This window comes from Xanthomonas campestris pv. phormiicola, assembly GCA_025666215.1.
Taxonomy (GTDB): Bacteria; Pseudomonadota; Gammaproteobacteria; order Xanthomonadales; family Xanthomonadaceae; genus Xanthomonas_A; species Xanthomonas_A campestris_A.
Genome location: CP102593.1, coordinates 2186254 through 2416939 on the forward strand (window position 1 = coordinate 2186254; position 230686 = coordinate 2416939).

At 68.7% G+C, this 230686-nt stretch carries 196 protein-coding genes, 2 tRNA genes and 1 other RNA gene (2 of these 199 running past the window's edge); 116 read left to right on the forward strand and 83 right to left on the reverse strand.

Annotated elements, in window-relative coordinates; translation table 11 throughout:
* The 14 genes from NRY95_09135 to NRY95_09200 form a co-directional block, all read left to right on the forward strand.
* A protein-coding gene (locus tag NRY95_09135) for a TrbG/VirB9 family P-type conjugative transfer protein (protein UYC18095.1) crosses the window boundary here: on the forward strand, positions 1–483 show its 3' portion. 279 nt of this gene lie to the left of the window's left edge; the window shows 483 of its 762 coding nt (coding positions 280–762); its start codon lies off the left edge, out of view; the stop codon is at positions 481–483.
* Positions 480–1652, forward strand: a complete 1173-nt coding sequence (locus tag NRY95_09140; protein UYC18096.1) for a hypothetical protein — start codon at positions 480–482, stop codon at positions 1650–1652. The genes NRY95_09135 and NRY95_09140 overlap by 4 nt, the downstream gene beginning before the upstream one ends.
* A gap of 18 nt (positions 1653–1670) precedes the next feature.
* Entirely contained in the window at positions 1671–2714 is a 1044-nt protein-coding gene (gene virB11 / locus NRY95_09145) for a P-type DNA transfer ATPase VirB11 (protein UYC18097.1), read from the forward strand.
* Positions 2715–2860: 146 nt separating this feature from the next.
* On the forward strand, positions 2861–3733 hold the full coding sequence (locus NRY95_09150; protein ID UYC18544.1) for a transglycosylase SLT domain-containing protein: 873 nt from the start codon (positions 2861–2863) through the stop codon (positions 3731–3733).
* Between the two features lie 74 nt (positions 3734–3807).
* On the forward strand, positions 3808–4203 hold the full coding sequence (locus tag NRY95_09155) for a TrbC/VirB2 family protein (GenBank protein UYC18098.1): 396 nt from the start codon (positions 3808–3810) through the stop codon (positions 4201–4203).
* The gene (locus tag NRY95_09160; protein UYC18099.1) at positions 4196–4507 is read left to right on the forward strand and encodes a VirB3 family type IV secretion system protein; all 312 of its coding nucleotides are present in this window, start codon (positions 4196–4198) and stop codon (positions 4505–4507) included. Before NRY95_09155 ends, NRY95_09160 begins: the two co-directional genes overlap by 8 nt.
* 171 nt (positions 4508–4678) lie before the next feature.
* The gene (locus NRY95_09165; GenBank protein UYC18545.1) at positions 4679–7150 is read left to right on the forward strand and encodes a VirB4 family type IV secretion/conjugal transfer ATPase; all 2472 of its coding nucleotides are present in this window, start codon (positions 4679–4681) and stop codon (positions 7148–7150) included.
* A 72-nt stretch (positions 7151–7222) separates the two neighbouring features.
* Positions 7223–8002 (forward strand): hypothetical protein, encoded by a 780-nt coding sequence (locus NRY95_09170; GenBank protein ID UYC18100.1) that lies wholly within the window; start codon positions 7223–7225, stop codon positions 8000–8002.
* An 84-nt stretch (positions 8003–8086) separates the two neighbouring features.
* Positions 8087–9175: a type IV secretion system protein gene (locus NRY95_09175; protein UYC18101.1), complete on the forward strand. Its 1089-nt coding sequence runs from the start codon at positions 8087–8089 to the stop codon at positions 9173–9175.
* A gap of 5 nt (positions 9176–9180) precedes the next feature.
* Positions 9181–9669 (forward strand): DUF4189 domain-containing protein, encoded by a 489-nt coding sequence (locus tag NRY95_09180; GenBank protein ID UYC18102.1) that lies wholly within the window; start codon positions 9181–9183, stop codon positions 9667–9669.
* A 66-nt stretch (positions 9670–9735) separates the two neighbouring features.
* Positions 9736–10230 carry a hypothetical protein gene (locus NRY95_09185; protein ID UYC18103.1) on the forward strand — a complete coding sequence of 165 codons (495 nt, stop codon included), beginning with the start codon at positions 9736–9738 and terminating at the stop codon, positions 10228–10230.
* A gap of 29 nt (positions 10231–10259) precedes the next feature.
* On the forward strand, positions 10260–11561 hold the full coding sequence (locus tag NRY95_09190) for a peptidoglycan-binding protein (GenBank protein UYC18104.1): 1302 nt from the start codon (positions 10260–10262) through the stop codon (positions 11559–11561).
* Positions 11562–11728: 167 nt separating this feature from the next.
* Positions 11729–12067: a type IV secretion system protein gene (locus tag NRY95_09195; GenBank protein UYC18105.1), complete on the forward strand. Its 339-nt coding sequence runs from the start codon at positions 11729–11731 to the stop codon at positions 12065–12067.
* 176 nt (positions 12068–12243) lie between these two features.
* On the forward strand, positions 12244–13863 hold the full coding sequence (locus NRY95_09200; protein UYC18106.1) for an alpha-glucosidase family protein: 1620 nt from the start codon (positions 12244–12246) through the stop codon (positions 13861–13863).
* A 645-nt stretch (positions 13864–14508) separates the two neighbouring features.
* Here NRY95_09200 and NRY95_09205 read toward each other — a convergent pair.
* Both NRY95_09205 and NRY95_09210 read right to left on the reverse strand, forming a co-directional pair.
* Complete coding sequence (locus NRY95_09205; protein UYC18107.1) at positions 14509–17262, reverse strand: TonB-dependent receptor; 2754 nt, start codon at positions 17260–17262, stop codon at positions 14509–14511.
* Between the two features lie 399 nt (positions 17263–17661).
* The gene (locus tag NRY95_09210) at positions 17662–19770 is read right to left on the reverse strand and encodes a glycoside hydrolase family 97 protein (GenBank protein UYC18108.1); all 2109 of its coding nucleotides are present in this window, start codon (positions 19768–19770) and stop codon (positions 17662–17664) included.
* Between the two features lie 230 nt (positions 19771–20000).
* Between NRY95_09210 and NRY95_09215 the strand changes: the two genes are divergently transcribed.
* From NRY95_09215 to NRY95_09225, 3 genes are read left to right on the forward strand one after another with little or no spacing between them, the layout of a single operon-like run.
* Positions 20001–22202 (forward strand): Six-hairpin glycosidase-like protein, encoded by a 2202-nt coding sequence (locus NRY95_09215; protein UYC18109.1) that lies wholly within the window; start codon positions 20001–20003, stop codon positions 22200–22202.
* Positions 22199–23692 (forward strand): MFS transporter, encoded by a 1494-nt coding sequence (locus tag NRY95_09220; GenBank protein ID UYC18110.1) that lies wholly within the window; start codon positions 22199–22201, stop codon positions 23690–23692. Before NRY95_09215 ends, NRY95_09220 begins: the two co-directional genes overlap by 4 nt.
* Entirely contained in the window at positions 23689–25368 is a 1680-nt protein-coding gene (locus NRY95_09225) for an alpha-amylase family glycosyl hydrolase (protein ID UYC18111.1), read from the forward strand. Before NRY95_09220 ends, NRY95_09225 begins: the two co-directional genes overlap by 4 nt.
* A gap of 311 nt (positions 25369–25679) precedes the next feature.
* On the opposite strand, the gene NRY95_09230 is transcribed toward NRY95_09225, so the two are convergent.
* The 4 genes from NRY95_09230 to NRY95_09245 form a co-directional block, all read right to left on the reverse strand.
* Positions 25680–27251 carry a PepSY domain-containing protein gene (locus NRY95_09230; protein UYC18112.1) on the reverse strand — a complete coding sequence of 524 codons (1572 nt, stop codon included), beginning with the start codon at positions 27249–27251 and terminating at the stop codon, positions 25680–25682.
* Positions 27252–27261: 10 nt separating this feature from the next.
* Positions 27262–27525 carry a hypothetical protein gene (locus tag NRY95_09235; GenBank protein UYC18546.1) on the reverse strand — a complete coding sequence of 88 codons (264 nt, stop codon included), beginning with the start codon at positions 27523–27525 and terminating at the stop codon, positions 27262–27264.
* Complete coding sequence (locus NRY95_09240) at positions 27525–27824, reverse strand: hypothetical protein (protein UYC18113.1); 300 nt, start codon at positions 27822–27824, stop codon at positions 27525–27527. The genes NRY95_09235 and NRY95_09240 overlap by 1 nt, the downstream gene beginning before the upstream one ends.
* A gap of 251 nt (positions 27825–28075) precedes the next feature.
* Positions 28076–29146: a LacI family DNA-binding transcriptional regulator gene (locus NRY95_09245; GenBank protein ID UYC18114.1), complete on the reverse strand. Its 1071-nt coding sequence runs from the start codon at positions 29144–29146 to the stop codon at positions 28076–28078.
* Between the two features lie 442 nt (positions 29147–29588).
* Between NRY95_09245 and thrS the strand changes: the two genes are divergently transcribed.
* The 22 genes from thrS (at position 29589) to NRY95_09355 (ending at position 52926) form a co-directional block, all read left to right on the forward strand.
* Entirely contained in the window at positions 29589–31493 is a 1905-nt protein-coding gene (thrS, locus tag NRY95_09250) for a threonine--tRNA ligase (GenBank protein UYC18115.1), read from the forward strand.
* Between the two features lie 48 nt (positions 31494–31541).
* Positions 31542–32081: a translation initiation factor IF-3 gene (infC, locus tag NRY95_09255; protein ID UYC18547.1), complete on the forward strand. Its 540-nt coding sequence runs from the start codon at positions 31542–31544 to the stop codon at positions 32079–32081.
* Between the two features lie 428 nt (positions 32082–32509).
* Positions 32510–32707 (forward strand): 50S ribosomal protein L35, encoded by a 198-nt coding sequence (rpmI, locus tag NRY95_09260; GenBank protein ID UYC18116.1) that lies wholly within the window; start codon positions 32510–32512, stop codon positions 32705–32707.
* Between the two features lie 10 nt (positions 32708–32717).
* A complete protein-coding gene (rplT, locus tag NRY95_09265) occupies positions 32718–33077 on the forward strand; it encodes a 50S ribosomal protein L20 (GenBank protein UYC18117.1) in 360 nt (119 codons plus the stop codon).
* 199 nt (positions 33078–33276) lie between these two features.
* Positions 33277–34287 (forward strand): phenylalanine--tRNA ligase subunit alpha, encoded by a 1011-nt coding sequence (gene pheS / locus NRY95_09270; GenBank protein ID UYC18118.1) that lies wholly within the window; start codon positions 33277–33279, stop codon positions 34285–34287.
* Positions 34288–34404: 117 nt separating this feature from the next.
* Positions 34405–36783: a phenylalanine--tRNA ligase subunit beta gene (gene pheT / locus NRY95_09275; protein ID UYC18119.1), complete on the forward strand. Its 2379-nt coding sequence runs from the start codon at positions 34405–34407 to the stop codon at positions 36781–36783.
* Positions 36784–36804: 21 nt separating this feature from the next.
* Entirely contained in the window at positions 36805–37104 is a 300-nt protein-coding gene (locus NRY95_09280; protein UYC18120.1) for an integration host factor subunit alpha, read from the forward strand.
* Positions 37085–37441: a MerR family transcriptional regulator gene (locus tag NRY95_09285; GenBank protein UYC18121.1), complete on the forward strand. Its 357-nt coding sequence runs from the start codon at positions 37085–37087 to the stop codon at positions 37439–37441. The genes NRY95_09280 and NRY95_09285 overlap by 20 nt, the downstream gene beginning before the upstream one ends.
* 97 nt (positions 37442–37538) lie before the next feature.
* Positions 37539–37615: transfer RNA gene (locus tag NRY95_09290), tRNA-Pro, on the forward strand.
* Positions 37616–38244: 629 nt separating this feature from the next.
* Positions 38245–38946 (forward strand): polysaccharide export protein, encoded by a 702-nt coding sequence (locus NRY95_09295; protein ID UYC18122.1) that lies wholly within the window; start codon positions 38245–38247, stop codon positions 38944–38946.
* Entirely contained in the window at positions 38928–40352 is a 1425-nt protein-coding gene (locus NRY95_09300; protein ID UYC18548.1) for a GumC family protein, read from the forward strand. Before NRY95_09295 ends, NRY95_09300 begins: the two co-directional genes overlap by 19 nt.
* Positions 40353–40668: 316 nt before the next feature.
* Entirely contained in the window at positions 40669–42129 is a 1461-nt protein-coding gene (locus tag NRY95_09305) for an undecaprenyl-phosphate glucose phosphotransferase (GenBank protein ID UYC18123.1), read from the forward strand.
* A gap of 244 nt (positions 42130–42373) precedes the next feature.
* Complete coding sequence (locus tag NRY95_09310; GenBank protein ID UYC18549.1) at positions 42374–43630, forward strand: polysaccharide biosynthesis protein GumE; 1257 nt, start codon at positions 42374–42376, stop codon at positions 43628–43630.
* Positions 43627–44724, forward strand: a complete 1098-nt coding sequence (locus NRY95_09315) for an acyltransferase family protein (protein UYC18124.1) — start codon at positions 43627–43629, stop codon at positions 44722–44724. The genes NRY95_09310 and NRY95_09315 overlap by 4 nt, the downstream gene beginning before the upstream one ends.
* 43 nt (positions 44725–44767) lie before the next feature.
* Positions 44768–45901, forward strand: coding sequence for a glycosyltransferase family 4 protein (locus tag NRY95_09320; GenBank protein ID UYC18125.1), 1134 nt, complete (start codon positions 44768–44770; stop codon positions 45899–45901).
* Positions 45898–46947: a GDP-mannose--glycolipid 4-beta-D-mannosyltransferase gene (locus NRY95_09325; protein UYC18126.1), complete on the forward strand. Its 1050-nt coding sequence runs from the start codon at positions 45898–45900 to the stop codon at positions 46945–46947. The genes NRY95_09320 and NRY95_09325 overlap by 4 nt, the downstream gene beginning before the upstream one ends.
* On the forward strand, positions 46944–48449 hold the full coding sequence (locus NRY95_09330; protein UYC18127.1) for a lipopolysaccharide biosynthesis protein: 1506 nt from the start codon (positions 46944–46946) through the stop codon (positions 48447–48449). The genes NRY95_09325 and NRY95_09330 overlap by 4 nt, the downstream gene beginning before the upstream one ends.
* 52 nt (positions 48450–48501) lie before the next feature.
* Positions 48502–49689, forward strand: a complete 1188-nt coding sequence (locus tag NRY95_09335) for a glycosyltransferase family 1 protein (GenBank protein ID UYC18128.1) — start codon at positions 48502–48504, stop codon at positions 49687–49689.
* 50 nt (positions 49690–49739) lie between these two features.
* Entirely contained in the window at positions 49740–50531 is a 792-nt protein-coding gene (locus NRY95_09340; protein UYC18129.1) for a polysaccharide pyruvyl transferase family protein, read from the forward strand.
* Positions 50518–51279, forward strand: a complete 762-nt coding sequence (locus NRY95_09345; protein UYC18130.1) for a WecB/TagA/CpsF family glycosyltransferase — start codon at positions 50518–50520, stop codon at positions 51277–51279. The genes NRY95_09340 and NRY95_09345 overlap by 14 nt, the downstream gene beginning before the upstream one ends.
* A 96-nt stretch (positions 51280–51375) precedes the next feature.
* Positions 51376–51846 carry a cupin domain-containing protein gene (locus NRY95_09350; protein ID UYC18131.1) on the forward strand — a complete coding sequence of 157 codons (471 nt, stop codon included), beginning with the start codon at positions 51376–51378 and terminating at the stop codon, positions 51844–51846.
* Positions 51847–51903: 57 nt separating this feature from the next.
* Complete coding sequence (locus NRY95_09355; GenBank protein ID UYC18132.1) at positions 51904–52926, forward strand: TraB/GumN family protein; 1023 nt, start codon at positions 51904–51906, stop codon at positions 52924–52926.
* A 79-nt stretch (positions 52927–53005) separates the two neighbouring features.
* Here the strand turns inward: NRY95_09355 and dxs are convergent, their stop codons facing one another.
* The 8 genes from dxs to NRY95_09395 form a co-directional block, all read right to left on the reverse strand.
* Positions 53006–54919, reverse strand: a complete 1914-nt coding sequence (gene dxs, locus NRY95_09360; protein ID UYC18133.1) for a 1-deoxy-D-xylulose-5-phosphate synthase — start codon at positions 54917–54919, stop codon at positions 53006–53008.
* Positions 54920–55057: 138 nt separating this feature from the next.
* A complete protein-coding gene (locus NRY95_09365; GenBank protein ID UYC18134.1) occupies positions 55058–55717 on the reverse strand; it encodes an HNH endonuclease in 660 nt (219 codons plus the stop codon).
* A 102-nt stretch (positions 55718–55819) separates the two neighbouring features.
* The gene (locus tag NRY95_09370; GenBank protein UYC18135.1) at positions 55820–57604 is read right to left on the reverse strand and encodes an acyl-CoA dehydrogenase C-terminal domain-containing protein; all 1785 of its coding nucleotides are present in this window, start codon (positions 57602–57604) and stop codon (positions 55820–55822) included.
* Positions 57605–57774: 170 nt separating this feature from the next.
* Positions 57775–58770 carry an HlyD family secretion protein gene (locus NRY95_09375; GenBank protein UYC18136.1) on the reverse strand — a complete coding sequence of 332 codons (996 nt, stop codon included), beginning with the start codon at positions 58768–58770 and terminating at the stop codon, positions 57775–57777.
* An 8-nt stretch (positions 58771–58778) separates the two neighbouring features.
* Positions 58779–58985 carry a DUF1656 domain-containing protein gene (locus NRY95_09380; GenBank protein ID UYC18137.1) on the reverse strand — a complete coding sequence of 69 codons (207 nt, stop codon included), beginning with the start codon at positions 58983–58985 and terminating at the stop codon, positions 58779–58781.
* Positions 58969–61149 (reverse strand): FUSC family protein, encoded by a 2181-nt coding sequence (locus tag NRY95_09385; GenBank protein UYC18138.1) that lies wholly within the window; start codon positions 61147–61149, stop codon positions 58969–58971. Before NRY95_09385 ends, NRY95_09380 begins: the two co-directional genes overlap by 17 nt.
* Positions 61146–61643 (reverse strand): MarR family transcriptional regulator, encoded by a 498-nt coding sequence (locus tag NRY95_09390; GenBank protein UYC18139.1) that lies wholly within the window; start codon positions 61641–61643, stop codon positions 61146–61148. The genes NRY95_09385 and NRY95_09390 overlap by 4 nt, the downstream gene beginning before the upstream one ends.
* 281 nt (positions 61644–61924) lie before the next feature.
* The gene (locus tag NRY95_09395; GenBank protein ID UYC18140.1) at positions 61925–62401 is read right to left on the reverse strand and encodes an LEA type 2 family protein; all 477 of its coding nucleotides are present in this window, start codon (positions 62399–62401) and stop codon (positions 61925–61927) included.
* Between the two features lie 651 nt (positions 62402–63052).
* On the opposite strand from NRY95_09395, the gene NRY95_09400 reads away from it, so the two are divergent.
* From NRY95_09400 to NRY95_09410, 3 genes are all read left to right on the forward strand, one after another.
* Positions 63053–63128: transfer RNA gene (locus tag NRY95_09400), tRNA-Phe, on the forward strand.
* A gap of 330 nt (positions 63129–63458) precedes the next feature.
* Positions 63459–63743 carry a hypothetical protein gene (locus NRY95_09405; GenBank protein UYC18141.1) on the forward strand — a complete coding sequence of 95 codons (285 nt, stop codon included), beginning with the start codon at positions 63459–63461 and terminating at the stop codon, positions 63741–63743.
* 317 nt (positions 63744–64060) lie between these two features.
* Complete coding sequence (locus NRY95_09410; protein ID UYC18142.1) at positions 64061–64603, forward strand: lipocalin family protein; 543 nt, start codon at positions 64061–64063, stop codon at positions 64601–64603.
* A gap of 39 nt (positions 64604–64642) precedes the next feature.
* Here NRY95_09410 and NRY95_09415 read toward each other — a convergent pair whose 3' ends face one another.
* The 3 genes from NRY95_09415 to queG are packed head-to-tail and all read right to left on the reverse strand — an operon-like array spanning position 64643 to position 67570.
* Positions 64643–65038 carry an MbcA/ParS/Xre antitoxin family protein gene (locus NRY95_09415; protein UYC18143.1) on the reverse strand — a complete coding sequence of 132 codons (396 nt, stop codon included), beginning with the start codon at positions 65036–65038 and terminating at the stop codon, positions 64643–64645.
* A gap of 44 nt (positions 65039–65082) precedes the next feature.
* Positions 65083–66414, reverse strand: coding sequence for an exodeoxyribonuclease VII large subunit (xseA, locus tag NRY95_09420; GenBank protein UYC18144.1), 1332 nt, complete (start codon positions 66412–66414; stop codon positions 65083–65085).
* A gap of 28 nt (positions 66415–66442) precedes the next feature.
* Entirely contained in the window at positions 66443–67570 is a 1128-nt protein-coding gene (gene queG / locus NRY95_09425; protein ID UYC18145.1) for a tRNA epoxyqueuosine(34) reductase QueG, read from the reverse strand.
* A gap of 23 nt (positions 67571–67593) precedes the next feature.
* On the opposite strand from queG, the gene NRY95_09430 reads away from it, so the two are divergent.
* The 6 genes from NRY95_09430 (at position 67594) to NRY95_09455 (ending at position 75200) form a co-directional block, all read left to right on the forward strand.
* Positions 67594–69078: an NAD(P)H-hydrate dehydratase gene (locus tag NRY95_09430; GenBank protein ID UYC18146.1), complete on the forward strand. Its 1485-nt coding sequence runs from the start codon at positions 67594–67596 to the stop codon at positions 69076–69078.
* On the forward strand, positions 69075–69554 hold the full coding sequence (tsaE, locus tag NRY95_09435; GenBank protein UYC18147.1) for a tRNA (adenosine(37)-N6)-threonylcarbamoyltransferase complex ATPase subunit type 1 TsaE: 480 nt from the start codon (positions 69075–69077) through the stop codon (positions 69552–69554). The genes NRY95_09430 and tsaE overlap by 4 nt, the downstream gene beginning before the upstream one ends.
* A gap of 81 nt (positions 69555–69635) precedes the next feature.
* Positions 69636–71264 carry an N-acetylmuramoyl-L-alanine amidase gene (locus tag NRY95_09440; protein UYC18148.1) on the forward strand — a complete coding sequence of 543 codons (1629 nt, stop codon included), beginning with the start codon at positions 69636–69638 and terminating at the stop codon, positions 71262–71264.
* Positions 71265–71423: 159 nt separating this feature from the next.
* Positions 71424–73289: a DNA mismatch repair endonuclease MutL gene (gene mutL, locus NRY95_09445; GenBank protein UYC18149.1), complete on the forward strand. Its 1866-nt coding sequence runs from the start codon at positions 71424–71426 to the stop codon at positions 73287–73289.
* Positions 73289–74218, forward strand: coding sequence for a DUF1684 domain-containing protein (locus tag NRY95_09450; protein UYC18150.1), 930 nt, complete (start codon positions 73289–73291; stop codon positions 74216–74218). Before mutL ends, NRY95_09450 begins: the two co-directional genes overlap by 1 nt.
* A gap of 16 nt (positions 74219–74234) precedes the next feature.
* Entirely contained in the window at positions 74235–75200 is a 966-nt protein-coding gene (locus NRY95_09455; GenBank protein ID UYC18151.1) for a TraB/GumN family protein, read from the forward strand.
* A 407-nt stretch (positions 75201–75607) separates the two neighbouring features.
* Here NRY95_09455 and phaR read toward each other — a convergent pair whose 3' ends face one another.
* Complete coding sequence (phaR, locus tag NRY95_09460) at positions 75608–76123, reverse strand: polyhydroxyalkanoate synthesis repressor PhaR (GenBank protein UYC18152.1); 516 nt, start codon at positions 76121–76123, stop codon at positions 75608–75610.
* Between phaR and NRY95_09465 the strand changes: the two genes are divergently transcribed.
* A complete protein-coding gene (locus tag NRY95_09465; GenBank protein ID UYC18153.1) occupies positions 76122–76286 on the forward strand; it encodes a hypothetical protein in 165 nt (54 codons plus the stop codon). The two genes, phaR and NRY95_09465, sit on opposite strands and share 2 nt — an antisense overlap.
* Before the next feature lie 51 nt (positions 76287–76337).
* On the opposite strand, the gene phbB is transcribed toward NRY95_09465, so the two are convergent.
* Together phbB and gluQRS are read right to left on the reverse strand one after the other, a co-directional pair.
* Positions 76338–77078, reverse strand: coding sequence for an acetoacetyl-CoA reductase (phbB, locus tag NRY95_09470; protein UYC18154.1), 741 nt, complete (start codon positions 77076–77078; stop codon positions 76338–76340).
* A gap of 58 nt (positions 77079–77136) precedes the next feature.
* Complete coding sequence (gluQRS, locus tag NRY95_09475; protein ID UYC18155.1) at positions 77137–78045, reverse strand: tRNA glutamyl-Q(34) synthetase GluQRS; 909 nt, start codon at positions 78043–78045, stop codon at positions 77137–77139.
* Between the two features lie 103 nt (positions 78046–78148).
* Between gluQRS and htpX the strand changes: the two genes are divergently transcribed.
* Positions 78149–79036 (forward strand): protease HtpX, encoded by an 888-nt coding sequence (gene htpX, locus NRY95_09480; protein UYC18156.1) that lies wholly within the window; start codon positions 78149–78151, stop codon positions 79034–79036.
* A 213-nt stretch (positions 79037–79249) separates the two neighbouring features.
* Here htpX and NRY95_09485 read toward each other — a convergent pair whose 3' ends face one another.
* The 3 genes from NRY95_09485 to NRY95_09495 form a co-directional block, all read right to left on the reverse strand.
* Positions 79250–81322, reverse strand: a complete 2073-nt coding sequence (locus tag NRY95_09485) for an EAL domain-containing protein (protein ID UYC18157.1) — start codon at positions 81320–81322, stop codon at positions 79250–79252.
* Between the two features lie 187 nt (positions 81323–81509).
* Complete coding sequence (locus NRY95_09490; protein ID UYC18158.1) at positions 81510–82706, reverse strand: NAD(P)/FAD-dependent oxidoreductase; 1197 nt, start codon at positions 82704–82706, stop codon at positions 81510–81512.
* Entirely contained in the window at positions 82703–83248 is a 546-nt protein-coding gene (locus tag NRY95_09495) for a YaeQ family protein (GenBank protein ID UYC18159.1), read from the reverse strand. The genes NRY95_09490 and NRY95_09495 overlap by 4 nt, the downstream gene beginning before the upstream one ends.
* A gap of 42 nt (positions 83249–83290) precedes the next feature.
* On the opposite strand from NRY95_09495, the gene NRY95_09500 reads away from it, so the two are divergent.
* From NRY95_09500 to NRY95_09510, 3 genes are all read left to right on the forward strand, one after another.
* The gene (locus NRY95_09500; GenBank protein UYC18160.1) at positions 83291–84196 is read left to right on the forward strand and encodes a pseudouridine synthase; all 906 of its coding nucleotides are present in this window, start codon (positions 83291–83293) and stop codon (positions 84194–84196) included.
* A 444-nt stretch (positions 84197–84640) separates the two neighbouring features.
* Entirely contained in the window at positions 84641–84850 is a 210-nt protein-coding gene (locus NRY95_09505; protein ID UYC18161.1) for a cold-shock protein, read from the forward strand.
* Positions 84851–85196: 346 nt separating this feature from the next.
* A complete protein-coding gene (locus NRY95_09510) occupies positions 85197–85892 on the forward strand; it encodes a glutathione S-transferase (GenBank protein ID UYC18162.1) in 696 nt (231 codons plus the stop codon).
* A 46-nt stretch (positions 85893–85938) separates the two neighbouring features.
* Here NRY95_09510 and NRY95_09515 read toward each other — a convergent pair whose 3' ends face one another.
* Positions 85939–86835 carry an alpha/beta hydrolase gene (locus NRY95_09515; GenBank protein ID UYC18163.1) on the reverse strand — a complete coding sequence of 299 codons (897 nt, stop codon included), beginning with the start codon at positions 86833–86835 and terminating at the stop codon, positions 85939–85941.
* Between the two features lie 299 nt (positions 86836–87134).
* On the opposite strand from NRY95_09515, the gene NRY95_09520 reads away from it, so the two are divergent.
* Positions 87135–88688, forward strand: a complete 1554-nt coding sequence (locus tag NRY95_09520; protein UYC18164.1) for a YdiU family protein — start codon at positions 87135–87137, stop codon at positions 88686–88688.
* 133 nt (positions 88689–88821) lie between these two features.
* On the opposite strand, the gene NRY95_09525 is transcribed toward NRY95_09520, so the two are convergent.
* A complete protein-coding gene (locus tag NRY95_09525; protein UYC18165.1) occupies positions 88822–89526 on the reverse strand; it encodes a TetR/AcrR family transcriptional regulator in 705 nt (234 codons plus the stop codon).
* A gap of 62 nt (positions 89527–89588) precedes the next feature.
* Between NRY95_09525 and NRY95_09530 the strand changes: the two genes are divergently transcribed.
* The 4 genes from NRY95_09530 (at position 89589) to NRY95_09545 (ending at position 95059) form a co-directional block, all read left to right on the forward strand.
* Positions 89589–90743, forward strand: a complete 1155-nt coding sequence (locus NRY95_09530) for an efflux RND transporter periplasmic adaptor subunit (GenBank protein ID UYC18166.1) — start codon at positions 89589–89591, stop codon at positions 90741–90743.
* 6 nt (positions 90744–90749) lie between these two features.
* Positions 90750–93872, forward strand: coding sequence for an efflux RND transporter permease subunit (locus NRY95_09535; protein UYC18167.1), 3123 nt, complete (start codon positions 90750–90752; stop codon positions 93870–93872).
* An 85-nt stretch (positions 93873–93957) separates the two neighbouring features.
* Positions 93958–94515 carry an adenine phosphoribosyltransferase gene (locus NRY95_09540; GenBank protein ID UYC18168.1) on the forward strand — a complete coding sequence of 186 codons (558 nt, stop codon included), beginning with the start codon at positions 93958–93960 and terminating at the stop codon, positions 94513–94515.
* Positions 94516–94711: 196 nt separating this feature from the next.
* A complete protein-coding gene (locus tag NRY95_09545) occupies positions 94712–95059 on the forward strand; it encodes a hypothetical protein (GenBank protein ID UYC18169.1) in 348 nt (115 codons plus the stop codon).
* Between the two features lie 150 nt (positions 95060–95209).
* Here NRY95_09545 and NRY95_09550 read toward each other — a convergent pair whose 3' ends face one another.
* Together NRY95_09550 and dbpA are read right to left on the reverse strand one after the other, a co-directional pair.
* Positions 95210–95707, reverse strand: coding sequence for a hypothetical protein (locus NRY95_09550; GenBank protein ID UYC18170.1), 498 nt, complete (start codon positions 95705–95707; stop codon positions 95210–95212).
* Complete coding sequence (dbpA, locus tag NRY95_09555) at positions 95704–97080, reverse strand: ATP-dependent RNA helicase DbpA (protein ID UYC18171.1); 1377 nt, start codon at positions 97078–97080, stop codon at positions 95704–95706. The genes NRY95_09550 and dbpA overlap by 4 nt, the downstream gene beginning before the upstream one ends.
* A gap of 132 nt (positions 97081–97212) precedes the next feature.
* On the opposite strand from dbpA, the gene NRY95_09560 reads away from it, so the two are divergent.
* The gene (locus tag NRY95_09560; GenBank protein UYC18172.1) at positions 97213–99102 is read left to right on the forward strand and encodes an ATP-binding cassette domain-containing protein; all 1890 of its coding nucleotides are present in this window, start codon (positions 97213–97215) and stop codon (positions 99100–99102) included.
* Positions 99103–99559: 457 nt separating this feature from the next.
* Here NRY95_09560 and NRY95_09565 read toward each other — a convergent pair whose 3' ends face one another.
* Both NRY95_09565 and NRY95_09570 read right to left on the reverse strand, forming a co-directional pair.
* The gene (locus NRY95_09565) at positions 99560–100066 is read right to left on the reverse strand and encodes a barstar family protein (protein ID UYC18173.1); all 507 of its coding nucleotides are present in this window, start codon (positions 100064–100066) and stop codon (positions 99560–99562) included.
* Complete coding sequence (locus tag NRY95_09570) at positions 100063–100530, reverse strand: ribonuclease (protein UYC18174.1); 468 nt, start codon at positions 100528–100530, stop codon at positions 100063–100065. The genes NRY95_09565 and NRY95_09570 overlap by 4 nt, the downstream gene beginning before the upstream one ends.
* Before the next feature lie 322 nt (positions 100531–100852).
* Between NRY95_09570 and NRY95_09575 the strand changes: the two genes are divergently transcribed.
* Positions 100853–101464, forward strand: coding sequence for a superoxide dismutase (locus NRY95_09575; GenBank protein ID UYC18175.1), 612 nt, complete (start codon positions 100853–100855; stop codon positions 101462–101464).
* 60 nt (positions 101465–101524) lie between these two features.
* On the opposite strand, the gene NRY95_09580 is transcribed toward NRY95_09575, so the two are convergent.
* The gene (locus tag NRY95_09580; protein UYC18176.1) at positions 101525–102016 is read right to left on the reverse strand and encodes an AraC family transcriptional regulator; all 492 of its coding nucleotides are present in this window, start codon (positions 102014–102016) and stop codon (positions 101525–101527) included.
* 143 nt (positions 102017–102159) lie between these two features.
* Positions 102160–102558 (reverse strand): hypothetical protein, encoded by a 399-nt coding sequence (locus tag NRY95_09585; protein ID UYC18177.1) that lies wholly within the window; start codon positions 102556–102558, stop codon positions 102160–102162.
* A gap of 178 nt (positions 102559–102736) precedes the next feature.
* Here NRY95_09585 and NRY95_09590 point away from each other — a divergent pair, with 178 nt between their 5' ends.
* Positions 102737–105742 carry a histidine kinase gene (locus tag NRY95_09590; GenBank protein UYC18178.1) on the forward strand — a complete coding sequence of 1002 codons (3006 nt, stop codon included), beginning with the start codon at positions 102737–102739 and terminating at the stop codon, positions 105740–105742.
* Positions 105743–105761: 19 nt separating this feature from the next.
* The gene (locus NRY95_09595) at positions 105762–106379 is read left to right on the forward strand and encodes a response regulator transcription factor (protein UYC18550.1); all 618 of its coding nucleotides are present in this window, start codon (positions 105762–105764) and stop codon (positions 106377–106379) included.
* Positions 106380–106406: 27 nt separating this feature from the next.
* Here the strand turns inward: NRY95_09595 and NRY95_09600 are convergent, their stop codons facing one another.
* The 3 genes from NRY95_09600 to NRY95_09610 all read right to left on the reverse strand — a co-directional run bounded on the left by NRY95_09600 (position 106407) and on the right by NRY95_09610 (position 112215).
* The gene (locus tag NRY95_09600; protein ID UYC18179.1) at positions 106407–107315 is read right to left on the reverse strand and encodes an endonuclease/exonuclease/phosphatase family protein; all 909 of its coding nucleotides are present in this window, start codon (positions 107313–107315) and stop codon (positions 106407–106409) included.
* A gap of 64 nt (positions 107316–107379) precedes the next feature.
* On the reverse strand, positions 107380–110361 hold the full coding sequence (locus NRY95_09605) for a glycoside hydrolase family 3 C-terminal domain-containing protein (GenBank protein ID UYC18180.1): 2982 nt from the start codon (positions 110359–110361) through the stop codon (positions 107380–107382).
* Positions 110362–110442: 81 nt separating this feature from the next.
* Positions 110443–112215 carry a M14 family metallopeptidase gene (locus NRY95_09610; GenBank protein ID UYC18181.1) on the reverse strand — a complete coding sequence of 591 codons (1773 nt, stop codon included), beginning with the start codon at positions 112213–112215 and terminating at the stop codon, positions 110443–110445.
* A gap of 179 nt (positions 112216–112394) precedes the next feature.
* Here NRY95_09610 and NRY95_09615 point away from each other — a divergent pair, with 179 nt between their 5' ends.
* Complete coding sequence (locus NRY95_09615) at positions 112395–113951, forward strand: oligopeptide:H+ symporter (GenBank protein UYC18182.1); 1557 nt, start codon at positions 112395–112397, stop codon at positions 113949–113951.
* A gap of 9 nt (positions 113952–113960) precedes the next feature.
* Positions 113961–114596 (forward strand): rhomboid family intramembrane serine protease, encoded by a 636-nt coding sequence (locus NRY95_09620; protein UYC18183.1) that lies wholly within the window; start codon positions 113961–113963, stop codon positions 114594–114596.
* 131 nt (positions 114597–114727) lie between these two features.
* On the opposite strand, the gene NRY95_09625 is transcribed toward NRY95_09620, so the two are convergent.
* Positions 114728–114931: a hypothetical protein gene (locus NRY95_09625; GenBank protein ID UYC18184.1), complete on the reverse strand. Its 204-nt coding sequence runs from the start codon at positions 114929–114931 to the stop codon at positions 114728–114730.
* 300 nt (positions 114932–115231) lie between these two features.
* On the opposite strand from NRY95_09625, the gene NRY95_09630 reads away from it, so the two are divergent.
* From NRY95_09630 to NRY95_09640, 3 genes are all read left to right on the forward strand, one after another.
* Positions 115232–115519 carry an N-acetyltransferase gene (locus NRY95_09630; protein ID UYC18185.1) on the forward strand — a complete coding sequence of 96 codons (288 nt, stop codon included), beginning with the start codon at positions 115232–115234 and terminating at the stop codon, positions 115517–115519.
* A gap of 98 nt (positions 115520–115617) precedes the next feature.
* Positions 115618–116445 carry a DUF3298 and DUF4163 domain-containing protein gene (locus NRY95_09635; GenBank protein UYC18551.1) on the forward strand — a complete coding sequence of 276 codons (828 nt, stop codon included), beginning with the start codon at positions 115618–115620 and terminating at the stop codon, positions 116443–116445.
* 210 nt (positions 116446–116655) lie between these two features.
* Entirely contained in the window at positions 116656–117153 is a 498-nt protein-coding gene (locus tag NRY95_09640) for a MarR family transcriptional regulator (protein UYC18186.1), read from the forward strand.
* Positions 117154–117257: 104 nt separating this feature from the next.
* Here the strand turns inward: NRY95_09640 and NRY95_09645 are convergent, their stop codons facing one another.
* Positions 117258–119459: a M3 family metallopeptidase gene (locus NRY95_09645; GenBank protein ID UYC18187.1), complete on the reverse strand. Its 2202-nt coding sequence runs from the start codon at positions 119457–119459 to the stop codon at positions 117258–117260.
* Positions 119460–119668: 209 nt separating this feature from the next.
* On the opposite strand from NRY95_09645, the gene NRY95_09650 reads away from it, so the two are divergent.
* Positions 119669–121711 (forward strand): amidohydrolase family protein, encoded by a 2043-nt coding sequence (locus NRY95_09650; GenBank protein UYC18188.1) that lies wholly within the window; start codon positions 119669–119671, stop codon positions 121709–121711.
* Positions 121711–122202, forward strand: coding sequence for a glutathione peroxidase (locus NRY95_09655; protein UYC18189.1), 492 nt, complete (start codon positions 121711–121713; stop codon positions 122200–122202). The genes NRY95_09650 and NRY95_09655 overlap by 1 nt, the downstream gene beginning before the upstream one ends.
* An 88-nt stretch (positions 122203–122290) precedes the next feature.
* On the opposite strand, the gene NRY95_09660 is transcribed toward NRY95_09655, so the two are convergent.
* The 3 genes from NRY95_09660 to NRY95_09670 form a co-directional block, all read right to left on the reverse strand.
* The gene (locus tag NRY95_09660) at positions 122291–123070 is read right to left on the reverse strand and encodes a ferredoxin--NADP reductase (GenBank protein UYC18190.1); all 780 of its coding nucleotides are present in this window, start codon (positions 123068–123070) and stop codon (positions 122291–122293) included.
* Between the two features lie 97 nt (positions 123071–123167).
* Positions 123168–123563, reverse strand: a complete 396-nt coding sequence (locus NRY95_09665) for a hypothetical protein (protein UYC18191.1) — start codon at positions 123561–123563, stop codon at positions 123168–123170.
* A 26-nt stretch (positions 123564–123589) separates the two neighbouring features.
* Positions 123590–125473 carry an ABC transporter ATP-binding protein/permease gene (locus tag NRY95_09670; GenBank protein UYC18192.1) on the reverse strand — a complete coding sequence of 628 codons (1884 nt, stop codon included), beginning with the start codon at positions 125471–125473 and terminating at the stop codon, positions 123590–123592.
* A 207-nt stretch (positions 125474–125680) separates the two neighbouring features.
* On the opposite strand from NRY95_09670, the gene NRY95_09675 reads away from it, so the two are divergent.
* The gene (locus NRY95_09675; GenBank protein ID UYC18193.1) at positions 125681–125908 is read left to right on the forward strand and encodes a hypothetical protein; all 228 of its coding nucleotides are present in this window, start codon (positions 125681–125683) and stop codon (positions 125906–125908) included.
* A gap of 73 nt (positions 125909–125981) precedes the next feature.
* Here the strand turns inward: NRY95_09675 and NRY95_09680 are convergent, their stop codons facing one another.
* The 4 genes from NRY95_09680 to NRY95_09695 form a co-directional block, all read right to left on the reverse strand.
* Positions 125982–126887, reverse strand: a complete 906-nt coding sequence (locus NRY95_09680; protein ID UYC18194.1) for an arginine deiminase-related protein — start codon at positions 126885–126887, stop codon at positions 125982–125984.
* 138 nt (positions 126888–127025) lie between these two features.
* Positions 127026–127466: a carboxymuconolactone decarboxylase family protein gene (locus tag NRY95_09685; GenBank protein UYC18195.1), complete on the reverse strand. Its 441-nt coding sequence runs from the start codon at positions 127464–127466 to the stop codon at positions 127026–127028.
* Positions 127467–127636: 170 nt separating this feature from the next.
* Positions 127637–128391, reverse strand: a protein-coding gene (locus NRY95_09690) for an IS5 family transposase (GenBank protein UYC18196.1) whose coding sequence is annotated in 2 segments (ribosomal slippage) — positions 127637–128064 and positions 128064–128391 — 756 coding nt in all. Because the reading frame shifts where the segments join, the coding sequence is not laid out codon by codon here.
* Between the two features lie 60 nt (positions 128392–128451).
* On the reverse strand, positions 128452–129318 hold the full coding sequence (locus tag NRY95_09695) for an RNA polymerase sigma-70 factor (protein ID UYC18197.1): 867 nt from the start codon (positions 129316–129318) through the stop codon (positions 128452–128454).
* Positions 129319–129419: 101 nt separating this feature from the next.
* On the opposite strand from NRY95_09695, the gene NRY95_09700 reads away from it, so the two are divergent.
* Together NRY95_09700 and NRY95_09705 are read left to right on the forward strand one after the other, a co-directional pair.
* Positions 129420–130943, forward strand: a complete 1524-nt coding sequence (locus tag NRY95_09700) for a fumarate hydratase (protein ID UYC18198.1) — start codon at positions 129420–129422, stop codon at positions 130941–130943.
* Between the two features lie 84 nt (positions 130944–131027).
* The gene (locus NRY95_09705; protein ID UYC18199.1) at positions 131028–131663 is read left to right on the forward strand and encodes a glutathione S-transferase family protein; all 636 of its coding nucleotides are present in this window, start codon (positions 131028–131030) and stop codon (positions 131661–131663) included.
* 73 nt (positions 131664–131736) lie between these two features.
* Here the strand turns inward: NRY95_09705 and NRY95_09710 are convergent, their stop codons facing one another.
* Entirely contained in the window at positions 131737–132888 is a 1152-nt protein-coding gene (locus NRY95_09710; GenBank protein UYC18200.1) for a phospholipase A, read from the reverse strand.
* Between the two features lie 129 nt (positions 132889–133017).
* Positions 133018–133503: a DUF456 family protein gene (locus NRY95_09715; GenBank protein UYC18201.1), complete on the reverse strand. Its 486-nt coding sequence runs from the start codon at positions 133501–133503 to the stop codon at positions 133018–133020.
* Positions 133504–133738: 235 nt separating this feature from the next.
* Here NRY95_09715 and NRY95_09720 point away from each other — a divergent pair, with 235 nt between their 5' ends.
* On the forward strand, positions 133739–133954 hold the full coding sequence (locus NRY95_09720; GenBank protein UYC18202.1) for a cold-shock protein: 216 nt from the start codon (positions 133739–133741) through the stop codon (positions 133952–133954).
* A gap of 88 nt (positions 133955–134042) precedes the next feature.
* On the opposite strand, the gene NRY95_09725 is transcribed toward NRY95_09720, so the two are convergent.
* Both NRY95_09725 and NRY95_09730 read right to left on the reverse strand, forming a co-directional pair.
* The gene (locus NRY95_09725; GenBank protein ID UYC18203.1) at positions 134043–134516 is read right to left on the reverse strand and encodes a glycine zipper 2TM domain-containing protein; all 474 of its coding nucleotides are present in this window, start codon (positions 134514–134516) and stop codon (positions 134043–134045) included.
* A 153-nt stretch (positions 134517–134669) separates the two neighbouring features.
* Positions 134670–135095 carry a hypothetical protein gene (locus tag NRY95_09730; protein UYC18204.1) on the reverse strand — a complete coding sequence of 142 codons (426 nt, stop codon included), beginning with the start codon at positions 135093–135095 and terminating at the stop codon, positions 134670–134672.
* Between the two features lie 98 nt (positions 135096–135193).
* On the opposite strand from NRY95_09730, the gene NRY95_09735 reads away from it, so the two are divergent.
* Entirely contained in the window at positions 135194–136048 is an 855-nt protein-coding gene (locus NRY95_09735; GenBank protein UYC18205.1) for a tRNA threonylcarbamoyladenosine dehydratase, read from the forward strand.
* A 183-nt stretch (positions 136049–136231) separates the two neighbouring features.
* Here the strand turns inward: NRY95_09735 and NRY95_09740 are convergent, their stop codons facing one another.
* Complete coding sequence (locus NRY95_09740; GenBank protein ID UYC18206.1) at positions 136232–137017, reverse strand: TatD family hydrolase; 786 nt, start codon at positions 137015–137017, stop codon at positions 136232–136234.
* Between the two features lie 6 nt (positions 137018–137023).
* On the reverse strand, positions 137024–137263 hold the full coding sequence (locus NRY95_09745; protein UYC18207.1) for a hypothetical protein: 240 nt from the start codon (positions 137261–137263) through the stop codon (positions 137024–137026).
* Between the two features lie 248 nt (positions 137264–137511).
* Here NRY95_09745 and NRY95_09750 point away from each other — a divergent pair, with 248 nt between their 5' ends.
* The 12 genes from NRY95_09750 to NRY95_09805 all read left to right on the forward strand — a co-directional run bounded on the left by NRY95_09750 (position 137512) and on the right by NRY95_09805 (position 150994).
* The gene (locus tag NRY95_09750; GenBank protein ID UYC18552.1) at positions 137512–138249 is read left to right on the forward strand and encodes a glycine zipper 2TM domain-containing protein; all 738 of its coding nucleotides are present in this window, start codon (positions 137512–137514) and stop codon (positions 138247–138249) included.
* 106 nt (positions 138250–138355) lie between these two features.
* On the forward strand, positions 138356–139519 hold the full coding sequence (locus tag NRY95_09755; GenBank protein UYC18208.1) for an acyl-CoA dehydrogenase family protein: 1164 nt from the start codon (positions 138356–138358) through the stop codon (positions 139517–139519).
* 60 nt (positions 139520–139579) lie between these two features.
* On the forward strand, positions 139580–140119 hold the full coding sequence (locus tag NRY95_09760; protein ID UYC18209.1) for a GNAT family N-acetyltransferase: 540 nt from the start codon (positions 139580–139582) through the stop codon (positions 140117–140119).
* Between the two features lie 85 nt (positions 140120–140204).
* Positions 140205–140759 (forward strand): NAD(P)H-dependent oxidoreductase, encoded by a 555-nt coding sequence (locus NRY95_09765; GenBank protein UYC18210.1) that lies wholly within the window; start codon positions 140205–140207, stop codon positions 140757–140759.
* Positions 140760–140977: 218 nt separating this feature from the next.
* Positions 140978–142396, forward strand: a complete 1419-nt coding sequence (locus tag NRY95_09770; GenBank protein UYC18211.1) for a replicative DNA helicase — start codon at positions 140978–140980, stop codon at positions 142394–142396.
* A 174-nt stretch (positions 142397–142570) separates the two neighbouring features.
* Positions 142571–143680 carry an FIST C-terminal domain-containing protein gene (locus NRY95_09775; GenBank protein UYC18212.1) on the forward strand — a complete coding sequence of 370 codons (1110 nt, stop codon included), beginning with the start codon at positions 142571–142573 and terminating at the stop codon, positions 143678–143680.
* Between the two features lie 2 nt (positions 143681–143682).
* The gene (locus NRY95_09780; GenBank protein ID UYC18213.1) at positions 143683–144816 is read left to right on the forward strand and encodes an ATP-binding protein; all 1134 of its coding nucleotides are present in this window, start codon (positions 143683–143685) and stop codon (positions 144814–144816) included.
* A gap of 3 nt (positions 144817–144819) precedes the next feature.
* On the forward strand, positions 144820–145926 hold the full coding sequence (locus tag NRY95_09785; GenBank protein UYC18214.1) for a response regulator: 1107 nt from the start codon (positions 144820–144822) through the stop codon (positions 145924–145926).
* Positions 145923–147080 (forward strand): response regulator, encoded by a 1158-nt coding sequence (locus NRY95_09790; GenBank protein ID UYC18215.1) that lies wholly within the window; start codon positions 145923–145925, stop codon positions 147078–147080. The genes NRY95_09785 and NRY95_09790 overlap by 4 nt, the downstream gene beginning before the upstream one ends.
* 109 nt (positions 147081–147189) lie before the next feature.
* Positions 147190–148611: a DNA photolyase family protein gene (locus tag NRY95_09795; protein UYC18216.1), complete on the forward strand. Its 1422-nt coding sequence runs from the start codon at positions 147190–147192 to the stop codon at positions 148609–148611.
* A 123-nt stretch (positions 148612–148734) separates the two neighbouring features.
* Positions 148735–150189 carry a wax ester/triacylglycerol synthase family O-acyltransferase gene (locus NRY95_09800; GenBank protein UYC18217.1) on the forward strand — a complete coding sequence of 485 codons (1455 nt, stop codon included), beginning with the start codon at positions 148735–148737 and terminating at the stop codon, positions 150187–150189.
* Between the two features lie 106 nt (positions 150190–150295).
* On the forward strand, positions 150296–150994 hold the full coding sequence (locus tag NRY95_09805; protein ID UYC18218.1) for an OmpA family protein: 699 nt from the start codon (positions 150296–150298) through the stop codon (positions 150992–150994).
* Positions 150995–151136: 142 nt separating this feature from the next.
* Here the strand turns inward: NRY95_09805 and NRY95_09810 are convergent, their stop codons facing one another.
* Positions 151137–152222 carry a LysR substrate-binding domain-containing protein gene (locus NRY95_09810; protein ID UYC18219.1) on the reverse strand — a complete coding sequence of 362 codons (1086 nt, stop codon included), beginning with the start codon at positions 152220–152222 and terminating at the stop codon, positions 151137–151139.
* Positions 152223–152352: 130 nt separating this feature from the next.
* Between NRY95_09810 and NRY95_09815 the strand changes: the two genes are divergently transcribed.
* The 6 genes from NRY95_09815 (at position 152353) to NRY95_09840 (ending at position 160097) form a co-directional block, all read left to right on the forward strand.
* The gene (locus NRY95_09815) at positions 152353–152577 is read left to right on the forward strand and encodes a hypothetical protein (GenBank protein UYC18220.1); all 225 of its coding nucleotides are present in this window, start codon (positions 152353–152355) and stop codon (positions 152575–152577) included.
* Positions 152574–153347, forward strand: coding sequence for an SDR family oxidoreductase (locus NRY95_09820; protein UYC18221.1), 774 nt, complete (start codon positions 152574–152576; stop codon positions 153345–153347). Before NRY95_09815 ends, NRY95_09820 begins: the two co-directional genes overlap by 4 nt.
* Positions 153348–153358: 11 nt before the next feature.
* Positions 153359–154552 carry an efflux RND transporter periplasmic adaptor subunit gene (locus tag NRY95_09825; GenBank protein UYC18553.1) on the forward strand — a complete coding sequence of 398 codons (1194 nt, stop codon included), beginning with the start codon at positions 153359–153361 and terminating at the stop codon, positions 154550–154552.
* Positions 154553–154715: 163 nt separating this feature from the next.
* Positions 154716–157886, forward strand: a complete 3171-nt coding sequence (locus tag NRY95_09830; GenBank protein UYC18222.1) for a multidrug efflux RND transporter permease subunit — start codon at positions 154716–154718, stop codon at positions 157884–157886.
* A gap of 31 nt (positions 157887–157917) precedes the next feature.
* Positions 157918–158652, forward strand: coding sequence for an SDR family oxidoreductase (locus NRY95_09835; protein ID UYC18223.1), 735 nt, complete (start codon positions 157918–157920; stop codon positions 158650–158652).
* Positions 158646–160097, forward strand: coding sequence for an efflux transporter outer membrane subunit (locus NRY95_09840; protein UYC18224.1), 1452 nt, complete (start codon positions 158646–158648; stop codon positions 160095–160097). The genes NRY95_09835 and NRY95_09840 overlap by 7 nt, the downstream gene beginning before the upstream one ends.
* Before the next feature lie 259 nt (positions 160098–160356).
* Here the strand turns inward: NRY95_09840 and NRY95_09845 are convergent, their stop codons facing one another.
* Together NRY95_09845 and NRY95_09850 are read right to left on the reverse strand one after the other, a co-directional pair.
* A complete protein-coding gene (locus NRY95_09845) occupies positions 160357–161343 on the reverse strand; it encodes a GGDEF domain-containing protein (GenBank protein ID UYC18225.1) in 987 nt (328 codons plus the stop codon).
* 277 nt (positions 161344–161620) lie between these two features.
* A complete protein-coding gene (locus NRY95_09850; protein UYC18226.1) occupies positions 161621–162655 on the reverse strand; it encodes a LysR substrate-binding domain-containing protein in 1035 nt (344 codons plus the stop codon).
* Between the two features lie 109 nt (positions 162656–162764).
* Here NRY95_09850 and NRY95_09855 point away from each other — a divergent pair, with 109 nt between their 5' ends.
* Positions 162765–163349, forward strand: a complete 585-nt coding sequence (locus NRY95_09855; GenBank protein UYC18227.1) for an NAD(P)H-dependent oxidoreductase — start codon at positions 162765–162767, stop codon at positions 163347–163349.
* Between the two features lie 270 nt (positions 163350–163619).
* On the opposite strand, the gene NRY95_09860 is transcribed toward NRY95_09855, so the two are convergent.
* Both NRY95_09860 and ssrA read right to left on the reverse strand, forming a co-directional pair.
* On the reverse strand, positions 163620–163793 hold the full coding sequence (locus tag NRY95_09860) for a hypothetical protein (GenBank protein UYC18228.1): 174 nt from the start codon (positions 163791–163793) through the stop codon (positions 163620–163622).
* 637 nt (positions 163794–164430) lie between these two features.
* Positions 164431–164782: a transfer-messenger RNA gene (gene ssrA / locus NRY95_09865) on the reverse strand.
* 638 nt (positions 164783–165420) lie between these two features.
* Here ssrA and NRY95_09870 point away from each other — a divergent pair.
* Positions 165421–167667, forward strand: a complete 2247-nt coding sequence (locus tag NRY95_09870; GenBank protein ID UYC18554.1) for a S8 family peptidase — start codon at positions 165421–165423, stop codon at positions 167665–167667.
* Between the two features lie 169 nt (positions 167668–167836).
* On the opposite strand, the gene smpB is transcribed toward NRY95_09870, so the two are convergent.
* Positions 167837–168340, reverse strand: a complete 504-nt coding sequence (gene smpB, locus NRY95_09875) for an SsrA-binding protein SmpB (GenBank protein UYC18229.1) — start codon at positions 168338–168340, stop codon at positions 167837–167839.
* Between the two features lie 60 nt (positions 168341–168400).
* On the opposite strand from smpB, the gene NRY95_09880 reads away from it, so the two are divergent.
* Together NRY95_09880 and NRY95_09885 are read left to right on the forward strand one after the other, a co-directional pair.
* A complete protein-coding gene (locus NRY95_09880; protein ID UYC18230.1) occupies positions 168401–168832 on the forward strand; it encodes a type II toxin-antitoxin system RatA family toxin in 432 nt (143 codons plus the stop codon).
* Positions 168829–169092 (forward strand): RnfH family protein, encoded by a 264-nt coding sequence (locus tag NRY95_09885; protein UYC18231.1) that lies wholly within the window; start codon positions 168829–168831, stop codon positions 169090–169092. Before NRY95_09880 ends, NRY95_09885 begins: the two co-directional genes overlap by 4 nt.
* Positions 169093–169116: 24 nt before the next feature.
* Here NRY95_09885 and bamE read toward each other — a convergent pair whose 3' ends face one another.
* Positions 169117–169515 carry an outer membrane protein assembly factor BamE gene (gene bamE, locus NRY95_09890; protein UYC18232.1) on the reverse strand — a complete coding sequence of 133 codons (399 nt, stop codon included), beginning with the start codon at positions 169513–169515 and terminating at the stop codon, positions 169117–169119.
* Positions 169516–169618: 103 nt separating this feature from the next.
* Between bamE and fur the strand changes: the two genes are divergently transcribed.
* Positions 169619–170041 (forward strand): ferric iron uptake transcriptional regulator, encoded by a 423-nt coding sequence (gene fur, locus NRY95_09895; GenBank protein ID UYC18233.1) that lies wholly within the window; start codon positions 169619–169621, stop codon positions 170039–170041.
* 811 nt (positions 170042–170852) lie between these two features.
* On the opposite strand, the gene recN is transcribed toward fur, so the two are convergent.
* Positions 170853–172520 carry a DNA repair protein RecN gene (gene recN, locus NRY95_09900; GenBank protein ID UYC18234.1) on the reverse strand — a complete coding sequence of 556 codons (1668 nt, stop codon included), beginning with the start codon at positions 172518–172520 and terminating at the stop codon, positions 170853–170855.
* A gap of 112 nt (positions 172521–172632) precedes the next feature.
* On the opposite strand from recN, the gene hrcA reads away from it, so the two are divergent.
* The 6 genes from hrcA (at position 172633) to NRY95_09930 (ending at position 180054) form a co-directional block, all read left to right on the forward strand.
* On the forward strand, positions 172633–173691 hold the full coding sequence (gene hrcA, locus NRY95_09905) for a heat-inducible transcriptional repressor HrcA (GenBank protein UYC18235.1): 1059 nt from the start codon (positions 172633–172635) through the stop codon (positions 173689–173691).
* Positions 173692–173883: 192 nt separating this feature from the next.
* A complete protein-coding gene (gene grpE / locus NRY95_09910; GenBank protein ID UYC18236.1) occupies positions 173884–174405 on the forward strand; it encodes a nucleotide exchange factor GrpE in 522 nt (173 codons plus the stop codon).
* A gap of 150 nt (positions 174406–174555) precedes the next feature.
* The gene (dnaK, locus tag NRY95_09915; GenBank protein UYC18237.1) at positions 174556–176472 is read left to right on the forward strand and encodes a molecular chaperone DnaK; all 1917 of its coding nucleotides are present in this window, start codon (positions 174556–174558) and stop codon (positions 176470–176472) included.
* Between the two features lie 153 nt (positions 176473–176625).
* Positions 176626–177753: a molecular chaperone DnaJ gene (dnaJ, locus tag NRY95_09920; protein UYC18238.1), complete on the forward strand. Its 1128-nt coding sequence runs from the start codon at positions 176626–176628 to the stop codon at positions 177751–177753.
* 283 nt (positions 177754–178036) lie between these two features.
* Complete coding sequence (pdxY, locus tag NRY95_09925) at positions 178037–178945, forward strand: pyridoxal kinase (GenBank protein UYC18239.1); 909 nt, start codon at positions 178037–178039, stop codon at positions 178943–178945.
* Entirely contained in the window at positions 178942–180054 is a 1113-nt protein-coding gene (locus tag NRY95_09930; GenBank protein UYC18240.1) for a prephenate dehydrogenase, read from the forward strand. Before pdxY ends, NRY95_09930 begins: the two co-directional genes overlap by 4 nt.
* Before the next feature lie 352 nt (positions 180055–180406).
* On the opposite strand, the gene NRY95_09935 is transcribed toward NRY95_09930, so the two are convergent.
* The 5 genes from NRY95_09935 to NRY95_09955 all read right to left on the reverse strand — a co-directional run bounded on the left by NRY95_09935 (position 180407) and on the right by NRY95_09955 (position 184904).
* Positions 180407–180616 (reverse strand): hypothetical protein, encoded by a 210-nt coding sequence (locus NRY95_09935; GenBank protein ID UYC18241.1) that lies wholly within the window; start codon positions 180614–180616, stop codon positions 180407–180409.
* A 124-nt stretch (positions 180617–180740) separates the two neighbouring features.
* Complete coding sequence (locus NRY95_09940; protein ID UYC18242.1) at positions 180741–182507, reverse strand: ABC transporter transmembrane domain-containing protein; 1767 nt, start codon at positions 182505–182507, stop codon at positions 180741–180743.
* The gene (locus NRY95_09945; protein UYC18243.1) at positions 182504–183097 is read right to left on the reverse strand and encodes an IMPACT family protein; all 594 of its coding nucleotides are present in this window, start codon (positions 183095–183097) and stop codon (positions 182504–182506) included. The genes NRY95_09940 and NRY95_09945 overlap by 4 nt, the downstream gene beginning before the upstream one ends.
* A gap of 119 nt (positions 183098–183216) precedes the next feature.
* Positions 183217–184353, reverse strand: a complete 1137-nt coding sequence (locus tag NRY95_09950; protein UYC18244.1) for a hypothetical protein — start codon at positions 184351–184353, stop codon at positions 183217–183219.
* Positions 184350–184904 (reverse strand): RNA polymerase sigma factor, encoded by a 555-nt coding sequence (locus tag NRY95_09955; GenBank protein ID UYC18245.1) that lies wholly within the window; start codon positions 184902–184904, stop codon positions 184350–184352. Before NRY95_09955 ends, NRY95_09950 begins: the two co-directional genes overlap by 4 nt.
* Before the next feature lie 215 nt (positions 184905–185119).
* On the opposite strand from NRY95_09955, the gene NRY95_09960 reads away from it, so the two are divergent.
* Positions 185120–187996 (forward strand): EAL domain-containing protein, encoded by a 2877-nt coding sequence (locus tag NRY95_09960; GenBank protein UYC18246.1) that lies wholly within the window; start codon positions 185120–185122, stop codon positions 187994–187996.
* A gap of 283 nt (positions 187997–188279) precedes the next feature.
* On the opposite strand, the gene NRY95_09965 is transcribed toward NRY95_09960, so the two are convergent.
* The 6 genes from NRY95_09965 to NRY95_09990 form a co-directional block, all read right to left on the reverse strand.
* Positions 188280–188873: a TIGR00730 family Rossman fold protein gene (locus NRY95_09965; protein UYC18247.1), complete on the reverse strand. Its 594-nt coding sequence runs from the start codon at positions 188871–188873 to the stop codon at positions 188280–188282.
* Positions 188874–189101: 228 nt separating this feature from the next.
* On the reverse strand, positions 189102–190538 hold the full coding sequence (gene lpdA, locus NRY95_09970; GenBank protein ID UYC18248.1) for a dihydrolipoyl dehydrogenase: 1437 nt from the start codon (positions 190536–190538) through the stop codon (positions 189102–189104).
* 149 nt (positions 190539–190687) lie between these two features.
* Complete coding sequence (sucB, locus tag NRY95_09975; GenBank protein ID UYC18249.1) at positions 190688–191902, reverse strand: dihydrolipoyllysine-residue succinyltransferase; 1215 nt, start codon at positions 191900–191902, stop codon at positions 190688–190690.
* Between the two features lie 42 nt (positions 191903–191944).
* Entirely contained in the window at positions 191945–194770 is a 2826-nt protein-coding gene (locus tag NRY95_09980) for a 2-oxoglutarate dehydrogenase E1 component (protein ID UYC18250.1), read from the reverse strand.
* Between the two features lie 182 nt (positions 194771–194952).
* A complete protein-coding gene (locus NRY95_09985; protein UYC18251.1) occupies positions 194953–195864 on the reverse strand; it encodes a GNAT family N-acetyltransferase in 912 nt (303 codons plus the stop codon).
* A 10-nt stretch (positions 195865–195874) separates the two neighbouring features.
* A complete protein-coding gene (locus NRY95_09990; GenBank protein UYC18252.1) occupies positions 195875–197125 on the reverse strand; it encodes a cupin domain-containing protein in 1251 nt (416 codons plus the stop codon).
* Between the two features lie 237 nt (positions 197126–197362).
* Between NRY95_09990 and NRY95_09995 the strand changes: the two genes are divergently transcribed.
* Positions 197363–198544: an OmpA family protein gene (locus tag NRY95_09995; protein UYC18253.1), complete on the forward strand. Its 1182-nt coding sequence runs from the start codon at positions 197363–197365 to the stop codon at positions 198542–198544.
* Positions 198545–198595: 51 nt separating this feature from the next.
* Here NRY95_09995 and NRY95_10000 read toward each other — a convergent pair whose 3' ends face one another.
* Together NRY95_10000 and purB are read right to left on the reverse strand one after the other, a co-directional pair.
* Positions 198596–199234, reverse strand: coding sequence for a DUF3060 domain-containing protein (locus NRY95_10000; protein UYC18254.1), 639 nt, complete (start codon positions 199232–199234; stop codon positions 198596–198598).
* A 67-nt stretch (positions 199235–199301) separates the two neighbouring features.
* Positions 199302–200669, reverse strand: coding sequence for an adenylosuccinate lyase (purB, locus tag NRY95_10005; protein ID UYC18255.1), 1368 nt, complete (start codon positions 200667–200669; stop codon positions 199302–199304).
* Positions 200670–200876: 207 nt separating this feature from the next.
* Here purB and NRY95_10010 point away from each other — a divergent pair, with 207 nt between their 5' ends.
* Both NRY95_10010 and NRY95_10015 read left to right on the forward strand, forming a co-directional pair.
* Positions 200877–201809 carry a CAP domain-containing protein gene (locus tag NRY95_10010; GenBank protein UYC18555.1) on the forward strand — a complete coding sequence of 311 codons (933 nt, stop codon included), beginning with the start codon at positions 200877–200879 and terminating at the stop codon, positions 201807–201809.
* A 212-nt stretch (positions 201810–202021) separates the two neighbouring features.
* Positions 202022–203434, forward strand: a complete 1413-nt coding sequence (locus tag NRY95_10015; protein ID UYC18256.1) for a class II fumarate hydratase — start codon at positions 202022–202024, stop codon at positions 203432–203434.
* Between the two features lie 457 nt (positions 203435–203891).
* Here NRY95_10015 and NRY95_10020 read toward each other — a convergent pair whose 3' ends face one another.
* The 7 genes from NRY95_10020 to NRY95_10050 form a co-directional block, all read right to left on the reverse strand.
* Positions 203892–204329 carry a hypothetical protein gene (locus NRY95_10020; GenBank protein ID UYC18257.1) on the reverse strand — a complete coding sequence of 146 codons (438 nt, stop codon included), beginning with the start codon at positions 204327–204329 and terminating at the stop codon, positions 203892–203894.
* A 53-nt stretch (positions 204330–204382) separates the two neighbouring features.
* Complete coding sequence (locus tag NRY95_10025; protein ID UYC18258.1) at positions 204383–204946, reverse strand: YggN family protein; 564 nt, start codon at positions 204944–204946, stop codon at positions 204383–204385.
* A gap of 40 nt (positions 204947–204986) precedes the next feature.
* The gene (locus tag NRY95_10030; protein UYC18259.1) at positions 204987–205814 is read right to left on the reverse strand and encodes a DUF2807 domain-containing protein; all 828 of its coding nucleotides are present in this window, start codon (positions 205812–205814) and stop codon (positions 204987–204989) included.
* Positions 205815–205875: 61 nt separating this feature from the next.
* Entirely contained in the window at positions 205876–206856 is a 981-nt protein-coding gene (locus tag NRY95_10035; protein UYC18260.1) for an ABC transporter permease, read from the reverse strand.
* A complete protein-coding gene (locus tag NRY95_10040; GenBank protein ID UYC18261.1) occupies positions 206853–207734 on the reverse strand; it encodes an ABC transporter ATP-binding protein in 882 nt (293 codons plus the stop codon). Before NRY95_10040 ends, NRY95_10035 begins: the two co-directional genes overlap by 4 nt.
* Positions 207731–208093, reverse strand: coding sequence for a GntR family transcriptional regulator (locus NRY95_10045; GenBank protein ID UYC18262.1), 363 nt, complete (start codon positions 208091–208093; stop codon positions 207731–207733). The genes NRY95_10040 and NRY95_10045 overlap by 4 nt, the downstream gene beginning before the upstream one ends.
* A gap of 2 nt (positions 208094–208095) precedes the next feature.
* On the reverse strand, positions 208096–208332 hold the full coding sequence (locus NRY95_10050; protein UYC18263.1) for a hypothetical protein: 237 nt from the start codon (positions 208330–208332) through the stop codon (positions 208096–208098).
* 130 nt (positions 208333–208462) lie between these two features.
* On the opposite strand from NRY95_10050, the gene NRY95_10055 reads away from it, so the two are divergent.
* From NRY95_10055 to NRY95_10085, 7 genes are all read left to right on the forward strand, one after another.
* The gene (locus tag NRY95_10055) at positions 208463–209029 is read left to right on the forward strand and encodes a glutathione peroxidase (protein ID UYC18264.1); all 567 of its coding nucleotides are present in this window, start codon (positions 208463–208465) and stop codon (positions 209027–209029) included.
* Positions 209030–209116: 87 nt separating this feature from the next.
* Complete coding sequence (locus NRY95_10060; GenBank protein UYC18265.1) at positions 209117–210064, forward strand: FKBP-type peptidyl-prolyl cis-trans isomerase; 948 nt, start codon at positions 209117–209119, stop codon at positions 210062–210064.
* Positions 210065–210079: 15 nt separating this feature from the next.
* The gene (locus NRY95_10065) at positions 210080–211423 is read left to right on the forward strand and encodes a UDP-glucose/GDP-mannose dehydrogenase family protein (protein ID UYC18266.1); all 1344 of its coding nucleotides are present in this window, start codon (positions 210080–210082) and stop codon (positions 211421–211423) included.
* A complete protein-coding gene (locus tag NRY95_10070) occupies positions 211416–211649 on the forward strand; it encodes a SlyX family protein (GenBank protein ID UYC18267.1) in 234 nt (77 codons plus the stop codon). The genes NRY95_10065 and NRY95_10070 overlap by 8 nt, the downstream gene beginning before the upstream one ends.
* A gap of 21 nt (positions 211650–211670) precedes the next feature.
* On the forward strand, positions 211671–212435 hold the full coding sequence (locus NRY95_10075) for a DUF2058 family protein (protein UYC18268.1): 765 nt from the start codon (positions 211671–211673) through the stop codon (positions 212433–212435).
* Between the two features lie 2 nt (positions 212436–212437).
* Entirely contained in the window at positions 212438–214600 is a 2163-nt protein-coding gene (locus NRY95_10080) for an acyltransferase (protein ID UYC18269.1), read from the forward strand.
* 31 nt (positions 214601–214631) lie between these two features.
* Complete coding sequence (locus NRY95_10085; GenBank protein ID UYC18270.1) at positions 214632–215462, forward strand: transporter; 831 nt, start codon at positions 214632–214634, stop codon at positions 215460–215462.
* Between the two features lie 187 nt (positions 215463–215649).
* On the opposite strand, the gene metH is transcribed toward NRY95_10085, so the two are convergent.
* The 3 genes from metH to NRY95_10100 form a co-directional block, all read right to left on the reverse strand.
* Positions 215650–218406, reverse strand: coding sequence for a methionine synthase (gene metH, locus NRY95_10090; GenBank protein ID UYC18271.1), 2757 nt, complete (start codon positions 218404–218406; stop codon positions 215650–215652).
* Between the two features lie 119 nt (positions 218407–218525).
* On the reverse strand, positions 218526–219665 hold the full coding sequence (locus NRY95_10095) for a homocysteine S-methyltransferase family protein (protein UYC18272.1): 1140 nt from the start codon (positions 219663–219665) through the stop codon (positions 218526–218528).
* Positions 219662–220657 carry a metalloregulator ArsR/SmtB family transcription factor gene (locus NRY95_10100; protein UYC18273.1) on the reverse strand — a complete coding sequence of 332 codons (996 nt, stop codon included), beginning with the start codon at positions 220655–220657 and terminating at the stop codon, positions 219662–219664. Before NRY95_10100 ends, NRY95_10095 begins: the two co-directional genes overlap by 4 nt.
* A 125-nt stretch (positions 220658–220782) precedes the next feature.
* Here NRY95_10100 and NRY95_10105 point away from each other — a divergent pair, with 125 nt between their 5' ends.
* Complete coding sequence (locus NRY95_10105; protein ID UYC18274.1) at positions 220783–221931, forward strand: acyl-CoA dehydrogenase family protein; 1149 nt, start codon at positions 220783–220785, stop codon at positions 221929–221931.
* Positions 221932–222101: 170 nt separating this feature from the next.
* Here NRY95_10105 and NRY95_10110 read toward each other — a convergent pair whose 3' ends face one another.
* Genes NRY95_10110 through NRY95_10120 form a run of 3 tightly spaced genes read right to left on the reverse strand, consistent with a single transcriptional unit; the run spans position 222102 to position 227221 of the window.
* A complete protein-coding gene (locus tag NRY95_10110; GenBank protein ID UYC18275.1) occupies positions 222102–225275 on the reverse strand; it encodes a multidrug efflux RND transporter permease subunit in 3174 nt (1057 codons plus the stop codon).
* Positions 225276–225287: 12 nt separating this feature from the next.
* Positions 225288–226565 carry an efflux RND transporter periplasmic adaptor subunit gene (locus NRY95_10115; GenBank protein UYC18276.1) on the reverse strand — a complete coding sequence of 426 codons (1278 nt, stop codon included), beginning with the start codon at positions 226563–226565 and terminating at the stop codon, positions 225288–225290.
* On the reverse strand, positions 226562–227221 hold the full coding sequence (locus NRY95_10120) for a TetR/AcrR family transcriptional regulator (protein UYC18277.1): 660 nt from the start codon (positions 227219–227221) through the stop codon (positions 226562–226564). The genes NRY95_10115 and NRY95_10120 overlap by 4 nt, the downstream gene beginning before the upstream one ends.
* Before the next feature lie 254 nt (positions 227222–227475).
* On the opposite strand from NRY95_10120, the gene NRY95_10125 reads away from it, so the two are divergent.
* A protein-coding gene (locus NRY95_10125) for an NAD-glutamate dehydrogenase (protein ID UYC18278.1) crosses the window boundary here: on the forward strand, positions 227476–230686 show its 5' portion. 1892 nt of this gene lie beyond the right edge of the window; the window shows 3211 of its 5103 coding nt (coding positions 1–3211); it begins with the start codon at positions 227476–227478; its stop codon lies beyond the right edge, outside the window.

Genomic DNA, 230686 nt, shown 5'->3' on the forward strand with positions numbered 1-230686 from the left:
ATGATTCGGACGGCCACCCATTCCTATATCCTGGAATTGAAAGTGGTCGCCACCGATTGGCAGCGGCTGGAGCAGGCGAAGCAGGCCGGCGTGCAATACAAGGTGACCTTTACCTATCCCAAGGACACCAGCTTCGCGGCGGCCAGCGAGGAGGTGAAGGACGAGTCCCAGCTCGATACCCGTCTTTCCAAGGATCGCCATTATTATTTTGACTATGACTATTCGACGCGCTCGAAGCAGACATGGATGGTGCCAAGCAGCGTCTACGACGATGGCAAGTTCACCTATATCAAGATGGATCTGACACGCTTTCCGACGGGTAATTTCCCGGCCGTGTTCGGTCGCGAGAAGGAAAATGACGAGGACTTCCTGGTCAATACCACGGTCGAGGGCAATACGCTGATCGTGCATGGGACCTATCCTTTCCTGGTTGTCCGCCACGGCAAGAATGTTGTCGGCTTGCGTAGGAATAAGCAAAAGTGAACTCGAACATACCTCCGTCTGAAGAAAATAACGGCCGCGATCAGGGGCAGTCGCGATCTGCGCAAGCAGGCGACGCGGGCACGGAAAATCCCTATTTCGCTCGCCAGCGCCAAGCTGCCGAGCCTGATCTCGATGCCAACGAGCCGGTGCTGCGCTCCAGCGACGTTCAAAAGCTCAACAGGAAGGCGCTTCTCTTCCTGGCCGGCATTGCGTTGCTGCTGATCCTGGCGATCTTCTGGCTGGTAAGCAGTAGCGGACCCAGCGAGCCGCCGCCGAAGCCGAAGCAGGAGGCGGTCGTCGCGCCTGCGTTGCCGCAGACGGCTGCGCCGTTGCCGACACAGCCAGCCGAACCGGTGGCGCTTGAGCAGCAGCCGAGCCTGCCGCCCTTGCCGCCGATGCCGACCGACAATGAGATGCAGGCGGCACCAGAGCGTCAGGACCGTGGCCCGTCGCTGCTTGAGCGGCGCATGGCGGGAATGCAGGAGCCTGCCGGCGGAGGGCAGCAGGGGTTGGGTGGCATGTTGGCGGGCCAGCAGCAGGGCGCGCCACAGGAGCAGGAGACCTCCGCTAAGCCCATCGCAAATCCAGATGGCCTGCTGGTGCGCGGCACCTACATTCGCTGCGTCCTCGAAACGCGGATCATCACTGATTTCCCGGGTTTCACCTCCTGCATCATCACCGAGCCGGTCTACTCCATCAACGGCAGGCGCTTGCTGTTGCCGAAGGGCTCGAAGATCCTCGGTCAGTACGGTTCGTTGGAACCGACCGGCCCGCGGATGCAGGTCGTCTGGGACCGTATCACCACGCCGACCGGCATCGACGTGACGCTAATGGGGCCAGGTATCGACAACCTTGGCAGCGCTGGTCACCCTGGTCAGTACAGCGCGCATTGGGCGAGCCGGATTTCCTCGGCATTGATGATCAGCATGCTCAGCGATGCATTCAAATGGGCCGCGGCCAAGAACGGTCCCTCTACGACCACGGTGGGCATCAACTCGGGCGTTGTGACCGAGCAGCCGTTCGAGAGCAACACGGCGCAAGCCATCCAGCGCTTGTCGGAGCAGGCGCTGGAGCGCCGCCGCCCTGCCACCGTGACCATCAATCAAGGCACCATAGTCAATGTCTATGTGGCGAAAGACGTCGATTTCACCGCCGTGTTGCCCCATTGACCGCGTAGAGACAGCATCGTGACCCTCGACGACTCTCCCACCGCGCAGATTTCCACGGACTTCCTGGATTACCAGTACTCGGTGCTGGGTATCCTGGATTACCTGAATTCGCCGGAAGTGACGGAAATCTGCATCAACCGTCCCGGCGAGTTGTATCTGGAGACGCTGCGCGGCTGGCAGAAGATGGAAATCCCGTCGTTGACGTTCGATCGAGCCCGCCAGTTCTGCACTGCCGTGGTCAACGAAAGCAATACCGGCCAGCGCATCACCGATACCGATCCTGTGGTGTCGCTGACCTTCCCGACCGGGCAGCGCGCGCAGTTCGTGATTCCGCCCGCCTGCGACGCCGGCAAGGTGTCGATCACGATCCGTTTGCCGTCCAAGCACACCAAGACGCTGGAGCAGTACAAGGAGGACGGATTCTTCGAGGAGATCCTGGAGCAGAAAGCGGGCGTCAGCGATCAGGATCGCGAGTTGCTCGAGCTCCGGCGCGAACGGAACTACGCCGAGTTCTTCAAGAAGGCCGTACTGTTCAAGAAGAACGTCGTCGTTGCCGGCGCCACCGGTAGCGGCAAGACCACGTTCATGAAGTCGTTGGTGAACCATATTCCCAACGAGGAACGTTTGGTCACGATCGAGGATGCCAGGGAGCTCTTCATCAGCCAACCCAATTCCGTGCATTTGCTCTATTCGAAAGGCGGACAAAGCACGAGTAACGTGACGGCAAAGAGCTGCATGGAGGCTTGCCTGCGCATGAAGCCCGATCGCATCATCCTGGCCGAGCTGCGCGGCGACGAATCGTTCTACTTCATCCGTAACTGCGCCTCTGGTCATCCCGGCTCCATCACCAGCTGCCACGCTGGCAGCATCGGCCAGACCTGGGATCAGTTGGCGTTGATGGTGAAGGCTTCGTCCGAAGGTTCGGGTCTTGAGTTCTCTGTCATCAAGCGTCTGCTGATGATGACCATCGACATCGTGGTGCATATCAAGTCGCATGCCGGCCGTCGCTATATCACCGGCATCGATTTCGATCCGGAGCGCACGCTCCATGGGGGGCAATGAATATGTTCATTAAGGTGAGTTTCCATACCTCGTCGTATTGACTTTGATTTTTCCTTCGAACACGATTGTTTGCGTCATCTGCGACTTGCCAGCCATTCGCCGGCATGGTCGATGGACACAGGAGTAAGCGCGGCATGTTGCCAGGCATGGAACTATTGAGTTGTCCCGAAATGGCGGTTCCTGCCGAAGTGATGCAGCACGTCGTGCGCGTCGAGTCGTCGCACAATCCTTTTGCGATCGGTGTGGTCGGCGGTCGCCTGGTGCGGCAGCCGCAGAACATCTCCGAGGCCGTTGCCACCGCGCGCATGCTCGAAGAGAAGGGCTACAACTTCTCGCTTGGCCTGGGCCAGGTCAACCGCTACAACCTGGTGAAGTACGGGCTCGATTCCTACGAGAAGGCCTTCAAGACCTGCCCGAACCTGCAGGCGGCCTCCAGGATCCTGGCCGAGTGCTACAGCCGCTCCGGCGGCAACTGGGGCAAGTCGTTCAGTTGCTACTACTCCGGCAACTTCGAGACCGGGTACCGGCACGGTTACGTGCAGAAGGTCTACGCGTCGATCAATCAGGGCAGGGCGCTCGCCGTCTCCACCGCTGGCGCGATCCCGGTGATCCCGGCGGGGGGCACGCGCCGCGTGGTCACCGACTCGGTGAAGGCTGCAGCGGTGCGCGAAGTCGATTCGATCGTGTCGCGGCGCATCGACGCGGCGGCCGATCAACTCGCCAGCGGGCTCGCCGCGCAGAGCCAGCCATCGATGCCCCCCCAGGCTGCCGTCGCGGCGCCGGCGCAGCAGACGGCTGGCGCAATGGCGGTCGCGTCGGCACCGGTGACAGCTGCAGATCCCGATCTCTATGTAATACGACCTACAGGCGCCGGCAAAGGAGTGGCGGTTCCTGCAGGTGGCGGAGCGCCCCCAGCTTCGCACGTTGCCGCACACCCGCCTCGGGCCGTGGCGGGAGCGGCCGTTCCTGGCACAAATACGCCGCCGCCGACGTCAGGCGACGGGGCCTTCGTATTCTAGCCAGATGCAGTAGCGCGGCCATGCAAATGGCTTTTTGATCACCCCCCTGTTTTCCAGTGAAGGAGATACTTACTATGTTCAAGAACAATCAGTTGAAGTCGAACGCCAAGGTCATCGGTACGGCGGCTTTGCAGGCGGCGGTATTCACCGTGGCCTTGCTGGCGTCCAGCTTTGCGATGGCGCAGGAATATGCCGGCGCCGACACCAAGGTTTGTAACTTCCTTGGCAAGACCAACAACATCCTGAACATGGCGTCGGTGGTGGTAGTGACGATTGCGGTCGTCTTCGCCGGCTACCAGATCGCGTTCGCGCACAAGCGCGTTTCCGAAGTGGCGCCTGTGCTGCTGGGTGGCGTGCTGATCGGCGCGGCTGGTCAGTTGGCCAAGATGCTGATCGGCGATACCGGTCAGACGGAGTGCAAGGCCACCGCAGCGATTCAGATGATCCAGCACGTCCTGCACTATGCATAAGAACGTGCTTTTCCGCGGTTGCACCCGGCCCGCGATGTTTTTCGGGGTGCCTTACATCCCGTTCTTCATCGGCGCGGGCGGCGGCTTCCTGATGGGTATCTATTCCAATATGTGGCTGCTGCTGCTCATTCCGGTGATCGTCTTCGTCATGCAGCAGATGACCAAGCGCGACGAGATGATATTCAGGATGCTTGGGTTGCGATGGATGCTCAGGATGCGCGTGCGCAACCTGCAGCGCTACTCCGGCATGTGGGTATTTTCTCCCAATGAGTACAGGAGAAATGTTCCAGGCACCAAGCCGTAACCCGACTTGGCAGTGTGCCTCGACCCCATGCACGAACGGTTTCGTGCATGGGGTTGTTCGGTTTCCGCACCACGGCCATCGGTGTGTGCGTACACCTGCAATTGTTCGACTGTTCCCGCCTCAGCCGAGTCGGGCCTTAGCAAGACGAAATGCATTCAGAGTCATCCCGCCATGTTCATTCCAGATACGTCGATCAGCGAGTTCATCTCCATCTCCACGCATGTAGCGCCTTCGGTGCTCAAGACGACGGGGGGAGACTTCATGTTGACCTGGCATCTGGGGGGACTGCCGTTCGTCGGTCGCGAGGAGTGGGAGATCGAACACCGCCACAACACGTTCAACCGCATGCTGCAGACACTGCGCGCGCCGGACTTCGCCAACCTGGCCTTCTGGGTGCACGACATTCGCCGCCGCCGCCGCATCAAGTCCACCGGCAAGTTCCGCCAGGCTTTCAACCAGGCGCTGTCGGACGAGTACTACGGCACGCTTTCGTCGCAGAAGATCATGCAGAACGAGTTGTATCTGACCATGATCTATCGCCCCGTAGTGACGGGAAAGCGGCTGATGGACAAGTCGTCCAATATCCCCCAGCTGCAAAACGAGCAGGACCAGGCGATCACCAAGCTCATGGAGTTGGCCGGCAACGTCGAGGCCGTGTTGAAGGACTATTCGCCCTACCGGCTGAGCATGTACGAAGCCAGCAATGGCATCGTGTTCTCCGAGGCGCTCGAATTCTTCGGCTTCCTCATCAACCGCATCGACGAGCCGGTACCTGTGCTGCAGGCGCCGGTCCCCGCATACCTGCCGGTCAGCAAGCACATGTTCGCCAACAAGACCGGCGACTACGTGATCAAGACGCCCGAAGGCGTCAATCACTTCGGCGCCATCCTGAACATCAAGGAATACACCGACGGAACCTATCCCGGCATCCTGAATGGTCTGAAGTATCTAGATTTCGAGTATGTAGTGACCCATTCCTTCAGCCCGATGGGGCGCCACGATGCGCTGAAAGTGCTGGACCGGACCAAGGGCATGATGATCTCGTCGGGCGACAAGGCCGTGAGCCAGATCCACGAACTGGACCTGGCGATGGATCAGCTGTCGTCCGGCAACTTCGTGTTGGGCGAATACCACTTCACCATCGCCGTCTACGCCGACACCCAGGAGAAGCTATCGCAACAGATCGCGACCACCCGCGCGGAGCTGTCCAATGCCGGGTTCGTCTCCACCAAGGAAGACCTGGCCATCGCGTCGTCCTTCTATGCGCAGCTTCCGGGCAACTGGAAGTACCGCACGCGCCTGGCCAACGTCAGTTCGCTGAATTTCCTTGGCCTGTCCCCGTTGCACAACTTCGCCCAGGGCAAGCGCGACAACAATCCCTGGGGCGAGTGCGTCACCACGCTGCAGACGACCAACGGCCAGCCTTACTATTTCAATTTCCATGCCACGCATCCGGCGGAGAATTCGCTGGGCGAAAAGGCCATCGCCAACACCATGGTGATCGGCAAGTCCGGTACCGGTAAGACCGCGTTGATCAATTTCCTGCTCAGCCAGGTGCAGAAATTCGATCCGATCCCGACCATCTTCTTTTTCGACAAGGATCGTGGCGCGGAGATCTTCGTGCGCGCCTGCGGCGGCAACTATCTGGCCCTGGAAAACGGCCGCCCTACCGGTTTCAATCCGTTCCAGTGCGAGCGCAGCGAGGCCAACGTGCAGTTCCTGGCCGACCTGATCAAGGTCCTGGCCGGCAAGCTCGAGTACACCTCGCGCGAGGAAGAGGACATCTTCCGCGGCGTCGAAGGCATGCTGGATACGCCGATGCACTTGCGCAGCATGACCAACTTCCGCAAGAGCCTGCCCAACATGGGCGACGACGGCCTGTATGCGCGCATGCGCAAGTGGACCGCGGGCAACTCGCACGGCTGGGTGTTCGACAATCCAGTCGACACCATCGACCTGGAAAAGGCCAGCATCATCGGCTTCGACTACACCGACGTCATCGACAACCCGGAAGTGCGGGTGCCGGTCATCAACTATCTGCTGCACCGGCTCGAGGCCTTGATCGACGGACGCCCGCTGATCTACGTGATGGACGAGTTCTGGAAGATCCTGGACGGCAAGGGCGGCCTCAAGGAATTCGCCAAGAACAAGCAGAAGACCATCCGTAAGCAGAACGGCCTCGGCATCTTCGCCACGCAGAGTCCGGAAGACGCGCTGGCCAGCGATATCTCGGCGGCGTTGGTCGAGCAGACCGCCACCATGATCCTGTTGCCCAACCCCAACGCGAGCAAGGAAGACTACATGGAAGGTCTCAAGCTCACGGAAGCCGAGTATCAGGTGGTGGTCAACCTCGACGAGCGCTCGCGCTGCTTCCTGGTCAAGCAGGGCCACGGCTCGTCGGTGTGCCAGCTCAATCTGCGCGGCATGGACGATGCGCTGGCCGTCATCTCGGCGTCCACCGACAACATCGAAATCATGCATCAGGTGCTCGAGCGAAAAGCAAAGGAGCATGGCGTGGCGCCCGATGATCTGACGCCCGAGCAGTGGCTGAGCGAGTTTTATGCCAAGCGCAAGGGTTCCGGAAAATCGGCATCCGCGAAATCGTCGTCTTCCGATAATCGGGGCGCTGCGGCAGTTGCCTGACTGCGCGCGCATCGGTCGTGAATGGCTGTGTATTTCTACAAGTTCAGTGTTGAGTTATTTATGGACAGGGCTATGAAATCTTTCAATCGGTTCCGCATCATCGTTGCCGTAGTCGCGCTGGGCGCGCTGGCGCCCGTTACTGCGCTTGCGCAGTGGGAGGTGATCGACAATAAGCAGATCGAAGAAAATGAAAAGAATACGGACAAGCTGAAGGACAAGCTTGACGAAATCCGCAAGGCGAACCTCGTTGGCGCTAAAGACAAAGACAACGCGAGCGGCGAAGAAGTCGAAAAGCCGAAGGAAAAGCTTGTGAAGAGGGAGGACAACGAAGGCGTTTCCACCTGTGCGAGCACGACATCGGGCACGTCTGTATCAACCGAGCAGCAGAAGACCTGCGAACTTATCCAGCGCACGCGCAACTCGCAGTACAACTACATGGTGGCGATGTACGACATCACGGCTAAGCGACTGGAGCGCCTGCGCGCGATCGAGAAGGAGCGCCAGAACATCAAGCCTGAAGAGATCGGCAAACTCGAAGACAATACCAACAAGCTGATCGCCCTGAAGACATTGATGGACATCGACCGCCAGCAGACCGAGTCAGCCATGTTCGCCTACGAAAAGCGCCTGGCGTTCCTGAGCGAGATTCAGTCGGCAGGCGCCCGGGCAGCGATGACCGGCCAGACACCGCCGTCGGCGGAGGGTACGGGGGGAGGTGGTTTGTTTCCTGGTTGGACCGGTCTGGGAGATATCGCGAGCAAGGTGATCGGCGGCACCGTTATGGCGGGAGCGTTGCAAACAGCCAAGTCGTCCAAGCCCGATGGGTTCGAGCGACTGGGTATTGACGATTAGTTCGCATTGTGCCGGTCCCGTTTGAAGCGGATCGGTTCGCAGGAATAACGCTCAGCGACGAGCGTGCCGGGTTATGGAGCAGTCATGAATCTGTTAGATAATTTTGGCAACTATGCGTTTTTCACGCTCATCAATAACTTCCTGCGCGACGAGATCGACTATTTCCAATGGTCGCTGCTGATCCGCATGTCGTGGTGGGTGACGGTGACGGCGATGAGCGCGCTGACGCTGTGGGTGTTGTTCAAGGGGTACAAAGTTGCAACCGGCCAGTCGCGGGAATCGGCGATGGAACTGGTGGTGACCGCGCTGCGTTCGTCGCTGATTGTCGGTGTGGCCATGGGCATGGTGTCTGCGGCCAAACCGGACGGAGACAAAAATAGCCTCTATTGGAAAGCGACGGATGGTTTGAGCGGGGCCATCGTCAAGACGGTGACTGGGAGCTCGGACAGCCCCTATGCTGAGATCGACAAGAACCTGGCGCTGATGCAGGTCGGGATGACGATCATCGACCAGATCAATACCGCCGGCGACGCGGAGCGCGATAAGGAGAAGGATCGTGCGCGCATGTTCACGGGGATTGGCATTGCCGGCCCAGGCGTGGTGGGGGGATCGCTGCTGTTGCTGAACAAGCTGGCGATCGCGCTGTTCATCGGTTTTGGGCCGTTGTTCATCCTGTGTCTGCTATTCGATGTCACGAAGTCGCTGTTCCAGAAGTGGCTGCTGTACGGGATCGGGACGATGTTCTCGTTGTCGGTGTTGAGTTTCACGGTAGGCCTGGCGACTAAAGTGACGACCGCCGTGGCGGCGGGTTTCATTGCGAAGTGGGCGGCAACGAACGGCACAGGAGAGGGTGTGAGCGCGATGGCATTGCAGCAGGGAGGGGTCGGGTTGGTGTTGAGCACACTGATTCTCACCGCGCCGCCTATGGCAGCGGCATTCTTCCAAGGCACGCTGGGGCAATTCAATGCGTATTCGCAGCTTGGCCAGGTAGGTAAGGATCCAGCAACGGGGCAGCCTTATACGCCGCAGGCGCCGGGTAGAGTAGGACAAACTACTACAGATCATGCAGCTACCCAGGTAGTGAGTAACTATGGAAGTACAAATAGAGGAGCAGATGGTCAGAACCAAGTTGCTCTACCTGGAAGCCGTGGTGTGCATGGAAATAATGGTTAATTTTTATGAATAAAAATATATATTACATTTTTATTGCTATTGCGGCGTGTTTTTTTTCCTTTGGCGTGAGTGGGCAAACCAGATGCGCGGTTGGGACTCAGACTGGAAGCGCGCAGTGTCTGCCAGACGATGAAGGATCCGCGCCTCCGCGCCCTACAGGAGAGTGGATTAAAACTTGGGGGGCTTTAGTTAGTTCTAATCAAGGGCATGGAGCATGGACATCTAAGGGGAAATTTACCAAGGATGAAGCGGTGCAGGACGCTGTTGATAGATGTCGTGCCACAGGTGTGTCTGATTGTAATGTTGATTCAACTTATTTTAATCAATGTGTGGCTGTTGCGGGCTCATCAAGTAAAATTGGAATTTCTATTGGTAAGGCAAAGGATGAGCCTACTGCCGGGAAAGCCGCAATCGCGGATTGCCAGAAAAGGGGGGGGGCGCAATGTGCCGTTGAATTTTCTGACTGTACAGATCCTTTCTTTAAAAGATATTGAGCGGCGAAATAGCTGGTGCTGATTTTAATTGTTGATCGTTCTTAAGTCCTTGGATGTGGTGAATGCATGCTGCGTAATATTCTTCTGATGTTTTTATTTTTTTCCTCATCTGCATGCACTTCTCGCGTTGAATCATCAGTTGTTGATTCAAAAGAGAAGGTTTCTGTTGCCGTAGATGAGTCAGGAAAGGTCTCCAAAGAAAAAAAAGATTCGACCTCCGTTTCTGATGGCTTTAAAAAAGGCATGTCTTACGGAGATTTAAGAAGGCTTGCCCTGACTAATGGCTGGGTTCCTAAAGCCCATCTTTCGTGCAAGCAGGGGGTGGTCGGCGCTGCTTTTGAGAAAGTTTGCTCATCCAACCCCAAGCGCTGTGAAGCTTGCGAATTGGCCCCTGAGTTGAGTGAATGCAGTGGGGATGGATATTGCCTTATGGAGTTTACTGACGCTGATGGTGGCAAATTGCTGGCAGTTGCGACTTATGGCGAAATTGAAGATGTACTAGTGACAGGGAAGGACTCGCGGCTTCAAGTTACTTCATGGGAAGTTAAGTCTGTAAAATAGCGATTGGTGTTAATTCATAAGGAGGCTTTATGAGCAGTCCGTTAGCTGATCTAATCCAGCGTGGCGAGTCTGGGCGTACAGGATATGACGCTTACAATCGTGGTACTTATCTCGGCGATGATGGGCGCGAACGCGTCCGTGGAAGTGATGGTCCTATAGATTTCTCTGCAATGACAGTTGGTCAGGTGATGGATGCTCAGGCACTGCCAAGAGGTGATGAGCAACGATTATTTGCGGTGGGTAGATACCAGGTGATACCCGGCACAATGAAAGATGCTGTGGATTTGCTGGGTATCGAAAGTTCCAAGGCGATGACGCCCGACGTACAAGATCAAATTTTCTCCGACTATCTTATGTCGCAGAAACGGCCTGCCATAAGGGAATACATAACTGGCCAAACTGGTGCAACACTTCATGATGCTCAAAAGGCGTTATCACAGGAGTGGGCAAGTATCGCTGACCCTGATACAGGGAAAAGCTATTACCACAAAGCTGGTGGGGCGAATCATTCCTCCATCACTAATGCGGAGACAGCGCAGGCGCTAAATGCGATGCGTGAGTCTTATTTTAAAGGAATCGAGAGCGGTCTGTCGCCGAGCGATGCTTGGCGACAGATCAACTCCCAGCCCTCGCAACAATTGTCGGCACCATCGCATTCCCCGCGTGCCGAGCCGATGGCCGATGGCAAACTTGAAAAAGGCGAGCACGGCGAAGCCGTCAAGCAGATGCAGGGCCAGCTAGCGCAATTGGGCCTCACTGGCCGTGATGGCAAACCTCTGCATCCAGATGGCGACTTCGGTCCGAACACCCGCTACGCCGTGGAACAGTTCCAGCGCGAGCATGGCCTGGGAGTGGATGGCGTGGTCGGCCGCAATACCCGCGCCGCGCTGGATCAGGCAGTGGCGCAGCATGCGCCGACGCAGCAAGCCGCAACGCCTCATTCGGCTGCCGCCGCGCCATTACTGTCCGACCCCAGCCATCCGCAGCATGCCTTGTACTCGGGTTCGGTACGCGAACTGGAAAAGCTTGGCGAGCGCGGCGGTTTCGCCAATCGCCAGGCCTTGGAGCAGGCGGCCGGGCAGATGGCGTTCGAGGCCAAGGTCAGCGGTCTTGATCGGATCGATCATGTCCTGCCGAGCAAAGACGGTCGTGGCTTGATCGCTGTCCAGGGTGAACTGAACGATCCGGCGATGCATCGCGTGTACGTCGATCGCGAGCAGGCGCAGGTGCAGCCGATGCAGGAGAGCACGCGGCAGATGGCTGAGGAAGTGCAAAGGCAGTCGCAGACGCAGCAGGGCGAAGCGAGAGCGCCAGCGGCGATGACGCGTTAGGTGCTCTGCGCTATAAGCGGATCAACGGCGCCTTGAGCGCCATTGGTTCTCCAGGTGCGCAGACGCGGTTGCAGCTGATCTTGATCCACGACCACCGATTCGTATAGTCCTGTTCTTCCTGCTGTTCGCTATTGATCCGCATGTCGTGGTGGGTGACGGTGACGGCGATGAGCGCGCTGACGCTGTGGGTGTTGTTCAAGGGTTACCAGGTGGCCACCGGCCAGTCGCGACAATCGGCGATGGAATTGGTGGTGACGTCGCTGCGTGCGTCGCTGATTGTCGGTGTGGCGATGGGCATGGTGTCTGCGGCCAGGCCGGGGGCGACAGAGGGCGACGGTTTGATGAGCGGCCTGTATTGGCGGCTGACCAACGGGCTGAGCAGCGCGATCGTCAAGACCGTGACTGGCGGCTCGGATGGTACTTACGCGGGACCGATAAGAACCTGTTCATGTGCGGATTGCGATGACGAACACCGTCTAGGTCCACGCGCCTGGCAAGGCGCGTGAGCGACGCTGCAGGTGGTGGCGATCCCACAGTTGCCCGCTTGTAATCTCCCAAGGCATGGGCCGTTTGCGCTGAATACGTATGCAAGCGCCTGTTCGATTCGCGCATCGACGTTACCCTAAAGCAGCTTTCCGCGTGCCCATGACGCACGCGATCTCTGCCCGAAGGGGGGCGTTGCATGACTCAGGCTCCATGGTGGCGCGGTGCCGTCATCTATCAGATCTATCCGCGTAGTTTTCTCGATGCGAACGGCGATGGCATCGGCGATCTACCCGGTATCGTGCAGAAGCTGGACTACATCGCGGCGCTTGGCGTGGACGCGATCTGGATCTCGCCGTTCTTCAAGTCGCCGATGGCCGATTTCGGCTACGACATCGCCGACTATCGCGAGGTCGATCCGCTGTTCGGCACGATGGACGACTTCGATCGCTTGCTGGCCAAGGCGCATGCGCTGGGCTTGAAGGTGATGATCGATCAGGTGCTCAGCCACACGTCGGTGGAGCATGCGTGGTTCAAGGAAAGCCGGCGGAGCCGCGACAACCCCAAGGCCGATTGGTACGTGTGGGCGGATGCGCGAGAGGACGGGACGCCGCCGAACAACTGGATGTCGATCTTCGGCGGCGTCGCCTGGCAGTGGGAGCCGCGTCGCGGCCAGTACTATCTGCATAACTTCTTGTCGTCGCAGCCGGATCTGAACTTCCACAATCCCGAGGTGCAGCAGGCGACGCTGGACAATGTCGCGTTCTGGCTCGCGCGCGGGGTGGATGGGTTCCGCCTGGATGCGATCAATTTCTGCTTCCACGATCCCTTGCTGCGGGACAATCCGCCAAAACCCCTTGAGAAGCGGGTGGGGCGTGGCTTCAGTCCCGACAATCCGTATGCGTTCCAGTACCACTACTACAACAATACGCAGGCGGAGAACCTGCCGTTCCTGCGGAAGCTGCGCAGTCTGCTCGATCGCTATCCCGGGACGGTGAGCCTGGGCGAGATCTCGTCGGAGGACTCGCTCGCCACCACCGCCGAGTACACGCGGGCCGGGCATCTGCACATGGGCTACAGCTTCGAGTTGCTGACCGACGATTTCAGTGCGGCGTACATCCGCGAGACGGTGTCGCGCCTGGAAGTGGTGATGACCGAAGGCTGGCCGTGCTGGGCGATTTCCAACCACGATGTGCAGCGTGCGGTGACGCGTTGGGGCGGTGGGGCGGAAACGCCGGCGTTCGCGCCCCTGCTGACCGCGATGCTGTGTTCGCTGCGCGGTTCGGTCTGCATCTACCAAGGCGAGGAATTGGGGCTTGGTGAGGCCGAGGTGCCGTTCGAGGCCTTGCAGGATCCGTATGGCATCGCATTCTGGCCGAGCTTCAAGGGCCGCGACGGATGCCGTACGCCGATGCCGTGGGATGGCGGCGAACAGGCCGGTTTCAGCAGCGCGACGCCTTGGTTGCCGGTGGCGCCGGCGCATCGCGCGCAGTCGGTGGCGGCGCAGCTGGCCGATCCGCATTCGGTCCTGATTGCGTTTCAGCAGTTCCAGGCCTGGCGCAAGCAGCATGTCGCGTTGCGCGAAGGCGATATCGTGTTCGTCGAGACCGCGGAGCCGGTGTTGATGTTCCAGCGCCGGCATGCGCAGCAGACGCTGCTGCTGGCGTTCAATCTCTCTGCGCAGGCCGTGGAAGTTTCGCTACCCGAAGGGAACTGGCAGGCGCTGGAGGTGCCGGGCATCGACGCCGGGCAGGCCGACGAGGGCGGATTGCGTCTGCAACTGCCAGGTCACGCAATGATGTGCCTGGCCGGCGCTTAGTCCCATGCCTTTCAACGTCTTTGATGCCCCGGTTTTGTAACCGTCTGATTTCCTGCTGATCGTGTTGGAGGATGCAACAGGGCGTAGCGAATTGCGCCGGCGCGCCGCAGCTGTGACCAGTTGATTTTTATTGGGTCTGGCCAAAGACATTGAAAGGCATGGCGCTTAGCCCTGCCGTTGGCAGTGCCCCCACCCCTGGGGGCGGCAGGCAATGCAGTCCTGATCTTCAGACATAAGCAGGCCTCAACGCGGTATCCGCAGGCCATGCTTTGATGACCTTGATCGTGTTGTTGATGTCCTCGACCGAGTTGGTGTCCAGCAGCCAATGGCAGTGGGCCAGGATGTCCAGCAGGTACGGCTCCGGTCGGCCGACGAAGCCTTCAGCGGTTCCAGCTCGCTGCGCAATGCGCGGTGCTTCCAGCTTTCTTCTCCAGAACTATCGTACCCAAGCCTCGCAGCCAATACCGCCAGGTCGGCACGCTCTACCCGCCCAGCCACCTGGCTGAAGCCACATGGTCCCTGTCGGCCGGCTGGACGACGACAACTCCTACCGTCGGTCGCATGCTCTTCCTTCAGTGGCGGAGAAGAACAAAAAAGCCCGCCGGCATCACGCCGACGGGCTTGCTGCAGGCACGCAGGGGTGGCCTAGAACTTGTAGTTCACGCCGAGCACGTATGTGCGGCCCCACTCGATGTATTCCAGCGGGCGATCCTTGGTCTCGGCATAGGTGCGGTACGGCGAGTTGCTCAGGTTGCTCGCCTGCAGCAGCAGGCTCAGGCCTTTCAGGCTGCTGAGGTCGCCGAAGGTGTAGCTGATCTGCGCGTCGGTGATGTTCTCGCCGACCACGTAGCGCAGGGTGCGGTTGCCGTTGAAGTTGCCGATCTCGCCGATGAAGTCCGAGCGCCGGCGCTGGCTGACGCGTGCTTCGAAACCGTTGCGCTCGTAGTAGGCGGTGAGGTTGTAGACGCGCTTGGACAGGCCCGGCAGGCTGATCTCGCCGTCGCCCACGCTGGATGCGCTTTCCGGGTCGCGGATCTTGACGTCGCTGTCGTTGAAGGTGGCGCTGGCCTGGATGCCGAAGCCTTCCAACGGGGCGAACAGCATGTCCAGTGGCAGCGAGGCGGTCAGTTCCAGGCCGCGAAGGGTGCCGCCCTTGCCGTTGAACGGGGCGCTGAAGGTGCCGGTGGTCTGCACCGGCGCCGAGCCCGGCGGCGGCACGTAGCCGGCGACCAGGGCGGAGAAGTCGTAGTCGTCGCGGGTCTGGGTGTAGATGTAGCTCTTCAGGTCCTTGTAGAAGAACGCGGCCGCGACATAGGCCTTGGCGCCGAAGTACTTCTCGTAGGAGATGTCCAGGGCGTTGGCGCGCCACGGATCGAGCGTCGGGTTGCCGCCGCTGGCGCCGGGCTTGCCGGTGGCGTTGTCCACGCCGAATTCCAGCGAGGCGCGCAACTGGTCCACGCGCGGCCGCGCGACCTGCTTGGCCAGCGCCAAGCGCAGGGTCTGCTCGTGCGGGAACTGGAAGGCCAGATTCAAGCTCGGCAGCCAGTCGTTGTAGGTCTTGCCTTCATCGATCGGCCGCACTTCGCTGCCGGCCGGTTGCGAGGCATCCCAGTAGTTCGCCTGCGACGACTGGTCGGCGTGCTGCAGCTGCACGCCGACGTTGCCGCGCACGCCCACCGCGCCCCATTCGGTGTCGAGGTTGGCGCGCATCCAGGCGGTGGTGATCTTCTCCTGCACGGTCCAGGCCTTGGAGACCAGGTAGGATGCGTCCTCGCTGGGATCGAACACCATGTAGCGCGAGACCGCCCCCGGCACGTTCCAGGCGGGGATGTAGCCGATGCCGGCGAAGTCCAGGTTCACCGGCGCGTACTGCAGGTCGGAGGCGATGGTGGTGTCGCCTTGCGCGCCCAGGGTGATGTTGCCTTCGGGCTGGTGCTTTTCCTTTTCGCGGTTGGCGTAGTTCACGCCCACGTCCAGATCGGAGAACCAGCGCAGCGTTTCGGGCATCGGGAAGCTGGCCTGCAGGCGCGCGCCCTTCAGCACGTCTTCCACGCGCGGCGCCTTGCCGTAGCCGGAGCCGTAGATGGTATTGGTGATGTACAGCGCATCCGGGTTGGAATAGTCCAGTTCGGGCGAGATCTGCGAGAAGCCGTTGTTGCGATAGGCCAGGCCGACCGTGTCCAGCTGCGGCATCGGCGTCAACTGCAGGTTGTTCTCGAGGTTGAGCTCCTTGCGCGTGGCCTTGGAGTAGTTCACGTCGGCGATGATCCGCACTGCGCCGGCGTTGATCTCGTTGTTCCAGCCGAACGCGTCGATCTTGTCCTCGCGCTTGTTGTACATGCCGCGCACCAGCGGATACACGCCGCTGGCGGTACCGCCGGTGAAGGTGCCGTTGCCGTTGACCTGGGTGCCGGCGATGGCCAGACCCGGGGTGTAGCCGCCGTTGTAGTTGCTGAGGTTGAGCTCGAACTGGTTGGCGGTGTCGATCTGCTCGGCCTCGGTGTGGAAGGCGTCGAGGGTGCTGGTCCAGGCGTTGGAGGGGCGGTACTGCAGGGTCGCCATCACGCCGTCGCGCTTGGCGTCGCCGGTGCGGCGCAGCGCCTTGATGCCGTCGGAGAAATAGGTGCCGGCAGCCACGCCCGGACGTGCGCCGCTGTCGGTGTTCTGCGTGCTCCACGGTTCGTACAGGCCGACCTGGTTCTCCTGGATCGGCGTGTCGGTATGCGCGTAGCCGATCGCCAGGCCGATGGTACGGTCGGCGAACTGGTCGATGTAGCTGGCGCTGAAGCGATTGCCGTAAGGATCGGTATCGGCGGCCTTGCCCAGCGAATTGCGCTGGTAGCGCCCGCCGATCGCGATCACCCGCTCGCCGAAGCTGAGCGGGCGCGCGGTCTGCATGTCCACGGTGCCCGATAGTCCCTGGCCGACCAGGCCGGCATCGGGCGTCTTGTAGACGGTGACACCGCTGACCAGCTCGGACGGGTACTGGTCGAACTCGACGCTGCGGTTGTCGCCGGTGCTGACCACCTCGCGGCCGTTCAACAGGGTGGTGGAGAAATCCGGCGACAGGCCGCGCACGCTGATCACCTGGGCACGCCCGGCCACGCGCTGTGCGGCCAGGCCGGGCAGGCGCGCGAGCGATTCGGCGATGCTGACGTCGGGCAGCTTGCCGATGTCCTCGGCCGAGATCGCTTCGACGATGGAGGTGGCATCCTTCTTGATCGCGATCGCGCTCTCGATGCCGCGGCGGATGCCGGTCACTTCGACCTTGTCCAGATCGGTGACCTGACCATCACTGGCTACGGTGGCGGACGGCGTCTCGGACTGTGCGGCGGCCAGCATCGGCGTCATGGCGATGGCCAACGCCAGCGTCAGCGCATTGCGCTTGTGGTTCAACATTTTCCCCTCCCAGGCAATGTTGTCGTGCAAATTTTCTGATCCGGAAAACAGGCCGGATGTAGGGATCGCGCCGCCGATGCTTCGGTGACGCGACTGCGACGTATGGTAGACACGGCAATCCGCTGCGAACGCGGCCTGCATACGTATTCACTGGGTTTCATCGCATTGGAATCGATTCCACGGTGGCGATGTCGCATGCGAGCAGTGCGGGAGCGCCGGTATGCAGCGCGAGCGCTGCACTGCATGCAGATGTGGTGTGGTGGCGATGCTGGACGTCCGCACGCAGCGAATACGCGGTGCCATTGCCTTGAAGCCTGTCGCAGCTGACGGCCCGGGGCCACCCGGAGCCGCTCCCACGAGTTGCCCCATCGAGCGACAGCGCACCCGATCGAAAATACGCTAGCGACGCGTTGCCGAAGCGCCGCCGGCGCCAGCCGCAGCCTCCACCGGCGTGAAACGGATCGCCTGGCCGCCGCCCGGCGCCAGCTTCAGTTGCAGAGAATCGGTGCTGCCGACCTCGCGCTGCTCGCGGACGAAATCGAACGGATTGTGCCGGTAGTCGGCGGCGTCGCCATCGCGGTAGATTTCGGCGCGGTAGCGCACGCCCGGCTCCAGGAACGACAGCGACACCGGCAGCACCCGGCCGTGTTCGTCGGTGATGCTGCCCAGGTACCAGTCGCGGCTATGGCGGTCCTTGCGCACCACCGTCACGTAGTCGCCGACTTCGCCGTCGAGGACGCGGCTGTCGTCCCAGTCCACCGCCACGTCCTCGATGAAGCGGAACGCGTCGCGATGCTGCAGGTAGTGCTCGGGCAGGTCGGCGGCCATCTGGATCGGGCTGTAGATCGCCACATACAGCGCCAGCTGCCGCGCCAGCGTGCTCGGGATCGGCTGGCCGTCGCGGCCTTTCAGGCTGAGGATGCCGGGCGTGTAGTCCATCGGCCCGGCCAGCATGCGGGTGAAGACCAGGTTGACCTCGTGTTCGGGCGGGTTCGGCGGCCGGCCCCAGGCGTTGTATTCCATGCCGCGCGCGCCTTCGCGCGACAGCCAGTTGGGATAGGTGCGGCGCAGGCCGGTGTCCTTGATCGGCTCGTGCGCGTTGACCGACACGTGCCGCGCCGCGGCTTCGCGCACCACCTTCAGGTGATGCTGCGCCATGAACTGGCCGTCGTGCCATTCGCGCCACAGCGGCCCTCCGGCCGGATTGCGCCGGTCCACCTGGCCGTCGTCGCAGACGTAGCCGGTCTTGAAGGTGTCCACGCCCAGGCGTGCGTACAGGTCCAGGGCGGCATCGAGCTGGTCTTCGTAGTGCTGCACCGCGCAGCCGGTCTCGTGATGGCCGATCAGGTGCACGCCGCGCTTGGCGGCGTAGGCGCTGAGCGCTTCGAGGTCGAAATCCGGGGTGGGCCGGGTGAAGTCGAAGCCGCCGCCGTTGCCGAACCATTCGCCGTTCCAGCCGGGATTCCAGCCTTCCACCAGCACGCCACGAAAGCCGTGCGCGGCGGCGAAATCGATGTAGCGGCGGGTGTTGGCGGTGGTCGCGCCGTGCTTCGGCCCGGTCGCCCAGGTTTCCTGGTTCAAATGCATCGACCACCACACGCCCACGTACTTGGCCGGATGCACCCAGCTCACGTCGCCCAGCGCATTGGGTTCGTTGAGGTTGAGGATCAGATTGGAATCGACCAGGCCGCCGGCGTGGTCGGCGATCTGCACGGTGCGCCACGGCGTGTCGAACGGCAGGCTGCGTCTGACTTTCCAGCCTTGCGCCGACGGCGACAGCTGCGCGTGCAGGCGCTGGTCGTCGCCCCGGCGCAGCCACATTCCGGCGTAGTCGACCAGGGCGGCCTCGTGCAGGGCGATGTGCAGTCCGTCGCGGCTGCGCATCGTGATCGGCGTATGCGCCAGCGCGACCTGGTTCAGCGGCGTCTGCCGGTACAGGTATTCGTAGTGGATCGGCTCCCCGGCCGGGATCCACCAGGCGGTGGCTTCCGGCGCGATGGCGAACTCGGTCAGTTCCTCGTCGATGATCGCTTCGCGCATGCCGGGTTGCTGCGGGAAGCTGTAGCGGAAGCCCAGGCCGTCGTCGTAGACCCGGAACAGCATCGCGAAGCGGCGCCGCTGGCCGCCGCGCTCGCCCAGCTCCACGCGCAGTTCGTTGTAGTGGTTGCGCACGTAGCGGCGTTCGCCCCATGGTTGTTCCCAGGTCTCGTCCACACTGCGCGTGGCCTGCGCCAGCACCGCCAGATCGCGGTCCAGGCGTCCGTCGCGCAACTGGAAGCCCAGTCTGGATTCGCCGATCACGGTGTCGCCCAGGCGCTGCACGCGGTAGCTCGGTTTGCCGTCGTCCAGTTGCAGCACGACCTGCAGCACCTTGCCCGGCGAGTCCACGCTGGCCACGGTCTTGGGTTCCGCGCGCAGCAGTGGTGCGATGCACAGCAGCGCGGCGGCGAGCAGCAGCGACCGGCGTGGCGCCTTGCGCGCGCGTGAGATGGCGTGAAGCTGCGGCATATCCCCTCCCAAGGCGGCCGTTGCAGGTGCGGCGACTATAGCGAGGCGCCGCTGCGGCCAAGGCGATGAATACGTATGCAGATGCGCGCGGGGCGCTGCGGCGCGTCTACCATGTCCGCAGCGCTTCTCGAAGAGGCCGCGAACGCGGTGCCGGCATGCCGGTGCGGCGAACCCACAATGCAGGCAAAGAGGGAGGGAGGCCGACGGGCGCGAGCCGGTCCGCCGCTTCGATGCTGAAGATGATCTGCTTGGCCGCCACCTTGGGTGCTGCGGTGTCGGCGTCTGCGTGGCAGACGTCGTTGCAATGGCGCGGCCGGACCGCGCAGGCCGCGGCCACCGCCGACGGCGGCTTCGTGCTGAGCTCGGCGCAGGGGACGCGCACGCTGGCGGCACAGCCGTTGCGCAGCGAAACCGCCAGCCCGCTGTTCGATGCGCTGTTCGCGCTGGCGCAGCAGGAATTGCACGACGACCAGGTCGACGCGATCCGCGATCCCGCCTTCGACCACGGCAAGCCGCTGCCGTGCGACTGCTACCAGACCGGCGAACGCTGGCCCTACGTATGGACCCGTGACGTCAGTTATGCCGCCGATCTGGCGCTGGCGCGGCTGGACCCGCAGCGCACGCGGCGCTCGCTGCGCTTCAAGCTGTCGCCGATGCGCGGCACCGATGCGCTGCCGGGCTTGTTCGTGGCCCAGGACACCGGTTCCGGCGGCAGCTGGCCGGTGAGCAGCGACCGCGTGGTCTGGTTCCTGGCCGCGCGGCATCTGCTCGACGATGCGCAGTTCGCCGCCGACACCCGTGCCGCGCTCGACGCGACCCTGGCGCAGGACCGTGAATTCGCGTTCGATCCGCGGATCGGCCTGTACCGCGGCGAGACCTCGTTCCTGGACTGGCGCGAGCAGACCTATCCGGCCTGGACCCGCGACGACGTGCGCTTCATCGCCGAGTCGTTCGCGCTGTCCACCAATGTGCTGCATTACCAGGCGTTGCGCCTGGGCGAGCGGCTGGCGCGCGAGCAGGGCGACACTGCGGCGGCGGCGCGCTATGCCGGTTGGGCGGATGCGCTGCAGCAGGCGATCGCGCAGCGCTTCTGGCGCGAGGACCGTGGCACCTACGTCAGCTATCTCGGCAGCGCCGCGCATCCGGTGGCCTACGAAAGCTACGACCTGCTGGGCCTGTCGCTGGCGGTGCTGGCCGACGTGCTGCCGCGCGAACGCGCACGCCAGGCCCTGGCGCGCTATCCGGCGGTCGAGGCGGGCAGCCCGGTGGTGTGGCCGCAGCAGCAGGCCGTGCCGATCTACCACAACCGCGCGATCTGGCCGTTCGTCAGTGCGTATGCGCTGCGCGCGGCACGGCATACCGACGACAGCGCGCGCATCGCCTTCGAAGTGCGTTCGCTGCTGCGCGGCGCCGCGCTGGCCGGCTCGAACATGGAGAACTACGAATTCCTGAGCCAGGCCGCGCATGTGGACGACGGTCCGCTCAGCGGGCCGGTGGTCAATTCGCCGCGGCAGCTATGGTCGGTGGCCGGCTACCTGGCGATGGTGATCGAAGGCGTGTTCGGCGTCGAAGACGACGGCAGCGTGGTGCCCAAGCTGCCGGTGAGCCTGGTGCCGATGCTGTTCGGCGAGCGCGACCAGATCGCGCTGCAGCTGCGCGAGCGGCGCGTCGTGCTGCGGCGGCCTGCACAGTTGCATGGCGACCTGCTGGTGGCCGGCGGCACGCGCACCCAGGACGGCGTGACCACCGTGCAATTGGTCGCGCGCGACACGGCGAGCATGCCGGTGCCGCTGCTCGCGGCCGCCGATGCGTTCGCCCCGCTCGCGCCGCGAGCGCCGCGTGTCGAGCGCGATGCGCAGGGCTGGCGCGTGGCCGCCGCCGCCGACACGGTGCTGTACGTCGATGGACAGCGCCAGCCAGGCGCTGCCGATGGCGTGCGCCTGCCGTTGCGCGAATCCGTGCAGTGCCTGAGCCTGACCCGCCGCGATGCGCACTGGGAGTCGCTGCACAGCCCCACGGTCTGCATCGGCGACGCGATCCGCCTGAGCGGGCGCGACGACTGGCGCTGGACTGCGCCACGCGATGGCGAGTACCGGCTGAGCCTGCGCTACGTCAACGCGCACGGCCCGATCAACACCGGCGTCACCGCCGCGGTGAAGCAGCTGCAGCTGCAGTGCGGCGATGCCGCGCCGCAGCGCATGCCGGTAGTGATGCCGCACAGCGTCGGCGAACAGGAGTCCACTGCCGCGGTGTTCGCGCTGAAGGCCGGGCAGGCTTGCCGCATCCGCCTGGCGCCTGCGGCGAACATGAGCGCGCTGCAGCACTTCGCGCGCTACACCGGCGGCCAAGGCGGCGCCGACGGCGTGGTCAATGCGGCCGATGTCGCCGCGCTGCTGATCGCGCCGGCCGGCACCGTGCAGGTGCGCCGATGAGCGCCGTCGCGCGCGCCAAGCCGGCGCTGTCGTTCTGGCAGATCTGGAACATGTGCTTCGGCTTCCTTGGTATCCAGTTCGGTTTTGCGCTGCAGAACGCCAATGCCAGCCGCATCTTCCAGACCCTGGGCGCGGACATGGAGCAGGTGCCGGGGCTGTGGATCGCCGCGCCGCTGACCGGGCTGATCGTGCAGCCGATCGTCGGCTATCTGTCCGACCGCACCTGGAACCGCTTCGGCCGGCGCCGACCGTATTTCATGGTCGGCGCGCTGTTCACCACGCTGGCGCTGCTGGTGATGCCGAACTCGCCGGCGCTGTGGGTGGCGGCCGGCACGCTGTGGATCCTGGATGCGTCGATCAACATCTCCATGGAGCCGTTCCGCGCCTTCGTCGGCGACCAGTTGCCGCAACGCCAGCGCGCCAGCGGCTATGCGATGCAGAGCTTCTTCATCGGCGTCGGCGCGGTGGTGGCGAGCATGCTGCCTTGGCTGTTGGCGCAGTGGGGCGTGAGCAATACCGCCGCGCCCGGTCACGTGCCGGCGACGGTGCGCTACGCGTTCTACCTCGGCGGCGCGGTGCTGTTCCTGTCCATTGGCTGGACCGTGCTGCGCACGCGCGAGTATCCGCCCGAAACGCTGCAGGAGTTCGACGACGCGCCGCCGTCGCACGCCGCCGAACACGCGACAGCCATGCCGCGTTCGGATGCCGCCGCGGCGATCTGGCTGCTGCTGGGCCTTGCCGGCGCGGCGGCGATCTTCTGGAGCCGCGGCGACCGCATGCTGTACGTGCTGGCCGGCCTGGTCGCCGGCTATGGACTGTTGCAATGGCTGGCGCCGCGACTGAGGCCGCACCACATGCTGGCGGCGATCATGCGCGACGTGCAGGCGATGCCGCAGGCGATGCGACGCCTGGCCTGGGTGCAGTTCTTCTCCTGGTTCGCGCTGTTCGCGATGTGGATCTACACCACAGCGGCGGTGACGCAGACGCACTACGGCGCCACCGACACTGCCTCGGCGGCGTACAACGACGGCGCCAACTGGGTGGGCGTGCTGTTCGGTGCGTACAACGGCTTCGCCGCGCTCGCCGCGATCGCCATTCCGCTGCTGGTGCGCGCATTCGGCCTGCGCGTCAGCCATCTGCTCAACCTGTGCCTGGGGGCGGCCGGGCTGCTGTCGTTCCTGTGGATCCGCGATCCGCAGTGGCTGCTGCTGTCGATGCTCGGTGTCGGCTTCGCCTGGGCCTCGATCCTGTCGCTGCCGTATGCCTTGCTGTCCGACAGCGTGCCGGCGGCGAAGATGGGGGTGTACATGGGCATCTTCAATTTCTTCATCGTGATCCCGCAGCTGGTCGCGGTCAGCGTGCTGGGTTTCGTGCTCACGCACTGGCTCGGCGGCCGGCCGCTGTACGCGCTGGGCATCGGCGGTGCCAGCCTGCTGCTGGCGGCGCTGTGCGTGCTGCGGGTTCCCGCCGAACACGGAGCAAGGCAATGACGTATCGGATGTCGCTGCTGGCGCTGGCCTTGCTGGGTGCCATTGCGCCACCGGCGCGTGCGCAGGCAGCGGCGGAGTACTACGGCACCCTGGAGCCGTTCGCCAGCGAGGCGGTGTATTTCGTGGTCACCGACCGTTTCGTCAACGGCGATCCCGGCAACGATCACCGCGACCAGGGCGGCGCGCACCGCACCTTCGACATCCCGCTGCCGGCGCCGCCGGGCGAGAGCGACAACATCGGCTACCTGGGCGGCGACTTCAAGGGCGTGGTCGACAACGCCGGCTATCTCCGCGGGCTGGGCTTCGGCGCGGTATGGATCACCCCGATCGTCGACAATCCGGACGAAGCGTTCACCGGCGGCAAGCCGATCAGCTGGGGCAGCAACCTGAGCGATCGCGGCAAGACCGGCTATCACGGATACTGGGGCGTCAATTTCTACAAGCTGGACGAACACCTGCCCAGCCCGGGCCTGGATTTCGCCGGCTTCACCCAGGCGATGCATGCGCAAGGGCTGAAGGTGGTGCTGGACATCGTCGGCAACCACGGCTCGCCAGCCTATACGATGCCGAAGCGGCAGCCGATGTTCGGCCAGGTGTTCGATCGCGACGGCAAGCTCGTCGCCGACCACCAGAACCTGCCGCCGGCCAGGCTGGATCCGGCGCACAACCCGCTGCATGCGTTCTACAACACCGGCGGCGGCCTGGCCGAGCTGTCGGACTTCAACGAGCGCAATCCGGCGGTGATGGCGTATCTGGTCGGCGCCTATTCGCAATGGCTGGGGCAGGGCGCGGACGCGTTCCGCATCGACACCATCGGCTGGATGCCGGACAGCTTCTGGCACGAGTTCGTGCGCCGCATCCGCGCGCAGCGGCCGGGCATGTTCATGTTCGGCGAGGCCTTCGACTACGACGCGCGCAAGATCGCCGGGCACACCTGGGCGCGCAACGCCGGGGTCAGCGTGCTGGATTTCCCGCTGAAGCAGGCGCTGTCCACGGTGTTCGGGCATGCGCGCGGCGGCTTCGAGCAATTGCAGGCGCCGCTGTACCTGGAGCGCGGTCCGTACGCCAATCCGTACGAGCTGATGACCTTCTACGACAACCACGACATGGCGCGGCTGGACGCCAGCGACGCCGGCTTCATCGATGCGCACAACTGGCTGTTCACCGCGCGCGGCATCCCGGTGATCTACTACGGCTCGGAAACCGGCTTCATGCGCGGCCGCGCCGAGCACGCCGGCAACCGCAACTATTTCGGCCAGGCGCGGGTGGACGCGGCGCCGCAGAGTCCGATCTTCGCGCCGTTGCAACGCATCGCGCTGCTGCGGCAACGCACGCCGGCGCTGCAGCGCGGGCTGCAGCTCGACCTGCGCCTGTCCGGCGACGAGGCGGTGTTCTATCGCGTGTTCCAGCATGCCGGCGGCACCCAGACCGCGCTGGTGCTGCTGAACAAGAGCGACGCGCCGCGCACGCTGGAAGTGCGGCGTTACCTGCAGCCGGGCACCTGGCGCGACGGTTTCGACGGCAGTGCGGTCGAGGTCGCGGACAGCTTGCGTGCCGAGGTGCCGGCGCACGGCGTGCGCGTGTTCCTGTCCGATGCGCCGATCGTTCGCTCGGATCTGCGCGCGCGGCTGGATTGGCTGATGGCCGCCAAGGACGGCGTGGAGCCGCCGCAATAGCGTATCCCTCGATGCTTATTCTTGTAGAAGGCCATAGCCGCGAGGCTTTAGCGCTAAAGCCTCGCGACTGAACGGCACCTCTAATAACCCCAAAAAACTCGACTAAAACGCTCGCAAGTCATTGATGCGCATAGTGCGAAATTTTTAGAATCGAGGTTATTAGAGGTGCCCTGAAGTCGCTCCCACAGGAGTCTACGGCGAGCCGGCGGAGTGCACTGTAGGAGGGACTTCAGTCCCGATGGCGTCCGAAGCGGAATAGCTGGACTGCGCCGTTCGTCGCGGCTGAAGCCGCTCCACAGGAAAACGGGCGGTTACGCCGCCGCCGGCTGCGGCTCGGCCCACACGCTGTTCGGTTCGCCATGGCGTGCGCGGCGCGCGGTCGCGCGTGCCAGCGCGGCGAAGCCCACCGCCATCGCCAGGGCCATGCCGTCGACCCAGAACAGCGGCCATTGCCCGGCCGCCGCGCTGGTCCACATCCACCAGCCGCTGGCCAAGCCGTGCGCCAGCGGGATCGCCGCGGTCACCGCGGCGGCGGTCCACAGCAGCTCGCGCGCGGCCTGCGCCGGCGCGCGCAGCGCCGCCCACAGCGCGCACAGCGCCCAGCTGCCGAAGCAGGTCCAGCGCATGCCGGCATCCACCGCGTCCGGCGCTGCGCGTTCCAGCACCTGCACCGCGACGAACGCCGCCGAGATCGCCACGCACAGGCCGATGCACACCCCGACCGTGGCCCGCGCCATGTTGATCTGCGCGCGGCCTTGCTGCGCCTGGCGGCGTTTGCGCCGCGATTCGATCCACAGCAGGTTGCCCGAGTAGAACAGGAACGCGCCGCCGATGCCGAGCAGGAAATACAGCCACGGAATCAGCGCATTGCCGTACTCGCCGAAATGCAGCGCGTAGGCCGAGGTCAGCGTGGCGTGGTTGGCGTCGCGGCGGCCGGGCAGCTGGGTGGCGATCACCTTGCCGCTGGCCGCGTCCAGCGCCACCGTGCCGGTCGGCCCCAAGGTGCCGGGCGATTCGCCGCTGATCTCCACGGTGGCGTTGCGGTCGCCGGCGTGCTGCAGCTTCATGTACACCGGCTCGAATTCATGCAATCCCTGCCGCCGCGCCTCGGCGACGGCGCGCGCGTTCCAGTCGGCCAGCGTGCCCACGGGTGCGGGCGTGCCGCTGGCGCTGCGCACCGGCGCGGTGTCCATCGCCACCGGCATCGCCTCGGCCACCTTGCCGTCGAAGACCAGCGGGTTCAGCGCCGCCATCAGTACCAGCGACAGGCACAGCACCGCGCCGGTCACTGCGAACATCAGGTGCAGCGGCAGGCTCAGCACGCCGATCACGTTGTGCGCGTCCAGCCAGAACTGCTTGAGGTTGCGGCCCGGGCGCAGCGCGAACAGGTCCTTGAGCAGCTTCGGCAGATGGATGATCACCCCGGACACGATCGCCACCGCATACAGCAGGCTGACGATGCCCATCAGATAGATGCCCGCCACCGGCAGGCCCAGCGTGTAGTGCAGTTCGTTGACCAGGGTGGCCAGTCCGGCCTGCGGCAGGGTCGGGCCGCCCTCCAGGTCGTCCAGCGTGGCCATCTGCCACTCGCCCTGGGCGTCGGGCCAGTAGACCAGCGCCTTGGGAAACTCGCTGCTGGGGAACAGCATGCCGAGCATCGGCTTGGCTTGCGGATGCCGCGCCAGGGTGGCATCGAGCAGGTGCTGCGCATCGTCCAGGCTCTGCACCGGCACCACCTGCTGCGACTGCCAGCGCGGCAGGTCGTGGTGGAACACGGTGATCGCGCCGGCATAGAAGGCCACGAACAGGGCGAAGCCGGCGACCAGGCCCATCCAGGTGTGCAGGGCGGTGAAGGTGCGCAGCGTGGCGGCTTGCAGTTTCATGCGGATGTCCTCATTGCGCCCAGCCCAGGGCCTTCAGCGCCCACAGCAGGGCGAAGCCGGCCACTGCCAGCGCGCTCAACCAACTCCAGGCACGGCGCCCGCTGGCGCAGCAATAGGCGCCGATCGCCACGCCCACCCACAGCGGCACGAATGCGATCAGCGCGGGGACCAGCGCCTGCTGCCACGGCCCAGGCGGCAGCCAGCAGACCAGGCCGGTCAGCGCGCTGGCCAGGAAGAAGCCGGGAATCAACCCGGCCAGGCCGCGGCTCCACATCATCGCGGCCGGCTCCGCGCCGCGTCGCCTGCGTCGCCGCGCAGGGCGCCGACGGTCGGGACCAGCATCAGCGCCAGCATCCAGCTGGCCAGCATCGCGCACAGCCCGGCGCCGACGCCCAACTGCGCGATCCAGGCCGCCAGCGAGGCGATCGCCAGCGCCAGGCCAAGCCCGTTGCCGAACCGGCGCAGGCGCCGCAGCGGCGCCAGGCGGCAGTTCGGCGAGCCGGCGTACAGGGCCAGCGCCGACAGCGCCGCGCACACGGCGGCCAAGGCGATCCCGGCAATGGTCGCGCTCATCGGGCACCGATCCACGGTGCCGACCGCGCCTGCCTGCGGCATGCGGCGGCGGCTGGCGCGAGCGGTGAGGTCGGGTGGGGACGGGCAGGGGGCATCGGCATTCCTGGCGGCGGCGTGCAGTCGCGGCAGTCCGCGACGCTGACGCGCGGATGATAATCATTCTGCTTTGGTAAGGAAAACGCGGCCGGTGCGCTTGCCTGTCTGCGCGGAGGACATTGCGTCTCCGGCCGCGTCCGCGGGCCGGTAAGCGCTCAGCTGCGCAGCGAGGAGCCACGCAACGCCAGCGTCACCGGCAGGGTGCGGCTGGCGACCGGCTGCCCGGCGATCTGCGCCAGCAGGGTCTCCACCAGCACCGCGCCGGCCAGCTTGGTGTCCTGTTGCACGGTCGACAGCGCCGGCGCCACACAGGCGGCGATCGGGATGTCGTCGAAGCCGGCCAGGGCCACGTCCTCGGGCACGCGCAGGCCGTGTTCGCGCAATGCCTTCAGCGCGCCGATCGCGATCAGGTCGCTGGCGGCGAACACCGCGTCGAAGCGTTCGCCGCCGCGCAGCAGCGCCTGCGCCGCCTCGTAGCCCGATTGTTCGGTGGTGATCGCGTCCAGCTGCAGGCCGGGAACGATGTCCGATCCGGCCGTGCGCAGCGCCTGGGCATGGCCGCGGTAGCGCTCGAGGAACTCGGGGTAGTGGTGCGAGGCGTCGCCGAGGAAGGCGATGCGCCGGCAGCCCTGTTGCAGCAGATGCGCGGTGATGTCGTGGCCGCCCTGGAAGTTGTCGCTGCCGATCGACACCCCCGGCTGCCCGGGCAGCACCGCGCCCCAGCGCACGAAGTGGGTGCCCTGGTCGACCAGATGCTGCAGCCGCTGCTGCGCCTGCAGATAGTCGCCGTAGCCGAGCAGGATCAGGCCGTCGGCCTTCTGGCTGTCGCCGTAATCGGCGCGCCAGTTGTCCGACAGCTGCTGGAACGACACCAGCAGGTCGTAGCCGTGGCGCGCGCAGGCGCGGGTGATCGAGCCCAGCATCGAGTGGAAGAACGGGTTGATCAGCGAGTCGTCGGTGGTCGGGTCTTCGAAGAACAGCAGCGCCAGCGTGCCGGCATTGCGCAGGCGCAAGCTGGAGGCGTGCTTGTCGACCTTGTAATTCAGTTCGTTGGCGATCGCCAGGATCTTGCGCCGGGTCTGCTCGTTGACCGCCGGGCTGCCGCGCAGTGCGCGCGACACGGTGGGCTGCGAGACGCCCGCCAGATAGGCGATATCGAGCGATGTGGCCTTGCCTTTGATGACGGGCGCTCGCAGTGCAGGGAAAAACAGACCGAAGCATGCCATGGCGTACGGGATAGCACTTGCTGCGGCGCAGCGTGGCGCGGGACTCGGGACTCGGGGGCCGGAAGAGCACAGCCCGTGCAGCTTCGTTGCCACCGCGCTGCAGGCCTTGACCGTCGGTTGCCACGCACACCACCAACGCCAGCCAAGCGCCTTTCCGAGTCCCCGGTCCCGAGTCCCGAGTCCCGCGCCCTTCAACTCCACACACCACCCAAATGCGTTACCATTTGGTCTGTCTTCAATGTGGAACTACGGGTGGCCCGCGGCAACGCCGGCCGAGCGTGCGACATGAGCACTACCATCGCCCCAGCATGACCCCCCGTCCAAGGCTGTCCGAGCAGGCGCCCTTGTGGCGCCTTCTTTGTATCCCGCGCCTTGCGCCGCCGGCTTCCGGCGCGCCGCGGGAAACGCCCGACCCGTCTCGCTCCCCTTCTTGCCGAATCCCATGATCACGATCACGCTCCCCGACGGCAGCCGCCGCGAATTCGAACACCCCGTCAGTCCCATGGACGTGGCCCTGTCCATCGGCCCGGGCCTGGCCAAGGCGACCATCGCTGGCCAGGTCGACGGCCGCCTGGTCGACGCCTGCGACCTCATCGAGCACGACGCCAGCCTGCGCCTGATCACCGCCAAGGACGCCGAGGGCGTGGAGATCATCCGCCACTCCTGCGCGCACCTGGTCGGCCATGCGGTCAAGCAGCTGTATCCCGCGGTCAAGATGGTGATCGGCCCGGTCATCGCCGAGGGCTTCTACTACGACATCTACAGCGAGCGCCCGTTCACCCCCGAGGACATGGCGGCGATCGAGCAGCGCATGCAGGAGCTGATCGCGCAGGATTACGACGTGGTCAAGAAGGTCACCCCGCGCGCCGAGGTGATCGAACTGTTCCGCCAGCGCGGCGAGGACTACAAGCTGCGCCTGATCGAGGACATGGCCGACGATGTCACCGCGATGGGCCTGTACTACCACCAGGAATACGTGGACATGTGCCGCGGCCCGCACGTGCCCAACACGCGCTTCCTCAAGGCGTTCAAGCTGACCCGCATCTCCGGCGCCTATTGGCGCGGCGATGCCAAGAACGAGCAGCTGCAGCGCATCTACGGCACCGCCTGGGCCGACAAGAAGCAGCTGGACGCCTACATCCTGCGCATGGAGGAAGCGGACAAGCGCGACCATCGCAAGATCGGCAAGCAGCAGGGCCTGTTCCATCTGCAGGAAGAGGGCCCGGGCCTGGTGTTCTGGCATCCGAAGGGCTGGTCGATCTGGCAGGTGGTCGAGCAGTACATGCGCCGCGTGTACCGCGACAGCGGCTACGGCGAGGTGCGCTGCCCGCAGATCCTGGACGTGTCGCTGTGGCAGAAGTCCGGCCACTGGGACAACTACCAGGACAACATGTTCTTCACCGAGTCGGAGAAGCGCACCTACGCGGTCAAGCCGATGAACTGTCCCGGCCACGTACAGGTGTTCAACCAGGGCCTGCACAGCTACCGCGACCTGCCGATCCGCTACGGCGAGTTCGGCGCCTGTCACCGCAACGAGCCGTCCGGCGCGCTGCACGGCATCCTGCGCGTGCGCGGCTTCACCCAGGACGACGGCCACATCTTCTGCACCGAGCAGCAGATCGAGGCCGAGGTCACCGCGTTCCACCAGCAGGCGCTGAAGGTGTATGCGGACTTCGGGTTCGACGACATCCAGATCAAGATCGCGCTGCGCCCGGAAAAGCGCCTGGGCGACGACGCGACCTGGGACAAGGCCGAGGCCGCGCTGCGCGCCGCGCTCGGCGCCTGCGGCGTGGAATGGCAGGAACTGCCGGGCGAGGGCGCGTTCTATGGCCCCAAGATCGAGTACCACCTGAAGGACGCGATCGGCCGCACCTGGCAGCTGGGCACGATGCAGGTCGACTTCATGATGCCCGGCCGCCTCGGCGCCGAGTACGTGGACGAGAACAGCCAGAAGCAGCACCCGGTCATGCTGCACCGGGCCATCGTCGGCTCGATGGAGCGGTTCATCGGCATCCTGATCGAGCACCATGCCGGCGCGTTCCCGGCCTGGCTGTCGCCGGTGCAGGCAATGGTGATGAACATCACCGATGCCCAGGCCGACTATGTAGACAGCGTGCGGAAACTCCTTGCAAATCAAGGCTTCCGCATCGAGGCCGATTTGCGGAACGAAAAAATCGGCTATAAGATTCGCGAACACACGCTGCAGCGGGTGCCGTACCTGCTGGTGGCGGGCGACCGCGAGAAGGAAAACGGCGCCATTGCAGTCCGCACGCGATCGGGGGAGGATCTGGGAACCATGTCGGTTGCCGCCTTCGCCGAACGGCTGCGCGCCGAGCAACTGGCGTAAGACAACCCCGATGCGGGCGGAGCCTCCGTCCGCGTCGGTCCGATTCCCCTGGGAGATTGCAACATCAGTACCCCTGACAACAAACAGAACCGCAAGAACCAAGAGATCCGTGTCCCGCGCGTTCGCGTGATCGGCAAGGACGGCGAGATGGTCGGCGTGTTGACCCGCGACGAAGCGCTGGCGCTGGCCGAAGAGGACGGACTCGACCTGGTCGAGATCCAGCCGCAGGCCGATCCGCCGGTCTGCAAGATCATGGACTTCGGCAAGTTCAAGTTCGAGCAGCAGAAGAAGGCGAACGAAGCGAAGAAGAAGACCAAGCAGGTCGAGATCAAGGAAATCAAGTTCCGTCCGGTCACGGACGAGGGCGATTACCAGATCAAGCTGCGCAACATGCGTCGCTTCCTCGAAGAGGGCGACAAGGTCAAGGTCAACATCCGTTTCCGTGGCCGCGAAATGAGCCACCAGGAACTCGGGCGCGAAATGGCGTCGCGGATCGAGGCCGACCTTGGCGAAGACATCGTCATCGAATCGCGTCCGCGCCTGGAAGGCCGGCAGATGGTGATGATGATCGCGCCGAAGAAGCGCTGATCGCAGGTCAGGATCGCGCCCCGCCCATGTGCGGGAGCGCGGGGCCACCCCGGGCGCCTGTCGGCGCCCTTTGCGTTTCCCGACCGCAGCGCCCCGTCGCGCTTGCGGCGTGCTCGTGGGGTGTGCAGCCTTTTCGAGTCCCGAGTCCCGAGTCCCGAGTCCAGAGTCCCGAGTCCCGAGTCCAGAGTCCCGAGTCCCGAGTCCCGAGTCCCGAGTCCCGGCGCCCGGATCGAACTGCATGATTTGCAAGGCATTCCAAGCCCTGGCATAATGCGCGGCCCAGTACATCGGGTTTGCCGTCAACGCGGCAATAGGACCCGCCCTGATTCTTTGAGGATCAAGGGCTTACAAGCCGGTACGGGCACGGACGGAAAGCGTGGCGCAGCCACCGCCCTGACCAGTGACAAAACACCATCAAGGACATTGCAATGCCCAAGATCAAGACCAACCGGGCGGCGGCCAAGCGCTTCCGCAAGACCGCCTCCGGCAAATACAAGTGCGGCCACGCCAACCGTAGCCATATCCTCACCAAGAAAGCGACCAAGCGGAAGCGCAACCTGCGGCAGACGAACCATGTTCGTGCCGAGGACGCTGGCCGTCTTGACCGTATGCTGCCTTACCTCTGAGGACTGAACCATGGCTCGAGTAAAACGTGGCGTCCAGGCACGCCGTCGTCACAAGAAAGTTCTGAACCTGGCCAAGGGCTACTACAACGCCCGTCGCAAGGTCTTCCGCGTCGCCAAGCAGGCGGTGATCAAGGCGCAGCAGTACGCCTACATTGGCCGCAAGCAGAAGAAGCGCGTGTTCCGTTCGCTGTGGATCACCCGCATCAATGCGGCGGCCCGCATCAATGGCCTGAGCTACAGCCGTTTCATGAACGGCCTGCTCAAGGCTGGCATCACCCTGGATCGCAAGGTGCTGGCGGATATCGCCGTGCACGACGCGCAGGGCTTTGCCGCCTTGGCGGAGAAGGCAAAGGGCGCGCTGGCGGCATAAGTGCGAGTCCCTCGCAGGAGCCCGCACATCCATGTGCGGGTTTTCAACGAGGCGCCATCGCAGACATGCAGGGGAAGGGCGCGAGTCCTTCCCCTTTTTGCGTTTTGGGCATCCCGATCGCGGGATCGATCCTGTCGCGGGATGTCTCCCGGGCACGGGATCCGGGTCGGGTGGTCGGCTGAAGTGAGGCGCGAGTGCAATGAGTGAGATCCAATCCCTGAGCGGGCAGGCGCTGGCGGACATCGCCGCGGCGGCCAGTCCCGAAGCGCTGGAGCAGTTGCGCGTCGCGCTGCTGGGCAAGAGCGGCAGCATCACCGCGCAACTGAAGCAACTCGGCGCGTTGCCGCCGGAGCAGCGCAAGCTGGCCGGCGAGGCGATCAACCAGGCGCGCGATGCGGTCTCCGCGGCGCTGGCCGAACGCCGCGCTTTGCTGGAAGGCGCGGCGCTGGATGCGCGCCTGGCCGCCGAGCGCATCGACGTGACCCTGCCGGGCCGGCGCGGCGAGCGCGGCGGCTTGCACCCGGTCACGCGCACGCTGGAGCGCATCACCGAGATCTTCGCGCGGCTGGGCTACGAGCTGTCCGACGGCCCGGAGATCGAGGACGACTGGCACAACTTCGAGGCGCTGAACTTTCCCCCGCACCATCCGGCGCGGGCGATGCACGACACCTTCTACTTCGGCGACGGGCGCCTGTTGCGCACGCATACCTCCGGCGTGCAGGTGCGCTACATGGGCCGGCTTGTCGACCGTGGTGGCGCGCCGCCGCTGCGCATGATCGCCGCCGGCAAGGTCTACCGCAGCGACAGCGACCAGACCCATTCGCCGATGTTCCACCAGGTCGAAGGCCTGCTGGTCGACGAGCATTCCACCTTCGCCGACCTCAAGGGCACCCTGTCCGAGTTCGTGCGCGCGTTCTTCGAGCGCGATTTCGAGATGCGTTTCCGCCCCAGCTATTTCCCGTTCGTCGAACCCGGCGCGGAAGTGGACATCGCCTGGCAGCAGCCCGACGGCAGCACCCGCTGGCTGGAAGTGCTCGGCTGCGGCATGGTGCATCCGAACGTGCTGCGCAGCGTCGGCATCGATCCGGAGCGCTACACCGGCTTCGCCTTCGGCATGGGCGTGGAGCGCTTCGCGATGCTGCGCTACGGCGTCAACGACCTGCGCGCGTTCTTCGAGAACGATGTGCGGTTCTTGCGTCAGTTTGCTTGAGTTCTGTTCGGGACTCGGGACTCGGGACTCGGGACTCGTGGAAGCGTCAGCGCTCCACTTGTCCGCGCGTTCTGGCATCCCAGTCCCGGGTCCCGAGTCCCGAGTCCCGGAAAAACAATGAAATTCTCTGAAAACTGGCTGCGCAGCCACGTCCCCACCCAGGCCACGCGCGATGAACTGGCTGCGACCCTGACCGCCATCGGTCTGGAGGTCGAAGAGGTCACGCCGCTCGGCGAATCGCTGCAGCAGGTGGTGGTGGCGCGCATCGTCGAAGCGGCGCGGCATCCGGAAGCCGATCGGCTGCAGGTGTGCCAGGTCGATGCCGGGCAGGGCGACTTGCTGCAGATCGTCTGCGGCGCGCCGAACGCGCGCGCCGGGCTGGTCGCGCCGCTGGCGCTGGTCGGCGCCCAGGTCGGCGGCATCGCGATCAAGGCGGCCAGGCTGCGCGGCGTGGAGTCCAACGGCATGCTGTGCTCGGCCAAGGAGCTGGGCCTGGACAGCGATGCGTCGGGCCTGTTGGAGCTGCCCGATGACGCGCCGATCGGCCAGGCGCTGAGCGACTACCTCGGGTTGCCCGACGCCAGCATCGAGATCAAGCTGACCCCGAACCGCGCCGATTGCTTCGGCGTGCGCGGCATCGCCTACGACGTGGCCGCGGCCTGCGCCAGCGAAGTGCTGCCGTTCGCGGCCGAGCCGGTCGCGGTCGCCAGCGAGCGCCGCCTCGAGGTGCGCCTGCAGGCGGGCGGCGATGCGCCGCGCTACTGCGGCCGCGTCGTCGAGGATCTCGACCCGGCGGCGAAGACGCCGCTGTGGATGGCCGAACGCCTGCGCCGCAGCGGCGTGCGCCCGGTGTCGCTGCTGGTCGATATCACCCAGTACGTGATGCTGGAACTGGGCCAGCCGATGCATGCCTTCGACCTGGAGACGCTGCACGGCCCAGTCGGGGTGCGCCGTGCGCGTGCCGGCGAGACGCTGAAACTGCTCGACGGCCGCGACGCGACGCTCGACGACGGCTTCCTGGCCGTCACCGACGGCGACCGCGTGGTCGCCCTGGCCGGCTTGATGGGCGGCCACGACACCCGCGTCACCGACGCGACCCGGCATGTGTTCCTGGAGGCCGCGCACTTCGCGCCGGCGGCGATCATGGGCCGCGGCCGCAAGCTTGGCCTGCATACCGATGCCGGCCACCGGTTCGAGCGCGGCGTGGATCCGGCGCTGCCGCGGCCGGCGCTGGAACTGGCGACGCGGCTGGTGCTGGAACTGGCCGGCGGCCGCGCCGGCCCGGTGGTCGAGGCCGAGCTGCGCGAGCACCTGCCGACCCCGGCGCCGATCGCGCTGCGCCGCACCCGCATCGTGCGCGTGCTCGGCATCGAGATCGTCGACGCCGACGTCGAGCGCATCCTGCGCGCGCTGGGCATGGAGGTCGTCGCAACCGGCAATGGCTGGCAGGTCACCGCGCCGAGCCGCCGCTTCGATATCGCGCTGGAAGAAGACCTGATCGAGGAGCTGGCGCGCATCCACGGCTACGACCGCTTGCCGACCACGCTGCCGGGCGGCGCCTCGCGCATCGCCATGGGCAGCGAGACGCAGCTGGACGAATTGAGCGTGCGCCGCCAGCTGGTCGCGCGCGACATGCTGGAAACCATCAACTACGCCTTCGTCGAGGCGGCCCTGCTCGACCAGTGGGGCCTGGATGCCGGACGCGTGGCGCTGGCCAATCCGCTCAGCGCCGAACTGGCGGTGATGCGTCCGTCGCTGTTGCCGGGGCTGGTCGCGGCGCTGGGCCGCAACGTCGCCCGCCAGGCCGGGCGGGTGCGCCTGTTCGAGCTGGGCAAGGTGTTCGAGGCCGCGGCGACGGCCGGCTCTGCGCCGGCGGAGACGCAGCGCGTGGCGGCGGCGGTATGCGGCGATGCCGATGCGCTGCAGTGGGGCCTGCCGGCACGCAAGGTCGACTTCTACGACCTCAAGGGCGACCTGGACGCGCTGGCCAGCGCTGCCGGTGCGCGCCTGGACTACCGTCCGTCGGCACTGCCATTCGCGCATCCGACCCGTGCCGCCGACGTGTACCGCGATGGCGCGCGGATCGGCTGGATCGGCCAGTTGCATCCGCGCCTGTTGCAGGCGATGCAGATCGACGTGGAGGTGCTCGGCTTCGAGCTGGATCTGGCGCCGCTGGCGGCGCGCGCGCTGCCGCATGCCGCCGAGCTGTCGCGGTTCCCGTCGGTACGCCGCGACCTGGCCTTCCTGGTGCCGGAGGCGGTGGCCTGGTCGGCGCTGGCCGGCAGCGTGCGCGCTGCGGTCGGGCCGCTGCTGCGCGAGGTGGTGCTGTTCGATCGCTACGTCGGGCCGGGGGTCGAGGCGGGTTTCAAGAGTCTCGCTATGGGCTTGATTTTGCAGGACAACTCGCGCACTCTGACGGATCGCGATGTGGATGCCGTGGTCGCCGATGCAGTGGCGGCGCTGGCGCGCGAACACGATGCGCGGATTCGCGGCTGAGACGTAGGGGATAGCAGGGCAATGGCGTTGACCAAAGCGGAAATGGCCGAACGGTTGTTCGACGAAGTCGGGCTGAACAAGCGCGAGGCCAAGGAATTCGTCGATGCTTTCTTCGATGTGCTGCGCGATGCGCTGGAGCAGGGACGGCAGGTGAAGCTGTCCGGTTTCGGCAACTTCGATCTGCGCCGCAAGAACCAACGGCCCGGTCGCAATCCCAAGACCGGCGAAGAAATTCCGATCTCGGCGCGGACGGTGGTGACCTTCCGCCCCGGACAGAAGCTCAAGGAGCGAGTGGAGGCTTATGCTGGACCCGGGCAGTAACCGCGAACTTCCGCCGATTCCGGCCAAGCGCTACTTCACCATCGGTGAGGTCAGCGAGCTGTGCGACGTCAAACCGCACGTGCTGCGCTATTGGGAGACCGAATTTCCCAGCCTTGAACCGGTCAAGCGCCGCGGCAACCGCCGCTACTACCAGCGCCACGACGTGCTGATGGTGCGGCAGATCCGCAGCCTGCTGTACGAACAGGGCTATACGATCGGCGGCGCGCGCTTGCGCCTGGAAGGCGAGGGCGCGCGGCAGGAGTCGGCGCTGAGCAACCAGATCATCAAGCAGGTGCGGCAGGAACTGGAAGAAGTGCTGCAGTTGCTGCGGCGCTGAGCGGCAACCGCGCGACCGGCTAGGAATGGCCGCGCCAATCCCGCTATAATCGCCAGCTCGCCGCGAGGCGGGACCGCCGCAACGGCGGAGTTTTTACCGGGGTATAGCGCAGCCTGGTAGCGCACTAGTCTGGGGGACTAGTGGTCGTCGGTTCGAATCCGGCTACCCCGACCATCTTCGAAGGCCCATGTCAGCGACATGGGCCTTTTTCGTTTTGCGGCGTTCGGGCTGCCTGGGGAACTGCCCGGCGGCAATTGCGTCGCCGCGGCCTCAGGCGCCCGGCTGGCGGGAAGTCGCCGGAGTCATTGCCCCGCAGCTGGGTGCCGATGCACCCGCCCTGGTGGGTCCGTCCCGGCGCGGATCGGTGGCCGGACCGGTTCGGACGAGGGTGTAGACAAACGCGCCCATGCTAGCGAGATGCCTGTGCGGCGGGCAGGAAAGAGCCGGAAACGGCGGGGACGGAAATCCGGCAGCGAACTGCGGAGAAGGGCCGTCAGCGCCTTTACATGCGTCACGTTAACGTCGTGTATTTTGCGACGCAGCTTCGTTCGTCATGCTGAATATTCGGACATGTACTTGAATCCACGCGGTATAGCGTCAAAAAAATGCCGCAGGATGTCTTGGTCAGGACGGGTAGCTGTGCCATAGTGCACTGCAACACGAGGCTTCGCTGTTGGCTTGGGCGGTCGCCCCAGGCAGGAAATGACACTGCAATCGTCTTGCCCGACCGGTGATGGAGCGCTGGCCGGATAGAAGAGTGCGGCGTTCCCAAAACCACTCGACAGAGGGCGTCTGCATCAAGCATGGGTAAACTCTCCGGTACGTTCAACTGGGCATTGTGCCTGGCCCTTTCCTGTCTGCTCTTCCTGTCCGGGTGCAGTAGCGCCGGACCGAAGCTGCCGACGGAATTGCCGCCAGGCGATCCGCTGGCCGCCTCCATGGGACAGCCGGAGTACCTTCTCAGCCCCGGCGATCTGCTGACGGTCAAGGTGTTTCAGGTGGACGATCTGGAACGCCAGGTGCGGGTCGACAACGAGGGCCGCATCTCGCTGCCGCTGGTCGGCGACATCAAGGCGGCCGGGCTCAGCGTCAACGCCTTGCAGAAGGACATCACCGAACGCTACCGCAACGGCTATCTGCAGAACCCGCAGGTGTCGGTGCTGGTCGACGAGTTCACCGGCAACCGGGTCACCGTGACCGGTGCGGTGGGCGAGCCGGGCATCTACCCCATCGTCGGTCCGGCGCTGACCCTGCAGCAGGCGCTGTCGCTGGGCAAGGGCGTCAGCGATGTGGCAAGCCGCGGCAACGTGGTGGTGTTCCGCAACGTCGGCGGGCAGAAGATGCTGGCCCGTTTCGATCTGCGCGATATCCAGAAGGGCATCTCGCCGGATCCTGAAATCTACGGCGGCGACATCGTGGTGGTGTACCGCTCCGATGCGCTCGTCTTGCTGCGCACCGTGGTGCAGCTGACCCCGTTCGTCATGGTCTGGCGGGCATACCGATGAGTTCCTCGAGCATGCACACCCGTTCCTCCTCGGCGCCGCTGAGCCCTGCCGACATCAGCCTGCTGGACTACTGGAACGCCCTGTACCGGCAGCGCTGGCTGATCGTCGGCATCACCACGGCGGTGGTGTTGCTGGCGCTGCTGGTCACGTTGTTGATGACGTCCAAGTACCGCGCCACCAGCGTGCTGCAGATCGAACGCGAGGCCTTGAACGTCACCAACGTGGCGAACCTGATGCCGGTGGAATCGCCGCAGGATCGCGACTTCTACCAGACCCAGTACGAACTGTTGGGCAGCCGCTCGCTGGCGCGGGCGGTGATCCGCGAGGCGCGGCTGACCCAGGATCCGACCTTCAAGCCGCTGGTCGACGAGGCGCTGGAGAAGCTGCAGGGCAATGGCGACGGCCGCGCGCCGTCGCCGCAGGCGCGTGCCGCCACTGCCGAGAACGCGCTGGTCGGCCCGGTGCTGGATGCGTTGACGATCGAGCCGGTGCGCGATTCGCGGCTGGTAAAGATCAACTTCGATTCGCCGGATCGGGTGCTGGCCGCGCGCGTGTCCAATACCTATGCGCAGATGTTCATCGCCTCGACCCAGGAGCGGCGCCTGCAGGCGTCCTCGTTCGCCGCCAAATACCTGTCCGAGCGGCTGGAGCAGCTGCGCGACAAGGTGGAAGAGTCGGAGAAGAACGCGGTCGATTACTCCAGCAAGGAGCAGATCGTGTCGCTGGGCGACGACAAGCCGTCGCTGCCGACACAGAACATGAGCGAGTTGAACGTGCGCCTGGCCGCGGCCCAGGATGCGCGGATCAAGGCCGAGTCGGCCTGGCGCCAGGCCGGCGTCGGCGATGGCATGGGCCTGCCGCAGGTGGTCAGCAGCCCGCTCATCCAGAGCCTGCGCACCGAACAGGTCAAGCTGGAGGCGGATTACCAGCAAAAGCTGGCCACCTTCCAGCCCGGCTATCCGGAGATGCAGCGCCTGCGCAACCAGATCGCCGAGATCAAGCGCCAGATCGGCAACGAGATCGCCAACATCCGCGGCGCGCTGAAGAACGATTACGAAGCGGCGCGGCAGCAGGAGACCCTGTTGTCCGAACGCATCTCCAGCCTCAAGAACGACGAACTGGATCTGCAGACCCGCAGCATCCGCTACAACATGCTCAGGCGCGAAGCCGACACCAACCGCCAGCTCTACGACGCGCTGCTGCAGCGCTACAAGGAGATCGGTGTGGCCGGCAACGTGGGCACCAACAATGTGTCGATCGTCGACCGCGCCGATGTGCCCGGCAAGCCGAATTCGCCGAAGACCTTGCTGAACCTGGCGCTGGCGTTCGTGTTCGGCCTGTTCTCGGCGATCGCCATCGCCTTGATCCGTTATTTCCTGCGCGAAGCCAATGCGGCGGCGGCATGACGCGCATGGCGCGCAGTGCGGCGCGATGCGGCATGACCGCGTTCGCGGCGGATGCGACGACACGCGCACAGCGTCATTTTTTGTACGCGAAATTTTCAGCGAGGTGATACGTGGTTCAGCTAAGGAAGGAGGTGGCCCATTATTTTCCTGAGCAGTTGTATGAAGTCGTCTTGCTGTTGAAGTAACACGGGCTGCCGTGGACCTGGGGTCGGTGAGGAAGGCACCGCAGCGGTCCACTGGCAGATGAGATCGAGGCTCGCATACGTCGCATGTTCCCCCGCATGCCACCGACCGAGTTTGGATGGGAATCCCGACCATGCTTTTGGCAGACCTGAGTAGCGCCACCTATACAACTTCGTCCCCCCGCCTGCTGTCCAAGTACGCAGCAGCGGCGGATATCCTGCTACGCGTATCGGATCTGACGGTCATCGTCGCCGGCGCGCTGGCGACCCACCGCCTGCTGTTCGGCAGCTGGATGCCGGAGGCGTCCTACCGGGTCGCGATCGGCACCACCCTGCTGTATGCGGTGATCTGTTTCGCGCTGTTCCCGCTGTACCGCAGCTGGCGCGGCCGCGGCCTGATGCGCGAGATGATGGTGCTGAGCCTGGCTTGCGGCGGCGTGTTCGCGCTGTTCGCGGTGCATGCCTTCGTGGTGCAGTTCGGCCAGCAGGTCTCGCGGCTGTGGATCGGCCTGTGGTTCGCCACCAGCCTGGCCACGCTGCTGGTCTCGCGCACCATGGTGCGCGGCGTGCTCAACCACCTGCGTTCGGAAGGCGTGGACGTGCAGCGCGTGGTCGTGGTCGGCCTGCGCCATCCGGTGGTCAAGATCCACAACTACCTGAGCCGCAATCCGTGGGTGGGCATGCAACTGGTCGGCTACTTCAGCAGCGACTACGACCTGTCGGTGGCCGACCATCCGAAGAAGCTGCAGTGCCTGGGGGCGGGCACGCCGGAGTCGCTGATCGACTACCTCAACAACAACGAGGTCGAGCAGGTGTGGATCTCGCTGCCGCTGGGCGAGCGCGACCACATCAAGCAGTTGCTGCAGCAGATGGACCGCTATCCGATCCAGGTCAGGCTGATCCCGGATCTGTTCGACTTCGGCATGCTCAACCAGTCCGGCGACCAGATCGGCAACGTGCCGGTGATCAACCTGCGCCAGGGCGGGGTGGATCGCAATACCTACTTCGTGGTCGCCAAGGCGCTGCAGGACAAGGTGGTGGCGTTGGCCGCGCTGGCATTGCTGTGGCCGGTGATGCTGGCGATCGCGCTGGGCGTGAAGCTGAGTTCGCCCGGTCCGGTGTTCTTCCGCCAGCGCCGCCATGGCCTGGGCGGGCGCGAGTTCTACATGTACAAGTTCCGCTCGATGCGCGTGCAGCAGGAGCCCAGCGACGTGGTGGTGCAGGCCAAGCGCGGCGACAGCCGGGTCACCCCGTTCGGCGCGTTCCTGCGCCGCAGCAGCCTGGACGAGCTGCCACAGCTGTTCAACGTGCTCGGCGGCAGCATGTCGGTGGTGGGGCCGCGGCCGCATGCGGCCCAGCACAACACCCACTACGAGAAGCTGATCAACCATTACATGCAGCGGCACTACGTCAAGCCGGGCATCACCGGCTGGGCCCAGGTCAACGGGTTCCGCGGCGAGACGCCTGAGCTGCGCACGATGAAGAAGCGCATCCAATACGACCTGGATTACATCCGGCGTTGGTCGCTGTGGCTGGATACGCGGATCATCGTGCTCACCGCAGTGAAGGTGCTCGGGCAGAAGACCGCCTACTGATGCGACCGATGTACCGTTATCGCGCCGACCGTCCCCACTGCCGGCGCCGCCCCGTCGTCGCCGCCGGTGGCGGGGACGGCGGCGGCTGGGGCGCATGCCGCAGCGCCATCGAGGCCATTGGCTGCAATGTCTTCCGCATCGGGCCTGGCGCCGCCGTTGTGCGGCGGCGGTTGTCGCCGCGCGCCGCCGGGCGCGCCGCCGAGAGGGGTGTCGCGTGCTGAATACCGCCCTCAACGCACCTGCGATGACGCTGCGCGAGCAGCGCCACAACCTGTTGATCGAGCTGGTGCTGCTGTTCGCCATCGGCTACAACTTCCTGCTCGCGGTGGTGAACGCCAAGGTGTTCCGGGTCAGCCCGGCGATGACCTATGTCGTGGAACTGGCGATCTACGGCGCCTGCTTCCTGATCGGCCTGTGGTCGCTGGACCGCAAGCGCACGGCGATGGTGTTCACCGGCATCGGCCTGCTGGCGCTGCTGATGCTGGTGCGGCTGTTCCTGGTCTGGTCGATCGATCCCAAGTTCTTCCGCGACGCGCTGATCCCGTTCGCCTTCCTGGCGCTGGGCGCGGCCTATACCGGTTCGTTGCCGAAACTTTTCCTGCGCATGGCGCTGATCGTGTCGCTGGTGGCGGCATTCGAACTGGCCCTGCCCAAGGTCTACGGCGACGTGGTCAACCCGAAGAGCTACTTCGTCAATGCGCGCGGCGCCAGCGCGTCCAGCTTCTGGAACCAGGACAGCAACCTGTTCGTCAGCGCGACCCGGCCGGGCGCGCGCAACTTCCTGCCGTCTTCCAATCTGCCGCGCGCCTCCTCGGTGTTCATCGAGCCGGTGACGATGGGCAACTTCATCATCTTCTTCACCGCGATCCTGCTGACCTTCTGGCGCTGGATGCGGCCGGTGGGCATCGCCGCGTCGGTGGCGATGATCGGCTTTTTGATCGTGGCCTCGGACGGGCGCCTGGCGGCCGGCACCTGCGTGATGATGGTGGCGCTGACGCCGCTGCTGCTGCGCATGGACCAGCGCCTGGGTTTCCTGATCTTCTTCGGCGTGTTGCTGGGCGCATGGCTGATGGTGTGGGCATCGGGCATCCAGAGCTACGAGGACACCACCCTGGGGCGGGTGTTCTTCACCGTGTATTCGATCCGCAACATGACCGCCGAATCGTGGCTGGGCCTGGATTTCGACACGCCGTACAAGTATTTCGACAGCGGCATCGCCTACTTCATCTCCTCGCAGTCGGTGGTGCTGGTGCTGGCGTTCCTGCTCGCCTATTCGTTCGCGATGCTGATGCGCACGATCGAGGGCCAACTATTCAAGAACCTGCTGATCTTCGCGTTCGCGTTGAGCCTGCTGGTGTCCAACGGCTATTTCTCGATCAAGACCGCGGCGCTGTGGTGGTTCGTGTGCGGCTGCCTGTGGCAGATGGTGCCGCGGCAGTCCGCGCCGGATGCGCTGCCGCCGGCCAGCGGCCCGACGCGGCAAGCGGCGGTGGCGACATGAGCGTCCCCACGCAGACCGTGCAGACGGTGTTGGCCGAGCAGCCGACCACGACCGGCGTACGCGGCACGCGCGATGCGCGCATCGATGCGGCCAAGGCGCTGGCGATCCTGCTGGTGGTGTTCGGCCACGCCAAGGGCATCCCGCATGCCTATGTGATCCTCGCCTACAGCTTCCATGTGCCGATGTTCTTCGTGTTGTCCGGCTGGGTCGGCGAAGCGTTCGGCAAGCGCCCGCTGGGCATGGCGACCTGGACCAAACTGGCGCGCAGCCTGCTGCTGCCGTACCTGGCGTTCTTCGTGGTCGGGTACGTCTACTGGATGCTGACCCGCAACATCGGTTCCAAGGCGCAGCTGTGGGGCGACCGGCCGTGGTGGGAGCCGCTGCTGGGCCTGGTCAGCGGCATCGGACCCAAGCTCTACGTGATGCCGGCGCTGTGGTTCCTGCCGGCGCTGTTCGTGACCACGTTGACCTATCTGTACCTGCGCCGGCACCTGTCGCTGGAGCTGCTGGCGGTGCTGTCGCTGTTGCTGGCCTGGGCCTGGGCGATCTGGTTTCCGACCCAGGATTACCGGCTTCCGTTTGCGCTGGATGTACTACCGGTGTCGTTGTGCTTCTTCGCGATCGGCGCGGCCGCGGCCAAGCGCAGCGGCCAGCTGCCGAGCAGCCGCGCGGGCAACGCGCTGGCCGCGCTGCTGCTCGGCGCGGCGTGGTTCGCGATCGCCTGGAACAACGGCCGGGTGGACGTGAACATGATGAAATTCGGCCATTCGCCGCTCGGTTTCCTCGCCGCCAGCCTGCTCGGCAGCGCGATGGCGCTGTGCGCGGCGCGGCTGGTGCAGGACTGGGCGTGGCTGCAGTGGATCGGGCGCAACACCTTGCTGATCCTGTGCACGCATACGCTGCTGTTCTCGGTCATGGCCGGCGTGGCCAGCCGCACCGGCCTGGTCCGCGGCGATGCGTGGGGGCCGGCCTGGGCGGTATCGGTGAGCGTGTTCGCGGTGCTCGCCAGCGTGCCGATGCGTGCGGTGATCGTGCGCGTGGCGCCGTGGATGATCGGGCTGCGGCGCGAGCCGGCAACACAGGAGGCGAGCTGATGGCGCTATCGCAATGCTGCATGTGGTCCCGCGGGAGCGCTCGATGAAGGTGGTACATGTGGTGCGCCAGTTCCATCCGTCGGTGGGCGGCATGGAGGAGGTCGTACTGAACATCGCGCGGCGGCATCTGCAACAGGGCCGCGACCAGGTCGAGGTGGTGACCCTGGACCGGGTCTTCACCCGGCCGCAGGAGCGGCTCGCGCAGCGCGATGCCTACCAGGGCGTGCCGATCGTGCGCGTGCCGTTCCGCGGCTCCTCGCGCTATCCGCTGGCGCCGAAGGTGCTGGCCGCGCTGCGCGGCGCCGATCTGGTGCACGTGCACGGCATCGATTTCTTCTACGACTTCCTGGCCTTGACCCGCGTGCTGCACGGCACGCCGATGATCGTCTCCACCCATGGCGGGTTCTTCCATACCACCTACGCCTCGCGCCTGAAGATGCTGTGGTTCAAGACGCTGACCCGGGCCTCGGCCTGGGCCTATGCGCGGGTCGTGGCGACCAGCGAGAACGATGGCGAGGTGTTCTCCGCGGTGGTCGCGCCGCAGCGGCTGCGGGTGATCGAGAACGGCGTGGACGTGGGCAAGTTCGCCGGGCAGGGCAGCGCCACGCCAGGGCGCACCCTGATCTATTTCGGGCGCTGGTCGGTCAACAAGGGCCTGCTGGAGACGCTGGACCTGCTGCGCGCGCTGGCGGCGCAGGATCCGGCCTGGCAACTGATAGTGGCCGGGCGCGAATACGACTTCAGCCACGCCGATCTGCTGCAGGCGATCGCCGAGCGCGGCCTGCAGGGCCGCGTGCAACTGCGCGTGGCGCCCTCGCAGGAGGAACTGGCGCAACTGCTCGGCAGCGCGCAGTACTTCGTGTGCCTGTCGCGGCACGAAGGCTTCGGCCTGGCCGCGGTCGAGGCGATGAGCGCCGGCCTGCTGCCGGTGCTGAGCGACATCCCGCCGTTCGCACGCCTGGTGCGCGAATCGGCGCAAGGCGTGCTGCTGGATCCGGCCGATCCGCAGCGCGCCGCCGCTGCCGTGCAGGCCTACGCGGCCGCCACCGACGCGACGTTCCCCGCGCAGCGGCAGGCGGCCATGGCCTATGCGCAGCGCTACGACTGGGAGCATGTGGTCGGCGCCTATCTGGACGAATACCGCGCGGTACTTGGCAAGACGGAGGGAGTGCGATGACCGGCGAACCGCGTTGCAGCGGCGATGCGCGCGTGCCCGGTCCGCCGATCACCGTGCTGCTGTCGACCGAACGGCCGACCGCGACCACCAATCCCTATCTGACCCAGCTGTACGCGGCATTGCCGCAGCAGGTGCAGTTGCGCTTCTTCTCGATGCGCGCGGCGCTGCTGTCGCGCTACGACGTGCTGCACGTGCACTGGCCCGAATACATGCTGCGGCACCGCACCGGCCTGGGCACGCTGGCCAAGCAGGCGTGCATGGCGCTGCTGCTGCTGCGGCTGAAGGTGAGCGGCGTGCCGCTGGTGCGCACCCTGCACAACGTGGCCCCGCACGAGGACAAGGGCTGGCGCGAGCGCCTGCTGCTGCGCTGGACCGATCGGCTGACCGCGCGCTGGATCCGCATCAACGCCACCACCCCCGAGCGCGCACCGGCCACCGACACCATCCTGCACGGCCACTACCGCGACTGGTACGCGGCCATGCCGCAACCGCGGCGGGTGCGCGGACGCCTGCTGCATTTCGGCCTGCTGCGCCCGTACAAGGGCGTGGAAACCCTGGTCGCGACGCTGCAGGCCCTGCCAGATCCGGCACTGAGCCTGCGCATCGCCGGCAATCCGGTCAATTCGGAGATCCGCGCCGTGGTCGAACAGGCCTGCGCCGCCGATCCGCGGATCAGCGCGCGCCTGCAGTACGTGGAAGACGAGGTCTTGGCGCGCGAAGTCGGCGAGGCCGAACTGGTGGTGTTGCCGTACCGGCAGATGCACAACTCCGGCACGCTGCTGCTGGCGCTTTCGCTGGCGCGGCCGGTGCTGGCGCCGTGGAACGAGGCCACTGCGGCGATCGCCGACGAGGTCGGGCCGGAGTGGGTGCTGCTGTACCAGGGCGAGCTGGACGCGGCGCAGCTGGCCGGGGCCCTGGCGCAGGCGCAGCGCCTGCCCGCCGACGCGGTGCCGGACCTGTCGCGGCGCGACTGGAGCGCGATCGGCGTGCAGCATTACCGCAGTTATCTGGATGCGCGCGGCATGCGCAGCGAGGCAGGGGCATGAGCGCGACCGAAACACCGGGGCCCGCCGCGCCGCCGGAGCGCAGCCTCGGCTCGCGCGCCGCCGGCGGCGCGGCGGTGACCATGGCCGGGCAGCTGGCGAAGATGGTGGTGCAGTTCGGCGGCATCGTGCTGCTGGCGCGCTTGCTGACGCCCTACGACTACGGGCTGATGGCGATGGTCACCGCGATCGTCGGCATGGCCGAGATCCTGCGCGACTTCGGCCTGTCCTCGGCCGCGATCCAGGCCAAGCACGTCAGCCGCGAGCAGCGCGACAACCTGTTCTGGATCAACAGCGGCATCGGCCTGGTGCTGGCGATCGTGGTGTTCCTGTCCTCGTCGTGGATCGCGCACTTCTATCGCGAGCCGGCGCTGCTGGGCATCTCGCAGGCGCTGGCGGTGACCTTCCTGCTCAACGGCATGACCACCCAGTACCGCGCGCATCTCAGCCGCGGGCTGCGCTTCGGCCAGGTGTCGCTGAGCGATGTCGGCGCGCAGGTGATGGGCCTGATCGCCGGCGTCGGCGTGGCCCTGGCCGGCTACGGCTACTGGGCGCTGGTCTGGCAGCAGGTGGTGCAGGCGCTGGTCAACCTGGCCATCGCCGGCGCCTGCGCGCGCTGGCTGCCGCGCGGTTACCGCCGCGACGCGCCGATGCGCGCGTTCCTGAGCTTCGGCTGGAACCTGATGGCCGCGCAGTTGCTCGGCTACGCCAGCCGCAACGTCGGCCAGGTGATCATCGGCCACCGCATCGGCGCCGAGGCGCTGGGCCTGTACAACCGCGCGTTCCAGCTGTTGATGATGCCGCTGAACCAGATCAATGCGCCGGCCACCTCGGTGGCGCTGCCGGTGCTGTCGCAGCTGCAGGACGATCCGCCGCGCTTCGGCAGCTTCCTGCTGCGCGGGCAGACGGTGATGGTGCACCTGATCGTGGCGCTGTTCTCCTGCGCCTGCGCGCTGGCGCTGCCGCTGATCGTGCTGGTGCTCGGCGAACAATGGCGCCCGGCGGTGCCGCTGTTCCAGGTGCTGACCCTCGGCGGCATCTTCCAGACCGCGTCCTACGCCACCTACTGGGTGTTCCTGGCGCATGGCCTGATGCGCGAACAGCTGGTGTATTCGGTGGTCGGGCGGGTGATGCTGATCGCCTGCATCTTCGCCGGCTCGGCCTGGGGCGTGATGGGCGTGACCGTCGGCTACACGCTGGGCCTGCTGGTGATGTGGCCGCTGTCGGTGATCTGGATCGCCAAGGTGGCGCCGCAGGTGCCGGCGCTGGAATTGTTCAACAATGGCCTGCGCGCGATCCTCGGCTACGGGGCCGCCGGCGTGGCGGCGTACTTCGCCGCGCAGCAGTGGGGCGGCAGTTCGCTGTGGCAGCAGCTGGCGGTGGGCGGCGCGGCGATGGCGCTGGGCTGCGTGCTGGTGTTCGCGCTGTGGCCGGCGTTCCGCCGCGACGTGATGGCGATCCTCAACATGCGCACGCTGTTGCGCGATGCCAGGGCCAAACGATGACCCGCGAGCAGGCGATTCTTCCCGACACCCCTCACCGCAAAGGAGCGATGGCATGAGCGATTCTTCCGCAGCGGCGACGCTCGCCGCGGCACCGGCCGCGGCCCTTGCCGGACGCCCGCCGTGCTATCTGGTGCTGTCGGCGCACGACTACCGCACGCCGCGCCGCGCCAACATCCACTTCATCGCCGACGAGCTGGCCAAGCGCGGCACCACGCGTTTCTTCTCGCTGCGCTACAGCCTGCTGTCGCGGATGAAGGGCGACCTGCGGCTGCCGCTGGACGCCACCGCCAACACCGTGGTCAAGCACAACGGCGTGGACTGCTATCTGTGGCGCGCGCCGCTGCATCCGTTCAACACGCGGCGGCGCTGGCTGCGCCCGCTGGAAGACCTGATGTTCAAGCTGTATGCGGCCAAGCCGCCGGCCACGCTGCTGCGCTGGATGCAGGAAGCGGATGTGATCGTGTTCGAAAGCGGCATCGCGGTGGCCTTCATCGAGCTGGCGGCACGCATCAACCCGACCGCGCGCAAGGTCTACCGTGCCTCCGACGGCCTGAGCACGATCAACGTCGCCGACTACATCGAGCGCGAATTCGACCGCGTGGCGCCGAGCCTGGACGTGATCGCGCTGGTGTCGCCGGCGATGGCCGAGGAGATCTCCAGCCGCCACAACGTGTTCCACGTCGGCCATGGCGTGGACCACAACCTGGACGCGCTCGGCGATCCGTCGCCGTACGGCGAGGGCATCCATGCGGTGGCGGTCGGTTCGATGCTGTTCGATCCGGAATTCTTCGTCGCCGCCAGCCGCGCCTTCCCGCAGGTCACCTTCCACGTGATCGGCTCGGGCATGGGTCGCGCGCCGGGCTACGGCGACAACGTGGTGGTGTACGGCGAAATGAAGCACGCCGAGACCATCGGCTACATCAAGCACGCGCGCTTCGGCATCGCGCCGTACGCGTCGGAGCAGGTGCCGGTGTATCTGGCCGACAGCTCGATGAAACTGCTGCAGTACGATTTCTTCGGCCTGCCGGCGGTGTGTCCGAACGCGGTGGTCGGCAGCTACCAGTCGCGCTTCGGCTATACCCCGGGCGACGAGGCCTCGATCGTGGCGGCGATCGAAAAGGCGCTGCAGGCGCCGCACGTGCGCCACCGCCAATGCCTGAGCTGGTCCGAGACCACCGACCGTGTCCTGGATCCGTCGGCCTATCCGGAAACCCGGCTTTTCGCCGGCGAGAGCGCCTGACACGGAGTTCGCCCTCGAACGGCGTTCGCGCACAAAAGGAGGATTTCGCATTGCCCGCACTGCAAAAATGGATCGACTACGAAGAACGCCGCGCGCTGTTCTGGTGGAAACCCAAGAACGGCGAGATCAACGTCGGCGATCACCTGTCCAAGATCATCGTGTCCAACGTGCTGGCGCAGCGCGACCGGACCCTGCTGGACAAGCGCGACAAGCGCAAGCGCCTGATCGCGATCGGCTCGGTGCTGCATTTCGCCAGCGACGGCGACACGGTGTGGGGCAGCGGCATTAACGGCAAGATCCCGGCCGACCGGCATACCTTCCGCACGCTCGACGTGCGCGCCGTGCGCGGTCCCAAGACCCGCGCGTTCCTGCGCGAACGCGGGCTGCAGGTGCCGGAAATCTACGGCGACCCTGGACTGCTGATGCCGCTGTTCTTTCCGCGCGAGGCGCTGGCGCCGCCGGCCGTGCGGCAGCCGTTCCTGATCGTGCCGCACTTCAACGAGCCGTCGGGCAAATACGCGCGCTACAAGGACCAGCTGGTGCTGCCGAACCGGCAGCCGGCCGGATTCGTGCGGCAATTGCTGGGCGCGGAACTGGTCGTCTCCAGTTCCCTGCACGGCCTGATCCTGGCCGAAGCCTACGGCGTGCCGTCGGTGTACCTGGACTGGGGCAACGGCGAGGACCCGTTCAAGTACGACGACTACTACCACGGCACCGGACGCATGCAGTGGCACGCCGGCCACAGCGTGGAGGAGTGCCTGGCCCTGGGCGGCAACGCCCCATTCGATCTGAACGCGGTGCAGCGCGGTCTATTGGACAGTTTCCCCCATGACCTCTGGTGACCCGCGCGCCGAACCCCAGGAGGCGATGGCGCTGGGCGGCTATCGGATCCTGCGCACCACCGAAGCGGCGTTCGCGCACACGCTGTTCCAGGCGCAGGCGCGCGGCGAGCAACGCCAGGTGTTCTTCGCCAACACCAACTTCGTGGTGCAGTGCCAGGCGCTGCGCGAGCGCCTGCGGGCGCCGGGCGTGCGCATCGTCAACGACGGCATCGGCATGGACCTGGGCGCGCTGCTGGTGCATGGCCGCCGTTTCGCCGGCAACCTCAACGGCACCGACCTGATTCCGTACCTGTGCCGGCACAGTCGGCGGCCGCTGCGCTTCTTCCTGCTCGGCGGGCGTCCCGGCGTGGCCCAGGCCGCCGCGCAGACCTTGCGGCAGACCTTGGGCCAGGAGGTGGTCGGCACCTGCGACGGCTACGCCGAGTTCGCGGCCGCGGGCGCCGCGCTGACCGAGCGCATCAACGCCAGCGGCGCCGACGTGGTGCTGGTGGCGTTCGGCAATCCGCTGCAGGAAACCTGGATCCTCGACCACGCCGCGCAGCTGCGTGCGCCCTTGCTGTTCGGGGTCGGCGCGCTGCTGGATTTCCTGTCCGGCAAGGCACAGCGTGCGCCGGCCTGGGTGCGCCGCTTGCACATGGAGTGGATGTATCGTCTGCTGCGCGAACCGCGGCGCCTGCTCAAGCGCTACAGCTGGGATCTGCTGGTGTTCTTCGGCGTGTGCCTGCGCAACGGCCGGCGCCTCGGCTAGGACGTGCCGGCGGCCGGCCGGGACCCGCCGACAGACGGTGCGGCGGACGCCGCCGGTGGTCTAGCCCAGGCCCGGCGACAGGCCCTAAACTGGGCCATGTCTACAGAATCGTCCACTCGCATCGCCGCCTTGCTGCGCGAATTCTCGCTGCTGCCGCACCCGGAAGGCGGACGTTATGCGCGCGTGCACACCTCGGCGCTGCAGGTGCAGCACGCGGGCACCACGCGCCCGGCCTGTACCGCGATCCGCTTCCTGCTGGTGCGCGGCGAGTGCAGCGATTGGCACCGGATCGACGCCGACGAGACCTGGCACTGGGAGGAGGGCGGCGCGCTGGAACTGCTCAGCTTCGATCCGCAGCACGGCCTGCAGCGCTACCGGATGGGCGCCAGCGGCCGCGGCGGCCTGCCTTCGGTGGTGATTCCGGCCGGCAGCTGGCAGGCGGCGCGGCCGCTGGACGACTACAGCCTGGTGCGCTGCGTGGTGGCGCCGGGGTTCCTGTGGGAGCGCTTCGAGTTGCTGCCCGCCACCGATCCGCTGGCGGCGTACCTGCCCAGGCTGTCGGGCTGATATCGTCGCGACGCGCCGGATCTTCGGCGCCGGTCCGAATTGCTGGAGAGTGGCGCGATGCCGATGGCGACTGCGGTGAGAGGCCTGTGTGCGGCACTGCTGCTGGCGTTCGCTGGGCTGACCGCCGCGCATCCGGGCGTACCGCCGGCACCGCCCGCCGCCGCGCCGGTGGTCGATCTGGAGGCGGTGCTGGTGACCGGCCAGCAGCCCGGTCCCGGACTGTGGCAGGTGCGCCGCGGCGACCACGTGCTGTGGATCCTGGGCACGGTGTCGCCGTTGCCCAAGCGCATGCAGTGGGCGTCGGGCGAGGTGGAGCGGGTGATCGGCCAATCGCAGCAGGTGATCGCCGCGCCGACGCTGTCGCTGTCCTCGAACCTGGGCGTGTTCCGCAGCCTGCTGTTGCTGCCGTCGCTGCTGAAGGCGCGGCGCAACCCCGACGACAAGACCCTGCAGCAGATGCTGCCGGCCGAGCTGTATGCGCGGTGGCTGCCGCTGAAGGCGCGCTACCTGGGCCGCGACGCCAGCGTGGAAACGTGGCGGCCGGTGTTCGCCGCGCAGGAGCTGTACGAGGCGGCGATGCGCAAGTCCGGGCTGAGCATGGCCAGCGTCACCGCGCCGGTGATCGAGCGCGCGGCCAAACGCGCCAAGGTGCCGATCGTGCCGGTGGTGGTGGAAGTGAAGGTGCCCGACGCCAAGCGTGCGCTGCAGGAATTCCGCGCGACCTCGTTGAACGACAGCAGCTGTTTCGCGCGGACCCTGCAGGTCATCCAAAGCGACCTGGACACGATGCGGCAACGCGCCAATGCCTGGTCCGAGGGCGATCTCGAGGCGCTCGGCAAGCTGCCGGGCAACGACCAGTACCGGGTGTGCATGGACGCGGTCGGCGAGGCGGCGATCGCACGCAAGCTGGGCCTGGGCGATGTGCGCCAGCGCGCGCTGGGCAAGTGGCTGGAAACGGCGGAGCGGGCGCTGGCGCAGAACCGCTCCAGCTTCGCGGTGCTGTCGATGCAGACCCTGCAGGAAAGCGATGGTCCGCTGGAGCGGCTGCGCGCACGCGGCTACGAGGTGATCGCGCCTTGAGCGGATAAGGTGCGACGCGCATGGCCTGCCTGGCCGCGCCGCACCTGCCGTTCACGCCGTGGCCCAGCGCGCCGCGGCGTCAGCCGGCGGCGGTGCGCGGTGCGTTGGCGCCGGCGGCCAGTTGCGGCCAGCGCGCCAGGATCGCCGCGCGGATGCCGGCGGCGTCGATGCCGGCTTCGGCCAGCAACTGCTCGCGGCTGGCATGGTGCTGGAATGCGTCGGGCAGCCCCAGGTGCAGCACCGGACGCAGCACGCCCTCGGCATTGAGCAGTTCGGCCACGCCGGAACCGGCGCCGCCGGCCACCACGTTGTCCTCGATGGTCACGAAGCCGTCGTGGCTGCGCGCCAGCTCGAGCAGCAGCGCGCGATCCAGCGGTTTGACGAAGCGCATGTTGACCACGCTCAGGCCCAGCTCGCGGCCGACCTGTTCGGCCGCGGCCAGGGGCGCGCCGAACGCCAGCAGCGCCAGCGTGGTGCCCTGGACGCGCAGCTGCGCCTTGCCGATCGGCAGCGTGTCCAGCGCCGTGCCGGGCGCCACGCCGGGGCCGGTGCCGCGCGGATAGCGCACCGCGGCCGGACCGGCATGCTGCAGGCCGGTGCTGAGCAGCTGCCGGCACTCGGCCTCGTCGGCCGGGGCCATCACCACCAGATGCGGCACGCAGCGCAGGAAGCTCAGGTCCAGGTTGCCGGCATGGGTGGCGCCGTCCGGGCCGACCACGCCGCCGCGGTCGATCGCGAACAGCACGTCGAGCTGCTGCACCGCCACGTCGTGCACCAGCTGGTCGTAGCCGCGCTGCAGGAAGGTCGAGTAGATCGCCACCACCGGCTTGGCGCCCTGCGTGGCCATGCCCGCCGCCAGCGTCACCGCATGCTGCTCGGCGATCGCCACGTCGAAGTAGCGCTGCGGGTATTCCTTGCTGAAGCGCACCAGGCCCGAGCCTTCGCGCATCGCCGGGGTGATCGCCAGCAGCGCCGGTTCGGCCGCGGCCATGTCGCAGATCCAGTCGCCGAACACGTCGGTATAGGTCGGCGCCTTGGCGCCCGGCTTGGACACCAGGCCCTTGCTGGGATCGAACGGGCCGACCGCGTGGTAGCCGATCTGGTCGCCCTCGGCCAGTTCGTAGCCCTTGCCCTTGGTGGTGATCACGTGCAGCAGCTGCGGACCCTTGAGCGTCTGCAGCGTCTTCAGCGCGCCGATCAGCGCCGGCAGGTCGTGGCCGTCGATCGGCCCGGTGTAGTGGAAGCCCATCTCCTCGAACAGCGTGGACGGCACGAACATGCCTTTCCAATGCTCCTCCCAGCGGCGCACGAAACGCGCGGTCGGATTGCTCTTCTTGTCGCCGAGGATCTTCTTGCCGCTCTCGCGGATCGCATTGAGCGTCTTGCTGCCGCTCATCCGGCCGAGCATCTTGGTGACCCCGCCGACCGCCTCGGAGATCGACATGCGGTTGTCGTTGAGGATCACCAGCAGGTTCGGTTCCGTCTCCATGCCGCCGGCGTGGTTCAGGGCCTCGTAGGCCATGCCGGCGGTCATCGCGCCATCGCCGATCACCGCCACCACCTTGCGCTCGTCGCCGGCGCGCTGCAGCGCGATGGCCATGCCCAGCGCCGCGGAGATCGAGGTGGAGGAATGGCCGACGCCGAAGGTGTCGTATTCGCTTTCCTCGCGCTTGGGGAACGGCGCCACGCCGCCGGCCTGCTTGACCGAATGGATCTGGTCGCGGCGCCCGGTGAGGATCTTGTGCGGGTAGGTCTGATGGCCGACGTCCCACACCAGCCGATCGACAGGCGTGTCGTACAGATAGTGCAGGGCCACGGTGAGCTCGATCACGCCCAGGCCGGCGCCGAAATGGCCGCCGCTCTTGCCGACGCACTCGATCAGGTAGGCGCGCAGTTCCTCCGCGATCGCCGGCAGCTCCGACTCCTCGAAGCGGCGCAGTTCGGCGGGGATCTGGATGCGCGAGAGGCGCGGATAGCGGGTGGGGTCGATCATCGGGATTCGGGTTCAGCGGACCGTCCATTTTCCTCCCCATTCCAGGCACGGGCAAGCAACCCGTTCAGTTGCGCACGGGCGCAGGCCGCGTTGCGAGGGAGGTGCGGCAATCGGTCGCAGCGCGCAGCGGCGTGCGGTTCAGACCGACAGCTTGGAGCGCTTGGGCAATTGCGCCTTCAGGAACGACATCTGGTCGGCCAGGATGTTGCGGTTGGACAGGATCAGGTGCTCGATCCAGCTCGGCCGGTACGGGACCGCCAGCAGCGGCATTGACGCCTGCTGCGGGGTGCGGTTGCCCTTGCGCGAGTTGCAGTGGAAACACGCGGTGACCACGTTCTCCCAGGTGTCGCGGCCACCCTTGGACACCGGCATGACGTGGTCGCGGGTCAGTTGCGGGCGGCTGAACTGCTGGCCGCAGTACAGGCATAGCTGCGCGTCGCGGGCGAACAGCGCGGTATTGGTCAAGGTGGGCGTGGGATCGAGCGCGCGCGAACGGGCATGGCCGCGCGCGGCGATGATCGGATGCAGATGCAGCACGCTGCGCTCGCCGCTGGCGCGCGACATGCCGCCATGGATGTGCATGCACGGCTCGCCCAGGGTCCAGGCCACCGCGCCGCGCGCATACAGGCAGGCGGCCGATTGCCAGTTGATCCAGTCCAGCACCCGGCCATGCGCATCCAGCGACAGCAGCCGCACCGACGGCAGATGGGCAGGGGGCGACGAAAACGACGCGTCGCCGGCCGAAGCGGCGAAGGCTCCGGTATCGATCAGACCAAGCGTTGTTGTGTCTGTCTCCATCGGGAAAACAGCTTATACCCGATTGTTGACGATTTGTGTATCGAAGCGGGACGGATCCGCGCGACCGGCGCAGTGCGCCGCCGGTCGCGCAGCGCGCGTGGCTCAGAAGTGCGCGTCGGCCATCGCCATCAGCGGTTCGGCACCGGCCTCGATCACCGCGGCATGGGTCAGCGTGCGTGGCAGCAGCTTGGCGTAGTAGAAGCGCGCGGTCTCGCGCTTGGACTGCTTGAACGCCTCGCTCTGCGCCGAGGCGTCGGCGGCGGCGACGCTGCGCGCCCACCAGTAGGCCAGCACCACGTAGCCGGAATAGAACACGTAGTCGTAGCTGGCCGCGCCCAGTTCGTCGGCATTGCCGGCGGCGCGCTGCAGGATGCGCCTGGTCAGCGCCGCCCATTCGCCGGCCTTCTCGCGCAGCGGGCCGACGAACTCGGCCACCGCCGGATTGTCGGCGTGCTCGGCGAGGAAGGCCTCGATCTGCGCCAGGAACAGCTTCAGCCCCGCGCCCTGGCTGGAGGCGGTCTTGCGCCCGATCAGGTCCAGTGCCTGGATGCCGGTGGTGCCTTCGTACAGCGTGGTGATGCGGGCGTCGCGCGCCAGCTGTTCCATGCCGTGCTCGTGGATGTAGCCGTGGCCGCCGAAGCACTGCAGCGCGTGATAGGTGTTCTCCACGCCCCATTCGGTCTGGCAGGCCTTGGAGATCGGGGTCAGGAAACTGACCAGTACGTCGGCCTGCTCGCGCTCGGCCGGATCCTGCGCATGGTGGGCGATGTCGATCAGGGTCGCCGCGTGCAGCGCCAGCAGGCGGCTGCCTTCGGTCAGCGCCTTCACCGTCAGCAGCATGCGGCGCACGTCCGGATGCACCAGGATCGGGTCGGCCGGCTTGTCCGGCAGCTTGGCGCCGGTCAGCGAACGCGACTGCAGGCGTTCGCGCGCATAGCGCAGGGCGTTCTGGTAGGCGCGCTCGGACAGGCCGATGCCCTGCAGGCCGACGCCCAGCCGCGCCGTGTTCATCATCGTAAACATGGCCTGCAGGCCCTTGTGCGGCTGGCCGACCAGATAGCCTTCGGCGCCATCGAAGTTCATCACGCAGGTGGCCGAGCCGTGGATGCCCATCTTGTGCTCCAGCGAGCCGCAGCGCAGCGCGTTGCGCGCGCCGACGCTGCCGTCGCGGGCGACCTTGAACTTCGGCACCACCAGCAGCGAGATGCCCTTGGCCCCGGCCGGCGCATCCGGCAGCCGCGCCAGCACCAGGTGCACGATGTTGTCGGTGAAGTCGTGCTCGCCGGCGGTGATGAAGATCTTGGTGCCGCTGACCGACCAACTGCCATCGGCATTGGGTTCGGCGCGGGTCTTGAGCAGGCCCAGGTCGGTGCCGCAGTGCGGCTCGGTCAGGCACATGGTGCCGGTCCAGCGGCCATCCACCAGCGGCTTCAGGAACACCTCCTGCTGCCAGGCCTCGCCATGCTGCTTCAGCGCCTCGACCGCGCCATGCGAAAGCAGCGGGAAGTTGCCCCAGGCCAGGTTGGCGGCGTTGACCATCTCGTTGAGCGGCACGCCCAGGGTGTGCGGCAGGCCCTGGCCGCCGAACTCGGTGGCCGCGGTCAGGCCGGTCCAGCCGCCTTCTGCGAACTGCCGGTAGGCCTCGCGAAAGCCCGGTGCGGTGGTGACCGCGCCGGTGGTCGCGTCCAGCGTGCAGCCGTGTTCGTCGCCGACCCGGTTCAGCGGCGCCAGCACGCTGCCGGTGAAGCGCGCGGCTTCCTCCAGCACGGCATCGACCACGTCGGTGGTGGCCTCGGCATAGCCGAGGCGGGCGAACAGCGCTTCCACCTGCAGCACGTCGTGCAGCGCGAAGCGCAGGTCGGTCAGCGGGGCTTGATAGGTGCTCATGCGGTCGCTCGAACAGAGGCCGCGGCGCGGCCGAGGTGCGCAGGATACTACGGCGTATGGATGTGGGGCGGGGATTCGGGATGGGGGATTCGGGATTCGTAACGGCCGTCGCGCGGTGCAAGATCGGAACCGGCCGTTGCTTTTACGAATCCCCCATCCCGAATCCCCAATCACGGCTCCCCATGCACCGTGACCGTCGCGGTCATGCCGGCGGCCAGGACCGTGCCACGCGGCACGCTGGCCGGATCGATGCGCACCCGCACCGGCACCCGCTGCGCCAGGCGGATCCAGTTGAAGGTGGGGCTGACGTCGGCGAGCAGCGAGGCGCTGGTCGGGTTGTCGCTGTCGGCGATGCCGCGGGCGATGCCTTCGACCTTGCCGTGCAGCAGCACCCCGCCGCTCATCAGGCGGATGTCGGCACGGTCGCCGACGTGCACCCGCGGCAGCTTGGTCTCCTCGAAGTAGCCGTAGATCCACATCGCATCGTCGCGCACCAGCGCCAGCCGCGCGCTGCCGGCCTGGGCGTAGTCGCCGACGCGCACGTCCAGGTTGGTGACGTAGCCGTCGGCGGTGGCGCGCACCTGGGTGCGTTGCAGGTCCAGCTCGGCCAGATCGACCGCGGCCTGCGCCTGCGCCACCGCCGCCAGCGCCTGCGCCTGGGCGGCGCTGGCCTGGCCGCGCACCGCGGCGGTGCGGTGCACGTCGGCCTGCGCCGAGCGTGCGGTGGCCTCGGCATCGGAACGGGCCTCGGCCGAGATCACCGCCGCGGCGCGCGCGCGGCGTTCGGCCTGGGCGCGGCGCATCTGGAATTCGGCCTCGCTCGCCGCCTGGCTGGCGGCCGCGGCGGAGATGCTGGCGCCGGCCGAGCGCGCCTGCGCCTGCGCCGCGGCCAGGTCGGCGCGGGCCTGCGCCAGCGCCAGCTCGAAGCGCCGGCGGTCGACGCTGAACAAGACGTCGCCGCGCTCGACGTGCTGGTTGTCGGCCACCGCGACCGCATCGACCAGGCCGGACACGTCCGGGGCGATGCGCACCACCTCGGCGCGCACGCGGCCGTCGCGGGTCCATGGCGACAGCATGTAGTGCCGCCACAGCGCGTGCGCGAGCAGGGCGGCGATCAGCACGATCGCGGCGGTCAGGGCGAAACGGATCAGGGCAGGGGTCTTCATGGCGGGACTCAAGGCAAAAGAAGCAGGCCGAGCGCGGCGAACACGCCGACATACAGGGCCAGGCGGAACAGCGGCGGATGCCAGGCGTAGCGGTATAGCCCGGCGCGGCCGGCGAGCGCATCCACCGCCCAGGCGGCGAACAGCAGCGCCACCGCCAGCACCAGCAGGCCGGGCACGTACACGCCGGCGATCGAGATTTCAGCGGGCAGCGCCATCGGCGGCTCCTGGCGGGGTCGGGGCGGGCGCATGCCCGGCGGCGAGGGCGGCGAGCACCGAGTCGGCATCGAGCAGCGCGCCGCGCAGCACATGCAGGTGCTCGCGGGTGCGCTTCCAGCGCAGCGGCACCGCGCCGTCGAGACGGCTCGCCGCCAGCGCCGCGTCGATGCGCTGCAGAGCTAGCCGATGCCGTTCGGGCGAAGGCGCCAGGTACAGCTCGGCCAGTGACTGCACCGCAGCGTCCACATCGGTGGCCAGCGCGTGCGGCAGGTCGCCGTCGGCCGCGTCGCGGCGCAGCTCGACCAGGGTGCGCCCGGTCTCGTGTACCGACAGCGCCCAGCCGAGCAGGTCGCGCAGCTCGTCGCTGCCGTGCGGGGTGTGCGCGACGATCTGCTGGAACAGGTCGCGGTTGACGCTCTCCAGGCGCAGGTGCAGGCCCGGCAGCGGCGCGCGCGCGGCCAGCGTGGTCTGCCGGCGCAGCTGTTCCAGCAGGCGCCGGCGATGCCAGCGCGTGCCGATCACCGGCGGCACGAACACGAACGCCACGCTCACCGCCAGCGTGCCCAGCAGCAGCGGCACCACGCTGTTGAAGGTGGTGACGGCATTGAAGCTCGGCGTCGGCTGCACCGCCAGGATCGAGACGAAGGCCAGATTGGTGCCGGTGGCGAAGCCGAACAGCGCCGGCTTGGACGCCAGGTACAGGGTCAGCAGCAGGAACGGCGCGGTGCCGGCGACGAACAGGCCGTAGCCGTCCATCTGCGGCAGCACCAGCAACTGGCAGACCGCGCCCAGCGCAGCGCCGAACACGAATCCCTTGAACAGCGAGCGTGCCGCCGCCGGCGCGTTGGCGCTGGACGACAGGATCGCGCTCAATGCCACCGCCTGGAACACCGCGGTGGCGCCGCTGATCCAGCCGGCCTGGATCCACATCCAGCACATCGCCGCCACCAGCAGCGCGCTGCGCAGCGCGGTCAGCGCGGCGGCCGCGTAGTCGTTGCCGCGCAGGAACACGGCGGTGTCGCCGCCGGCCTGCGGCGTGCGCCACTGCTGCGGGGCGACCAGCGCGGCCTCTGCGGCGACGTAGTCGTGCAGCTCGGCGAAGAAGCGCCGCAGCAGCGACACGCCGGTGTCGAAATCTTCGTGGCGCGCGCTCGGCAGGGTGTCGCGCACTGCGGCGGCTCGCGGCGCCAGTGCATCGCGGCATTCGGCCAGCCGGCGCGCGGTCTCGACGGTGCGTTCGCGGCCGCCGCGTTCGCTCAACGCGGCTTTCAGCGGCCGGTACAGGCCGATCAGCGCTTCGGCGACATCGCCTTCGGCCTGGCGCAGCAGGCGGTTGATGTAGTGATGCAGCGACTGGAAGCTGGTGGACACCGCCATGAAGCGCTGGTTGAGCAGGCGCAGGCGGCCGCTGCGCACGCGCGCCTCCGGGTCCTCGAACACCACCGAGCTGCGCAGGTCCTCGATCTCCACCGCGTCGCGGACGAAGCGCAGGTGCGCCTGTTCCATCGACGCGCGCGACAGCTGGCCGCCGGTGGCGTCGCGGACGAAATCCAGGAAGCCGTCGTAGGCGCGGCGCACCGTGTCGCGCAGGGTCTGGCGCAAGCGGCTGGGGAACACCACGTCGCTGATCACGCCGGTCACCAGCAGTCCCAGCAGCACTTCGGTGACGCGCGCGGTGACCAGCGCGAACACGTTCTGCGGCTGGTTCACCGCCGGCAGCGCGATCAGCGCCACGGTGTAGCCGGACAGCACGAACGCGTACGCCTTGAAGTTGCGGTACAGCAGCGCGCCGCCGGTACACAGGCCGATCCAGATCGCCAGCACCAGCACGAACAGCACCGGTTCCTGTGGGAACAGCGCCACCATCGCCAGCGCGGCGACGCTGCCGATCAGCGTGCCCAGCACCCGGTAGAACCCCTTCGCGAACACCATGCCGGTCTGCCGGTGCATCACCACCACCACGGTGATCATCGCGGTCATCGGCGAGGACAGGTCCAGGCGCAGCGCGATCCAGCCGGCCAGATAGATCGCCAGCAGCGTGCGCAGCACGAACAGCCAGGCCTCGCCTTCGCCGCGCAGGGCCTCGTCCAGCAGCGTGCGCAGGCGTTGCGGCGGCGCCGCGGCGGGCGCGCTGGCGGCGATGTCGGCGCCGAGTGCGCTCATGCCTCGCCCTCCACGCTGCGCAGCAATTGCTTCAGCAGGTGCTCCAGCTGCGCCAGCTCTGCGCGCTGCAGGTGCCGGACATAACCGCCGAGCTGGGCGCACACGTCGGGCATGAACGCCGCGATCAGGCGTTCGCCCTCGGCGGTCAGGCGCAGCAGCAGCATGCGCCGGTCCTCGGCGCTGGGGGTGCGCTGGATCAGGCCCTTGTCGACCAGGTGGCTGGTCAGGCGGGTGATGTTGGCCGACTTCTCGCTGGCCGCGTCGCTCAGCTGCGACGGGCTCAAGGTCCCGTCCGGGCTGGCGTCGATCATCATCAGCACGTTGTATTCGGAATAGTTCAGGCCATAGGCGCGCAGCATGTCGTTGCCCTGGTCCAGGATCAGCTTGTGCAGCAGCTTGACCAGGCGCACGACCGTGGCCGCATCGCGCGGAAAGCCCGGGTGCTTGCGGTCGGTGATGTCCAGGCGCTGTTCGGTGGCGGCGAAGCGACTCATGGCTGGCGGAGCATTTTGTACATATGTATATATTACATTTATGTACTAAATAGGCGGTAATGGCAGCTGAACGCGTGCGCGGGAGGCATGCGCTCGAAGCATGGGGTAGGGAGACGTCAGCGGCCGCGTTCGTGGGTGGGGTGGCCGCACGTAGCGCTGGGTCCGCCAATGCAGCGGTCATGGTCGCTGTCACGGCGATCGGTGGGCACCGCATCGCCGCCCAAGGTCATAGGCGTTCGAAGCGGTCGCGGAACCGCGCCTGCCGGCGCGGCGGGGTGCGGCTAGCGCAGGACGCCGTCCAGTCCAGGCGCGGGGGTGAGCATGTTGCGGGTGTCGATCTCGAAGTGGCGCTGCTTCTTCTCTTCCGGCGTGGCGTCGATGCTGCCCTTGAGCGTGTATTCGAGGCTGCGGCGGCTGGCCAGGGCGTCGGCGACGGCGATGCGCGCGGCCGAGCTCGGGCGCAGCGCGGCGCTGACCACATCGGCCGTTTCCGGCCCGATCGAGATCCCTGGCGCGAGCTGCAGGGTCCCGGCCGCTTCGCCGCCCATGCCCAGGTCCAGGCGCACGCCGTCGTAGCGCATCGGGATGCTGCTGTAGTTCTGCAGCCGCAACTCCACCTTCCAGCTGCCGTCCAGGTTGACCGTGAGCTGTTGCAGGCTGGCCGCGGGGTCGGACACGCGGCGCACCATGCCGTCGCCGCATGAGGCCAGCAGCGCAGTGCACAACACGAGCAAGCCGAGGCGAAGCCGCTGACGCATGACCGGATTCCAGGACGTGAAGACCGGCGAAGAATACTACGGCGCCGCTGGGCCCGACGCGGTGAGCGCCACGCCGGGGAGGAGGCGTGCGTCCTGCCGGCTGCCGCAGATGCGTCGGTCGCGCGGTTCCGGCCATGGCGGGTCGTCTTGTTGCACGGCTTCGGCTTCGGTGTCGGCACCGGTCCCTTATCGTCCCGCGATCCCGCCGTCCCGCCGCTCCGGTACTCCGGCAGAGCCACGCAATGCATCCGCGCCGCATCGCGTTGCCTGACGTTGCCTCGCCTTGCCTTGCCGCACCACGGCGCCATCGGCATTGGGGCGACGGCTCCAGCAGGGCGTGTCGCTGCAGGCTGCACTGCCGGCGGGCCGGAGTGCTTTTGCCGGCAGCGCCGTCGCTCCAATGGCAGTGCGCCGCGCCCTGCAGCGGCGCGGTGCCCTCGGCGGCCTGGCCCATGACCATCGCCAGCGGCCTCCGTGCCCGTGCATAGGCCAGGTGCCGGGGACGCATTCAGCATGGAAGCCCGGGGCGTCCGGCGCAGTCGGGGTGGGCCGTGTCGGCCGCTAGGGAAATTCCGAAATGCCGCACTTGCCCAATCCCGAGCGCATCGCTATGATGCGCGTCCCCGCACCGGTCCTGCCGCGTTGCGCAGTGGCCGAGTAGCTCAGTTGGTAGAGCAGGGGATTGAAAATCCCCGTGTCGGCGGTTCGATTCCGTCCTCGGCCACCATATATCTGAAAGGCCTGCAGAAATGCAGGCCTTTTTCTTTGTGCGGCAACGTCTGCGGCGCGCTGCCAGCGGTGCCGGCGGATGGCCCGCGCGTGCGGCCGCCGGCATGCCTGGGCTGCGGCGAAGCGGCTGCAACGGGCCGCCGCGAGCGCCGCATTGTGTGCCGACTTCCGCATGAAGGCTGGCTGCTCCGTGCTATCGCCGGGGACGCGGGCTGTGTTTACGCTCGTAGACAAGTGCGTGAATTCTCAGGTTTGCCGTGATGTGGCGCTCAACTATGCCGCGCCGATGTCGTAATCATTGGGACACGATTAATCGCGGAGTGGGCGAATGCACAAGGAATTGACGCGGCTGCGCGTATGCGCGCTCGCTCTGGCGGTGGCCGGTGTCGCCAGTGCCGAGCCTGCGGAGCACAAGCCGGGTGCCGATCCCTATCAGGGCGCTCCCAATCCGGGCGCGCCCTACATCGAGCAGGTCGGCTCCGAGTGCATGATGGTCAACGTGTACCTGGAGCAGCGCGACGGTGTCGCCAAACAGGTCGTGCTGCGCGAGCCGGTGGAATGCAGCAACGGCAGCCAGGGCAAGGACCGCGCCATGGCTGATCTGTCGCCCTAGAGCGCTGGCGCGCCGCACTGGCGGCGTCCTTGTTTCCCGCCATTGCCGTCGTGGCGAGCAGCGCCTGCGTGGTCTGGGGCCGTGTCGCCGGTATGCCGCATCGCACGTGTCGCCGTGCTGCACTCGCGCAGCGCGCGATGCGTGGATCCTTGCCTGGCGCTGGCCTGCCGCCGTAGCGGCGTGCGCTGTCTGCGCGCCTGGCGTCCCGGGCTGTGGTCGATGCGGCCGTTCGTCGCAGGCTGCGCCAAGCCGGCGCTTTACATCGCCGTGCCGCTCCTGCATAAGGCTGGTCTTCTCTCTTTTGCAGGATCGTCCGCATGCATCATCCATCGCTCGCGATGCTGCTGGCATGCCTGCTGTGCCTGGCGCTGCCGGCACGGGCCGCGCAGCCGGTGACCTCGGTCGCCGAGTTCGATCTCGGCCGCTACGCCGGGCAGTGGCACGAAATCGCGCATTTGCCGGTGTCGTTCCAGAAGAAGTGCGTCGCCGACATCACCGCCGCCTACGTGCTGCGCGACGACGGGCTGGTCGGCGTGCGCAACGCCTGCCGTACCGGCAGGGGCGACGTGCTTGCCGCCGAAGGCGTGGCGCGGCGGGTAGCGGGTCATCCCGGGCGGCTGCAGGTGCGTTTCGCGCCGGATTGGCTGGCCTGGGTGCCGCTGGTCTGGGCCGACTACTGGGTGATCGCGCTGGATCCGGACTACCAGTGGGTGCTGATCGGCGAGCCGGACCGCAAGTACCTGTGGGTGCTGTCGCGTTCGCCGCGGATGCCGCGCGGGCTGTTCGAACAGATCAAGGCCAAGGCGGTGGCGATGGGCTACGACCTGGATCCGTTGCTGGTGGTCGCGCCGCTGGACTGAATCGCCTGCCGGTCTGCACGCGCCAGCGGCGCATCGCCGCTAGCCGGCGAAGCAGGCGCGTGCCGCATCGAGCAGCCGCGCGCTGGCGCCTTCCTGCAGCAGATGCCGCGGCGTATGCCCGCCGAGTTGCGGGTGGCTGCCGTTGAGCCACTGCGACAGTGCGTCACGGTCGCCGCCGCAACCGTTCCAGACGATGCAGATCATCTCGCCGACATCGCGCAGATGCGTCTCGCGCAACGGCGCCAGCGTGTCCGCATCGCGCGCCAGCCAGTCGATCACGCGCTGCGCGTCCTCGGCGGAGCCGTAGCTGGCGCTGTCGATCAGGGCCAGCAGGTCGGTCGAGTGCGCCAGTCGGCCGGCCCTGTTGCGTTCGCCGCGACGCATGCCTTGCAGCACCGCCTTGATGCGTTGTTCTTTGGAGGCTGGGTGCGGCATGGAAGTGCACTGGCAATGAGGTGCGGTCGACAGATGTACCGCACTCATTCTGTACGCAGCGTCACCTCGCCGTCGGCGAGCCGCGCGCGCAGGCGGTCGCCGGGCGCGAGCTGCGCGGTCGAGCGCACCAGCGTGCCGTCGTCGACCCGGGTCAGGATCGCGTAGCCGCGGGTCACCGTGGCCAGCGGGCTGACCGTCTCCAGCGCGCGGGCCAGCGCGCGCAGGCGCTGCGTGTCGGCCTGCAGCTGCCGCGCCATCGCCGCCTGCGGGCGCCGGCCGAGCGCGAGCAGGCGCTCGCGCAGCGCCGCCAGGCGGCGCTGTGGCTGCGCCGTGCGCAGCACCGCGGCGGCATGGCGCAGGCGTGCCTCGCGGCGTTCGTGCTGCTGCCGCCACAGCGCCAGCAGGCGGCGCGCGGCATCCTGCTGGCGGCGCCGCAGCAATTGCAGTTGCGCCTGCGGGCTTTGCGCCTGCAGTCGCAGCAAGGCGCGATCGGCACGCTGCATCGCCTGGCGCAGGCGGTGCTGCTGCCACTGCAGCAGCCGCGCGTGCTGGCCGCGCAGGCGTGCGCCGAGGTCGCGCTGGTCGGGAGCGAGCAGTTCCGCGGCCACCGACGGCGTCGGCGCGCGCAGGTCGGCGGCGAAGTCGGCCAGGGTCACGTCGGTCTCGTGGCCGACCGCCGACACCACCGGCGTGCGCGCGGCGGCGATGGCGCGGGCCAGGCGTTCGTCGTTGAACGCCCACAGGTCTTCCAGCGAGCCGCCGCCGCGGGTCAGCAGGATCGCGTCGTAGCGGCCGCTGGCATCGGCGCGCTGCAGCAGCGAGGTCAGCTGTGCGGCGGCGCTGTCGCCCTGCACCAGGCTCGGCAGGATGTCCACTTCCAGCAGCGGCAGGCGGCGGCCGAGCACGCTCAGCACGTCGCGCACCGCCGCGCCGCTGGGCGAGGTGATCACCGCCAGGCGGCGCACGAAGGCGGGCAGGGCGCGCTTGCGCTCGCTGGCGAACAGGCCCTCGGCGGCGAGCCTGGCCTTGAGTTCCTCGAACGCGCGGCGCAACGCGCCCTCGCCGGCTTCCTCCAGGTGATCCAGCACCAGCTGGTAGTCGCCGCGCGCTTCGTACAGGGTCAGCCGGCCGCGCGCGAGCACGCGCAGGCCTTCGCGCGGGACGAACTTCAGCCACTGGCTCTTGGGCTTGAACATCGCGCAGCGCACCTGCGCCCGCGCATCCTTCAAGGTGAAGTACAGGTGCCCGGACGAGGGCCGGGTGACGTTGCCCAGCTCGCCCTCCACCCAGGCCAGCGGGAACGCGCTTTCCAGCAGGTCGCGCGCCAGCGTGTTGAGCTGGCTGGGGCTGAGGATCTGGTCGTCGCGATCGGGCATGCGGGCGCTGCGTGGGCGTGCGGGGCGCCTATCCTCGCACGTCGCGGTGAGCGGCCGGTTGCGGCAACGCGTCCTCGCCGGCAGACGCTCGGTCCGCATGCTGCGCCAGCGCCCATTGCACGTGTTCGCGCACCAACGGCGAGGCGTGCTGCGCGCGCGTGCCGAGCGCGGCCAGCACCTGCGGTGTGCTCGGCGCATTGCCCAGCGCCACCGCCAGGTTGCGCAGCCAGCGCTCGTGGCCGCTGCGGCGGATCGCGCTGCCTTCGGTGCGGCGCAGGAATTCGTCCTCGTCCCAGGCGAACAGCTGCGCCAGCGTGGCCCGGTCGAGATCGTTGCGCGCGCGGAAGTCGGGTTCGTCGCTGCGCTTGGCGAACTTGTTCCACGGGCAGACCAATTGGCAGTCGTCGCAGCCGAAGATGCGGTTGCCGATCGCCGGGCGCAGTTCCTCGGGAATCGCGCCGTCGTGCTCGATGGTGAGATAGGCGATGCAGCGGCGCGCATCCAGCCGGTAAGGCGCGACGATCGCCTGGGTCGGGCAGACGTCGATGCAGCGCGTGCAGGTGCCGCAGTGCGCGCTGGCCGGCGGATCGATCGGCAACGGCAGGTCGACGTAGATTTCGCCGAGGAAGAACCAGGAGCCGCCGTTGCGGTCGATCAGGCAGGTGTGCTTGCCGATCCAGCCCAGGCCGGCGTCGCGCGCCAGGGCGCGCTCCAGCACTGGCGCCGAATCGACGAAGACGCGATGGCCGAACGGGCCGATCTCGGCCTGGATGCGCTCGGCCAGCTTCTGCAGGCGATTGCGCATCAGCTTGTGGTAGTCGCGGCCCAGCGCATAGCGGGCGACGTAGGCACGCTCGCCGTCGTGCAGCGTGTCCCAGGCCGAATCGTCGTCGTTGCGTCCGTAGTCCAGGCCGACCGAGATCACCCGCAGCGTGCCCGGAATCAGTTCGGCCGGGCGCGCGCGCTTGTCGCCATGCTGCGCCATCCATTGCATCGTGCCGTACAGGCCTTGCGCCAGCCAGTCGCGCAGATGCGCTTCGTCCTGCTGCAGCTCGATCCCGGCGATGCCGCAGCGCTGGAAGCCGAACTCGCGCGCCAGCGCGCGGATGCGCGCGGCAACGGTGTGGGGATCGGCGGGGGCGATGCTGCTGGACATGGCGCAAGTATAGAATCCCGCGCATGTCCGACTCGTTCGATCTCTACGCCACCGCTGCCGCGCGGCGCATCGATGCGCAGGCCACGGCCTTGCTCGGCGGCGACGGCTACACGCTGATGCAGCGCGCCGGCCAGGCCGCCTGGCAACTGCTGCTGCAGCGTTGGCCGCAGGCGCAGCGCATCCTGGTGGCCTGCGGCACCGGCAACAATGGGGGCGATGGCTACGTGCTGGCGCGGCTGGCGCATTGCGCCGGACGCCGCGTGCGCGTGTTGCATCTGCCCGGGCGTGGCCCGCAATCGGCGCTGGCGCAACGCGCCTGCACCGACTACATCGGCGTCGGCGGCCGCATCGAGGTGTTCGATGCGGCGCTGGACCAGGCCGACGTGGTCGTCGATGCGCTGCTCGGCATCGGCCTCACTCGCGCGCCCGATGCCGAACTGGCCGCGCTGCTTGGCGCGCTCGCCGGGCTCGGCGCGCCAGTGTTGGCATTGGACGTACCCAGCGGCGTGGATGCCGAGCACGGCAGCGTGCCCGGTGCGGTGTTGCCGGCGACATTGACCGTGCAGTTCATCGTCGCCCATGCCGGGCTGCACACCGGGGTGGCGCTGAACCATGTCGGCGCTACCGCATTGGCGACGCTGGAGGTGCCGGCCGCCGCGTTCGACGGCTGCACGCCGCAGGCGCAGGCCTGGGCCGCCGCGGCGCTGGGCACGCGCCTGGCGCCGCGCCGGCGCGACAGCCACAAGGGCGATTCCGGGCACGTGCTGTGCATCGGTGGCAACCTCGGCAGCGGCGGTGCGGTCATGCTCACGGCCGAATCGGCGTTGCGCAGCGGCGCCGGCCTGGTCAGCGTGGCGACCCGCGATGCGCATGTCGCGCCGCTGCTGGCGCGCTGTCCGGAGGCGATGACGCACGCGATCGAGGATGGCGCCGCGCTGGCGCCGCTGCTGCGCAAGGCGAGCGTAGTTGCGCTGGGTCCCGGGCTGGGCCAGGACGAATGGGCGCAGGGCTTGTGGCGGCTGGCGCTGGCGGTGGACCTGCCGTCGGTGATCGACGCCGACGCGCTGAATCTGCTGGCGCAGGCGCCGCGTGCGGTGCCTAACGCGGTACTGACCCCGCATCCGGGCGAGGCCGGACGTCTGCTCGGCATCGCCACCGCCGAAGTGCAGCGCGACCGCTTCGCCGCCGCCGCGGCACTGGCCGAGCGTTACCAGGCCGTGGTGGTGCTGAAAGGTGCCGGCAGCATCGTCGCCGCGCCGGGGCAAGTCCCGCGCGTCATCGCCGCCGGCAATCCGGGCATGGCGGTCGGCGGCATGGGCGATCTGCTGACCGGGGTGATCGCGGCGCTGCGCGCGCAAGGCCTGGCCGCCTTCGAAGCGGCCAGCGTCGGTGCGTTGCTGCATGCGGCCGCCGGCGATCGCGCCGCCGCCGCGGGCCAGCGCGGCCTGCTGCCGTCCGACCTGCTGCCGGCGCTGCGCCACCTGGCTAATCCGGAAGCGAACCGATGATGCGGCTCCATCTGCAAGACAGCGACGCCACCGAGCGCCTCGGCCAGGTCCTGGCCGCCACGCGTCCCGCGCAGGCGATGGTGCATCTGCGCGGCGATCTCGGCGCCGGCAAGTCGACCCTGGCGCGGGCCCTGCTGCGCGCGCTGGGCGTGCAGGGCGCGATCCGCAGTCCGACCTACACATTAGTCGAGCGCTATCCGTTGCCCGACGGCGAAGCCTGGCACCTGGACCTGTATCGCATCGGTGCCGCCGGCGAGCTGGATTTCCTGGGGTTGGACGAGGCATCGGCGACCCTGTGGCTGGTGGAATGGCCGGAACGCGGCGGCGATGTGCTGCCGCCTGCCGACCTGATCGTGGCCCTGGCGCTGCACGACGAGGGGCGCGCCGTGCAGCTGCAGGCCGGCACCGCGGTCGGCGCGGCCTGGTTGTCGCGGATGGCCGAACGGGACGACTTGCGGGGTTTTTCTGCCGGCTGACACTAGGAAGTGCAGGCAGGTTATGGATTATTAAGGGAAAACCGCTTGTGTTTATGTGCGCGGGATGCTTGAATCGCCTCCATGCGCCTGGGGACCCGTTTTTTCGCCTGTTCCGCCATCGCCGCAGGCTGGTGCCTAGCGGCGCAATCGGCGTTTGCGGGTCAGGTCCAGGCGGTTTCGCTCGGTAATGGCGCCACCGGCACGCGTGCCGAGATCCGGCTGCAGGGCAGCGGCGGCTTCACCACGCTGACCCTGGCCAACCCCAACCGGCTGGTCGTCGATCTGCCCGAATCCTCCGCTGCGCAGGGCCTGAAGCTGCCTGCCGGAAACGGGGTGGTTACGGCCGTGCGTACCGGTCATCCGGTCCCAGGTACCTTGCGCATCGTGTTCGACCTGAGCAGCCCGGTGGTGGCATTCAAGCCGCAGATGCAGACCGTGGCCGGCAGTTCGGTGCTGGTGATCGAATGGCCGGGCGATGCGTCGTCGGCCAAGCCGGTGGCCAATGCCGGCAATGGCGCGGCAACGCCCGCGCCGACGGCATCCACGGCGCCCACCGCGGCGGCGGTTGAACCCAAGCCGACGCCCGACCCGCGCCTGGAAGCGGCGCGCGCGACGGCGGCCCTGACCTCGTCGGTGGTGCAACGCGCGGCACCGCCGCCGCCGCCGACACCAGGACAGACACCGACGACGACCGCGGCGGTTCGCCCGGGCGTCGTGCCGGCACCACCGGCCGCTGCTCCAGGGACTTCCGTTACCTCGATGGCACCGACCGCATCCGCATCCGCGTCGGTCGGCGCCGCCGTGCCGGCGCAGCAAGGCGTCGTCGCGCCGACGCCGACGCCCGACCGGCCCGACGCGGCCAGCATCGACGATGTGGCCGCCGCTGCTGCCGCCGAGGCGCGCCCGGTGATGCCGAGCGCACCGTCGAGGGTGGCGATGAAGCCGGGCATGCGCCCGTTGATCGTGGCCATCGATCCCGGCCATGGCGGCCAGGATCCCGGCGCGATGGGCCCGACCGGCAAGCGCGAGAAGGATGTGACCCTGGCGATCGGGCGCGAGCTGGCGCGGCAGATCAACGCCACGCCGGGCATGAAGGCCTACATGACCCGCGACAGCGACGTGTTCATCCCGCTGCCGATGCGCGCGCAGAAGGCGCGTGCGGCCAAGGCCGACATCTTCATCTCGATCCACGCCGACGCCGCCGAGAACCGCAGCGCGACCGGCTCTTCGGTCTACGTGCTGTCGACCAAGGGCGCCTCCTCGCAGCGCGCGCGCTGGCTGGCGGACAAGGAAAACGCGGCCGACCTGGTCGGTGGCGTGCGCCTGCAGAAGACCGACAGCACCCTGGCCAGCGTGTTGCTGGACCTGGCCCAGAGCGGGCACATGAAGGCCTCCGAAGACGCGGCCGGACATGTGCTGGGCGGGCTCAAGCGGATCGGCAACAACCACAAGCCGGAGCTGGAGCGCGCCAACTTCGCGGTGCTGCGTACCTCGGACATGCCGGCGATGCTGGTCGAGACCGCCTTCATCTCCAATCCCGACGAAGAGCGCCGGCTGACCGATCCGGGCTACCAGCGGCGCCTGGCCGGCGCGGTGCTGGACGGCGTCAATACCTTCTTCACCCGGCAGCCGCCGCCGGGCACGCTGTTCGCCGCGCGCGCGCAGGCCGAGGCGGAAGCGGCCAGCACCGTGGCCGGCGGCAGCCGCTGAGGCGCTCGGCTATCATCGCCGGCTGATCCCGATGGCGGCGTCCGCGCCGTGAGCCGTGCCGATGTCGCGTAACCGTTTCCGCTCTCCCGTTTCCGAATCCGCCGCGCCCGCGTCGCGCCCGCATCGCGCGTGCGCGCCGCAGTGCGGGCGGGGGCTCGCATGAGCATCCGCCAATTGCCCGAGATCCTGATCAACCAGATCGCCGCGGGCGAGGTGGTGGAGCGTCCGGCCTCGGTGGTCAAGGAACTGGTCGAGAACGCGCTGGATGCCGGCGCGCGCCGCGTCGACATCGACCTGGAAGAAGGCGGCGTGCGCCTGATCCGGATCCGCGACGACGGCGGCGGCATTCCGCCGGAGGAATTGCCGCTGGCGGTGTCGCGGCACGCGACTAGCAAGATCGCCTCGCTCGACGACCTGGAGTCGGTCGGCACGCTCGGCTTCCGCGGCGAAGCGCTGCCGTCGATCGCCTCGGTCAGCCGCTTCACCCTGGCCTCGCGGCGCCCCGGCGACGAGCACGGCGCCGCGCTGCAGGTCGATGGCGGCAAGGTCGGGCAGGTGCAGCCGCGCGCGCAGGCGCCGGGCACCACGGTGGAGGTGCGCGAGCTGTTCTACAACGTGCCGGCGCGGCGCAAGTTCCTGCGCGCCGAGCGCACCGAGCTGGGCCATATCGAGGAATGGCTGCGCTCGCTGGCGCTGGCGCGCCCGGACGTGGAACTGCGCGTGTCGCACAACGGCAAGCCGTCGCGGCGCTACAAGCCGGGCGACCTGTATTCGGACGCGCGGCTGGGCGAGACCCTGGGCGAGGACTTCGCGCGGCAGGCGCTGCGCGTGGACCACAGCGGCGCCGGGTTGCGCCTGCACGGCTGGATCGCGCAGCCGCACTATTCGCGCGCCAGCGCCGACCAGCAGTACCTGTACGTCAACGGCCGCTCGGTGCGCGACCGCAGCGTCGCGCATGCGGTGAAGATGGCCTACGGCGACGTGCTGTTCCATGGCCGGCAGCCGGCCTATGTGCTGTTCCTGGAACTGGAGCCGGCGCGGGTCGACGTCAACGTGCATCCGGCCAAGCACGAGGTGCGCTTCCGCGATGCGCGGCTGATCCACGACTTCGTCTATCGCACGCTGCAGGACGCGCTGGCGCAGACCCGCGCCGGCAGCACGCCGACCGCCGGCGATGCCGCGCAGGCGGCGCCGCTGGCGTATGCCGGCGGCGCGCAGCCGATGTCCGGCAACGCGAGCGGCGGTGGCTCCGGCGGCCAGGGCTACGGCGCGCAATGGCGCCCGGCGCAGTCGCCGCTCGGCCTGCGCGTCAACGAGGCGCCGGCCGCCTACGCCGCGCTGTACGCCGCGCCTGCAGGCACCGCCGATGCCGCAGCGGGCATGCCGCTGCAGGCCCAGGATGCGGCCGGTGGCCTGCCGCCGACCTCGCCCGACAGCGGCGTGCCGCCGCTCGGCTACGCGATCGCGCAGCTGCACGGCATCTACATCCTGGCCGAGAACGCCGAAGGCCTGATCGTGGTGGACATGCATGCCGCGCACGAGCGCATCGGCTACGAGCGGCTGAAGAACGCGCACGACGGCATCGGCCTGCATGCGCAGCCGCTGCTGGTGCCGATCACCCTGGCGGTGGGCGAGCGCGATGCCGACACCGCCGAGCGCGAGGCGGAAACGCTGGCCGCGCTCGGCTTCGAGATCACCCGCAGCGGCCCGCAGTCGCTGCATGTGCGCAGCATCCCGGCGTTGCTGGCGCAGGCCGAACCCGAAGCCCTGCTGCGCGACGTGCTGACCGACCTGCGCGAGCATGGCCACAGCCGCCGCGTGGCCGGCGCGCGCGACGAACTGCTGTCGACGATGGCCTGCCACGGCGCGGTACGCGCCAACCGGCGCCTCACCGTGCCGGAAATGAACGCGCTGCTGCGCGACATGGAAGCCACCGAGCGCTCCGGGCAGTGCAATCATGGGCGTCCGACCTGGGCCCGTTTCACCTTGGGCGAGATCGATCGTTGGTTCTTACGGGGGCGCTGATGGGCAAGCGGGGAAGGGCGGCGGCGCTGCTGGCAGCGCTGCTCGCAGTGGGCGCATGCGGCAAGCAGGCACCGGCGCCGGCCGCGCCGGCGGTCGCCGACAAGGCATTCCTGGCCGATGCGCAACGTTGGCGCGAACAGCGCAAGCAGGAGCTGCAGGCCGCCGACGGCTGGACTAGCCTGGTCGGTCTGCACTGGCTGGAACTGAAGGAGCATTACATCGGCAGCGGCCCCGGCAGCGGTATCCGCCTGGCGGTCGGGCCGCCGCGGATGGCGCTGCTGTCGCGGGTGGGCGCCCAGGTGTTCCTGACCCCCGAACCCGGCGCGGCGCTGAGCCTGGACGGCAAGCCGTTGCTGCGGCGCACCCGCCTGTACAGCGACCACGATGCCACGCCCAGCGTGATCGAGTTCGACGGCGGCAAGGGCAGGCTGAGCCTGATCGAGCGCGGCGGCCGCCATGCGCTGCGGGTCAAGCACGCCGATGCGCCGACCCGGCTCGGCTTCGCCGGGCTGCACTATTGGCCGTTGGCCGAATCCTGGCGCATCCGCGGCCGCTTCGTGCCCAACGCGCTGGGCAAGACCCTGCCGATCGTCGACATCATCGGCGTCACCACCGAGTCGCCCAATGCCGGCACGCTGGAGTTCGAGCGCGACGGCAAGCGCTTCCGCCTGGAAGCGATCGGCGAACCCGGGCGCCCGCTGTTCGTGGTGTTCGCCGACCGCACCAGTGGCCGCGGCAGCTATCCGGCCGGGCGCTTCCTGGACGTGCCGGCGCCGAACGCCGACGGCAGCGTGGTGCTGGATTTCAATCGCGCCTACAACCCGCCGTGCGCGTTCACCCCGTTCGCGACCTGTCCGCTGCCGCCGCCGGAGAACCGGCTGGACCTGGCGGTGGAGGCCGGCGAGCAGACCTACGCCGCCGCACACTGAACCGAGAGCCCCGATGATGCCGATCCCGCGCCTGTTGCGCAGCCTGCTGTTGTGTCTGACCCTGTTCGCCGCCGCGCCGGTGCCGGCGCGCACGCCGCCGCCGGCGGCAACGCCCAGCGCGACGCCCGCGCCGCCGACGCCGCTGCTGTGGAAAGTCAGCGGGCCGCGCGGTGCGCTGTACCTGCTCGGTTCGTTCCACCTGCTCAAGCCGGACGACTATCCGCTGGCGCACGAGGTGGATGCGGCCTATGCCGCGTCACCGCGGCTGCTGTTCGAACTGTCGCCGCAGGACGTGGAATCGCCGCAGCTGGGTGCGCAGATGCTGCAGGCGGCACAGCGCCAGGACGGCAAGCGCCTGCAGGACGATCTGGACGCGGCCACCTGGCAACGCCTGCGTCGCTACGCGGCCGGCCACGGCCTGCCGCTGGAGCAGATGGGCGGATTCGAACCCTGGTTCGTCGGCCTGAGCATCAGCATCGCCGAAATGAAGGCGCAGGGGCTGCAGGCCGATGCTGGCCTGGACCGGCATTTCATGGACATGGCGGTGCAGGCCGGCAAGGCCGTGGAGGGCCTGGAAACCGCGCAGGCGCAGATCGCGATGCTCGACGGCATGGAGCCGGTGGAGCAGAAGCAGATGCTGGTCGAGGCGCTGGACGATGCCGAACAGGGCGCGGCGCAGACCCAGCGCCTGCACGATGCCTGGCGCCGCGGCGACGAGCGCCTGCTGTGGCAGGACATGGGCATGGAGATGAAGCGCGACTATCCGCGGCTGTACCAGCGTATCAACGTCGATCGCAACCAGGCCTGGGTACCGCGGCTGGAACAGCGCCTGCGCGACGGCCAGGGCGATACCCTGGTGGTGGTCGGCGCCTTGCACCTGCTCGGCCCCGATGGCGTGGTCGAAGCGCTGCGTGCGCGCGGCTACAAGGTCGAGCGGATCTGTGCCGGCTGCCGGACGTCGCCAGCGCCGCGCTCGCGCTGAGCGGTGGCGGTAACGCTTGAGACCGAGGCTGCGTGCGGTGACGGCAGGAGGTGGTCGGCGCGATGCCTCGCTGCAGGGCAGGATGAGGATGTGGCCACCGACGATTACGCTGCAATCGATCCAGGAGCGGCTTCGGGTGGCCTAAGCGCATCTGCAGCGGCGAACGGCGCGCCCAGGCTGTCATGGCAGACGTGGCCGGGCACTGGTTCCCGGTTGCAGTGCGCTCGCTGACGTCTTCTGGCTCGGGCCATGACGCTTGTGGGAGCGACTTCAGTCGCGACAGGCTTTACCGGTAATGCCTGTCGCGACTGAAGTCGCTCCCACAAGGTTCAAGCAGCTGACACAGCTCGGCAAAGATTTGGTCGGCCCACCTGCCGCGGGCGAGCGCGCAGGTGGTGCGGCGTGCCTCAGCGCGCCCGCGACTTCGGCGCGGCGCCGGCGGCCGGCGGCTCGCTCGGCTTGGTGCCGCCCGCGGCGGGACGGCCGAAGCCGGTGCCGAGGTTGCGCTGGAACTCCTGCCACAGCTCCATGTTGCGCTCGGTCAGCTGGTTCATCATGGTCCACGGGGTCTGTCCGAGCAGGTTGCCCATCTGCTGGCGGAACTGCTGCTGCTGGTCCAGGAACACCTGCATGCTGCGCTCCAGGTAGTTGCCCATGAAGCCCTGCAGCGAATCGCCGTAGAAACGGATGATCTGGCTGAGCAACTGGGTGGACAGCATCGGTTCGCCGTCCTGTTCCTGGTCGGCGATGATCTGCAGCAGCACTGCGCGGCTCAGGTCTTCGCCGGTCTTGGCGTCGCGTACCTCGAATTCCTCGCCGTCGATGATCAGCTGGCGGACGTCCTCGATGGTGATGTAACTGGAAATCTCGGTGTCGTAGAGGCGGCGATTGGGATACTTCTTGATGATGCGGATCTCAGCCATGAAGCGTTCGCTCTTGACGGTAGGCGCGCAGCATGGCGCAGCGCAACAGGGCTTGCAACCGCCAAAAGCCCCTGAACTCGGGCCCGACGGCAAAAAAATGCTGCGCAGCACGCGCGCAGCACGGGTAGGAAGCGCGCAACGCCAGCTGCAGCATTTTCGGTAGCGTTACCTCGGCCGTGCCGCCTGCGCGCCTGAGCGGTTCAGTCGCCCGCCGCTACCAGCCCATATGGTGGCCGCCATTGATGTCCAGGTTGGAGCCGGTGATCCACGCCGCCTCTTCGGCGACCAGGAAGGCCACCGCGTAGGCGATCTCTTCCGGCTTGCCCAGGCGCCCGGTCGGGATGTCGGCGATGATCTTGGCGCGCACCTCTTCCGGCACCGACATCACCATGTCGGTGGCCACGTAGCCCGGCGACACCGTGTTGACGGTGATGCCGTAGCCGGCGTTCTCGCGCGCCAGGGAAATGGTGAAGCCGTGCATGCCGGCCTTGGCCGCGGCGTAGTTGGCCTGGCCGTACTGGCCCTTGAGGCCGTTGATCGAACTGATCTGGATGACCCGGCCCCAGCGCTGCTTGCGCATGGCTTCGATCACCGGGCGGGTGACGTTGAACACCGAGTTGAGGTTGGTGTTGATGACCTCGTGCCACTGCTCGGCGGTCATCTTGTGGAAGGTGGTGTCGCGGGTGATGCCGGCGTTGTTGATCAGCACCTCGATCGGGCCCAGCTGCCGCTCCACTTCCTGCACCAGCGCCTGCGCATGCTCGGGCGAGGCGACGTCGCCGGCGACGATGGCGATCTCGTGGCCGCGTTCGCGCATGCGCTGCTGCCAGGCGCGCGCCTTGGCCGCGTCGCGGTAGTTGCTGGCCACGCGGTGGCCCTGTGCGGCCAGCCGCTCGCAGATGGCGGTGCCGATGCCGCCGGTACCGCCGGTGACCAGCGCAACGCGTGATGTCATGGATTCGCTCCGGGTAGGGAAATGAGGAGAGGGCCGCGCTGCAGCCGAAACCCCGATTCTAGTCAGCCTTGGTGTCGCTGGGGATACCGGTCGCATCCGCCAGGGTCCGATCCTGCGCCGGCAGCCGTGCCGGCTCGAATGCGCGCAGCGCCGCCGCCAACAGCGTGGCCACCGAACCGGCCGCGGCCAGCGCCGCCGGCTCCTGGCCCAGCGTCGCCCAGGCCAGGCGCAGCGCCGGCAGCGGATCGGCGTCGTCCAGCGGCAGCGCGGCATGCGACTTGGACAGCTTGCGGCCGTCGCTGCCGAGCAGCAGCGGCAGGTGCAGGTAGTGCGGCGTCGGCAGGCCCAGCGCGCGCTGCAGCAGGATCTGTCTTGGCGTGGAATCGAGCAGGTCGGCGCCGCGGACCACGTCGCTGATGCCTTGCGCGGCATCGTCGACCACCACCGCCAACTGATAGGCCCAGCAGCCGTCGGCGCGCAGCAGCACGAAATCGCCGACCTCGGCATGCACGTCCTGTTCGACATCGCCGCGCACGCCGTCGCGAAACGCGACCGTGCTGCCCGGCGCCACCCGCAGGCGCAGCGCCGGCCGCGGCCGCGCCTGCGCGGCCACGCAACGGTGGTGCACGCCGCCCTGCGCGGCCAGTTCGCTGCGGCTGCAACTGCAGGCGAACGCCTGGCCGCGCTGCAGCAGGCGCTGCGCGGCGGCCTGGTAGAGCGCAGCGCGCTCGCTCTGGCGCAGGATCGGCGCATCGGCTTCCAGCCCGCAGGCGCGCAGGCTGGCGAGTTGGCGTTCGGCCGCGCCGGGCACGCTGCGCGGCCGGTCCACGTCCTCGATGCGCAGCAGCCACTGCCCGCCGGCATGGCGCGCCAGCAGCCAGCTGCCGAAGGCGGCGAGCAGCGAGCCCAGATGCAAGGGGCCGGTGGGCGAGGGCGCGAAACGGCCGCGGTAGGGAGGCGAGGGCATGGGCAAGCTGAATCGTCGGTCAGGTACGCGCTTGAATTCAAGCTGTCCGCGCCGCAGATTCGAGCCAGTCCTTCATTTTTCCTGGTGCGGAGTCCACGCCTGCATGTTCAATCGAATCGCCTTGTTCCTCATCACCAATCTGGCGGTGCTGGTGCTGGCCGGCATTGTCATGTCCGTGTTCGGGATCAATCCCAACCAGATGGGCGGCCTGTTGGTGATGGCCGCGCTGTTCGGCTTCGGCGGCTCGCTGGTGTCGCTGCTGCTGTCCAAGTTCATGGCCAAGCGCGCCACCGGCGCGCAGGTGATCACCGAGCCGCGCAACCACACCGAGCGCTGGCTGCTGGAGACGGTACGGCGGCAGGCGCAGGCCGCCGGCATCGGCATGCCCGAGGTCGCGGTCTACGACGGTCCGGAGATCAACGCCTTCGCCACCGGCGCCAACCGCAACAATGCGCTGGTCGCGGTGTCCACCGGCCTGCTGCAGAACATGACCGAAGACGAAGCGGAAGCCGTGCTCGCGCATGAGATCAGCCATGTCGCCAATGGCGACATGGTGACGATGGCGCTGCTGCAGGGCGTGCTGAACACCTTCGTGATCGTGCTGGCGCGGGTGGTCGGCGGGATCGTCGACGGTTATCTGTCCGGCAACCGTGACGGCGGCCGCCGCGGGCTGGCCTACTACGCCATCGTGATGGTGCTGGAGATGGTGTTCGGCCTGTTCGCGACGATGATCGCGATGTGGTTCTCGCGCTACCGCGAGTTCCGCGCCGACGCCGGCGGCGCCGGCCTGGCCGGGCGCCACAAGATGATCGCGGCGCTGCAGCGGCTGGAACTCAACCATGGACAGAGCACGCTGCCGTCGCAGGTGCAGGCGTTCGGCATCGCCGGTGGCCTGGGCCAGGGCCTGCGCAAGCTGTTCATGAGCCACCCGCCGCTGTCCGAGCGCATCGCCACGCTGCGCGCCTCGCACAGCAATGCGACGGTGAGCTGAGGCAGGAAGCGGGCTGTCACGCTCTCGGATGGCGCTTCGGCGGACTCGAGCCACCGACTGCACCTGACAGTCGGCTCGGGCAACGTCAGGCAGGTCACCCTGCCTGGCGTTGCTTTTTGCAGGATCGTGTGGATTTGCAGGATCGTGTGGAACGGCCTGGCCGCTGCCGTTGCGAATCCCCAATCCCAAATCCCGAATCCCAAATCCCGGCCCTCAAGCAAAATCGAAGGTCATCCCCGGTCCCGCCAGGCCGACGAACTCGCCCTGCACGTAGTCGACGCCGGCGCTGAACAGCAGGCTCATCGAGGTGGCGTCGGTGACGAATTCGGCGATGCTGCGGATCCCGGCCGACTGCGCGCGCTCGGTGATCTCGCGGATCTTTTCCTGGTGCTCGCGGGTCTGCGCCAGGTCCTGGGTGAAGCCGCGATCCAGTTTCAGGAACGAGGGCTGGAAATGCGCCAGCAACTGGAACGAGTCCAGGCCCGAGCCGAACTGCTCCAGCCCGACCTTGCAGCCCAGCCCGGTGGCCGCCGCCAGGAACTGCTGCGCATTGCGCAGGTGGGTGAACACCTTGGCTTCCGGCGTCTGCAGCCACAGGCGCTCGCCGGGCACGCCGTGCGCGGCCAGTTCGCGGCGGATCAGCTCCACCATCTGCAGGTCGGCGAAGGCATCCGGGCTGATCTTGACCATCAGGCTGGTGGCATGGCCGGCGCGCTGGCGTTCGCCGATCACCGCGATCGCGCGCGCCACCACCCAGCGGTCGATCTCGGCCATCAGCCCGTGTTCGGCGGCGATGCCGAGGAACGTGGTCGGGCCGATGATCTCGTCGTTGCGCTCCAGGCGCAGGTAGGCCTCGTACAGTTCGTGCGGCTCGCCCTGCAGGTTCAGCACCGGCTGGTAGTGCAGCAGGAAGCCGTCGCCGGCCAGCGCGTCGCGCAGCTGCTGCACCCAGCGCTGGATGCGCTCTTCCTCGACCCGGTCGGCGGCGCCGGGGTCGAAGATCTTGCAGGCGTTGCCGCCCAGTTCGATGGTGGCCTGCACGTTCTCGCTGGCGCGGGCCAGGACCTGGCCGACGGTGGCGATCTTCTCGCCGATCTGCACGCCGCCGATGCTGACGGTGACCGTGGCCGAGCGTTCGCCGACGCTGAACACGTGCGCCGCATAGGCATTGAGCAGGCGCTCGGCCTGCGCCGAGGTGCGGGCGTAGTCGCCCCGCAGCAGCAGCGCGAAGTTGTGCTCGCCGAAGCGCGCCGCCTGCACGTCGCCGTCGATCGCGGCGCTCAGGTGCTGGGCCAGCGCCGCCACCAGCGCGTCGGCCGAGTCCAGGCCGATGTCGGCCAGCAGCCGCGTGTAGTGGTCGGGTTCGACCAGCAGGAAGCCGTAGTGGCCGTCGCCGCGGCCGACCTGGGCCACCGCGTTCTCCAGCGCCAGCATGAAGGTCGGGCGGTTGAGCAGGCCGGTGACCTGGTCGCGCTGGCGCAGGTCCTCGACCTCGCGGGCCAGTTCCGGATCGAATTCCTCGCGGCGGCGGAACACCACCTGCACGCAGGCCTCGCCCTCGTAGCTGGCGGTGGCGAACTCCATCGTCGCCGGGAAGCTCTCGCCTTCCATGGTGCGCGCGTCGACCTGGTACTGCGCCGGCGGCGGTTCGCCCTTGCCCAGCGACTTCAGCAGTTGCTTGAATTCGTCCACATGCTGCGGCGCGACCATGTCCAGCAGCGACACGCCCTCGACGTCGTCGAACGAGGCGAAGCCGAACATCTCCAGATAGGCGTCGTTGGCGCGGATATGCATGCCTTCGTGGATGTAGGCGATCGGATCGCGCGAGGAGGCGATCAGCGCATCGCAGCGGCGCTCGGTCTCGCGCATCTGCGCCTCGATCCGGCGCAGCCCGCGGCGCGCGTGCAGGTCGGCCCAGGTCGTGCGCACCACCGCCAGCAGGTGCTCGGGGCGCTGGCGCAGCGCGATCGCGCGCGCGCCGCCGGCCACCGCCTCGACCCATTCGTTCTCGTCGATGCCGTCGGCGAGCAGGATCACCGGGATGTCCTTGCCGCTGGCGCCCACGCGCTGCAGCACCTGCGGCAGCGGGATGGCCCGCGAGCGCGCGCTCAGCACCAGGTCGATCGGCTGCGCGGCGAGCATGGCGCCGAGTTCCTCGGCGTGCTGCGGCCGCGACGGCCGCACCGCGATGCCGCTGTTGCGCAGGCTGCTGACGATCGCTTCGGCGTCTTCACCGCTGTCGTCGACGATCATCAGGCGCAGGGTGGTGTCTTTGCCTGTTTGCATGAAGTCTCCCGGAGACGGGGTTTAATACACGATGCCTGCAGCGGCGTCCATGTGTGGCCGGGATTGGGGATTCGGGATTGGGGATTCGTAACGGCGTGCTTCGATGTTTATGCCCAACCCGGGCAACCCATGAACGTTCAGGCGAGGGGAGCCGCTTTTGCGAATCCCCAATCCCCAATCCCGGCCGTCAGGCCACCGCGCCGGCCGCGTGGCCCGAGGCCCAGGCCCACTGGAAGTTGTAGCCGCCCAGCCAGCCGGTCACGTCCAGCACCTCGCCGACGAAGTGCAGGCCGGGCACCTGGCGCGATTCCATCGTCGCCGACGACACCTGATCGGTGTCCACCCCGCCCAGGGTGACCTCGGCGGTGCGGTAGCCCTCGGTGCCGCTGGCCACCAGCGGCCAGGCGCCGAGCAGGGCGGCGGCGGCGCGCAGCTGCGGTTCGTCGAGCTGGCGGACCGGCTTGTCCGGCAGCCAGACTTCGCACAGGCGCTGCGCGAAGCGGCGCGGCAGCGCCTCGCCCAGCACCGTGCGCAGCTCGGCGGCGCCGCGCAGGCGCTTGTGCTCACGCAGCCACGCGGCCGCGTCCTGCCCGGGCAGCAGGTCCAGGCGCAGGTCGTCGCCCGGCTGCCAGTACGAGGAGATCTGCAGGATCGCCGGGCCGCTGATGCCGCGATGGGTGATCAGCATGGAGTTGCGGAAGCTGGCGCCGTTGCAGCTGGCCTCGACCGGCAGCGCCAGGCCGGACAGGTCCTGCAGGCGTTCCTGGTGCTTGCCGCTGAGGGTCAGCGGCACCAGCCCGGCACGGGTCGGCAGCACGGCATGGCCGAACTGGCGGGCCAGTTCGTAGCCGAAGCCGCTGGCGCCCAGGCTGGGAATGGACAGCCCGCCGCTGGCCACGACCAGCGAGGCGGCGTGCACCGGGCCGTCGTCGCTGTCGATGCGGAACCCCTCGCTGCCGCGTTCCACGCCGCGCACTGCGCACTGCGTGCGGATGGTGACGCTAGCCGCGTCGCATTCGTCCACCAGCATGCGCACGATCTGCTTGGAGGAGATGTCGCAGAACAGCTGGCCCAGTTCCTTCTCGTGGTAGGCGATGGCGTGGCGTTCGACCATCCCGATGAAGTCGGTCGGGCGGTAGCGCGCCAGCGCCGACTTGCAGAAGTGCGGGTTGGCGGACAGGAAATTGCCCGGGCCGGTGCCGGTGTTGGTGAAGTTGCAGCGCCCGCCGCCGGACATCAGGATCTTCTTGCCGACCTTGTTGGCGTGCTCGATCACCCGCACGCGGCGCCCGCGGCGGCCGGCGGTCAGCGCGCACATCAGCCCGGCGGCGCCGGCGCCGATGACCGCGACGTCGACCCGGATCGGCTCGGCGCGTGCGCTCATGCCGCGGCTTTGCGCACCGTCGGGGTGAAGGTGACGCTGCCGGCGTCGCCGAGCAGCTGCACTTCGCCGTCCTGGATCACCACGTCGAAACGCATGCTGCGCTGGATCAGCTCGGCCGCCGCCGCGACCGCGTCGCCGGGCAGGTCGATCACCTGCAGCGGCTTGAGCTTGAGCAGGCCGGAGGCGTTCTTCTCCCACCAGATGTCGGCGACGCGGCCGCCGTAGTTGGCCACGAGCACCTCGCGGGCGCGGCCGCAGGCCTTGCGGATGCGCGATTCGTCGGGCTGGCCGACCTCGATCCATTGTTCGATCGCGCCGGTGTAGTCCATCCGCCACAGGTCCGGCTCATCGTCGCTGCTCAGGCCCTTGCCGAACAGCAGGCGTTCCTCGGCGAACAGGGCGAAGGTCAGCAGCCGCGCCATCAGCCGCTGGTCGGTCTCGGACGGGTGCTGGGCCAGGGTCAGCGCATGCGCCGCGTAGTAGCCGCGGTCCATGTCGGAAATCTGCAGATCGGCCTTGCGGAGGGTGGCGGTGAGGGCCATGCGGCTACCGGGATCAAAGGGCGGCCATGATAATGCGTGGCGATGTCCGATCCCCGCCCGCCGTCCGCATTCGTTCCGGCCCCGAGCCGTTGGCAACTGCCGCCGGGGCCGTGGCCGACCCTGCTGGATGGCTTGTGCGTGCGCTTCCCGCAGGTGACGCGGGCGCAGTGGCAGGACCGTTGCGCCCGCGGCCGCGTGCAGGACCTGGACGGGCAGCCGCTGCCGGCATCGCTGCCGTACCGGGTCGGGCTGGAAGTGCGCTATTTCCGCGAGGTCGTCGACGAGGCGCCGATCGCCGGGGTGGAGCGCATCGTCCATGCCGATGCGCATCTGGTGGTGGCCGACAAGCCGCATGGGCTGCCGGTGACCCCGTCCGGGCGCTATGTGCGCGAGACCTTGCTGGCGCGGCTGGTGGCGCGGCTCGGCAATCCGGCGCTGGTGCCGCTGCACCGGCTGGACCGCGCCACCGCCGGGTTGGTGCTGTTCTCGGCCGATCCGCGCAGCCGCGCCGCCTATCAGGCGCTGTTCCGCGAGCGGCGCATCGCCAAGACCTACCAGGCGCTGGCCCCGGCCTTGCCGGGACAGGCGTTTCCGCTGCTGCGCGCGAGCCGGCTGGTGCGCGGCGAGCCGTTCTTCCGCATGGCCGAAGCCGACGGCGAGGCCAACAGCCTGACCCGGATCGCTGTGCTGGACGCACCCGCCGGACCGCTGTGGCGCTACGCGCTGGCGCCGGTGACCGGGCGCAAGCACCAGCTGCGCGTGCACATGGCCGCGCTGGGCGCGCCGATCCTGGGCGATGCGCTGTATCCGCAGTTGCGTGCGGAGGAAGAGGGCGCCTGCGCCGGTGGGCTGCAGCTGTTGGCATGCGGACTGGCGTTCGACGATCCGCTCAGCGGGCAGGCACGCAGTTTCGCCAGTGCGCAGACCTTGGCCTGGCCGTCGGCGTGATGACGCGACCGAACTCCGCGAGGCGCGTCGCGCCCCACCCTTGCCCCAACCCCTCTCCCCAGGGGAGAGGGCTTTCAGTGTCATGGTGGATGACGATTGCGTGCGCCGACAGGTTATCCAGTGGAACGCCCGGCAAGGGGAGGGCGGCTGCGCAATTTGCGTGGAACGGCAGGGATATCGACCGCGCTACCGCGGACTTTAGGCCTGTGTCCAGCATCTTTGGGGGCGATCTCGGTTTGTCTACACAAACTTGTCGCTTTTTGCGAACGACCCGCGTATGGTAGGTTCCACTGTGTTTGCTAGGGTCACCGTGAATCGTGGCCTGGTGCAGTTGATCTCGCGATCCGCTTCATCGTTCCGCTTTACCAACGCCTGCAACTCAGTCTCGGCCCCGATACCCGGTGGCTGCGATTTTCTTAAATTCAATGTTTCAGGAGTTAGTAAATGAGCGAGCGTCAGGGTGGTACTGTGAAGTGGTTCAACGATGCCAAGGGCTTCGGCTTCATCACCCCGGAAAGCGGCCCGGACCTGTTCGTGCATTTCCGCGCGATCCAGGGTACCGGCTTCAAGTCGCTGCAGGAAGGCCAGAAGGTGACGTTCGTCGCCGTTCAGGGCCAGAAGGGCATGCAGGCCGACCAGGTGCAGGCCGTCTAAGTTAGACGCCAGCTACCGCAAGGTTGCCAAAACGCCGGGAGCGCAAGCTTCCGGCGTTTTTATTTGTGCGCGTACCGGCTGAGTCCGCCTGCCCCGGCCTGGCGCCTGCCCCGGCCTGGAGCGGCATCGGCGCCGGCGCCAGGCGCAGTTCCAGCGTCATCGGTACCGAGACGCTGCGCGACCATCGAGCTTCCGGAAAGCTGGATTCCGGAATTGCACGCAAGCATATCAATGGTTTGCGCGCCTGCCGGTCGAATTTTTCGGGATGCTTGGAGGTTTCCTGTAGTCGCGATCCCCCCGCAGGCCCGGCTACCATGGCCGCCCCCGCGCCTTCGGAACCGTTGCCATGATCACCGTCCACCACCTCAACCAGTCCCGTTCCCAGCGCGTGCTGTGGCTGCTGGAGGAACTGGAGCTGCCCTACCAGGTGGTCAAATATCAGCGCGACAAGCAGACCATGCTGGCGCCGCCGGAACTGCGCGCGATCCATCCGCTGGGCAAGTCGCCGGTGCTGGTCGACGACGGCCATGTGCTGGCCGAATCCGGCGCGATCCTGGATTACGTGGTGGAGCGCTACGACACCGAGCGCGCGTTGTCGCCGTCGCCGCAGCCGCTGGAGGCGCCCGAGCGCCTGCGTTACCGCTACTGGATGCACTACGCCGAGGGTTCGGCGATGCCGCCGTTGCTGATGAGCCTGGTGTTCGGGCGCATCCGTTCGGCGAAGATGCCGTTCTTCGCGCGGCCGATCGCCCGTGCCATCGTCGACAAGGCCATGCACAGCTTCGTCGGCCCGCAGCTGAAGCTGCACCTGGACTGGATGGAGCGCGAACTGGCCGCCAGCGGCTGGTTCGCCGGCGACCGCTTCACTGCGGCCGACGTGCAGATGAGCTTCCCGGTCCAGGCCGCGGCCGCGCGCGCCAGCCTGCAGAGCTATCCGAACCTGGCCGGCTTCGTGCAGCGCATCGAGCAGCGCCCGGCCTACCAGCGCGCGCTGCAGCAGGGCGGGCCGTTCGAACTGCTCGGCAGCGGCAAGGGCGACTGAGCGTCCTGTTCGCGGCGGTCAGGCAGGCCACGCCGCCTCGGCCGGTTCACGGCTGCGGCGCGCGCGGCGCGCACTGGCGCACGAAGGCGATGCTGTCGGCCATGACCGGCAGCGCCGGATCGTCCTTGCGCAGCGCCAGCACCAGGCGCAGATGGCCGATGCCGGGATAGGTCTTCAGTGCGGCGGGCACGCCGGCGCGGTGCAGGGCCGCCTGCAGCGAGCGGCTGTCGCGCGGCTCGACCACGCGGTCGGCGTCGCCGTGCAGCAGCAGCGCCGGCGGTTCGTCGCCATCGACGAAGGCCACCGGCTGCGAGCGCCGCTGCTGTGCCGGGTCGCGGCCGAACATGCCGATCAGGTCGGTGTCGGTCAGCGGCAGGAAGTCGTAGGGACCGGCCAGGCCGACCAGGCCGCACAGTTGCCGCGGCGACAGGCCCTGCGCCTGCAGCCAGCGGCCGTCGGTGGCCAGCAGCGCGGCCATGTGCGCGCCGGCGGAGTGGCCCATCAGCACCAGCCGGCGCGGGTCGCCGCCGTGCTCGGCGGCATGTCGCTGGCTCCAGGCCACTGCGGCGGCGGCGTCTTGCATGAAGCCGTCCAGGGTCACCTGCGGGTATTTGCGGTAGTCCGGCACGATTGCGACCACGCCATGCCGCGCCAGCGCCTCGCCGGCCCAGCGGTACTGCTGGCGGTTGCCGGTCTTCCAGGTGCCGCCGTGGAAGAACACCACCACCGGCGCGTCCTGCGCCGCGACCGGGCGATAGACGTCCAGCTTCAGGCCATGCGCCGCATCGAACACGATCCCGCGCTGCTCGCTCAGCCCGTTGCGCGCCGAGCCGGCGTTGAGGCCGCCGAAGAACACGCTGCTGCAGGCGGAGACCAGCAGCGAGGACAGCGCGACCAGCAGGTGGCGCGGCCAGCGTGGCGGCAACGGCGAACGTTCGGACATGGACGGTACCTGCAGGGAAAGGAGCGGGAGCATGCCGCATGCGTGTGTCGGCAGCGAGTGCATGGCGTTGGCGGCACTGCCGGCAAGTACGGGCAAGATGTCGCTGCGGATGCGCTGGCCCGGCCGAGTCCGCCATTTCCTTCTCTCGCCGGGAGCGTGGCTCCCTTTTCGGGAAGCTGCCCCGCAGGGGCGGATGAGGGTACGGGCGCAGCCTCGTCAATCCAAACACCGCGAGGCGCTTCGCGCCGCACCCTGACCCCAGCTCCTCTCCCGATGGAGAGGGCTGTAAGCTGGCGCGTATGCCTGCATTGCGCTTCGACAACCGTTTTACCGCCGAGCTGCCTGGCGATCCCGAGCGCGGCCCGCGCCTGCGCGAGGTGGTGGGCGCGCTGTGGTCGGAGGTCGCGCCGACCCCGGTGGCCGCGCCGCAGTTGCTGGCCCATTCGCGCGAGGTGGCCGCCATGCTTGGGTTTTCGCAGCAGGACGTGCTGGCGCCGCAGTTCGCCGAGGTCTTCGCCGGCAATGCGCTTTACCCGGGCATGCGGCCGTACGCGACGAACTACGGCGGCCACCAGTTCGGGCATTGGGCCGGGCAGCTCGGTGATGGCCGCGCGATCGCGCTGGGCGAGGCGCTGGGCGCGGACGGACGGCGCTGGGAACTGCAGCTCAAGGGCGCCGGGCGCACGCCGTATTCGCGCGGCGCCGATGGCCGCGCGGTGCTGCGCTCGTCGATCCGCGAATTCCTGTGCAGCGAGGCCATGCACCACCTCGGCGTGCCGACCACGCGCGCGCTGAGCCTGGTCGCCAGCGGCGAGCGCGTGGTGCGCGACATGTTCTACGACGGCCATCCGCGCGCCGAGCCGGGCGCGGTGGTGTGCCGGGTGGCGCCGTCGTTCGTGCGCTTCGGCAGTTTCGAACTGCCGGCCGCGCGTGGCGAGACGGCCTTGCTGCGGCAACTGGCCGATTTCGTGATCGAGCGCGATTTCCCAGCGCTGCACGCGGGTGGCGCCACGCCCTATGCGGACTGGTTCGGCGAGGTCTGCACGCGCACCGCGACGATGGTCGCGCACTGGATGCGGGTCGGCTTCGTGCATGGAGTGATGAACACCGACAACATGTCGATCCTGGGCTTGACCATCGACTACGGCCCGTACGGCTGGATCGACGACTACGATCCGGACTGGACGCCGAACACCACCGACGCGCAGGGCCGCCGCTACCGTTTCGGCACCCAGCCGCAGATCGCGTACTGGAACCTGACGCGGCTGGCGCAGGCGCTGGCGCCGCTGTTCGCCGACGTCGCGCCGCTGCAGGCCGGGCTGGCGCGTTTCCGCGACACATACGCGCAGGCCGAACGCGACAACACCGCCGCCAAGCTCGGCCTGTCTGCCTGCAGCGAGACCGACCTGGCGCTGATGCAGGACCTGCTGCAACTGCTGCAGCAAGGCGAGGTGGACATGACCCTGTGGTTCCGCGGGTTGAGCGCGGAGCAACTGCCGATGCTGGCGGACCTGGCCGTGGCGTTCTACGACCCGGCCAAGCTGGCCGCGCAGGCGCCTGCATTCGAGGCCTGGCTGGCGCGCTATGCGCAGCGGCTGCGCGACGATCCGCTGCCGGAGGCCGTTCGCGCGGCGAAGATGCGCGCGGCCAACCCGCGCTACGTGCTGCGCAACTACCTGGCGCAGCAGGCGATCGACCGCGCCGAGCAGGGCGATGCCGAGGGCATCGCCGAATTGCTGGAGGTGATGCGCCGGCCCTACGCCGAGCAGCCGGGACGCGAGGCGTTCGCGGCGCGGCGCCCGGACTGGGCGCGCGAGCGCGCCGGTTGTTCGATGCTGTCGTGCAGTTCCTGACGAAACACCAAGCACTGCAGCAGGGGCTTCGGCTCCGACGCTTTGCCGGCAACGTGTCGGAGCTGAAGCCCCTCGTGCAGAAGACTCGGCATCGCCGCGATTTCGCAGTCGCGTCGTCAGGCCCGGGCGGGCGTCAGCGCGACGAAGCGGCGCGATAGCGCCAGGCGGCGAGGAAGCTGGTCACCACTTCCGCCGCCAGCGCCTGCTGGCTGTCGCGATCCGGGGCCTGCCCATTGAGCATCGCGCCGGGGTAGGCGTAGCCGATCGCCGCACCGATGAAGGCGCTGGCGGCCAGCGTGGGCGAGGCCACGCGCACGTCGCCGCGCGCATCCAGCCTCTGCAGCAGGTCGCTCAGGCGCTGGCGCAGGCGCCCGGTGCGGCGCTGGTGCATCGATTGCAGCAGGTCCGGCATCTGCGCGCTGGCCTGCACCAGCAGCCGGTGCAGGCGCAGCGAGGACGGCGCGTACAGGTGCGCCTGCACGGTCAGCGCGATCTGCTGCAGCGCGCGCGGCAGGTCCTGCGAGGCCGCATCGCCGATGTTCTCCAGCTGCGCCTGCAGTTCCTCGTTCAGCGCCTCGAACACCTGCATCAGCAGCTCGGCCTTGCTGGAGAAATGGTTGTACAGGCTCTGCCGGGTGAGCCCGGCATGCAGCGCGATCTGCTCCAGCGAGACCTCCAGGCCGTGCTCCAGCAGCAGTTCGCGCGCGGCGTGCAGCAACCGCGGCCGCGCCAGCGCCGGGCGCCCGCGCTGGCGCCCGGGCGGCGCAATCGCGCGCGTTTCCGCCGTCGCCGGGGTGGCGCGAGGCGGCGAGGCGCGGGCGATTGTGCGATCCTTCATGCTTATTTATTTGTCTTTAAGTAAATTAAATGATCCTCCCCCCAGCTTCCAGGATCAAGCGCATGCCTGCGCCTTTCGTCCAGCGTTCCCGCCGCACGCTGTCGTTGCTGCTGTCCGTCGCCCTCGTCACGCTCGCCGGCTGCAAGGGCGAGCGCACCGCGCCGCCGGCGCAGGCCAGGACCGTGGGGGTGGTGACCTTGCAGCCGCAAAGCGTGCCGCTCAGCGCCGAACTGGCCGGGCGCACCGCCGCCTCCGAGGAATCCGAAGTGCGCCCGCAGGTCGGCGGCATCCTGCGCAAGCGGCTGTTCGAGGAGGGCGCCTTGGTGCGCGCCGGGCAGCCGCTGTTCCAGATCGAGCCGGTCCTGTACCAGGCCGCGGCCAACGAGGCGCAGGCCAACCTGGCCACCGCCGAGGCCACGCTGGCCACCGCCAAGCTGCGCGCCGAGCGCTACCGCGAACTGGGCAAGACCCGGCTGGCCGCGCAGCAGGACGTGGACGACGCCCAGGCCACCTACAAGGAGGCGCTGGCCAGCCGCGACGCCAACCGCGCCGCGCTGGACACCGCGCGCACGCAGTTGCGCTTCGCCACGGTGGAGGCGCCGATCAGCGGGCGCATCGGCCGCGCGCGGGTGACCCCGGGCGCGCTGGTCACCGCCAGCCAGGCCGATGCGATCGCCAAGATCCAGCAGCTGGACCCGATGAACGTGGACATCACCCAGTCCGGCAGCCAGTTCCTGGCGCTGCGCCGCGCGATCGCCGACGGCGGGGTGCAGCCGGCCACCGCCGAAGTGCGGCTGAAGCTGTCCGACGGCAGCGACTACCCGCTGCCGGGCACGCTGCAGTTCGCCGACATCGATGTCGAGGAAACCACCGGCAGCGTGACCCTGCGCGCGCGCTTCCCCAATCCCGAGGCGCAGCTGCTGCCGGGCATGTACGTGCGCGCGATCGTCGGCCAGGGCATCCGCCAGCAGGCGCTGCTGGTGCCGCAGGCGGCGGTGGACCGTACCCCGCGCGGCGACGCCCAGGCCTGGGTGGTGGGCACCGACAACATCGTGCGCCAGCGCCAGTTCACCACGCTGCGCGCGGTCGGCGACCGCTGGCTGGTCGGCGACGGGCTCAAGCCCGGCGAGCGGGTGGTGGTGGAGGGCCGGCAGGGCCTGAGCGACGGCGCCAAGGTCACGGTCAAGCCGGCCGCCGCTGCCGCCGGCCAGGGCTGAGCCGGCATGCTCGCGCGCTTCTTCATCGCCCGCCCGATCTTCGCCTGGGTGCTGGCGATCTGCATCATGGCCGCCGGCGCCATCGCCGTGTTCACCCTGCCGGTGGAGCAGTACCCGGACATCGCCCCGCCCGGGGTCAACGTCACCGCCACCTACAACGGCGCCTCGGCGCAGACGGTGGAGGACAGCGTCACCCAGGTGATCGAGCAGCAGATCAAGGGCATCGACCACCTGCTGTACTTCTCCTCGACCAGTTCCTCGTCCGGACAGGCGCGGATCAGCATCACCTTCGACCAGGCCGCCAATCCCGACATCGCCCAGGTGCAGGTGCAGAACGCGGTCAACCAGGCGCTCAACCGCCTGCCGCAGGAAGTGCAGCAGCAGGGCGTGACCGTGGCCAAGTCGCAGGGCGACAGCCTGATGGCGGTGGCGCTGTACGACAGCACCGACCGGCTGGACAACGTCGACATCTCCGACTACCTGATCAGCACCCTGCAGGACCCGATCAGCCGCATCAACGGCGTCGGCGAGATCAACGTGTTCGGCGCGCAGTACGCGATGCGCATCTGGCTGGACCCGCACAAGCTCAACGCCTACAACCTGATGCCCGGCGACGTGCGCAGCGCGATCGAGGCGCAGAACACCCAGGTCACCGCTGGCGAACTCGGCGCGCTGCCCACCGGCGCCGACCAACAGCTCAACGCCACGGTGACCGCGCAGTCGCGGCTGCAGACCCCGGAGCAGTTCCGCGCCATCATCCTGGCCACGCAGCCCGACGGCTCCAGCGTTCGCCTGGGCGACGTGGCGCGGGTGGAGATCGGCGCGGAGAACTACCAGAACAGCGCCACGCTCAACGGCCATCCGGCGTCGGGCTTCTCGGTGACGCTGTCCTCCGGCGCCAACGCGGTGGCCACGTCCGACGCGGTGCGCGCCACCATCGAGCGGCTCAAGCCGACCTTCCCGCCGGGCATGGAAGTGGCCTATCCGCGCGACAGCACGCCGTTCGTGCGGATCTCGATCAAAGGCGTGGTGCACACCCTGATCGAGGCGATCGTGCTGGTGGTGGTGGTGATGTTCCTGTTCCTGCAGAACGGCCGCGCCACGCTGATCCCGGCGATCACCGTGCCGGTGGTGCTGCTGGGTACGTTCGGCATCCTCGCCGCCGCCGGCTTCACCATCAACACGCTGACCCTGTTCGCGATGGTGCTGGCGATCGGCCTGCTGGTGGACGACGCGATCGTGGTGGTGGAGAACGTCGAGCGGATCATGCACGAGCAGCATCTGCCGCCGCGCGAGGCCACCGAGCAATCGATGGGCGAGATCACCGGCGCGCTGATCGGCATCACCGTGGTGCTGGGCGCGGTGTTCCTGCCGATGGCGTTCTTCGGCGGCTCCACCGGCATCATCTACCGGCAGTTCTCGATCACCATCGCCTCGGCGATGGCGCTGTCGGCGCTGGTCGCGCTGACCCTGACCCCGGCGCTGTGCGCGACCCTGCTCAAGCCGGTGGAAAAGGAGCGCCAGCTCGGACGCTTCTTCCGCTGGTTCAACCGCAGTGTGGAGCGCAGCCAGCAGGCCTACCAGCGCCGGCTCGGCACGCTGCTGCGGCAGCCGCGGCGCTGGATGGCGCTGTACGCGGTGATCGTGCTGGCGATGGCGGCGCTGTACGTGCGCATGCCGACCGGTTTCCTGCCGGTGGAGGACCAGGGCCAGGTGCAGATCCAGTTCACCACGCCCGAGGGCACGCCGCTGGCCAGGACCGAGGCGCTGGGCCGGCGCATCAACGATTACTTCATGGCCCACGAGAAGGACAACATCACCGCGGTGTTCATGGTGATCGGCCGCAACAACGCCGGCACCGGGCAGAACGCCGGCCAGGCCTTCGTCGCGCTCAAGCCGTGGGACGAGCGCAACCGCGACAACACCGCGCAGGCGATCATCGACCGCGCCAATGCGTATTTCCGCGGCACCGCCGATGCCAAGATCAGCGTGCTGTCGCCGCCGGCGGTGCGCGGCCTGGGCCAGTCCAGCGGCTTCGAGCTGTGGATCCGCGACAGCGACGGCGCCGGCCGGCCCGCCTTGCTGAAGGCGCAGCAGCAGGTGCTGCAGGAGGCCGGCGACGATCCGCAGCTGACCGCGGTGCGGCTCAATGGGCTGGGCGACAAGGCGCAGCTGCAGGTGGACATCGACCAGGCCCAGGCCAGCGCCCTGGGGCTGGCGCAGAGCGACATCAACGCCACCCTGTCCACTGCGTGGGGCGGCAGCTACGTCAACGACTTCGTCGACCGCGGCCGGGTCAAGCGCGTCTACGTGCAGGGCGATGCGCCGTATCGCTCGCTGCCGGAAGACATCGGCCAGTGGTACGTGCGCGGCAAGGACGGGCAGATGGCGCCGTTCGCCAGCTTCGCCAGCACCCACTGGACCCGTGGGCCGCAGCTGCAGCAGCGCTTCAACGGGCTGCCGGCGGCGCAGATCCAGGGCGGGGCCGCGGCCGGCAGCAGTTCCGGCGAGGCGATGCAGCGGATGCAGGCGCTGGTCGCCAAGCAGCAGGGCTTCGACCTGCAGTGGAGCGGCCTGTCCTACCAGGAGCAGCTGTCGAGCAACCAGACGCTGTGGCTGTACACCGCCTCGATCGTGTTCATTTTCCTGTGCCTGGCGGCGCTGTACGAGAGCTGGTCGATTCCGCTGGCGGTGTTGCTGGTGATCCCGCTGGGCGTGCTCGGCACGGTCACCGCGACCACCCTGGCCGGCTTCGTCAACGACATCTATTTCCAGGTCGGCCTGCTGACCACGATCGGCCTGTCGGCGAAGAACGCGATCCTGATCGTGGAGTTCGCCGAGGCCGAGCAGCGCGCCGGGCGGCCGTTGCTGGAGGCGGCGCTGGAAGGCGCGCGCCTGCGCCTGCGGCCGATCGTGATGACCTCGCTGGCGTTCGTCGCCGGCGTGCTGCCGCTGGCGCTGTCCACCGGCGCAGGCGCGGCCAGCCGCCGCGAGATCGGCGTCAGCGTGATCGGCGGCATGCTCTCGGGCACCGTGCTGGCGGTGCTGCTGGTGCCGCTGTTCTTCGTGCTGGTGCGCGGCCTGCTGCATGGCCGGGCAGGGGACCGCCAGGCAGCCCCGGCCGGCTGAGTCGCGGTGAACGGGTAAGGCGGTGGCGCTGCGCGGCGCCGCCTTGCGCCTTAAAATGGGTGCCTCCCCACGCTTCGATATCCCGATGAACGAGTCTTCCTGCTGCGGCACGCCCGGCGACGTGCCGGCCCACTGGTCCGGCCGCATCCGCGATATCGCCGATTTCCCGAAGCCGGGCATCGTGTTCAAGGACATCACCCCGCTGCTGGCCGACGGTCCGGATTTCGCCTCGGCGCTGGACGAGATGGCGCGGCCCTGGCGCACCACGCCGCTGGACGCGGTGCTGGGCATCGAGTCGCGCGGCTTCATCCTGGGTGCGGCGCTGGCGCACGAACTGCGCACCGGTTTCGTGCCGATCCGCAAGCCGGGCAAGCTGCCGGGCAGGACGGTGACCCAGGACTACGCGCTGGAATACGGCAGCGACCGCATCGAGATGCACGCCGACGCGCTGCCGGCCGGCGCGCGGGTGCTGATCGTCGACGATGTGCTGGCCACCGGCGGCACCCTGCGCGCGGCGCTGTCGCTGGCGCGGCAGCTGCAACTGGAGATCGTCGGCGCCGCGGTACTGGTCGAGCTGCAGGCGCTGCAGGGCGGCGAGCGCTGGAGCGAGGAAGTGCCGCTGCTGGCGACGCTGACGTATTGAGGGCGACCCGGTGCGGATAGCCGTCGTGCGCGACGATGCCGACCGGCTGGCACGGCACCGGCGATCGAGCCGGGCGCCCGCCAGGCGGCGGGAGATGTCGCTGCGCGGCTGAATGTGTCAACGCCGCGCATTCGCCGGCGAACTGCGCGGCTTACCGTTTCCCGCATGCGATCGGCATGCGACGGGTGGTGGCACGATGAACGGACAAACGCTCTTGCTGGCCTCGGCGGCTGCGTTCGCGTTGGCCAAGCTGGTCTCGGCACTGCTCGTGGCGATCTGGCCGGGCGGTGCGGCGGCGATCGCCGCTTCGCGCATCGGCCGCTGCGTCTACGCCATTGGCAAGGTCACGCCGGTGCTGCTGGCGCTGAGCCTGTTGCTGTACGCAGTGCTGTTCGAACCGCCGGCGCAACTACGCGCCTGGCTGGCGCTGGCGCTGCTGCTGGGCGCGGCGCTGGCGCTGCCGCTCCACCTGCGCCGCAGCCGGCGCGGCGTGGGCGGGGCGCATCCGCCGCGGCAGTGGTCGCGGATCGTGCGGCTGCGCTGAATGTGCTGAGCGCGTCGAGGTCGACGCGCCGAAGTTGGGTGCGCTTTTTTTTGGGGCCGATCGTCGACGAGCTGCCGACCATCGGCGGCAGCTTTCCCATTGATGCTGGTGCTGCTGATGTTGTGGTCGTGGCCGCCGCGCGACGCCGCATCAGTGCGGATAGACCACCGTTTCCAGGCTGCGGTCGGCGTAGGCGTCGGCGTGGCTCAGATGCCCATCGAACGGTCCGACCTTGCAGATCCGTCCGTCGTGCGTGAACACCAGTTGCAGTCCGTGTTCCTGTTCCCAATCGCAGCTGCACTCCAGGTTGATCCGCACGCGGCCGTCGCGATGGCGGCTGGCATGGGCCTCGCTGCCGAACGGGACGTGCTGCCAGACCTGCGCCGGGCCGTCGATGCGCGGCGAGGGTAGGCCGTGTTTTTCGTGCAAGGCGTGCACGTCCGCAGCGGCGGCGGCGAACGTCGCGTCATCGATGCGCAGGAACGCTTCGATGGCGGCGCCGAAGTGGGCTTGTGCCGCATCGGCGGCATCGTCTTCGAGGACGAAACTGCAGTCCTCGCGCATCCAGCGCACCGGCGCCGCATCGCTCCAGGCGGTGCCGTCCTCGTCCTCGTCCAGCGACGCAAATATCTGCGCCAGCAGGCTCACAGCTTGCTGACCCGGAACCGGCGGCCCTTGATCTTGCCCGCCTGCAGCTGCCCCAGCGCGCGGCCGGCGTGCTCGCGGGCGACGGCGACATAGGAGCGGGTGGGGTAGATGGCGATCTTGCCGATCGCCGCGGCGGACAGGCCGGCGTCGCCGGTCAGCGCGCCGAGGATGTCGCCGGCGCGCAGCTTGTCGGTCTTGCCGCCGTCGATGCGCAGCGTGGTCATCGCCGCCTGCGGCAGCTGCGCCGGGCGCGCGGTGGCCAGCGGCGCGCGCGACCAGCGCAACGGCTGGCCCTGTTCGGCCTCCAGCGCCTGCGCGCGCGCCAGCTCGCGCGGCGCCACCAGGCTCAGCGCCAGGCCGCGCTTGCCGGCACGCGCGGTGCGGCCGATGCGGTGGCGGTAGGTTTCGGTATCGGTCGGCAGTTCGTAGTTGAGCACCGCCGCCAGGTCCTCCACGTCCAGCCCGCGCGCGGCCACGTCGCTGGCGACCAGCACGTTGCAGCTGCGGTTGACGAAGCGCACCAGCACCTCGTCGCGGTCGCGCTGCTCCATGTCGCCGTGCAGCGCCAGCGCCGAGAAGCCGAACTGCTGCAGCGAGCCGGCCACCTCGTCGACCTCCTTGCGGGTGTTGCAGAACACCACGCTGGACTCGGGGGTGAAGCGCAGCAGCAGCCCGGCCACCGCCTTCTGCCGGTAGGTGGGGTCGACTTCGAAGAATTGCTGCTCGATCTCCGGCGCGCTGTCGGCGCCTTCGATGGTGACCTCGACCGGTTCCTTCAGCAGTTCGCGCGCCAGGCTGCGGATCGCGTCGGGGAAGGTGGCCGAGAACAGCAGGCTCTGGCGGTGCTTGTCGCAGCGGCTGGCGATCTCGCGGATCGGTTCCTCGAAGCCCATGTCGAGCATGCGGTCGGCCTCGTCCAGCACCAGCGTGCGCACCCCGCCCAGGTGCAGCGCGCGCTTGCGCGCCAGCTCCTGGATGCGCCCGGGCGTGCCGACCACCACCTGCGGGTCGTGCGCCTCCAGCGAGGCCAGCTGCGGGCCCAGCGGCATGCCGCCGGTCAGCACCACCAGCTTCATGTTGGGAATGCCGGTGGCCAGCTTGCGCAGCTGCTTGCCGACCTGGTCGGCCAGTTCGCGGGTCGGGCACAGCACCAGCGCCTGCGCGCGGGTCAGCGCCGGGTCCAGCTTCTGCAGCAGGCCCAGGCCGAACGCGGCGGTCTTGCCGCTGCCGGTGGGCGCCTGCACGATGACGTCGCGGCCGGCCAGGATCGGCGGCAGGCTCTGCGCCTGCACCGGGGTCATCGTGGTGTAGCCGAGCGCGTCGATGCCCGGCGCCAGCGCCGGGGAGAGGGACAGGGTGGCGAAATCGTTCATGGTGCATTTTAGCCGGGACTCGGGACTCGGGACCGGGGACTCGGCAAATCAAAAGCGAATGCCCGGCGCCAAACCAGGTTGGCTGGGTTCTTGGTCCCGAGTCCCGAGTCCCGAGTCCCGTACAATGCCCCCATGCCCCTTATCACTCTGCAGAACGTCGACTACAGCGTCGGCGGCCCCTTGTTGCTGGAAAAGACCGAACTGTCGATCGAGCCGGGCGAGCGTATCGCCCTGATCGGCCGCAACGGCGCCGGCAAATCGACCTTGATGAAACTGATCGCCGGCGAGCTCAAGCCCGACGACGGCGAGATCCGCGTCCAGCAGGGCGTGCGCATCGCGCGGCTGGAACAGGAGGTGCCGCATGGCGCCGCCGGCAGCGTGTTCGACGTGGTCGCCGACGGCCTGGGCGAGCTCGGCCACTGGCTGGCCGAGTTCCACCGGCTCAGCCATGCCGCCGAGTTCGACGGCGATGCGCTGGGCGCGGTGCAATCCAAGATCGACGGCGCCAACGGCTGGGCGCTGGACCAGCGGGTCAACGAGACCCTGACCCGGCTCGACCTGGACGGCGACGCCGAGTTCGCGCGGCTGTCCGGCGGCATGAAGCGGCGCGTGCTGCTGGCGCGCGCGCTGGTGTCGGCGCCGGACCTGCTGCTGCTCGACGAGCCGACCAACCACCTGGACATCGAGGCGATCGACTGGCTGGAACTGTTCCTGAAAGGCTGGAACGGCAGCGTGGTGTTCGTCACCCACGACCGCCGCTTCCTGCGTGCGCTGGCCACGCGCATCGTCGAGATCGACCGCGGCCAGGTCACCAGCTGGCCCGGCGACTGGGCCAACTACGAGCGCCGCCGCGAGGAGCGGCTCAATGCGCAGGCGCAGGAGAACGCGCGCTTCGACAAGATGCTGGCCCAGGAAGAAGTGTGGATCCGCCAGGGCATCAAGGCGCGCCGCACCCGCGACGAAGGCCGCGTGCGGCGCCTGGAATCGATGCGCAACGAGCGCACCCAGCGCCGCGAACTCGGCGGCAACGTGCGCATGGAGGCGGCACAGGGCGAGTCCTCGGGCAAGAAGGTGATCGAGGCCAAGGAGCTGAGTTTCGCCTTCGGCGCGCGGACCATGGTGCGCGAGTTCTCCAGCACCATCCTGCGCGGCGACCGCATCGGCCTGATCGGTCCCAACGGCAGCGGCAAGACCACGCTGCTGAAGCTGCTGCTGGGCGAACTGACCCCGGCCAGCGGCGAGGTCCGCACCGGTACCAACCTGCAGGTGGCCTATTTCGACCAGTACCGCGCCACCTTGCGCGAGGACTGGAGCGCGATCGAGAACGTCGCCGAGGGCCGCGACTTCATCGAGGTCAACGGCAAGCGCAAGCACGTGCACGGCTATCTGCAGGATTTCCTGTTCACCCCGGAACGCGCGCGCGCGCCGATCACCCGCCTGTCCGGCGGCGAGCGCAACCGCCTGCTGCTGGCGCGGCTGTTCGCGCAGCCGTCGAACCTGCTGGTGATGGACGAACCGACCAACGACCTGGACGTGGAGACGCTGGAGCTGCTGGAAGAGCTGCTCGGCGACTACACCGGCACCTTGCTGCTGGTCAGCCACGACCGCGACTTCATCGACAACGTGGTGACCTCGACCATGGTGATGGAAGGCGACGGCCGCATCGGCGAATACGTCGGCGGCTACAGCGACTGGGTACGCCAGCGCGCCGCGCCGCCGGCCAGCGCAATGGCGGTGGCCAAGGCCTCGGCCACGGCGGCGGCGACCGCGCCTGTGGCGGCAGCGGCCGCTGCGCCGGCGGCCAAGCGCAAGCTCAGCTACAAGGATGCGCGCGAGCTGGAGCAGTTGCCGGCGCGGATCGAGACGCTGGAGCAGCAGGTCGCGGCATTGACCGAGGCAATGACGGAGTCGTCGTTCTACCAGCGCGATGCGGCGGCGGTGACCGCGCATACGCAGGCGCTGACCCAGGCGCAGGCCGAACTGGACGCGGCCTATGCGCGCTGGAGCGAGCTGGACGCGTAGCGGCGCTTGTTGGCGCGGCGTTCTCTGCTTACAGGCGCTCGCCATTGGCTGGCCGCGGGCACTGTAGGAGTGACTTCAGTCCTAACAGCATCCGAAGCCGGAAAATCCACCGCTTCGCTCGTTGCGACTGAAGTCGCTCCCACAGAGGGCTTGCGGCGAGCCGGCTGGGTGCACTGTGGGAGGGACTTCAGTCCCGACAGCGTCCGAAGCCGGAACGTCCACCGCTTCGCTCGTCGCGACTGAAGTCGCTCCCACAGGGAACCCGCGCCGAGTTGGCTAGGCGCACTGGGGAAGGGACTTCAGTCCCGACGCGGTCCGGTTGCGGCGGCTTCGCCGCTTCGTTCGTCGCGGCTGAAGCCGCCTACAACGGTCTTGCGGCCGCGTGCTGGATGCACTCGGGGCGGGATTTCAGCATTGAAGCGGCGCCAGCCGCGCGACTGCGCAGCTGGCGCTTCGCTCAGCGCGAAGCGGCTTCCTCTTCGTCGTCGTCTTCGTCTTCGTCCAGATCATCGGCCTGGCTGTCGCGCTCGTCGGATTCGGCCTCGTCGCCGGTCAGCAGGCCGACGAAGGCGACGAAGGCGATGCCGTCCTGCGCCCATTCCTTGGCCACGTCGTCGAGCAGTTCCAGCAACACGTCGAAATCCTTCTTGGCCACCGACTGCAGTTCGGCCGCGTCTTCCAGCAGCAGCGCGTAGCCGCCCTTGGCCGGCAGCCACGACAGGTCGCGCAGGCCGTCCATCAAGGCATCCCAGTTGCGGCCGAAGCCGATCGGGAAATCCAGTTGCGCGGCCAGCCGCATCAGCAGCATCGGCTTGCTGCTGCAGCCCTGCAGGTCGATCCGGCACAGCCGCAGGCCGGCGTCGCGGCCGAGCGCGGCGATGCTGTCCAGGTCGCTGTTGGCGACGCGGTAGACGCCGGATGCGGCCGGCTCGGCGAGGTTCAACGAAAAATTGAAGGTGTTCATGGCGACGGCCTCCCGGAGGCGATGCTGAAACTGCGGAAACTGGCGTAGTGGTCGTCGCTGTAGTACCAGACGTCCGGCGGGTCGCCGCCGGTGACGATGCGCCGCGTCCCGCGGTGCTCCAGCCCCGGCGTGTCGACGGTGTATTCGCGATAGTAGCCGCGTGGGCGTGACGGCAGCCGGTTTTCGCGGTTGCCGAACACGCTGCCGTCCTGGCGGTGCGGGAACGGGCCGCCGCGCTGGATCAGGGCGATGGTGTCGCGCGCCTGCGGCGGCAGGAACGGCGGCAGCTCGTCGTCCGCGCCCGCGCTCGGCGTGGCCGGCGGCGGTGCCGGCGCAGGCAGCGGAGCGGGATTGGTCAGCGCGGGCGCGAACTGCGGATGCGGCGGTTGCTGCACTGCGCGGATGCCCCACAGGCCGGCGGCGAGCAGCACGATCGCGGCGATCAGTAACACGGGCTTGCGCATGGGGGCGGCTCCAGCGAGAACGGCGAGGCGCCACGGGTGTGGGCGCGGCAGCGGCACAGTATGGGCGAGTGCGGCTGTTCGTGCTCTTAACCGGTCTGCGGCGCGGCTGGTCGCGTGGCGTGCGCGGTGCCGGCACGCGATTCACATGCGACTAACCGGGTGCAGGCGCATCGTAGCCGCCGATCCGCGGCAACGGCCGGCGCCGCCGCCGCGCGATGGGACGATGTTTCCCCAACGCCGGTCTTGGTATGGTCGCCGGTCGTCCCTACCATTCATCACGCAACGCCCGTCCTTCCGGCGGGCGAACGTCCAGGAGAACCGCATGGCCTACACCCTCCCCAAACTGCCCTACGCCTACGACGCGCTGGAACCGCACATCGATGCGCAGACGATGGAAATCCATCACACCAAGCACCACCAGACCTACATCAACAACGTCAACGCCGCGCTGGAAGGCACCGAGTACGCCGACCTGCCGGTCGAAGCGCTGGTGTCCAAGCTGAAGTCGCTGCCGGAGAACCTGCAGGGTCCGGTGCGCAACAACGGCGGCGGCCACGCCAACCATTCGCTGTTCTGGACGGTGATGGCGCCCAATGCCGGCGGCACCCCGGTCGGCGACGTCGCCAAGGCGATCGACAGCGAACTGGGCGGCTTCGACAAGTTCAAGGACGCCTTCACCAAGGCCGCGCTGACCCGTTTCGGCAGCGGCTGGGCGTGGCTGAGCGTCACCCCGGACAAGAAGATCGTGGTCGAAAGCACCGCCAACCAGGACAGCCCGCTGTTCGAGGGCAACACCCCGATCCTGGGCCTGGACGTGTGGGAACACGCCTACTACCTGAAGTACCAGAACCGCCGTCCGGACTACATCGGCGCGTTCTTCAACGTGGTGGACTGGAACGAAGTCGAGCGCCGCTACCACGCCGCGATCGCCTGATCGCGCCAGCAGCGCCGTCGATCGAAAGGCCGGGTTCGCCCGGCCTTTCCTTTTGTGGGCTCAGGCCGCCGGCAGGCACAGCCTGGCGCTGCCGACCGCGCGATCGGCGTCGTGATCGGGCACTGCGCCTGGCGCGTCGGCGCCGGCGCTGTCGCGGTTGTGCCGCGCATACCAGCCCGGGGTCGCGCCGGTGACGCGGCGGAAGCTGTTGACGAAGTGGCTCTGGTCGAAGAAGCCGAGCTCGTAGGCCACGGTGCTGACCGAATGGCGTCCGCTCAACAGCAGTTGCCGGGCGCGTTCGATCCGCCGCTGCAGCAGGTATTGCATCGGGCTGTGGCCGGTGCTCAGGCGGAACATGCGCGCGAAGTGGTAGCGGCTGACGCAGGCGGCGTTGGCGATGTCGGCCAGGCCGATGCGCTCGGCGAGATGGTGGTCGATGAAGTGCTGGGCGCGGGCCAGTGCGCACGGGCGCAGGCCCTTGCCGCTGGCGCTGGCGGCAGGCAGGGGGGCGGGGGCGGTGGAACGGGAGGCGGGAGCGTGGGGGCGGGGCATGGCGTGTCTCCTGGGAAGCGCCGGAAACGCATGCGCGGGATCTCCGCTGGCGCCTGCGGCATGCGCGTGGATGCGTTTCCGGGACCTGTCCATGCTGCTGCCGGCGCCGCATCGCGGCCACCCCATTCCGGCAGAGCGGATGCTCACCCGTTCGGGGGATTCCGCTGTGAGGACTGTGACGGTTCGCGCGGCAACACCAGCAGGCGCCGGCCGAAACAGCGTGCATCGAGCGAATACGCACCCGGCCCCAGCAGCGCCAGCGCCAGTGCCGGCAGCGCCGCCGGCAGCGCGCTGCCGGCCGTGGCCGTGCCATGCCACAGCGCCAGCGCCGGCACTGCGCAGGCCAGCGCGGCGGCGAGCGGGGTGAGCGCGCCGGCCGTCGCCAGCAGCACCAGAACCAGCGCCGCCCAACGCCAGTGCGGCGGTAATGCCCACGCGTCGCTGGCGCTGGATGGCCACAGGCTCAGCGCCAGGAACAGCCGCAGGGCCAATAGCCCGAGTCCCGCGCTGCCGCCGGGGAACATGGAGTAAAGTCGTTGCATGGCCTTCAGGCTAAGACCGGCGCAGCACGTCGGCCTAGCCGTATTCGGGGCAGCGCAACATCCCTCGATCGGGGCGTTGGCGGGGCGGCGCACCTGCCGAAAATCCGGTTTTTCCTTTTTTGCGAGCGAGAGAGAGAGCGCAGTGCGAAGTCTGCGAAGACGGCATTGGGCGGGCGCCGTGCTGCTGCTCGGCCTGGCCTTCGCGGCGCCGCTTGCCGCGGCCACACCGACGCCGTTGCGGCCGACGCCGCTGCACAACACCGCCTGGCGGGTGGAGCAGGGCGCGCCGGCGGACGTGTGGGCGCTGGCGCAGTCGAGCGACGGCTATCTGTGGATGGCCACCGGGTTCGGTCTGTACCGCTTCGATGGCGAGCGCTTCGAGCGCCGCGAGCCGCCGCACGGCGCGCGCCTGCTGTCGCAGAACGTGACCGCGCTGACGGTGCTGCCGGACGGGCGCATGTGGCTGGGCTATTTCGACGGCGGCGCCAGCCTGCTGCAGGGCGACCGGCTGCTGAATTATGGCCCGGCCGCGGGCTTCCCGGCCGGGCCGGTGGCGCGCTTGGAAGCGGACGGCCAGGGCACGCTGTGGGCGGCGACCTGGGCCGGGCTGGCCCGCTTCGACGGCCGTCGTTGGCAGCGGATCGGCGCCGACTGGGGCTATCCGTCCGCACGCGCCGACTGGCTGCTGCGCGACCGCCGCGGCGTGCTGTGGGTGAGCAGCGGCGACAGCGTGCTGCGGCTGCGCCCGGGCGCGCGCCTTTTCGAGCCGACCGGCCTCGCCACCATGCTGTACGCGGTCTTGGCCGAAAGCCCGGACGGGCGCATCTGGCTGTCGGACCGGCGTGGCGGCACCCGCGTCATCGCCGACGCCGACGGCACGCTGCTGCCGGCGGCGGCGCAGCTCGCCGCGCCGGCGCTGCGCAGCCTGGCGGCACGGCGCATGGGCTTCGCCCGCGACGGCAGCCTGTGGCTGTCCGACTTCCAGGCGCGCGGTGTGGTGCGGGTGGTGCTGGAGGATCCGCGCGCGCCGCGGCTGGAGCATTTCCGCCGCGGCGACGGGCTGGCCTCGGACTTCGCCGCACCGGTGCTGGAAGACAAGGAAGGCAATGTCTGGATCGGCAGCACGCTCGGCCTCAACCGCTACCGCCAGCGCAACGTGATGGCGTTGCCCGGCCAGCCCGGTGCCGAGGCCGGCGAGATCGAAGTGCATGCGCAGCCCGACGGCAGCGTGCTGGTCTCCGATCCGCAGGGCATGTTCCGCGCCGACCGCGCCAGCGCCGAGCGGCTGCTGCGCGGCGAACCGCTGGCGCAGGAGTACGCGCGGCTGAGCGACAGCGGCTGGGTGCTGGGCGCCGACGCCATCGTGCGCCTGCGCCGCGGACGCCGCGAGGAGGTCGCGTTGCCGGCCGGGTTCGCGCCGCGGCAGGTGCGCGCGTTCCTGTCCGATCGCGCCGGCGATGCCTGGGCCGCGATCGCCGAACACGGCGTATTCCGTTACCGCGACGGGCAATGGGCGCGGCAGACGCGGCTGCCGCTGGCCACCTGCACCGCGATCGCCGAAGACGCGCAGGGCCGCTACTGGTTCGGCTACGCGTCCGGTGAAGTGCGGCAGTTGCAGGGCGAGCAGGTGCGCGCGTTCGCGGCCCGTGACGGCGTGCAGGTCGGCCGGGTCAATACCATCCATGCCGGCGCCGGCGCGCTGCTGGTGGCCGGCGAACTGGGCATCGCGCAATGGCAGGGCGCACGCTTCGCGACGTTGCCGCCGTCGCGCGCGCCGGGCTTGCGCGGCATCACCGGCATCGCCGAGAGCGACGACGGCGAACTGTGGCTCAACGGTGCCGTCGGCGTGTCGCGGATCGGCCGCCGCCAACTCGCCGCGGCGCTAGTCGCTGCCGGGGCGACGCTGCAACCGGCCTATTACGGTGCCGCCGACGGGTTGCCCGGCCTGGCGGTGCAGGCCAGCCGCAGCGGCACCGCGGCGCGCGACGGCGACGGCCTGCTGTGGCTGGCGACCAGCCAGGGCCTGGCCTGGATCGACACCCGGCGCGTGTGGCGCAATCCGTGGCCGCCGCAGGTGTTCGTGCGCGCGTTGTCCGGCAACGAGCGGCCGATGCCGCTGGACGCGCCGCTGCTGCTGCCCAAGGGCACCACGCGGGTGCAGATCGCCTACACCGCGACCAGCCTGACCTCGCCCGAACGCATGCGCTTCCGCTTCCGCCTGGATGGCGTGGACGAGACCTGGCGCGATGCCGGCGCGCGCCGCGAGGCCTTCTACACCAACCTGCGCCCGGGGCAGTACCGCTTCCGGGTGATCGCGGCCAACAACGACGGGGTCTGGAACACGCACGGCGCCACGCTGCGCTTCGGCATCGCGCCGCGCTTCGTGCAGACCCCGGCGTTCTGGCTGCTGTGCGCGCTGGCGCTGCTGCTGGCGTTGTCGGCGCTGTACCTGCTGCGCATGCGCCAGCTGGCCACGCGGCTGCGGCTGCGGCTGGAGGAGCGCTACCAGGAGCGCGAGCGCATCGCCCGCGAACTGCACGACACCTTGCTGCAGGGCTACCAGGGCCTGATCCTGCGCACCCATGCGGCGCTGGGCACGCTGCCGGCCGACGCGCCGCTGCGGCGCGAACTGGAGAGCACGCTCGATCGCGCCGAACAGGCGCTGGAGCAGGGCCGCGACCGGGTCGAGGGCTTGCGCGCCAGCGCCGGGAACACGCCCTCGCTGCCGACCGCCTTCGCCGACATGCTCGAGGAACTGGGTGCGCAGTCGCAGGTGCAGCGGCGGGTGCTGGTCGAAGGCACGCCGCTGCCGCTGCAGCCGCTGGTCGCCGACGAGCTGTACCAGCTCGGCCGCGAGGCGCTGCTCAACGCGTTCCGGCATGCGCAGGCGAGCAGCGTCGAGGTCGAGATCGCCTACGGCCGCGATGCGCTGCGGCTGCGTTTCCGCGACGACGGCCGTGGCATCGAGCCGCAGGTGCTGGCCGCCGGCGGCCGCGCCGGGCATTGGGGCCTGACCGGCATGCAGGAGCGCGCGCGGCGGATCGAGGCGCGGCTGGATGTGTGGTCGCGGCCGGGCATGGGCACCGAGCTCAACCTGCGCCTGCCGGCGCGCCGCGCCTACCGCGAACCGGCGCGAAACCGGCTATGGTGCCGCCTGCGCCACTGGCTGCCCGGAACCAACTGAAGTGAACGACGCGCCGTCCATGCCGATCCGCATCCTCGTCGTCGACGACCATCCGCTGCTGCGCGAGGGCATGGCCGCGGTGCTGGCCGCGCAGCCGGACCTGCACCTGGTCGGCGAGGCCGCCGACGGCCTGCAGGCGCTGCAGGCCTACCGCACGCTGCGCCCGGACCTGGTGCTGCTGGACCTGCAGTTGCCCGGCCTCGGCGGCATCGAGGTGATCCTCGCCTTGCGCAAGGAATTCCCGCAGGCGCGGATCGTGGTGGTCACCGCCTCGCGCGGCGACGTGCAGGCGGTGCGCGCGCTGGAAGCCGGCGCCAGCGGCTATCTGCTCAAGAGCGGGCTGCGCCGCGAGCTGGTCGACACGGTGCGCGCGGTGCACCAGGGCCGGCGCCAGGTGCAGGCCGAAGTGGCGGCGGGGATCGCCGAACACCTGCTCGGCGACAGCCTGTCCGCGCGCGAGATCCAGGTGCTGCAGAGCGTGGCCGCGGGCAACTCCAACAAGGCCATCGCCGCGTTGCTGTCGATCGCCGAGGAGACGGTCAAGGCGCACATGAAGAACATCCTGTGCAAGCTCGGCGCGCGCGATCGCACCCACGCGGTGGCGATCGCGGTCAAGCGCGGCATCATCGAACTGTAGGCACCGCCGCGCTGTCGCGCGTTGCGATCAGGGCACCGGCAACGGCGGTACCGCGTCGGCCGGCAGCGGATCCAGCGGCTGCAGCGCCACCAGCAGGCCGCGCGGGTCGGCGCCACGCGCGGCGCCCGGGGGGCGCGGCAGCAGCCGCGCGCTGCGCAGCGGACGGAAGCGGCCGTGTTCGAAGAACACATGGTCGGCCTGCGCGGCCAGCGCGAACAGGTGCGGATCCAGGCCGTTGCGCGGCGTATCGCTGCGTGCGCCGCGCAGGCGCGCGTCGCTGTCGCCGAAGCGTGTGGCCAGCGGCGCCAGCTCCGGTGCGTCGGCGGCGGCGTAGAAACCGCCGGCCAGCAGCGAGGGCACGCCCTCGGCGGTGGCGTCGATCCACGCCATCAGGTCGTCGGCCTGTTCGCGGCGGTTGGCGCCGCCGGCGCGCTCGGCATGCAGGCGGGTGAAGTACAGGTTCACCGGCCGCCCGTGCAGGTCCACGCGCACCAGGCCGGCCACGCTGTAGTCCTCGAACGGATGCAGCAGGGTCTCCGCTTCCTCCAGCACCGGCAGCCGGGTCAGCAGCGCATTGCCGCGGCGTTGCGGCCGGCTCGGTGGATCGGCGCTGATGAAATGGCAGTGGTAGCCGAGCTGCGCGGCCAGCCATTGCGCCTGGTTCGGCAGCTGCGCGGTCTGCAGCACTTCCTGCAGCGCGATGGCATCGGGTTGCAGGCGTTGCAGCGCGTCGACCAGGCGCACGCGGCGCGCGGGCCAGTCGTTGCGGTCCTGCTCGAGGTTGAGGCTGACCACGCTCAGCGTGGCGGTGGGGACGGGCGGCGGCGGCATCGGCAGGCCGGCGGGCAGCGCTTGCGCGCCCGCATGCGCGACCAGGGCCAGCAGCAGCCAGCCGAGGCGATGCCGTCGTCGTGGGGTCCCGGTCGTGCGCGTCATGCGTTGGATGCTAGGACCTGCGGCTTCAGCGCCGCGTGTACGCAGACACGCGGCGCTGCAGTTTCTAGCGCGGCAGCACGCTTTCCGGTAGACGCAACGGCACGCTGGCCGCGGCCTGCGTCGCCGAGCGGCCCAGCACCAGTTCGTAGTCGCCGGCGGCGATGCGCCACTGGCGCTGCACCGGGTCGTAGTCGGCCAGGGTCTTGGGCTCGGCGACGATGCTGACGCGGCGGGTTTCGCCGGGCTTGAGCGTGAGCTTGTCCCAGCCGACCAGGCGGATCGGCGTGTGGTGGCCCTGCGGCAGGCGCAGGTACAGCTGCGGCACGTCGGCGCCTTCGCGCTCGCCGCTGTTGCGCACGTCGAAGCTGGCGATCACCGTGCTGCCGTCCACCTGCACGCGCAGGTTGGCGTAGTCGAAGCGGGTGTAGGACAGGCCGTGGCCGAACGCGTACAGCGGCTCCAGGCCGCGCGCGGCGAACCAGCGGTAGCCGACGTTGGCGCCTTCGATGGCGTAGTCGACATTGCTGCCGGCCGGTTGCGCCGGCTTGAAGCCCAGCCCCGGGATCGACGGCCGCGGCAGCTGCGCCACGTCGCGCAGCCAGGTCACTGGCAGGCGCCCGGACGGATTGACCTCGCCCAGCAGCAGCCGCGCCAGCGCCTCGCCGCCGCGGATGCCCGGGTACCAGGCTTCCAGCACCGCCGGCACCTGTTGCAGCCACGGCATCGCCACCGGGCCGTTGGTCTCCAGCACCACCACCGTGCGCGGGTTGGCCTTGGCCATCGCCGCGATCAGCGCGTCCTGCCTGCCGGGCAGGTTGATGTCGGGCAGGTCCACCGATTCGGCCGACCACTGCGTGGCGAACACGATCACCGCCTCGGCGCCGCGCGCGAGCCGGGCCGCGGCGGCCACATCGTCGCCGCTGGCGTAGTCGATCTGCGCCTCCGGCAGCGCCTTGCGCAGCGCCTGCAGCGGCGAGGACGGATGCAACATCACCGGGCCCGGCCAGGTGGTCGGGGCGATCCCCGGCACCGCGTTGCCGCCGTTGACGGTGAAGCCGACCATCGACGAGCCGCCGCCGCCGATCACGCCCTTGTCGGCATGCCCGCCGATCACCGCGATGCGCCGCAGCGTGCGCGGCAACGGCAGCGTGTCGCGCTCGTTGCGCAACAGCACCGTGCCTTCCTCGACCACCTTCTGCACCGCTTCGCCGCCGGCGACATCGTCGATCGGCTGGCGCTGCGGCGGATGGTCGAAGCTGCCGGTGGCGATGAAGGCGCGCAGGATGCGCCGCACCATGTCGTCCAGGCGCGCCTGCGGCACCGTGCCGCCGGCCACCGCCAGGCGCAGCGGCTGATCGAAGTACACCGCCTTGTCGAACACTTCGCCGGCCGACTGCTGGTCCAGCCCGGCCAGCGCCGCCCTGGAGCCGCTGTGCACGCCGCCCCAGTCGGACATCACGTAGCCGGGGAACTTCCACTCCTGCTTCAGCACCTGGTTGAGCAGGTAATCGTGCTCGCAGCCGTAGATGCCGTTGATGCGGTTGTACGAACACATCACCGAGCCGGGCTCGCCGATCTGCAGCGCCAGCTCGAACGCCAGCAGGTCCGATTCGTGCATGGCCTGCTCGCCGATGTCGGCGCTGTGGGTGTTGCGCCCGGTCTCCAGGTCGTTCATCGCGAAGTGCTTCATCGTCGACACCACGCGCTGGCTCTGCACGCCGCGGATCGATTCGCCGACCATGGTGCCGGCCAGCAGCGGATCTTCGCCGGCGTACTCGAAGTTGCGGCCGTTGCGCGGGTCGCGCTGCAGGTTGACGCTGCCGGCCAGCAGCACGTTGAAGCCCTGCTGCCAGGCTTCGCGACCCATCGTGGCGCCGCCGGCGTAGGCCAGGTCGCGGTTCCAGGTGGCGGCGGTGGCCGGGCCGGACGGCAGGGCGGTGGCGTGGTCGCCGGGACGCACGTTGCCCGGGTTGGTCACGCCGACCCCGGCATCGGCCAGCTGTTGCGCGGCGATGCCCAGGCGTTCAATCGCCGGCACGAAGCCGGCCGAGCCGAGCGCGCCGGGCGGCAGCGGGCCGCCGTCCCTGCCCAGGCCGAAGTAGCTGTGCAGCATCTGGAACTTCTCGTCCTCGGTCATCGCCTGCACCAGCAACGCGGCGCGGCGGTCCGGCGCCAGCGCGCGATCGGTCCACGGGCGCTGCGCATCGGCGGTGGCGCTGGGCGCCAGGCGGAACGTGCTGACCAGGCCGAAGTGGTCCGAGGCCCAGACGCCGTTGGCGTCGGGCTTCTGGAACAGGATGCGGCTGCTCACCGGTTCGAACCGCTCGCGCTGGAAGAACACGTGGTCGATGCGCCTGGGCGGGTTGAACTTCGGGTTCAAGGTGCTGTCGGCACGACGGTCCCTGGCGCCGTGCAGGCTGCCGTAGCTGTCGCCGAAGCCGCTGCGCAGCGCGGCCAGTTCCGGCGCGTCGGCGCTGGCGTTGAAGTCGCCGGCGAGCAGCGACGGCGCGCCGTCGGCGGTCTTGTCGACCCAGGCCAGCAGGTCCTGCAGCTGGCGTTCGCGCAACGCGCCGCCGGCCTCGGTCCAGTGCAGGTGGGTGACGTAGAGATTGACCGCGTGGCCGTCCACGTCCAGGCGCAGGCGCCCGGCCGTGCGGCTGTCGTCGAGCGGGTTCAGGCGGATCTGCTCGCGCGCCAGGATCGGACGCCGGGTCAGCAGCGCGTTGCCGTAGCGCTGCGCGGCGCCGGGCGGATCGACGCTGGTGAAGTACCACTGATAGCCGAGCTGCTCGGCCAGCCATTGCGCCTGGTTGGGGAGCTTGTCGTGCTGCAGCACCTCTTCCAGCGCGATCGCGTCGGGGTTCAGCGCGCGCAGCGTCTGCACGATCTGGGTGCGCCGGGCCGGCCAATCGAGCTTGTCGTGATACAGGTTCAGCGTGACCACGCTGAGCGTCGGGGTGTCCTGGGCGGTCGCCGGCGCAGGCGCGGCGAAGGCCGGCCAGGCCAGCGCGAGCGCCAGGCAAAGGAGTCCTGAAAACGTTTTCATAGTGGGGCGCGAAGCCTCTCCAGCAGCAGAAGGGAAAGTCGCATCGGGGGGAGTGGGGGAGGGAAGAGCCGCGGTGCGCCGCTAGGACGGCGCTTCGTCGCTGCGCATCACCGGATACAGCCGGTACTGCGTGTCCCATGAGGAATGGCGGCGGTAGAAGAACTCCAGCCGCGCATGCGGATCCTTGGCGAAGTCGGCGTCGTGCTCGAGTTTGCCCTCGAATTCGGCCTGCAGCGCCGGGTCGCTGGCCAGCATCTGCCGCGCCACGTCCTCGGCCACATAGTCTTCCATGTATTCGGTGCGTTCGAAGGCGCTGTTGAACTCGCCCCATTGCAGCAGCGAGTCCGGCGCCTGCGGTTCCAGCAGCGCCATCAGCAGCCGCGCCTTGGGCTGGGCGATCGGCACGAACAGCGTGCCGGCGCCGATGGCGCGGGTGTCCGGCTGCCAGGCGCCCTTGACCGCGAGCCGCTGGTGGCCTTCGGAGGAACGCACGGCGAAGCTGGCGTCGTCGGCGCGGAACGTCTGCACCGGCAGCGTGGCGGCGCGGTCCAGGGTGCGGAAGGCGATGCCGTGCTGGCGCAACTTGGCGGCGACCAGCGCCGCCTGCGCGGCCGGCACCAGATAGCCGGCGCGCGGCGCCACGACTTCCACGCTCGGCACGATGCGATCGCGCAGCGGCACCCGCCAGATCTGTGGGGTGCGCTCGTCGTAGCGGGTCATCAGCGCGCCGGACACCGGCGACAGCGTGCGGGTGTAGGCGTAGCCGCGGAAATCCACCAGGTGCGACTGTTCGGTGGTGCGGTAGTCCAGCGCCAGCGTCTTGCCGCCGAGCTGCTGCGCGCGCGTGTCGGCGGCCAGCGCGTCGGCGCGCCAGCGGCCGCCGTTGCGCGCCACCTGCTGCAGCACCGAGACGATGGTGTTGCGGGTGATGCGCACGCGTTGCGGATAGGGCTTCCACGAATGCGTTTCCACCAGCATGCCGAAGCGGTTGCGCAGCTGGAAATAGCCGTGCGAGAAGCGCGGCGTGGCCACGCCGTCCTCGAAGCCGGAGGCCGGATCGTCGTTGACCACGAACGAGGGGTAGTAGGGCAGCGGCAGCGAGCCCTGGCGCTTGAGGTCGGCGAGCACGCCGTCGCGCAGGCGCAGGCCGTCGCCGCGCAGCGCGGCGTCGCCGGCGTGCAGCGGTTCCACCTGCACCGACACGTCGTGCTCGAACTGCGCGCCGTCGGTGACGTGCAGGTCCACGTACAGCAGCGGATCCCACTGCTCGACCAGGCGCAGCATCGCCTGCATCTCCGGCGCATCGGCCTTGACGTAGTCGCGGTTGAGGTTGAGGTTCTGCGCGGTGGTGCGCCAGCCCATCTGCTCCGGGCCGCGCTGGTTGGGCCGGTTCCAGGCGCCGAAGCGCTCGTGGCCATCGACGTTGAACACCGGCACGAACAGCCACACCTGCTTGTCCAGCGCACCGCGCGCGGCCTCACCGTCGAGCAGCTGGCGCAGCGCCAGGAAGCCGGCGTCCTTGCCGTCGATCTCGCCGGCGTGGATGCCGCCCTGGATCAGCACCACCGGCAGCTTGCGCGCCTGCGCCGCGGCCGCGTCCAGCGCGCCGGAGGTGGACACCGCCAGCGCCTGCATCGGCCGGCCCTCGGGCGTGGTGCCGAAATCGAAGCAGCGCACCGCCTGCGGATAGCGCTGCGCGAACGCAGCGCACAATGCGATGGTCTCGGCGTAGCGGCCGGTGCGCGCGTAGCCGCTGCGTTCGGCCTCGGTGGACAGGCCCGCATCGCTGGCCAGCAATGGCATGCTGCACAGCAGCATCGGCAGCAGGAAGGGAACCAGCCAGGGTCGGATCATTGCGGCACCGTCTCGGGATAGGCCCCCATGATGCGTGCAGCGCGCCGATTGCGAAAGCACCCGCAGGCCGGCGCGGCCATCGCGGACGGTTCGATTCGCCCGGAACGATCGGGTAACCTTCTGAAAATTTTGCCTGGACCGCTGCCTGTGACGAGCGAACGATCGACGAGGACTCCTGGATGAGCGCGGCCAGCGCAGCGGCCGGCGCGCGGATGCCGCGGCAGATCCCGTACATCATCGGCAACGAGGCCTGCGAGCGTTTCAGCTTCTACGGCATGCGCAACATCCTGGTGCAGTTCCTGATCACCTCGCTGCTGCTGCAGGAGATGACCGCGCCCGGCCGCGAGGCCGAGGCCAAGCACATCCTGCACAGCTTCATGGTCGGCGTGTATTTCTTCCCGCTGCTCGGCGGCTGGCTGGCCGACCGCTTCTTCGGCAAGTACACCACCATCGTGTGGTTCAGCCTGGTCTATTGCGCCGGCCATGCCTGCCTGGCCCTGTTCGAGGGCAGCCGCAGCGGCTTCTTCGTCGGGCTCGGCCTGATCGCGCTGGGCGCGGGCGGGATCAAGCCGCTGGTGGCCTCGTTCATGGGCGACCAGTTCGACCAGTCCAACAAGCACCTGGCCAAGGTGGTGTTCGACGCCTTCTACTGGATCATCAACTTCGGTTCGCTGTTCGCCTCGCTGCTGATCCCGCTGGCGCTGAAGCATCTCGGCCCGGCCTGGGCGTTCGGCATTCCCGGCATCCTGATGTTCGTGGCCACGCTGGTGTTCTGGGCCGGGCGCCGCCGCTACGTGCGCGTGCCGCTGCCGCCGCAGGATCCGCACGGCTTCGCCCAGGTGGTGCGCAGCGCGCTGCTGGCGCGCGCGCCGGGGCAGCGGCGTCCGGGCCTGGCGCTGGCCGCCGTCGCGGTGCTGCTGGCGCTGGCCAGCTTCGCGCTGCTGCCGGCGCTGGGCATCGTGATCTGCCTGTGCCTGGCGCTGGTGCTGCTGCTGGCCGGCGTCGGCGGCGGCACCTGGTGGCAGCTGGAGCGCGCCCGCGCGCTGCATCCGGACGCGGCGGTGGACGGCGTGCGCGCGGTGCTGCGGGTGCTGGTGGTGTTCGCGCTGGCGACCCCGTTCTTCTCGCTGTTCGACCAGAAGGCCTCGACCTGGGTGCTGCAGGGCCAGCAGATGCAGATGCCCGACTGGTTCAGCGCCTCGCAGATGCAGGCGCTGAATCCGGCGCTGGTGATGCTGTTGATCCCGTTCAACAACCTGGTGCTGTATCCGCTGCTGCGCCGTGGCGGCTACGAGCCGACCGCGCTGCGACGGATGACCGCCGGCATCGCCTGCAGCGGCCTGGCCTGGATCGTGGTCGGCACGCTGCAGGTGGCGATGGACGGCGGCGACGCGCTGTCCATCGCCTGGCAGATCCTGCCGTACGCGCTGCTGACCTTCGGCGAGGTGCTGGTCTCGGCGACCGGGCTGGAGTTCGCCTACAGCCAGGCGCCGCCATCGATGAAGGGCGTGGTGATGAGCTTCTGGAACCTGACCACCACGGTCGGCAACCTGTGGGTGCTGCTGTCCAACGCGGCGGTGCGCAACGACGCCGTCACCGCGCACATCGGCAGTACCGGGCTCAGCGAAACCGCGTTCCTGATGTTCTTCTTCGCCGCCTTCGCCTGCGTCGCCGCGCTGTTGTTCGGGCTGTATGCGCGCCGTTACCGCATGGTCGATCATTACCGTACCGCCTGAGGCCCCCGCATGCCGTCCGTCACCCCCGTCAACCTGATCCTGATCGTCCTCACCGTGCTGGTGTCGTGGGCGGCGTTCAACAACCGCAAGCTGCTCGACCGATTGATCCTGTGGCCGCCGGCAATCGACCGGCACAAGCAGTACGACCGGCTGGTGACGCACGGCTTCATCCACGCCGATTTCCCGCATCTGCTGTTCAACATGATCACGCTGTACTTCTTCGGCGGTCCGATCGAACGGTTGATGGAGCGGCTGACCGGCAGCCTGCTGACCTATCCGCTGTTCTACCTGGCGGCGCTGGTGGTGGCGATCCTGCCCAGCTACCTGAAGAACCAGAAGAACCCGAACTACTTCAGCCTGGGCGCGTCCGGCGCGGTTTCGGCGGTGCTGTTCGCCTACATCCTGCTGGCGCCGTGGACCGGGATCTACTTCTTCTTCATCCCGATCCCGATCCCGGCGATCCTCTACGCGCTGTTCTACGTGGGCTACAGCATCTGGATGGACCGCCGTGGCGGCGACAACATCAACCACAGCGCGCACCTGGCCGGCGCCGCGTTCGGGGTGATGTTCCTGCTGATCATGGAGCCGTCGGTGCTGCAGCACTTCCTGGGCGAGCTGGCGCAGCCGCGCTTCGGCCGCGACTAGCGGCTGCGCGCGGCGACCGGCGAGCGTGGCCGGTGAGAGACGGAAAAGCGTGGGGAGGCGGCTGCCGAGGCTGCCGCGCCCGATCGCCGCCGCCCGGTGGGCGGTGCGGGACGCAGATCAGGTGCGGCCGCTCAGGCGGCCCGCTCCTGCCCGCGCAGTTGCACCTGCGCGCTGCCGATGCCGGCATTGTCGTAGGTCTGCTTCAGCCGGTCGTAGACCTCGCTGTTGAGCTGGTCGAATTCCCAGCCCTGGGTATGGCCGCTGACCACCAGTTGGTACAGCCCTTCCAGCAACGACGCATCGTGGTCGCCGTGGATCTGTTCGTTGTCGCTCATGCGCATCGCCCCTGTTCGATTACACCGTGATGGATTTCGCAAGTCCCATGCCAGATTTCCACGGTGGTACGCGGTCGGTAGCGGCCGCGCGCGGCAGGACTTTAGGGCGTGTCGCCCATGCCCGGGCAGGCGCTCAGGCCAGTCGCGCTGCGCCGGGCCGCATCATGGTCGACCGCCCGCGGGCTCCTGGCCGGAAGTGACGCAGCGCGTCGGCTGCAGGTGACGCAGCGCGGCGCGCGGCTTCACATCGTTGCGGCGCGCGCACGACCAGACTGCGCACTCCGTCGCATGAGCCAGGCCATGAGCGCAGCGTCCCTCCCCCCGATCGCACACGATCCGCAGCGGCAGCGCTTCGCGCTGCAGCTGGACGGCCACGAGGCCGAGTTGGACTACCTGCTGCAGGACGGGCGCCTGGTCATCACCCATACCGGAGTGCCGACCGCGATCGGCGGCCGCGGCCTGGCCGCGCGGCTGGTGAGCGCGGCGCTGGAGCATGCGCGGGCGCAGGGATTGAAGGTGGTGCCGGCCTGTTCGTATGCGGCGGTGTTCGTGCAGCGCCATCCCGAATACGCCGACCTGCTCGGTTGAGTGCGCACGACGCAGCGACGGCGCGATAATTGCGCATCACACAGATGCAGGACACAGGGGCAGTGGACGTGAGCGACAGGGTACAGGCGGGGCAGGACATTCCATGGCGCTGGACGGCGCTGGCGTTGGCGGCGACCTTGGCCGTGGCCGGGTGCAAGCGCGACGCCGCCGCGCCGGTCGCCGCGCCGGCGCCGGTTGCGGCGCCCGCCGCCGCGGCAGCGCCGGCGGCGCCCGCGCCGGTGGAACTGAAGGATGTGATCGAACACAGCCCCAGCTACGTGGTCGGCATCACCTTTCCGCCTGCGCTCAACCGCTATCCGGGGCTGGCCGAGGCGGTCGGCCGCTACGCGCAGGCGGCGCGCGGCGAATTGATGGAAGCGGTCGGCGGGCTCGGCAACGACCGTCCCAGCGCGCCTTACGAGTTGTCGCTGCAGTTCGAGATGCTGCTGGAACGGCCGGACCTGGTCGCGGTGGCCGCCGACGGCAGCCGCTATACCGGCGGCGCCCACGGCGAGCCGCTGGTGGCGCGCTTCGTATGGTTGCCGCAGCAGCAACGCATGCTCAGCGCCGAAGCGCTGATCCCCGATCCCAAGGGCTGGGCGCAGGTGGCCGGCTATGTCGCCACGCAGCTGCGCCAGGCGGTGCAGCAGCGCGTGGATGCCGAGCAGCTGCCGCCGGAGGACCACGACGAACAGGTCCGCAGCGCCGACAAGATGATCGCCGAAGGAACCGGGCCGCAGGCGGAGAACTTCAGCCAGTTCCAGCCGCTGGTCGATGCCAACGGCAAGATCGTCGCGTTGCGCTTCGTGTTCCCGCCGTATCAGGTGGGGCCGTATTCGGATGGCACGCAGTCGGTGGACGTCCCGGCCAGCGTGCTGCGCGGCCTGGTGGCGCCGGAATACGCGGCGCTGTTCGCCGCCGCCTAGGGCGTGCGGGGATGGCGAGGCCGCAGGTCGCGCCGGTGGCGGGCGGCCCATGCTCCGCATTCGATCGCGTGGCGCCGTCGCTGCTGTGCGCTGTCGCGAAGATGTACGTCAGGCAAAGCCGTGCATCGCATCGAGCGATGCGAAGCAAAGACATAACGCGACAGTCGGTAGCATTGGCAGCCAGTCCCCCGACTTGCGATTCCACCATCCATGGGAAGTTTTGATCAAACTGAGCGGCGCGTCGCTTTTACCTGCGAGCGCTATCCCGTCTTCCCGCGCGAACCTGCCGTTCTGGTCAGGCTCGTCAAGCACCTGTACAAGCGCGTCCATGCCAATGCCTGCGTGCTGCTCAAGGCCTACGGCATCAGTCCGCCGGAGTACGAGATCCTGATGATGCTGTACGGCACGCCCGGGCAGTGCATCACCCCGACCGAAGTGGCCGAGGCGGCAGGCGAGAAGCCGGCCAACATCACCCGCCTCACCGACAACCTGTGCGACAAGGGCCTGATCCTGCGCTCGGCCAGCCCCGACGACCGGCGCAAGATCACCATGACCCTGCAGCCGGCGGGAATCGCGCTGATCGAAGCCATGTTGCCGGCGGTGTGCCGTTTTCTGGACGAAGAAACCGCCGGCCTCAACGAGGCCGAGCAGGCGCAGCTGGAGACCCTGCTCAAGAAGATGCTCGCCGGCATCGACAGCGCCGGCTGAGGCCAGCGCGGCGGCACGCGCCGCTCGCGCGCTGCGGTTAGCCGCGCCAGCGGAAAAACGCCGCCCGGGATGCGGGCGGCGTTCGCTGATCGCGATGCTGCCGATCAGTCCTTGCCGGCCGGCGTCTGCGGCAAGGCGCCGTCGCCGCCAGCCGGGGTCAGGCCGCGCTTTTCCAGCAACGGCTCGATCTTCGGCGCATGCCCGGCGAAGTCCTGGAACAGCTGCATCGCATCGACGCTGCCGCCGCGCGAGAGCAGGGTCTGGCGGAAACGGTCGCCGTTGGCGCGGCTGAGCCCGCCATGCTGCTTGAACCACTGCTGGGTGTTGGCGTCTAGCACCTCGGACCAGATGTAGGCGTAGTAGCCGGCCGCGTAGCCGCCCATGATGTGGCTGAAGTAGGGCGTGCGGTAGCGCGGCGGCACCGGCGCATAGGCGATGCCGTCGGCGGCCAGCGCCTTGGCTTCGAAGTCCATCACGCCCGCAGCCGGCGGCACCTGGCCGGCGCCGAGCTGGTGCCAGCGCTGGTCGAGCATCGCCGCGCCCAGGTACTCGGTGGTGGCGAAGCCCTGGTTGAACTTGGCCGCGGCCACGACCTTGTCCAGCAAGGCCTGCGGCATCGGCGCACCGGTCTGGTAGTGCTTGGCGTAGTGCTTGAGGATGGCCGGATCGTCCGCCCACATCTCGTTGACCTGCGAGGGGAACTCGACGAAGTCGCGCGGCACGCTGGTGCCGGAGAAGTACGGATACTGCACGTTGGAGAACATGCCGTGCAGCGCATGGCCGAACTCGTGGAACGCGGTGGTGACCTCGTCCCAGGTCAGCAGGGTCGGCTGGCCGGCCGGCGGCTTGGGAATGTTGAGGTGGTTGGCGACCACCGGCTTGTAGCCGGTCAGCGCCGACTGCGACACGTAGGAATTCATCCACGCGCCGCCGCGCTTGGATTCGCGCGCATACATGTCGGCGATGAAGATCGCCAGCTGCTGGCCGTCGGCGTCGAACACGTCGTAGACCAGCAGGTCGTCGCGGTAGGTCGGCAGGTCGGTGCGTTGCTTGAAGGTCAACCCGTATTCCTGGTTGGCGGCATAGAACACGCCGTTTTCCAGCACGTTCTTCAGTTCCAGGTAGGGCTTGAGCTGGGCCTCGTCGAAGTCGTACCTGGCCTGGCGCACCTTCTCGCTGTAGTAGGCCCAGTCCCAGGCCTGGAGCTTGAAGCTCGGCTTGCCGGCCGCCTTCTGTTCCTTGTCGATCATCGCCTGCAGGTCGGCGGCCTCGCGCCTGGCGTTGGCCACCGCCGCCGGGGCCAGCTTGCCGAGCATCGCGTTGACCGCTTCGGGGGTCTTGGCGGTCTGGTCTTCCAGCGAGTAGGCGGCGTGGTTCGGATAGCCCAGCAGCTTGGCGCGTTCGGCGCGCAGGCTCATGATCCGCGACACCAGCGCGGTGTTGTCGTACTGGCCGCCGTGGCTGCCGCGCGACACCGAGGCTTGGTAGATCTTCTGCCGCAGCGCGCGGTCCTTGAGCTGGGTCAGCGGCGGCTGGCCGGTGGTGTTGAGCAGCGCGATCACGTACTTGCCGTCGAGCTTGCGTGCCTTGGCGGCTTCCGCCGCCGAGGCGATCTGTTCGTCGGACAGGCCGTCGAGCTGCTTGACGTCGTCCACCACCACCGCGGCGGCATTCACTTCGGCCAGCACGTTCTGGCTGAACCGGGTGCCGAGCTTGGCCAACTCGGCGTTCATCGCCTTGAGCCTGGTCTTGTCGGCATCGCCGAGCTTGGCGCCGTCGCGCACGAAATCGCTGTAGTACTTCTCGACCAGGCGCAGGCCCTGCGCGTCCAGGCCGAGCTGGTCGCGGGCGTCATACAGCGCCTGGATGCGGGCGAACAGCTTGGGGTTGAGCGAGATGGTGTCGCGGTGCGCGGCGAACCTGCCCGAATACTCGGCCTGCAGCTGCTTGCGCGCATCGTTGGTGTCGGCGCCGACCAGGTTGAAGAACACCGTGGTGGCGCGATCCAGCACCTGGCCGCTCTTCTCCATCGCCACGATGGTGTTGTCGAAGCTCGGCTTGGCCTTCTGCTCGGCGATCGCCTGCACTTCCTTCAGCTGCTGCGCCATGCCGGCGTCGAAGGCCGGGGCGAAGTCGCTGTCCTTGATCCGGTCGAACTGCGGGTAGTGCAGCGGCAGCGGACTTTCGGCGAAGAACGGATTGGCCTGCGTGGCCGCTTGCGCGGTGGCGGGCGTGGCGGCGTTGGCATAGGCAGGCATGGCGAGTCCGAGCGTGGCGGCGAGCGCGAGGGCGAGGCGGGTGGTCATCAAGCAGTATCCAGCGATGAAGTCGGACCGTGCAGGCTACCCCAGCGCGGCGCATGCGGCCCGTGACTAAAGCCATGGGCGCGCGCGGCATGCGCGGTGCATGCTGCGACCGTGCTTGCCTTCGCTGCCGCGGCGGCGTCCTATAGCGCCTGACCGATGCAGACCACGGCCATTGCTTGAAGACGGCCGACGGCCGCAGGGGGTAACCGATGAAAGCGATCTTCGGCTTGTGCGTGGCCGCATGCGCGGCATGGGCGGCGCCGGCATGGTCGGCGCAGACGCTGCGCTACGTGGCGCTGGTGGACGGCGGCAGGCAGGCCGGGCAGCAAAGCGTCAGCCTCGGCGACGACGGCATCACCCGGGTGGACTTCGTGTTCAAGGACAACGGCCGCGGCCCGGAACTGAAGGAGCAGTACACGCTGGCCGCCGACGGCACCTTCAAGACCTACCAGGTACAGGGCACCTCCACCTTCGGCGCGCCGGTGGACGAGCGCTTCAGCCGCGATGGCGAGCGCGCGCAGTGGAAGACCACCTCCGACCAGGGCGAGCGGCGCGTGGCCGGCAGCGCACAGTACTGGCCGATCGGCGGCACCCCGGCGGCGACGTCGGCGGCGGTGACCGCGCTGAGCCGCCGCGCCGACGGCAGGCTGCCGCTGATTCCCAGCGGCACGCTGACCCTGCGCAAGCTGCTGCAGACGCAGGTCGGCAGCGGCAACAGCGTGCGCAAGGTGCAACTGGTGGCCCTGACCGGCGTCGGCTTCACGCCCACCTTCGCCTGGCTCACCACCGACACCGCGCCGCGCCTGTTCGCGTTCATCGCGCCGGGTTGGATGCAGCTGATCGAGACCGGCTACGAGAAGGATGCCGATGCGCTGGAAGCGGCGCAGAAGCAGGCCGAAGCCACCGCCCTGGTCGATCTGCAGCGGCGTCTGGCGCATCCCTTGCCCGGCACCACGCTGATCCGCAACGCGCGGGTGTTCGACAGCGAGCACGCCACGCTCGGCGCCGCCTCCGACGTGCTGCTGCGCGACGGCAAGATCGTCTCGGTGGTCGCCAGCGGCAGCGCGCCGGCGCAGGCGCAGCAGGTGGTCGATGCGCAGGGGCGGGTGCTGCTGCCCGGCCTGTTCGACATGCATGGGCATGTCGGCCGCTGGGACGGCGGCCTGCACCTGGCCGCCGGCGTCACCACCGTGCGCGACATGGGCAACGACAACGCCACGCTGCAGCAGGTGATGCAGGAAGAGCGCGATGGCCAGTTGCTGATGCCGAGCCTGGTCGCCTGCGGGTTCCTGGAGGGCGAGAGCCCGATGTCGGCGCGCAACGGCTTCGTGGTCAGCACCCAGGCGCAGGCCAACGACGCCGTCGACTGGTATGCGGCGCACGGCTACGTCGGCATCAAGATCTACAACTCGTTCCCGCAGGCGCTGGTGCGCGACACCGCCGCCTACGCGCACGCCAAGGGCCTGCGTGTCAGCGGCCACATTCCGGTGCACATGCTCGCGCACGAGGCGGTGGAGCAGGGCTACGACGAGATCCAGCACATCAACCAGGTGCTGCTGAACTTCTACGCCACCCACGACACCGATACGCGCACCCTGGAGCGTTTCTACCTGCCGGCCAAGCGCACCGCCGACCTGGATTTCGACTCGGCGCCGGTGCAGGCCTTCGTGCAGGATCTGGCCAGGCGGCAGATCGCGATCGATTCGACCTTGACCACCTTCGATTTCATCCGCCAGCGCCCGGGCGAGCTGTCGCAGGCCTATGCCGCGGTCGCCGAGCATCTGCCGCCGGACGTGCAGCGCGGGCTGCGCAGCGCCGAGTTCGACATTCCCGACGACGCCACCGCGGCGCTGTACGAGCGTTCCTACGAGAAGATGGTGGCCTTCGTCGGGCGCCTGTACCGCGCCGGCGTGCCGCTGCTGGCCGGCACCGACGCCATCCCCGGCTTCACCCTGCAGCGCGAGATCGAACTGTACGTGCAGGCCGGGCTGACCCCGGCGCAGGCGCTGCAGGTGGCGACCTGGAACGGCGCCAAGTACTCGCGCACGCTGGACAGCCGCGGCTCGATCGCGCCGGGCAAGCGCGCCGACCTGATCCTGGTCGATGGCGACCCGACCCGCACTATCGGCGACCTGCGCAAGGTCGCGCTGGTGGTCAAGCAGGGCACCGCGTACTACCCGAGCGAGGTCTACGCCGAACTGGGCATCGCACCGTTCGCCGCGCCCGCGCGCATCGCCAGCATGGAGCAATGATGGACACGCCGACCACCGCCTATGCCTTCACCGCCACCGACCTGGAGGGCCACGCGCAGCCGCTCGCCGACTACACCGGCAAGGTGCTGCTGATCGTCAATGTCGCCTCCAAGTGCGGCTTCACCCCGCAGTACGCCGGGCTGCAGGCGCTATGGCGGCAATACCGCGAACGCGGGCTGGTGGTGCTCGGGTTTCCCTGCGACCAGTTCGGCCACCAGGAGCCCGGCAGCGCGGACGAGATCAAGCGCTTTTGCACGCTGACGTACCAGGTCGATTTCCCGATGTTCGCCAAGGTGCAGGTCAACGGCGAGGCCGCGCATCCGCTGTGGCAGTGGCTCAAGCAGCAGAAATCGGGAGTGCTCGGCATCGCCGCGATCAAGTGGAATTTCAGCAAGTTCCTGGTCGGCCGCGACGGCCGGGTGCTGGCGCGCTATGCGCCGACCGACAAGCCGGAAGCGCTGGCGGCGGAGATCGAGCGCGCGCTGGGCTGAGCAGGATTGATGCGCGATGCGATCAGCTTTTTTGTGGGAGGGGCCGCTTGCGGATCTGCCTACAGTAGGCCGTTTCCGCGCTGGCCCGTCACTTCTCGACGAACGCGCGCTCGAACACATAATGGCCCGGCGTGCCGATCCGCGAGGAGGCGACGAAGCCGCGCGCGTCCAGGGTCTGGCGCAGGTCGGCCAGCATCTGCGGGCTGCCGCAGATCATCGCCCGGTCGTATTCCGGATCCAGCGGCGGCAGGCCCAGGGTCTGCTGCATCTGCCCGCTTTCCAGCAGTTCGGTGAGGCGGCCGCGGTTGCGGAAGTCCTCGCGGGTCACCGCCGGGTAGTACAGCAGTTTCTCGCGAATGGTCTCGCCGAGGAACTCGTGCTGCGGCAGCTCGTTCTCGAAGTAGTCGCGGTAGGCCAGGTCTTTTTCGAAGCGCACGCCGTGGGTCAGGATCACCTTGTCGAAGCGCTCGTAGGTTTCCGGATCCTTGATCACCGACAGCCACGGCGCCAGGCCGGTGCCGGTGCCGAGCAGATACAGGTGCCGGCCCGGGTGCAGGTCGCTGATCAGCAGGGTGCCGGTGGGCTTCTTGCCGACCAGCACCGCATCGCCCGGCTGGATGTGCTGCAGGCGCGAGGTCAGCGGACCGTCGGGCACCTTGATGCTGAAGAACTCCAGCCGCTCTTCCCAGTTGGCGCTGGCGATGGAGTAGGCGCGCAGCAGCGGCCGCGTCTCCGTCTCCAGGCCGATCATCACGAACTGGCCGTTGTCGAAGCGGAAGCCTTCGTTGCGGGTGGTGGTGAAGCTGAAGTAGTCGTCCGTCCAGTGACGGACGTCGAGCACCGTTTCGGGGCCAAAAGCAGAGGACATGCCGTTGATCGTGATGGGGAAGGAGCGGGCGCCATTCTACCCCATGCCATCCCAAATGAGAGGGAATCTCATTTGGGATGGTTCATCCCGGCGTGCGTCACTTCTCGAACGACAGTTCGTAGGACAGGTACAGCGGCGCCTGCGGCGGGGCCAGCAACGGGCGCTGGCGCAGGAAGCGCTCCAGGCACAGCGCCAGCGGCGTGGTGCCGTTGCGCCAGCTCGCGCCGACGCTGCCGTCGGCCTGCAGCTGGACCACGACGACGAACGGCGAGGTGTCCGGGCGCGGCGTGGCGCAACTGGCCACGCCTTCGTCCAGCGCAGCGCGTTGCAGCGCCTGCAGGCGCTCGGCCAGCGCGCTGGGCAGCGCGGCTTCGTCGCGGTCGGCCAGCGCCTTGGCGGCGGCGTAGTCGGAGGGGCCAGGAACCGGGTCGGCCGCGGCAGCGGGGAACGCCATGGCGGCGGCAAGCAGGCAGGGCAGGAGGCGTCGCAGCATGGCGGATCCGAAAGGACAGACGAAGCTCAACGATACCCAGCGGCCTGCAATTCGAACAGCTCCGCGTAGCGCCCGCCCTGCGCCATCAGTTCGGCATGGGTGCCGCTGGCCTCGATCCGGCCGCCGGCCAGCACCAGGATGCGGTCGGCCATGCGCACGCTGGAGAAGCGGTGCGAGATCAGCACTGCGGTGCGGTTGTCGGACAGTTCCTTGAAGCGCTGGAACACCTCGAACTCGCTGCGCGCGTCCAGCGCCGCGGTCGGCTCGTCGAGGATCATCGCCTGCGCATCGCGCATGTAGGCGCGCGCGATCGCGATCTTCTGCCATTGCCCGCCGGACAGGTCCACGCCGCTCTTGAAGCGGCGTCCGATCAGTTGGTCGTAGCCGTGCGGCAGGCCTTCGATCAGCTCGGCGGCCATCGCCCGCCGCGCGGCGGCGCGGATCCGCGCCGCATCGGCCATCGAATCGACCCGGCCGACGCCGATGTTCTCGCCGGCGCTGAGGTGGTAGCGCACGAAGTCCTGGAAGATCACCCCCAGGTTGGCGCGCAGGTCGTCCAGGTCGTAGTCGCGCAGGTCGCGGCCGTCGAGCAGGATGCGGCCCTCGTCCGGGTCGTACAGCCGCGCCAGCAGCTTGACCAGGGTGGTCTTGCCGGCGCCGTTCTCGCCGACCAGCGCCAGCACTTCGCCGGCGCGCAGTTCGAAGTCCAGGTGCCGCACCGCCCACTGCTCGGCGTCCGGGTAGCGGAAGCCGACGTTCTCGAACACGAAGCCGCACACGATCGGCCGCGGTACCGGCACCGCGCCGGGCCGGGTGCGGATCTCCGGCATGACGCGGAAGAACGAATACAGATCGTCCAGGTACAGCGCCTGGCCGGCCACCTGCGAAAAACCGATCAGCAGCCCCTCCAGCAGCTGGCGCAGGCGCAGGAAGCTGCCGGCCAGGAAGGTCAGGTCGCCGATGCTGAAATCGCCGCGCACCGTGCGCCAGGCGATGTAGCCATAGGCCGCGTAGTAGCCCAGCGTGCCCAGCGCGGCCAGCAGCGTGCCCCACAGCATGCGCTTGCGCGCCAGCGCACGGTTGGCCTGGAAGAAGCGGTCGGCCAGCGCCCGGTAGCGCGCGATCAGGAAGCTGTGCAGATTGAAGATCTTCACTTCCTTGGCGGTCTCGACGCTGGCGCCGACCTGGCGCAGATAGTCGAGCTGGCGCCGCTCCGCGGTCCACTGGAAGTTCAGCGAATAGCCCAGCGCGTTGAAATGCGCCTCGCCGACGAAGGCCGGGATCAGCGCCACCGCCAGCAGCAACATCAGCCACGGCGCGTAGACCACCAGGCCGATCGCGAAGCTGACCACGGTGATCGCGTCCTGCACCTGGCCGAACAGCTGACTCATCAGGTTCATCCGGCCCATGGTCTGGCGCCGCGCGCGGTCGAGCTTGTCCTGCTGCTCCGGGTCCTCGAAATCCTCCAGGTCCAGTTGCGCGGCATGTTCCATCAGCTGCACGCTGGTGACGTTGTTGAACAGCTCCGACAGCAGCGTATCGGCATAGCTGACCAGCCGCCCGAGCAGGTCCGAACCGATCGCCAACGCCAGTTCCAGCGCCAGCAGTTCCAGCAGCCGTTCCAGCCGCCCGCTGGCCAGCGCCTCGCCGAACGCGGTGAAGCCGGGCGATTGCCCGACCAGGTGGATCGCCTCGTCGATGATCAGCTTGCCGATGTACAGCGAGGCCACCGGGATCAACGCGCGCAGCACGCGCAGGCCGATGCTGGTGAGGGTCAGCCAGCGGCTGGTGCGCCAGATCTGGCGCAGGAACGGCGGCAGGTTGCGCATCGCGTCGAAGCGCTCGCGCAGGCTGGGACCGGTGCGGGGCGCGGGCGACGCGGCGCCATGGGAAGCAGAAGAAGAGGCCATCCGCGCATTGTGCCGGGGCCAGGTGTGCGCGGGGAGTGTTTGGGCCTGGTGCGACTGGCGGGCCGCTGTGCGATATCGGCGTGGCGGCCGCGGCCCGCTGTCGCCAGGACGGTGTTCCAGCTATCTTCTGAGTCCGGACCAGGGACCGCTCTCCATGCAGGACGAACTGCCGCTTGCCGCGATCGACTGCTGTGGAGGACGTGCGCGATGACGACAGGCTTCGCCATCCGCTACGTCGTCTACTGTCTGGCCATCATCGGTTGCGTGTTCTGGATCAACTCCTTTCTGCCGCCGGCTGTCCCCATCGTCGCCGCGCTGGTGTTCTTCGGATTTGCGGTCGTCTACACCGTGTTCCGCTTGCTGGGCGGGCGCGGCCGCATCGGTGTCGGCAGGCTCTGGAAGGAGTTCCTGGATTTCCTTTACGGTCTGGGCTGACCAGCGGGGCAGCGCTGCGGGTACCGCGCATGCGGCTGCCAAGCGCCGGCAGGCCGTCGATCGCTGCGGAACATCACTCGTCCAGGCGCAAGGTCAGGCACTTGGCCGCGCCGCCGGCCTTCAGGAATTCGTCCAGCGGGGTCTGCACCACGCGGTAGCCGATCCGCGCCAACGCCGCGCACAGCTCCGGCGAGGCGCGGTTGAGCAGCAGGCGCTGGTCCAGGTCCACCGCGTTGCAGGCGAAGGCGAGGGCGTCGGCTTCGCCGACCGCGATGCGCTGCGCCGGCGGGATGCGGCGGGCGATGGCTTGCTGGGCGTAGTCGTCGAACGCGCCCGGGTAGTACAGCAGGTAGCCGTCGCGCAGCGGGCAGAAGCAGGTGTCCAGGTGATAGAAACGCGGATCGACCAGGCGCAGCGGCATCACCTCGATGTCCAGCAGGTCGGCCAGTTCGTGCGCGGCCGCAAGGTCGCTGCGATGGCCGTGGCCCATCCACAGCCGGCGTGCGCCACGGTCCAGCAGCGCATCACCGGCGCCCTCGAAGCGCACGTCCTCGGGCAGCGCGCGGATGCGGAAGCCGGCGCGCCGGCACCAGTCGGCGAACAGCGGCTCTTCGCCGCGCCGCTCGGCATGGCGGAAGCGGCTGGGCACGAAGCTGTCGCCGAGCACCAGGCCGGCATTGGCGCTGAATACCATGTCCGGCAGGCCGGCGGCCGGGGCGATCCGCTCGACCTGGGCGCCGGCCGCCTCGGCCGCGGCGACCAGCGCGTCCCATTGCGCCTGCGCGCGTTCGCGGCTGGCGGCGTGGATGTTGCCTTCCATCCAGGGGTTGATCACGTAGTCCACCGCGAAGTGCTGCGGCGCGCACATCAGCAGGCGGTGGCCGCGCTGCGCGGCGGCGGCGGCCTGCGCCGTCGGCTCGGCGAGCGCCAGGTCCGCGTCGTCCTCGATCGCGCAGCCCGCCAGGATTTTCTCGCTCATGCCCGCCTCGCTCCGTGCTGGTGATGCGCAAACGCTAGCGGTGCCGTGTTGCGGACACATGTCTGCTGGGAGCCGGGATTCGGGATTGGGGATTCGGGATGGAACGGCGTACCGGCGTATGCCGGTACGCCGCTGCGCTTACGGCATCGCCGGTTGCAGGCCCACGCCGAGCCGGTTCCAGGCATTGATCAGGGCGATGGCCATGGTCAGCGCGCTGATGCCCGGCGCGTCGAAATGCGCGGTCAGCGCCGCGTAGCAGGCGTCCGCCGGCGCGCCGGCGGGCAGCGTGGTCAGCGCTTCCGCCCAGGCCAGCGCGGCGCGTTCGCGCGCGTCGAAGAAGCGGCTCTCGCGCCAGCCGGCGACGGTGTCCAGCTTGCGCGGTTCCAGGCCGGCCTTGCGCAGGGCCGTGGCATGCATGTCGATGCAGTAACTGCAGCCGTTGAGCTGGGAGACGCGCAGGCACACCAGTTCGGCCAGGTCATGGCCGAGCACGCCTTCGTGCACCTGCTGGCTGGCGCTCAGCAGGGCGCGGAAGGCCTCCGGTTCGTGGCGGGTGTAATCGATGCGATGGAAGTGCATGTGTCTTGCTCCATGACGGCCGCATTGGCCGTCTTCGCAGCAAGGACGCGCGACTGCGCGTGGCCGTGACACCGCGCCGTCGCTGGCCAGGGCTGTCGCGCGGGCAGGCCATGCGTCCCGCCAGCGACGCACCGGGTGGGCATGGCCGCGCCGCGGGCTAGGGCCTGTCATCAATTTAGCAAAATGACCGAGGCGATCCAGTAGATCGCGCCGAGGAAGTTGCAGGCTGTCTTGTCGTAGCGGGTGGCAATGGCCCGGTACTGCTTGAGTCTGGCGAAGAAGTTCTCGATCAGGTGTCGATCCCTGTACAACACCCGGTCGTAGTCACGCTGCACCTTGCGTGTTGGATGGGAGGGGATGACGATCTGCGTCTCCTGTCGCTGCATCGGCTCGATCACCCGTGCGCTGGCGTCGTAGGCTCGATCAGCGAGCAAGGCGCCGACCGACAATCGCGGCAACAAGGCATCTGCACCTTCCAGATCCGAGGCCTGGCCTGCGGTCAGATGAAATGCCACCGGATTGCCCAGCGCATCGACCACCGCGTGGATCTTGCTGCTCAGTCCGCCGCGGCTGCGTCCGATGGCCTGCGGCTCCCCCCTTTTGCCCCGGCGCTGTGCTGATGCGCCCGGACGATGGTGCTGTCGATCATCGCGTATTCGTTGTCCGCGTCTTCTGACAGGGCCTGGAACACCCGTTGCCAGACGCCTGACCGGCTCCAGCGGGTATGTCGTAGGTGGATGACGCGGAAATCACCGAAGCGCTCAGGCAGGTCCCGCCAGGGAATGCCGGCGCGGTAGCGGTACAGCACGGCTTCGACGAACAGTCGATTGTCCTTGGCGGTCACACCGACATGGCCGGCTCGGCCGGGAAGCAGATCGCGGATGCGATCCCACTGATCGTCTCGAAGGGCGTAGCGACGTCTCATTGCAGGGCGATGCGGGAGGGGGCGACAAGCATCGCCTATCTCAGCAATTGATGACAAGCCCTAGCCCCGTGCGGTCAGTGCCGGCAGCTTGTCCGGATTCATCAGCGTCAGCACTTCGACGATGCGCTCGCCGTCGATCACCACCAGCACCGCCGAGTGCAGGCGCGCGCCGATGAAGCGCAGGATCGCCGGTTCGCCGTTGACCGTGCCGATCCGCGCCTGCAGGCCCAGGCCGCGCCGCGCCACCGCCCAATACAGCATGGCGATGCGTTCGGCGCCGAGCAGCGGGCGCAGCGTGGCGGTGACCTTGCCGCCGCCGTCGGACAGCATCCGCGCATTGGCGTCGAGCAGGGCCACGATCGCGCCGCGGTCGCCCTGTTGCGAGGCGTGCATGAAGCGCTCCAGGAGTTGCCGGTGGCGTTGCGGCGCCACCGCGAAGCGCGGCCGGCCGGCCTTGAGCCGTTCGCGCGCGCGATGCACCAGCTGCCGGCAGTTGGCTTCGGCATGCCCGAGCAGCTGGCCGATCTGCGCATAGTCGTAGTCGAATGCCTCCTTCAGCAGGAACGCGGCACGCTCCTCCGGACCCAGCCGTTCCAGCAGCGCCAGGAACGCCACCGACACCTGCTCGGCGCGCGCGTGGCGCTCGGCCGGGTCGGTGTCCTCGGCGATCTCCAGCGGCTCGGGCAGCCACGGGCCGGTGTAGTGGACGCGGGCGCTGCGCGCCGCGCGCAACCGGTCCAGCCCGAGCCGGGTGGTGGTGGTCACCAGCCAGGCCTCCGGGTCGCGGATCGCGGCCCGGTCGCTGGACTGCCAGCGCAGCCAGGCGTCCTGCAGCACGTCCTCGGCGTCGCTGCGGCTGCCGAGCAGGCGATAGGCCAGGCCGAACAGCCGGGGACGTTGGGATTCGAAGGCGGGATCGGGGCTCATGGCGACCAGGACGGAACAGCGCGTGCCGGCGTGACAGCGGGCGAAGCGGTCACTTTGCCCTAAAATGGCCGGGTTTCCCCCCGCCAGCCGTAGAGCCAGCCGTGACCTCGATCAAGCAGGAAGACCTCATCCAGTCCGTCGCCGACGCGCTGCAGTACATCAGCTACTACCACCCGGTCGACTACATCAAGAACCTGGCCGCCGCCTACGAGCGCGAACAGTCGCCGGCCGCCAAGGACGCCATCGCCCAGATCCTGATCAACTCGCGCATGTGCGCCGAGGGCCACCGCCCGATCTGCCAGGACACCGGCATCGTCACCGTGTTCCTGGAAATCGGCATGAACGTGCGCTGGGACGACGCCACGATGGGCGTGGAGGACATGGTCAACGAGGGCGTGCGCCGCGCCTACAACCATCCGGACAACAAGCTGCGCGCCAGCGTGCTGGCCGATCCGGCCGGCAAGCGCGCCAACACCAGGGACAACACCCCGGCGGTGGTCAACACCAAGATCGTGCCGGGCGAGCACGTCGAGGTGATCGTCGCGGCCAAGGGCGGCGGCTCGGAAGCCAAGAGCAAGTTCGCGATGCTCAACCCGTCCGATTCGATCGTCGACTGGGTGCTCAAGACCGTGCCGACCATGGGCGCCGGCTGGTGCCCGCCGGGCATGCTCGGCATCGGCATCGGCGGCACCGCCGAGAAGGCGATGCTGCTGGCCAAGGAAGCGCTGATGGAGCCGATCGACATCGTCGACCTGCAGGCGCGCGGCGCGTCCAACCGGGCCGAGGAACTGCGCCTGGAGCTGTACGAGAAGGTCAACGCGCTGGGCATCGGCGCGCAGGGCCTGGGCGGCCTGACCACGGTGCTGGACATCAAGGTCAAGGACTATCCGACCCACGCCGCCAACCTGCCGGTGGCGCTGATCCCGAACTGCGCGGCGACCCGCCATGCGCATTTCACCCTCGACGGCAGCGGCCCGGTGATGCTGGAGCCGCCGTCGCTGGAAGACTGGCCCAAGCTCACCTACAACCCGAGCAACGCGCGCCGGGTCAACCTGGATACCATCACCCGCGAAGAAGTCGCCAGCTTCAAGCCGGGCGAGGTCGTGCTGCTCAACGGCAAGCTGCTGACCGGTCGCGACGCCGCGCACAAGCGCATGATCGACATGCTCAACCGCGGCGAGACGCTGCCGGTCGATTTCAGCAACCGCTTCATCTACTACGTCGGCCCGGTCGATCCGGTGCGCGACGAAGTGGTGGGCCCGGCCGGCCCGACCACCGCCACGCGCATGGACAAGTTCACCCGGCAGATGCTGGAGCAGACCGGCCTGCTCGGCATGGTCGGCAAGTCCGAGCGCGGCGACGCGGCGATCGCGGCGATCCGCGACAACAAGGCCGTGTACCTGATGGCGGTTGGCGGGTCGGCCTACCTGGTGTCCAAGGCGATCAAGGCCTCGCGCGTGCTGGCGTTCGAAGACCTGGGCATGGAGGCGATCTACGAGTTCGAGGTCAAGGACATGCCGGTCACCGTGGCGGTGGATGCCAGCGGCGAGTCGGTGCACAAGACCGGCCCGCGCGAATGGCAATCGCGCATCGGCAAGATCCCGGTGGTGGTCGAGCCGGCCTGAGCTGGCGCCGCCGCCGGCACGGCGCGGCATGCGAGACTGCCACGGCCGCAGTGATCCGGCTGCGGCGACTTACCAGGAGATTGCATGAGCGCCATCCTGTACTACTCGCCCAGCACCGCCGCCCTGGTGGTGCACTGGCTGCTGATCGAACTGGACGTGCCGCATACGCTGCACGCCCTGGATTTCGAGCGGCGCGAGCATAAAACGCCGGAGTACCTGCAGCTCAATCCGGCTGGCGTGGTGCCCACGCTGGTGCTGGACGGGCAGGCGCTGACCGAGGCGGCGGCGATCGTGCTGCACCTGGCCGACCTGCATCCGCAAGCCGGACTGGCCCCGCCGCTCGGCAGCCCGGCGCGCGCCGCGTACTACCGCTGGATGCTGTTCTGCGCCAACACGCTGCAGCCGGCCTACCGCGCCTGGTTCTATCCGGACGAGCCGGCCGGTGCCGACAACCTCGAGGCGAGCAAGGCGCAGGCGCGGCAGAAGCTGGAGGCGGCCTGGGAGCAGGTCGCGCAGCATCTGCAGGCGCACGGTCCGTACCTGCTCGGCGCGCAGCTGTCGGCGGCCGATTTCATGCTGACGATGATGATGCGCTGGTCGCGCAACATGCCGCGGCCCAGCGATACCTGGCCGGCGCTGCAGGCGCACGCGCAGCGGATGAAGGCGCGTGCCGCGTTCCAGGAAACCTACCGCCGCGAAGGCCTGACCGACTGGACCTGAGCGCGGCGTCGGCAGTGTCGCGCGACGGCCGCCGAGGGCCGCCGCGCGATACCGGCTTCGGGCCGGTCAGGCCTCAGTACCACTCCAGCAGCGACACGCCCAGGCCCACATAGGTGGCGCGGTGGTTGTAGTCGATCATGCTCTCGCCGTAACCGTCGAACACCTGCACGTGGCCGCGCAGCAGGTTGCTGATCGGAAAGCCCCAGTCCAGCTGCACCGCGCCGTGCGAGCGGTCGCCGCTGCGCAGCGAATGCCGCGCCATCAGCGAGATCTCGTGGCCGCCGCGGTTGTAGGTCAGGGTCGCATCGCCGCGGCCCATGTAGTCCTCGATGTCCGGGTTGTTGTCCTGGCGGTCGCTTTCCGGGATCCGGTACCACGGGCGCAGCACCAGCGCCCAGTTCTCGCGGTCCAGGCCGATGTTGAGGATCGCCCGGTTCCAGCTGCGCGAGAACGGATCGCTGCGGCCGTTGGACTGGTGGGTAAGCTGGATCCCGGTCATTCGCCCCTTCCAGCCGAACAGGCTGTAGTTGTTGCGGAACACCAGCGCCAGTTCCGGCTCGTAGTTGGTTTCGCGGAACGGCCGCGACTGCTCGCTGTTGTAGACCTGCCAGCGCGAACTCTGGGTATAGGCGCCCCACAGGTCGCCGTTGTCGCCGAAGATGTTCTCCACGATCTTGGTCTTGAAGCTGAGCTGGAACTTGGCTTCGATGCTGTCCAGCGACTCGGCCGTGGTCACCGTGTTGTTCGGGTTCGGCGAGGACGGGGTCTCGTTCTTCTTGCTGGTCCAGAACGCCGGCAGCAGGTACACCGGCTTGTAGGCGCGCAGCTGGAAGGTGCCCAGCTTGGAATCCTTGGCCAGTTCCCAACGGCTGTCCAGCAGCGAGCCCTTGCCGGCATTGGCGATGGTCGCGTCGTAGCGGTCGCTCTTGAAGATCGAGGCGGCGCGCTGGCGGGTACGTTCGGCCAGGCCGGCGTCCTGCGGGATCGCCGCGTCCAGTTGTTGCTTCTGGTTCTGGCTGGCCATCTTCGCCGCCGCATCGGCGGCCTGCGGATCGGCGACCCGGCGCGACAGCGCCTGGTCGTAGCAGGACAGGCGCGCGGCGTCGCTGGTGATCGCGACGCAGGCTTCGGGCGAGGCAGGGGTGGGCTTCACTTCCTGGGCGTGGGCCAGCGGCATCGCCGCGAAGGACAGCAGCAACAGGGGACGGGCCGGGCGATGGATCATGCAGGTTCTCTCGGAAACAGGCGGCGCGGGCGGGTAGTGCGCTGCCGAGGTGAATGGCCGGCTGCGAAAATACAGCAGCGGCCACAACGGGGTCATCACACGTTCATCTCGCGCTGCCCACAGCGCACGTCAGAACAGCCAGGCCGCCGCGAACAGGCCGACCATCGCCAGCGCCAGGGCCAGCTTGGCGGCGGTGCCCAGGACGATGCCCAGCCAGGTGCCGAGGCCGACCCTGGTCGCCTGCTGCAGTTGCCGGCCATGCCAGTACTCGCCGGCCAGCGCGCCGACGAAGGGGCCGACGAACAGGCCGATCGGCATGAAGAACAATCCCGCGATGCTGCCCAGCAGCGAGCCCCATAGCGCCTTGCGGCTGGCGCCGACGCGCTTGGCGCCGAACACGGTGGCCAGGAAATCGACCAGCAACGACAGCACGGTGAGCACGCCGAGCACCGTCAGCATCAGCCAGCCCACGCGCTGGAAACCGTCGGCCCAGGCCGCCAGCAGCAGGCCGGCGAACAGCAGCGGCATGCCCGGCAGGGCCGGCAGCACCACCCCGGCCAGGCCCAGCACCACCAGCAGCCCGGCGACGATGTAGTAGATGAACGCAGGATCCACGCGGCTCACTCCGGGGTGGTTTTTGGCTTGACAGACAGGGTGTTTTTGCTGATTGCAATTTCATTTTGGCCGCGGTAAGTTTTCAGCCGCTGCGTTTGCAAAGGTCACCGTGAATCGTGGCCCGATGCGGTAGATCCAACGGTCCGCTACAGCGTTATACCTCGCTTCCTCCTTGCAACCAGCCGCCGACCCCACGGCGTACCCACCCCTGAGACGTGTTCCAAGGAGTAAGTCCATGACTGACGGCAATCGCGAAAACGGCACCGTGAAATGGTTCAACGACGCCAAGGGCTTCGGTTTCATCAGCCGCGAGAACGGCGAGGACGTGTTCGTGCACTTCCGCGCCATCCAGACCCAAGGCTTCAAGAGCCTGAAGGAAGGGCAGAAGGTCAGCTTCACCGTGGTGCAGGGCCAGAAGGGCCTGCAGGCCGACGCGGTGCAGCCGGTCTGAACCCGGCGCAGCCGGCGCAGCGCCGGCCGCACGCCCAGCAAAAAGGCCCGCACTGCGGGCCTTTTTGCGTTGCGGCGAGTGCGAGCGTTTAGCGCGGCACCACGCGGCCGTTGACCACGCGCACATAGGTGTTCTCGCGGATCCCGGCCAGATCGCGCTGGTTGACCACGATCACCCGGCCATCGTCCATCTGCACATGCACGTCGTAGGTGTCGCTGGTGACGTTGTTCTGGATCTGGTTGCCGGCCAGGGCGCCCGCAGCGGCGCCGGCGACGGCCGACACGTTCTGATTGCCCTTGCTGCCGCCGGTGTGGTCGGAGATCTCATGGCCGGCGATCGCGCCGACGATGCCGCCCAGGACCGCGCCGGTGCCGGTGGGCGCGGTGCGGCCGGAGGCCACCGTATCGATGCGGGTGACGATGCCGCAGTCCGCGCAGCGGTTGTCCGAATAGCCGCGCGACGGCTGGCTGTAGCCACCGCGGCTGCCATAGCCGGGGGAGGTGGCGCAGCCGGCCAATGCCAGAAAGGCGACGGCGCCAGTGGCCAGTAGATGGATCTTCATGTGTGCTCTCCTCGACAGACGGTGGACCGCGGCAGACCCGCGTTTGCACGCATCCTGTCCGTCGGCATGTGAATGCAACGCCAATCGCCATGGGCGCGCGCTGCCGGTGCGGCGCAGCGTCAGTGGCAATTCATCCAGAAGCGCGATCGCGGGTCAGCGGAAATCGCGATGGCAGGCCTGGCAACCGTCGTCGATCCGATGGGTGAGCTGGTCGAGCGCGGCGCAGGTGGTGGGCAGTGCGGCCTGCGCCGCATCCAGGGTGGCGCGCAGCGTTCCGGCGTGCTGCTGGAAGCGGCTGTCGTCGCTGAGGCCAGGAAACGCGGTTTCCAGGTCGTTGCCGAGCAGGCGCAACGTGCGCACGCGCGGCTGCAGGTCGGTGGCGCTGCAGCGGTTCTGCGCATGGCTGCGTTGCAGCAAGGCCAGTTGCTTGTCCATCACCTGCATCAGGCTGCGCGGGAACGGATCCTGCCGCGCCTGCAGCGCGCGCATCGACATCACGGTCGCGACCAGGCCGATCAGCACGCCGGCGAGCAGCACGAACAGGTAGCGGGAGGCGGTGGAGGCGGGCGGGCTGGCCATGGCGCGGGCGGGCAGGAGGGAAGCGCGATAGTACGCCGCCGCCGGCATCGCGTGGCGCCAGCGCCGCCGTGCCGGCGCCGATGAAATAAACTGCGCGCATGAACGAACAATTGCGTGAGCGCTTCGCCGGCATCGACCGGCTGTACGGGCGCGGGACCATCGAGCGCCTGGCGCACTGCCGGGTGGTGGTGGTGGGCATGGGCGGGGTCGGCTCGTGGGTGGTGGAGGCGCTGGCGCGGTCGGCGGTCGGCCATCTGACCCTGATCGATGCCGACGACATCTGCGTCTCCAACACCAACCGCCAGCTGCCGGCGCTGGAAGGCCAGTACGGGCGCAACAAGGCGCGGGCAATGGCCGAGCGCTGCGTGGCGATCAACCCGGCGATCGAGGCGACCGCGATCGAGGCCTTCCTGACCCCGTCCAACATCGCCGAACTGCTCGGCGCCGGCTTCGACCTGGTCGTCGATGCCTGCGACAGCTTCCGGGTCAAGGTCGAGACCATCGCCTGGTGCCGCCGGCGCAAGTTGCCGCTGCTGACCGTGGGCTCGGCCGGCGGGCGCACCGACCCGACCCTGGTGCGCATCCGCGACGTGTCGCGCACCGAACACGACGCGATGCTGGCGCTGATCCGCAAGAAGCTGCGCAGCGAATTCAATTTCCCCAAGAACCCGCAGCGCTACTTCGGCGTGCCGGCGGTGTATTCGCTGGAGAACGTGCGCTACCCGCAGGCCGACGGCAGCGTGTGCGGGCTGCGCCCGCAGCTGGGGCCGGATGCGGCCTTGAACCTGGATTGCGGCGCCGGCCTGGGCGCGGCCACGCACATCACCGGCGCGTTCGCCTTCGCCGCGGCGGGCAAGGCGCTGGAGATGCTGTTGAAACCCAAGCGGGAGCAGGCGAGCGTGGCGACGGCCGCCGTGCAGGCGGACCACGCGGCGAGAGTCGATGCGGTCTGAGGCGAATTGCGCTGGAGACATCAACGCCTTCGCGCTTGTTCAAACCCTGTGGGAGCGACTTCAGGGGCGACGGGCTTTACCGATAGTGACGCCCCCACTGATGGCCCGGAGGGACCGCCGGTCGTTCCCATGGACGGCAACCCAACGACGTGCCGGCACCCGCCGCGCACCCTCGGGTTGGGGTCAGGCAGGCTGTGCAGCCGGCGTCTGCAGCCCGAACAACTGCTGCGCATTGCGCGTGGTCTGTTCGGCGATCTCCGCGGCGGGCTGGCCGCGCAGCATGGCGATGGTGTCCAGCACCGTGCGCAGCCGCGCCGGCTCGTTGCGCTGGCCGCGGATGGCCGCGTCGGGCTGGTCCGGGGCGTCGGTTTCCAGCAGCAACTGCTGCAGCGGCAGGTCGGCCGCCAGGCGCCGCAGCCGCTGCGCGCGGTCGTAGGTGACCGGGCCGCCCAGGCCGATCAGGAAATCCAGCGACTGCAGTTGCCGCGCCTGTTCCGGGCTGCCGGCGAAACTGTGCACCACGCCGCGCAGGCGCCCGACCTTGCGGATCGCCAGGATCACCGCATCCACCGCGCGCCGCGCGTGCACGATCACCGGCAGGTCGAACTCGCGCGCCAGCCGTAACTGGCCAGCGAAATACCGCTGCTGTTCGGCTTCATCCAGTCCCTCGACGAAGAAGTCCAGGCCGCATTCGCCGATCGCGCAGGGGCGCTCGCGTTCGATCCACTCGCCGAGCAATGGCAGATGCCCGGGCCGGTGCTGGTCCAGGAACAGCGGATGCAGGCCATAGGCCGGAGACAGGCCGTCGGCCATCGCGCAGACCTCGCGCAGCTTCGGCCAGGACGCTGCGGTCACCGCCGGCAGCACCTGCGCGACGATGCCGGCGGCCTGCGCGCGCGCGATCACCGCGGCGCGGTCGCCGTCGAATTCGGCGGCGTCGAGGTGGCAGTGGCTGTCGATCAGGCGCATCGGCCGTCAGCGGCGCACGCGGCGCGCGCTGGACGCGATGGGCTGCGGCTCGGCCGGCGCAGGCGTGCGGGTCTTCCAGTTGGCCAGCAACAAGGTGCCCAGGCCGAACACGATCTCGTCGATGAAGGGCAGCGGGTCGGGCAGCAGCACACTCAGCACGAACAGGCCGGCGGTCAGTTTGAACAGCGTGGGGTAGCGCAATTTGCCGGCCCAGCGCAGCAATGGCAGCACGATCGGGTTAGGCATGGACGATCCTCCGGCAGGGTGATGAAACCGCTAACATGCTTGATATGGCGCCTTTCCGCGCGCCGCACCAGCACGCGCCGCGGATTTTTGCTGAATAGGGAGCGGATCGGTTCAGCTTCGGCGTGGTAATCACAGCATCGTAGACAACGCGGCCAGACCGCAGGAGAGCAACGATGAAGAGCAATACGACAACCATTCTGGTCGCGGCTGGCGCATTGCTGGTCGGCGGCGTGGCCACCGCAGCCTTCATGAACAACCGCGACAAGCAGGAGTTCGCCGGCAGCGGCGACGTGCGCCCGGCCGCCGACAGCGTGGCCGGCGACGCGGTGGCCGGCAACGATGTCGGCGGCAAGCTGGAATACGCCGACGTGGTCCGGGTCGATCCGATCACGCAGAAGGAGCAGCGCTACGCCGAGGTGATCGGCACCGAGCCGCTGCGCGAAACCTCCACCACCACCACCCCGCGCCAGGTCTGCAACGACGTGGTGGTGCAGGAGCGCCTGCCCGAGCGCGACGGCAATGTCGGCGGCACCGTGGTCGGTGCGGTGGTCGGCGGCCTGCTCGGCAACCAGATCGGCCATGGCAACGGCCGCAAGGCGGCCACCGCGGCCGGCGCGGTGGCCGGCGGCTTCATCGGCAACCAGGTCGACCGCAACCACGTCGGCGGCCGTGTGGTCGATCGCACCGAGCGCCAGTGCCACACCGAGAACAGCACCGCCGAGTCCTCGCGCATCACCGGCTACAACGTGACCTACCGCAACGACGACGGCAGCACCGGCACCATGCGCACGGACAGCAAGCCGGGCAGCCGCATCGCGCTGGGCAAGGACGACGTGGTCAAGGGTTACGAGGTCACCTACCGCTACGACGGCCAGGAAAAGACCGTGCGCATGGACGACAAGCCCAGCAGCGACCGCCTGCCGGTGCTGGACGGGCGCCTGGTCACCCAGACCGCCTCGGCCGGCGACGTGATCAGCCAGCGCTGAGCAACGCGCGGCAGCTTGGGGAAAAGGCCGGCCTGGTGCCGGCCTTTTCTTTTTCCGCCGCGCGGGCACGCCGATACAATGCGGCTTTCGCCTGCCGAGTCCTGCCATGCCGCTGCCTTGCGACGATCTGTTCAACGTGGCCGCGCTGCTGAGCGAGGAGGAGCGCGCGATCCGGCAGGCGGTGGCGCGCTTCGTCGACGCCAGGGTGCTGCCGATCATCGGCGCGGCCTTCGACCAGGCGCGGTTTCCGGCCGAACTGGTGCCGGAGCTGGCGCAGCTGGGCCTGCTCGGCGCCACGCTGCCGCCCGCCGACGGCGGCGCCGGACTCAATGCGGTCTGCTACGGCTTGATCTGCCAGGAGCTGGAACGCGGCGACAGCGGCCTGCGCAGCTTCGTCAGCGTGCAGTCCTCGCTGTGCATGTATCCGCTCCACGCCTACGGCAGCCAGGCGCAGCGGCAGCGCTGGTTGCCGGCGATGGCCGCCGGCAGCGCGATCGGCTGCTTCGGCCTGACCGAGGCGCAGGGCGGTTCCGACCCGGCCGCGATGCAGACCCGCGCGGTGCGCGACGGCGACGGCTGGCGTTTGAGCGGCAGCAAGCTGTGGATCACCAACGGCAGCCTGGCCGACGTGGCGATCGTGTGGGCGCAGACCGAGGACGGCGTGCAGGGCTTCCTGGTCGAGGCCGGTACGCCCGGCTTCACCACGCAGGACATCGCGCACAAGATGAGCCTGCGCGCCTCGGTGACCTCGGCGCTGTTCCTGGACGACGTGCGCCTGGCGGACACGCAGCGGCTGCCCGGCGTGCGCGGGCTGAAGGGCCCGCTGGGCTGCCTGACCCAGGCCCGCTACGGTATCAGCTGGGGCGCGATCGGCGCGGCGATCGCCTGCCTGCGCGAGGCGCTGGCGTATTCCGGCGAACGCATCCTGTTCGGGCGCCCGCTGGCGGCCACGCAGAGCGCGCAGATCAAGCTGGCCGACATGGCCCGGCGCATCGCCTGCGCGCAGCTGCTGGCGCTGCAACTGGGCCGGCTCAAGGATGCCGGCGTGCTGCAGCCGGCGCAGGTGTCGCTGGCGAAGTGGAACAACGTGCGCATGGCGCTGGACATCGCCCGCGAGTGCCGCGACCTGCTCGGCGCGGCCGGCATCACCACCGAGTACGGCGCCATCCGCCACGCCTTGAACCTGGAATCGGTGATCACCTACGAAGGCACCGAGACCGTGCACCAACTGGTGGTCGGCCGCGAGCTGACCGGCATCAATGCGTTCTGAACCGGTGCGCGCCGCTGCCATGGCGCCCGGGGCGATAGACAGGCACGAGGAGGCGAGGGCATGAGCATGTTCGATCTGCAGGTGGAAACCGAGCGTCTGCTGCTGCGCCCGCCGAGCGCGGCGGATTTCGAGGACTTCTGCCGTTTCACCGGCGATGCCGAGGCGATGCGCCATCTGGGCGGCGTGCAGCCGCCGCCGGTGGCCTGGCGCGCGCTGGCGGCGCTGGTCGGCAGCTGGCAGCTGCAGGGGTTTTCGATGTTCTCGGTGATCGAGAAGCGCAGCGGCCAGTGGATCGGCCGGGTCGGGCCGTGGCAGCCGCATGCCTGGCCGGGGACCGAGGTGGGCTGGGGGATCGCGCGCCCGTACTGGGGCCAGGGCTATGCGCCGGAAGCGGCGCGCGCCTCGATCGACTGGGCGTTCGCGCAATTGGGCTGGACCGAGGTGATCCACACCATCGCCGCCGACAACGCCAATTCCAAGGCGGTGGCGGCCAAGCTGGGCGCGCGCTACCTGCGCCAGGATCGCCTGCCCGAACCGTTGCAGGCGCACGAGGTGGAAGTGTGGGGGCAGTCGCGCGCGGACTGGCAGGCGCGGCGCTGAGCGGCGGCCGGGCCGGCCGCGTTCACCTTCCCGCGCCGCGCCGGCGGCTAGGCTGCAAGCCCCAAATCGGTCAGGAGTTACGCCCATGAGCCAGTACCGCATCGCCGTCTTCGTCGGCAGCCTGCGCAAGGCGTCGCACAACCGGCGCCTGGCGTTGGCGCTGGAGAAGCTCGCCGGCGACCGCGCCCGCTTCGAGTACGTGGAGATCGGCGACCTGCCGCTGTACGACCAGGATCGCGACCAGGATTACCCCGAGCAGGGCAAGCGCTTGAAGGCGCAGGTCAGCGATGCCGACGCGGTGCTGTTCGTCACCCCCGAGTACAACCGCTCCATCCCCGGCGTGCTCAAGAACGCGATCGACCTGGGTTCGCGGCCCTACGGCGAGAACGCCTTCGCCGGCAAGCCGGCGGCGCTGTGCGGGGTCTCGATCGGCGCGCTGGGCACCGCGCTGGCGCAGCAGCACCTGCGCAACGTGCTGGCCTACCTGGACATGCCGGTGCTGGGCCAGCCGGAGGTGTTCGTGCAGTTCAAGGACGGCCTGATCGAGGCCGACGGCAGCATCGGCAATGAGGACACGCGCAAGTTCCTGCAGGGCTTCGTCGACAAGTTCATCGCCTGGGTCGACGAACTGCAGGCCTGAGCCGGCGCGAAGCTCCGATCGCAGCCCCTGCGACGCAGCATGGCGAGGCTCTGGCGCTTCGCCGATCGCCTTGCGTGGCGGGGCCTGCGCGCAGTTCTCAACGGGTTGTCCACAGACTTGTCCCTAGCCGCGCGGCACGCCGCTGACTAAGATGGCCGGCCCGGTCGCGCCATCGGCGCAGCCCGCCGATCGCGTCCTTCAGAGAGAAGATCCAGCCCATGTCCGCCCGTCCCGGCTACCGCGGCGACCGCAAGAGCGAACGTGGCGAGCGCAGCGAGCCGCGTATCGATCAGTTGCGCGTGCCGCCGCATTCGATCGAGGCCGAACAGGCCGTGCTCGGCGGCCTGATGCTGGCGCCCGACGCCTACGACCGGGTCAACGACCAGCTCACCGACAACGATTTCTATCGCCGCGATCACCAGCTGATCTACCGCGCGATCCGCGAGCTGGCCGAAAAGGGCCGCCCGTTCGATGCGGTGACGCTGGGCGAGTGGTTCGAGTCGCAGGGCAAGCTGGAGATGGTCGGCGACGGCGCCTACCTGATCGAACTGGCCAGCACCACGCCGTCGGCGGCCAACATCGCCGCCTACGCCGAGATCGTGCGCGACAAGGCGGTGCTGCGGCAGCTGATCGAGGTCGGCACCACCATCGTCAACGACGGCTTCCAGCCGGAAGGGCGCGAGAGCGCGGAGCTGCTGGCCAGCGCCGAGAAGGCGGTGTTCAAGATCGCCGAGGCCGGCGCGCGCGGGCGCAGCGATTTCGTGGCGATGCCCGGCGCGTTGAAGGACGCGTTCGAGGAATTGCGCAGCCGCTTCGAGAACGGCGGCAACATCACCGGCCTGCCGACCGGCTACAGCGACTTCGACGCGATGACCGCCGGCCTGCAGCCGACCGACCTGATCATCCTCGCCGCGCGTCCGGCGATGGGCAAGACCACGCTGGCGCTGAACATCGCCGAGTACGCCGCGATCAAGTCGAAGAAGGCGGTGGCGGTGTTCTCGATGGAAATGTCGGCCTCGCAGCTGGCGATGCGCCTGATCTCCTCCAACGGCCGCATCAACGCGCAGCGCCTGCGAACCGGCCAGCTCGAGGACGAGGACTGGGCGCGGGTCACCGGCGCGATCAAGATGCTGAAGGAGACCAAGATCTTCATCGACGACACGCCCGGCGTGTCGCCGGAGATCCTGCGCTCCAAGGCGCGCCGGCTCAAGCGCGAGCACGACCTCGGGCTGATCGTCATCGACTACCTGCAGCTGATGTCGGTGCCGGGCAACAGCGAGAACCGCGCCACCGAGATCTCCGAGATCTCGCGCTCGCTCAAGGGCCTGGCCAAGGAACTGGGCGTGCCGGTGATCGCGCTGTCGCAGCTCAACCGCTCGCTGGAAACGCGCACCGACAAGCGCCCGGTGATGGCCGACCTGCGCGAATCCGGCGCCATCGAGCAGGACGCGGACATGATCGTGTTCATCTACCGCGACGACTACTACAACAAGGAAAATTCGCCGGACAAGGGCCTGGCCGAGATCATCATCGGCAAGCATCGCGGCGGCCCGACCGGCTCGTGCAAGCTCAAGTTCTTCGGCGAATACACCCGCTTCGACAACCTGTCGCACGACTCGGTGGGCGCGTTCGAGTAGGCGCCGCACGCGCTCGTGCCGCCGGTCGCGCCATTGCTGCGTTGCGGTGGATCCGGCCGGCGCCACGCGTATTCATCCGGGCACAGCGATACGTCTGTCACAGAGCGCCGTGACGGCGCTCAACACCAATCCGTGATGGTCGATACCCGGTAGGAACCTTCCCTGGATCCCACCATGCCGCTGACCGTCACCCATGCGGAAACCGCCGACCGCGATGCCGTCGCCGCGGTCGCCGCGTTGCGCGCGCAGCTGGGCGCCGCGCCGCTGGACGCCCTGCTGCTGTTCTGCGATGCCGAATACGACCTGGACGCGCTGGGGCCGGCGATCAAGGCCGGCTTCGACTGCCCGGTGGTCGGCTGCACCGCTGCCGGCCAGATCGGCGAGCTCGGCTTCCAGAGCAACGGCATCCTGGTCGCCGGCCTGCGCGGCGGGGTGCTGCAGGCGCAGCCGTTGCTGATCGCGCCGCTGAGCGACCTGCAGGCGCAGGTCGCGGTGGTGGCCGAGACGGTGCAGGCGGCGACGGCCGACAAGGCCGGACAATGCTTTTCGCTGCTGCTGGTCGACGGGCTGTCCACCTGCGAGGAATACCTGGCCGCGGCGCTGTACCGGATGATCGGCGACGTGCCGCTGCTCGGCGGCTCGGCCGGCGACAACCTGCGTTTCGAGCGCACCCAGGTCTACTACGACGGCCGTTTCCTGGCCGATGCGGCGGTGCTGACCCTGTTCCATTCGCGGCATCCGTTCGTGGTGTTCAAGCTGCAGCACTTCGTCGCCAGCGAGATCGAACTGGTGGTCACCGATGCCGATCCGGAGCGGCGCCTGATCCGCGAGATCAACGGCGAGCCGGCGGCGCTGGCCTACGCGCAGGCGATCGGCATGCCGCTGGAGGAACTGGAACCGAAGGTGTTCTCCACTTATCCGCTGCTGCTGACCTTGAGCGGCGAGCCCTACGTGCGTTCGATCCTGCGGGCCAACGAGGACCTGTCGATGACCTGCTACTGCGCGGTGGAAGAGGGCATGGTGGTGTCGGTCGGCCAGGCGGTGGACGTGATGGAAACGCTGCAACAGGCCTTTGCCGAGGTGCACGAGTCGATACCCGATCCGGCGCTGGTGATCGGCTGCGATTGCATCCTGCGCCGCCTGGAGTTCGGCCAGTCGCAGATGCAGCAGCAGGTCGGCGCGTTCATGGCGCAGCAGGGCGTGTTCGGGTTTTCCACCTACGGCGAGCAGTTCAACGGCCTGCACGTCAACCAGACCTTTACCGGCGTGGCGATCGGGAGATGAGCATGCCTGCAGATGCAGCGACGGTAGCGGCCCGGGCGCATGTCTCGGCGATGCCTGCGGATGGCGGCGATGCGGCCCTGGTCGCCGAGTTGCGCCGGCAACTGGCCGCGCGCGACAAGGTGATCGCGGTGCTGAAGAAGCGGGTCATCGCGCGCGACGATGCGGTGGCCTCGCCGTTGGCGACGCTGCAGCAGAACATCGCGCTGGGCAAGGTGGTGGCGCTGAAGACCCAGGAACTCAACCGCGAGCGGCAGGAGCTGGAGCATGCCCTGGCCGACCTCGGCAAGGCCCAGGTCGCGCTGCTGCAGGCGCAGAAGATGGAGTCGATCGGCCAGCTCGCCGCCGGCATCGCCCACGAGATCAACACCCCGGCGCAGTACGTGCGCGACAACCTGGCCTTCGTGTGCAAGGCCAAGCAGATCCTCGACCGCGTGTTCGACATGGCCTTCGGCATCGTCGATGCGGCGCGTGCGCAGGGCGTGGCGCCGGAGCTGGTGGCCGCGCTCGACGCGCAGGTGACCTCGTCCAGGTTCCAGTACCTGCGCAAGCAGACCCCCGAGGCCCTGCAGCAGTCGCTGGAAGGGCTGGACCGCATCACCAAGATCGTCAGTGCGATGAAGACCTTCTCGCATCCTTCGGCCGGCGAGAAGGAGCCGGTGGACCTGCGCGAGCTGGTCGCCACCACCGTCACCGTCGCCCGCAACGAATGGAAGTACGTGGCCGAGGTCGAGACCGAGTTCGACGCCGACGTGCCGTTGGTGCCGTGCCTGCGCGACGAGATCGGCCAGGTGCTGCTGAACCTGCTGGTCAACGCGGCGCATGCGATCGGCGACACGCTGGTGCCGGGCGAGCGCGAGCAGGGCCGGATCCGCATCATCCTGCGCCGGGCCGGCGACCGCCACGTGGACCTGTGCGTCAGCGACGACGGCCCGGGCATTCCCGAAGCGATCCGGACCAAGGTGTTCGATCCGTTCTTCACCACCAAGCCGGTCGGCAAGGGCACCGGCCAGGGCCTGGCGATCGCCTATTCGACGGTGGTGGAAAAGCACCAGGGACGGATCTTCTTCGAACCGTCGGCGGATCAGCGCGGCACCACCTTCGTGGTGCGGCTGCCGTTGAACGCCGTGGCGGGCTGAACGATGCGCGTGCTGTTCGTCGACGACGAGAAGCAGGTGCTAGCCGGCCTCGAGCGCACCATGTTCATGGCCGACCGCGATTGGGACGTGGCCTTCGCCGGCAGCGGCGCCGAGGCGCTGGTCGCGCTGCGGGCGCAACCGGCCGACGTGGTGGTCTCGGACATGCGCATGCCGATGATGGACGGCGCCGAACTGCTGCGCCAGGTGCGCGACAGTTGCCCGCGCAGCATCCGCATCATCCTGTCCGGGCATACCGAACAGGAGGCGGCGCTGCGTTCGCTGGACGTGGCCCATCAGTTCCTGGCCAAGCCCTGCCAGGGCGATGCGCTGATCGAGGCGATCGACCGCGCCGTGGCGCTGCAGCTGCTGCTGGACGATCCGGCGGTGCAGGCGGTAGCCGGACGCATCGGCGGGCTGCCGTCGGCGCCGCGCATGTTCGCGCGGCTCAACCGCCTGCTCGGCGACCACGCGGCCGGCGTGGCGCAGGTGGCCGCAGTGGTGGAAGGCGACCCGGCGCTGGCGGCCAAGGTGCTGCAGCTGGCCAATTGCGCGTTCTTCGGCAACGGCCATCATGTGGCCGAGGTCAAGGAGGCGGTCAACCGGATCGGCATCGGCCTGCTGCGCACGCTGGTGCTGGCCAGCGAGGTGTTCCACAGCGGCGCCGGCGATTCGGCCGACACGATCCGCGCCGATGCGGTGCGCGCGTCGCGGCTGGCGGCGGTGCTCGGCAAGGGCCATGCCGCCGAGGACGTGGTGACGACCGCGGCGCTGCTGGCCAACGTCGGCGCGCTGCTGCCGGACGTTGCGCGGCTGTGCCGCGATGCCGATCCGCACGGGCGCGGCTTCCCGTCGCATGCGGAGATCGGTGCCTACCTGCTCGGCGTGTGGGGCCTGCCTGGGGCGATCGTCGAGGCGGTCGCCCATCACCGCGCGCCGCGCCGGGTCGAGCATCGCCAGTTCGACGCGATCGGCGTGGTCCACGTGGCGGTGGCGCTGGCCCAAGGCCAGGCGCCGGACCTGGAGTACCTGCAGGCGATGGGCGTGGCCGCGCAACTGCCGCAGTGGCAGGCGGCGTGCGCGCAGATTCGCGAAGCGGAGGTCGTGTCATGAGCGAGCCGGAACTGCCGCGCATCCTGTGCGTGGACGACGAACCCAATCTGCTGGCGGCGCTGGAGCGCAACCTGTTCGGCCAGTTCGACGTGGTCACCGCCAACGGCGGCGAGGCCGGACTGGCCGCGATCGCCGCCGGCCCGCCGTTCGCGGCGATCGTGTCGGACATGCGCATGCCGGGCATGGACGGCGCCGCGTTCCTGGCCGCGGCGCGCGCGCGCGCGCCGGACAGCGTCCGCCTGCTGTTGACCGGCCAGGCCGATGCGACCTCGGCGATCGCCGCGATCAACCAGGGCGCGATCTTCCGCTTCCTGTGCAAGCCGTGCCCGACCGAGGAACTGGTCGCCGCACTGGAACAGGCGGTGGCGCTGCATCGCGCCACGCTGCTGGAACGCGAGCTGCTGGAAACCACGCTGGCCGGCACCACGCGCATGCTCACCGAGGTGCTGGCGATGGTCGCGCCGTGGGCGTTCCAGCGCTCGGCGCAACTGCAGGCCTGCGTCAGCCACGTCACCGCCAAGCTGCCGTGGCCGAACCGCTGGGTGGTGGAAGTGGCCGCGGCGCTGAGCCACATCGGCTGTGTCAGCGTGCCGGGCGACATCGTGCAGCGCGAGATCGCCGGCGACGAACTGTCCGAGGAAGAACAGAAACTGATCGACGGCCATCCGCTGGTCGCGTACCGGCTGCTGACGGCGATCCCGCGGATGCAGGTGGTGGCCGAAATCGTGCGCTACCAGGCGCTGCCGCCGCCGGCCGACGCCTCGCCGGACGTGGTCCGCGGCGCGCACCTGCTGCGCGCCTCGCTGCTGCTGGTGCGCGGGTTGGCGCGCAAGCTGCCGCTGGCGCACGCGGTGCAGGAGCTGCGCAAGGTCGAGCCGCCGCTGCCGCGCGGATTGGTCGACGCGTTCGCCGACCTGCAGCTCAACACCCGCAGCGGCATCCGCAAGGCCAGGGTCTGCGACCTGGTGCCGGGCTGGCGCCTGGAGCAGGACGTGGTGTCCAGGCGCGGCATGATGCTGCTGGCGCATGGCAGCGAACTGAGCCTGACCTCGATCCTGGCCTTGCGCAATCTGCAGGCGGCCGGCGCCATCGTCGAGCCGCTGCTGGTCAGCTACGGCAACCAGGAACAGTCCGGCGCGCCGGTCGCGGCCTAGCCAGCGCACCAGCCGGCACCCGCGCCTGCGCCGGCGCCGTGCGCACTCACGCCGGCTGCGCACCGGCGCCGCGTATCCTTGCGCGTCCTTTTTCCGGCCCGTCCTGCGCATGAGCTACGCCATCGTCTGGTTCCGGCGCGACCTGCGCCTGCACGATCAACCCGCGTTGTACGCGGCGCTGGCCGCCGGGCACACGCCGGTGCCGGTGTATGTGCACAGTCCCGGCGACGAGGGCGCCTGGGCCGCCGGCGCGGCCTCGCGGAGCTGGCTGCAGCGCTCGCTGGCCGCGCTCGACGCGCAACTGCAATCGCGCGGATCGCGGCTGATCCTGCGCCAGGGTCCGGCCGAGACCGTGCTGCGCGAGCTGATCGCCGAATGCGGCGCGGTGGCGGTGTACTGGAACCGCCGCTACGAACCGGCCACGCAGCCGCGCGATGCCAGGCTCAAGCGCGAACTGCGCGAGCAGGGCCTGCAGGTGCGCAGCCACAACGGCGCGCTGCTGTTCGAACCCTGGCAACTGGCGACCCAGCAGGGCGGGCCGTACAAGGTGTTCACGCCGTTCTGGCGCAGCGCGCTGAGCCATTGGCAGGTGCCGGCGCTGCAGCCCGCGCCGAAGACGCTGCCGCCACCGCCGTCGGCGCTGCACAGCCTGCCGCTGGAACAGCTCGGACTGGCGCCTGCACTGGGCTGGGACCGCGGTTTCTGGGAGGTATGGCGACCGGGTGAAGCGGGCGCGCACGAAGCGCTGGAGGTGTTCGTCGACGGCGCCCTGCGCGGCTACATCGCCGGTCGCGACCGGCCCGACCAGGTCGGCACCTCGCGGCTGTCGCCGCACCTGCATTTCGGCGAGATCGCGCCGTGGCGGATCGTCGCCGCGCTGGAAGAGCAGCGCAGCGCCGCCACCGGTGCGGCGATCGACGGCTACATCCGCCAGCTCGGCTGGCGCGACTTCGCCCATCACCTGCTGCACCATTTTCCGGCCACGCCCGAGCACAACCTCAATCCGCGCTTCGCCCGGTTCCGCTGGGCCACGCCGGATCCGGCGCAACTGCAGGCCTGGCAGCGCGGCCGCACCGGCGTGCCGATCGTCGACGCCGGCCTGCGCGAACTGTGGCACACCGGCTGGATGCACAACCGGGTGCGGATGATCGTCGCCAGCTACCTGTGCAAGCACCTGCGCGTGCATTGGTCCGAAGGGGCGCGCTGGTTCTGGGACACGCTGGTCGATGCCGACCTGGCCAACAACACGCTCGGCTGGCAGTGGGTGGCGGGGACCGGCGCCGACGCCGCGCCGTACTTCCGCGTGTTCAATCCGGTGACGCAGGCGCAGAAATTCGATCCGCAGGGCCGCTACATCGCGCGCTGGGTGCCGGAGCTGGCGGCGTTGCCGGTGGCCGAACGCTTCGCGCCGTGGCTGTCGCCGCAGCGCCTGGCCGCCAGCGCGCCGCACTATCCGCGGCAGCCGATCGTGGACCTGGCCGCCGGACGCGACGCCGCGCTGGCCGCCTACCGCGAGACCGGCGGCGGCTGACCCGGGCGCACGCGGTGCGCGCGTGCTGCGCTGCGGCGTGAACCGCGGCAGCGCGTGGCAGGGCGTCGCGATTGACGCCCTTCGCCGCGCCATGATTCACTCCGGCCAGGCACAGGAGCATGCATGGCCACCAGCACAGCCCGCCGCAAGCCGCGGCGCGAACCGATGTCGCGTGTGGATACCGCCTGGTTGCGGATGGAGCGGCCGACCAATCCGATGATGATCACCGGCGTGCTGATGCTCGACGAGGCGCTGTCGCTGTCCCAGTTCAAGCAGTTGGTGCGCAAACGCTTCCTGTCGTTTCCGCGCTTCCAGCAAAAGCCGGTGGACACCGCCACCGGCGCCTACTGGCAACACGACGACGACTTCGACCTGGACTGGCACGTGCGCCTGTCGGCCCTGCCCGGACGCGGCGGCAAGAAGGCGCTGGAGCGCTTCGCCGGGCAGATGGCGTCCACGCCCTTGGACAAGACCAAGCCGCTGTGGCAGTTCCATCTGATCGAACGCTACGAGGGCGGTTCGGCGCTGGTCGCACGCATCCACCACAGCTACGCCGACGGCATCGCCCTGGTGCAGGTGCTGCTGTCGCTGACCGACATGCAGCGCGTGCCGGAGCCATCGGCGCAGCTCGGCCGCGCCTGGCTGAAGGACGACGGCAAGGAAGTGGTGCGCCGGGTCGGCGCCATCGACCGCTACCTGAAACTGGGCGGGCGTATGCTCGACAAGGGCCGCGAGATGTACCAGGACCCGAACCTGGCGCAGATGCTGGCCAAGGAAGGCGGCCTGATCGGCCGCGAACTGGCCAATGCGCTGCTGCTGTCCGACGATCCGCCGACCCTGCTGCGCGGGCGCCTGGGGGTCAGCAAGCGGGTGGCCTGGGCCGCGCCGCTGGACCTGGACGAAGTGAAGGCGGTCGGCCGCGCCTGCGACTGCACGGTCAACGACGTGCTGATGGCGACGATGGCCGGCGCCCTGCGCGACTACATGCTCGAGCGCGGCGAACAGCTGGACGGGGTGACCCTGCGCGCCACGGTGCCGGTCAACCTGCGCCCGCTGGAACACGCGCGCAAGCTCGGCAACCATTTCGGGCTGGTGTTCCTGGACCTGCCGGTCGGCGAGGCCAATCCGGTGCGGCGCGTGCAGCGCGTGGCCGAATCGATGCAGCAACTCAAGCAGTCGCGGCAGGCGATGGTGGTGTTCGGGCTGCTGGCCGCGGTGGGCATGGCGCCGGCGGCGCTGCAGTCGCTGGCGCTGGACCTGTTCAGCCGCAAGGCGAGCACCGTGGCCACCAACGTGCCGGGGCCGCAGCAGCCGTTGTACCTGGCCGGCAGCCGCGTGCGCGAGATGATGTTCTGGGTGCCGCAGACCGGTTCGATCGGGGTCGGGGTGTCGATCATGAGCTACAACCATCGGGTGCACTTCGGCCTGATCGGCGATGCGCGGCTGATTCCCGACCCGGATGCGGTGATGCGCCGGATCGGCGCCGAATTCGAGAAGCTGCTGTACCTGGCGCTGATGGGCGGCTGGGAACATCCGCTGCGCGCAGTGGACGCGGACGCGCTGCTGCCGGTTTCCTGAACAGGGCACATGCAGGCGCGGCGCGATCCGCGCGGCGTTCATGCCCATCTCGCAGGCGCTTGTTTATGCTTGCGCCCACTTCAATTCAGATGTGGGAGAGAGCGCGATGAAACGCACCGTCATCCAAGGCATGTCCGTGGCGCTGGCCAGCGCGCTGCTGTTGTCCGCCTGCGCCACCGGCGGTTCCTACGTGCAGCGCGACCAATACGGCAATCCGACCGAGCAGCAGAACAACCGCACCGGCCGCGGCGCGCTGATCGGCACCGCGGTCGGCGTGGCCGCCGGCCTGCTCAGCGGCAGCAGCGCCACCGAGCGCCGCCAGCACGCGATGATCGGCGCCGGCATCGGCGCGCTCAGCGGCGCGGCGATCGGCAACTATCAGGACCGCCAGGAGCGCGCGCTGCGCGAGCGCACCGCCAACACCGGCATCGACGTGCGCCGCGACGGCGACAACATCACCCTGAACCTGCCCGACGGCATCACCTTCGACTTCAACCAGTCCACGTTGAAGCCGCAGTTCTATTCGGCGCTCAACGGCGTGGCGCAGACCCTGGGCGAATACAACCAGACCATGATCGAAGTGGTCGGGCACACCGACAGCATCGGCAGCGACGCGGTCAACCAGCGCCTGTCCGAACAGCGTGCCGCCTCGGTGGCCGCGTACCTGACCGCGCAGGGCGTGCAGCGCGAGCGCATCGAGACGCTGGGCGCGGGCAAGAAGTATCCGATCGCCGACAACAGCACCGAGGCCGGTCGCGCGCAGAACCGTCGGGTCGAGATCCGCGTGGTGCCGCTGCGTTCCTGAGCGGCGTCCACCCAGGCGGACATGCGAACGGGCCGCGGATGCGGCCCGTTTCGCGTTGTGGCGCCACCTGCGCGCCGGCGTGCCGCGAGGTCGCCATGCGCAGGGCCGCAGCCAGTGGCCGCGGCCGTGTGCGCCGGCCCGCTCAGACCAGCGCTTCTTCCTCCAGCTCCGGCGCCGGCGCCGCCGCTTCCAGCAACGGCAGCTCGGCCAACTGCGGCAGCGCCAGGCTCTGGGTATTCATCGCCACGCCGCTGCACAGGGTGAACTCGGCGCCGCTGTCGGCGTGTTGCGCGGCCAGCTTGACCGGGCACTGCGCCAGCATGTAGTTGACGTCGAAGTTGAGCTTGTCGACCAGGAAATCGACGAAGGCGCGCACCTTCGGCGACAGCATGCGCCCGCCCGGGAACACCGCGTTGAAATCCAGGTCCGGGCCGACCCAGCCGCCGAGCACGCGGCGTGCCTTGCCGGCCTCGATCAGCGGTTTGATCGTCGCATCGCTGGCCAGCACCAGGCCTTCGCCGCAGACCAGCCCGCCGATCAGCGCGGCCGAGTCGTTGGCGACCAGGATCGGCTGGATCGCGAAGTCGCCGCTCTGCTTGCCGTTGCGCAGCGGCCAGCTGAGCCGGTTGTTGCCGTTGCGGCCATTGCTCAGCGCCAGGGTGCGGTGGTGCTGCAGGTCGTCCGGATGCAGCGGCTCGCCGTGGCGCTCGATGTAGTTGGGGCTGGCGAACACCTGGGTGCGGAAGGTGGCCAGCTTGCGCGCGACCATGGTCGAATCCAGCAGCGCGCCCATGTGCAGGGCCACGTCCACGCCCTCGGCGATCGGATCGACCTTGTCGCTGGTCATGACCATTTCCAGCCGCACTTCCGGATGCTGCTTGTGGAATTCGCCCAGGATCGGCGCCACCCAGGAAATGCCGGCGGAGTAGGGCACGCTGAAACGCAGCCAGCCGCGCGGGCCGGCCTGCAGCTGTCCGACCGCGCTCTCGGCCTCCTCCAGTTCGCGCGCGATGCGTTGGCAATGCTCGTGGTAGACCGCGCCGGCCTCGGTCAGGCCGAGGCGGCGCGTGGTCCGGTGCAGCAGGCGCGCGCCCAGGCGCGCCTCCAGATCCTGCACCTTTCTGCTGACGGTGGTCTTGGGCAGGCCGAGCGCATTGGCCGCGGCGATGAAGCTGCCTTGCTCGACCACCTTGACGAAGATCAGGGTGTCGTTCAGATCGTGGGTCATGGCGGGGTTCCTGAGGGGGTGAAGACGATTGGACCGGTGACGGGACGATTATTCCCCTTAATTCGGACTAATCAAGTGCGGCTTTGACGCCTAATTTGTAAGCATTCGCCGCCACCCAGGCCATTTTCTTATGTCGTTGCGCATTCTGTTCCAGTTTCTCGCTGGCGTCCGTCGCCCGAATCGACTCGATGGTACGCCCATCGATGCGCTGGAAACCGGTTACCTCAAGGCATTTCGCGAATTCACCCCGCCGCCGCGCAGCCAGGCAGGCAGCTCGATGCAGCTGGGCCAACGCGGCAGCGGTCGACTCGGTCGGATCGCGATTGTCCCGTTTGCGGGAGTAAAAGTCCCGTGAGCGGGACGCTGGACCCGGAGGTGCTGGTGCTCGGCGGCACCGGCAACATCGGTCTGGGCGTGGTCCGCGCCTTGCTCGAAGCCGGCAGCCCGGTGTTGGCGGTGGCGCGCGACCGTGGCCGGCTGCGCGCCTTGCGCGATCGCTACAGCGACGAACCGGCGCTGGACGTGCTGCAGGGTTCGGTGTCCAACGATGCCACCGCCGCTGCCCTGGCGGCGGCCGTGGCGCAGCGGCCGCGGCCGCTGGCCGGGGTGGTCGCCAGCCTCGGCAGCCCGCTGCGCTGCGGGCGCTTGCTGGACCAGCCGGTGGCCGCGCTGCGCCGGCGCATGGAAGCCGATCTGCTGCCGCATCTGGCCGCCGCGCGGCACCTGCTGCCGCTGCTGGCGCAGGCCGAGCGCGGCGGCCGCTACCTCCTGCTCGGCAGCCCGTGCGCGTTGCGCGCCTGGGCCGGGCATGGCGAAAGCTCGGTGGCCGCGGCCTCGATCCGCATGCTCGCCCAGGTCCTGCACGAAGAAGCCAAGCCGCTGGGCGTGCGCGTGCAGCTGCTGGCGCTGACCCATCCGGTCTGCCGCAGCGAAGCCGGCGCGGACGACTGCCCGGAATGGTTCACCACGCTCAGCGTGGGCCGCGCCGCGGTGGCGCTGCTCGCCGACGCCGGCGTGCCCGGCAAGGCCATCGTCGACATCGACAAACGCCACTACGCGCATCCACGCACCTCGTTGATGACCGCAACGCATTTTTCTCCTTCCACTCACGAGGTTTCTCCATGAACCCGATTCCGATGTCGTTCCATTCCCCAGCGCGGGCCTTGCGCCCGCTGGCGATCGCGCTGCTGGCCGCGGCCCTGGCCGCCTGCGGCGGCAAGGCCGAACAGCAGGGCGCGCCGCCGCCGCCGTCGGTCGGCGTCGCGCCGGCGCTGCAGAAAGAAGTCAGCCAGTGGGACGAGTTCAGCGGCCGCGTCGAGGCGGTCGAACACGTCGACCTGCGCCCGCGCGTGTCCGGCTACATCGACAAGGTCAACTACGTCGAAGGCCAGGAAGTGAAGAAGGGCGATGTGCTGTTCACCATCGACGCGCGCAGCTACCGCGCCGAGCTGGCCCGCGCCAACGCCGAACTGGCGCGGGCGCGGACCCAGTCCAGGCTCAGCGGCAGCGAGGCGTCGCGCGCCAAGAAGCTGTCCGACCAGCAGGCGATCTCCACCGAGACCTGGGAGCAGCGCCACGCCGCCGCCGAACAGGCCGATGCCGACGTGCTCGCCGCGCAGGCCGCGGTGGACACCGCGCGGCTGAATCTGGAGTGGACCCAGGTCCGCGCGCCGATCGACGGCCACGCCGGCCGCGCCCTGGTCACCGCCGGCAACCTGGTCAGCGCCGGCGACAGCGCCAGCGTGCTGACCACGCTGGTGTCGCTGGACAAGGTCCACGTGTACTTCGATGCCGACGAAGGCACCTTCCTGCGCTATGCGCAGATGGCGCGCAAGGGCGAGCGGCCCAGCGAACGCGATGGGCAGCTGCCGGTGCAGGTCGGCCTGGTCGGCGAGGACGGGTTCCCGCACGCCGGCAAGGTCGATTTCCTCGACAACCAGATCACCCGCAGCACCGGCACCATCCGCGTGCGCGCCGTGCTCGACAACGCCGATCGCAGCTTCACCCCGGGCCTGTTCGCCCGCGTGCGCCTGCTCGGCAGCGGCCGCTTCAACGCGCTGCTGATCGACGACCGGTCGGTGCTGACCGACCAGGACCGCAAGTACGTCTACGTCGTCGACAAGGACGGCAAGGCGCAGCGCCGCGACGTGCAGCTGGGACGCAGCGCCGAAGGCCTGCGCATCGTGCTCGGCGGGCTCAACGCCGGCGACCGGGTCATCGTCGACGGGGTGCAGAAAGTGTTCATGCCCGGCATGCCGGTGCAGGCCAAGCCCGTGGCCCTGGCCACCACTTCGCCGGCCGCCGCACGCAAGGCCGTCGCGCTCGACTGAGTCGCCTCCGACTGACGCCGGAGGCGCGCACAGCGTCGTAGACCGGCCGCGCTGGCGGCCGGTGCTTGCCGGCCGGGCCACCGTCGTGGCCCGGCGTCGCCGCCGCTTTGCCCGCATTCCTGTTCGGCCATCCGTTTCATCTTAGTTTCCAGGACCACCACCCATGGACTTTTCCAGATTCTTCATCGACCGGCCGATCTTCGCGGCCGTGCTGTCGATCGTCATCTTCGCCGCGGGACTGATCGCGATCCCGATGCTGCCCATCGGCGAATACCCCGAAGTGGTACCGCCGTCGGTGATCGTGCGCACGGTGTATCCGGGCGCCAATCCCAAGGTCATCGCCGAGACCGTCGCCACGCCATTGGAAGAGGCGATCAACGGTGTGGAAGGCATGATGTACATCAAGTCGGTGGCCGGCTCCGACGGCGTGCTGCAGATGACCATCACCTTCCGCCCGGGCACCGACGCCGACGACGCCGCGGTCAAGGTGCAGAACCGCGTCTCGCAGGCGCAGGCGCGCCTGCCCGAGGACGTGCGCCGGCAGGGCGTGACCACGCAGAAGAAGTCGCCGACCTTCCTGATGGTCGTGCACGTGACTTCGCCGAAGGGCAAGTACGACACGCTGTATCTGCGCAACTACGCGCGCCTGCACGTCAAGGACGCGCTGGCGCGGATCCAGGGCGTGGGCGATGCGCAGGTGTTCGGCGGCGGCGACTACGCGATGCGCGCCTGGCTGGATCCGGAACGCATCGCCGCGCGCGGGCTGACAGCCGGCGACGTGGTCGCGGCGATGCGCGAGCAGAACGTGCAGGTCTCGGCCGGCCAGCTCGGCGCCGAGCCGATGCCCGACAGCAAGTTCCTGACCCTGATCAACGCGCAGGGCCGCCTGCGCAGCGAGAAGGAGTTCGGCGACATCGTGCTCAAGGTCGGCGCCGACGGCGAAACCGTGCGCCTGGGCGACGTCGCGCGCCTGGAACTGGGTGCCGGCGACTACACGCTGCGCTCGCAGCTGGACGGCAAGAACGCGGTCGGCATCGGCATCTTCCAGGCGCCGGGCGCCAATGCGCTGGAGATCCGCGATCAGGTGATCGCGACGATGGACCAACTCACCAAGCAGTTCCCGGCAGACGTGAAGTACGAGGCGGTGTACGACACCACGATCTTCGTGCGCGACTCGATCACCGCCGTGGTGCATACCTTGCTGGAAGCGGTGCTGCTGGTGGTGCTGGTGGTGATCCTGTTCCTGCAGACCTGGCGCGCCTCGATCATTCCGCTGATCGCGGTGCCGGTGTCGGTGGTGGGTACCTTCGCCGCGCTGTACTTGCTGGGCTTCTCGATCAACACGCTGACCCTGTTCGGCCTGGTGCTGGCGATCGGCATCGTCGTGGACGACGCGATCGTGGTGGTGGAGAACGTGGAGCGCAACATCGAGGAAGGGCTGACGCCGCTGGCCGCGGCGCACCAGGCGATGCGCGAGGTGTCCGGCCCGATCGTGGCGATCGCGCTGGTGCTGTGCGCGGTGTTCGTGCCGATGGCGTTCCTGTCCGGCGTGACCGGCCAGTTCTACAAGCAGTTCGCGGTGACCATCGCCATTTCCACGGTGATCTCGGCGATCAACTCGCTGACCCTGTCGCCGGCGCTGGCCGCGCTGCTGCTGCGCTCCCACGACGCGCCCAAGGACGCTGCGTCGCGGCTGATGGACCGGCTGTTCGGCGGCTGGCTGTTCCGTCCGTTCAATCGCTTCTTCAACCGCAGCTCCGAACGCTACCAGGGCAGCGTGTCGCGGATCCTCGGCAGGCGCGGCGTGGTGTTCGTGGTCTATCTCGGTCTGCTGGTGGTCACCGGGGTGATGTTCAAGGCGGTGCCGGCCGGCTTCATCCCGACCCAGGACAAGATGTACCTGATCGCCGGCGTGAAGCTGCCCGAGGGCGCCTCGCTCGAACGCACCGACGCGATGCTGCGCAAGCTCACCACCATCGCCATGCAGACCGACGGCGTGGAGCACGCGATCTCGTTCCCCGGACTGAACGCGCTGCAGTTCACCAATACGCCCAATACCGGCGTGGTGTTCCTGACCCTGAAGCCGTTCGCCAAACGCCACCGCAGCGCGCTGGAGATCAACGCCGAAATCAACCAGCGCATCTCCCAGCTGGGCGAAGGCCAGGCGTTCGCGTTCATGCCGCCGCCGATCCTGGGCCTGGGCAACGGCAACGGCTACCAGCTGTTCATCGAGGACCGCGCCAACCTCGGCTACGGCGCACTGCAGAATGCGGTCAACGCCATGCAGGGCGCGGTGGTGCAGACCCCGGGCATGAGCTATCCGATCGGCACCTACCAGGCCAACGTGCCGCAGCTGGATGCCGAGGTCGACCGGGTCAAGGCCAAGGCGCAGGGCGTGGCCCTGACCGATCTGTTCGATACGCTGCAGACCTACCTCGGTTCGACCTACGTCAACGACTTCAACCAGTTCGGCCGCACCTGGCAGGTGATCGCCCAGGCCGATGCCCCATTCCGCGAGAGCGTGGAGGACATCGCCCGGCTGCGCACCCGCAATGCCGCCGGCGAGATGGTGCCGATCGGCTCGATGGTGACGGTCAAGCAGACCTACGGCCCGGACCCGGTGCTGCGCTACAACGGCTATCCGGCGGCCGACCTGGCCGGCGAGGCGGATGCGCGCATGCTGTCCTCGGCCGAAGCGATGGCCAAGCTCACCCAGATCGCCAAGCAGGTGCTGCCCAACGGCATGGAGATCGAATGGACCGACCTGAGCTATCAGCAGGCGAGCCAGGGCAATGCGGCGATGGTGGTGTTCCCGCTGGCGGTGATGCTGGCGTTCCTGGTGCTCGCCGCGCTGTACGAAAGCTGGACGTTGCCGCTGGCGGTGATCCTGATCGTGCCGATGACGCTGCTGTCGGCGCTGTTCGGGGTGTGGCTGAGCGGCGGCGACAACAACGTGTTCGTGCAGGTCGGCCTGGTGGTATTGATGGGCCTGGCGTGCAAGAACGCGATCCTGATCGTCGAGTTCGCCCGCGAACTGGAGCTGCAGGGCAAGGGCATCGTGGAGTCGGCGCTGCAGGCCTGCCGCCTGCGGCTGCGCCCGATCGTGATGACCTCGATCGCGTTCATCGCCGGCACCGTGCCGCTGGTGTTCTCGCACGGCGCCGGCGCGGAAGTGCGCTCGGCCACCGGCATCACCGTGTTCGCCGGCATGCTCGGCGTGACCCTGTTCGGCCTGTTCCTCACCCCTGTGTTCTATGTCGCCCTGCGCAAGCTGTCCGGGCGTGCGCTGGTGTCGCATGCGCCGGCGCACGCCGATGCGCCGAGCCACGCTTGATCCTTTCATCCCCTTACTTCAGGAAATTCGCATGAACACGACCCACAAGATCGCCCTCGTCACCGGCGCCACCCGCGGCATCGGCCTGCACACCGTGCGCCAGCTGGCCGAGGCCGGCGTGCACACGCTGCTGGCCGGCCGCGATTCCACCCGCACCACGGCCGCCGCGCTGGAACTGCAGGGCGAAGGCTTGCCGGTGGAGGCGCTGACCCTGGACGTCACCGACGCCGCCAGCATCGCCGCCGCGGTGGCGGCGGTGCAGGCGCGCCATGGCCGGCTCGACATCCTGGTCAACAACGCCGGCATCCTGCTCGACGACATCAAGCTGGCGGTCTCGCAGCAGACCCTGGAGACCTGGCGCACCACCTTCGACACCAACGTGTTCGGCCTGATCGCGGTCACCCAGGCGTTCCTGCCGCTGCTGCGCGCCGCGCCGGCCGCGCGCATCGTCAACGTGTCCAGCGTGCTCGGCTCGCTTGCCCTGCACAGCCAGCCCGGCTCGCCGATCTACGACTTCAAGGTGCCGGCCTACAACGTCTCCAAGAGCGCGGTGAACGCGTGGACCGTGCAGCTGGCCTACGAACTGCGCGACACCCCGATCAAGGTCAACACCATCCACCCCGGCTACGTGAAGACCGACATGAACGCGGGCGAAGGCGAGCTGGAAGTGGCCGACGGCGCGCGCAGCAGCGTGATGATGGCGCTGCTCGACGCCGATGGCCCGACCGGCAGCTACACCCATGTGGGCCAGGTGCTGCCATGGTGATCCGTCCCGCGATCGGTGCGCTGGCGTTGGCGCTGCTCAGCGCCTGCGCCAGCGTCGGCCCCAACTACCGCGCGCCCGAACCGGCGCCGGTGACGCTGCAGGGCGCGGCGGCACCGGTGTTCGCGACCACCTCGCCGGTGGCGTCGTGGTGGGCGCAGTTCGACGACCCGGTGCTGGAACAGCTGGTGCACCAGAGCCTGGTCGCCAACCTCGACCTGCGCATCGCCCTGGCGCGCGTGCACGAGGCGCGCGCGGTCTTCGCCGAACAGCGCCTGGACCAGGCGCCGCACGTCACCGCCAACGGCGACTACAGCCGCGGCAAGGCGCCGGATGCGGACGCCGGCGGCGCGCGCGTGCTGACCGAGAGCTACAGCCTGGGCTTCGATGCCGGCTGGGAACTGGATCTGTTCGGACGCCAGCGCCGCGCCACCGAGGCGGCGCGCGCCGACCTGGAAGCCGAGCAGGCCGGCATGGCCGATGCGCAGGTCACCGTGGCCGCGGAAGTGGCGCGCAACTACTTCGAGTTGCGCGGCGCGCAGAAGCGCATCGCGGTGGCGCGCACCACCCTGGACAACCTGCGCGACACCCAGCGCCTGACCGAGACCCGCTGGCAACTGGGCGCCGGCAGCGAGCTGGACGTGCAGAGCAGCCGCGCCCGGCTCAAGGCGATCGAGGCCGACATCCCGTTGCTGGAAGTCAGCGAGGCGCAGGCCCGGCATCGCCTGGCGGTGCTGCTGGGGCGTCCGCCCGGCACGCTGGACGAGCTGCTGGCGCCGCGCGCGACGCCGGCCTATGCGCGCGCGCTGCCGCTGGGCGATACCACCCAGTTGCTGCGCCGGCGTCCCGACGTGCGCATCGCCGAGCGCCGGCTGGCGGCGGCGACGGCGCGGATCGGCGTGGCCACCGCCGACCTGTTCCCGCGGATCAGCCTCAGCGGCTTCGTCGGCTTCCTGTCCGGCGATGCCGGCTCGCTGCTGCAGGGCAGCAGCAAGGCCTGGTCGCTGACCCCGTCGATCAGCTGGGCGGCGTTCGACTTCGGCACCGTGCGGGCGCGGCTGCGCGCCAGCGAGGCGCAGGCCGACGGTGCCGCCGCCGACTACGAGAAGGCGGTGCTCAGCGCGCTGGAGGACACCGAGAACGCGTTGACCTCCTACGCCAAACAGCAGGCGCGGCTGGCGATCGTCGCCGAGCAGGCGCAAGCGGCAGGCCGCGCCGAAGCGCTGGCGCAATTGCGCTACCGCGAGGGCTCGGAGGACTTCCTGACCCTGCTCGATACGCAGCGCACCAAGCTGTCCGCCGACGATGCCCTGGCCGATGCCGAGGCGTCGGTCAACGTCGGCGTGGTGCGGGTGTACAAGGCGCTCGGCGGCTGGGGCCAGGACGCGGTGGTGCCGCAGGACGTGGCGTTGGCGACGCCGCCTGCGCAGGCAGCGGCGCCGCACTGACCGCCTGGGCGTTCTCTCCCGGCTGGTTACGGCCTGCGGTCGCTCTCTGGCGGAGCGGCCTCGGTCGCGTTGGGCCGTAGCGAAAACGCCCATCGCGACCGAGCAGCGCGCGGGCAGGCGAGGGCGCCGCAGCGGCGTGCCGCGGCAGCAGATGGCGGGAACGCGCATGGCGGCGTCATCGCCATGCAGGTCGATGCCGATCCTGCCGTCCTCACCCAGGCATCGGCGGCCGTGCTGCCCGCCGGCGCAGCACGGCGGATCACTCCAGGGCCAGGTCGTCGGCGATCACGTAGGTGTCGCGGCCGCCGTTCTTGGCCTGGTACAGCGCCGCGTCCGCACGCGAGAACCAATCCTGCCAGTGCTGCTCGCCGCACAGCATGGCCGCGCCGAGGGAGACGGTGACGCGGCCACCGGGGCCGCGCAAGGCCTCGCGCATGACCTGCTGCAGGCGCTTGGTGAATGTGGCCAGTTCGCTGCGCGACTGCAGTCGCGTCACCACCACGAATTCCTCGCCGCCGAAGCGGAACACCTCGTCCGGCGCGCGCACCTGGAAGCGCAGCAGGGCCGCCAGCTCGGCCAGCGTGCGGTCGCCGGCGGCGTGCCCATGGAGGTCGTTGACTTCCTTGAAGTGATCGATGTCGATCACGATCAGCCCATGCCGGCGCGTCTTGCGGCGCAGGTCGGCCACGCGCTGCGACAGGCTGCGTTCCAGCATGCGGCGGTTCGGCAGCCCGGTCAGCGCATCGTGCGAGGCCATCCGCTCCAGCTGTTGCCGATCGCCCTCCAGGTGCAGCGACAGCACATAGCCCAGGCCGGTGATCAGCAGCGATACGGCCAGCAGCGAGAAGGTGTGCTCGGTGCTGAGCAAGGTGCCTGGGGTGACCAGGATGATCACGATCAAGGTGGCATTGCAGGCCAGCCCGACGCTGCGCGCGACCACCGCGAAGTTGCTCATCATCGCCAGATACAGCCACGGCACCGCGGCGTCGTGCAGGACATGGCAGGCCAGCGCGCTGCCCAGCAGCCAGCTCAGGCTGAGCAGGGCGTCCATGCGGCCGTCGCCGCGGTGCAGCGACAGCCAGGCGGCCAGCGCCGCCTGGCCGGCCAGCACGATGGCGGCCGTGGCCACCCATGCCTGGCCCTGCAGCAATTGGTAGCTTGCGAACAGCAGCAGCACCACGGCCGTGGTCGGCCCCAGGATCTTGATGATGCCGAGCCGGAAGTGCCGGCGTATCGAAGCGCTCATGGCCGCGCAACGCTCCGCGCGCCGCGCGGGGTCGGCCTGGCAATGGCAAGCTGGGGCAGAAGGACGTGCATGCGGACATCGCGCTGCGTTGGGAGCGCATCGAATTCGCAAATTCTGTGCCATCCGCCGCATCGAGCGTGTGATTGCAGCAGGGCGGACAGCTCGTCGAGCGGCGGCTGTCGTCCGCGGGCGATGCTGCGGGCCGATCGGTGGTGCCGCGTGCCGGCTGCAGGCGTGCGCCGGCGCGGGGCGCGCGTCGCACTTGCGCGCTTGGCGCTCACGGAGCCATGGGCACCGCTGCCGCCGCGAGATCGGCGCCGGCGCTGCGCGTCATGTGCAGCATGGCGGCCTGGCTTTGCTCGGCCGCCAGCCGCTGGCAGTCGCGGTGGAACGTGGCTTGCGGCAGGCGTTCGGCCAGGAACTCCACTAAGCTGCGGATCGCCGGCAGCAGGCCGCGGCGGCTCGGGTAGACGAAGTGCAGCAGGCCCTGGGCGGTGCTGTAGTCCGGCAGCACCCATTCCAGCATGCCGTTGCCGAGCAGGGGAGCGCAGAATTCCTCGGGCAGCAGCGCCACGCCGCAGTTCTGAATGGCCGCGGCCATGAGCACCGAGAAATCGCCGCTGATCAGCCTCGGCGTGACCTCCAGCGCGGTCCTGTTGCCGTCGCCGTCGAGCAGTTCCCACACCGGCGCGCCCTCGTGCTCGAACATCGACAAGGCCGGCAACTGGGCGAGTTCCTGCAGCGTCTGCGGACGGCCATGGGCATCCAGGAACGCGCGGCTGGCCACCAGGATGCTGCGCGCATGGCCGATGCTGCGCACCACCAGGGTGGCGTCGGTATCCAGCTTGTCGCGCACGCGGATCGCCAGGTCGTAGCCTTCGCCGATCACATCCACGCGGCGGTTGGTCGCGATCAGCCGCACCTGCACCTTGGGGTGTTCGAGCAGGAAGGACGGCAGGATCGGGCCCAGCAGGTTCTGGGCCAGCGAGACCGGACAGCTGACCCGCACCACGCCGCGCGGCTCGGTACGCAGTTCGTCGACCGCCTCCTGCGCGGCGCGGGCTTCTTCCAGCACCGCGCGGCAGTGCTGGTAGAAGCGCGTGCCGACCTCGGTGACCACGAAGCGCCGCGTCGTCCGCTGCAGCAGGCGCACGCCGAGCCGCTCCTCGAGTTGGGCGATGCGCTTGCTCAGCCGCGACTTGGGCAGGCCCAGCGCCCGCCCGGCGGCGGAAAATCCGCCGTGCTCGACCACGCAGGCGAAAAAGTACAGATCGTTGAGGTCGTGCAGCACGCCGTCCATCGTCGGGCTCATCGTTTCTGATTGCGAACGATCAGTCTACTTAAAGCGGGCTAATCGTTCGATTGTTTCGCGCGTATCGTTCCTTCATGCCGCTACGCGGTCAACGCAAGGATCCCCACTCATGAAACTCCTGCACATCGACAGCAGCGCGCTCGGCGCGCATTCCGTCTCGCGCGGCCTGACCGCGGCCATCGTCGCCGAGTTCGTTGCCGCCCATCCGGGCGTGGACGTCGCCTACCGCGACCTGCATGCCGCGCCGTTGAGCCACTGGTCGCCGCCGGCCGGCGATGCCGACCCGGCGGCCATCGAAAACAGCCAGGTGCTGGAACAGTTCCTGGCCGCCGACGTCGTGGTGGTCGGCGCGCCGATGTACAACTTCGGCATCGCCAGCTCGCTGAAGGCCTGGATCGACCGCCTCGCCGTCGCCGGCAAGACCTTCCGCTACGGCGCGGCCGGCCCGGAAGGCCTGGCCGGCGGCAAGCGCGTGATCGTCGCGTCCTCGCGTGGCGGCATCTACAGCCCGGGCAGCCCGGCGGCGGCGAACGATTTCCAGGAGACCTACCTGCGCGCGGTATTCGGCTTCTTCGGCATCACCGACATCGCGTTCGTCCGCGCCGAAGGCGTGGCGATGGGCGACGATCACCGCACCCAGGCGATCGGCGGCGCGATCGCCGGCATCGGTGGCCTGTTGCGCGAAGCGGCCTGATCTGCGGAACGTCGCGCGCTGACGGGGCAGTTTCCCGGCGCGGCGCGGCGTTGCTGATCCGACAGCGGCCGGGCGGAACGCGCCCGGCCGCTGTCGCATGCGTGCCGGGGTCAGGAGCAGGTGGCACAGGGCGCCTTCAACCGCGCGCCTCGCTTCGATGCATTGCTGCTTGGGCCGCGCCGGAAATAGCGAAATGCGCACGCCATCCGACGGCGTCCGTTCCACGCCGTGCAGCCGTTGCCAGCGCCCGGTTGGGGCGCCGCGGTGCCTTTACGGCGCGTCGTTGTCGATCAACTGCATGCCGTGCGGACTGAGCGCGATGTCGCCGTCCTCGCCCTGCGCGGCATAGTTTTCGCGCACGGCCCAGTTCGCCTCTTCTTCGGTGACGGGCTTGGTGGCGTGGATGTCCTGCAGGATGCACAGTTGTTCGTGGGTCAGTTGCATGGCGCACCAGGGTCGGCAATCGATGGCATCACCGTACAGGCCGGGCGTGATGGGTATGTCGCTGGCGGATGGCCAGGGCCATGCTGCATTGCTTCGAACGGCGGAACGCCGCAAGCCGCGATTCCGCGATCGGCAACGCACGTCCAGCAAGCCTTGTTCGCGTGTCGTCGTTCCGACATGCCGCGAGGACATGGTCCTAACAGCGCCTGGCGCATCCTTGTCTCACCAGCTGTGCGGCCGTAGGTAAAATCTCAGGGCTGCTTCAAGGGTGCAGGCATCCGCGGCTGGACCATCTTCTTTTGACGGTGCAGCTGCCCCCACGATCGGCGGAGCCTGGCCACCCTCACTTGCGCCGTGTGCTACCGGCGCTCCCTGGTACCGACTGGCGGCGCTGTACTCCGCTCGCGTGCCGCGTCGAACCGATGTGCCGGGCAATGCTGTTCGCCGCGAAGGCGGCCGTCGCGATCGCTCCGCGCTGGCTTGCCCAATGCCGCAAGCGACCGCAGACAGGCCCCCGCGCCGCGTTGGCCTAGCGTGTATTGTCGATGAGGGCATGAACAAAAAGGGCCGGATTGCCCTGGATCCCAGGAAAATCCGACCCTTGTCGTACGTCCGCGAACCGCTGCGAACGTTCAGATGGTGGAGGTGGGCGGAATCGAACCGCCGTCCGAAGGCACTCCATCCCCGGCACTACATGCTTAGCTCATCGTTGGATCTCGCCCCGGAACAGCACGATGTGCGAAGCGCATCCCGGGACCAGCCTGCTTCATTTAGCCAATGGTTGACAGGCAGCCACCACCGGCGATTCCGTGATAATGACCCTACGTCGCGAGCACGGACACAAGCGATTTCGGGGCTAGGCCTTAAGCGGCCAGTGCGTAGTTGTCGTCGTTGGCAACTATAAGTTTGCTGCTGGATTTACGAGGAAAGCGGCCCCCTCGGCATGCGCCAAGCGATTTTGCAACCCCCGTCGAAACCAGTGCACCCCCGGGGAAAACGTAAAACGCTGACCGGCACAGTGTAGGGATCGGGGAGGGCAGTCACAAGTCTTGCGACGGGGGCGGCTTAAGCTGGCTTCACTCGGCGCGGCAGTTGGCGGTAGGCGCCGACGGATCTCCCCCAGGTATGGAGCACCGCGATGGCAACCAGGCAACAGCGTGCGCGCGACGGCGGGCGCGATGGGAAACGGGCAGTCGCGGCGGCGGCCGCTGCAACGACACCGGCGAAAGCGTCCGCTGCGTCCGGCCGGGCACCTGCTGCACGGGCGGACGTGGCGGCAAAGAAATCCAAGCCGAAGAAGGCCGTTGCGAGGCGGGCCTCGGCGAAGACCGCGGAAAAGACTGTCGCTCGGTCGAGCGGACCGGCGCGGCGCACCGCGGCGAAGACAGTGGCGAGCGACAAGCCCAGCACCGCTGTGCCCAAGGCCGCCAAGCCCAGGACAGCCAAGCCGGAACTCGCTGCCGCGCGCGCGCCTTCCTCTCCTCGTGGCGCGCATGCCACCGCCAATGGTCCAGCGCCCACGCGCGGAGCGCGGCCCAAGGCCACCGGCGAAGGCTCGCTGGCACAGGGCCAGGCGCGCACGGTCATCTACATCCATGGCATCGGCAACAAGCCGCCGGCCGAGGTGCTGCGCTGCCAGTGGGATCGTGCTCTGTTCGGCCGCGAGATGGGCGAGCGCACGCGCATGGCGTACTGGGTCAGCCGCGAGCGCTATCCGTCGCCGGAACCGGGCAGTTGCCAGGACCAGGACCGCGGCCCGGCGTTGAACCAGGCCGAGCAGCGCGTGCTCGGCGCACTGGGCGTGGTCCCCCAGCTGTCCGACCTGCGCCAGCTGGCCGATACGCTGGCCGGCAGCGAGGAGGAGCGCGCGTGCCTGTGGCAGTTGCTGGACGAAGTGCAGGCCGCCGCGCCGGAGGCGGCCGGCCTGCATGCGCAGGGGCCGATCGACGTGCTGAACCGGATGCTGCTGAAACTGATCTCCGCCGCGCTGCTGCAGGACGTGCACGATTTCTTCTTCGTGCCGGCGCGGCGCGCGCAGATGCGCGAAAGCCTGCTGCAGCGCATGCGTGCGGGCGGCGGTCCGTTCGTGGTGGTTGCGCACAGCCAGGGCTCGCTTATCGCCTACGACGTGCTGCGCGAGTTCGGGGCCGAGGGCTGCGAAGTGTCGCTGCTGCTGACCCTGGGGTCGCCGCTGGGCCTGCCGGTGGTACGCAGCATGTTCAAGCAGTGGACCGGCACCGAGAAGTTGCCGTTTCCGGCCTGCGTGAAGCGTTGGGTCAACGTCGCCGAGCGGCGCGATCCGGTGGCGCTGGACGACGATCTGAACGACGACATCGCCGATGCGCAGGGGCGCTTCCACAACATCGCCGGGTCGCGCATCAACCCGGATTGGCAACGCAATCCGCATTCCGGCTCCGGCTATCTGTCCATCGCCGAGGTCCGCGCCGAGGTGCGGCGCGCGGTGGGCGTGGGCTTCGATCAGCCGATCGCGCATCCGGTGCTGATCAAGGATCTGTCCGACCAACTGGAGGCGCACGCGCCGGACTATCGCCACGAGGTGCTGATCGAACTGGACCGGCTGCCGGGCGAGCGCGAGCCGGCGCAGTTGAAGCGCGATCTGGTCGCGGCGCTGCGCGAGCTGACCCGGGCGTCCACCGGATTGAACGGCGAGGCGCTGGACGCGGCGATCGAACTGGAGGACACGCTGCAGCGCTATGTATCGGCGCGCCTGACCCGGTTCGAGATCGAAAGCCTGCGCGAGCGCTATCGCACCCTGAGCCTGAAACGGCTGTGGCGCGACGCCGGCAAGCGCGCCCTGATCTACCAGTCGCGCAGCACCGTGCAGGCCGACGCGGCGCAGGTGGCGTATCGCGCGCTCGGCGGCGGCATCGGCTGGGCGGTGCTGGACAGCGGCATCGCCGCGGGACATCCGCATTTCCAGCAGCCGGGCCTGGCCGAAACGGTGCTGGCGCAATGGGACTGCACCCAGCGCGGCCGCGCCCGCGAGCTGCGCCGCGACGCCGGCGCCGGCGCCGGCTTCGCCGCGCTGGACGGCAACGGCCATGGCACCCATGTGGCCGGCATCATCGCCGGGCAGTGCGAGGCGCCGCTGCCCGGGGTAGCGCCGGCCACGCCGCTGCGTTTCGCCGGCATGGCGCCGCAGGCGCGGCTGTACGGGCTGAAGGTGCTGGACGACGACGGCAACGGCCGCGATTCGTGGATCATCAAGGGCGTGCAGCAGGTTGCCGAGATCAACGAGCGCGCCGGCGAGCTGGTGATCCACGGGGTCAACCTGAGCCTGGGCGGCTACTTCGACGCGGAAAGCTACGGCTGCGGCTTCACCCCGCTGTGCAACGAACTGCGCCGGCTGTGGCGGCAGGGCGTGGTGGTGGTGATCGCGGCCGGCAACGAAGGCCTGGCCTGGCTGGTGCAGAACGACGGCGAAGCCTATCCGCTGAACCTGGACCTGAGCATCGGCGATCCGGCCAACCTGGAGGAGGCGCTGGCGGTGGGTTCGGTGCACAAGAGCAGTCCGCACAGCTACGGCGTGTCGTATTTTTCTTCGCGCGGCCCGACCGCCGATGGCCGGCACAAGCCGGACCTAGTGGCGCCGGGCGAGAAGATCGTCTCCGCGCACCACCGTTACGACGCGCACGACCCGAGCACCTGGATGGTGGAGATGAGCGGCACCAGCATGGCGGCCGCGCACGTGTCCGGACTGATCGCCGCGTTCCTGTCGGTGCGCCGCGAGTTCATCGGCTGCCCGGACCGGGTCAAGCAACTGCTGCTCGACCAGTGCCTGGACCTGCAGCGCGATCCCTATATGCAGGGTCGTGGGTTGCCGAGCCTGATGCGGATGCTTGGCGGAACGTGATGGGCCGCCGGGAATCGGGAATGGAGAAACGGGAATAGGAAAGCGGCATCGTGGCCTGTGCGTTGTTCCGCAGCAGAAGGGCAAGCATTCGGCACCCTTCGCGGGTAGTGGGGCGTGCAGGGAACCTGCTTGTCACCATTCCCCATTCCCGACTCCCCATTCCCGGCTTTCACGCATTTTTATTGTGACGCCGCATGATCCGCTGCTTGTCGCGGGCCCAGTCGCGGTCCTTGGCGGCATCGCGCTTGTCGTGGTCCTGCTTGCCCTTGGCCAGCGCGATCTCGAGCTTGATCTTGTTCTTGCTCCAGTACATCGCGGTGGGCACCAGGGTGTAGCCGTCGCGCTCGACGCGGCCGATCAGCTTGTCGATCTCGCTCCGGTGCAGCAGCAGCTTGCGGGTGCGGCGGTCGTCGGCGACCACGTGGGTGGAGGCCTGGATCAGCGGGGTGAACTGCGCGCCGAACAGGAACAGCTCGCCCTGGCGCACGAACGCGTAGCTCTCGCCGATGTTGGCGCGGCCGGCGCGGATCGACTTGACCTCCCAGCCCTGCAGGGCCAGGCCGGCTTCGTAGCGGTCCTCCAGGTGGTATTCGTGGCGCGCACGCTTGTTCAACGCGATGGTCTTGTTGGCCGTCGCGCCGTTTGCTTTATCCTTGGCGGGTTTCTTGCTCATCTTGCTATTGTCTCCGATTCGGGGTCTCCCGAACGTCTTGGTCCACTTTCCCCGCACCGAATGCCTATCATCCGCCGCAGCGCCCTGGTCGAACATCCCGCAACGCGCATGTTCGACCTGGTCAATGATGTCGCCGCCTATCCGCGCCGCTTCGCCTGGTGCGACGCGGCGCATGTGCTCGAGCACAGCGACCAGTACCTGGTGGCGCGGCTGGACCTGGGCCTGGGTTCGTTCCGGACCTGGTTCACCACCGAAAACCGGCTGCAGCGCCCCGACCGCATCGATATGCTGCTGCGCGACGGCCCGTTCAAGCGCCTGCAGGGGCAGTGGGAGTTCCAGGGTTTCAACGACCACGCCAGCAAGGTCAGCCTGACGCTGGACTTCGAGCCGGCCTCGCGGCTGCTGGGGCCGGCGCTGGCACTGGGCTTCCAGAGCCTGGCCGACCGCATGGTCAACGACTTCGTGCGCGTGGCCGACCGCGAAGAGGCATGAGCGGGGTGCGGGTCGAGGTGGTGCTGGCCTGGCCGGAGCGCTTCGTCGCGCGCACGCTGCAGCTGCCCGAGGGCGCCACTGTCGCCGATGCGTTGGCCGCCGCGGCCTTGGCCGAAGCGACGCCCGGCATGCCCTGCGCGGTTCATGGCAGCGTCGCCGCGCCGACCCAACTCCTGCACGATGGCGACCGGGTCGAACTGCTCAGGCCATTGCTGGCCGATCCGAAGGACGCCCGGCGGCGGCGCGCGAAACCGCGCTAACGCCGCCAGGCGGGTTGCCGGCGCTTACTCGCTGCGGCGCTGCTTCTTCTTGTCCTTGGCCAGATTGCGGCCGAACTGGCGCACGCTGTTCTTGGCCAGTTCCGAATCGTTGCCCGGGAAATAGTCGCCTTCCCAGCGGGTCACCGTGTCGTTGTCGAAATAGACGACGAAATTCTTGATCTCGGTGGTGCCCAGGCGATTCAGGCGCTCGGTCGAGGTGTAGTCCCAGCGTTCGGCGTGGAACGGATCCGGGATCGACGGAGTGCCGAGCAGCGCGCTGACCTGCTGCTTGCTTTGGCCGACCTTGAGTTGCTCGACGGCCGCCTGCTTGATCAGGTTGCCTTGGTAGATAGGCTGCTTGTAGATGATTCCGCAGCCAGCGGTGGACAGGGCAACAGCAGCGACCAGCAAGAGATTGCGCATCGGGGACAGTACTGAGGGAAATCGGGTCGATGATACACTCCCGACGACCGCCGCGACCCATCCCAAGGCAGCTGGCGCTAAACCAGCTATGAACGGAGACGCCATGGAATCCCACGATCTGCGCAAAGTCGGCCTGAAGGTCACGCATCCCCGGATGCGCATCCTGGAGCTGCTCGAGCAGAAGTCGGCACGCCACCACATGACCGCCGAAGAGATCTACCGCCAGTTGCTCGACCACGGCGACGAGATCGGCCTGGCCACGGTCTACCGCGTCCTGACCCAGTTCGAGGCGGCCGGCCTGGTGCTCAAGCACAATTTCGAAGGCGGCCAGGCGGTGTACGAACTGGACCGCGGCGGCCACCACGACCACATGGTGGACGTGGACACCGGCAACGTCATCGAGTTCGAAAGCGCCGAGATCGAGGAACTGCAGCGCAAGATCGCCGCCGATCACGGCTACGAGCTGGAAGAGCACTCGTTGGTGCTGTACGTGCGCAGCAAGCGCCCGGTCGGCAAGAAGGGCTGAGCCCGGCCGCGCATCCGGGCGCCGGATCGTCTCGCTCAGGGGCATCGCCGTGGCGCACTTGGCGCCGGTGCGGCGCGCAGTACTGGCGGCCCGCCAGGTCGCCCACACCGGGACTTGCGGCAAGCCGGCTGGATGCACTGTGGGAGGGGCTCTGGGGGGCCTCCGGTCATCATTCCCCGACTGCTTGCGAAGCCGGGTAGCTGGCCGATTCCGCTCGTCGCGACTGAAGTCGCTCCCACAGGTGGGCTGCGGTGAGCCTGCTGGGTGCACTGTGGGAGGAACTCTGGGTGGCCTCGGGCCATCAGTTCCCGACTGCTTGCGAAGCCGGAGAGCTGGCCGACTCCGCTCGTCGCGACTGAAGTCGCTCCCACAGGTGGGCTGCGGTGAGCCTGCTGGGTGCACTGTGGGAGGGACTCTGGGTGGCCTCGGGTCATCAGTCCCCGACTGCTTGCGAAGCCGGAGAGCTGGCCGACTCCGCTCGTCGCGACTGAAGTCGCTCCCACAGGTGGGCTGCGGTGAGCCTGCTGGGTGCACTGTGGGAGGGGCTCTGGGTGGCCTCGGGTCATCAGTCCCCGACTGCTTGCGAAGCCGGGGAGCTGGCTGGCTCCGTTTGTCGTGGTCGAAACTGCTCCTACAGGGAGCTTGCGGTCGACTCGCTGGGTGCACTGTGGGAGGGGCTTCAGCCCCGACCCGGTCCTTTCCGCCGCCCGAAAGCCTTCTCGCTGGTTCGCCGCGGGTGCTCGTCCAGCCGCCCAGCCGCTTCTTGCAGCCGCCGTGGTGGATCCGCCGGTCGAGCCCAGGCGGCAGACCCTCAGCCAGCGCTCTGCAGCAAGCGCTTGGCCGCCGCGCGGGCTTCCTTGCTGACCTCGACCCCGCCCAGCATACGCGCCAGCTCTTCCTCGCGCTGGCGCGGCGCCAGCAGCTCGACCGAGCTCTGGGTCATGCCCTCGACCGGCGCCTTGCTGACCCGGTAGTGGGCGTGGCCCTGCGCCGCGACCTGCGGCAGGTGGGTCACGCACAGCACCTGGCGCTGCTCGCCGAGCGCGCGCAACTTCTTGCCGACGATGTCGGCGACCGCACCGCCGATGCCCGAATCCACTTCGTCGAACACCATGGTCGGTACCGCGTCCAGGCCCAGCGCGGCGACCTCGATCGCCAGCGAGATGCGCGACAGCTCGCCGCCGGAGGCGACCTTGCGCAGCGCCCGCGGCGGCTGGCCGGCGTTGGCCGCGACCAGGAATTCGACGCGCTCGGCGCCGGCCGGGTCGGGGCGCTCGGCCTCGTGCGGCTCGAGCTGGATCTCGAAGCGCCCGCCGCCCATGCCCAGTTCGCCGATCAGCGCGGTGGTGTCGCGCGACAGCGCCTGCGCGCCACGCTGGCGGGTGCCGCTGAGCGCGGCGGCGGCGGCGCGCCAGGCCTGGGTGGCGCGGGCGATCTCCGCATCCAGCACGTCCAGCCGTTCGCCGGCCCCGCGCAGGCCCTCGACTTCGGCCAGCAGCGCGTCGCGGTGCTCGCCCAGCGTGTCCGGGGTGACCCGGTGCTTGCGCGCCAGGTCGTGCAGCCGGCCCAGCCTGCGTTCCATGTCCTCGAACTGCGCCGGATCGGCATCGAGGTCGTCGCGCACCCGGTCGACCAGCGCCAGCGCCTCTTCCAGCTGGATCGTGGCGCTGTCGATCAGCGCTTCGACCTCGGCCAGGCGCGGCTCGTATTCGCCGACCTTGCCGAGTTCGTGGCGGGTCTGCTGCAGCAGTTCCAGCACCGCCGGCGCTTCGTCGCCGTTGAGCCGCTGCGCGGCGCCCTCGCAGGCGCCGATCAGCGCCGCGGCATGGGCCTGGCGGCGATGGTTGGCGTCCAGCGCGGCGATCGCCGCCGGCTCCAGGTCCTCGCGCTGCAGCTCGGCCAGCTGGTGTTCGAGGAAACCGATGCGGTCGGACACGTCGCCCTGCGCCAGCAGCGTCTCGCGCTCGGCCAGCAGCGCCTGCCAGCGCGCGGCGGCGGCGCGCACCGCGGCGCGTTCGGCCTCGTTGCGGGCGTAGGCGTCGAGCAGGCCGAGCTGGCTGCCGCGCGACAGCAGCGCCTGGTGTTCGTGCTGGCCATGGATCTCGACCAGGTGCCCGGCCAGTTCGGCCAGCTGCGACAGGGTCACCGGGCGGCCGTTGATCCAGGCGCGCGAGCCGCCGTCGGCGCGGATCACCCGGCGCAGCTGGCATTGGTCGTCGTCGTCGAGCTCGTTCTCGCGCAGCCAGGCGCGCGCCGGGGCGGCCTCGGGCACGGCGAATTCGGCCGACAGCTCGGCGCGGTCGGCGCCATGGCGGACCACGCCGCTGTCGGCGCGCAGCCCGGACAGGAAGCCGAGCGCGTCCACCATCAGCGACTTGCCGGCGCCGGTTTCGCCGGACACCACGGTCATGCCAGCGCCGAATTCCAGTTCGGTGCCGCGCACGACGGCGAAATCCTTGATCGAGAGATGTCTGAGCATGAGGGTCGGAATCCGGGGCCGCGCAACGCTAGCATGCGCGGGTAGGTGGGCCAATCACTTGCCAAGCCGGCATGCAGCCATTATCTAGTGTCCAGTCTCACGGATTGATTCCATGCGCGCCTCCCCGGTCCACTCCTCGCTCGACCCGCGTGCCCGGCAGCTGCTGCGCACGCTGATCTCGCGCTATATCCGCGACGGCGAACCGGTCGGCTCGCAGACCCTGGCCCGCCATGCCGGGCTGGACGTGAGTCCGGCGACCATCCGCAACATCCTCGCCGACCTGGAGGACGCCGGCCTGCTCAGCTCGCCGCACACCTCGGCCGGGCGCATTCCCACCGCCACCGGCTACCGGGTGTTCGTCGACAGCCTGGTGCAGATGCGCCCGCCCGGCGAGGGCGAGGTGGCGCGGCTGCGCGCGGAGATGAGCAGCGCCGCCGGCACCCAGGCGCTGCTCGGCAGCGCTTCGGAGCTGCTGTCGGCGATGACCCATTTCGTCGGCGTGGTCAGCGCGCCCAAGCGCGAGCAGTTCGCGTTCCGGCACATCGACTTCGTGCCGCTGGACGCGCGCCGGGTACTGGCGATCCTGGTGTTCGCCGACAACGAGGTGCAGAACCGGGTCATCGAACCGCGCAAGGCCTACGAGCCGGCCGAGCTGGAACGGGTGGCCAATTATCTGAACGCGCATTTCGCCGGGCGCGCGCTGGCCGACATCCGCGCCAGCCTGGTGCGCGACCTGCGCCATGCGCGCGACGAGATGGAGCTGCTGCTGGCGCACAGCGTGGAGCTGGCCGAGCAGGCGCTGGCGCCGGCCGGCGACGACATGGTGCTGGCCGGGCAGACCAAGCTGATGGGCGTGCAGGACCTGTCGGACCTGGAGCGGCTGCGCGAACTGTTCGAGATCTTCGCCAGCAAGCGCGAAATCCTGCAGCTGCTGGAGCGCACCATCCGCGCGCCGGGCGTGCGCATCTTCATCGGCGAAGAGACCGGGGTGGTGCCGCTGGAGAGCGTGTCGCTGGTCACCGCGCCGTACATGGCCGGCGGCCAGGTGCTGGGAGTGCTGGGGGTGATCGGCCCCAAGCGCATGGACTACGACCGGGTGATCCCGCTGGTGCAGACCGCCGCCGAAGTCCTGGGCGCGGCCCTGGACCCGACCCCGCCGAGCGAACGCTGACCGCCAAGCGCCGCACAGGGCAGCGCCAGTCCCTCCTTTCCGCCAGCCAGCCAAGCCCCAGACCGCGCATTCCCCGGGTCCCGAGTCCCCGGTCCCGAGTCCCGAACATGCAACACAGCATCTTGAATCCGCTCCACACGCCCACATAGGTGGTCCGGTAGGGCGGGTGCATCTCCCGCCAGGGAACCGGAAATGAACCAAGACCACCCCGAATTCGATTCTGAACACCTGTCCGACGCCCAGCAGCCGTCGACCGATCCGCTGCAGGCGGAAATCGAGATGCTGCGCACCGAGCTGGCGCTGCTCAAGGCCGACGTGCTGCGCGAGCGCGCCGACCTGGAAAACCAGCGCAAGCGCATCGCCCGCGATGTCGAGCAGGCGCGCAAGTTCGCCAACGAGCGCCTGCTCGGCGACCTGCTGCCGGTGTTCGACAGCCTGGACGCCGGCCTGAGCGCGGCCGGCAGCGACCCCAGCCCGCTGCGCGACGGCCTGGAGCTGACCTACAAGCAGCTGCTCAAGGTCGCCGCCGACAATGGCCTGACCCTGCTCGACCCGACCGGGCAGCCGTTCAACCCGGAGCACCACCAGGCGATCAGCCAGGCCGAGGCCGACGGCGTCGCCCCCGGCCACGTGATCCAGGTGTTCCAGAAGGGCTACCTGCTCAACGAGCGCCTGCTGCGGCCGGCGCTGGTGGTGGTCGCCAAGCACGATTGACGCGTGGCGCCGGCGGTGCGCGCCCGAATCGGGCGCGCACCGCGGCAGAACGCTAATTTGCGGTGATGGCTTGAATGACCTGCGGCCATCCCTATATCCGAACCAGACCCCGGCAGCGGCCGGACACCAGAAATTTTCAGGAGTCATCCAATGGGCAAGATCATCGGCATCGACCTGGGCACGACCAACTCGTGCGTGGCGATCATGGACGGCGGCAAGGCCCGCGTCATCGAAAATTCCGAAGGCGACCGCACCACGCCCTCGATCGTCGCCTACACCAAGGACGGCGAAGTGCTGGTGGGCGCCTCGGCCAAGCGCCAGGCGGTCACCAACCCGAAGAACACCTTCTACGCGGTGAAGCGCCTGATCGGCCGCAAGTTCACCGACGCCGAAGTGCAGAAGGACATCGGTCTGGTGCCGTACGGCATCGTCCAGCACGACAACGGCGACGCCTGGGTGGCCACCGCCGACGGCCGCAAGCTGGCCTCGCAGGAAATCTCCGCGCAGGTGCTGGAGAAGATGAAGAAGACCGCCGAGGCGTTCCTGGGCGAGACCGTCACCGAGGCGGTCATCACCGTGCCGGCGTACTTCAACGACAGCCAGCGCCAGGCGACCAAGGACGCCGGCCGCATCGCCGGCCTGGACGTCAAGCGCATCATCAACGAGCCGACCGCCGCGGCGCTGGCCTACGGCCTGGACAAGGGCCAGGGCGGCGATCGCAAGATCGCGGTGTACGACCTGGGCGGCGGCACCTTCGACGTGTCGATCATCGAGATCGCCAACGTCGACGGCGAGAAGCAGTTCGAAGTGCTGGCCACCAACGGCGACACCTTCCTCGGCGGCGAAGACTTCGACAAGCGCGTCATCGACTACCTGGTCGAGGAATTCAACAAGGACCAGGGCATCGACCTGCGCAAGGATCCGCTGGCGCTGCAGCGCCTGAAGGATGCGGCCGAGCGCGCCAAGATCGAGCTGTCGTCCTCGCAGCAGACCGAAGTCAACCTGCCGTACGTCACCGCCGACGCGTCGGGGCCCAAGCACCTCAACATCAAGCTGACCCGGGCCAAGCTCGAGGCGCTGGTCGAGGACCTGGTCAAGCGCACCATCGAGCCGTGCCGCACCGCGCTCAACGACGCCGGCCTGCGCGCCAGCGACGTGACCGAGGTGATCCTGGTCGGCGGCCAGACCCGCATGCCGAAGGTGCAGCAGGCGGTGGCCGAGTTCTTCGGCAAGGAGCCGCGCAAGGACGTCAACCCCGACGAGGCCGTGGCACTGGGCGCGGCGATCCAGGGCGGCGTGCTGGCCGGCGACGTCAAGGACGTGCTGCTGCTCGACGTGACCCCGCTGAGCCTGGGCATCGAGACCCTGGGCGGCGTGTTCACCAAGATCATCGAGAAGAACACCACGATCCCGACCAAGGCCTCGCAGACCTTCTCCACCGCCGAGGACAACCAGTCCGCGGTCACCGTGCACGTGCTGCAGGGCGAGCGCGAGCAGGCCCGCTACAACAAGTCGCTGGCCAAGTTCGACCTGTCCGGGATCGAGCCGGCGCCGCGCGGCCTGCCGCAGGTGGAGGTGTCCTTCGACATCGACGCCAACGGCATCCTGCACGTGTCGGCCAAGGACAAGAAGACCAACAAGGAACAGAAGGTCGAGATCAAGGCCGGCTCCGGCCTGTCGGACGACGAGATCCAGCGGATGGTCGCCGACGCGGAAGCCAACCGCGAGGAAGACAAGAAGTTCCATGAGCTGGTGCAGGCGCGCAACCAGGCCGACGGCCTGATCCACGCCACCCGCAGCGCGATCACCGAGCACGGCAGCAAGGTCGGCGGCGACGTGATCGGCAAGGTCGAGTCGGCCCTGGCGGACCTGGAAACGGCGATGAAGGGCGACGACAAGGGCCAGATCGAGGCCAAGACCAAGGCGCTGGAAGAGGCCGGGCAGTCGCTGTACGCGGCCGCCGCCGCCGGCGAACAGCAGCCGGGCGCCGCCCCGGGCGGTGCGCAGGCCGCCGGCGACGACGTGGTCGACGCCGAGTTCACCGAGGTCAAGGACGACAAGAAGTAAGGCCGGGACTCGGGACCGGGGACTCGGGACTCGGTGGGGAAACCTACCGGGTCCCGGGTCCCTGGCCCCGCGTTCCGCATCGCCTGGAGCCGCTACCGTGTATCAACTTTCCGCCATGCCGGGTCCCGAGTCCCGAGTCCCGAGTCCCGATCAATGAGCAAACGCGACTACTACGAAGTGCTGGGCGTGGCCCGTACCGCCAGCGACGACGAGCTGAAGAAGGCCTATCGCCGCTGTGCGATGAAGTACCACCCCGACCGCAATCCGGGCGACCACGCGGCCGAGGCCGCGTTCAAGGAATGCAAGGAAGCCTACGAGGTCCTCTCCGACGGCAACAAGCGGCGCATGTACGACGCGCACGGCCATGCCGCGTTCGAGCACGGGATGGGCGGCGGTGGCGGTGCTGGCGGCCCGGACATGGGCGATATCTTCGGCGACATCTTCGGCAACATCTTCGGTGGCGCCGGCGGTGGCGGCCGCGCGGCGCGGCGCGGCGCCGACATCGGCTACGTGCTGGAACTGGATCTGGAAGAGGCGGTGGCCGGGATCGAGCGGCGCATCGAGATTCCGACCCTGGGCGAATGCGAACACTGCCACGGCAGCGGCTCGGAAGACGGCAAGGTCGAGATCTGCACGACCTGCCAGGGGCGCGGCCAGGTGCGGATCCAGCGCGGCATCTTCGCGATGCAGCAGAGCTGCCCGCATTGCGCCGGCCGCGGCCAGATCGTGCAGAACCCGTGCGGCACCTGCCACGGCGCCGGCCGCGTCGAGGAAACCAAGGTGCTGTCGGTGAAGATTCCGCCCGGCGTGGACAACGGCGACCGCATCCGCCTGTCCGGCGAAGGCGAGGCCGGTCCGGCTGGCACCCCGCCTGGCGATCTGTATGTGGAAGTGCGGGTGCGCGAGCATGCGATCTTCCAGCGCGACGGCGACGACCTGCACTGCGAAGTGCCGATCCGCATCTCCCAGGCCGCGCTCGGCGACACCGTGCGCGTGGCCACGCTGGGCGGCGAGGCGGAGATCCGCATTCCCGCCGAGACCCAGACCGGCAAGCTGTTCCGCTTGCGCGGTAAGGGCGTGCGTTCGGTGCGCAGCCGCAGCGAAGGCGACCTGTACTGCCGCGTGGTGGTGGAAACCCCGGTCAACCTCACCGCCGACCAGCGCAAGCTGCTGGAAGAGTTCGAATCCACCTTCACCGGCGAGGACGCGCGCAAGCATTCGCCGAAGTCGGCGACCTTCATCGACGGGGTGAAGGGGTTCTGGGACCGGATGACGTCGTAAGGCCGTGATTCGGGATTGGGGATTGGGGATTCGCAACGGCCGATCCCTGGTGCCTGTCGGGTCTCGTGCGCAAGAAGAGGCACGTGTGGGGCGCGATTTTTGGCGCCGGGCACGTGCCTTTTTGGTTGCTGGGAGTTGGGATTGGGATTGGGATTGGGGATTGGCAACGGCGGATCCTGCGGCCGTTGGTTCCCGTGCTGGACAGGAAGGCGCGGGCGCATTCGGCGGCTGCGGGTGCCTTTTCCGATCCCGAATCCCCAATCCCAGCCCTTAAACTACGGCGATGAACGCATCCGCCGAACGCCATCTGATCCACGGCCGTCGCCAGCGCCCCGACGGGCCGGTGCCGGTCGACGTCGTTTCCGTGCAGTCGCAACTGGTCTATGGCCACGCCGGCAACAGCGCAGCGATGCCGCCGATGCGTGCGCTGGGCCTGCGCGTGGCGGAGATCCCGACCACGTTGTTGAGCAACGCGCCGTTCTACGACACCTTGCGCGGCAAGGTGCTGCCGTCGGACTGGTTCGCCGATCTGCTGCTCGGCGCCAGCGAGCGCGGCTTGCCGCAGCGTGCGCGCATGTTGGTGTCCGGCTATTTCGGCAGCGTCGGCAACGGCACTGCGTTCGCCGACTGGCTCGACGCCACGCTGCCGCAGTGCCCGTCGCTGCGCTACTGCCTGGATCCGGTGATCGGCGATACGCATACCGGACCCTATGTCGAGCCGGGGCTGGAGACCGTGTTCGCCGAACGCCTGTTGCCGCATGCGTGGCTGGTCACGCCGAACGCGTTCGAACTCGGCCGCCTGACCGGCCTGCCGGCGCTGGCGCAGGACGATGCCATCGCCGCGGCGCGCGTGCTGCTGGCGCGCGGGCCGCAGTGGGTGTTGGCGCACAGCGTCAGCGGCGACGCAGGCCAGCTGGTGACCCTGGCGGTGAGCCGCGAGGCGGTCTACCGCTGGTGCTCGCCGCTGTTGCCGGTGGACGTGGCCGGCACCGGCGACGTGCTGATGGCGCTGCTGGTCGCGTTCCTGCTGCGCGGCGACGCGTTCGAGCTGGCGATCGGCCGCGCCATCGCCGGCGTGCATGCGGCGCTGGAAGCGACCCTGGCCAGCGGCTATGAGGAACTGGACGTGCTCGCCGCCGCGCCCGCGGCGCTGGCCACGCCGCTGCGCTTCGCCGCCGAGCGCCTGGCGTGAGCCTGCGCCCGGTCGTCGGCATCGTCGGCAGCGCCGGCGCCTATGGCCGCTGGCTGAGCCGGTTCTTCCGCGAGCGCATGCAGCTGCAGGTGGTCGGCCACGATCCGGCCGATCCGCAGTCGCTGGATCCGGACGCCTTGCTGCAGCGCGCGCAGGTGCTGATCTTCTCCGCGCCGATCCGGCGCACGCCGGCGCTGATCGGCGACTACGTGCGCCGCGCCGCCGGGCGCGAACGCGATCAGCTGTGGCTGGACGTGACCTCGGTCAAGCGCGAACCGGTGGCCGCGATGCTGGCCTCGCAGGCGGAGGTGGCCGGCCTGCATCCGATGACCGCGCCGCCGAAGTCGCCCACGCTGAAGGGCCGCGTGCTGGTGGTCTGCGAAGCGCGGTTGTCGCGTTGGCAGGCGTGGCTGCAGCAGCTGTGCACGGCGCTGGAAGCCGAATGCGTGCGCAGCACGCCCGACCACCACGACCAGGTGATGGCGCTGGTGCAGGCGATGGTGCATGCCAGCCACCTGGCCCAGGCCGGCGTGCTGCGCGAGCAGGCGCCGACGCTGGGGCCGCTGCAGGCGCTGATGCCGTACCGTTCGGCCTCGTTCGAACTGGATACCGCGATCATCGCGCGCATCCTGGCGCTGAACCCGGCGATCTACGAAGACATCCAGTTCGGCAACCCGCATGTCGGCGGCGTGCTCGACGGCTTGATCGCGCAACTGTCGCGGCTGCGCGACCAGGTCGGCCGCGGCGACGATGCGGCGCGCGCGCAGTTCCGCGCCGATTTCCTCGACGCCAATCGCCAGGCGCTGGGCGAGGCGGCGATCGCGCACGGCAACTACAGCTACGAACGCGTCGGCTATCTGCTCGCCGACCTGACCGAACAGCTGACGCTCAGCGTCTATCTGCCCGAGGACCGGGCGGGATCGTTGCGCACCTTGCTGTACGTGTTCGAGCGCCACGACGTCAGCCTGGCCTCGATCCACTCCTCGCGCACGCCGACCGGAGAACTGCATTTCCGCATCGGCTTCGATCCGGCCACCGCGGCGACGGTGTTGGATGCCGCGGCAGCGGAGATCGACGCCAGCGGGATCGGCCGGGTGTTGCCACGCTAGTCCGAAGCAGACCGTCACCCTGCAAGAGCGGCTTCAGCCGCGACAGGCAGTACCAACAAAGCGGTTGGCCAGCGCGTTGCGCAGCATGTCCGTGTCCAGGGGGCTGCGGTCGCGGCTGCAGCCGCCTACAAGGGCAGGGGATACCCGGCTGCCGCAATCGCAACGCTAGCGCACTTCATCCACAGGCAGTGTGGATGGAATGCGCGCAAACATGTGGATAAGTGTCTGCGCGCCCTGTGCGGCGGGCGTGTCAAGAGGCTTGGTCAATAATTGATCACTGGCCGTCGCGCGCAGCGCGCGAGGCGGACAGATCGCATTGCCGCTCGTCGTTGCCGCGCGGCAGCGTGCGCGCTCACGCCGCGGTCAGGGTCAGCTCGCCGCTGGTGGTGGTGAACTGCTGGCCGCGGCGGATCAGCTTGCGCCCGTCGGCCAGTTCGTAGCGCAGCGCCGGCGTGGACGGCGCGTCGTGCTGCGCCTGCTGCTGCTGCGTTTCGTCCTGGAACTCGGTGATCAGATAGGCCTCGCCGTCGGGGCCGAAGGCGGGCAGCTGGCGAAAGGACATGGCGTGTCTCCTGAAGGCGATTCGTCGAACCGGATTGCGCCGGAAACGCTGCCGGCGCCTTGCGCCGCAGCCGTTGCGTGGGGCGCAGCGGGACCGTAGTCCCGCCGGTGTTAGCACGGCGTGCTCAGTCGATGAACTGCAGCCGTGCCAGTTCCGCGTACAGGCCGCCCTGCGCCAACAGCTCGGCATGGGTGCCCTGGGCGACGATGCGGCCGTGGTCCATCACCACGATGCGATCGGCCTTGAGTACCGTCGCCAGGCGGTGCGCGATCACCAGGGTGGTGCGCCCGGCCATCAACCGTTCCAGTGCCTGTTGCACGGCGTATTCGCTCTGCGCGTCGAGCGCGCTGGTGGCTTCGTCCAGCAGCAGGATCGGCGCGTCCTTGAGCAGGGCGCGGGCGATGGCGATGCGCTGCTGCTGGCCGCCGGACAGGCGCGCGCCGCGTTCGCCCAGTTCGCTGGCGTAGCCGTCCGGCAACTGGCGGATGAAGCTGTCGGCTTCGGCGGCGCGCGCGGCGGCCTCGACCTCGGCGTCGCTGGCCTCGAGCCGGCCGTAGCGGATGTTGTCGGCGGCGCTGGCGGCGAACAGGGTCGGGTGCTGCGGCACCAGGCCGACGTTTTCGCGCAGCTGCGCCGGGTCCAGTTCGCGCAGGTCGATGCCGTCCACCCGCACCGTGCCCGCCTGCGGATCGTGGAAGCGCAGCAGCAGCGACAGCACGGTGCTCTTGCCGGCGCCGGAGGGGCCGACCAGGGCCACGCTCTCGCCTGGCCGCACGTGCAGGTCGAAGCCGTCCAGCGCCGGATGCTCGTCGCGCTGCGGATAGCGGAACACCACGTTGTCGAAACGCACCTCGCCGCGCAGCGGCTGCGGCAGCGCACGCGGCTGCGCCGGCGCCACCACTTCGGGCCGTTCGGCGAACAGCTCGGCGATGCGGCCCATGCCGCCGGCCGCGCGCTGCAGGTCGTTCCAGACTTCGGCCAGCGAGGCCACCGAGCCGCCGCCGAACATCGCGTACAGCACGAACTGGCCGAGCGCGCCGGCGCTCAGTTCGCCGGCCGCCACTTCGTGCGCGCCGGACCACAGCACCAGCACGATCGCGCCGAACACCAGGACGATCGCCACCGCGGTGATCAGCGCCTGCGCGCGCACCCGGCGCCGCGCCACGTCCACCGACAGGGCAAGCGCCTGGCCGAAGCGGCCACGCTCGTAGGGCTCGCGCGCATGCGCCTGCACCGTGCGCACCGCGCCCAGGGTTTCGGCGGCCAGCGTGTTGGCGTCGGCGACGCGGTCCTGGCTGGCGCGCGAGATCTTCTGCAGGCGGCGCGCGCCGAGCACGATCGGCAACACCGCCAGCGGGATGCCGAGCAGCGCATAGGCGGCCAGGTGCGGGCTGGTCACGAACAGCATCACGATGCTGCCGATCACCGTCACCGTGCTGCGCAGCGCCACCGACATGGTGCTGCCGATCACCCCGCGCAACAGTTCGCTGTCGGCCGACAGCCGCGACACCAGTTCGCCGCTGCGGTTGCGGTCGTGGAAACCGGCGTGCAGGCCGATCAGGTGCGCGTACAGGCGTCCGCGCAGGTCGGCGACGACCTTCTCGCCGAGCAGCGACACGAAGTAGAAGCGCAGCGCGGTGGCGATCGCCAGCACCACCGCCAACGCGAACAGCAGCGCGAAGGACTGGTTGATCCTGCTGCCGTCGCTGAAACCGTGGTCGATCATCTGCCGGACCGCCACCGGCAGGCTCAGCGTCGCGCTGGAGGACACCGCCAGCGCCAGCAGCCAGGCGCCGAACAGGCCGCGCTGGCGCTGCACGAACGGCCACAGGGTGCGCAGGCTGCCGAGTTTGCGCAGCGACTTGGCCTGGTCGGCCGACGGATCGTTCATGCGGGGGAGGTTTCCGAACAGCGGACCCTGTTCCGTGTGGCGTCGCGCAGCCGTGTTTTCAAGGCGTCGACGCGATCGCTGGGCAGGCGCAGGCGCAGTTCGGCGCCGTCGGCGTCGAAGCGTTCATCGAGTTTTTCGGCGGCGCAGGCGCTCAGCGCCGCGTGCACAGTGCCCAGATCGTCGAAGCCGCAGTGCAGGGTGACCAGGCTCAAGGCCAGCAACGGCTGCCGCGGCGCCAGCCGCAGGCACTCGGCGGCGGTGCCGCCATAGGCGCGGACCAGGCCGCCGGCGCCGAGCTTGATGCCGCCGTACCAGCGCGTGACCACCACCACCACGCGGTCGAAGCCCTGGCCGTCGATCGCTGCCAGGATCGGGCGGCCGGCGGTCCCGGACGGTTCGCCATCGTCGCTGGAGCGGTAGTCGTCGCCGTGGCGGTAGGCCCAGCAGTTGTGGGTGGCATCGGCCACCGCGACCCGCTGCACGAACGCCAGCGCCGCACCGGCGTGGGCGATCGGCGCCGCCTGTGCCAGGAAGCGGCTGTGCTTGATGTCCACGCTGTGGCTGACGAGGTGGAGGAGCGTATCGGGCATCGGCGCCATTCTAGACGAGGCGCCGAGCGCGACCGCGGATGCGGGCTGCACCCGGTCGCGGGTGCATGGGCGACGAGGCGCGCGCGAGCATGCCGTCGGCGACGAAGGCCCGGTGCGCGTCAGTCGTCGAGCAGCTCGCGCAGGTCGTCGGGGATGCGCGCTTGCGGATGTTCGCGTTGGAAGCGTTGCAGGCTGGCACGTGCGGTGGCGTGCTCGCCGGCGTCGCGGCGCTCGCGGATGCGCGCCAGCCAGCGTCGCGGCGCCAGGCGCGCGTCGCTCTCCGCCGCTGCCGCAAGCGCCGGATCGGTGCCGGAGGCGCGCGCGGATGCCGCCAGCGGGATGGTGTCCGCCGCGGCCGGTGCGGCCGGCATCGCGGCCGCTGCCGGCGCTGCGCTGAGATTTCCCTCGACGCGCGCGGCGTCCGCGTCCTGTGCCTGTGCGCTTGCCGGGTCGCTGCTGTCGCGCTCGCCGAAGTCTGTACGGCGTTGCAGCAGTGCGCGGCGGTCTTCGCGCTGCATGGCATTGGCCTCGCGCGTGCGTGCCGCCGGCTTTGCCGGCGCCTGCGCTGCCTGCGCGGGAGGCGCCAGCGCTTTTGCCGGTGCCGGCAAGGCCGGCGGCGCAGGCGGTGCGGGCGGCGAGACCATGGCCGCTGCGGGAGGCGGTGGCGCGGCCATCGGCGCCGGCTCGGCCGCCGCCGGGGCGTCCGCGGATGCGGCCGATGGCGCAGGTGCCGCGCGCATCGATTGGAGCTCGGGCGCTGCCGGTGCCTGCTTCGGCGCAGGCGCTGGTGGCGGCATGTCGGTGGGACTGCGTGCCACGCCAGGCGCAACTGCGGCGTCTTCGGCATCGGCCGGCTGCGTTGCGCTGGTTTGGTCGGCGGCCGCTGCGGAAGCGTCTGGGTCTGGAGCGACCGCTTGTGGAGCGGCCGGCGCTGCCACTGGCGGAGCCGGGGTGCGCAGCTGCCAGGCGATGCCGACGGCCAGGGTCAACGATGCCGCCAGCCCGGTCCAGGCCGGCCAGCGCGAGCGACGCTGCGCGGCGGCGCTGGAGCGGGCCTGCTCCGCCGGCGCGGCGGCGCTCGCAATTGAAGCAGCTGCCGGCGCCGGCGCGGAAGCGGCCGGCGCAGATGCCACTGCGGCACGCGCCGCGGCCAGGATCGAAGCGTCCAGCGCCGCCGACGGCAACGCCTGCCGGACCGGCCGCAGGCGTTCGGCGAGGGCGCGTTCTTCCGGCGTCAGCGGCTCGTCGGCGCTCATCCGCCCAGCCTCGCGCGCAGTTTGTCCATCGCATAGCGCAGCCGCGACTTGACCGTCTCGCGGCCGACGCCGGTGATCTGTGCGATCTCCTCCAGGCTCAGTTCCTGTTCCAGGCGCAGCAGCAGCACTTCGCGTTGATCCTCCGGCAAGTCGTCGAGCGCCACTTGCAGCTGGCGCCGCTGTTCGAACGCGGACAGCTGCCGCTCCGGGGTATCCGGGTCCGGCACGCTGGCGGTGCGCAATTCGGCATCGGCCGGCGCGGCCGGGCGGTGCTTGGCGGCGCGCCAGTGGTCGCCGAGCCGATTGTGGGCGATGCGCAGCAGCCAGGTACTGAATGCGGCCTGCGGTTGCCAGCCCTGGCGTGCGGCGATCACCCGTTGCCACACGTCCTGGAACATTTCCTCGGCCAGCGCCACGTCGCGCAGCTGGCGCAGCAGGTAGTGATAGAGGCGGCCGCGGTGGCGCGCGTACAAGGTTTCGAACGCGCCGGCGTCGCCGGCTGCATAGGCCAGCATCAGGGCTTCGTCGCTCGTTTCGACCAGGGCATCCACGGCGGCAAGCCTAAGCGTTCGCCGGCCTGGCGCATAGCGTGGCGTGGGCGCCGTGGCGGCGGATGGGGGCGCAATGGCAGCAGGCATGGTAGATAGTGAACGCGCCGGCGGCGGGCATGGGGTCATCGCGCGTGCGCCTGTTCACGTAAAAGGTATGCTGGCGTTCAAGGGGGGAGGCGTGGGGCAGGTCCGACGTCATGCAGGAGTTGTTGTCGATGTTGTTTGAGCCGTCCGCGATCGACCGCCAGGAGCACCCCGACGGCCACGCTTCCATGCAGACCGCGATTGCCCTGTGCGGCTTGCTGCCGCCCGGTAGCGACGTGGCCATCGCGTGCGGCGACGGCGCCGTCGGCGGGCGCCTGTTCGGCGCCACGCCGGGGGCGCCGGCATGGCTGCCGGTGCTGGTCCGGCGTTGTCTCGGCGAAACCGTGCCGGCGCCTGCGCAGGCCTTGCTGCACGTGCTGAAGACGCCGGACGGCGCCTGTGTGGCGGTGGCTGCACGGCTGCAACAGCCGCTGTCCGAGCCGCAGCGCTCCGCCTGGTGCCAGATGGCCGCCGCGTTCGGCCTGGCGCTGCTGGAAGCGGAGCGGATGCGCGCGCGCATCGAGGGCCTGGAGAAGTCCAAGCAACTGCAGCAGGCGCTGTACGAGATCGCCGACCTGGCTGGCACGGACCTGGAAATGGAGCAGATGCTGCGCCACGTGCACTCGGTGCTGGACTCGCTGATGTATGCGGAGAACTGCTACATCGTCGAATACGACGAAGAGCAGGAAAGCATGCGTTTCCTGTATTTTTCCGACCGCCACGACGACTTCGTCGCCGATCCGGCACAGCTGTACTACCTGCGCGACATGCCCAACAGCATGACCTTCGCCCTGCTGCGCCACGGCCAGGCGGTGCGCGGGCCGTCGCAGCAGGTGCGCGACCGCCTGCGCGTGCAGTACGACGCCCTGCACGGCCCGGACAGCAAGGATTGGCTGGGCGTGCCGATGCTGCGCGAGGGCCGCGTGTGCGGCGCGATCGTGGTGCAGAACTACGACCGTGCGATGCACTACACCGATGCCGACCGCGCACTGCTGGCGTACGTCGCCCAGCACGTGCTGACCGCGATGGACCGGCGCCATGCGCAGGTGCAGCTGGAGCGGCGCGTGCAGTTGCGCACCCAGGAGCTGCAACGCGCCAACCACGACCTGCAGGACGAGATCCAGGAGCGCAAGCGCGCCGAGACCCTGCAACTGGCCTTGTTCCGCATCGCCGAGCTGGCGATCCGCTCGGAGAGCCTGCAGCAGTTCTACGCCGAGGTGCATGCCATCGTCGGCGGGCTGATCGATGCGCGCAACCTGTACATCGCGCTGCTGTCCGACGACGGCAAGATGCTGGAATTCGTCTATTCGGTGGACGAGTACAGCCCGTTGCGGCCGTTGCGGCGGCGCGGCAAGGGATTGACCGAGTACGTGATGCGCAAGCGCCGGCCGATCCTGCTGGAACTGGCGGAGATCCAAGCGCTGGTGGCGCAGGGCGAGGTGCAGGAATACGGCACGCGTTCGCACAGCTGGCTGGGCGTGCCGCTGTTCGACGAGGGCGAGGTGGTCGGCGCGATCGTGGTGCAGAGCTACACCACGCAGGTGCGTTTCACCGAATACGACCAGCGCCTGCTGACCTTCGTCGCGCACAACGTCGGCGGCGGCCTGGCGCGGCAGCGCGCGCAGGAACGGTTGCGGCTGGCGCATGCCGAACTGGAGCAGCGGGTGGACGAGCGCACCCGCGAACTGGCCGAGGTCAACCAGCAGTTGCTGGCGCAGATCGCCGAACGCTGGCGCGCCGAGCAGCGCCTGACCCATCAGGCGCTGCACGATGCGCTGACCGGGTTGCCGAACCGTTCGCATCTGCTCGACCGGCTCGGCGAAGCGATCAACCGCGCGCGCAACGGCGACGGCATGGCGTTCGCGGTGCTGTTCCTGGACCTGGACCGGTTCAAGCTGGTCAACGACAGCATCGGCCACGCCGCCGGCGACGAAATGCTGGTGGAGGTGGCCAAGCGCATCGTCTCCACGCTGCGCAGCGACGATGTGGTCGCGCGCCTGGGCGGCGACGAGTTCGCGATCCTGGTCAGCTGCGAAGAGGGGCTGGAGGGCGTGCGCGAGTTGGCGCAGCGCCTGCTCGGCGTGCTCGGCCAGCCGATGTGGGTGGCCGGACGCGAGCTGTTCCCGTCCGGCAGCCTGGGCATCGCCGCCTGGCACCCGCGCTACCATAGCGGCGAGGAGCTGCTGCGCGACGCGGACGCGGCGATGTACCGGGCCAAGGCGCAGACCCAGGACCGCTGCGCGGTGTTCGACGAGGCGATGCGCGAGGCCGCGCTGCGCAGCCTGGACCTGGAGGCGGACCTGCGGCGGGCGATCAAGAGCGGCGACTTCGAGCCGTTCTACCAGCCGATCGTGCGCCTGATCGACGGCGAGGTGGTCGGCCACGAAGCCCTGCTGCGCTGGCGTCACGAGAGCCGCGGACTGCTGGTGCCCAGCCAGTTCATCGATCTGGGCGAGGACAGCGGGCTGATCGAGCAGGTGGACTGGCTGCTGTACGCGCAGGTGATCCAGCGCATGGCGCGAAGCGGCACCGGCTACGTCTCGGTCAACGTCTCGCCGCGGCATTTCCGTTCGCCGGACTTCACCGATCGGCTGTTCGGCCTGATCGATACCGCTGGCGCGGATCCGCGGCGGCTGCGGGTGGAGATCACGGAGGTGGCGCTGCTCGACGATGCGCCGCGCACGTTGACGATCCTGCAGGCGCTGCGCGAGCGCGGGGTGTTGGCGCAGCTGGACGATTTCGGCACGGGGTTTTCGGCGCTGTCGTATCTGCACCGGTTTCCGATCTCGGCGTTGAAGATCGATCAGAGTTTCGTCGCCGGCCTGCATGGCGAAAGCGGTGCGGGCAGTTATGCGCTGGTGCGCAGCATTCTGGCGTTGGCCAGTACGCTGGGCATCGAGACCATCGGCGAGGGCATCGAGACCGAGCGGCAATTGGAGACGCTGCGCGAGCTGGGCTGCGACTACGGGCAGGGGTATCTGTTGGGGCGGCCTGCGCAGCACGATTGATGGCGCGTGCGTTGGTTTGGTTTGGGTGGGTTTGGAGCGAAGCAAAAAGCAAAAGCTTTCGCGCTTCGGCGCGAGTCACTTTTCTTTGCTCGTGCAAAGAGCGGTCTGCCGCACTCCGCTCTCACCTCAACGATATACCCGCGGTAGACACAAGCGGCTCCAGCCGCGACAGACATCGCCCGCATGCGGCGGACTGTGCGGCTTCCCGGGACTGAAACCTCTGCCGGCGATGCAGGGCGCGTTGCCACGCGCCCTGGGGGCGGTTGGTTAAGAGCGGTGGATTTCAGCGCAGCGCGTTGCGGCGCTTTTCGTCGATCCATTTCGACGCCTGCGCCGGGGTGTAGTCGTGCATCCAGGCCAGCATCGTGTCGATGTCGTTGCCGTACCACAGGTCGGCGCGCTGGTCCGGGTGCAGGAAGCGTTCGGCGACCATGCGGTCGATCATGCCGATCAGCGGGGCGTAGAACGCTTCCACGTCCAGGAACGCGCACGGCTTGTTGCCGATGCCGAGCTGGCGCCAGGTCAGCATCTCGAAGATCTCTTCCATGGTGCCGAAGCCGCCGGGCAGGGCGATGAAGCCGTCGGACAGGTCGAACATGCGCGACTTGCGCTCGTGCATCGAACCGACGATTTCCAGTTCGGTGAGGCCGCGGTGCGCCACTTCCCAGTCGGCCAACTGCTTGGGGATCACCCCGGTGACCTGGCCGCCGGCGGCGAGCACCGCGTTGGCCACGGTGCCCATCAGCCCGACGTTGCCGCCGCCGTAGACCAGGCGCAGGCCCCGTTCGGCGATGCGCGTGCCCAATTCGGTGGCGCGCTCGGCGTAGGCGGGTTTGTTGCCGGCGTTGGAACCACAGTAGACGCAGATGCTTTTCATGGGATTGGGGATTCGGGAGTGGGGATTCGTAAAAGCGGGGTGTTGCATGCGTGAGCGTTCACGGTGCTGGGAGCAGGACAAGCGTCGTGGGTCGACTGCTTCAGTATTTTGCGGTTATCCGCAAAGCACAACGCCGGGCTTTCGCCCGGCGCTATGCCATTGCCGGAACGATGCGGGATGGGGCCGCCGCTTTTGCGAATCCCCAATCCCGACTCCCGATTCCCGGCCTCAATTGGCCTTGTGGATCGCCCGCTTGCTCACCGCCATCGCGGCGTCGTGGATCGCCTCGGACAGGGTCGGGTGGGCGTGGCAGATGCGCGCCAGGTCGTCGGCCGAGCCGTTGAACTCCATCGCCAGCACGCCTTCGTGGACCAGCTCGGAGACGCCGACGCCGAGCAGGTGCAGGCCGAGCACGCGGTCGGTCTCGGCATGCGCGATGACCTTGACGAAGCCAGCCGGCTCGCCCATCGCCACCGCACGGCCGATCGCCGCGAACGGGAAGCTGCCGGTCTTGTAGGGCACGCCTTCGGCCTTGAGCTGCTGCTCGGTCTTGCCGACCCAGGCGATTTCCGGCTCGGTGTAGATGACCCACGGGATGGTGTCGAAGTTGACGTGGCCGGGCAGGCCGGCGATCAGCTCGGCGACCGCGATGCCTTCCTCGAAGCCCTTGTGCGCCAGCATCGGCCCGCGCACGCAGTCGCCGATCGCCCACACGCCGTCCACACCGGTATGGCAATGCGCATCGACTTCGATCTGGCCGCGCTCGTTGACCTTGACCCCGGTGCCTTCGGCCAGCAGGCCCTTGGTCGCGGCGCGGCGGCCCACGGCCACCAGCAGCTTGTCCACGGTCAGGCTCTGCTCGCCTTCGCCATCGGCATACGTGACGACGACTTCCTGCTTCTTGCCCTTGCCGGTGACCTCGGTCTTGGAGACCTTGGCACCCAGCTTGATGTCCAGGCCCTGCTTCTTGAATTCCTTCAGCGCGGTCTTGGCCACTTCGGCATCGGCCAGGGCCAGGAAGTCCGGCAGCGCCTCGAGGATGGTGACCTCGGCGCCGAGGCGCTTCCATACGCTGCCCAGCTCCAGGCCGATCACGCCGGCGCCGATCACCGCCAGGCGCTTGGGCACTTCACTGAAGTCCAGCGCGCCCACGTTGTCGACGATGGTGGCGCCGTCGAACTTGGCGAACGGCAGTTCGATCGAATCCGAACCGGCGGCGAGGATCACGTTGGTGCCCTTGAGCTCGACGATGCTGCCGTCGTGCTGCTTGAGCTTGACCACGTTGCCCGGCTGCAGCTCGCCGAAGCCGTAGTACGCGGTGATCTTGTTCGCCTTGAACAGCATCGCGATGCCGCCGGTGAACTGTTTGACGATCTTGTCCTTGCGCCCGACCATCGCCTCGACGTCGATCTTGGCGTCCTTGAAGCTGATGCCGTGCTCGCCGAACAGGTGGCCCATGTTCCAGAACTGGCGCGAGGAATCCAGCAGCGCCTTGGACGGGATGCAGCCCACGCGCAGGCAGGTGCCTCCCAGCGCCGGCTTGCCGTCCTTGCCCAGCGCCGCATCGATGCAGGCGACCTTCATGCCCAGCTGTGCGGCGCGGATTGCAGCGTGATAACCGGCCGGACCGGCACCGATGACGACGACGTCGAATTGTTCGCTCATTTCATTTGCTCACACGGGAATGGGGAAGAGGGAATGGGGAATCGCAAAAGCGCATGCGCCTGCCGCCTCCCATCCAGGTCCAGGCGGGAACAGGGCGGGGACGTGGGCGCTTGTCCCATTCCCCGCTCTCCATTCCCGATTCCCGGCTCTTACAGACCGAACAACATCCGGCCCGGGTTTTCCAGCTGGTTCTTGATGTCGACCAGGAACTGCACCGAGTCCTTGCCGTCGATGATGCGGTGGTCGTAGGACAGCGCCAGGTACATCATCGGCGTGATCACGACCTGGCCGTTCTCGGCGATCGGACGCTCCTTGATCGCGTGCATGCCCAGGATCGCGCTCTGCGGCGGGTTGATGATCGGGGTCGACAGCAGCGAGCCGAAGGTGCCGCCGTTGGTCACGGTGAAGGTGCCGCCCTGCAGTTCTTCCAGGCTCAGCTTGCCGTCGCGCGCCTTCTTGGCGTAGTCGGCGATGCCCTTCTCGATCTCGGCGAACGACTGCCGCTCGACGTTGCGCAGCACCGGCGTGACCAGGCCCTTCTCGGTCGACACCGCGATCGAGATGTCGCTGTAGCCGTGATAGATGATGTCCTCGCCGTCGATCGAGGCGTTGACCAGCGGGAAGCGCTGCAGCGCGTTGGCGGCGGCCTTGACGAAGAAGCTCATGAAGCCGAGCTTGATGCCGTGGGCCTTCTGGAACTCGTCCTGCAGCTCCTTGCGCGCGGCCGAGACCTTGGCCAGGTTGACTTCGTTGAAGGTGGTCAGCATCGCGGTCGAGTTCTTCGACTGCATCAGGCGCTCGGCGATGCGCTTGCGCACGCGGGTCATCGCCACGCGCTCTTCCGGACGCGCCCCGGCGGCCTTGCCGGCGCCGCCGTTCTTGGCGTAGTTGAGGATGTCTTCCTTGGTCACCGCGCCGCGGCGGCCGGTGCCGTCGACCTGGGCCGGATCCACGCCTTCGGTGATCGCCGAGAAACGGGCGCCCGGGGGCAGGGTGGAGACGTCGCCGGCGGCCTTGGCCGACTCGACCTTGGCGGCCTTCGGCGCTTCGGCGGCAGCGGCCTTCGGCGCCTCCGCCTTCGGTGCGTCGGCGACCTTGGCCTCGGCCGGAGCCGCCGCGGCGCTCGCGCCTTCCTCGATGATCGCCAGGATCTGCGAGCTGGTCACGGTGGCGCCGGCCTCGAACTTGATCTCCTTCAGCACGCCGTCGACCGGGGAGGGCACTTCCAATACGACCTTGTCGGTCTCCAGGTCCACCAGGTTCTCGTCGCGCTTGACCGCGTCGCCGGCTTTCTTGTGCCAGCTGGCGATGGTGGCATCGGATACGGATTCGGGCAGTACCGGAACTTTGACTTCGGTGGCCATTGCAGAGGGCGTCCTAGTGGGTCTTTTGAAGGGGAAGGAGGTTTATTCAGCGACTTGGTCGTTGAACGGATTCAATAGCGCGTCGGCGACCAGCTTCAGCTGCTCTTCCAGATGCTCGGCGAAATGGCCGGCAGCGGGAGACGGCGAGCGCGGGCGGCCGGCGTAGTGCAGGCTCTGCCCGTCGGCCAGGCAGGCCTGCAGGTGGTGCTTGATCTGGTACCAGGCGCCCTGGTTCTGCGGTTCTTCCTGGCACCAGACCAGATCGGTGGCGTTGCCGTAGCGCTTCAGCTCGGCGGCCAACAGCTCGCGCGGGAACGGATACAGCTGCTCCACGCGCAGGAGGGCGACGTCGTCCTGGCCGCGCTTGGTCTGGTCCTCGAGCAGGTCGTAGTAGACCTTGCCCGAACAGGCCACGACGCGCCTGACCCGCTTCGGATCGGCCTTCGCATCCGGGATCAGGTGCTGGAACTCGCCGTCGGCCAGTTCCTCCAGGCTCGACACCGCCAGCTTGTGGCGCAGCAGCGACTTGGGCGTCATCACCACCAGCGGCTTGCGCGTGGTCATGCGCATCTGCCGACGGATCATGTGGAAGCACTGCGCCGGGGTGGTCGGCACGCACACCAGCATGTTCTCCAGCGCGCACAGCTGCAGGAAGCGCTCCAGGCGCGCGGAGCTGTGCTCCGGGCCTTGCCCTTCGTAGCCGTGCGGCAGGAACAGCGACAGGCCGCTGATGCGGCCCCACTTGGCTTCGCCGGCGGCGATGAACTGGTCGATCACCACCTGCGCGCCGTTGGCGAAATCGCCGAACTGCGCTTCCCAGATGCACAGCGCATTGGGATCGGTGGTCGAGTAGCCGTATTCGAAGCCCATCACCGCTTCCTCGCTGAGCAGCGAGTCGATCACGGTGGCGTCTTCCGGGTTCTCGACCAGCTGGCGCAGCGGCAGATAGTAGCTGTCGGTCTTCTGGTCGTGCAGGATCGCGTGACGGTGGAAGAACGTGCCGCGGCCGGCGTCCTGGCCGACCAGGCGCAGCTTGTGGCCCTCGCCGAGCAGGGTGGCATAGGCCAGGTTCTCGGCGAAGCCCCAGTCGCCCGGCAGGTCGCCGGCGGCCATCTTCACCCGGTCCTCGTAGATCTTGGCCACGCGCGGGTGCAGCTCCACGCCGGCGGGGATCGTGGTGATGATCTTGGCCAGCTGGTCCAGGGTCTTGCGCTTGACCGTGGTGTCGACCTTGTCGGTGAGCTTGCCGGACAGGTAGTTGGACCAGTCGATGGCGAATTCGTCCGGCTTGCGGGTCGCCAGTTCGGTGGTGTACTCGCCCGAATCGAGCTTGTTGCGGTAGCTGTCGACCAGCGCCTGCGCCTGCCCGGACTGGATCACGCCCTCGCTTTCCAGCTGCGCGGCATACAGTTCGCGGGTGGTCTTGTGCTTGCGGATGGTCTGGTACATCACCGGCTGCGTCGCCGCCGGCTCGTCGGCCTCGTTGTGGCCCCAGCGGCGGTAGCAGACCAGGTCGATGACCACGTCCTTCTTGAACTGCTGGCGGAAGTCGTAGGCCAGGTTGGCCACGAACGCCACCGCGTCCGGATCGTCGCCGTTCACATGGAACACCGGCGCGCCGATCATCTTCGCCACGTCGGTGCAGTACAGCGTGGAACGGGCGTCGTCGCGGGCGCTGGTGGTGAAGCCGATCTGGTTGTTGATGACGATGTGCACGGTACCGCCGACCGCGAAACCGCGCGCCTGCGACATCTGGAACAGTTCCATCACCACGCCCTGGCCGGCGAACGCGGCATCGCCGTGGATCACCACCGGCAGCACCGTCTTGCGCGCGGCGTCGCCGTAGCGCTCCTGGCGCGAACGCACGCTGCCGACCACGACCGGGTCGACGATTTCCAGGTGCGAGGGGTTGAACGCCAGCGCCAAGTGCACCGACTTGCCGTCGGCCACCGCCACGTCGGCGGAGAAGCCCATGTGGTACTTGACGTCGCCGGTGTGGGCGCGGTCGTCGTGGGCGTGCTCGAACTTGCCTTCGAACTCGTCGAACAGCTTGCGCGGGTTCTTGCCCAGGGTGTTGACCAGCACGTTGAGGCGGCCGCGGTGGGCCATGCCGACCACGATGTCCTTGACCGCATCGGCGCCGGCGCGGCGCACCACCACGTCCATCATCGGGATCAGCGCATCGCCGCCTTCCAGCGAGAAGCGCTTCTGGCCGACGTACTTGGTGTGCAGGTAGCGCTCCAGGCCTTCGGCGGCGGTGATCCGCTCCAGCGTGCGGCGGCGGCTGTCGGCGTCGGCGGCGATGTTGCCGCCGGCGTTCTCCAGCCGCTGGTAGATCCACTGGCGCTGCTCGAATTCGGGGATGTGCATGAATTCGCTGCCGATCGACCCGGTGTAGGTCGCCTTCAGCCGCGCCAGCAGGTCGCGCAGCTTCATCCGCGGCTGGCCGCCGAGGCCGCCGGTGCTGAACTCGCTGCCCAGGTCGCTTTCCGACAGGCTGTGGAACGGCAGGCCCAGGTCCGGCGGATTGATCGGCGGGGTCAGCCCCAGCGGATCGAGCCGGGCGCCGAGGTGGCCGCGCGAGCGGTAGGCGGTGATCAGCCGGCCGACATGGCGCTCGCGCTCGTCGCCGCCGGGGCTGGTGCCGCTGTTGGCGGCCTGGCGCGCGGCGCTGGCGATGTGGGCGATGACCGCCGAGTGGGGAACGTCACCGGCATCGCGGCCCTGGAAGCCGTCGAAGTAGGTTTTCCACTTGGGGTCGATGCTGTCGGGAGAGACCAGGTACTGCTCGTACAGGTCTTCGATATAGGCGGCATTGCCGCCGGCGAGTTGCGATGACTGCGCAAACTGCTTTAGGAGATTGTCCACGATGGTGGGGTCGGGTCGCTTTGTGGGTTGGCTTGCGGTTGGAACCGGCGGACGCGTGGCCTGCGCGGGCGTTTATCAAGCCAAAAAATTATACCCCCATGCGCAAGCCGGGGTGTGCATTTCGGATACACAGGGGCTACGCCGGGTTCATTCATTGCGCCATCGGCAGCGGCAGCGCGGCGCTACCAGCCCAGCGTGCGCAGCTCCGTGCAGTCGCGTGAACGCTCCCAGACCCGCGCGAACGCGTCGCGCAGCTGGCGCGCGCGGCCGCCGCCGAGCAGGTCGGTCTCGCCGTCGTAACGGTGACCCAGCGCACGGAAGTAGTAGCCGCCGCCATCGTCGACCAGATAGGCCGCGGCGTAGCCCCGGTCGACCGGATCCACCACTTCGCGGAAGCGGAACACGCTGGGCAGGCGCTGCGCCAGGGCCAGCAGCGGCGCGGCGGCGCGCTGCGGGGCGGCGGCGTCGTGCAGCAGCACGCGCAACTGTTTGTCGTGCGCGGCCACCGCGAAGCGGCGCAACTGCTCGAGCAGCGGCGGGCTGTCCAGCAGGCCCGGATCCAGCGCGCGGCTGTAGATCAGCAGTTGCCGCCGCGCCTGCGCGACCACCGCGGCGCTGGCCGCGACCGCCGTGGCCGCATCCTCCACCGCGGCGGCGGCACCGAGCAAGCGCCGCATCGGCTGGCGTTCGCCGCCGGCGCCGGCGCTGCGCGCGCCGATCGCCAGGAAGCCGTGCCGCGCGTAAAAGTCGAGCGTGGCCGGTGGCGCCTGCAGCTCCAGCCGCGGCCAGCGCCGGCGCCGCGCTTCTTCGACCAGCGCGGCCAGCAGCGCGCTGCCGACGCCGCGACCGCGCCAGGCCGGCAGCACCGCCATGCAGCCGATGTACTGCTCGGGGCTCAGCCGCGCGCTGCCGAGCGGCTGGCCGTCGTCGGCGCGGGCCAGCACGTGGCAGCTCAGCGCATCCACTGCGGCGCTGGCCGCATCCGCAGGTGGCGGCGGCAGCGGCAGGCCGGCCCGCTCGCGCAGCGCGCGCAGTTCGCCGGCCTGGCGGACCGGGTCGAGCGCCTCGATGCGGAAGCCGGGAGCGGCGGGCATGGCGGGTGGTTCAGTCCTGCGTGCCGGCAGCCGCGTCGCCGTCGTCGGTGTCGTCGTCGGTGTCGTCCAGCGGCTGGTAGAAGCCGGCTTCGACCAGCTGCAGCAAGGTCTCGCGGCCGGCGGCGGACAGCGCCGCGTAGCCTGCGCCGTCGATGGTGTCGGCCGCGGCCAGGCGCCGCGCGTCCTTGATCGGCAGCGCGAACTCCAGGCCGCTGCAGAACAGGGTGGCGCCGCGCGTGGCCCGGCGCCAGGCCGGCCGTGCCCACGGGTGGCGCTGCAGGACCAGGCCCTGCTCCAGCGCCGCGGCCACTTCCTGCGGCGCCGGCGGGTTGGCCGGCGGCAGGATCTCGCCGGCGGCGCGGTAGGTGGTGATGAAGCGGCCGAACCAGGCGCCGAGGCGGTCGGGATCGTTCATGCGCAACGCGTTCAGCGCCTCGACCACGCGGCCCATCGCCGCCGCATCGATCTCGTACGGATCGGCCGGCACCTGCAGGTCCTCGTCGTGGTAGCGCAGCGCCTCGTCGGCGCCGTCGATCAGGGTGTCCAGGTAGTCGCCGATCAGCTCGGCCGAGGACGGCGCGCGGGTGCCCACCGAGAAGGTCAGGCAGGCGTCTTCGGCGACGCCGTGGTGCGGCACCAGCGGCGGCAGGTACAGCATGTCGCCGGGGCCGAGCACCCAGTCGTGGGTGGGGCTGAAGCTGCGCAGCAGCTTCAGCTCGACGTCCTCGCGGAAGTCGGTCGGCGGCGCCGTGCGGCCCAGCGAAGCGCTGGCGTCGATCTGCCAGCGGCGGTGGCCGTGCGCCTGCAGCAGGAACACGTCGTAGTGGTCCACGTGGGCGCCGACCGAGCCGCCGGGGGCGGCGAAGCTGACCATCACGTCGTCCACGCGCCAGCGCGGCAGGAAACGGAACTGCTCGAGCAGGGCGCGGATGTCCGGGTCCCATTTGTCCACGTCCTGTACCAGCAGGGTCCAGTCGTGGTCGGGCATGCCGGGGAATGCGCTTTCCTCGAACGGCCCGCTGCGCACGCTCCAGCGGTCGTTGCCGCGGTCGTGCACGATCAGCCGCGACAGCGCGGCCTCTTCGCAGGCCAGACCGGCCAGGTCGCCCGGCTCGATCGGCGAGACGAAGCCGGGGAAGGCGTTGCGGATCAGCAGCGGGCGCTTGTGCCAGTAGTCGCGCAGGAAGCGCGCGGCGGGCATGCCCAGCGGCTGTTGCCGGGTGGCGTCGATTTCGATCGGGAACGAGGCGGGTTTGGTCATGGGCAGGCGGTCCGGCAGGGGCGAGGCCGACAGGGAGGCCGGCGATGGCCGCCATTGTCGCCCAGCCCGCCGCAGGCTGTGTTGTCCGTGCGCATGGCGGCGGCTGCGGCGGCGTGCCTGCGGGCGCAGCGGGCGCCGTGCCCATGCCGTCGCGGTTCGCCCGCCGGTGCGGCGCCGGTTTGACAAGCGGCCTGCGCGCAGGCTGAAGTGCGCGCCTCAGGACCAGGAGGGAAGGGAATGCGTTCACTGCCGATCTTGCTGTCGTCGTTGTTGTTGGCCGGGTGTGGGGCCGCGGACAAGTCGGCTACGCCGTCCGCGCCGGAAGCTGCCGCGGCCAAGGCCTCCGCCCCGCCCGCCACCACGCCCGCCGCTGCGGCGGACGTGCCGGAGTTCCCGGCCATTCCGCTGATCGTGGTCCCGGAAATCCTCGGGGTGACGCCTGCGCAGCGTGCGCTGGAAGCGTCGATGAAGGGCGCGCTGGATCCGATGCAGGGCGTCAGCATCGCGCCGGCGCGCTGCGGCACCGATGGCGTGCTGGTCAACGATGCCGGCATCACCGGCGTCGATGCGCAGGGCAATCTGCTGCGCAACGGCGCGGACGGCCTGTTCAAGATCAACGCCGACGGCAGCGGCACGGCCAACTTCGAAGGCGGCCTGGTCCAGGTCAACGCCGACGGCAGCGGCACCATCAACGGCACGGTCGGCGACGGCGAGGACGCGATCGTGCGGGTGCAGGCGGATGGATCGGGCAGCTACAACGGCCCGGCCGGCCTGATCACGCTGGACGGCCGGGGCGCAGGCACCTGGAACGGCGGCAGCGGCCTGATCCAGAACAATGGCGACGGCAGCGGCACCTGGAACGGCCCTGAAGGCCTGGTGACCATCAATGCCGACGGTTCCGGCACCTGGAACGGCGAGCACGAAATGATCCGCAACAACGGCGACGGCACCGGCATGATCGGCACGCCCGGGCGCAAGGTGGCGATGGCGCCGCTGCCCAAGGTGCCGCCGGCCGGGCGCTTCCCGCCGCTGCGCAAGTTCGCGCCGCCCGGCGCGCCATGCGGCTATCTGATCACCTTGAACGATCGGGTCCTGTTCGACTTCGACAAGTCGCAGATCCGTACCGATGCCGCAAAGGTGCTCGACGCGCTGGCGACCGCGCTCGGCACCGTGCAGGCGCGCGACCTGGAAGTGGGCGGGCATACCGACAGCAAAGGCGGCGACGCCTACAACCAGGCCTTGTCCGAACGCCGTGCCGCGGCGGTGCTCGAGGCGCTGCGGGTGCGCGGACTGGCGCTGAAGGCGTCCGCCAAGGGCTACGGCGAATCGCGCCCGGTGGCGCCGAACCAGTTGCAAGGCCAGGACAATCCCGCCGGGCGGCAGTTGAACCGGCGCGTGGAGATCTTCGTCAGGACCTGAGCGCGGTGCGCGGTCCGGCCGCGAGCGGCCGACCGCGTGGCGTCGGCACGCTCAGTTGCCGGCGATCTGATTGTCGCGGCCGTAGTCCTGGACTTGCGCGGTGCCGGTTTGCTGGGTGAGCTGGTTCTTGCTGCCGTGCAGGGTCGCCGAGCCGATGGCGACCGCGCGCAGCTGGTTTTCGTCGCCCGGCACCGCCAGCGTCTCGATGCGGCCCATCTGCAGGTTGCCGTGGCGGCCGAACAGCTCGACATTCTTGGTGTCGCTGCTCGTGACCACCTGCGCGTTGTCGCCGACCACGCGCACGCCTTCGGCGTGCTCGATCTGCAAGGTGCCGTTCGCGCCCAGCAACGCGATCATGCCGCACTGTCCGCGCAGCACGAGCCTGGCATCGCGGCCGGTGATGTCCAGGTTGTGGCCGTCGCAGTCGATCGTGCCGCTGGTCGAGGTCACCATCAGCGTCGGACGTTCGCCGTCCGGCTGGCCGTTGGCCTGCGCGTCGCGCGTCGCTTGTGCCGACATGCTGGGGACTGCAGGCACCGGCGCGATCGGTGCCGCGGCCGTCGTGGCGGCGGCAGGCGCGGCCGCTGCAGGTGTGGCCGCAACGGCGGCATCCCCGCCGGAGGGCGAGGGCTGCTGTGTGCAGGCTGCCAACGCCAGCAACGGCAGGCAGAGAAACAGATTCCGCGTCATCGCATATCTCCTTGTCCAGGTTCGAAGGCGGTGTTGCCGCGCCGGCGAAGGGGGCGGCGCGTCTGGCTCAGATCGCGCGCGCCAGGCGCTCGGCCAGGCCGGTGTAGCCGCCCGGGGTCAGCGCCCGCAGGCGTCGCTTGGCCTCCTCGGGCAGCTCCAGGGTTTCGACGAAGGCCTGCATCGAGGCGGCGGTGATGCCCTGGCCGCGGGTCAGCGCCTTGAGCTGCTCGTACGGGTTGGGCAGGCCGTGACGGCGCATCACCGTCTGCACGGCTTCGGCCAGCACTTCCCAGGCGGCGTCGAGGTCGCCGTCCAGACGCTCCGGATTGACGGTCAGCTTGCCCAGGCCCTTGGCCAGCGAATCCAGCGCCACCTGGCTGTGGCCGAACGCGGTGCCGAGCGCGCGCAGCACGGTGGAGTCGGTGAGGTCGCGCTGCCAGCGGCTGATCGGCAGTTTGGCGCTGAAATGCTCGAACAGCGCATTGGCGATGCCGAAGTTGCCTTCGGCGTTCTCGAAGTCGATCGGGTTGACCTTGTGCGGCATGGTCGAGGAGCCGACCTCGCCTTCCTTGAGCTTCTGCTTGAAGTAGCCCAGCGAGATGTAGCCCCAGATGTCGCGGGCCAGGTCGATCAGGATGGTGTTGGCGCGGCGGGTGGCATCGCCGAGTTCGGCGACGTTGTCGTGCGGCTCGATCTGGGTGGTGTAGGGGTTGAACACCAGGCCCAGGCCCTCGACGAAGCGCTGCGCGAACGCCGGCCAGTCCACGTCCGGATAGCTGGCCACGTGCGCGTTGTAGTTGCCGACCGCGCCGTTGATCTTGCCGGTCAGCTCGACCGCGGCGATCTGCCGGCGCTGGCGTTCCAGGCGCGCGACGACGTTGGCGATCTCCTTGCCCAGCGTGGTCGGCGAGGCGGTCTGGCCGTGGGTGCGCGACAGCATCGGCTGCGCGGCCTGGGCATGCGCCAGCGCGCGCAGCGAGGCGGCCACGCCGTCCAGCGTCGGCAGCAGCACCTCGCGCCGCGCCTGCTCCAGCATCAGCCCGTAGCTGAGGTTGTTGATGTCCTCGCTGGTGCAGGCGAAATGCACGAATTCCAGCGCCGGACCGAGTTCGGCGTCGTCCTTGAGCTGCTCCTTGAGGAAGTACTCCACCGCCTTGACGTCGTGGTTGGTGGTGCGCTCGATCTGCTTGACCCGTGCCGCGTGCTCGACGCTGAAATCCTCGGCCAGCGTGCGCAGCCGCTGCGTGGCCGCCGCCGAGAACGGCGCCAGCTCGGCGATGCCCGGTTCGGCGCCCAGCGCCAGCAGCCATTCGATCTCCACCTTCACCCGCGCCTTGATCAGGCCGTATTCGGAGAAGATCGGCCGCAGGGCATCGACCTTGCCGGCGTAGCGGCCATCGAGCGGGGACAGGGCGAGCAGGGCGGAATCCGACATGGGCAGGGGCAGGGCGGCAGCGGTGGGGCGCATATTCTACGCCGGCCGCGCGCCGGCCATGCCGCCGGCGGCGCGACGTCGGGTGGCGATCACGGGCGCGCCCGCGGCGCCGGGCTGAACGCAGCGCCGCATGCGCGCTGCCGACCATAAGCGAACCGGCGCGTACGCTTTTATCGTGACGCCACCCCAACTGCCGCCATGTCCGCCATGCGCCCGATCCTCGTCTGCCTTGTCGCCGCCGCCATGACCGCCACGCTGCCGGCGACCGCGCAGGATTCGGGCTTCCTCGCGCAGGCCGCGGCGCTGTACCGGGTACCGCCGGCGATCGCCGAGTGCCGCGCCGGCGAGCTGCAGCCGCTACAGCGGCGTCAGCTGCTGGCCTTGATCAACGATATCCGCCGGCTGCACGGGCTCGCCGCGGTGGGCTACGACGAGGCGGCCGAGGCCGAGGCCACCCAGGCGGCGTTGATCATCGCCGCCAACGGCCGGCTCAGCCACGCGCCGACGCCGGCTTGGCGCTGCTACTCGGCCGCCGGCGCCAAGGGCGCGCGCAGCAGCCTGATCTACGGTGGGGTCAGTTCGCCGTACCTGGCCTTCGCCGGGATCGATGAGATCGTGGTCGACTGGCTGACCGATACCAACAACGCCAGCGCCGGCGGACTCGGCCACCGCCGCTGGCTGCTGGATCCGTTCCTGCAGCGCGTCGCCTTCGGCATGGTGGCCGGCCGCGACGGCAACGGCGTCAGCAGCGGCGCTGCGCTGCGCTTCATCCCTGCCGCCGCCGGCGTGGCCGCGCGCAGCCGCGACGACTTCATCGCCTGGCCGATCGGCGACTATCCCCGTCGCTACTACGCCGCCGACGCACTGCTGTCGTTCACCGCGCTGCTGGACCGCAATCGCAAGTTCGCCAACCGCGACGTCGACTACGCCGATGCGCAGGTGCAAGTCAGCGAACGCGGCGGGCCGCCACTGGCGGTGCGCGGCCTGAGCGCCGACCACGAGGGCTTCGGCGTCCCCAACAGCCTGCAGTTCCGGGTGCCGGCGCTGCGCCCAGGAGCGATCTACGACGTCAGCATCCGCGACGTGCGGGTGGGTGGGCAGCGCCGCGACTACCGCTACTGGTTCCGTATCGCCGACTAGCCCCTGGCGCCGTTGCATGGTGCGCCAGCGCGGATGCTGCGCGATCGTGCCTCAAGGTCTCGCTAACATCCATTGGCGCACACTGCTGACGCCGGGCGCTACGCCGCGGATAATGGCTGCGCCAGCCGCAGCTCCGCCAGCCTGCCTTCCCGGACCTCCCACGCGACAGCGCCGGGTGGATTCCTCTTTTATGCAGATGCGGAGATTGCGCAATGAGCGACAAATTCAGGGTCGAGCACGACAGCATGGGCGAATTGCAGGTGCCGGCCGAGGCGCTGTGGGGTGCCCAGACCCAGCGTGCGGTGCAGAACTTCCCGGTGTCCGGGCAGCCGATGCCGCGCGGCTTCATCCGCGCGCTGGGCCTGATCAAGGCCGCGGCGGCCGGCGTCAACGCCGACCTGGACCTGCTGCCCAAGGCCGTGGCCAAGGCGGTGCAGGCGGCGGCGCTGGATGTCGCCGGCGGCGCCCACGATGCGCACTTCCCGATCGACATCTACCAGACCGGCTCGGGCACCTCGTCCAACATGAATGCCAACGAGGTCATCGCCACGCTGGCCACGCGCGCGGCCAAGCCGGGCGTGCCGGCGGTGCATCCGAACGACCACGTCAACCTCGGCCAGAGTTCCAACGACGTGGTCCCGACCGCGATCCGCGTCTCCGCGCAGCTGGCCACGCAGGAACAGCTGCTGCCGGCGCTCAAGCACCTGCGCAAGGTCATCGACAAGCGCGCCAGGCAACTGGACAAGGTGGTCAAGACCGGGCGCACGCACCTGATGGATGCGATGCCGCTGACCTTCGGCCAGGAGTTCGGCGCGTGGTCGGCGCAGCTGTCCTCGGCGCAGGAGCGGCTGCAGGACAGTCTCAAGCGGCTGCGCCGGCTGCCGCTGGGCGGCACCGCGATCGGCACCGGGATCAACGCCGATCCGCGCTTCGGCGGCAAGGTCGCCAAGGCGCTGTCCGCGCTGACCGGCAGCAAGTTCGACAGCGCCGACAACAAGTTCGAGGGCCTGGCCGCGCAGGACGATGCGGTGGAACTGTCCGGCCAGCTCAATGCGCTGGCGGTGGCGCTGATCAAGCTCGCCAACGACCTGCGCTGGATGAACGCCGGTCCGCTGGCCGGCCTCGGCGAGATCGAATTGCCGGCGCTGCAGCCGGGCAGCTCGATCATGCCGGGCAAGGTCAATCCGGTGATTCCGGAGGCCACGGTGATGGTCTGCGCGCAGGTCATCGGCCACCACACCGCGATCACCGTGGCCGGGCAGACCGGCAACTTCCAGTTGAACGTGGCGCTGCCGCTGATCGCGGCCAACCTGCTGGATTCGATCAACCTGCTGGCCAACGTGTCGCGGCTGCTGGCCGATTCGGCGATCGCCGGGCTGAAGGTGCGCGAGGACCGGGTCCGCGAGACCCTGGACCGCAATCCGATCCTGGTCACCGCGCTCAATCCGATCATCGGCTACGAGAAGGCGGCGGCGATCGCCAAGCGCGCCTACAAGGAGAATCGTCCGGTGCTGGAGATCGCACTGGAGGACAGCGGCCTGGGCGAGGCCGAACTGCGCAAGCTGCTGGACCCGGCGGCCCTGACCAAGGGCGGCATCCACGCCGGTGGGGGCAGCGGCGGCTGAGGTTGGGCGCATGGGGCGGCGGGTGCCGTGCCACGCGGCTGGTGTGCTGTGCTTGGGAGCGAGCCTGGGGAGCCGGGATGCCGCTGCGGGCTTGCGAAGCTATCCGTGAAGGATGAGGCAGAAGAGGTTCTGGGTGGATAGGCCATCAGTGCCGACAGCATTCCAAAGCCTGCAACTTCATGGCGTCGCTCGTCGCGACTGAAGTCGCTCCCACAAGGGAGCGACGCGAGTGCCGGCTAGATGCGCCGTAGGAGGGCTTCAGCCCCGACGGTATCCGAAGCCGGAACCCTCGCCGCTGCGCCCGTCGCGGTTGAAACCGCTCCTGCAGTGGTTGTCCGTCGTAGTTGGAGGGACCTGCTGAAGGAAGAGCTTCAGCCCCGGCAGGGTCTGGCGTTACAGACCCATCGCCATGCCGCAGTCGCGACCGATGTCGCTTCTGCCGCATGCGCCAGCGGCCTCAGCGCCGCTCCGCCTGCAGGTTGCCGAAGCTTTCCTGGTACGGCTGCAGCGACGGGATGTCGTGCAGCACCGCGCTCTGCAGGGCGCTGATCTCGGGCGTGGTCGCAAAGGCCACCGAGCGCATGTTCGGGTCCGGCGCCGCGGTTTCCAGGGTGCGCTGGCGCTGCATCTGCAAGTGCATGAACAATTGTTGCAGCTGGGTGCGCTGCGCCTGCGGCAGCGGCAGTTCGATGTCGTCGATGCGCAGGCTGCCGTCGGGGCCGATCGAGGCGTTGGCGGCTGGGGCGCGGCGCAGCATCACGGTCATGCTGTCCACCGATACGCGCGGCTTGCCGCGTTCGGCACGCGAGGACGAGGCTGCACCGTCGCGCGCGCCGCACGCCGCCAGCAGCAGGCACAGCGTCATCAGGGAGAACCAAACGGCGAGCTTCTTCATCGATCGATCGGGGCAGCGGAGGACCCGGCCATTTTAGGCCGGGTCCGGCGCAATTACTTGACCGATTTGTCGCAGTCGCCGATGTCGCTGGCGTTGAGGCTGGCATAGGGACGGAACGCCGGCAGCTGCTGCGCCAGCGTGTCCTGCGCCTGGCGCAACGTCGCCACCTGCGCGCAGATCTTCAACGCTTCCTGCTTGAGCTTCTCGGCCTGCGCTTGGATGTTCTCGCCGACGTGGTCGGTGTTGCCGCTGATGACCCCGGCCAGCGCATCGCCGGCCGCCTTCACCCCGAGCGCGGCGCCTTGCTTGCCGACCTCCAGGCCCTGCGTGCCGATCGCGCCGAGCTGCGCGCGGTAGGCCACCAGCAGGGCGTGCTGCTCGGCGCTGGCCGCAACCTGCTTGCCGTCGATCAGCAGGTCGCCGGCTCGGGTGATGGTCGCCGGCGGCTGCCCGGAGACCTTCAGGGTGATGTCGCCGTTGTCGAAGCTCAGGCTGTGCTTGCCGCCGCTGTCCGCGCTGCCGGTCTTGTCGGCCTGCGGGGTGGAGGGCTGGCAGGCGGCCAGGGCCAACAGCGCAGTCAGGGCGACGCCGGCCAGCGCCAGGGAACGATGCTGCATGGGTGTGTCCTCGGTCGAAGCGAGAAGGGAAGGCGGCGGCTCAGCGCGGTTTGGGCACGTTGACGCTGCCGTGCACGCCGCTGTGGTGGATGTCGCCGCTGCCGACCTTCTCCACGGTGAGGTTGCCGCCGACGCCGCTGACCTCCAGGTCGCCGGAGCCGATCGATTGCAGCGCCACGCTGCCGGTCACGTCGCGCAGCTGCGCATCGCCGGAGCCGATGCTGCCGATCTGCACCGCGCCGCGCACGCCGTGCACGGTCAGGTCGCCGGAGCCGACGGTGCCGATCTTGACGTCGCCGCCGACCTGGCTGGCCTTGACGTCGCCCGACCCCAGCTTGGGCAGGCTGAGGCTGCCGATGTCGCGCAGGTCGATGTCGCCCGATCCCACCGTGGCGCTGACCGCGCCGCGCACGCCGTGCGCGTGCAGGTCGCCGGAGCCGACCGTGGCGTCGAGCGAGGCCACGCCGCCGATGTCGGCATCGCCGGAGCCCAGCCTCAACTGCACGGGCAGGGAATTGGGCACGCTGCCGGCGAGGTCGAGATAGGCGTAGCGGGTGCCCGAGCTGATGCCGTGGATCTTGCCGTCGTGCTGCAGGGTCACGATCAGCGTGTCGCCTTCGCGGCGCTGGCGCACGGTCAGCTCCTTCAGCATGTCTGCATCGGAGGCGCAGGCGCGGCCGCGCAGTTCGAACGCGGCGCCGCTGCTGGCGCCGGTCAGCTTGAGGTTGTTCTGCTGCGCGTCGAAGATCACATTCTTGACGCCGGCCAGATCCAGTTTCAGGTTGCGCGGCTCGGAATGCCTGCATTCGTCGGCCAGGGCCAGGGTCGGGACCAGCAGCAGCGCGGACAGCAGCAAGGTCTTGCGCATCATCGTGAACTCCTTATGCAATGAGGGAAGCGGAAAAGGGGCGGCGGGATGGCGGTGCGGATCAGGCTTCGTCGCGCCAGCGGCGCAGGTAGATCGCCGCGACGATGAAGGCCACGCCGACCGCCGCGCCGATCCAGATGTCGGCGCTCTGGAAGATGCGCCAGGCATCGCTGAGATGGATCGCGTTGGCCAGGTCCTGGGAGCTGTCGATCTGCATCGGCGGCGCGCTCTCGCTGAGCACCGGCAGCCAGGTGCCGGGCAGCACGCTCAGCAGGCCGCGGTAGACCACCGTGTACCAGATCGCGTTGTGGTTCACGTGCAGCATCGGCAGGATGCCCATCATGCTCGCCATCACGCAGCCCAGGACCGGGATCAGCACCGCCCACAGGAACGGCTTGGTGCGCGCCCAGGCCGAGCAGAACATCAGCCAGCCGATGGTCGGCAGCGACCACATCACGTAGATCGGCAGGTTGGCCAGTACCCCGCCGATGATGCGCAGCGGATGCGAATGGGTGAACACCGCGCCGCTCTGCTGCACGCCGTTGACCGACAGGGTCAGTGCGGTGACCACCCACAGCGCGATGCCGATCAGCAGGCCGATGCCGATCGCCACGATCGGCGCCAGCAGCAGCGCCCAGGCCGCCTTGGACAGCACCGTGCTCAGGTCCGACAGCGGCAGCGACTTCCAGAACAGCACGCTGCGGTCGCGGCGGTCGTCGTACAGCGAACCCAGCGCGTAGAAGAACACCACGAACCCCAGCACGATGCAGGCCAGGACCACGCCGGCCAGCATGGTGCCGTCGCCCACGGCGCCGATGATCTCGTTGACCTTCTGCGGGCCGCCGTCCCAGTTGATGCTGTTGGTATCGTTGCCGCGGCCGGCCACGGTGCCGATCAGCGCCAGCAGCGCGTACAGCACGGTGATCACGCTGCCGGCGATGACCGGCGCCCACAGGAAACCGCCGCGGTTTTCCCAGTATTCGCGCTTCAGCAGCCACTTGAAGGTGGTCAGGGCAGAGATGGACTTGGCGGGTGCGTTCATGCGTAGGTCCCCTTCATGATGGCGACGAACAGGTCGGCCAGGCCGGGAGTGCGGGTTTCGCCGAGTGCGGCCAGCTGCGCCTGCGGCACGCCGTCGTACAGGAACACGGTCTTGCCGAACGGCAGGCCGCGCTCGTCGATCGGCTGCAGCGCGCGCGCCGCGTCGATGCGCTCGGCCGGCACCAGCAGTTCGGTGTAGCGCGTGGCCATGTGCTCCATGTCGGCGCTGAGCACGATGCGGCCGTCGCGGATGAACAGCACGTCGGTGAGGATGTGCTCGATCTCCTCGACCTGGTGGGTGGTGATGATGATGGTCTTCTGTTCGTCGAAGTAGTCCTCCAGCAGGCGCTGGTAGAACTCCTTGCGGTACAGGATGTCCAGGCCCAGGGTCGGTTCGTCCAGCACCAGCAGGCGCGCGTCGATGGCCATCACCAGGGCCAGGTGCAGCTGCACGATCATGCCCTTGGACATCTCGCGCACGCGCAGCTTGGGGGTGAGCTTGGTATTGGCCAGGAAGCGCTCGCACTTGGCGCGGTCGAAGCGCGGATGCACCCCGGCGACGAAGTCGATCGCCTCGCGCACCCGCATCCAGCGCGGCAGCACCGCCACGTCGGCGATGAAGCACACGTCGTTCATCAGGTCGTCGCGCTGCCTGCGCGGGTCCATGCCCAGCACGCGCAGTTCGCCCTCCACCGCGGTCAGGCCGAGCACCGCTTTCAGCGCGGTGGTCTTGCCGGCGCCGTTGGGGCCGATCAGGCCGACGATGCGGCCCGGCGCGATCGCGAAGGAGGCATCGGCCAGCGCCGGCTTGTGGTTGTAGGTCTTGCGCAGCGAGCGCGCGGAGACGACGGATTCGGATGCGGCGACAGCGGCAGTCATGGTGTTTTCCCCGGTGGCAACAAGTCTTCCAATGTCAGGCCCAGGCGCTGGATCCGTTCCAGCACCAGAGGCCACTCTTCGTTGAGAAAGCGGTCGCGTTCGCTGCCGCGCAGCTTCTTGGCCGCTTCCTCGGTCATGAACATGCCCAGCCCGCGGCGCTTCTCGACCAGGGCCTCGTCGGCCAGTTCCTGGTAGGCGCGCGAGACGGTGATCGGGTTGAGCTGGTATTCGGCGGCGACCTGGCGCACCGAGGGCAGCGCGTCGCCGGGCTTGATGATCCCGTCCAGCATCATCGCGATCACGCGATCCTTCAGCTGGCGGTAGATCGGAGCGCCATCGCTCCAGTGGATATCGCTCATGGTCAGCTCCGTGGGCGCAGGGTGTGCGCGAAGGAGAAATAGGGCATCGACAGCGATGCACGCATCCGCCGCACCGGCGCGGGCGCGGCGGGAGGGGCGTGGCTGTCTTCCTGCGGCTCGCTGGCGCCATAATCGGGCAACCGTCCCTGGCTGCCTTGGGCGCCGACCCAGCTCACCGAGAACAGGGCGCCGACGATGACCATGGCCGGAAGGCTGCGCTGCATGCGTTGGAGGTTCATCGTTTGCCCTGCTCTGGGTGAGTGGTGTTGTATTTAACTATAACACCGTCACACGTCATGTCAACATAGTGACCGACCCAACTCATGGCCTAGTGCCTGCGCGTTTCTTTACTCCTCTTACGGTGCCCCGATGAAACTATCCAAGCGTTTGTTTTTCCTCGCGATCCTTGTCGCCGCCGGCACCGTCGGCAGTGCCTGGGCCGCCTCGTTGCTGGACCTGGACTACCGTCCGCTGGCCGGCAAGGACAAGGTGAATCTGAACAAGACCTACGGCGGCAAGGTGCTGCTGGTGGTCAACACCGCCAGCAAGTGCGGCTTCACCCCGCAGTACGACGGCCTGGAGCAGTTGCAGCAGCGTTACGCCGCGCAGGGCTTCAGCGTGCTCGGTTTCCCGTCCAACGACTTCAAGGGGCAGGAGCCCGGATCGGAGAAGCAGATCCAGGAATTCTGCACGCTGACCTACGGGGTCAAGTTCCCGATGTTCGAGAAGGTGCATGTACTCGGCGCCGAGGCGACGCCGCTGTACAAGCAGCTGACCCAGGCCACCGGCGTGGCGCCGGGCTGGAACTTCCACAAGTATCTGATCGCGCGCGACGGACGCGTGGTCGCGCAGTTCCCCAGCAAGATCGCGCCGGACGATCCGTCCTTGCGTACGGCCATCGAACGCGAACTGAAAGCGCAGCCGGGATCACATTGAATCCGGGTCGATATCGTTGCCGCGCATGCGACAATGCGGCCTCTGCGCCATGGCGGCGCCTCTAATTCACTTCCAGGAAAGTAGCGAATGAAGATGGGAATGCGCGGCGCCGTGGCGTCGCTGTTGATGGGGATGGCGGTGGTGGCGGGCAGCGCGTCCGCGCAGGCGCCGGCGACGGCCAAGCCGGCGGCGCTGGGCAGCGAGAAGCAGAAGGTCAGCTACGCGATCGGCATGGACGTGGCGCGTTCGTTCGAGCCGATCGCCCAGGACATCGACCTGGACGCCATGCAGCGCGCGATCGAGAACGCGTTCAAGGGCGGCAAGCCGTTGCTGTCCGATGCGCAGGCGCAGGCCACCGACACCGCATTGCGCACGCAGATGGCCGCGCGCAGCGGCCAGCCGGTCCCGGGCATGGCGCCGGGCAGCCAGCCGCCGCCGGTGTCCAAGCAGAACGTGGGCCTGATGCTCGGCGATCGTGCGGTCGGCCCGTCGCTGGCGCGGATCCAGAACGAGATCGATCTGGCCACCTTGATGGGCGCGGTACGCACCGTGTTCGCCAAGGGCGACACCGCGATGACCCAGGAGCAGGCGGCCGCCACGCTGCAGGCCTACAGCGCCTCCAAGCAGGCTGCCGCGTCGACCGAGAACCGCGAGAAGGGCAACGCCTTCCTGGCGCAGAACAAGACCCAGAAGGGCGTGGTCACCACGCCGTCGGGCCTGCAGTACATGGTGCTGCGCCAGGGCAGCGGCGAACGGCCGATGCCGACCAGCAAAGTGCGGGTGAACTACGAAGGCAAGCTGCTCGATGGCGAGGTGTTCGACAGCTCGTACAAGACCGGGCAGCCGGCCGAGTTCTCGCTCACCCAGGTGGTGCCGGGCTGGAGCGAGGGCGTGGCGTTGATGCCGGTCGGCTCCAAGTACCGTTTCTGGATTCCGTCGAACCTGGGCTACGGCCCGCAGGGCACCCCGGGCGGCCCGATCGGCCCGGATTCCATGCTCACCTTCGACGTGGAACTGTTGGGCATCCTTCAATAACCGAAAGGAGATTACATGCGCGTAGCGATATTCGGCACCGGCTATGTCGGGCTCGTCACCGGAACCTGTCTGGCCGAGGTAGGCCATCACGTGGTATGCGTGGACATCGACCAAGCCAAAGTGGATGGGCTCAACAAGGGCGTGGTCCCGATCTACGAGCCTGGCCTCTCGCCGATGGTCAAGGCCAATCACGCCGCACGGAGGCTGTTCTTCACCACCGATGCGGCCAGCGCCATCGCGCATGGAGATATCGTGTTCATCGCCGTCGGCACGCCGCCGGACGAGGACGGTAGCGCCGATCTGCAGTACGTGCTGGCGGTGGCCCGTACCATCGGCCAGCACATCCAGGGACCGACCGTGGTGGTCAACAAGTCGACGGTGCCGGTCGGGACCGCCGACAAGGTGCGCGCGGCGATCGCCGCCGAGCTGGACAAGCGCAGCGAGACGATCGAGTTCGACGTGGTGTCCAATCCGGAATTCCTGAAGGAAGGCGACGCGGTCGCCGACTGCATGCGTCCTGACCGCATCGTGATCGGCAGCAGCAAGCCGGGCACCGCCGCGCGCCTGCGCCGCCTGTACGCGCCGTTCAACCGCAACCACGACCGCATCGTGGAGATGGACGTGCGTTCGGCCGAGCTGACCAAGTACGCGGCCAACGCGATGCTGGCGACCAAGATCAGTTTCATGAACGAGATCGCCAACATCGCCGAGCGGGTCGGCGCCGACGTGGAGAAGGTGCGCCAGGGCATCGGCTCGGATCCGCGCATCGGCTGGCACTTCATCTATCCGGGCGCCGGTTACGGCGGCTCGTGTTTCCCCAAGGACGTGCAGGCGCTGGCGCGCACCGCGCAGCAGTACGGCCATCAGGCCAAGCTGCTGGATGCGGTGGAAGCGGTCAACGAGGCGCAGAAGGGCCATCTGTACGAGCTGGTCCAGCGCCATTACGGCGGCGCCAGCGTAGCCGGCAAGACCTTCGCGGTGTGGGGCCTGGCGTTCAAGCCCAATACCGACGACATGCGCGCCGCGTCCAGCCGCCGCCTGCTGGCGCAGCTGTGGGAGGCCGGGGCGACGGTGCGTGCCTACGATCCGGAGGCGACCGAGGAAGCCAAGCGCATCTTCGGCGAACGCGACGACCTGAGCTTCTGCGAGGACGCCTTCGCTGCGCTGGAAGGCGCCGATGCGCTGGTCGTGGTCACCGAATGGAAGCAGTTCCGCAGCCCGGATTTCACCCGGATGAAGGAACTGCTCGGCGACGCGGTGGTGTTCGACGGCCGCAATCTCTACGATCCGCAGGAAATCGAGACCTTCGGCCTCGCTTACTATGGCATCGGCCGCGGGCGTTCGATCAGTGATGCATGACTTCTCCACCCAGGATCGATTGCTGGAGAACCGGTTGATCGAGCTGGAGACGCGCCTGTCCTTCCAGGAACAGGCGCTGTCGGAGGTGAGCGATGCGTTGGCCGAGGCACGTGCCGAAAGCCAACGCAACGCCACGCTGCTGCGCCACCTGCTCGAGGACCTGGGCAAGGTGCGCAGCACGCTCTATGCCGATGCCGCCGACGAACCGCCCCCTCCGCATTATTGATACCGATCCGATCCTGCCACGATGAGCGATACCCTCCGCGACCAGCTGCTGGGCCTGGGCTTCAAGCCCGTGCCGAAACCCGAACGCCCAGAGCGCAATGCCACGCCCACGCAGCCAGCGCGGGGCCGGCCCGGCCAGCCTCCGGGGCATGGCCACAAGCCGGCGGGCGCGCGTGGCGAACGCCCGCCCGCCACCGGCAAGCCCGGCGGCGGGCGCGCGCATGATGGCGCCGGCCGTGCGCGTGGCGCCGGCGCCGGTGCCGGCCGTCCGCACGCGGCAGGCGACGGCCGCGGCCGTCCGCAGGGCGCGCCTGGCCAGCCGCCGGCGCGGCCGCAGGCCGCACGGCCGCCGCGCACGCGCGAGGACATCGACCTGGCCAAGGCCTATGCGATCCGTGCGCAACGCGAGAAGGACGAGCGCATCGAGGCCGAACGGCTCAAGCAGGAACAGGCCCGGCTGCGCCGCGAGGCACGGGCCAGGCTCGACGAACTGCTCAAGGACCAGGCGCTGAATCACGCCGAGGCCGACATCGCCCGCCATTTCCCCTATGGCGGCAAGATCAAGCGCATCTACGTCACCGCCGAGCAGCTCAAGGCGCTCAATGCCGGCGAGCTGGGCGTGCTGCAGCAGAACGGCCGCTACCTGCTGGTGACGGCGGCGCTGCTGGATCAGGCCGAGGCGATCTTCCCGGCGTCGGTGGCGCTGCGGGTGGACCCGAACGCCACGGCCGACGAAGACCCCTACGCCGATCCGAAGTACCAGATCCCCGACGATCTGGTCTGGTAGGCATGGCGTTCCCAGGGACGGGAGGAGCGGGAATCCAGCGCCTGCGCACGGCGCCGCCCGCGCACGCGGCGGGCGGTTATCTGCCCTATATCGACGGGCTGCGCGCGCTCGCGGTGCTGGCGGTCATCGCCTATCACCTGGATCCGGCCTGGCTGCCGGGCGGCTTCACCGGCGTCGACGTGTTCTTCGTGATCTCCGGCTTCGTGGTCAGCGCTTCGCTGCAACGCTTGCCGACGGCCGGCAGCCGGGGCGTGTTCGCGCAGTTCTACGCGCGGCGCATGCGCCGCATCGCGCCGGCGCTGCTGGCCTGCCTGCTGGTCACCGCGCTGGCCAGCGGCCTGTTCATCCCGGACTCGTGGTTGAGCGAGACCAGCGCCAGGACCGGGCGCATGGCCTTCGTCGGCCTCAGCAACTGGGTGCTGGCCGCGACCGGCAACGATTATTTCTCGCCGAAGGCCGAGTTCAACCCATACACGCATACCTGGTCGCTGGGCGTGGAGGAGCAGTTCTACCTGCTGTTCCCGTTGCTGTTCCTGGCCTGGAACCGCGGCGGCCGCGGCCGCGCGTGGTCGACGCTGCTGGTGGCGCTGGCCTCGGTCGCATCGCTGGCCTACGCGTGCGTGCGCAGCCGCGCCGGTGGCGACGCCGGCGCTGCGTTCTACCTGACCACCGCGCGCTTCTGGCAACTGGGCAGCGGCGTGCTGCTGTATCAGGCGCTGGCGCTGAGCGGGCGGTTCGACGCCGGCGCTGCGCAAGTGCCGGCTGCGGCCTGGAGCTGGCGTTCGCCGCTGTTGGCGTTGGCGCTGGGGGCGGTCGGCTACGGGTTGTGGCGTGCGCGCCCCGGGTACTCGCCGTGGCCCGACGGCCTGTGGCCGGTACTGGGCACGCTGGGCCTGCTGGGATTGCTGCACGGCGCGCCGGCCGGCTGGATCAAGCGGGCGCTGTCGCAGCGCGCGGTGGTGGCGATCGGCCGCGTCTCCTATTCGCTGTACCTGTGGCATTGGCCGGTGTTCGTGCTGTTCCGCTGGACCGTGGGCCTGGAGTCGGCGCTGGCGAAAGCGTTGGCGCTGCTGCTGGTGGCGGGGCTGGCGCTGGCGTCGTACCGCTGGGTGGAGCTGCCATGGCGCAGCGGCCGCATCGGCAAGGCGCGCACGCCGGCGCGCACCATCGCCGCCGGGCTGGGCGTGATCGTGCTTGCCGCCGGCGTGCATGCGCTGCTGCTGGACACGCAGCGCTACTACTCGCTGAGCACGGTGAGCCGGCATCCGCTGGAGTGGTACGCGTATGCCAAGGGCATGCGCAAGGAGTTCCCGCATTGCACGCTGAAGACCGGGCGGGTGGACGTGCAGGTCGGCAGCGCCAAGCTGTTCGAGCGTGGCGATTGCGACCTGCGCGACCGCGGCCTGGAGACGCCGCGCACGCCGACCCAGTTGTTCGTCGCCGGCGATTCGCATGCGCTGGCCTACAACGAACTGCTGCGCCGCTTCGCGCTGCAGAGCGGCGTGGCGGTGCGCCTGTACGGCGTGGGGGGCTGCCCGATCGTCGGCCTGCAGGCCTGGCAGGCGACGCACGCCGGGTGCCAGGCCTACGAGCGCAGCACCCTGGCCGATGTCGCCGCGCATGCGCGCGACGGCGATGTGCTGTTCCTGCCCGCGCTGCGGCTGCTGCGCCTGGCCGAGCAGACCCAACTGTTCGACGAGGCGGCGGTGATGGCCGAGCAGGACAGCGCGCAGGCGCAGGCGGTGCGCGCCGCCGGCGAGGAGGCGGCGGTCGCGCTGCTGCAGCCGCTGGCGCAGCGCGGCGTGCGCGTCGTGTTCGAGGCGCCCAAGCCGTTGCTGCGCGCGCCGCCGTATCGCTGTTCCGACTGGTTCAACCGCGGCAACGCGATCTGCGCGCGCGGCACGCAGATCCAGCGCGACACCATGGAGCGCTATCGCGCGCCGGTGCTGCACAGCCTGCAGCGCATCGCCGCGCGGCTGCCGCATGCGTCGGTGTGGGATCCGTTGCCGCTGCTGTGCGAGCCGCAGCGTTGCGCCGGCATGCGCGACGGACACCCGCTGTTCTTCGATGCCGATCACCTCAGCGGCTACGGCAATCGGCTGCTGTTGCCGGGCTTCACGGCGCACGTCAAGGCGCTGCAGGCAGAATCGGGCACGGCGCCTTGAGCGGCGGCGCTCGCTCTTGCGGAGGCGGATCATGACCACAGCCAGTTCCGTTGCGTCGTTGCGCGTGCAGGTCCGCATCCGCGGCGCATGTGCAACGCATCGTGCCGCGGCGTTCCTGCATTGCGCGCTGGTGCTCGGCGCTCTGGGCGCCGCGCGCGTCGCCCAGGCCGACGACGCGCCGGCGTTCGACCGCCCCGGCATCGGCTTCGCGTCGCAGACCCTGCCGGCCGGCGGCGTCGCCTGGGAGCAGGCGCTGTCGGACGTGAGCTACGACCGCAGCGGCGGCGTGCGCAGCACCGAATACGTGGCCGACAGCCGCCTGCGGATCGGCCTGAGCGCGCAGGCGGAACTGCAATTGGCCATCGACAGCCAGGTCTGGCAGCGCGTGCGCGGCACCGGCGAGGATTTCCGCGGGCATGGCGGCGGCGATGCCGGCGTCGGCCTGAAATGGGCGCTGCCGAGCAACCGCGACGCGTTTTCCTGGGCCGTGCTCGGCACCGCCGCGGTGCCGGTGGGGCGCGCGCCGTACGGCGACGACGGGCACCGCTACGATCTCGGCGTCAGCGCCGGCTGGGACCTGGAGGGCGGGCGCAACGTCGCGCTGTACGCCAACCTCAGCGACAGCGACGACGGCCACGGCTGGACCGTGTCGCCGAGCTATACGTTCTACGCGCGGGGCGACCTCAGCGCCTATGCCGAAGCCGGCATCGGCGGCGGCGAGGACGAGATGCGCGCGCTCGGCACCGGGCTGACCTGGTTGATCGCCCAGCGCGTGCAACTGGACCTGTCGGTGCTGCGCGGCTTGTCCGCGCCGACGTCGGATTGGCAGGGCGGCCTCGGCGTGTCGGTGCTGCTGCGCTGAGCGCTGTGAGACCCTCTCCCGTCGGGAGAGGGGTGGGGTGAGGGTCCGGCGCGAAAGCGTCTCGCGGAGTTTGGGTACACGAGGCTGCGTCCGTACCCTCATCCGCCCCTGCGGGGCACCTTCTCCCGGTGGGAGAAGGGAACAGCCGTGCGTAGGTCCCGGAGGGAGATGAACGTTGCTACGCCCCTCACTCCGGATCGTAGTCCAGGTTCGAGGCCAGCCAGCGCTCGGCCTGCAGCAGCGGTACGCCCTTGCGTCGCGCGTAGTCGGCGACCTGTTCCTTGGTCAGCCGCCCGACCACGAAGTACTGGCTCTGCGGATGGCTGAAGTAGTAGCCTGACACCGCCGCGGTCGGCAGCATCGCGAAGCTTTCGGTCAACGCCATGCCGGCATTGCGTTCGGCGTCGAGCAGCGCGAACAGGGTCTTCTTCTCGCTGTGCTCGGGGCAGGCCGGATAGCCGGGGGCAGGGCGGATGCCGCGGTACTTCTCGGCGATCAGCGCCTCGTTGTCCAGCGCCTCGTCGGCGGCATAGCCCCAGAATTCGCGGCGCACGCGCTGGTGCAGGCGCTCGGCCAAGGCCTCGGCCAGGCGATCGGCCAGCGCCTTGAGCAGGATCGCGTTGTAGTCGTCGTGCGTGGCTTCGAAGCGCGCCACATGCGGCTCGATGCCGATGCCGGCGGTGACCGCGAACGCGCCGATCCAGTCCTGCTTGCCGCTGTCCTTGGGCGCGATGAAATCGGCCAGGCAGAAATCGGGCCGTTCGACCGGCTTGTCGACTTGTTGGCGCAGGAAGTGCAGGAGGTGCCGGGACTCGGAAGCGCCTGTCTTGAGCGCCGAAACCGCTGCGGATGCTTCTGTCGAGTCCCCAGTCCCGAGTCCCGAGTCCCGCGCCAGCAGCACCTCCACATCATCCCCGAGCGCATTCGCCGGCCACAGCCCGAATACCGCCTTGGCGGTCAGCCACTTCTCGGCGACGATGCGCTTGAGCATCGCGCGCGCGTCGCGGTACAGCTCGCTGGCCTGGCTGCCGACCACCGCGTCGCTGAGGATCGCCGGGAACTTGCCGGCCAGTTCCCAGGCCTGGAAGAACGGGGTCCAGTCGATCAGGTCGATCAGTTCGGGCAGCGGATAGTCGTCGAACACGTGCAGGCCCGGCTGCTTCGGCACCGGCGGCGTGTAGGCGTCCCAGCCGCCGTCGAAGCGCTGCGCGCGCGCCTTTTCCAGCGACACCAGGCGCTTGGCGTCGCCGCGGTTCCTGTGACGCTGGCGGATCTCGGCGTAGTCGGCGTCGTTGGCGGCGACGAATGCGGCGCGCAGGTCCTTGGAGATCAGCGACTGGGCCACGCCGACCGCGCGCGAGGCGTCCTTGACCCACACCGTCGGTGCGCCGTAGTGCGGGTCGATCTTCAGCGCGGTGTGCGCACGCGAGGTGGTGGCGCCGCCGATCAGCAGCGGCATCGAGAAGCCCTGCCGCTGCATCTCGCGGGCGACGTGGCTCATCTCCTCCAGCGACGGGGTGATCAGCCCGGACAGGCCGATGATGTCGGCGTTCTCGGCGCGCGCGCGGTCGAGGATGGTCTGGGTCGGCACCATCACCCCCAGGTCGATCACGTCGAAGTTGTTGCAGGCCAGGACCACGCCGACGATGTTCTTGCCGATGTCGTGCACGTCGCCCTTGACCGTGGCCATGATGATCTTGCCGTTGGACTTGCCGGTGTCGCCGGTGCGCAGCTTTTCCGCCTCGATGTACGGCAGCAGGTAGGCCACCGCCTTCTTCATCACCCGCGCCGACTTGACCACCTGCGGCAGGAACATCTTGCCGGCGCCGAACAGGTCGCCGACCACGTTCATGCCGTCCATCAGCGGGCCTTCGATCACGTCCAGCGGGCGCGTGGACAGCTGCCGCGCTTCTTCGGTGTCCAGTTCCACGTAGGCGTCCACGCCGTGCACCAGCGCGTGCGCCAGCCGCGCGCGTACCGGCTTGTCGCGCCAGGCCAGGTCTTCGACGCTGCTCTGGCCCTTCTTGCCCTTGTAGCGCTCGGCGATCTCCAGCAGGCGCTCGGTGCCGTCGCGGCGGCGGTTGAGGATCACGTCCTCCACGCGCTCGCGCAGGTCCGGATCCAGGTCGTCGTAGATCGGCATGCCGCCAGCGTTGACGATGCCCATGTCCATGCCCGCGGCGATGGCGTGGTACAGGAACACCGAGTGGATCGCCTGGCGCACGGTCTCGTTGCCGCGGAACGAGAACGACACGTTGGACACGCCGCCGGACACGTGGCAATGCGGCAGGGTCTGCTTGATGATGCGGGTGGCCTCGATGAAGTCCACCGCGTAGTTGTCGTGTTCCTCGATGCCGGTGGCCACGGCGAAGATGTTGGGGTCGAAGATGATGTCTTCCGGCGGGAAGCCGACCTGCTCGGTCAGGATCCGGTAGGCGCGGCTGCAGATCTCGACCTTGCGCGCGCAGGTGTCGGCCTGGCCCTGCTCGTCGAACGCCATCACCACCGCGGCGGCGCCGTAGCGCAGCACCTTGCGCGCGTGCTCGACGAACACCGCCTCGCCTTCCTTCAGCGAGATCGAGTTGACCACGCTCTTGCCCTGCAGGCACTTCAGCCCGGCCTCGATCACGCTCCACTTGGAGGAATCGACCATGATCGGGATGCGCGCGATGTCCGGCTCGGACATGATCAGGTTGAGAAAGCGGGTCATCGCCTTCTCCGAATCGATCAGGCCCTCGTCCATGTTGACGTCGAGGATCTGCGCGCCGCTGGCGACCTGCTGGCGCGCCACCTCCACCGCCTCCTCGTAGCGTTCTTCCTTGACCAGCTTGCGGAACTGCGCGCTGCCGGTGACGTTGGTGCGTTCGCCGACGTTGACGAACAGCAGGTCCGGGGTCAGCAGCAGCGGCTCCAGGCCGGACAGGCGGGTAATGCGGACGGACATGGGCTCAGCCTTTCGGGATCGTTGCCGTGGCCGCGTGCGCGCGACCGACGGGCGCAGCGCACGGCGGACGGCGCGCGTGCACTGCGAATGCGTGAAGCGGCAGCGGATGCGCGCGCATCTCAGGCCGCCTGTGCCTGCGCCGCCAGCGGCGTGCGCGGACGCAGCCCGCGCACCGCCTCGGCGATCGCCTGGATATGCGCCGGGGTGGTGCCGCAGCAGCCGCCGACCAGGTTCAGCAGGCCGGATTCGGCGAACTCCTTCAGCGTCGCCGCCATTTCCTCCGGGGTCTCGTCGTACTCGCCGAAGGCGTTGGGCAGGCCGGCGTTGGGATGCGCGCTGACGTAGCCGTCGGCGATCCGCGCCAGCGTCTCCACGTGCGGGCGCAGGTCGCTGGCGCCGAGCGCGCAGTTCAATCCCACCGACAGCGGCCGGCCGTGCGCGACAGAGGCGTAGAACGCTTCGGCGGTCTGCCCGGACAGGGTGCGCCCGGAGGCATCGGTGATGGTGCCGGAGATCATCACCGGCAGGCGTCCGCCGCGCGCGTCGAACACTTCCTCGATCGCGTACAGCGCCGCCTTGGCGTTGAGCGTGTCGAAGATGGTCTCCACCATCAGCGTGTCGGCGCCGCCGTCGATCAGGCCCTCGACCGCTTCGCGGTAGGTGCCGCGCAGTTCGTCGAAGCTGGTGTTGCGGAAGCCGGGATCGTTGACGTCGGGGCTGATCGAGGCGGTGCGGCTGGTTGGGCCGAGCACGCCGATGACGAAGCGCGGCTTGTCCGGGGTGAGCGCCTCGACCGCGTCGCAGCAGTCGCGCGCGACCCGCGCGCCGGCCTTGTTGAGTTCGTAGACCAGGTGCTCCAGGTGGTAGTCGGCCTGGCTGATCGAGGTGGCGTTGAAGGTGTTGGTTTCCAGCAGGTCGGCGCCGGCGTCGAGGTAGGCGCGGTGGATGCCGGCGATCACTTCCGGCCGCGACAGCAGCAACAGGTCGTTGTTGCCCTTCAGATCGTGGCCCTGCGGCGCATGGTCGCAGCCGGGGCCGTGCACGTGCGCGCCGTCGTAGCCGGCGGCGAAACGCTCGCCGCGGTAGTCGGCTTCCTGCAGGTCGTGGCGCTGGATCATGGTGCCCATCGCGCCGTCGATGATCAGGATGCGTTCGGACAGCGCCTGCAGGAGTTTCTGCGTGCGCTGGGGGTGGAGCCAGGGCAGGCCCGGGACTCGGGACTCGGGACTCGGGACTCGGAGGGGGGGCGTAGGCGTCATCGCACGGCCTTCTTCGGATGGAGGGTTTGGCTGTTTCCGAGTCCCGAGTCCCGAGTCCCGAGTCCCGGCTTCATGGCAATCAACGACACCACCTCGAAATGCGGCGGCCGCTTCTCGCGGGTCACGGTTTCCAGGCTGGACACGTCCAGCCCGGCCTTGTCCACGAACTTGCGCAGCTCCTTGGAGGAGAAGCCCAGGTTGACGTGGCCGTAGGCCTGCACCGCGGCCTTGTGTTCGTGGCGGGCGAGGCTGCACAGCAGCAGGCGTCCGCCGCGGCGCAGCACCCGCGCCGATTCGGCCACCGCCTGCGCCGGCTTGGCCGCGTAGGTCAGCGCGTGCATCATCACCACCAGGTCGAAGCTGGCGTCGGCGAACGGCAGCGCGTGCATGTCGCCTTCGCGCACTTCCACGTTGCCGAGCCGGCGCAGGCGTTCGCTGGCTGCGGCCACCACCCGCGCGCTGGTGTCGATGCACACATAGCGGCGCGCATGCGGGGCCACCAGTTCGGCCAGCACGCCGTCGCCGGAGGCGATGTCGAGCACGTCGCCGGTTTCCAGCAGCGGCAACGCGGTGCGCGCCAGCGCTTCCCAGGTGCGCCCGGGCGAGTAGTGGCGTTCCATGTCGCCGGCCACCGAGTCGGCCCAGTTCTGGTCGGCGGCGCGGTTGGCCAGCACCGCGGCCACGCGCTCGGCGTCCTGGCGCAGCAGCGGATCGTCGCTGCCGGTGCTCAGCGCCAGCCACAGCGCACGCTGCGCCGGGTCCAGCTGCGCCTCGTCGAAGCGGTAGTAGGCCGACACGCCGGCGCGGCGGTCGCGCACCAGCCCGGCCTCCTTCAGCTTGGCCAGGTGGGTGGACACGCGCGGTTGCGCCAGCCGGGTGATCGCCGACAGCTCGGCCACGGTCAGTTCTTCCTGCTCCAGCAAGGCCAGCAGGCGCACGCGGGTCGCATCGGCGAACACCTTCAGCCGGGTCGACCAGTCCTCCAGATCCATAATATCTTCCTATCGCGATATAGAGATATTCTGGTCCCGCGGGCGCATCGGGTCAAGTCGTGCACACGCCTGCGTATGGTCTGGGTGGCTACAATGGCGCACCAGACAGCCCGGGAGGGTTCTACGTGGATTTCAGCTTTACTGAAGAGCAATTGATGATCCAGGACGTGGCGCGGCGCATCGCCCAGGAACGGATCGCGCCGAGCGCCGAGCATCACGACCGCACCGGCGAGTTCCCGCTGGAGAACATCCGCCTGCTCGGCGAGAACGGTTTGATGGGCATCGAGGTGCCGGAGGAATACGGCGGTGCCGGCATGGATCCGATCGCCTACGTGCTGGCGATGGTCGAGATCGCCGCCGGCGACGCCGCCCATTCCACCATCGTGTCGGTCAACAACTCGCTGTTCTGCGCCGGCATCCTGAAGAACGGCAACGAGGCGCAGAAGCACAAGTACGTGCGCGCGATCGCCGACGGCAGCCACATCGGCGCGTTCGCGCTGACCGAGCCGCAGTCCGGCTCCGACGCCACCGCGATGCGCTGCCGCGCCGTCCGCCAGGACGACGGCAGCTTCGTGATCAACGGCAAGAAGAGCTGGATCACCTCCGGCCCGGTCGCCAAGTACATCGTGCTGTACGCGCTGAGCGAGCCGGAGCAGGGCGCGCGCGGCATCACCGCGTTCGTCGTCGACACCGACAAGCCCGGCTTCCACCGCGGCAAGACCGAGCCCAAGCTCGGCATCCGCGCCTCGGCCACCTGCGAGATCGAGTTCCAGGACTACGTGGCGAGCCCGGACGAGATCCTGGGCGCACCGGGCGAGGGCTTCAAGATCGCGATGAGCGTGCTCGACGCCGGCCGCATCGGCATCGCCTCGCAGGCGATCGGCATCGCCCGCGCCGCCTACCAGGCCACCCTGGACTACGTGAAGGAGCGCAAGGCGTTCGGCTCGCCGATCGGCGCGTTCCAGATGACCCAGGCCAAGATCGCCGACATGAAGTGCAAGCTCGACGCGTCGCTGCTGCTGACGCTGCGCGCGGCATGGCTGAAGGGGCAGGGCAAGCGCTTCACCACCGAGGCCTCGGTGGCCAAGCTGACCGCGTCCGAGGCGGCGATGTGGATCACCCACCAGGCGGTGCAGATCCATGGCGGCATGGGCTACTCGAAGGAAATGCCGCTGGAGCGCTACTTCCGAGATGCGAAGATCACCGAGATCTACGAAGGCACCAGCGAGATCCAGCGGCTGGTGATCGCGCGCAACGAGACCGGATTGCGTTGAATTCGGGACTCGGGACCCGGGACCCGGGTCAGAAGGCTGAACTGCAACGAGCGTTCAAAAATGAAGCAACAAAAAAGCGGCCAGATCGGCCGCTTTTTTGCTTTCAGCCCTTAGGCTTTTCGAGTCCCGAGTCCCGAGTCCCGAGTCCCGAGTCCCGAGTCCCGAACACCTCACCTGTCCGGCTGATTCCGCGACTGCCCTTCCTGCTGCAGTGCCGCGTATTCCTTCGATGGCTCGTCCAGCTTGTCGCCGAGCATGCGCCGCACCACCACGAAGAACAGCGGGATGAACAGCACGCCGAACAGGGTGGCGAACACCATGCCGCCGATCACGCCGGTGCCGATCGAGTGGCGCGCGTTGGCGCCGGCGCCGGTGGAGATCGCCATCGGCAGCACGCCGAGGATGAACGCGAACGAGGTCATCAGGATCGGGCGGAAGCGCAAGTGCGCCGCCTCGGTGGCCGCCTCGCGCAGGGTCTTGCCCGCCGCGCGCTGCTCCACCGCGAACTCCACGATCAGGATCGCGTTCTTCGCCGCCAGGCCGATCACCGTGATCATGCCGATCTTGAAGTAGATGTCGTTCGGCAGGCCGCGCAGCAGCGAGAAGGTGATCGCGCCGAGCACGCCGATCGGCACCACCAGCAGTACCGAGACCGGGATCGACCAGCTCTCGTACAGCGCCGCCAGGCACAGGAACACCACCACGATCGACAGCACCAGCAGCAGCGTGGCGCTGTTGCCGGCGATGATCTCCTGGTAGGACATGCCGCTCCAGTCGAAGCCGAAGCCCGGCGGCAGGTCGTTGTTGACGATCTCCTCCATCGCGCTCATCGCCTGGCCGGAACTGCCGCCCGGGGCCGGGTTGCCGACCACGTTGACCGCCGAATAGCCGTTGTAGCGGCTCAGCGATGGCGAGCTGTAGATCCAGTTCGACTTCACCACCGTGCTCAGCGGGATCATCTGCGGCAGGCCGTCGCTGTCGGTGGCGCTGCTGCTGGGCACATAGAAGTTGCGCAGCGACTCCGGACCGGTGCGGAACGGCGCGTCGGCCTGCATGTTGACGCGCTTGATGCGGCCTTCGTAGAAGAAGTCGTTGACGTACACCGGCGCCAGCATCATCTGGATCGACTGGTAGATGTCGCTGACCGACAGGCCCATCGACTGCGCCTGCACGCGGTCCACGCTCAGCTGCAGCTGGGGCGCGTTCTCCAGGCCGTTGGGGCGTACCCCGGCCAGCGCGTCCTGGCGCGCGGCGGCCTTGCCCAGCAGGATGTTGCGCGCCTGGGTCAGCGCTTCCTCGCCGGCGCCGGTGCGGTCCTGCAGCCACATGTCGAAGCCGCCGAACTGGCCCAGCCCGTTCACCGTGGGCAGGTTGACCACGAAGATCTGCGCGCCCTTGATGCCGTAGAACATGCCGTTCAACTGCTGGATCAGGTCGGTGGCGGTGACGTCGCGGTCGGCCCACGGCTTGAGCCGGATGAAGCCCATGCCGACGTTCTCGCCGCGGCCCAGGAAGCTGAAGCCGGCCACCTGCAGCATGCCTTCCACGGCCTTCTGCTGCTGCAGCACGCCGCGCATCTGCGCGAACACCTCGTTGGTGCGGCCGACCGTGGCGCCCGGCGGCAACTGCACGATCGCCAGCGCGAAGCCCTGGTCTTCCTCGGGCAGGAAGCTGCCGGGCATGCGCGTGAACAGGAAGCCGCACAGCACCACCAGCAACGCGAACACCGCCATCCAGCGCGGCGCGCGGCGGATGGTGCCGCCGACCGCGCCGACGTAGCGGTGCGCCAGCTTGTCGTAGTACTTGTTGAAGGTGCGGTACACCCAGTTCGGGTTCTCGTTGTGGCTGGCCTTCAGGAACGCCGCGCACAGCGCCGGGGTGAAGCTCAGCGCCAGGAACGCCGAGAACGCCATCGCCATGGCGATGGTGATCGCGAACTGCTTGTAGATCGCGCCGGCCGCGCCGGGCTGCATCGCCGAGGGGATGAACACCGCCGCCAGCACCACGGTGATCGCCACCACCGCGCCGGTGATCTGGGTCATCGCCTTCTGCGTGGCCGCCTTCGGCGCCAGGTGCTCTTCGGACATGATGCGTTCGACGTTCTCGATCACCACGATCGCGTCGTCGACCACGATGCCGATCGCCAGCACCATCGCGAACAGGGTCAGCTGGTTGATGGTGAAGCCGATCACCCACATGCCCAGGAAGGTGCCCAGCAGCGCCACCGGGATCACCAGGGTGGGGATGATGGTGGCGCGGAAGTTCTGCAGGAACACCAGCATCACCAGGAACACCAGCACGATCGCCTCGGCCAGGGTCTTGACCACTTCCTCGATCGAGATCCGCACGAAGGTGGTGCTTTCGTACGGGGTGAACCAGCTCACGCCCTGCGGGAAGCTGGGCTGCAGTTCGTCCATCTTGGCCTTGACCGCCTCGGACACGCTCAGCGCGTTGGCGCCGGGCAGCAGCTGGATCGCGAACGCGCCGGTCGGCTTGCCGTTGTACTGGGTGTCGAAGCCGAAGCTGGTCGGGCCGAACGCGACCCGCGCCACGTCCTTCAGCCGCACCACGCTGCCGTTGCCGTCCGCGCGCAGGATGATGTTCTCGAACTGCTCGGGCGAGCTGAAGCGGCCTTCGGCGGTGACCGTGGCGGTGAACGACTGCCCGGACGGAGCCGGATCGGAGCCGATCGAGCCGGCCGCGAACTGCACGTTCTGCGCGCTGATCGCGTTGTACACCTGGCTCGGGGACAGGTGATAGCCCTGCAGCTTTTCCGGGTTCAGCCAGATGTCCATCGCGTATTCGGCGCCGAACTGCTGGGTGCTGCCGACGCCGGGCACGCGCGAGATCTGCTCCAGCACGCGCGAGCCGACGATGTCGTTGAGCGCGCTGCGGTCGATCGACGGGTTCTCCGAGCGCAGCGCGATCACGCTGAGGAAGCCGGCGTTGGCCTTGGCCACCACCACGCCCTGCGCGGTCACTTCCGAGGGCAGCCGCGGCGTCGCCAGCGACACCTTGTTCTGCACCTGCACCTGGGCGATGTCGGCATTGGTGCCGGTCTCGAAGGTCAGGGTGACGGTGGCGGTGCCGCTGGAGGAGGACGAGGAGCTGAAATACAGCAGGTGATCGATGCCGGTCAGCTGCTGCTCGATCACCTGGGTGACCGAGCGTTCGGTGGTGTCGGCGCTGGCGCCGGGGTAGGTCGCGGTGACGGTGACCTGCGGCGGCGCGATCGAGGGATAGGATTCGACGCCGAGGTTGAGGATGGCGATCACGCCGCTGAGCGAGATCAGGATCGCCACCACCCAGGCGAAGACCGGGTGTTCGATGAAGAACTTAGGCATGGCGGGGGTCCGTTACTGCTGCTCGGGCTTGGAATCGGCCGCGGCGGCCGGCGTGTCGCCGCTCGCTGCGCCCTGCGGTTGGCCGGCGGCCTTGTCCTGCGGCGCGGCGCCAGCGGGCGCCTGGCCCTGCGGCGCGGCGCCGCCCGGGGCCTGGCCCGGTGCGCCCGGGGTCCACGGGGTGGCCTTGGCCGGCGCGCCTTCCTTGGCCTTCTGCAGGCCGGAGACGATGACCTGGTCGCCGGCGGCCAGGCCCGAGCCGACGATCCACTTGCCTTCCTGCTGGCCGACCGTGACCACGTCCTTGCGCAGCACCTTGCCGTCCTTGCCGACCACCAGCGCATAGGCGCCCTTGGCGTCGCGCTGGATCGCTTCCTGCGGGATCAGGTAGGCGTTGTTGCGCTGGCCCAGGTTGGCGGCGAAGCTGACGAACGCGCCGGGCAGCAGCACCCGGTCCGGATTGGGCAGCAGGGCGCGCAGGGTCACCGAGCCGGTGCTCGGATCGACCGCGGTGTCGGAGAAGTCCAGCGTGCCGGGCTGGGCATAGACGCTGCCGTCGCCGAGCTTGACCTGCACGGTCGACTTGCCCGCGTCGTTCAGCGCCACGTTGCCCTGGGCCTGCGCCTGGCGCAGCTGCGCCAGTTCGTCCGAACTCATCGAGAAGTTCACGTACAGCGGGTCGAGCTGGTCGATCGTGGTCAGCAAGGTGACGTCGCTGCTGCCGACCAGCGCGCCTTCGGTGACCTGCTGCTTGCCGGCGCGGCCGGCGATCGGCGCGGTGACGGTGGCGTAGCCCAGATTGATGCGTGCGGTGTCCACCGCGGCGCGCGCCTGCTGCACCGAGGCGGCCGAGGTGCGTTCGGTGGCCTCGGCGGTGTCCAGGTCGGACTTGGACACGTAGGCCTGCGGCGCCAGGCTGCGCGCGCGGGTGGCGGCGACCTTGGCGTTGGCGTAGGTCGCCTCGGCCGCGGCCAGCTGGCCCTGCGCCGACGCCAGCGAGGCGCGCAGCGGCGCCGGGTCGATCTGGAACAGCGGCTGGCCTTCCTTCACGTCGGTGCCTTCGGTGTACAGGCGCTTTTCCAGCACCCCGGCCACGCGGGCGCGCACGTCGGCGCTGCGGTAGGCGGACAGGCGCCCGACCATGTCGCGCTGCAACGGCAGCGTCTGCGGCTTGGCTTCCAGCACGCCCACTTCCGGCGGCGGCATGGCCTGCTGTTCTTCTTGTTTCTTGCAGGACGCCAACACCACCACGACGGCGCAGGCCAGGGCGAGGGAACGCAACGGGGAGGTCATCGGGTGGTACTCCGGTCTGGTATCGAAAACGAAAGGGAAGGGGCAGGTGACGCGGCGAACGCGCGCAGGAAACCGTCGACGGCGAATTCGGCCCAGGCGCGCTGCGTGGCGGCGTCGCTGCGATGGGCGGTATGGAAGCGTTGGCGCTCGAAATCCATCCCGACGATCATGCTCAACAGCAGTTCGGCCATGCAGTGCGGATCGTCATGGCGCAGCTGGCCGGCGGCCACCGCCAGTTGCAGGCGTTCGCTCAGGCGCTGCATCAGCGCTTCGGCGCTGTCGCGGAACAGGCCGCGGACCTGTTCGGGGAAATGCCGCGCTTCGGCCGCGATCAGCTGGCAGCTCTGCAGCATGCTCGGATCGGACAGCTGCTCCAGGTGCTCGCGGGCGAAGCGCAGCAGGCTGCCGCGCAGTTCGCCCTGCGCCGGAGCCAGGTGCGTGGTGCTCAGTTCCATATGGTCCTGCACCACCCGCTGCAGCAGGTCCTGCTTGCTGCGGTAGCGGCTGTACAGGGTCTGCTTGGAGCAGCCGGCGCGCGCCGCCACCGCGTCCATGCTCAGGCGCATGCCGGCTTCGGCCAACAGTTCGCGCACAGCGGCGTACACGCGCTGATCGCGCGCCTGAGGCAGGCGGGACGGGGCAGGGGAGGCGGTCATTGAATGTGGACTATACCGTCCAGTTTAGAATTGGAACAGCCTTGACAGCGCCGCGCCGATCGCGACAGGCCAGGGCAACGGCGACGCTCCGCCGTGGGAAGTTATGCCGGCGTGACGGCGGCGCCCGCGCGACTTTGCCCGATCTGGCGTGTGCCCGCATCCCCCATCCCGGTTTGCGCCATGCAGCAAGGTAGTTGAACGCGCCACCGGTACAATTCTGGCTTTCCCAACGAGCATCGTTGTTGCTCCCCGTCATGAAACCCAAATCAGACGCCTCCCGTTCCAGCAAGTCCTCGGCCGCCGCCACCAGCAAGTCCGCGTCCAAGCCCGCTCCCGCTTCGTCCAGGCCCGCCGCGGCGGCGTCCGCCAGGAAGGCCAAGCCCGCGCCGGTCGCCGGCAAGCGCGGCGCGGCGCCGGTACCGGCCACTGCGCAGGTGATCGATGCGGCGCCGGCCGCGACCGGTTTCAGCCTGGAGCCGGTGTACGCGGCGTTGCGCCAGCGCTACCCGGCCGCGCGCCAGGCCGAGGCGCAGGTGTTCGCCGAACAGTTCTACAAGCGCATGGAGGAGGACGAGTTCCCCCACCACAGCGCGCCGGAATGGGCCGCGCTGGCGGCGTCGATGCTGGAATTCGCGCGCAAGCGCAAGCCGGGCACGGTCAACGTGCGGGTGTTCAATCCGAGCCTGAAGGAGGATGGCTGGGAGTCCTCGCGCACGGTGCTGCAGATCGTCAACGACGACATGCCGTTCCTGGTCGATTCGGTGAGCATGGCGCTGTCGGAGCTGGGCATCGGCGTGCACGTGCTCGGCCACCCGGTGCTGCGCATGAGCCGCGACAAGGGCGGCAAGCTGGAGACGGTCGGCGAGGGCAAGCCGGAATCGCTGATGCTGCTGGAGATCGACCGGCAGCCGCCGGAGGACATGCCGCGGGTGGACGCGGCGATCCAGCGCATCCTCGGCGAGGTGCGCAACATCGTGCGCGACTGGAGCGGCATGCGCGAGAAGATGCTGACCCTGGCCGACGACCTGACCACGCGGCGCCTGCCGGTGGACGACAAGGGCCGGCGCGAGGCGCAGGAATTCCTGCGCTGGGCCGCGGCCGACCATTTCACCTTCTTCGGCTACCGCGAGTACCGGGTCGAGAAGCAGGGCGGCGAAGACGTGCTGGCGCCGCTGGAGGACAGCGGCCTGGGCCTGTTGCGCGGCCACGACAAGTCGCCGTCGCGTCCGGTGCGCACCCTGGCCGCGCACGGCCTCAGCGAATCGGGGATCAAGGAAGCGCTGATCCTGACCAAGACCAACGCGCGCTCGCGGGTGCACCGCAGCGGCTACATGGACTACATCGGCGTGCTGGAGTTCGACGCCAAGGGCCGCATCGTCGCCGAGCAGCGCTTCCTCGGCCTGTTCACCTCCAGCGCCTACAACCGCCGGCCGTGGGAGATCCCGCTGGTGCGCGAGCGCCACGACTACGTGATGCGCAAGTCCGGGCTGACCCCGAGCAGCCATAGCGGCAAGGCGCTGCGCCACATCCTGGAGACGCTGCCGCGCGAGGAACTGTTCCAGTCCAACGAGGAGGAGCTGTACCGCACCGCGATGGGCATCCTCGGCCTGCAGGAGCGGGTGCGCAGCCGCCTGTTCCTGCGCCGCGACAAGTACGGCCGCTTCATTTCCGCATTGGTCTACATCCCGCGCGAGCGCTTCAACACCGACGTGCGCCTGCGCATCGAGGCCTTGCTGAAGGACGCGCTGCACGGCGAATACATCGATTCCAGCGTGGTGCTGGGCGAATCGCCGCTGGCGCAGCTGCACCTCATCGTGCGGCCCAAGCCCGGCGAGGCGCTGGAATTCGATACCACCGAACTGGAAGCGCGCCTGGCGCACCTGCTGCGCAACTGGCAGGACGACCTGCGCGAGGCGCTGGTCGCCAGCCGCGGCGAGCGCGACGGCCTGCGCCTGGCCGCCAGCTACGGCCGCGCGCTGCCGGCCGGCTACATCGAGGAATCGACCGCGCAGATCGCCGCGCGCGACGTCGAGCGCCTGGCCGCGCTGCGCGGTCCCGACGACCTGCACCTGAGCCTGCAGTCGCTGCGCCGCGACGGCGCCGACAGCCTGCGCCTGAAGCTGTACCGCCAGCGCGACGACCTGCCGCTGTCGGACGTGCTGCCGATGATGGAGAACCTGGGCCTGCGGGTGATCTCCGAGCGCCCGTACCGGCTGACCGTGGACGGCACGCTGCTGTACATCCAGGACTTCGAAGTGGAGCCGCTGGCCGGCACGATCGATGTCGAGCGCGCCGACGCGCCGCTGTGCGAGGCGTTCGTGCGCATCTGGCGCGGCGATGCCGAGAACGACGGTTTCAACCGCCTGATCGTCGGCGCCGGCCTGGGCTGGCGCCAGGTTGCGATCCTGCGCGGCTACTGCAAATACCTGCTGCAGACCGGGGTGCCGTTCTCACAGGCCTATGTCGAAGAGACCTGCACGCGCTATCCGCTGCTGGCACGGCTGCTGGTGGAACTGTTCGAAGCGCGTTTCGATCCGGCCACCGGCAGCGAGAGCAAGGCGCAGATCGCCGACGGCCAGGCCGCGCTGTCGGCGCAGCTGCACCTGCTGGCGGCCGGCGACGAAGGCGCGCTGAAGGCGCTGCAACCGGTGATCGACGCGCGCCGCGGCGACCGCGATGCGCAGCTGGAGGCGGCCAATGCCGCGCTGCTGAAGCTGTTCGACCAGGTCGCCAGCCTCGACGAGGACCGCATCCTGCGCAGCTTCAAGGGCGTGATCGAAGCGACCCTGCGCACCAGCTACTACCAGACCGGCAAGGACGGCCAGCCGGGCCACTGCATCAGCTTCAAGCTCGATTCGGCCAAGGTGCCGGAGCTGCCCAAGCCGCGTCCGTACCGCGAGATCTTCGTGTACGGCCCGCGCGTGGAAGGCGTGCACCTGCGCTTCGGCGCGGTGGCGCGCGGCGGCCTGCGCTGGTCGGACCGGCGCGAGGATTTCCGCACCGAGGTGCTGGGCCTGGTCAAGGCGCAGATGGTCAAGAACACGGTGATCGTGCCGGTCGGCGCCAAGGGCGGCTTCTTCTGCAAGCGCGCGCCCGCCGGTGGCGACCGCGACGCGGTGCTGGCCGAAGGCATCGCCTGCTACAAGCTGTTCATCCAGGGCCTGCTCGACATCACCGACAACATCGTCGGCGGCAGGATCGTGCCGCCGCCGCAGGTGGTGCGCCACGACCAGGACGATCCGTACCTGGTGGTCGCCGCGGACAAGGGCACCGCCACGTTCTCCGACATCGCCAACGGGCTGGCGATCGACCACGGCTTCTGGCTGGGCGACGCGTTCGCCTCCGGCGGCTCGGTCGGCTACGACCACAAGGGCATGGGCATCACCGCGCGCGGCGCCTGGGAGTCGGTCAAGCGCCACTTCCGCGCGCTGGGCCGCGATTGCCAGAGCGAGGACTTCAGCGTGG

Bases quoted from the DNA above. Each gene is read 5' to 3' on its own strand.
- NRY95_09150 (UYC18544.1), top strand. From the start codon at position 2,861: ATGGAACTATTGAGTTGTCCCGAAATGGCGGTTCCTGCCGAAGTGATG.
- NRY95_09155 (UYC18098.1), top strand. From the start codon at position 3,808: ATGTTCAAGAACAATCAGTTGAAGTCGAACGCCAAGGTCATCGGTACG.
- NRY95_09160 (UYC18099.1), top strand. From the start codon at position 4,196: ATGCATAAGAACGTGCTTTTCCGCGGTTGCACCCGGCCCGCGATGTTT.
- NRY95_09165 (UYC18545.1), top strand. From the start codon at position 4,679: ATGTTCATTCCAGATACGTCGATCAGCGAGTTCATCTCCATCTCCACG.
- NRY95_09170 (UYC18100.1), top strand. From the start codon at position 7,223: ATGAAATCTTTCAATCGGTTCCGCATCATCGTTGCCGTAGTCGCGCTG.
- NRY95_09175 (UYC18101.1), top strand. From the start codon at position 8,087: ATGAATCTGTTAGATAATTTTGGCAACTATGCGTTTTTCACGCTCATC.
- NRY95_09180 (UYC18102.1), top strand. From the start codon at position 9,181: ATGAATAAAAATATATATTACATTTTTATTGCTATTGCGGCGTGTTTT.
- NRY95_09185 (UYC18103.1), top strand. From the start codon at position 9,736: ATGCTGCGTAATATTCTTCTGATGTTTTTATTTTTTTCCTCATCTGCA.
- NRY95_09190 (UYC18104.1), top strand. From the start codon at position 10,260: ATGAGCAGTCCGTTAGCTGATCTAATCCAGCGTGGCGAGTCTGGGCGT.
- NRY95_09195 (UYC18105.1), top strand. From the start codon at position 11,729: ATGAGCGCGCTGACGCTGTGGGTGTTGTTCAAGGGTTACCAGGTGGCC.
- NRY95_09200 (UYC18106.1), top strand. From the start codon at position 12,244: ATGACTCAGGCTCCATGGTGGCGCGGTGCCGTCATCTATCAGATCTAT.
- NRY95_09205 (UYC18107.1), bottom strand. From the start codon at position 17,262: ATGTTGAACCACAAGCGCAATGCGCTGACGCTGGCGTTGGCCATCGCC.
- NRY95_09210 (UYC18108.1), bottom strand. From the start codon at position 19,770: ATGCCGCAGCTTCACGCCATCTCACGCGCGCGCAAGGCGCCACGCCGG.
- NRY95_09215 (UYC18109.1), top strand. From the start codon at position 20,001: ATGCTGAAGATGATCTGCTTGGCCGCCACCTTGGGTGCTGCGGTGTCG.
- NRY95_09220 (UYC18110.1), top strand. From the start codon at position 22,199: ATGAGCGCCGTCGCGCGCGCCAAGCCGGCGCTGTCGTTCTGGCAGATC.
- NRY95_09225 (UYC18111.1), top strand. From the start codon at position 23,689: ATGACGTATCGGATGTCGCTGCTGGCGCTGGCCTTGCTGGGTGCCATT.
- NRY95_09230 (UYC18112.1), bottom strand. From the start codon at position 27,251: ATGAAACTGCAAGCCGCCACGCTGCGCACCTTCACCGCCCTGCACACC.
- NRY95_09235 (UYC18546.1), bottom strand. From the start codon at position 27,525: ATGTGGAGCCGCGGCCTGGCCGGGTTGATTCCCGGCTTCTTCCTGGCC.
- NRY95_09240 (UYC18113.1), bottom strand. From the start codon at position 27,824: ATGAGCGCGACCATTGCCGGGATCGCCTTGGCCGCCGTGTGCGCGGCG.
- NRY95_09245 (UYC18114.1), bottom strand. From the start codon at position 29,146: ATGGCATGCTTCGGTCTGTTTTTCCCTGCACTGCGAGCGCCCGTCATC.
- thrS (UYC18115.1), top strand. From the start codon at position 29,589: ATGATCACGATCACGCTCCCCGACGGCAGCCGCCGCGAATTCGAACAC.
- rpmI (UYC18116.1), top strand. From the start codon at position 32,510: ATGCCCAAGATCAAGACCAACCGGGCGGCGGCCAAGCGCTTCCGCAAG.
- rplT (UYC18117.1), top strand. From the start codon at position 32,718: ATGGCTCGAGTAAAACGTGGCGTCCAGGCACGCCGTCGTCACAAGAAA.
- pheS (UYC18118.1), top strand. From the start codon at position 33,277: ATGAGTGAGATCCAATCCCTGAGCGGGCAGGCGCTGGCGGACATCGCC.
- pheT (UYC18119.1), top strand. From the start codon at position 34,405: ATGAAATTCTCTGAAAACTGGCTGCGCAGCCACGTCCCCACCCAGGCC.
- NRY95_09280 (UYC18120.1), top strand. From the start codon at position 36,805: ATGGCGTTGACCAAAGCGGAAATGGCCGAACGGTTGTTCGACGAAGTC.
- NRY95_09285 (UYC18121.1), top strand. From the start codon at position 37,085: ATGCTGGACCCGGGCAGTAACCGCGAACTTCCGCCGATTCCGGCCAAG.
- NRY95_09295 (UYC18122.1), top strand. From the start codon at position 38,245: ATGGGTAAACTCTCCGGTACGTTCAACTGGGCATTGTGCCTGGCCCTT.
- NRY95_09305 (UYC18123.1), top strand. From the start codon at position 40,669: ATGCTTTTGGCAGACCTGAGTAGCGCCACCTATACAACTTCGTCCCCC.
- NRY95_09310 (UYC18549.1), top strand. From the start codon at position 42,374: ATGACGCTGCGCGAGCAGCGCCACAACCTGTTGATCGAGCTGGTGCTG.
- NRY95_09315 (UYC18124.1), top strand. From the start codon at position 43,627: ATGAGCGTCCCCACGCAGACCGTGCAGACGGTGTTGGCCGAGCAGCCG.
- NRY95_09320 (UYC18125.1), top strand. From the start codon at position 44,768: ATGAAGGTGGTACATGTGGTGCGCCAGTTCCATCCGTCGGTGGGCGGC.
- NRY95_09325 (UYC18126.1), top strand. From the start codon at position 45,898: ATGACCGGCGAACCGCGTTGCAGCGGCGATGCGCGCGTGCCCGGTCCG.
- NRY95_09330 (UYC18127.1), top strand. From the start codon at position 46,944: ATGAGCGCGACCGAAACACCGGGGCCCGCCGCGCCGCCGGAGCGCAGC.
- NRY95_09335 (UYC18128.1), top strand. From the start codon at position 48,502: ATGAGCGATTCTTCCGCAGCGGCGACGCTCGCCGCGGCACCGGCCGCG.
- NRY95_09345 (UYC18130.1), top strand. From the start codon at position 50,518: ATGACCTCTGGTGACCCGCGCGCCGAACCCCAGGAGGCGATGGCGCTG.
- NRY95_09350 (UYC18131.1), top strand. From the start codon at position 51,376: ATGTCTACAGAATCGTCCACTCGCATCGCCGCCTTGCTGCGCGAATTC.
- NRY95_09355 (UYC18132.1), top strand. From the start codon at position 51,904: ATGCCGATGGCGACTGCGGTGAGAGGCCTGTGTGCGGCACTGCTGCTG.
- dxs (UYC18133.1), bottom strand. From the start codon at position 54,919: ATGATCGACCCCACCCGCTATCCGCGCCTCTCGCGCATCCAGATCCCC.
- NRY95_09365 (UYC18134.1), bottom strand. From the start codon at position 55,717: ATGGAGACAGACACAACAACGCTTGGTCTGATCGATACCGGAGCCTTC.
- NRY95_09370 (UYC18135.1), bottom strand. From the start codon at position 57,604: ATGAGCACCTATCAAGCCCCGCTGACCGACCTGCGCTTCGCGCTGCAC.
- NRY95_09375 (UYC18136.1), bottom strand. From the start codon at position 58,770: ATGAAGACCCCTGCCCTGATCCGTTTCGCCCTGACCGCCGCGATCGTG.
- NRY95_09380 (UYC18137.1), bottom strand. From the start codon at position 58,985: ATGGCGCTGCCCGCTGAAATCTCGATCGCCGGCGTGTACGTGCCCGGC.
- NRY95_09385 (UYC18138.1), bottom strand. From the start codon at position 61,149: ATGAGCGCACTCGGCGCCGACATCGCCGCCAGCGCGCCCGCCGCGGCG.
- NRY95_09390 (UYC18139.1), bottom strand. From the start codon at position 61,643: ATGAGTCGCTTCGCCGCCACCGAACAGCGCCTGGACATCACCGACCGC.
- NRY95_09395 (UYC18140.1), bottom strand. From the start codon at position 62,401: ATGCGTCAGCGGCTTCGCCTCGGCTTGCTCGTGTTGTGCACTGCGCTG.
- NRY95_09405 (UYC18141.1), top strand. From the start codon at position 63,459: ATGCACAAGGAATTGACGCGGCTGCGCGTATGCGCGCTCGCTCTGGCG.
- NRY95_09410 (UYC18142.1), top strand. From the start codon at position 64,061: ATGCATCATCCATCGCTCGCGATGCTGCTGGCATGCCTGCTGTGCCTG.
- NRY95_09415 (UYC18143.1), bottom strand. From the start codon at position 65,038: ATGCCGCACCCAGCCTCCAAAGAACAACGCATCAAGGCGGTGCTGCAA.
- xseA (UYC18144.1), bottom strand. From the start codon at position 66,414: ATGCCCGATCGCGACGACCAGATCCTCAGCCCCAGCCAGCTCAACACG.
- queG (UYC18145.1), bottom strand. From the start codon at position 67,570: ATGTCCAGCAGCATCGCCCCCGCCGATCCCCACACCGTTGCCGCGCGC.
- NRY95_09430 (UYC18146.1), top strand. From the start codon at position 67,594: ATGTCCGACTCGTTCGATCTCTACGCCACCGCTGCCGCGCGGCGCATC.
- tsaE (UYC18147.1), top strand. From the start codon at position 69,075: ATGATGCGGCTCCATCTGCAAGACAGCGACGCCACCGAGCGCCTCGGC.
- NRY95_09440 (UYC18148.1), top strand. From the start codon at position 69,636: ATGCGCCTGGGGACCCGTTTTTTCGCCTGTTCCGCCATCGCCGCAGGC.
- mutL (UYC18149.1), top strand. From the start codon at position 71,424: ATGAGCATCCGCCAATTGCCCGAGATCCTGATCAACCAGATCGCCGCG.
- NRY95_09450 (UYC18150.1), top strand. From the start codon at position 73,289: ATGGGCAAGCGGGGAAGGGCGGCGGCGCTGCTGGCAGCGCTGCTCGCA.
- NRY95_09455 (UYC18151.1), top strand. From the start codon at position 74,235: ATGCCGATCCCGCGCCTGTTGCGCAGCCTGCTGTTGTGTCTGACCCTG.
- NRY95_09465 (UYC18153.1), top strand. From the start codon at position 76,122: ATGAAGCGTTCGCTCTTGACGGTAGGCGCGCAGCATGGCGCAGCGCAA.
- phaR (UYC18152.1), bottom strand. From the start codon at position 76,123: ATGGCTGAGATCCGCATCATCAAGAAGTATCCCAATCGCCGCCTCTAC.
- phbB (UYC18154.1), bottom strand. From the start codon at position 77,078: ATGACATCACGCGTTGCGCTGGTCACCGGCGGTACCGGCGGCATCGGC.
- gluQRS (UYC18155.1), bottom strand. From the start codon at position 78,045: ATGCCCTCGCCTCCCTACCGCGGCCGTTTCGCGCCCTCGCCCACCGGC.
- htpX (UYC18156.1), top strand. From the start codon at position 78,149: ATGTTCAATCGAATCGCCTTGTTCCTCATCACCAATCTGGCGGTGCTG.
- NRY95_09485 (UYC18157.1), bottom strand. From the start codon at position 81,322: ATGCAAACAGGCAAAGACACCACCCTGCGCCTGATGATCGTCGACGAC.
- NRY95_09490 (UYC18158.1), bottom strand. From the start codon at position 82,706: ATGAGCGCACGCGCCGAGCCGATCCGGGTCGACGTCGCGGTCATCGGC.
- NRY95_09495 (UYC18159.1), bottom strand. From the start codon at position 83,248: ATGGCCCTCACCGCCACCCTCCGCAAGGCCGATCTGCAGATTTCCGAC.
- NRY95_09500 (UYC18160.1), top strand. From the start codon at position 83,291: ATGTCCGATCCCCGCCCGCCGTCCGCATTCGTTCCGGCCCCGAGCCGT.
- NRY95_09505 (UYC18161.1), top strand. From the start codon at position 84,641: ATGAGCGAGCGTCAGGGTGGTACTGTGAAGTGGTTCAACGATGCCAAG.
- NRY95_09510 (UYC18162.1), top strand. From the start codon at position 85,197: ATGATCACCGTCCACCACCTCAACCAGTCCCGTTCCCAGCGCGTGCTG.
- NRY95_09515 (UYC18163.1), bottom strand. From the start codon at position 86,835: ATGTCCGAACGTTCGCCGTTGCCGCCACGCTGGCCGCGCCACCTGCTG.
- NRY95_09520 (UYC18164.1), top strand. From the start codon at position 87,135: ATGCCTGCATTGCGCTTCGACAACCGTTTTACCGCCGAGCTGCCTGGC.
- NRY95_09525 (UYC18165.1), bottom strand. From the start codon at position 89,526: ATGAAGGATCGCACAATCGCCCGCGCCTCGCCGCCTCGCGCCACCCCG.
- NRY95_09530 (UYC18166.1), top strand. From the start codon at position 89,589: ATGCCTGCGCCTTTCGTCCAGCGTTCCCGCCGCACGCTGTCGTTGCTG.
- NRY95_09535 (UYC18167.1), top strand. From the start codon at position 90,750: ATGCTCGCGCGCTTCTTCATCGCCCGCCCGATCTTCGCCTGGGTGCTG.
- NRY95_09540 (UYC18168.1), top strand. From the start codon at position 93,958: ATGAACGAGTCTTCCTGCTGCGGCACGCCCGGCGACGTGCCGGCCCAC.
- NRY95_09545 (UYC18169.1), top strand. From the start codon at position 94,712: ATGAACGGACAAACGCTCTTGCTGGCCTCGGCGGCTGCGTTCGCGTTG.
- dbpA (UYC18171.1), bottom strand. From the start codon at position 97,080: ATGAACGATTTCGCCACCCTGTCCCTCTCCCCGGCGCTGGCGCCGGGC.
- NRY95_09560 (UYC18172.1), top strand. From the start codon at position 97,213: ATGCCCCTTATCACTCTGCAGAACGTCGACTACAGCGTCGGCGGCCCC.
- NRY95_09565 (UYC18173.1), bottom strand. From the start codon at position 100,066: ATGAACACCTTCAATTTTTCGTTGAACCTCGCCGAGCCGGCCGCATCC.
- NRY95_09570 (UYC18174.1), bottom strand. From the start codon at position 100,530: ATGCGCAAGCCCGTGTTACTGATCGCCGCGATCGTGCTGCTCGCCGCC.
- NRY95_09575 (UYC18175.1), top strand. From the start codon at position 100,853: ATGGCCTACACCCTCCCCAAACTGCCCTACGCCTACGACGCGCTGGAA.
- NRY95_09580 (UYC18176.1), bottom strand. From the start codon at position 102,016: ATGCCCCGCCCCCACGCTCCCGCCTCCCGTTCCACCGCCCCCGCCCCC.
- NRY95_09585 (UYC18177.1), bottom strand. From the start codon at position 102,558: ATGCAACGACTTTACTCCATGTTCCCCGGCGGCAGCGCGGGACTCGGG.
- NRY95_09595 (UYC18550.1), top strand. From the start codon at position 105,762: ATGCCGATCCGCATCCTCGTCGTCGACGACCATCCGCTGCTGCGCGAG.
- NRY95_09600 (UYC18179.1), bottom strand. From the start codon at position 107,315: ATGACGCGCACGACCGGGACCCCACGACGACGGCATCGCCTCGGCTGG.
- NRY95_09605 (UYC18180.1), bottom strand. From the start codon at position 110,361: ATGAAAACGTTTTCAGGACTCCTTTGCCTGGCGCTCGCGCTGGCCTGG.
- NRY95_09610 (UYC18181.1), bottom strand. From the start codon at position 112,215: ATGATCCGACCCTGGCTGGTTCCCTTCCTGCTGCCGATGCTGCTGTGC.
- NRY95_09615 (UYC18182.1), top strand. From the start codon at position 112,395: ATGAGCGCGGCCAGCGCAGCGGCCGGCGCGCGGATGCCGCGGCAGATC.
- NRY95_09620 (UYC18183.1), top strand. From the start codon at position 113,961: ATGCCGTCCGTCACCCCCGTCAACCTGATCCTGATCGTCCTCACCGTG.
- NRY95_09625 (UYC18184.1), bottom strand. From the start codon at position 114,931: ATGAGCGACAACGAACAGATCCACGGCGACCACGATGCGTCGTTGCTG.
- NRY95_09630 (UYC18185.1), top strand. From the start codon at position 115,232: ATGAGCGCAGCGTCCCTCCCCCCGATCGCACACGATCCGCAGCGGCAG.
- NRY95_09640 (UYC18186.1), top strand. From the start codon at position 116,656: ATGGGAAGTTTTGATCAAACTGAGCGGCGCGTCGCTTTTACCTGCGAG.
- NRY95_09645 (UYC18187.1), bottom strand. From the start codon at position 119,459: ATGACCACCCGCCTCGCCCTCGCGCTCGCCGCCACGCTCGGACTCGCC.
- NRY95_09650 (UYC18188.1), top strand. From the start codon at position 119,669: ATGAAAGCGATCTTCGGCTTGTGCGTGGCCGCATGCGCGGCATGGGCG.
- NRY95_09655 (UYC18189.1), top strand. From the start codon at position 121,711: ATGGACACGCCGACCACCGCCTATGCCTTCACCGCCACCGACCTGGAG.
- NRY95_09660 (UYC18190.1), bottom strand. From the start codon at position 123,070: ATGTCCTCTGCTTTTGGCCCCGAAACGGTGCTCGACGTCCGTCACTGG.
- NRY95_09665 (UYC18191.1), bottom strand. From the start codon at position 123,563: ATGCTGCGACGCCTCCTGCCCTGCCTGCTTGCCGCCGCCATGGCGTTC.
- NRY95_09670 (UYC18192.1), bottom strand. From the start codon at position 125,473: ATGGCCTCTTCTTCTGCTTCCCATGGCGCCGCGTCGCCCGCGCCCCGC.
- NRY95_09675 (UYC18193.1), top strand. From the start codon at position 125,681: ATGACGACAGGCTTCGCCATCCGCTACGTCGTCTACTGTCTGGCCATC.
- NRY95_09680 (UYC18194.1), bottom strand. From the start codon at position 126,887: ATGAGCGAGAAAATCCTGGCGGGCTGCGCGATCGAGGACGACGCGGAC.
- NRY95_09685 (UYC18195.1), bottom strand. From the start codon at position 127,466: ATGCACTTCCATCGCATCGATTACACCCGCCACGAACCGGAGGCCTTC.
- NRY95_09695 (UYC18197.1), bottom strand. From the start codon at position 129,318: ATGAGCCCCGATCCCGCCTTCGAATCCCAACGTCCCCGGCTGTTCGGC.
- NRY95_09705 (UYC18199.1), top strand. From the start codon at position 131,028: ATGAGCGCCATCCTGTACTACTCGCCCAGCACCGCCGCCCTGGTGGTG.
- NRY95_09710 (UYC18200.1), bottom strand. From the start codon at position 132,888: ATGATCCATCGCCCGGCCCGTCCCCTGTTGCTGCTGTCCTTCGCGGCG.
- NRY95_09720 (UYC18202.1), top strand. From the start codon at position 133,739: ATGACTGACGGCAATCGCGAAAACGGCACCGTGAAATGGTTCAACGAC.
- NRY95_09725 (UYC18203.1), bottom strand. From the start codon at position 134,516: ATGAAGATCCATCTACTGGCCACTGGCGCCGTCGCCTTTCTGGCATTG.
- NRY95_09730 (UYC18204.1), bottom strand. From the start codon at position 135,095: ATGGCCAGCCCGCCCGCCTCCACCGCCTCCCGCTACCTGTTCGTGCTG.
- NRY95_09735 (UYC18205.1), top strand. From the start codon at position 135,194: ATGAACGAACAATTGCGTGAGCGCTTCGCCGGCATCGACCGGCTGTAC.
- NRY95_09740 (UYC18206.1), bottom strand. From the start codon at position 137,017: ATGCGCCTGATCGACAGCCACTGCCACCTCGACGCCGCCGAATTCGAC.
- NRY95_09745 (UYC18207.1), bottom strand. From the start codon at position 137,263: ATGCCTAACCCGATCGTGCTGCCATTGCTGCGCTGGGCCGGCAAATTG.
- NRY95_09750 (UYC18552.1), top strand. From the start codon at position 137,512: ATGAACAACCGCGACAAGCAGGAGTTCGCCGGCAGCGGCGACGTGCGC.
- NRY95_09755 (UYC18208.1), top strand. From the start codon at position 138,356: ATGCCGCTGCCTTGCGACGATCTGTTCAACGTGGCCGCGCTGCTGAGC.
- NRY95_09760 (UYC18209.1), top strand. From the start codon at position 139,580: ATGAGCATGTTCGATCTGCAGGTGGAAACCGAGCGTCTGCTGCTGCGC.
- NRY95_09765 (UYC18210.1), top strand. From the start codon at position 140,205: ATGAGCCAGTACCGCATCGCCGTCTTCGTCGGCAGCCTGCGCAAGGCG.
- NRY95_09770 (UYC18211.1), top strand. From the start codon at position 140,978: ATGTCCGCCCGTCCCGGCTACCGCGGCGACCGCAAGAGCGAACGTGGC.
- NRY95_09775 (UYC18212.1), top strand. From the start codon at position 142,571: ATGCCGCTGACCGTCACCCATGCGGAAACCGCCGACCGCGATGCCGTC.
- NRY95_09780 (UYC18213.1), top strand. From the start codon at position 143,683: ATGCCTGCAGATGCAGCGACGGTAGCGGCCCGGGCGCATGTCTCGGCG.
- NRY95_09785 (UYC18214.1), top strand. From the start codon at position 144,820: ATGCGCGTGCTGTTCGTCGACGACGAGAAGCAGGTGCTAGCCGGCCTC.
- NRY95_09790 (UYC18215.1), top strand. From the start codon at position 145,923: ATGAGCGAGCCGGAACTGCCGCGCATCCTGTGCGTGGACGACGAACCC.
- NRY95_09795 (UYC18216.1), top strand. From the start codon at position 147,190: ATGAGCTACGCCATCGTCTGGTTCCGGCGCGACCTGCGCCTGCACGAT.
- NRY95_09800 (UYC18217.1), top strand. From the start codon at position 148,735: ATGGCCACCAGCACAGCCCGCCGCAAGCCGCGGCGCGAACCGATGTCG.
- NRY95_09805 (UYC18218.1), top strand. From the start codon at position 150,296: ATGAAACGCACCGTCATCCAAGGCATGTCCGTGGCGCTGGCCAGCGCG.
- NRY95_09810 (UYC18219.1), bottom strand. From the start codon at position 152,222: ATGACCCACGATCTGAACGACACCCTGATCTTCGTCAAGGTGGTCGAG.
- NRY95_09815 (UYC18220.1), top strand. From the start codon at position 152,353: ATGTCGTTGCGCATTCTGTTCCAGTTTCTCGCTGGCGTCCGTCGCCCG.
- NRY95_09825 (UYC18553.1), top strand. From the start codon at position 153,359: ATGTCGTTCCATTCCCCAGCGCGGGCCTTGCGCCCGCTGGCGATCGCG.
- NRY95_09830 (UYC18222.1), top strand. From the start codon at position 154,716: ATGGACTTTTCCAGATTCTTCATCGACCGGCCGATCTTCGCGGCCGTG.
- NRY95_09835 (UYC18223.1), top strand. From the start codon at position 157,918: ATGAACACGACCCACAAGATCGCCCTCGTCACCGGCGCCACCCGCGGC.
- NRY95_09840 (UYC18224.1), top strand. From the start codon at position 158,646: ATGGTGATCCGTCCCGCGATCGGTGCGCTGGCGTTGGCGCTGCTCAGC.
- NRY95_09845 (UYC18225.1), bottom strand. From the start codon at position 161,343: ATGAGCGCTTCGATACGCCGGCACTTCCGGCTCGGCATCATCAAGATC.
- NRY95_09850 (UYC18226.1), bottom strand. From the start codon at position 162,655: ATGAGCCCGACGATGGACGGCGTGCTGCACGACCTCAACGATCTGTAC.
- NRY95_09855 (UYC18227.1), top strand. From the start codon at position 162,765: ATGAAACTCCTGCACATCGACAGCAGCGCGCTCGGCGCGCATTCCGTC.
- NRY95_09860 (UYC18228.1), bottom strand. From the start codon at position 163,793: ATGCAACTGACCCACGAACAACTGTGCATCCTGCAGGACATCCACGCC.
- smpB (UYC18229.1), bottom strand. From the start codon at position 168,340: ATGAGCAAGAAACCCGCCAAGGATAAAGCAAACGGCGCGACGGCCAAC.
- NRY95_09880 (UYC18230.1), top strand. From the start codon at position 168,401: ATGCCTATCATCCGCCGCAGCGCCCTGGTCGAACATCCCGCAACGCGC.
- NRY95_09885 (UYC18231.1), top strand. From the start codon at position 168,829: ATGAGCGGGGTGCGGGTCGAGGTGGTGCTGGCCTGGCCGGAGCGCTTC.
- bamE (UYC18232.1), bottom strand. From the start codon at position 169,515: ATGCGCAATCTCTTGCTGGTCGCTGCTGTTGCCCTGTCCACCGCTGGC.
- fur (UYC18233.1), top strand. From the start codon at position 169,619: ATGGAATCCCACGATCTGCGCAAAGTCGGCCTGAAGGTCACGCATCCC.
- recN (UYC18234.1), bottom strand. From the start codon at position 172,520: ATGCTCAGACATCTCTCGATCAAGGATTTCGCCGTCGTGCGCGGCACC.
- hrcA (UYC18235.1), top strand. From the start codon at position 172,633: ATGCGCGCCTCCCCGGTCCACTCCTCGCTCGACCCGCGTGCCCGGCAG.
- grpE (UYC18236.1), top strand. From the start codon at position 173,884: ATGAACCAAGACCACCCCGAATTCGATTCTGAACACCTGTCCGACGCC.
- dnaK (UYC18237.1), top strand. From the start codon at position 174,556: ATGGGCAAGATCATCGGCATCGACCTGGGCACGACCAACTCGTGCGTG.
- dnaJ (UYC18238.1), top strand. From the start codon at position 176,626: ATGAGCAAACGCGACTACTACGAAGTGCTGGGCGTGGCCCGTACCGCC.
- pdxY (UYC18239.1), top strand. From the start codon at position 178,037: ATGAACGCATCCGCCGAACGCCATCTGATCCACGGCCGTCGCCAGCGC.
- NRY95_09935 (UYC18241.1), bottom strand. From the start codon at position 180,616: ATGTCCTTTCGCCAGCTGCCCGCCTTCGGCCCCGACGGCGAGGCCTAT.
- NRY95_09940 (UYC18242.1), bottom strand. From the start codon at position 182,507: ATGAACGATCCGTCGGCCGACCAGGCCAAGTCGCTGCGCAAACTCGGC.
- NRY95_09945 (UYC18243.1), bottom strand. From the start codon at position 183,097: ATGCCCGATACGCTCCTCCACCTCGTCAGCCACAGCGTGGACATCAAG.
- NRY95_09950 (UYC18244.1), bottom strand. From the start codon at position 184,353: ATGAGCGCCGACGAGCCGCTGACGCCGGAAGAACGCGCCCTCGCCGAA.
- NRY95_09960 (UYC18246.1), top strand. From the start codon at position 185,120: ATGTTGTTTGAGCCGTCCGCGATCGACCGCCAGGAGCACCCCGACGGC.
- NRY95_09965 (UYC18247.1), bottom strand. From the start codon at position 188,873: ATGAAAAGCATCTGCGTCTACTGTGGTTCCAACGCCGGCAACAAACCC.
- lpdA (UYC18248.1), bottom strand. From the start codon at position 190,538: ATGAGCGAACAATTCGACGTCGTCGTCATCGGTGCCGGTCCGGCCGGT.
- sucB (UYC18249.1), bottom strand. From the start codon at position 191,902: ATGGCCACCGAAGTCAAAGTTCCGGTACTGCCCGAATCCGTATCCGAT.
- NRY95_09985 (UYC18251.1), bottom strand. From the start codon at position 195,864: ATGCCCGCCGCTCCCGGCTTCCGCATCGAGGCGCTCGACCCGGTCCGC.
- NRY95_09990 (UYC18252.1), bottom strand. From the start codon at position 197,125: ATGACCAAACCCGCCTCGTTCCCGATCGAAATCGACGCCACCCGGCAA.
- NRY95_09995 (UYC18253.1), top strand. From the start codon at position 197,363: ATGCGTTCACTGCCGATCTTGCTGTCGTCGTTGTTGTTGGCCGGGTGT.
- NRY95_10000 (UYC18254.1), bottom strand. From the start codon at position 199,234: ATGACGCGGAATCTGTTTCTCTGCCTGCCGTTGCTGGCGTTGGCAGCC.
- purB (UYC18255.1), bottom strand. From the start codon at position 200,669: ATGTCGGATTCCGCCCTGCTCGCCCTGTCCCCGCTCGATGGCCGCTAC.
- NRY95_10010 (UYC18555.1), top strand. From the start codon at position 200,877: ATGCGCCCGATCCTCGTCTGCCTTGTCGCCGCCGCCATGACCGCCACG.
- NRY95_10015 (UYC18256.1), top strand. From the start codon at position 202,022: ATGAGCGACAAATTCAGGGTCGAGCACGACAGCATGGGCGAATTGCAG.
- NRY95_10020 (UYC18257.1), bottom strand. From the start codon at position 204,329: ATGAAGAAGCTCGCCGTTTGGTTCTCCCTGATGACGCTGTGCCTGCTG.
- NRY95_10025 (UYC18258.1), bottom strand. From the start codon at position 204,946: ATGCAGCATCGTTCCCTGGCGCTGGCCGGCGTCGCCCTGACTGCGCTG.
- NRY95_10030 (UYC18259.1), bottom strand. From the start codon at position 205,814: ATGCGCAAGACCTTGCTGCTGTCCGCGCTGCTGCTGGTCCCGACCCTG.
- NRY95_10035 (UYC18260.1), bottom strand. From the start codon at position 206,856: ATGAACGCACCCGCCAAGTCCATCTCTGCCCTGACCACCTTCAAGTGG.
- NRY95_10040 (UYC18261.1), bottom strand. From the start codon at position 207,734: ATGACTGCCGCTGTCGCCGCATCCGAATCCGTCGTCTCCGCGCGCTCG.
- NRY95_10045 (UYC18262.1), bottom strand. From the start codon at position 208,093: ATGAGCGATATCCACTGGAGCGATGGCGCTCCGATCTACCGCCAGCTG.
- NRY95_10050 (UYC18263.1), bottom strand. From the start codon at position 208,332: ATGAACCTCCAACGCATGCAGCGCAGCCTTCCGGCCATGGTCATCGTC.
- NRY95_10055 (UYC18264.1), top strand. From the start codon at position 208,463: ATGAAACTATCCAAGCGTTTGTTTTTCCTCGCGATCCTTGTCGCCGCC.
- NRY95_10060 (UYC18265.1), top strand. From the start codon at position 209,117: ATGAAGATGGGAATGCGCGGCGCCGTGGCGTCGCTGTTGATGGGGATG.
- NRY95_10065 (UYC18266.1), top strand. From the start codon at position 210,080: ATGCGCGTAGCGATATTCGGCACCGGCTATGTCGGGCTCGTCACCGGA.
- NRY95_10070 (UYC18267.1), top strand. From the start codon at position 211,416: ATGCATGACTTCTCCACCCAGGATCGATTGCTGGAGAACCGGTTGATC.
- NRY95_10075 (UYC18268.1), top strand. From the start codon at position 211,671: ATGAGCGATACCCTCCGCGACCAGCTGCTGGGCCTGGGCTTCAAGCCC.
- NRY95_10080 (UYC18269.1), top strand. From the start codon at position 212,438: ATGGCGTTCCCAGGGACGGGAGGAGCGGGAATCCAGCGCCTGCGCACG.
- NRY95_10085 (UYC18270.1), top strand. From the start codon at position 214,632: ATGACCACAGCCAGTTCCGTTGCGTCGTTGCGCGTGCAGGTCCGCATC.
- metH (UYC18271.1), bottom strand. From the start codon at position 218,406: ATGTCCGTCCGCATTACCCGCCTGTCCGGCCTGGAGCCGCTGCTGCTG.
- NRY95_10095 (UYC18272.1), bottom strand. From the start codon at position 219,665: ATGACGCCTACGCCCCCCCTCCGAGTCCCGAGTCCCGAGTCCCGAGTC.
- NRY95_10100 (UYC18273.1), bottom strand. From the start codon at position 220,657: ATGGATCTGGAGGACTGGTCGACCCGGCTGAAGGTGTTCGCCGATGCG.
- NRY95_10110 (UYC18275.1), bottom strand. From the start codon at position 225,275: ATGCCTAAGTTCTTCATCGAACACCCGGTCTTCGCCTGGGTGGTGGCG.
- NRY95_10115 (UYC18276.1), bottom strand. From the start codon at position 226,565: ATGACCTCCCCGTTGCGTTCCCTCGCCCTGGCCTGCGCCGTCGTGGTG.
- NRY95_10120 (UYC18277.1), bottom strand. From the start codon at position 227,221: ATGACCGCCTCCCCTGCCCCGTCCCGCCTGCCTCAGGCGCGCGATCAG.